Source organism: Halococcus dombrowskii (assembly GCF_022870485.1).
GTDB classification, from domain to species: Archaea; Halobacteriota; Halobacteria; order Halobacteriales; family Halococcaceae; genus Halococcus; species Halococcus morrhuae.
On record NZ_CP095006.1, the window covers coordinates 230686 to 406045 of the forward strand.

The 175360-nt window shown below is 55.4% G+C and carries 149 protein-coding genes, 3 tRNA genes and 14 pseudogenes (1 of these 166 cut by a window edge); 90 read left to right on the top strand and 76 right to left on the bottom strand.

Features of this window, described 5'->3' with window-relative positions:
* The 4 genes from MUK72_RS15430 to MUK72_RS15445 all read left to right on the top strand — a co-directional run.
* Nucleotides 1-753, top strand: partial view of a beta clamp domain-containing protein gene (locus MUK72_RS15430; protein ID WP_244705439.1) — the 3' portion only. It extends 111 nt beyond the left edge of the window; the window shows 753 of its 864 coding nt (coding positions 112-864); its start codon lies off the left edge, out of view; the stop codon is at nt 751-753.
* Nucleotides 754-818: 65 nt separating this feature from the next.
* Nucleotides 819-1157: a hypothetical protein gene (locus MUK72_RS15435; protein WP_007736792.1), complete on the top strand. Its 339-nt coding sequence runs from the start codon at nt 819-821 to the stop codon at nt 1155-1157.
* Nucleotides 1157-1549, top strand: coding sequence for a hypothetical protein (locus tag MUK72_RS15440; RefSeq protein WP_244705442.1), 393 nt, complete (start codon nt 1157-1159; stop codon nt 1547-1549). The genes MUK72_RS15435 and MUK72_RS15440 overlap by 1 nt, the downstream gene beginning before the upstream one ends.
* A 185-nt stretch (nt 1550-1734) precedes the next feature.
* Nucleotides 1735-2181 carry a hypothetical protein gene (locus MUK72_RS15445; RefSeq protein WP_244705445.1) on the top strand — a complete coding sequence of 149 codons (447 nt, stop codon included), beginning with the start codon at nt 1735-1737 and terminating at the stop codon, nt 2179-2181.
* A gap of 155 nt (nt 2182-2336) precedes the next feature.
* Here MUK72_RS15445 and MUK72_RS15450 read toward each other — a convergent pair whose 3' ends face one another.
* Nucleotides 2337-3713: an IS4 family transposase gene (locus MUK72_RS15450; protein WP_244705447.1), complete on the bottom strand. Its 1377-nt coding sequence runs from the start codon at nt 3711-3713 to the stop codon at nt 2337-2339.
* A 217-nt stretch (nt 3714-3930) separates the two neighbouring features.
* Between MUK72_RS15450 and MUK72_RS15455 the strand changes: the two genes are divergently transcribed.
* The 33 genes from MUK72_RS15455 to MUK72_RS15610 all read left to right on the top strand — a co-directional run bounded on the left by MUK72_RS15455 (nt 3931) and on the right by MUK72_RS15610 (nt 27488).
* Nucleotides 3931-4575: a hypothetical protein gene (locus MUK72_RS15455; RefSeq protein ID WP_244705449.1), complete on the top strand. Its 645-nt coding sequence runs from the start codon at nt 3931-3933 to the stop codon at nt 4573-4575.
* Nucleotides 4576-4730: 155 nt separating this feature from the next.
* A complete protein-coding gene (locus MUK72_RS15460; protein WP_244705451.1) occupies nt 4731-5093 on the top strand; it encodes a DUF7964 domain-containing protein in 363 nt (120 codons plus the stop codon).
* 64 nt (nt 5094-5157) lie between these two features.
* The gene (locus MUK72_RS15465; RefSeq protein WP_244705453.1) at nt 5158-5628 is read left to right on the top strand and encodes a hypothetical protein; all 471 of its coding nucleotides are present in this window, start codon (nt 5158-5160) and stop codon (nt 5626-5628) included.
* Nucleotides 5625-6014: a hypothetical protein gene (locus MUK72_RS15470; RefSeq protein WP_244705455.1), complete on the top strand. Its 390-nt coding sequence runs from the start codon at nt 5625-5627 to the stop codon at nt 6012-6014. The genes MUK72_RS15465 and MUK72_RS15470 overlap by 4 nt, the downstream gene beginning before the upstream one ends.
* A gap of 5 nt (nt 6015-6019) precedes the next feature.
* Nucleotides 6020-6733: a hypothetical protein gene (locus tag MUK72_RS15475; protein WP_244705457.1), complete on the top strand. Its 714-nt coding sequence runs from the start codon at nt 6020-6022 to the stop codon at nt 6731-6733.
* Between the two features lie 92 nt (nt 6734-6825).
* Nucleotides 6826-7056 (top strand): hypothetical protein, encoded by a 231-nt coding sequence (locus tag MUK72_RS15480; protein ID WP_244705460.1) that lies wholly within the window; start codon nt 6826-6828, stop codon nt 7054-7056.
* A gap of 92 nt (nt 7057-7148) precedes the next feature.
* The gene (locus MUK72_RS15485; RefSeq protein WP_244705463.1) at nt 7149-7574 is read left to right on the top strand and encodes a hypothetical protein; all 426 of its coding nucleotides are present in this window, start codon (nt 7149-7151) and stop codon (nt 7572-7574) included.
* 172 nt (nt 7575-7746) lie between these two features.
* Nucleotides 7747-8397 (top strand): response regulator receiver protein, encoded by a 651-nt coding sequence (locus tag MUK72_RS15490; protein ID WP_244705465.1) that lies wholly within the window; start codon nt 7747-7749, stop codon nt 8395-8397.
* 184 nt (nt 8398-8581) lie between these two features.
* On the top strand, nt 8582-8944 hold the full coding sequence (locus MUK72_RS15495; RefSeq protein WP_244705467.1) for a hypothetical protein: 363 nt from the start codon (nt 8582-8584) through the stop codon (nt 8942-8944).
* A complete protein-coding gene (locus MUK72_RS15500; protein ID WP_244705469.1) occupies nt 8944-9399 on the top strand; it encodes a hypothetical protein in 456 nt (151 codons plus the stop codon). Before MUK72_RS15495 ends, MUK72_RS15500 begins: the two co-directional genes overlap by 1 nt.
* A gap of 393 nt (nt 9400-9792) precedes the next feature.
* Nucleotides 9793-10140, top strand: coding sequence for a DUF6788 family protein (locus MUK72_RS15505; RefSeq protein ID WP_244705471.1), 348 nt, complete (start codon nt 9793-9795; stop codon nt 10138-10140).
* Between the two features lie 372 nt (nt 10141-10512).
* Nucleotides 10513-10965 carry a hypothetical protein gene (locus tag MUK72_RS15510; protein ID WP_244705473.1) on the top strand — a complete coding sequence of 151 codons (453 nt, stop codon included), beginning with the start codon at nt 10513-10515 and terminating at the stop codon, nt 10963-10965.
* Nucleotides 10966-11046: 81 nt separating this feature from the next.
* Nucleotides 11047-11256 (top strand): hypothetical protein, encoded by a 210-nt coding sequence (locus tag MUK72_RS15515; protein ID WP_244705475.1) that lies wholly within the window; start codon nt 11047-11049, stop codon nt 11254-11256.
* A 5-nt stretch (nt 11257-11261) separates the two neighbouring features.
* Entirely contained in the window at nt 11262-11549 is a 288-nt protein-coding gene (locus MUK72_RS15520; RefSeq protein ID WP_244705477.1) for a hypothetical protein, read from the top strand.
* 203 nt (nt 11550-11752) lie between these two features.
* A complete protein-coding gene (locus MUK72_RS15525; protein WP_244705479.1) occupies nt 11753-12157 on the top strand; it encodes a hypothetical protein in 405 nt (134 codons plus the stop codon).
* Entirely contained in the window at nt 12157-12585 is a 429-nt protein-coding gene (locus tag MUK72_RS15530) for a DUF7567 family protein (RefSeq protein ID WP_244705481.1), read from the top strand. The genes MUK72_RS15525 and MUK72_RS15530 overlap by 1 nt, the downstream gene beginning before the upstream one ends.
* Nucleotides 12582-12809, top strand: coding sequence for a hypothetical protein (locus tag MUK72_RS15535; protein WP_244705483.1), 228 nt, complete (start codon nt 12582-12584; stop codon nt 12807-12809). Before MUK72_RS15530 ends, MUK72_RS15535 begins: the two co-directional genes overlap by 4 nt.
* Nucleotides 12810-13146: 337 nt before the next feature.
* Nucleotides 13147-14367 (top strand): IS701 family transposase, encoded by a 1221-nt coding sequence (locus MUK72_RS15540; protein WP_244705485.1) that lies wholly within the window; start codon nt 13147-13149, stop codon nt 14365-14367.
* Nucleotides 14368-14409: 42 nt separating this feature from the next.
* Nucleotides 14410-14613: a hypothetical protein gene (locus MUK72_RS15545; RefSeq protein WP_244705487.1), complete on the top strand. Its 204-nt coding sequence runs from the start codon at nt 14410-14412 to the stop codon at nt 14611-14613.
* Nucleotides 14614-14683: 70 nt separating this feature from the next.
* A complete protein-coding gene (locus tag MUK72_RS15550) occupies nt 14684-15022 on the top strand; it encodes a hypothetical protein (protein ID WP_244705489.1) in 339 nt (112 codons plus the stop codon).
* 46 nt (nt 15023-15068) lie between these two features.
* Nucleotides 15069-15470: a hypothetical protein gene (locus tag MUK72_RS15555; protein WP_342346235.1), complete on the top strand. Its 402-nt coding sequence runs from the start codon at nt 15069-15071 to the stop codon at nt 15468-15470.
* 582 nt (nt 15471-16052) lie between these two features.
* Nucleotides 16053-16547, top strand: coding sequence for a DUF7995 family protein (locus MUK72_RS15560; RefSeq protein ID WP_244705491.1), 495 nt, complete (start codon nt 16053-16055; stop codon nt 16545-16547).
* A gap of 6 nt (nt 16548-16553) precedes the next feature.
* A complete protein-coding gene (locus tag MUK72_RS15565; RefSeq protein ID WP_244705493.1) occupies nt 16554-16847 on the top strand; it encodes a hypothetical protein in 294 nt (97 codons plus the stop codon).
* A 416-nt stretch (nt 16848-17263) separates the two neighbouring features.
* Nucleotides 17264-18091, top strand: coding sequence for a transcriptional regulator TbsP (gene tbsP / locus MUK72_RS15570; protein WP_244705495.1), 828 nt, complete (start codon nt 17264-17266; stop codon nt 18089-18091).
* Nucleotides 18092-18212: 121 nt separating this feature from the next.
* Nucleotides 18213-18896: a hypothetical protein gene (locus MUK72_RS15575; protein ID WP_244705497.1), complete on the top strand. Its 684-nt coding sequence runs from the start codon at nt 18213-18215 to the stop codon at nt 18894-18896.
* Nucleotides 18897-19193: 297 nt separating this feature from the next.
* The gene (locus MUK72_RS15580) at nt 19194-21668 is read left to right on the top strand and encodes a phage NrS-1 polymerase family protein (RefSeq protein ID WP_244705499.1); all 2475 of its coding nucleotides are present in this window, start codon (nt 19194-19196) and stop codon (nt 21666-21668) included.
* A gap of 292 nt (nt 21669-21960) precedes the next feature.
* Complete coding sequence (locus tag MUK72_RS20265; RefSeq protein ID WP_256686301.1) at nt 21961-22089, top strand: hypothetical protein; 129 nt, start codon at nt 21961-21963, stop codon at nt 22087-22089.
* Between the two features lie 3 nt (nt 22090-22092).
* Nucleotides 22093-23319, top strand: coding sequence for an RNA-guided endonuclease InsQ/TnpB family protein (locus MUK72_RS15585; RefSeq protein ID WP_244705501.1), 1227 nt, complete (start codon nt 22093-22095; stop codon nt 23317-23319).
* On the top strand, nt 23220-23570 hold the full coding sequence (locus MUK72_RS20270; protein WP_280518323.1) for an HNH endonuclease: 351 nt from the start codon (nt 23220-23222) through the stop codon (nt 23568-23570). The genes MUK72_RS15585 and MUK72_RS20270 overlap by 100 nt, the downstream gene beginning before the upstream one ends.
* A 33-nt stretch (nt 23571-23603) precedes the next feature.
* The gene (locus tag MUK72_RS15595; RefSeq protein WP_244705505.1) at nt 23604-24818 is read left to right on the top strand and encodes an IS701 family transposase; all 1215 of its coding nucleotides are present in this window, start codon (nt 23604-23606) and stop codon (nt 24816-24818) included.
* A complete protein-coding gene (locus MUK72_RS15600) occupies nt 24815-25186 on the top strand; it encodes a hypothetical protein (RefSeq protein ID WP_244705507.1) in 372 nt (123 codons plus the stop codon). Before MUK72_RS15595 ends, MUK72_RS15600 begins: the two co-directional genes overlap by 4 nt.
* Before the next feature lie 163 nt (nt 25187-25349).
* Nucleotides 25350-26021 carry a DUF3267 domain-containing protein gene (locus MUK72_RS15605; protein WP_244705509.1) on the top strand — a complete coding sequence of 224 codons (672 nt, stop codon included), beginning with the start codon at nt 25350-25352 and terminating at the stop codon, nt 26019-26021.
* Nucleotides 26022-26213: 192 nt separating this feature from the next.
* The gene (locus tag MUK72_RS15610) at nt 26214-27488 is read left to right on the top strand and encodes an RNA-guided endonuclease InsQ/TnpB family protein (protein ID WP_244705511.1); all 1275 of its coding nucleotides are present in this window, start codon (nt 26214-26216) and stop codon (nt 27486-27488) included.
* A gap of 103 nt (nt 27489-27591) precedes the next feature.
* Here MUK72_RS15610 and MUK72_RS15615 read toward each other — a convergent pair whose 3' ends face one another.
* Genes MUK72_RS15615 through MUK72_RS15625 form a run of 3 tightly spaced genes read right to left on the bottom strand, consistent with a single transcriptional unit; the run spans nt 27592 to nt 29994 of the window.
* Complete coding sequence (locus MUK72_RS15615) at nt 27592-28617, bottom strand: hypothetical protein (RefSeq protein ID WP_244705513.1); 1026 nt, start codon at nt 28615-28617, stop codon at nt 27592-27594.
* Nucleotides 28618-28673: 56 nt separating this feature from the next.
* Nucleotides 28674-29795, bottom strand: coding sequence for a hypothetical protein (locus MUK72_RS15620; RefSeq protein ID WP_244705515.1), 1122 nt, complete (start codon nt 29793-29795; stop codon nt 28674-28676).
* Nucleotides 29773-29994 (bottom strand): helix-turn-helix domain-containing protein, encoded by a 222-nt coding sequence (locus tag MUK72_RS15625; RefSeq protein ID WP_244705517.1) that lies wholly within the window; start codon nt 29992-29994, stop codon nt 29773-29775. The genes MUK72_RS15620 and MUK72_RS15625 overlap by 23 nt, the downstream gene beginning before the upstream one ends.
* A 112-nt stretch (nt 29995-30106) precedes the next feature.
* On the opposite strand from MUK72_RS15625, the gene MUK72_RS15630 reads away from it, so the two are divergent.
* From MUK72_RS15630 to MUK72_RS15655, 6 genes and pseudogenes are all read left to right on the top strand, one after another.
* Nucleotides 30107-30331 carry a hypothetical protein gene (locus MUK72_RS15630; RefSeq protein WP_244705519.1) on the top strand — a complete coding sequence of 75 codons (225 nt, stop codon included), beginning with the start codon at nt 30107-30109 and terminating at the stop codon, nt 30329-30331.
* Nucleotides 30328-32769 carry an ATP-dependent DNA helicase gene (locus MUK72_RS15635; protein WP_244705521.1) on the top strand — a complete coding sequence of 814 codons (2442 nt, stop codon included), beginning with the start codon at nt 30328-30330 and terminating at the stop codon, nt 32767-32769. The genes MUK72_RS15630 and MUK72_RS15635 overlap by 4 nt, the downstream gene beginning before the upstream one ends.
* Nucleotides 32770-32808: 39 nt before the next feature.
* Nucleotides 32809-33390 (top strand): RNA polymerase sigma factor, encoded by a 582-nt coding sequence (locus tag MUK72_RS15640; RefSeq protein ID WP_244705523.1) that lies wholly within the window; start codon nt 32809-32811, stop codon nt 33388-33390.
* A 55-nt stretch (nt 33391-33445) separates the two neighbouring features.
* Nucleotides 33446-34192 carry a hypothetical protein gene (locus MUK72_RS15645; protein ID WP_244705525.1) on the top strand — a complete coding sequence of 249 codons (747 nt, stop codon included), beginning with the start codon at nt 33446-33448 and terminating at the stop codon, nt 34190-34192.
* Between the two features lie 13 nt (nt 34193-34205).
* Nucleotides 34206-34745: pseudogene (locus MUK72_RS15650) on the top strand (RNA-guided endonuclease TnpB family protein); the annotation flags it as partial.
* A 51-nt stretch (nt 34746-34796) separates the two neighbouring features.
* Nucleotides 34797-36173, top strand: coding sequence for an IS4 family transposase (locus tag MUK72_RS15655; protein ID WP_004055296.1), 1377 nt, complete (start codon nt 34797-34799; stop codon nt 36171-36173).
* Nucleotides 36174-36470: 297 nt separating this feature from the next.
* Here the strand turns inward: MUK72_RS15655 and MUK72_RS15660 are convergent, their stop codons facing one another.
* The 6 genes from MUK72_RS15660 to MUK72_RS15685 all read right to left on the bottom strand — a co-directional run bounded on the left by MUK72_RS15660 (nt 36471) and on the right by MUK72_RS15685 (nt 40341).
* Nucleotides 36471-36740, bottom strand: coding sequence for a MarR family transcriptional regulator (locus MUK72_RS15660; RefSeq protein WP_244705527.1), 270 nt, complete (start codon nt 36738-36740; stop codon nt 36471-36473).
* 108 nt (nt 36741-36848) lie between these two features.
* The gene (locus MUK72_RS15665; protein WP_244705530.1) at nt 36849-37640 is read right to left on the bottom strand and encodes a DUF7260 family protein; all 792 of its coding nucleotides are present in this window, start codon (nt 37638-37640) and stop codon (nt 36849-36851) included.
* Nucleotides 37641-37755: 115 nt separating this feature from the next.
* Nucleotides 37756-38268 (bottom strand): DUF8154 family protein, encoded by a 513-nt coding sequence (locus MUK72_RS15670; protein ID WP_244705532.1) that lies wholly within the window; start codon nt 38266-38268, stop codon nt 37756-37758.
* Entirely contained in the window at nt 38261-38935 is a 675-nt protein-coding gene (locus tag MUK72_RS15675; protein WP_342346236.1) for a nucleotidyltransferase domain-containing protein, read from the bottom strand. Before MUK72_RS15675 ends, MUK72_RS15670 begins: the two co-directional genes overlap by 8 nt.
* A gap of 63 nt (nt 38936-38998) precedes the next feature.
* Entirely contained in the window at nt 38999-39565 is a 567-nt protein-coding gene (locus tag MUK72_RS15680; RefSeq protein WP_244705536.1) for a DUF7964 domain-containing protein, read from the bottom strand.
* 374 nt (nt 39566-39939) lie between these two features.
* Nucleotides 39940-40341 carry a hypothetical protein gene (locus tag MUK72_RS15685; protein ID WP_244705537.1) on the bottom strand — a complete coding sequence of 134 codons (402 nt, stop codon included), beginning with the start codon at nt 40339-40341 and terminating at the stop codon, nt 39940-39942.
* Between the two features lie 285 nt (nt 40342-40626).
* Between MUK72_RS15685 and MUK72_RS15690 the strand changes: the two genes are divergently transcribed.
* On the top strand, nt 40627-42042 hold the full coding sequence (locus MUK72_RS15690; RefSeq protein ID WP_244705539.1) for a tetratricopeptide repeat protein: 1416 nt from the start codon (nt 40627-40629) through the stop codon (nt 42040-42042).
* A 60-nt stretch (nt 42043-42102) separates the two neighbouring features.
* Here the strand turns inward: MUK72_RS15690 and MUK72_RS15695 are convergent, their stop codons facing one another.
* Nucleotides 42103-42927 (bottom strand): SWIM zinc finger family protein, encoded by an 825-nt coding sequence (locus MUK72_RS15695; RefSeq protein ID WP_244705542.1) that lies wholly within the window; start codon nt 42925-42927, stop codon nt 42103-42105.
* Nucleotides 42924-46109 (bottom strand): DEAD/DEAH box helicase, encoded by a 3186-nt coding sequence (locus MUK72_RS15700; protein ID WP_244705544.1) that lies wholly within the window; start codon nt 46107-46109, stop codon nt 42924-42926. Before MUK72_RS15700 ends, MUK72_RS15695 begins: the two co-directional genes overlap by 4 nt.
* 511 nt (nt 46110-46620) lie before the next feature.
* Between MUK72_RS15700 and MUK72_RS15705 the strand changes: the two genes are divergently transcribed.
* A tRNA-Leu gene (locus MUK72_RS15705) sits at nt 46621-46705 on the top strand.
* A gap of 462 nt (nt 46706-47167) precedes the next feature.
* Here the strand turns inward: MUK72_RS15705 and MUK72_RS15710 are convergent.
* The gene (locus MUK72_RS15710; RefSeq protein WP_244705546.1) at nt 47168-48055 is read right to left on the bottom strand and encodes a DUF8073 domain-containing protein; all 888 of its coding nucleotides are present in this window, start codon (nt 48053-48055) and stop codon (nt 47168-47170) included.
* 165 nt (nt 48056-48220) lie between these two features.
* On the opposite strand from MUK72_RS15710, the gene MUK72_RS15715 reads away from it, so the two are divergent.
* On the top strand, nt 48221-48550 hold the full coding sequence (locus MUK72_RS15715) for a hypothetical protein (RefSeq protein ID WP_244705548.1): 330 nt from the start codon (nt 48221-48223) through the stop codon (nt 48548-48550).
* 440 nt (nt 48551-48990) lie between these two features.
* Here the strand turns inward: MUK72_RS15715 and MUK72_RS15720 are convergent, their stop codons facing one another.
* From MUK72_RS15720 to MUK72_RS15730, 3 genes are all read right to left on the bottom strand, one after another.
* Nucleotides 48991-49296, bottom strand: coding sequence for a hypothetical protein (locus MUK72_RS15720; protein WP_244705550.1), 306 nt, complete (start codon nt 49294-49296; stop codon nt 48991-48993).
* A gap of 767 nt (nt 49297-50063) precedes the next feature.
* On the bottom strand, nt 50064-50609 hold the full coding sequence (locus tag MUK72_RS15725) for a DUF7964 domain-containing protein (protein ID WP_244705552.1): 546 nt from the start codon (nt 50607-50609) through the stop codon (nt 50064-50066).
* A 98-nt stretch (nt 50610-50707) separates the two neighbouring features.
* Nucleotides 50708-50917: a KTSC domain-containing protein gene (locus tag MUK72_RS15730; RefSeq protein WP_244705554.1), complete on the bottom strand. Its 210-nt coding sequence runs from the start codon at nt 50915-50917 to the stop codon at nt 50708-50710.
* A gap of 537 nt (nt 50918-51454) precedes the next feature.
* Here MUK72_RS15730 and MUK72_RS15735 point away from each other — a divergent pair.
* Nucleotides 51455-51898, top strand: coding sequence for a hypothetical protein (locus MUK72_RS15735; protein ID WP_244705557.1), 444 nt, complete (start codon nt 51455-51457; stop codon nt 51896-51898).
* A 317-nt stretch (nt 51899-52215) separates the two neighbouring features.
* Here MUK72_RS15735 and MUK72_RS15740 read toward each other — a convergent pair whose 3' ends face one another.
* From MUK72_RS15740 to MUK72_RS15760, 5 genes are all read right to left on the bottom strand, one after another.
* Nucleotides 52216-52884 carry an IS630 family transposase gene (locus tag MUK72_RS15740; RefSeq protein ID WP_206536680.1) on the bottom strand — a complete coding sequence of 223 codons (669 nt, stop codon included), beginning with the start codon at nt 52882-52884 and terminating at the stop codon, nt 52216-52218.
* Nucleotides 52874-53164 carry a helix-turn-helix domain-containing protein gene (locus tag MUK72_RS20325; RefSeq protein ID WP_342346243.1) on the bottom strand — a complete coding sequence of 97 codons (291 nt, stop codon included), beginning with the start codon at nt 53162-53164 and terminating at the stop codon, nt 52874-52876. Before MUK72_RS20325 ends, MUK72_RS15740 begins: the two co-directional genes overlap by 11 nt.
* 249 nt (nt 53165-53413) lie before the next feature.
* Nucleotides 53414-53644, bottom strand: coding sequence for a helix-turn-helix domain-containing protein (locus MUK72_RS15750; RefSeq protein ID WP_244705559.1), 231 nt, complete (start codon nt 53642-53644; stop codon nt 53414-53416).
* 111 nt (nt 53645-53755) lie between these two features.
* Nucleotides 53756-54121, bottom strand: a complete 366-nt coding sequence (locus MUK72_RS15755) for a hypothetical protein (protein ID WP_244705562.1) — start codon at nt 54119-54121, stop codon at nt 53756-53758.
* Nucleotides 54122-54146: 25 nt separating this feature from the next.
* Nucleotides 54147-55169: an IS630 family transposase gene (locus tag MUK72_RS15760; RefSeq protein ID WP_244705564.1), complete on the bottom strand. Its 1023-nt coding sequence runs from the start codon at nt 55167-55169 to the stop codon at nt 54147-54149.
* Nucleotides 55170-55439: 270 nt separating this feature from the next.
* Between MUK72_RS15760 and rdfA the strand changes: the two genes are divergently transcribed.
* Nucleotides 55440-56084, top strand: a complete 645-nt coding sequence (gene rdfA / locus MUK72_RS15765; protein ID WP_244705566.1) for a rod-determining factor RdfA — start codon at nt 55440-55442, stop codon at nt 56082-56084.
* 134 nt (nt 56085-56218) lie between these two features.
* Nucleotides 56219-58195 (top strand): archaea-specific SMC-related protein, encoded by a 1977-nt coding sequence (locus tag MUK72_RS15770; protein ID WP_244705568.1) that lies wholly within the window; start codon nt 56219-56221, stop codon nt 58193-58195.
* A gap of 398 nt (nt 58196-58593) precedes the next feature.
* Here the strand turns inward: MUK72_RS15770 and MUK72_RS15775 are convergent, their stop codons facing one another.
* The 3 genes from MUK72_RS15775 to dgoD all read right to left on the bottom strand — a co-directional run bounded on the left by MUK72_RS15775 (nt 58594) and on the right by dgoD (nt 61525).
* Nucleotides 58594-59352, bottom strand: a complete 759-nt coding sequence (locus MUK72_RS15775) for an IclR family transcriptional regulator (RefSeq protein ID WP_244705570.1) — start codon at nt 59350-59352, stop codon at nt 58594-58596.
* Between the two features lie 209 nt (nt 59353-59561).
* Nucleotides 59562-60368: an SDR family NAD(P)-dependent oxidoreductase gene (locus MUK72_RS15780; protein WP_244705572.1), complete on the bottom strand. Its 807-nt coding sequence runs from the start codon at nt 60366-60368 to the stop codon at nt 59562-59564.
* A gap of 2 nt (nt 60369-60370) precedes the next feature.
* Nucleotides 60371-61525, bottom strand: coding sequence for a galactonate dehydratase (dgoD, locus tag MUK72_RS15785; RefSeq protein ID WP_244705574.1), 1155 nt, complete (start codon nt 61523-61525; stop codon nt 60371-60373).
* Between the two features lie 551 nt (nt 61526-62076).
* On the opposite strand from dgoD, the gene MUK72_RS15790 reads away from it, so the two are divergent.
* The gene (locus MUK72_RS15790; protein ID WP_425311098.1) at nt 62077-63414 is read left to right on the top strand and encodes an ISH6 family transposase; all 1338 of its coding nucleotides are present in this window, start codon (nt 62077-62079) and stop codon (nt 63412-63414) included.
* 231 nt (nt 63415-63645) lie between these two features.
* On the opposite strand, the gene MUK72_RS15795 is transcribed toward MUK72_RS15790, so the two are convergent.
* The gene (locus MUK72_RS15795; protein WP_244705579.1) at nt 63646-65028 is read right to left on the bottom strand and encodes a sulfatase family protein; all 1383 of its coding nucleotides are present in this window, start codon (nt 65026-65028) and stop codon (nt 63646-63648) included.
* Nucleotides 65029-65277: 249 nt separating this feature from the next.
* Nucleotides 65278-66951, bottom strand: a complete 1674-nt coding sequence (locus tag MUK72_RS15800; protein WP_342346237.1) for a sulfatase family protein — start codon at nt 66949-66951, stop codon at nt 65278-65280.
* 708 nt (nt 66952-67659) lie between these two features.
* Between MUK72_RS15800 and MUK72_RS15810 the strand changes: the two genes are divergently transcribed.
* Complete coding sequence (locus MUK72_RS15810) at nt 67660-68172, top strand: transposase (protein ID WP_244706040.1); 513 nt, start codon at nt 67660-67662, stop codon at nt 68170-68172.
* On the opposite strand, the pseudogene MUK72_RS15815 reads toward MUK72_RS15810, so the two are convergent.
* A pseudogene (locus tag MUK72_RS15815) lies at nt 68173-68340 on the bottom strand (IS630 family transposase); the annotation flags it as partial.
* Between the two features lie 68 nt (nt 68341-68408).
* Here MUK72_RS15815 and MUK72_RS15820 point away from each other — a divergent pair.
* Complete coding sequence (locus tag MUK72_RS15820; protein ID WP_004055296.1) at nt 68409-69785, top strand: IS4 family transposase; 1377 nt, start codon at nt 68409-68411, stop codon at nt 69783-69785.
* A 211-nt stretch (nt 69786-69996) separates the two neighbouring features.
* Here the strand turns inward: MUK72_RS15820 and MUK72_RS15825 are convergent.
* The 3 genes and pseudogenes from MUK72_RS15825 to MUK72_RS15835 all read right to left on the bottom strand — a co-directional run.
* Nucleotides 69997-70587: pseudogene (locus MUK72_RS15825) on the bottom strand (IS630 family transposase); the annotation flags it as partial.
* A 213-nt stretch (nt 70588-70800) separates the two neighbouring features.
* Nucleotides 70801-72006: an IS4 family transposase gene (locus tag MUK72_RS15830; RefSeq protein ID WP_244705583.1), complete on the bottom strand. Its 1206-nt coding sequence runs from the start codon at nt 72004-72006 to the stop codon at nt 70801-70803.
* Between the two features lie 51 nt (nt 72007-72057).
* Nucleotides 72058-72423 (bottom strand): annotated as a pseudogene (locus tag MUK72_RS15835) (helix-turn-helix domain-containing protein); the annotation flags it as partial.
* Between the two features lie 47 nt (nt 72424-72470).
* Between MUK72_RS15835 and MUK72_RS15840 the strand changes: the two are divergent.
* The 6 genes and pseudogenes from MUK72_RS15840 to MUK72_RS15865 all read left to right on the top strand — a co-directional run.
* Nucleotides 72471-73097 (top strand): annotated as a pseudogene (locus MUK72_RS15840) (transposase); the annotation flags it as partial.
* A 284-nt stretch (nt 73098-73381) separates the two neighbouring features.
* Nucleotides 73382-74731 carry an ABC transporter substrate-binding protein gene (locus tag MUK72_RS15845; RefSeq protein WP_244705585.1) on the top strand — a complete coding sequence of 450 codons (1350 nt, stop codon included), beginning with the start codon at nt 73382-73384 and terminating at the stop codon, nt 74729-74731.
* Nucleotides 74732-74771: 40 nt separating this feature from the next.
* On the top strand, nt 74772-75719 hold the full coding sequence (locus MUK72_RS15850) for a carbohydrate ABC transporter permease (RefSeq protein ID WP_425311086.1): 948 nt from the start codon (nt 74772-74774) through the stop codon (nt 75717-75719).
* A complete protein-coding gene (locus MUK72_RS15855; RefSeq protein WP_244705587.1) occupies nt 75716-76648 on the top strand; it encodes a carbohydrate ABC transporter permease in 933 nt (310 codons plus the stop codon). Before MUK72_RS15850 ends, MUK72_RS15855 begins: the two co-directional genes overlap by 4 nt.
* Nucleotides 76649-76681: 33 nt before the next feature.
* Entirely contained in the window at nt 76682-77827 is a 1146-nt protein-coding gene (locus tag MUK72_RS15860) for an ABC transporter ATP-binding protein (RefSeq protein WP_244705589.1), read from the top strand.
* 310 nt (nt 77828-78137) lie between these two features.
* The gene (locus MUK72_RS15865; RefSeq protein ID WP_244705591.1) at nt 78138-79232 is read left to right on the top strand and encodes an IS630 family transposase; all 1095 of its coding nucleotides are present in this window, start codon (nt 78138-78140) and stop codon (nt 79230-79232) included.
* Nucleotides 79233-79564: 332 nt separating this feature from the next.
* Here MUK72_RS15865 and MUK72_RS15870 read toward each other — a convergent pair whose 3' ends face one another.
* The 3 genes and pseudogenes from MUK72_RS15870 to MUK72_RS15875 all read right to left on the bottom strand — a co-directional run bounded on the left by MUK72_RS15870 (nt 79565) and on the right by MUK72_RS15875 (nt 82149).
* The gene (locus tag MUK72_RS15870; protein ID WP_342346238.1) at nt 79565-81223 is read right to left on the bottom strand and encodes an IS1634 family transposase; all 1659 of its coding nucleotides are present in this window, start codon (nt 81221-81223) and stop codon (nt 79565-79567) included.
* Between the two features lie 160 nt (nt 81224-81383).
* Nucleotides 81384-81518: pseudogene (locus MUK72_RS20275) on the bottom strand (hypothetical protein); the annotation flags it as partial.
* A 223-nt stretch (nt 81519-81741) separates the two neighbouring features.
* Nucleotides 81742-82149 (bottom strand): transposase, encoded by a 408-nt coding sequence (locus MUK72_RS15875; protein WP_244705593.1) that lies wholly within the window; start codon nt 82147-82149, stop codon nt 81742-81744.
* 446 nt (nt 82150-82595) lie between these two features.
* On the opposite strand from MUK72_RS15875, the gene MUK72_RS15880 reads away from it, so the two are divergent.
* Nucleotides 82596-83786, top strand: a complete 1191-nt coding sequence (locus MUK72_RS15880; RefSeq protein WP_244705595.1) for an ISH3 family transposase — start codon at nt 82596-82598, stop codon at nt 83784-83786.
* Nucleotides 83787-83994: 208 nt separating this feature from the next.
* Here the strand turns inward: MUK72_RS15880 and MUK72_RS15885 are convergent, their stop codons facing one another.
* On the bottom strand, nt 83995-85185 hold the full coding sequence (locus tag MUK72_RS15885; RefSeq protein WP_244705597.1) for a transposase: 1191 nt from the start codon (nt 85183-85185) through the stop codon (nt 83995-83997).
* A 101-nt stretch (nt 85186-85286) separates the two neighbouring features.
* Nucleotides 85287-86786 (bottom strand): annotated as a pseudogene (locus tag MUK72_RS15890) (transposase); the annotation flags it as partial.
* 78 nt (nt 86787-86864) lie between these two features.
* Between MUK72_RS15890 and MUK72_RS15895 the strand changes: the two are divergent.
* From MUK72_RS15895 to MUK72_RS15915, 5 genes and pseudogenes are all read left to right on the top strand, one after another.
* Nucleotides 86865-87073: pseudogene (locus MUK72_RS15895) on the top strand (ISH6 family transposase); the annotation flags it as partial.
* 115 nt (nt 87074-87188) lie between these two features.
* A complete protein-coding gene (locus tag MUK72_RS15900; protein WP_244705599.1) occupies nt 87189-88526 on the top strand; it encodes an ISH6 family transposase in 1338 nt (445 codons plus the stop codon).
* An 88-nt stretch (nt 88527-88614) separates the two neighbouring features.
* Complete coding sequence (locus tag MUK72_RS15905; RefSeq protein ID WP_244705601.1) at nt 88615-89634, top strand: formylglycine-generating enzyme family protein; 1020 nt, start codon at nt 88615-88617, stop codon at nt 89632-89634.
* Between the two features lie 87 nt (nt 89635-89721).
* Nucleotides 89722-91107, top strand: a complete 1386-nt coding sequence (locus tag MUK72_RS15910) for a GntP family permease (RefSeq protein WP_244705603.1) — start codon at nt 89722-89724, stop codon at nt 91105-91107.
* A gap of 86 nt (nt 91108-91193) precedes the next feature.
* Nucleotides 91194-92657: a sulfatase family protein gene (locus MUK72_RS15915; protein WP_244705605.1), complete on the top strand. Its 1464-nt coding sequence runs from the start codon at nt 91194-91196 to the stop codon at nt 92655-92657.
* A gap of 760 nt (nt 92658-93417) precedes the next feature.
* Here MUK72_RS15915 and MUK72_RS15920 read toward each other — a convergent pair.
* The 7 genes and pseudogenes from MUK72_RS15920 to MUK72_RS15945 all read right to left on the bottom strand — a co-directional run.
* A pseudogene (locus tag MUK72_RS15920) lies at nt 93418-94098 on the bottom strand (IS1634 family transposase); the annotation flags it as partial.
* Nucleotides 94099-94104: 6 nt separating this feature from the next.
* Nucleotides 94105-94698 carry an IS630 family transposase gene (locus MUK72_RS20460; protein ID WP_425311087.1) on the bottom strand — a complete coding sequence of 198 codons (594 nt, stop codon included), beginning with the start codon at nt 94696-94698 and terminating at the stop codon, nt 94105-94107.
* Complete coding sequence (locus MUK72_RS20465) at nt 94604-95164, bottom strand: IS630 family transposase (protein ID WP_425311088.1); 561 nt, start codon at nt 95162-95164, stop codon at nt 94604-94606. Before MUK72_RS20465 ends, MUK72_RS20460 begins: the two co-directional genes overlap by 95 nt.
* Before the next feature lie 25 nt (nt 95165-95189).
* Complete coding sequence (locus tag MUK72_RS15930) at nt 95190-95384, bottom strand: hypothetical protein (RefSeq protein WP_244705607.1); 195 nt, start codon at nt 95382-95384, stop codon at nt 95190-95192.
* Nucleotides 95385-95590: 206 nt separating this feature from the next.
* The gene (locus MUK72_RS15935) at nt 95591-96109 is read right to left on the bottom strand and encodes a PIN domain-containing protein (protein WP_244705609.1); all 519 of its coding nucleotides are present in this window, start codon (nt 96107-96109) and stop codon (nt 95591-95593) included.
* Entirely contained in the window at nt 96106-96693 is a 588-nt protein-coding gene (locus MUK72_RS15940; protein ID WP_244705611.1) for a winged helix-turn-helix domain-containing protein, read from the bottom strand. The genes MUK72_RS15935 and MUK72_RS15940 overlap by 4 nt, the downstream gene beginning before the upstream one ends.
* A gap of 255 nt (nt 96694-96948) precedes the next feature.
* On the bottom strand, nt 96949-98601 hold the full coding sequence (locus MUK72_RS15945) for a transposase (RefSeq protein WP_425311089.1): 1653 nt from the start codon (nt 98599-98601) through the stop codon (nt 96949-96951).
* A gap of 319 nt (nt 98602-98920) precedes the next feature.
* Between MUK72_RS15945 and MUK72_RS15950 the strand changes: the two genes are divergently transcribed.
* The 5 genes from MUK72_RS15950 to MUK72_RS15970 all read left to right on the top strand — a co-directional run bounded on the left by MUK72_RS15950 (nt 98921) and on the right by MUK72_RS15970 (nt 103872).
* Nucleotides 98921-99976: a sulfite exporter TauE/SafE family protein gene (locus MUK72_RS15950; RefSeq protein WP_244705615.1), complete on the top strand. Its 1056-nt coding sequence runs from the start codon at nt 98921-98923 to the stop codon at nt 99974-99976.
* Between the two features lie 60 nt (nt 99977-100036).
* Nucleotides 100037-100486 (top strand): hypothetical protein, encoded by a 450-nt coding sequence (locus MUK72_RS15955; protein ID WP_244705617.1) that lies wholly within the window; start codon nt 100037-100039, stop codon nt 100484-100486.
* A gap of 339 nt (nt 100487-100825) precedes the next feature.
* A complete protein-coding gene (locus tag MUK72_RS15960) occupies nt 100826-101023 on the top strand; it encodes a hypothetical protein (RefSeq protein WP_244705619.1) in 198 nt (65 codons plus the stop codon).
* Between the two features lie 186 nt (nt 101024-101209).
* Nucleotides 101210-102481 (top strand): IS701 family transposase, encoded by a 1272-nt coding sequence (locus MUK72_RS15965; protein WP_244705621.1) that lies wholly within the window; start codon nt 101210-101212, stop codon nt 102479-102481.
* A gap of 212 nt (nt 102482-102693) precedes the next feature.
* Nucleotides 102694-103872: a low temperature requirement protein A gene (locus tag MUK72_RS15970; RefSeq protein WP_244705623.1), complete on the top strand. Its 1179-nt coding sequence runs from the start codon at nt 102694-102696 to the stop codon at nt 103870-103872.
* Nucleotides 103873-104067: 195 nt separating this feature from the next.
* On the opposite strand, the gene MUK72_RS15975 is transcribed toward MUK72_RS15970, so the two are convergent.
* A complete protein-coding gene (locus MUK72_RS15975; RefSeq protein WP_244705624.1) occupies nt 104068-105042 on the bottom strand; it encodes a transposase in 975 nt (324 codons plus the stop codon).
* Between the two features lie 132 nt (nt 105043-105174).
* Nucleotides 105175-105351, bottom strand: a pseudogene (locus MUK72_RS20570) (transposase); the annotation flags it as partial.
* 118 nt (nt 105352-105469) lie between these two features.
* On the opposite strand from MUK72_RS20570, the gene MUK72_RS15985 reads away from it, so the two are divergent.
* Nucleotides 105470-107128: an IS1634 family transposase gene (locus tag MUK72_RS15985; protein ID WP_342346238.1), complete on the top strand. Its 1659-nt coding sequence runs from the start codon at nt 105470-105472 to the stop codon at nt 107126-107128.
* A gap of 430 nt (nt 107129-107558) precedes the next feature.
* On the opposite strand, the gene MUK72_RS15990 is transcribed toward MUK72_RS15985, so the two are convergent.
* Nucleotides 107559-107867 carry a carboxymuconolactone decarboxylase family protein gene (locus tag MUK72_RS15990; protein WP_244705630.1) on the bottom strand — a complete coding sequence of 103 codons (309 nt, stop codon included), beginning with the start codon at nt 107865-107867 and terminating at the stop codon, nt 107559-107561.
* Between the two features lie 78 nt (nt 107868-107945).
* On the opposite strand from MUK72_RS15990, the gene MUK72_RS15995 reads away from it, so the two are divergent.
* Both MUK72_RS15995 and MUK72_RS16000 read left to right on the top strand, forming a co-directional pair.
* Nucleotides 107946-108104 carry an SCP2 sterol-binding domain-containing protein gene (locus MUK72_RS15995; protein ID WP_244705632.1) on the top strand — a complete coding sequence of 53 codons (159 nt, stop codon included), beginning with the start codon at nt 107946-107948 and terminating at the stop codon, nt 108102-108104.
* A 602-nt stretch (nt 108105-108706) separates the two neighbouring features.
* Entirely contained in the window at nt 108707-109855 is a 1149-nt protein-coding gene (locus MUK72_RS16000; RefSeq protein ID WP_244705634.1) for a tyrosine-type recombinase/integrase, read from the top strand.
* A gap of 317 nt (nt 109856-110172) precedes the next feature.
* Here MUK72_RS16000 and MUK72_RS16005 read toward each other — a convergent pair whose 3' ends face one another.
* The 3 genes from MUK72_RS16005 to MUK72_RS16015 all read right to left on the bottom strand — a co-directional run bounded on the left by MUK72_RS16005 (nt 110173) and on the right by MUK72_RS16015 (nt 113045).
* Entirely contained in the window at nt 110173-111411 is a 1239-nt protein-coding gene (locus MUK72_RS16005; protein WP_244705636.1) for a DUF6414 family protein, read from the bottom strand.
* Complete coding sequence (locus MUK72_RS16010; RefSeq protein ID WP_244705638.1) at nt 111408-112625, bottom strand: ATP-binding protein; 1218 nt, start codon at nt 112623-112625, stop codon at nt 111408-111410. Before MUK72_RS16010 ends, MUK72_RS16005 begins: the two co-directional genes overlap by 4 nt.
* Nucleotides 112626-112871: 246 nt before the next feature.
* On the bottom strand, nt 112872-113045 hold the full coding sequence (locus MUK72_RS16015; RefSeq protein WP_244705640.1) for a hypothetical protein: 174 nt from the start codon (nt 113043-113045) through the stop codon (nt 112872-112874).
* A gap of 241 nt (nt 113046-113286) precedes the next feature.
* Between MUK72_RS16015 and MUK72_RS16020 the strand changes: the two genes are divergently transcribed.
* On the top strand, nt 113287-116568 hold the full coding sequence (locus tag MUK72_RS16020) for a KAP family P-loop NTPase fold protein (protein WP_244705642.1): 3282 nt from the start codon (nt 113287-113289) through the stop codon (nt 116566-116568).
* A gap of 167 nt (nt 116569-116735) precedes the next feature.
* Here MUK72_RS16020 and MUK72_RS16025 read toward each other — a convergent pair whose 3' ends face one another.
* The 3 genes from MUK72_RS16025 to MUK72_RS16035 all read right to left on the bottom strand — a co-directional run bounded on the left by MUK72_RS16025 (nt 116736) and on the right by MUK72_RS16035 (nt 121017).
* Entirely contained in the window at nt 116736-119282 is a 2547-nt protein-coding gene (locus MUK72_RS16025; protein WP_244705643.1) for an HNH endonuclease, read from the bottom strand.
* 732 nt (nt 119283-120014) lie between these two features.
* Entirely contained in the window at nt 120015-120575 is a 561-nt protein-coding gene (locus MUK72_RS16030) for a restriction endonuclease (protein ID WP_244705645.1), read from the bottom strand.
* Nucleotides 120576-120943: 368 nt separating this feature from the next.
* A tRNA-Met gene (locus tag MUK72_RS16035) sits at nt 120944-121017 on the bottom strand.
* Between the two features lie 246 nt (nt 121018-121263).
* Between MUK72_RS16035 and MUK72_RS16040 the strand changes: the two genes are divergently transcribed.
* The gene (locus tag MUK72_RS16040) at nt 121264-121614 is read left to right on the top strand and encodes a pyrimidine dimer DNA glycosylase/endonuclease V (RefSeq protein ID WP_244705647.1); all 351 of its coding nucleotides are present in this window, start codon (nt 121264-121266) and stop codon (nt 121612-121614) included.
* A gap of 73 nt (nt 121615-121687) precedes the next feature.
* On the opposite strand, the gene MUK72_RS16045 is transcribed toward MUK72_RS16040, so the two are convergent.
* Entirely contained in the window at nt 121688-122119 is a 432-nt protein-coding gene (locus tag MUK72_RS16045) for an adaptin protein (protein ID WP_244705649.1), read from the bottom strand.
* Nucleotides 122120-122198: 79 nt separating this feature from the next.
* Between MUK72_RS16045 and MUK72_RS16050 the strand changes: the two genes are divergently transcribed.
* Entirely contained in the window at nt 122199-123089 is an 891-nt protein-coding gene (locus MUK72_RS16050; protein ID WP_244705651.1) for an ADP-ribosylglycohydrolase family protein, read from the top strand.
* Between the two features lie 172 nt (nt 123090-123261).
* Here the strand turns inward: MUK72_RS16050 and MUK72_RS16055 are convergent, their stop codons facing one another.
* On the bottom strand, nt 123262-124857 hold the full coding sequence (locus tag MUK72_RS16055) for a transposase (protein ID WP_244705653.1): 1596 nt from the start codon (nt 124855-124857) through the stop codon (nt 123262-123264).
* Between the two features lie 513 nt (nt 124858-125370).
* Here MUK72_RS16055 and MUK72_RS16060 point away from each other — a divergent pair.
* The 4 genes and pseudogenes from MUK72_RS16060 (at nt 125371) to MUK72_RS16075 (ending at nt 128738) form a co-directional block, all read left to right on the top strand.
* Nucleotides 125371-126273, top strand: a complete 903-nt coding sequence (locus MUK72_RS16060; RefSeq protein WP_244705655.1) for a hypothetical protein — start codon at nt 125371-125373, stop codon at nt 126271-126273.
* 361 nt (nt 126274-126634) lie between these two features.
* The gene (locus MUK72_RS16065) at nt 126635-126979 is read left to right on the top strand and encodes a hypothetical protein (protein ID WP_244705657.1); all 345 of its coding nucleotides are present in this window, start codon (nt 126635-126637) and stop codon (nt 126977-126979) included.
* A 112-nt stretch (nt 126980-127091) separates the two neighbouring features.
* Nucleotides 127092-127921, top strand: a pseudogene (locus tag MUK72_RS16070) (IS5 family transposase).
* 235 nt (nt 127922-128156) lie between these two features.
* On the top strand, nt 128157-128738 hold the full coding sequence (locus MUK72_RS16075) for a hypothetical protein (RefSeq protein ID WP_244705659.1): 582 nt from the start codon (nt 128157-128159) through the stop codon (nt 128736-128738).
* A 375-nt stretch (nt 128739-129113) separates the two neighbouring features.
* On the opposite strand, the gene MUK72_RS16080 is transcribed toward MUK72_RS16075, so the two are convergent.
* From MUK72_RS16080 to pglX, 5 genes are all read right to left on the bottom strand, one after another.
* Nucleotides 129114-132017, bottom strand: coding sequence for a UvrD-helicase domain-containing protein (locus MUK72_RS16080; protein WP_244705661.1), 2904 nt, complete (start codon nt 132015-132017; stop codon nt 129114-129116).
* On the bottom strand, nt 132014-134668 hold the full coding sequence (locus tag MUK72_RS16085; RefSeq protein ID WP_244705663.1) for a PD-(D/E)XK nuclease family protein: 2655 nt from the start codon (nt 134666-134668) through the stop codon (nt 132014-132016). Before MUK72_RS16085 ends, MUK72_RS16080 begins: the two co-directional genes overlap by 4 nt.
* A gap of 132 nt (nt 134669-134800) precedes the next feature.
* Nucleotides 134801-137710, bottom strand: coding sequence for a helicase-related protein (locus MUK72_RS16090; protein WP_244705665.1), 2910 nt, complete (start codon nt 137708-137710; stop codon nt 134801-134803).
* A 6-nt stretch (nt 137711-137716) separates the two neighbouring features.
* Nucleotides 137717-139867 (bottom strand): BREX-5 system phosphatase PglZ, encoded by a 2151-nt coding sequence (gene pglZ, locus MUK72_RS16095; RefSeq protein WP_244706049.1) that lies wholly within the window; start codon nt 139865-139867, stop codon nt 137717-137719.
* 4 nt (nt 139868-139871) lie between these two features.
* Nucleotides 139872-144071, bottom strand: a complete 4200-nt coding sequence (gene pglX / locus MUK72_RS16100; RefSeq protein WP_244705667.1) for a BREX-5 system adenine-specific DNA-methyltransferase PglX — start codon at nt 144069-144071, stop codon at nt 139872-139874.
* A 118-nt stretch (nt 144072-144189) separates the two neighbouring features.
* On the opposite strand from pglX, the gene MUK72_RS16105 reads away from it, so the two are divergent.
* Complete coding sequence (locus MUK72_RS16105; RefSeq protein WP_244705669.1) at nt 144190-144735, top strand: TATA-box-binding protein; 546 nt, start codon at nt 144190-144192, stop codon at nt 144733-144735.
* A gap of 76 nt (nt 144736-144811) precedes the next feature.
* Here MUK72_RS16105 and MUK72_RS16110 read toward each other — a convergent pair whose 3' ends face one another.
* The 3 genes from MUK72_RS16110 to MUK72_RS16120 are packed head-to-tail and all read right to left on the bottom strand — an operon-like array spanning nt 144812 to nt 151751.
* Nucleotides 144812-148621: a hypothetical protein gene (locus tag MUK72_RS16110; protein ID WP_244705671.1), complete on the bottom strand. Its 3810-nt coding sequence runs from the start codon at nt 148619-148621 to the stop codon at nt 144812-144814.
* Nucleotides 148618-149208 carry a BREX protein BrxB domain-containing protein gene (locus MUK72_RS16115; protein WP_244705673.1) on the bottom strand — a complete coding sequence of 197 codons (591 nt, stop codon included), beginning with the start codon at nt 149206-149208 and terminating at the stop codon, nt 148618-148620. Before MUK72_RS16115 ends, MUK72_RS16110 begins: the two co-directional genes overlap by 4 nt.
* Entirely contained in the window at nt 149205-151751 is a 2547-nt protein-coding gene (locus MUK72_RS16120; protein WP_244705675.1) for a hypothetical protein, read from the bottom strand. The genes MUK72_RS16115 and MUK72_RS16120 overlap by 4 nt, the downstream gene beginning before the upstream one ends.
* Nucleotides 151752-151877: 126 nt before the next feature.
* Here MUK72_RS16120 and MUK72_RS16125 point away from each other — a divergent pair, with 126 nt between their 5' ends.
* Nucleotides 151878-152081, top strand: a complete 204-nt coding sequence (locus tag MUK72_RS16125) for a hypothetical protein (RefSeq protein WP_244705677.1) — start codon at nt 151878-151880, stop codon at nt 152079-152081.
* Nucleotides 152082-152923: 842 nt separating this feature from the next.
* Here the strand turns inward: MUK72_RS16125 and MUK72_RS16130 are convergent.
* Entirely contained in the window at nt 152924-153685 is a 762-nt protein-coding gene (locus MUK72_RS16130) for a BrxA family protein (protein WP_244705679.1), read from the bottom strand.
* Nucleotides 153686-153970: 285 nt separating this feature from the next.
* Here MUK72_RS16130 and MUK72_RS16135 point away from each other — a divergent pair, with 285 nt between their 5' ends.
* Nucleotides 153971-154972 (top strand): endonuclease/exonuclease/phosphatase family protein, encoded by a 1002-nt coding sequence (locus tag MUK72_RS16135; protein WP_244705681.1) that lies wholly within the window; start codon nt 153971-153973, stop codon nt 154970-154972.
* 52 nt (nt 154973-155024) lie between these two features.
* On the opposite strand, the pseudogene MUK72_RS16140 reads toward MUK72_RS16135, so the two are convergent.
* The 3 genes and pseudogenes from MUK72_RS16140 to MUK72_RS16150 all read right to left on the bottom strand — a co-directional run bounded on the left by MUK72_RS16140 (nt 155025) and on the right by MUK72_RS16150 (nt 158808).
* A pseudogene (locus MUK72_RS16140) lies at nt 155025-156323 on the bottom strand (IS4 family transposase).
* A gap of 266 nt (nt 156324-156589) precedes the next feature.
* Nucleotides 156590-158266, bottom strand: a complete 1677-nt coding sequence (locus MUK72_RS16145) for a phytoene desaturase family protein (protein ID WP_244705684.1) — start codon at nt 158264-158266, stop codon at nt 156590-156592.
* A 44-nt stretch (nt 158267-158310) separates the two neighbouring features.
* Nucleotides 158311-158808 carry a VOC family protein gene (locus tag MUK72_RS16150; RefSeq protein WP_244705686.1) on the bottom strand — a complete coding sequence of 166 codons (498 nt, stop codon included), beginning with the start codon at nt 158806-158808 and terminating at the stop codon, nt 158311-158313.
* A gap of 366 nt (nt 158809-159174) precedes the next feature.
* Between MUK72_RS16150 and MUK72_RS16155 the strand changes: the two genes are divergently transcribed.
* The 4 genes from MUK72_RS16155 to MUK72_RS16170 all read left to right on the top strand — a co-directional run bounded on the left by MUK72_RS16155 (nt 159175) and on the right by MUK72_RS16170 (nt 162935).
* Nucleotides 159175-159450 (top strand): hypothetical protein, encoded by a 276-nt coding sequence (locus tag MUK72_RS16155; RefSeq protein ID WP_244705688.1) that lies wholly within the window; start codon nt 159175-159177, stop codon nt 159448-159450.
* A 510-nt stretch (nt 159451-159960) separates the two neighbouring features.
* Nucleotides 159961-161004 carry a hypothetical protein gene (locus tag MUK72_RS16160; RefSeq protein WP_244705690.1) on the top strand — a complete coding sequence of 348 codons (1044 nt, stop codon included), beginning with the start codon at nt 159961-159963 and terminating at the stop codon, nt 161002-161004.
* 316 nt (nt 161005-161320) lie between these two features.
* Nucleotides 161321-162151 (top strand): type IV toxin-antitoxin system AbiEi family antitoxin domain-containing protein, encoded by an 831-nt coding sequence (locus tag MUK72_RS16165; protein ID WP_244705692.1) that lies wholly within the window; start codon nt 161321-161323, stop codon nt 162149-162151.
* Nucleotides 162144-162935 carry a nucleotidyl transferase AbiEii/AbiGii toxin family protein gene (locus tag MUK72_RS16170; protein WP_244705694.1) on the top strand — a complete coding sequence of 264 codons (792 nt, stop codon included), beginning with the start codon at nt 162144-162146 and terminating at the stop codon, nt 162933-162935. Before MUK72_RS16165 ends, MUK72_RS16170 begins: the two co-directional genes overlap by 8 nt.
* A 127-nt stretch (nt 162936-163062) precedes the next feature.
* Here the strand turns inward: MUK72_RS16170 and MUK72_RS16175 are convergent, their stop codons facing one another.
* A complete protein-coding gene (locus MUK72_RS16175) occupies nt 163063-164400 on the bottom strand; it encodes an ISH6 family transposase (protein WP_425311099.1) in 1338 nt (445 codons plus the stop codon).
* Nucleotides 164401-164685: 285 nt separating this feature from the next.
* Here MUK72_RS16175 and MUK72_RS16180 point away from each other — a divergent pair.
* Nucleotides 164686-165546, top strand: a pseudogene (locus MUK72_RS16180) (IS5 family transposase).
* A gap of 45 nt (nt 165547-165591) precedes the next feature.
* Here the strand turns inward: MUK72_RS16180 and MUK72_RS16185 are convergent.
* The 9 genes and pseudogenes from MUK72_RS16185 to MUK72_RS16225 all read right to left on the bottom strand — a co-directional run bounded on the left by MUK72_RS16185 (nt 165592) and on the right by MUK72_RS16225 (nt 171811).
* Complete coding sequence (locus MUK72_RS16185) at nt 165592-166029, bottom strand: hypothetical protein (RefSeq protein ID WP_244705698.1); 438 nt, start codon at nt 166027-166029, stop codon at nt 165592-165594.
* 80 nt (nt 166030-166109) lie between these two features.
* Complete coding sequence (locus MUK72_RS16190) at nt 166110-167126, bottom strand: DUF7983 family protein (protein ID WP_244705700.1); 1017 nt, start codon at nt 167124-167126, stop codon at nt 166110-166112.
* A 454-nt stretch (nt 167127-167580) separates the two neighbouring features.
* Nucleotides 167581-167811, bottom strand: a complete 231-nt coding sequence (locus tag MUK72_RS16195; RefSeq protein WP_244705702.1) for a hypothetical protein — start codon at nt 167809-167811, stop codon at nt 167581-167583.
* A gap of 48 nt (nt 167812-167859) precedes the next feature.
* A pseudogene (locus MUK72_RS16200) lies at nt 167860-167991 on the bottom strand (non-histone chromosomal MC1 family protein); the annotation flags it as partial.
* A 271-nt stretch (nt 167992-168262) separates the two neighbouring features.
* Complete coding sequence (locus tag MUK72_RS16205; protein WP_244705704.1) at nt 168263-168940, bottom strand: hypothetical protein; 678 nt, start codon at nt 168938-168940, stop codon at nt 168263-168265.
* Nucleotides 168941-168942: 2 nt separating this feature from the next.
* Nucleotides 168943-169941: a DUF8137 family protein gene (locus tag MUK72_RS16210; protein ID WP_244705706.1), complete on the bottom strand. Its 999-nt coding sequence runs from the start codon at nt 169939-169941 to the stop codon at nt 168943-168945.
* A gap of 176 nt (nt 169942-170117) precedes the next feature.
* Nucleotides 170118-170831 (bottom strand): hypothetical protein, encoded by a 714-nt coding sequence (locus MUK72_RS16215; RefSeq protein ID WP_244705708.1) that lies wholly within the window; start codon nt 170829-170831, stop codon nt 170118-170120.
* Between the two features lie 42 nt (nt 170832-170873).
* Nucleotides 170874-171638 carry a SprT-like domain-containing protein gene (locus MUK72_RS16220; RefSeq protein ID WP_280518325.1) on the bottom strand — a complete coding sequence of 255 codons (765 nt, stop codon included), beginning with the start codon at nt 171636-171638 and terminating at the stop codon, nt 170874-170876.
* A complete protein-coding gene (locus MUK72_RS16225; protein WP_244706053.1) occupies nt 171542-171811 on the bottom strand; it encodes a hypothetical protein in 270 nt (89 codons plus the stop codon). Before MUK72_RS16225 ends, MUK72_RS16220 begins: the two co-directional genes overlap by 97 nt.
* Before the next feature lie 181 nt (nt 171812-171992).
* On the opposite strand from MUK72_RS16225, the gene MUK72_RS16230 reads away from it, so the two are divergent.
* The gene (locus MUK72_RS16230; protein WP_244705710.1) at nt 171993-173105 is read left to right on the top strand and encodes a carbon-nitrogen hydrolase family protein; all 1113 of its coding nucleotides are present in this window, start codon (nt 171993-171995) and stop codon (nt 173103-173105) included.
* Between the two features lie 31 nt (nt 173106-173136).
* On the opposite strand, the gene solA is transcribed toward MUK72_RS16230, so the two are convergent.
* On the bottom strand, nt 173137-174282 hold the full coding sequence (gene solA, locus MUK72_RS16235) for an N-methyl-L-tryptophan oxidase (RefSeq protein ID WP_244705712.1): 1146 nt from the start codon (nt 174280-174282) through the stop codon (nt 173137-173139).
* 143 nt (nt 174283-174425) lie between these two features.
* Here solA and MUK72_RS16240 point away from each other — a divergent pair, with 143 nt between their 5' ends.
* On the top strand, nt 174426-174839 hold the full coding sequence (locus MUK72_RS16240) for a hypothetical protein (RefSeq protein WP_244705714.1): 414 nt from the start codon (nt 174426-174428) through the stop codon (nt 174837-174839).
* Between the two features lie 158 nt (nt 174840-174997).
* Nucleotides 174998-175072: transfer RNA gene (locus MUK72_RS16245), tRNA-Thr, on the top strand.
* The last annotated feature ends 288 nt before the right edge of the window (nt 175073-175360 follow it).

The window sequence follows — 175360 nt, forward strand, 5'->3', positions numbered from 1 at the left end:
GTTTCAGTTGGGCGCGTGCAGCGATTCCTCGATGCGATTCGGACGGTCAACGACGAGTTCCAGCTCGAAGTCACGCCAGACGGACTGACCGGGAACGTCGTCAACGACAGTCGAACGACGATGGGGAGCGTGCGTCTCGACGCGAGTGCGTGCGAGAGCTACCAAGCGACGGCCGGCAAGATCACTATCCAAACGAGTCGCCTGCGAGAGGTGACGCGCATGACCTCGAACCGCGACGTGATGCGCCTCACGCTCGATGGGGACAGCCAGACGCTCAACGTCGAAGCGGACGGGGTGGAGTGTTCGCTTCAGATGAACGAAAGTACCCAGATGTCCGCGGTCTCCGAACTCGATGAAGCAGACCATCCATCGGTCTGTGTGCTCGAAGGCGGCGAGCTGAAGCGGGTCATGAAGGCCGCCGGCCATGTCGCCACAGAAGTCGATTTCCGGATCGAACACACTCGCGAACGCTTCGTCGCGGAAGCCAACGGCGATAGCGATCGACTCGTTGCACCCCGCGAGGCAGCCGATATCGAAGAGTTGCTCGTCGGTGCTGTGCCAGTCGCGTCAACGTTCAATCTCGGCTACCTGCGCCAGATCAGACGGCCGATCCACAAGCGAACCGAAGTCACGCTCGCGCTCGGGACGGACAGTCCCCTTCTGGTCGCGTTCGACATTGCCGATGGCGCAGGCCACGTCGAGTACAGTATCGCGCCCGTCGTCACCACTGATGACGACGAGGGCGACGAGTAGCCCAGTCGAGAGAAAGGGAGAATTCCGCCTGTTCACTGTCAGACCACCTGCTACCAGATTCAACCATGACCATTGACCAGAAACGCGAGACGGTCGTCTCTCTGCTGCGAAAGACCGACCGCGATCACCACCACAAGGGCAGCTCGACAGCATCGCTCAGGGCCCTCACGTACACCGCGAAATCGACCCGGTTGGGACGATGTAGTGTCGAGCGTGCTTACTCGTTGCTCACGAGCTACCAGACAGGCACGTGGGGAGTGACAGCCGACCAGCTTCGGGACCGGCTCCGTATCGACGCGCTCGGTGTCGCCGAGTACGACGACCCGTTCGACGGCCAGCCGTTTCGGAGCGCGGAGCTCGACCGGCTTATCGAACAACTCCATCGATACCGAGAGGTGAATTGATGGGTCGAATCACAGAACGGACGCAGGTTATCGATGCCATGGAGGCCGCCGCCGATGGTCACGACAGTTCCGAACTGCTCGGGGACTGTCCATACAACGCACGCAGGCTGTACGACGAACTCCGAGAGCGTGATATTACCGCCTACATCGTTCGTGGCGGACTCGACCATCCGGATGAAGACAGTCAGCCATCGTCGATGGATGAGGCAATGGAGCTGGGGGTTGTCCACTGGTGGGTCGAAGCACTCGCCGCCGACGACTGGCTCACAATCGATCTTGCTGCCGAAGATCCCAACCGCTACGGAGACCAGCTGCTGACCCCGCGACGCCCGGCAACGTACATCCCCTTCGAGATCGACCCGCGGGACAGCGAGATGTTCGCAACGCGCTGAGCAGGAACAGCAGGCTCGGCCACACCATTGTTTTTCATCTCCATGAGGAGCGAGAGGTCTGAAACCATGTCAAACGAAGCGAATCAACTCCGCTGCCGGAGCTGCGGAGCCCAGACGAGCGAAGCAGATGGTGCAAAGATCGTGCGCGGCGAGCGTATCCTCGGCGTCCGGGCGTACTGCCCACAATGCCAATGAACGAGCACACCGACAGCAGTAGTGACCGCGAACTGACTACCGAAATGACGCCACGCCTGTCCGAAACCGACTACGAGGTCAAGGTCAAGGTGCTCGCAGAACGGATGCTGCGAGAGCTTGCCAATGACACAGGGGTGCTCACGCCGTTCGATACTACTGACGTTCGGACGCTCTTGAGCGAGACGGTAACGATTTACGAGAATTTCCCGTTCAGTATCCTCGAACATGGCCAGCACAAGCCGAGAGCGGATGTGTGGCCATGGATCGACGACGCTGTGCCGAAAGAGAGTCTGCGACGGCAGGCACTCGGTATCCTCGCCGGAGACGTCTTCAAGCGCCTCAACCAGTTTGCCCAATCCAAGAAATACACCTACCGGCAAGCACTGGTTATCGCTTTAGGTCAGAATGAGCGTTCTGTGCGGAATCTGGCCTGCTGATCGCTGTGGAATTTCTCAACGATGAAGAATGAGGAGACGAGTCGAGATCGATATTGCTGGCGTCAACTGATCTCAAGTCGATCTCCATTCAGAAACGCGCCGAATCGGGAGCGTTCCCACTCAACGCGAAGCTTTCCAGGCTCGGCTGACGACAGTCAGCCGGGCCGGATCGTCGCCAGTTCGCCCGCATTTCTCACGCTCGGATCGACGCTCCCGTGAGCCACTCGCTCCGTGAGCGCGTGGCGATCTACGTTCGGGTCGATCGCTCCTTCGATGATCACGACCCCGACGCCGTCCCATCCATACCCGAGCTGTTCAGCCAATATCCGCAGCAAATCGCCGCTGAACAGCTGGATTCGCTTCGAAAACCGCATCGGCTCGATTCGGTCTTCTTCCTCTACTGATCGCTGCGAGGCGGGTCCGAGCCGTGCTCGAACCCGCCGCAGCAAGTACCGACTCACCAGTACCATCAGCAACGCTGCCAGCATGAAACACTCCACCGCTGTCTTCCGCCGCACCGATATCTCGTCTAACTCGAACACTGATTTCAGCTCGTCGATGACTGTTTCGACGCTCCATCGACCGCTGTATAGCGCCGCGAGTTCTCGCGGCGCAAACGCCTCTGCCGGGAGATTCGTCGCGTAAAGATGATAGTCGTGATCGGCTTCGACTTCCTCCGTTCGGTGATCGTCCTCGTCGTCCTCATGGCGGACGCCGACGATTCGGACATCGTAGGGAAGGTGCGGATCGTCCTGATCCGCACCGATCGTCCCCGTTGCATCGATGATCTGCCGATAGAGATCGGGCAGCACCTCCTGGAGGTGCGTGCCCTCCAGGTCGATCGTATCACCACACCACGTCCGGAGCTCGTCGATGATCTCAGGGTTTGCGTCGACGTTAAGTCGGCTCACGAACCAGCCGCCAGTGCGGTCGATCCGTGCTAACCTCGCGTAGTCGAGGTAGCCGAGATCGAACAGGACCAGGGAATCTTCGACCCAGTCACCGATCCGGAGCTGCGTAGTTTCTTGGGTACGAGCGTCGGTGATCGATGAGTAGATCGGAGCCCGCGAAGCAAGTGATTCGATCACGTGGAGCTTCGCTCCAGCGTGATCGTTGCTCAATCCGGGGAACTCATCGAAGGATTCCGCTGAGAGCGTACAGATGGTCCCATCCGAGACGAAGACATCTCGGAAGCGCTCGAAGCGGCCTTCGAGCGCTGATTCTGTCCGTCCAAGCTCAACGCTGATGTAGCCGCAGATGTCGGTAAGTAGTTCGGTGAGATCAGGTGTGACCCACTGTTGGACGGATGAATACGCAACGGAATCGCTGGTGAACGCCTTGTAGAGGTCTTGAGCAGCAGCAAGAGACCCGTTGGATTGGGTAGTGCCAATAGTGAACGACCAGAAGAACGCGAACGCATCGATGTGTCGGTTGCGTTCAACGAGGTCGGTAGCGCGAGCGTGCTCGCGCACCGACCGTGGCGGGAGCAGATATCGGAGCTCTTGACCGAGAATATTGAGCCATCGATCCATGAGTCCCGACTGACGCGGGAGACAATAGCGCCTGCTGATTCAGACGAATCCTAAAGCGATAACGAGTGACCGGCAAGACGGAGCGACCTACGTTCGCAAGACAGTTAATCAAACGGAGGCAGGAAACACCGCTCAAGAGGCCGATACCAGCAACAACAGCACCGCTAGCAGACGAGACGGATATCGGAGTACAGATTCACCGAACGAGAACCCAGCAGTGGACGAACGCGCCCCCGGATGGGAGCTCCCGACGGATGGTGAAGGAGAGCCGGACTACGAGGCTACCATCGAGCAGATTGGCCTTGAGTACGACCAGCTCTTCAACATCGACACCGACTACTACCGCTATCGCGGGCGTCGTGGTGACGACATCATGGTGGCACCCCAGTCGGAGTATGCTGACCTCGCAGACGATGCGTTCGCGATTCCATTCGTCTGGGCGGCCTACTGTGAGGGGCGCATTGGCCACGGAGCGCCGGTCACGGGTCCCGGAATGGTCCGTGGCATCTCCAACGCATCCGGAGACTCTTTCGTCAAACTGCAGCCATCAGACCGGAACTCGGCTGATTCGTTCACGCGAATCGGTCTCAACGGTGTCCCCGAGCGCGGTGCGTTCTTCGTCGACTACAGCTACGGCGAGGATCTGCCGGCACTCACGCTCTACGACGCCACCGACCGCGAGCAGCCCGCCTACCAGTTCCTCCTGCCGACTCGTGAGCATCCAACGGTACAGATGGTCCGCGATTCCACGAGCCACCTGCTGGCAAAGCTTCCCACAGAACTCCGTGAGCGCATCGAGAGTGAACACGGTCATGAACACGAACATGGAAGTAAAGACGAGGACAAGAAGCCAGACCAATGACGCCATCGAGCAGACCAACAGGCCGCATCAGCCTCGTTGTGCGGCGCTCAAAGAGAGGATCGTGAAACATGGGACACCACTGCGACACATGCGGGCAGGAGTTCACCACTCTCACGAGAAAACGACTCCACAACTGTGCAGGAAGCCCTGCAGAGATGCGTGATCTCCCCGACGGTCTCGCAGACGGGTTGCCGGATCGGTTTCTCACGATGGACGAAGCCGCTGCGCTGGACGAGAGCGGGGTACAGCGATTCTTCCCGCTTCTCAGTCTCGGCGGCTTCAACGCCTCTGGGAAGGTGATCGCCGGCTACGCCAAAACCACGGACGGACATCTCCTGCTTGCGTTCAACGGCGAGGACGACACCTGGTACGTAGTGGAGGAAAACAGCGATGCTGCCTCCTTTGAACGCGATGAAGACGATCTGCTGTGGTACGTATGCAAACGGAGCGAAGCCGACGTAGGGGACGTATACGGCTACGATTCGAGCGATCCTGATTATCCGCAGCTCGGCACGTGACTCTCGTTTTTCTTCCCCGAGAGCGGTGAGGGACAGCAACACCAGTTCTGTTCCCGTGAACACCATGGCAACACTGCAAGCTACCACCAGTTCGACCTGGAGCAGGGTCGATCCGAACGCGACAGACGAACTCGAAGCGATCATCACCGAATATGATTTCTGGGGCGCTCACACCGAACTCAACATCGACGTAAAGGAGAACTCCGATGGAGACACCATCATCAGTATCCATGGCTACGCATCGTTCGATCCGTCGAAACCCATTCACGATGAAGACGGGTCGGTCGTCGATCGCGAATACGGCCACGCCGAGGAGTTCCTCAAACGAATCGCACCCCACCTCGAAGAGCGATTCGTAATCGAGACGATCGGCCACGAGAAAGCTCGCTACCCACTGCTCGCCGGCCAATGGAGTGTCTGGCCCGATGGCACTGTTCAGTACGATTCATTCGATCACAGCCCGAAAAAGCCCGGCTCCAGTGAGCAGGACGATCGGTCAGACAGCGTCGGCGAGTCGGAAGGAGTCGCACAATGAGCGACTCAGCAGAGTCCCAGCGCCAGCTTTCGGCCGGTGCTGACGAGACTATCGCGCCGACCGTGATGGCCAATCGTGAAGCAGCGGATCTCGATTTCCAGAGTGCGCTCAATGCACTCCGTGAGGGCATCGATGGATACGGCGACCGTATCCACGCGAGTGCTGCCGTCCTCCGGGCCACCGATGACCTCGATATCGAAACGGACCTGCTGACACATCCACGTGTCGAGCAGGCAGTGTGGCGATACGAACACGATCCCGACAGAGTTCGCCAGCAGATCGACCTTACTATCGAGCGCGAAGATGCAGCGACTACCGTCGACGAGGTCGTTGCGGCGTTCCGCATAGCCACTGTCCGGCTCGACACGCCTCTCGAAACCGATTGAGCGGTATGGTCAACAAACCACCACTCCCCGAGGGATTCGACCTTCCCGAAGAGGTGAATGGGTGGATCCACACACCGAAATCGAACAAGAACGGCCATATCTGGATCGGCGAGTCAGCACAGCGATCGGTCGGTGTCTTTTCCGGCATCACCGATCGTGTCCGTGTCGCCGTTTTCGACGATCGTGTAGACGGCTTCTGCAGCAAGATCCAGCCCGTGGAACGCTCGTTCGAAGATGGCGAGACACAGGCTGAGGCGACAGCATGGGGTGTCAAGCGTGCGGTCGCGTGGATGGAACACCACGCACCGGATCGCTGGGACCACCCACACGTCGAAGAGGCAGTGTTCGACCCGCCAGTCGGCTTCGTTCTCGATCGGTACTACCTCGAAGAGCGCAAACAGATCGTCTGCTACCGACAAAAGGACAGCGAGAAGGCCGTCAGCATGGCGGGCGGACGGCCTCCGGAGACAGAGCCAAGCCTGGAGACGCGGGCGTATCTGCTCGTCGAAGCGTGGCGGGGAAGCGGGAACGCGACGATCTCACTCGCGCCGTGGCTGCGAGCGCACGACGGTGAGAAACACGAAATCGTGGACCCGCCAGAAGAATGCGGGCTCGCTGTCGCTCTGAAACTGGCACGCGAGTGGGTCCAGGAGGAGGCCGGCCAGACGCGAGACAGCCCCGCGATTGGACAGAGCGACCTCGGAGCGTGGTCAGGATGATCCGAGTCGGCGTGCACAGGTTCAGTTCCTCCTGTTGAGACCCGACAATATATCTGCGAGTTGTTCCAACAAGCGCACAATAGAAGAAGCCTATGCCACAAAATCCCCGCACGCCGCTGTCGGCCACAGCGAAAGAAGCTCTTGAATACCTCACAGATGCAATCCCCGACCGCGAGGAACAGGGCTGTCCACGGGACGAAGCACACCAATTCTTAGTCGATGATGAAGCGTTCTCTCACAAGCAGGCAGAGCGGGCAATCCACCAACTGCTCATGCGGGGCTACCTCTACGAGGTCGAAGGACAGCTGTTCGTCACCCCCTGAACAGCCTCAAACGACACTTTTCTGCGAACAGCAAAGGCGACTATGATGCTTTCAGCGGTTTGTCCTCTCCAGAGGGGTAGAGGATACTGATGATGGGAGACAGCACAGACAGCGACAGCACCGAGACGACAACCGAAGAACGAGTCACGATCACGCTCACGGACTACCCAGTTCCGGTCGCCGAAGACGACCGCGAAACCGGACTGGAAGCACTCGAAGACGCCATCAGCCAGCTCCTTGACGTCAACATCGCACCAGCCGACATCACGGCGAGAGTCGGCCATCACTATGTCCAGATCGGCGACGACTGTCCGCGTTGTGGTGGCACGCTCGAACTCCGCGAGTACACCTACTGTGACAATGGGGCCGTCGCAGAGGCCAACTGCGCTCACGCTCCCGACTGTGAGTGGCGAGGCCGCGCCATCTATCGGATGATCGACCTTGAAAGCGGCCCCGTCACGGATGTCGAGAGTACCGTCGCCAACGGCGACATGACACCCTCGTACTATTCGTACTGACATGGATCGGTGAGAGATGGAGTTTATCGCATTGCCTGAGGCCATGCGTTTGAAGTACGCTATCGGCTGATAACAACGGAAATGTGGTGTGTCCAGCCTGCTTCTGGATCGGAAACACTGCGCTCCACCAACTGGAACAAACATTCAAGTAGTAGAGTGAACAACTACGCAGTTGAAGACGAGACGATTCATGGACGGGACGAACACTGACAGCGAGAAAGTCGAACAGCTTACAGACATTTTTCACGAGATCACCGGCGAATCTTCCACCACCGAACGCCAACACGAAGATCGCTGGGCATCTGTCTCTGCGGACAACTCAGACGGCAACGACGCGATCCGGAGCATTGTCCGCGAGATGACCGACGAGTACGGGATTCAGACCTCGCTCGACGAGGACGAACTCGTCATGGTCGTCCGGAACTACCACGCTGGAGGGGGAGACAGAGAGATCGCCCGGACACTCGGCACACCGAACCGCGACAAGACCATCGCTCGTGCCCGCATCAGTCTCCACCTCTTTCGAGACACTGATTTCGACGCGCCGTTCGAGCTGTCGCAACTGCGCGAACTCCTCGATCAAGATGCATCGAACGAAGAGATCGCCGACACCCTCTCGGCGAGTAAGAGCACCGTTCGCGCCTACGCCCGCGTACTCACCGCTGAAACCGAAGCCGAACGAGCCAGCCACGAGTATCAATCTCGGTTCGAACAGGCACTCACCGATACTGAGATGGATAGCGACGACACTGACCAGTTCAGCGAAACGGTGTCTCCAACCGCGTATGCAAGCGGTCTCGAAGATGCCGTTGGAAGTAGTTAATTAGCCAATAATTTTATTACGATTGGCTTTCGTTACCGATTCGGGGCGTTTGCCCAGAGTGATGCCAGACAGCGGGCTGTCCCTTCCCTCATTCCCCGCCTTTGCAGGTGACGTGAGAACGGATTAGAGAGATCGTCCACCTCAACCGCGTTTTTCTGCACCCGGAGCGGTGAGGCAGAACTAAATGAGCAAGCATTCAGACTTCGGTATCCAGAGTCGGTGGTTCACTATTGAACTCACCATTTGCCAGTTCCGCGAGAGCTATTGGCCGACAGCGTACAGCGGTTCCAGCAGCGTGGATCTGTTCGTTCCACTTCCCGGAAACCGGACGTTGTGGACCGCGGCGAGTTCACGGTGGCTCGCAGAACAGCTCGGCATCGATCCGCTCGGCTCCGAAGCACTCGCAAGCATCGTGCCCGACCCGCCCCACAAATGCAAAGCGGAGGGGTGTGAGTTCGAAACCGAGGACTACGGTGCTTTCCTCACTCACGACGAACGCGAGCACGCTCCCGGAGCCAACCGTCACGCGGACCAGGAGGGTCACTGATGGGGGTACGTGGACGATCGCTGGACGAGACAACCGAAACCTCATCTCGCATCAGAGAGGCGCTCGCAGACGCTCACGAAGAGTGGGCCGTCGAGGTCGAAGAGGTTTCCGGGCAGATGGTGATCGAAGCCGAACGAGAGCAATTCCACCCCAACGGCAGCAGTGCGGGAGCGCTCGCGCTTGACCATCCGAAGAAGGCCGGTTGGGAAGTTCTCGCACCGGGCAATCAGGATGTCCGATGGACCGCGATGTACGACACCGGCGAGGAAGCAGTCGCCGCGCTCGCCGAGATCACGAACATCTTCGAAGCGCGGCAGTCAATCAACTGCGACCGGCCCTCGGATTGGATCGTCCGGACGTACTTCACTATCGAACCACTTCTGCTGGACGCGCTGAAAGACGATACAGAAGAAAGCCGTCAGTCAGAAGACCGTCGCGAGCATCCTCAAAGGTGAGCAAATGTCTCCCACTTCACCCAGATCAGTCCGTCCGACGAACATGCTCTTGGCGTTGGTCTTTGCGGGATGCTTCCTCACGGGCGTATTCTGTTCGGTGATGTTCTTCGTTACGCTCATCGCGGGTGATGGGCTTCAACTCTGGACGATTCAAGGCGCGTTCGGAGCAGGAGTCCTCGCCTGTATCGGTTGGATCACCCATCAGATCGACACCTACGGATGGGATGGGATGGATGGCAGGACATGGTGCGGCGCGCTCGCAACGAGATCCGTATCCGCATCATGGAGTGGAGGCAGTAGAGATCCGACCGCCGCGCACCTTCACCGTCATTTCGACACCTTATGTAACGAGCAGCATCCTTATGAGAGTTCGCGTGTTACCTAAGGCCGATCATGGCTTCAGAAGAGCCACCGGCTGCTCCGGGTTCACTACCGAAGTATCTCCGCAAGGGGCTCCCGAAACAAGAGCGCGAATCGCTCTTGGAAACCCGCGAGTATATCGACGAACTGCTCGAATGGACTGAGCAGCCGATCGACAACAATGAATTGCCGGACGATGCCGATCCCGTCGACGAGGATGGGAGCAGTCCGAAGGGTGGGACCGTCGTGATGGAGAAGGTCACGTGCGGCGACGAAACCTGCAAGTGCATGAAGAAAGGCGAAAAGCATGGTCCATACAAGTACCTCTACTATCGGAAGGCCGACGGGACGCTCACGTCCGACTATATCGACAACCGGTGATTGCTCAGCGAGCGATCCGCCTCGGTTTCTCTACAAGACTTATGTAACAATACGGCAGGCAGAAAGGCGAACTGTTACATAAGGTAATGAGGCTTCACACCTCTGTTTCCGAAGCAACTCGGGCTATACCCTCGTTTTTCTCACCCGAGAGGGGTAGAGGATTTCCAGCATGGAAAGCTCACCACAACCCCCAGCGAAACAACGCATCGAAAGCACAGACCATCAGCACCATCCAGACACTCGGACGCTAGATCCAAGCGAACTCGCCGGGAAGGTCGGAGCAGTCTCCGAGCCGGAAAACCCCGAAGAAGAATGTGTAGCGGCACACCGATCGGGCGAAATGTTCGAAGGCGGCTACCGAGGTGACGGCCGATGAACGATCTCGCAGGCGGTTGTGTTGCTGGCGTGCGAGACATGACCGACGACGAGATCGCCGCCGAATACTGGCGTCACGACAACTTCCACACGCCCAAACAGATCGTCCTCAGCAACGATATTCGACTGTTCCCTTCGGCAGATCCGGAAGGGAACGACAGCGGGGCGTTCGTTGGTCTCGACAAGGATGGGTTCGTGGGTGCAACGTACATCGGTGGCCGAGAGCTCACAGACGCGGAATTCGAGCAAATGGGATGGGTAAAAACCCACCACGGTGCGCCAACAGTCCTACAGTTCGAGGACAACAACGGCACGAAGTACGCTGTTTTCCCAGCATGCGATCCCGAGCACAACGGCCCCGGTGCAGTATTTGGCCGTGATGGTGACGAAGCATTCCGATTTCAAACTCACAACATCCCGGAATCCGACAACGCTCCGGTTCAGGGTTGATCGCTCACAACAGCTTCAAAAACCACTACAACGAGCCGCAATCCCGTTTTTCTCCCCCGGAGGGGTGGAGGAATTCCAATCATGGGAAGCCTGTCCCGACACCGCGCACAGCAACGTTTCAAAGAGGCTCTCGATCAGCGTCTTCCAGACAACTCCAGTCCGAGCGAGACGCACTCAGTCTACCGTGAGACTATCGATGAACTCCTCGACATCGCCATCGATGAAGAGGAGCTGGATGCCGCCAGTCGTCGTCTCGCATCCAATCCCGACGCCATCGATTTCCCAGACTAATCACCGTGCCCGCAAACGATATCCTCGAACCCGAAACCGAAGCCGAACAGCACGGCCTCTTCGCCCGCCTCACCCGGTGGGAGAACGGCCGCTACGCAGTCGAAACCTCGACGGCGCTCCAGTCTGGTGGCCACAAGGAGCAGTGGTACCCGATCGGTGGGTCGGTTGGGTACGACGCAAGCGTGTTCGACGCTGAGGCAGACGCTCGCGACTACTTCGAGGATCTGACCACCCTCAGCAGCGAGGCGATGTGGGAAAAATACGGTGAGCAGGGGTTGTGGGTGACCCGATAGCAACCTCTTTGCCCCTTATGTAACAAATCATGTCTTATTAACCCCCTCTGTTACATAAGGCCTGAAACACCGCCGAGCGCCACCGCAGCACGGGGTGCATCAGTACGACGACTCGCCGTTTTTCTCCTTCGAGAGGGGTGCAGCGTCGAGACGTACAGTCCGACAACAGACGATCGACTCCCAACAGGACACCATCGACAACCATGAGTACCAAACCGAAAGACGCCGTGTGGATCAGCCGCGACACAGCCGAAACGGCTCTCACCGAACTGACCAATCTCCTCGAATACGCCGGCGGAGAAATGGAAACCGGTGGCGAACGAGCCGCTATCGACGATCTCTGGCACGCGCTGGAAGACGATGAACCCCGAACAAGCGTGACGAGCAGCGGCGAGTTCGACAAGCTTGCCATCGCTGGCGTCTCTGATGAAGCGGTCGTTATCGATCACGGACGGATGCCGCCCCGAGCGATCATCACCATCGATGGCGGCGAGGTCCCGACCGATATCATCGAACTCCCCGCCGACGACGGAAATAGTACGGGTGAGAACGACTCTGAATCCGAGACGGTCGCCGTGGACACTCCGGACAACGGGGGAGAGGACTGATGCCGATCGTCGAAACCGAAGAGCGCTACGAGGGCGCGTTCGATGAAGTTGAGTGTCCAGTCTGTGGCTCGGAGGACTGGACGCACATCGTTTTCCAGGGTGTGTTCTGCGCCGACTGCAACACTCGGTGTCTCCTCCGTGAACCAGCCGGTGATCAGGGCTTTATCGCCGAGTTCGATGGAAAGTACACGTGGCTCACCGACGACGCCGAGATGATCCCCGAAACAGAGGAATACGGTGCAACTGCATCGGGGAAGTGGCTCGGAACTCCCAGCCGCGGGTACGAGCGCTACTGGTTTTCGGCCACAGCAGAACACCTCGACGAGTACATTACCGATTGGAAGCCTGCATGGGAACGAGAAGACGCCGAGAGTGATGAGCCGAACTACCTGATCGATCTGCCCAGCAACGAGGCAGAAGTCCCATGAGCAAACCACACACGGAAGACGCGAATAGTTCCGACAACAGCGAGTACAGCGGCCGGCGTGTCGAACTCTCGCTCGTCCTCGAATTCACTGGCGAGCAGTATCTCGATACGGATGGTGAAGTCAACGAGGACCTCATGCGGCGTGAAGCGCTCGACTACGCAGCTCAAGCTACCCAGAGGGAATTCGACATCGAAATCACACTCATCGACGAGGTCACCAGATGACTGCTTGTTCCCGCCGTGTTCCAGAGCGTGAACATCCCGATGCAACTCCACAGAATATTCCAGATAACGTCCTCAAAGAAGCTATTGCCATCGCTATCGAGTACAGAGAGTGTCTCCATTGTGGCGAGCGGCAGTTCTTCAGTACGATCTCCGGCCGCAATACGACAGCAGGATGTAGGGCCTGCCAACAAGAAATGCGAGTCTGATGATCAGCCGGCATCAAGCAAAAGAACACCACTGGAAGAAAAAGTGAAACACGGGCCAAACGGTGGGTTTTCTTTTTCCACTCAGCTTTGCACGTTAAGTAGCGCCGCGTTGTAGGCGAGGGTAGCGGACGATGCTGCCAATCACAGATCTTCTGTCGTGTACGGAGCCAATCAACGAGTTCGAGTCACTGTCGCCCGAGCAACAGCACCACGCGAAAACCTACACCACAGGTCTTGTTGCCGCCAGCAACAAGACCGTGGCTGGGATCGCACGCGAGGTCATTCCCGCACAGGGCAAACGAGCAGTCAACAAGTTCCTCACCGAGTACGATTGGGACGAGGATCAGGTAAACCACGAACGCCTCGAAGAGTTGCAGAAACACGGTGAAACGCGCTGGTCACAGGATGGCTACATCATCCTCGATGACTCGGTGAACCACAAAACCGGGAAGGAACTTCCCGGTGTCGGCAGATTCTACGATCACGCCGAAGGCGAGACTGTTTGGGGACAGAATCTCGTCTACGCCTTCTACGCTGACGAAAAGACCGCCTACCCGCTCGCTTTCCGGCTCTACGATGATGACGACGACCGCACGAAGTACGATCTTGCCAGAGAGATCATCACGGAACTCGAAGACGAGGTAGGTGTCCCGGCGGACACCTACCTCATGGATTCGTGGTTCACTCACGATTCGAATCTCATCGATCACATCGAATCATACGACAAGGACTGGATCGGCCCGCTTCGCAGCAATCGGCAAGTGACCTACGGTGGCGAGGAGATCCGCGTCGATGCGCTGGCAGAGCGCATCGACACGGTTGAGCGAGAGATCGACGATGAAACCTACAAAATCTGGACTCAGAAGCGGTCTGTCTCGGAATTGGGCGAGGTACGACTCCTCATCGCGGAGAAAGTCACAGAGGAGGAGGACGACGAGAATCCGGTAAGGTATTTCGCCTCGAACAAGATCGGCGCACCGTCTGAGCATTTGATCCGGTCGTACTCATTCAGATGGCCGGTAGAGGTGTTCTTCGAGGATTCGAAGCAGGATCTGGGCTTTGGAGACTGCGAGGTACGGGATGAGGGAGGTGCCAGTCGGCACTGGCACCTCCAGATGCTGGCCTACAGTCTGCTGCGGCTTGGTCCTGAATCGAGCGCCTCGGGAACGCAGTGCTCGAAAGCGTCGTCGATCCAAGTCCAGCTGGAATACGCTCTGAAGGAAGCCGTGTACAACCTGTTTTCGTGGGTGCGAGACCATCCAAAACAGGCTCTTGACGAATTGATGGAAGAGATCGAGCATCTCTTCCTTCACTCGGATGGCTCAGACGGTTCAAAAGGGTGGTATCTCTGAACGTGCAAAGCTGAGTTTCCAGAGACACGAGGCAACCCGACCATGACCGACCCAGAAGAAACGAAGCTCATCGAAGTTCGTACTGACGACGATTCCGAACGAGAGTATCGAACAATCGAATACCAAGAACGCGATGGTGGTTGGTATGTGGACGCTGGTAGCGGGTTCGAACGATTCGCTTCCGTTCAGGCGCGAAACAAGGACGTTCGACAGCTGCTCAGAAAGGAATACGACAGTCGGTACTGATACCAACCAGCTACAAACGCGACAAATCACCCTCGTTTTTCTTCCTCAAGAGGAGTGAGGAGACTCAGCCATGAGCAATCAGCCTACATCCGTCGAACAGTCGGAGGAAACGGCTACTGACAGTATCGCAGCCGACAACCCAGATGGAGAGGATCACGACTGTAAGGATCACCTCGAATACGTCGACTACGAATGGGTAGGTTCCTCTTATGATGATATTCTCGTTTGCGAGATCTGTGACTCGGAATATCGGGTCGTCTTTGCGCGTGCATTCCTGCTTGACGGAGACGATTATTCGCTCGTTGAAGAGTACACCGACAGTATCGAGCAGGATCTCAGACAGCTTCGCGACGATCAGGACGACGGCACAGACGAAGACGAAGAAAACGCTGAATCGGTTGATTCGTAGCTAATCCGCCTTATCGAGTCCACAACCACGATTTTCCAGTCCAATCATGAGCGAAACACAGTCAGCCACGGCACCAGAGGCAGAGGCAGAGACAGAAGACCGAACAGAGCCAGAAGCCGCTGCAGATACGGGGTCGATCCCACGCGAACAGCAGATGGTCTTCGGCGATGACGGCGAGATCGAACCCAACGGCGATGCCGTCGAAACCTCGCTCGAAGCCTTCGGCGCGGAAGTCGATCATAGCGAGGGATCGGGGCGAGTCGTCAAGCCGAGTGCAACCCGATTCGGTATCGATGATCGAGCTCAGACCTCCCAGCGCACGGAGAGCGATCAGCGCTCGCTGTTTGCCGATGTCGAGAGCGGTCAACAGACGCTCGGTGGCGACGACGCCGCCACGCGATGTCTGTTCGGTGACGAAGGCGGCGATAACGGCGGTGAAGAAACGTGACCACGACAAACGACGTGGCCGAAACACTCTGAAGTCTCAACAGCGACGAGAGTGTAACCCTCATTCTGCGCGGTGGTGTCGAACTCGTTGGTACAGTTGAGGACAGCCCTGAATACGTCCCGCCAACGACTGTCACGAAGAAGCAAGCGCAAATTCCCGGTGGTCTTTCGGTACGTATCAACCTCAATTCCGAGAGTTGGTCCGACCTTCCAAGTCGGCATGTGAGCGCGTATGTCGAGGAACGGAGTCCAGGGCAATGGGATGATGCGAAAGCATCGGTGTGGCGTCCGATCTACGCTGACGAGAGCAATTCGGCCATTGTCGACGACGAGTTCGAAAGCATCGGTGAAATCGTCGAAGTGGAGGTGAGTGATTAGTCATGACTGACGACTAAGCCGACTACTGGGCCGGCATCGACCACGAGCCAGACTGTTCATCGGCACCAGTGAGCGACGAGTAACCACCGCTCCGAATCTTCCACTTTCGCACGAAATCCCCCCCCCCTCCAGTTTTTCATGCCGGAGAGTCACGCAGGCGCGAGTGAAATCGAAACACAGCACGTCAAAATCCAAACGCGAAACTATGCACCAGATCATCCACGCGATCGTTGACGCACAGTCCAGAGACGATGCTCTCGGAGTCGCACGCGGATCGGTCTTTGACCGCCTCGTTGGAGCCACAGTCGACAGTTCCGCCACATTCGACTACTACGTGACGTTCAACGAGGAAGGGACTCATATCGCAGGCAAAGGGCGGTGGGGCGAACTCCCCATTGCCGCTCGACTCGATGCTGACGAGGGCTGCGAACTTCTCAAGAGAGGATGGAACTCGACGAAGGTAGAGTTCGAGCGCAATCTCACAGTGGTGCGCGACGCACTTGCCTCTCTCAGCGATGAAGAGATCATGAACGACAACGATTTCATTCGCCATCGCTGCAGGCGTCTTGGTGCCCATGCCGGTCCGTCGGTTTACCTCTACGACAGCTCCGGTCACGGGATACGGACCTTCGAAGATTTCGTCTGGGCCTACAAGGATCTCAACGAACCGTGGATCGTCCCCGCCGATGTCCATTACTGACCAATCATGCCAGACAACACCCGCCACTCCGAAGCTTCGCTGCCGCTGAGAATCGAAGACGCAGATGAAGCGATCGTGACGTTCCACCCGCAGATCTGGCACGACAACCGTGCTCTCACCAGCGACGATACCGAGACGTACACCGTTCCCATCGAAGCGGTACTGGACGATAACGGAGAATTGCTCGAAGATGATACCGGTGGGTCGGACAAGCTCGCTGACCACGAAAACGCGCCGAAGAGAGCGCAGAATTGGTCCGAGAACGATCCATACTACGTGACCATCGACGGGTTGCGATGACGGCTAGCTGCAACAACTGCGGGCAAGAGTGGGAGCGCGATCCAGCACTTGAAGTCGCGTGTCCAACCTGCGAAGCCGGGGTTGGGGAGTCATGTCGGCGGCCATCAGATCACCGGTGTCGGATCCACGCAGAACGCGACCGGCGCGCGATCGAAGAGGTCTGTGACTACTCGATCTGTCCAGCTGCCGACGCTCCTGGTCGTCCTGTCTGGAGTGCGAGCAACGACGGAACACATGACGAAGAAACCCACCAAGCGACGCTCTCCTCGTGACTCGGCAGTTACAGGAAAAACGGCATTTATTTGCAGCCTCCGTTATCAACCATATAATAGAAATCAAATATACAACACTGAAGCAGTCGTTCTCACAGGGCAATACACCAGAAAGTAAATATGCGACCAATCGCTACCCTCAGTATGTCGCTCGAAGCCTCCCAAATCACTGCCAGTGAGTCCGAACTCTTTCAGGCGATCCTCTCGGACACAGCTGACGAAGTGGTAGCAGTCAACCTCGATGGCGAACAGCTCACAGTGCTTGTCGAGACGATCGGTGGCCTTTCGGAACCACCCGCGGTTCGCAGCCTCGTCAAGGACTCGGTTGCGAGGTGGCTTCAGGACGACTTCCTGGTGGCAAGTGCCGTCGCCGATGAAATGGCTGCTGGAAACCTTTCGCTCCGAACAGCCGAGGTACGCTTCGAAAACACGCTGTTGGTGACCGGGGAAACCGTCGTATCCGTTGTCCCAGCCGGTGATCGTGTCGCTGGTCTCGCTACTGACGACGAAGATTTCGTTGCTACTACTCGCGAGAAGTGGAACAGCGAGTGGAACGATGCCACAGAGGTGTCCTTCCGGACGCCACCGCGGTCGGAAATTCACGAATCGCTCGCCAACGAGATCGGTGAAGAGGTCGATGCAGATTTCAGAGCCATGCTCAATTCAGTCGAAACCACCCGTGACAAGGGAGCTCTCAACGAAGTAGGGATGAGTCTGCTCGCTGCTGCCAACAACGAAATCCAGCTTTTCGAGATCAGCAAATGGGGCGAGGACACGGGACTGGCAAGCAGAGCGACGTACTCGCGAACGAAAACCCAGCTTGAAGACAGCGGCCTGCTCGCCACCGAGAAGGTCCCCATGGATGTGGGCCGCCCCCGCCTCCGTCTGCTGCTGGGTGAGGAACTCCGTGGCGTCGATGTCGACGACCTTGTGGAGCAGGCCCAGAAAATGATGGTCGCTGCGCCTGCCTGATCTGTTTCCTCCACCAGCAGAAAATCCCACAACGGACGCATCCTTGTTCGCAGTCCATACTCAGGTGGAAGATATAGCCGGTGCGCCTCGGTTTATTCCTGCACCGAGGCACGAGGCAGTCATGAGTACAGACGCATCTCAGCCCACTCCCGACTCGTATCAATCACTGACCGCACGCACCCGGCGTGCAATCAACGGATCCATGACCATCACTGCTTGCAGCCCGGGAGCGTATCTCGTTGAATCTGCATCCGGGGCAACGTATGCCGTCGATCTCGCGCCGCATCCCGACACGAACAAGGCCCAGACAACGCACTGTACGTGCCCCGACTACACCGATCGTGAGCCTGCTGGCGGCTGTAAACACCTCCGGCGCGTGAAACTCGATGTCGCGTTTGGCGAACTTCGCCATCCGAACGACTGGCCCACTGACGACGATCTCGCTGAGCGTGAGCCTTCCCACCCCGACGACCAGCAAGAGACAGCTCCTGTCCCACTCGCTGCCGATGGCGGACAGGTGGAAACGCACTCCGGGAGCGATGATACCAGCAGTGCAGCCAGTACCGACCGCCACAGCAATCCAGACCACGCGCTCAGTACGCCCACAGTTACCGACGAAGCACCACTCGACACCGATCTCGATACATCTCGCGACATCTGCTACCGCATCTCCGAACGAATCCAGGGACTCAACCACGAAATCGATTGTCGGCGGGCCGAACTCCGTGACCTCAAGACCGCCCTCTCCATTTTCGAAGAACTGACTGAAACATCGGAACCACCGATAGATCACCTCGAACAGTGAAACAAGCTGTCAGTTGTCATAAGAAATCCCTTTGTCAGCGTTGCACAATTAATAGAGTAAGCACGTGAGGGCTGATGGATATGCACACACCTGCGCCCCGAGACCGACCCGGAGAAAAGACTGGTCTCCTGAATCCAGCGGCGGCGTGTGGCGGTGATCGTGCCCAGCGCCGGCACCAACACCGACACCGACACGGACGCCCTCTGCACCCACTCGCTCGTTTGTTTTCAGCCCAAAGAGACAGAGCTACCCATGTCCTCTCCGATCTCAGTACGGTCCAAGGAGGTGTCTGAATCGATGGGCTCCTCAGATATCTCCGTGCGTGAGCACCATGACCGGGTGAAAGACGCAGTGTCCCCGCTCTGCTCGCTTGATGACAATCCGACGCTACTGGTCAACGATAAGAAAGGCTGGTACGTCACTCGAGACAATCAAGATAGGGACGAAGAACACGACGGCGAGGAGTTTCCGAAAGAGCGGCGAGCACGGAACTTCTGCGAGGACTACAACAGGGTGGCCGCTACCCGACTCGAACGGACGCTCTACGCGCTCACGTCGTACAAATTCCCCGAGACGTTCGACCGCTGGAAACGCGCCCGATTCGATCCAGAGAGAGGCGACAACGGCGAATACGTCTACGCAGACCGCAAACCAGTGCCCCGCTCCGAAGACATCGCCGCAGTCGCTGTCTGGGGTGATATCGATCTCGAAGACGATCTCAAGCTTCAGCGGCCCGACCTCGACGAGGAAACCTACGGCATCGCCGAGGAAGCCTACGAAGCGTACATCCAAGCGTTCGCTGACCTCTACGGTGGCCGCGATGCGGTGTACATGCTCGATAGCGTCGGAGGAGCGTATATCTTCGGCGCACCCGAGGCAACACTACCGGTTGTTCGGTACTACGCGGACGATGACGACGCCCGAGCGCGCGTTCTCTCCGAACTGATCGATCGCTCTAACGACTACCTCGGCGAAGCCCAGCAACGCATCAACGAGCGGATCGATGGCGCTGGCGAAGTGATCGACCCCGACTGGGCAAACAACATCAATCGGCAGTACAAGATGCCGCTCACGCTTCACGGCGACCACGACGCGGTCGTCACTCCTGTCGATGTCGAGGACGTGCGCTACCGCGAACCGGTCGCGGTCGAAGAAGTAGACGACACGCTGCTTGACAGCGTTCACGAGTGGTGTAAGTCGTTCACCGCCGTCGAGTTCGAAGACCGAGTCACGGATCTCGTGGCCGGCCTCTGGCCTGATGAGTACGACGAACACGGGAACTGGGAGGACGCACTCGATGCATGGATCGACGCCGAACGAGAGCGCGAGCAACGCGAAGAACAGCGCCGGCAGGCCGCCGCCGACCGTCGCGAGCAACGCCTCGACGAGCTGGATGAGGGAATCGAAGGCCAACCGATCACGCCGTTCCTCCAGGATGTCTACGACGCACTCGATGGGATCGACACGGCAGAGGTAGTGCGCCACTACGCGAGCGACGAATGGGACTCGGGTGCGGATATGGCCGACAAGACCGAGTTCAACCCCTCGTGGCGGTCGAGCAAGAGCGGCCGATCGTGCTACGTGAATCACGAGACGAACCGTTTCGGCGATCCCGGCGACAGTGGAGGCGGATACGCGGCGAAAGCGATGGCACTCGGGAAGACCATCATCACCGACGCTTCGCAGGATCTGACCGGCGAAGGGTGGGCTGAGGCGGTCGATGCACTCCGTGACGCCGGCTACAAAGTCCCGATCTGGACGCCTGAAAAGGGGTCACACCACCGCGATGGGAGCGAGTACGATGAAATGCCGTTCTGGGCGGTTCGGAAAGCAGCTGTCGCGCTGGGTGTCCTTCCCGAAGACGGGTTTACGACCAAAACCGGCGCGAGAGGGAAGGAATATCTCGGCTTCCCCGGTGCAGAGACGTACAACACGGTCCTCGACGAGATCGAGGCCGTCGGGCTGGATCACAACCGCGACCACGTCGGCACGACCGGGCGAACCGATTCGGTCCCCGATATCGATCTCAGTGCCGATCCCGAAACCAGCGTTGCCATCAGCGATGATGAACTCATCGAGAAGGCACGGAACGCATCCAACGGTGAGAACTTCACTGCACTGTGGGACGGCAGCACTGACGGGCACGAGAGCCGGTCGAAAGCCGCTACAGCACTCTGCTTCCATCTCGCGTTCTGGACCGGTGGCGACGCCGACCGGATGGACCAACTCTTCCGCAACTCGGAGTTGATGTGGTCGGGCTGGGACGAATCGATCGAGCAGAACGGTACTGGTGAATCGTTCGGCGAGACGGCACTCAAACGCGCGCTCGCCGGCACGGACTCCTTCTACGAATCACCACAGTCCGAGACGGACTCCAGGGAGGCAGCAGCCAGTCGAGATCGCGACGAACAGCGGGCACCGACCGAGAGTGCAGATGAGAGCGAGCTACCAACGGAACCGGCAACGACAGCAACCGACGACCGTGCATCTCCCCAAGAGCAGACGAGGAGAGAACAGACGAAGGCAGGACAGGCGGACGCAAAACAGACGGAGACGAAACAGACAGGAGGAGAACACGCACATCTCAAAGAGCAGAACCGCCTGCTCATCGAACGCGTCGAAACCCTTGAGGAGGACATCGAACAGAAAGAAGCCCGTATCGAGAAACTCGAAGCCCAGCTCGCATACTACGAAGAGAAACTCGCCCAGTCCGATGACCACGAACGTGGCTCCAAACCCATCGTTGAGCGGGCTGTGCAGTATTTCCGATAGCGAAGAAGTGATTCCTGTTAAGAGGTTTCTCCCGAAAAGTAATATGCGAGTGTCTCCTATCCATTACTGGAGCAACCATGAGCCAAAGCGTCCCAACAGTCAATCATCGCTGGGACGATCCCTCTTCGCACAAGGGAAAATATCCGCCGGACTGGAGCGCGCGCCGGAAGGCCGTCTACAGGTAGTGCAGCGAGAGTGCCGCGGGGCTTGACCCCGCGGGTGAATCGCGTAAGCTCAACGGATGTCCGACGCATTTATGTGTGCGAAATTGCTAACTGAATCTGTAACGGATATGGAACAGCGACACCTTCGCGTCGACCTCACCGACGAGGACATCGAGCGAGCGACCGAGTACGCCGAGGAACACGGGCTTCGGATGCCGCGTGCCTACGGCGACCTCATCCGCGAAGGCCTGGACTAGTCGATGGATCTCACGCTTCGTTTCCGTGCGTATCCCGACGATCTCACGGCGAGCGAGGCGTGGCGGCACATCGACATCCACCGCCAGATACGGAATCACGCGGTGCGTGACTACTATCACGCCGAGTGGAACGACCGACCGAGTGCCTACGACCAGCACTCGAAACTTACCGTTTGGAAGCGTGAGTGGCCGACCTTCGCGGAAGTTTCGGCGCACGCCGCCCAACAGACCGTCTCGCAGATCCACCGCGACCTGACCGTCCTCAAGGAACATCGGCAGAACGGGCGGAAGGTCGGACGGCTCAAATGGCAGGGCGCGGGTGACTTTCGTTCGGTTGCGTATCAGTCCGAGGGCTACGACGTGGATCACAACACGGGCCGGGACGGATATGCAACCCTTCACCTCTCGAAGATCGGCGATATGCCCATTCGCACCCACCGGAACCTGCCGGAAACGGATGATATCAAACGGGTCGCTCTCAAGAAGGAGACCACCGGCGAGTGGTTCGCCACGTTCGTCATCGAGGCCGACGAACCCGAGAAGCCCGACCCGAAGGAGATCGACCGTAACGACTGCGTGGGCGTGGATCTCGGCATCCTCTCGTACATCCATACGTCCGATGACTGCTCGGTCGAACCGCTGGCCCTCTCCGACGAATACGACCGCTATGCGCGCGAACAGCGGTCGCTCGACCGAAAAGAACACGGGTCGGCCAACTGGGAGAAACAGCGGCGGGCGGTGGCGACAGCGAGACGCCACATCAAACGGAAAGTCCTCGACTTTCAGCACAAGCTGAGCTCGTGGCTCGTGACCGAGTACGAGGTGGTGTGTGTGGAAGACCTCGATGTGAAGCCGATGCTCGAAACTTCACAGTCGGCGAAGAACAAACAGGATGCGGCATGGTCGCAGTTCCTCTCGCTCCTTGAATATAAGGCCGATCTGCACGGAACACACATCATGTCGGTCGATCCTCGGAATACGACGAAGGAGTGCAACCGATGCGGCGTGAAGACCGACAAGCCGCTGTGGGTGCGCGAACACTCGTGTCCGGCCTGCGGCCACGAGGAAGACCGTGATCTGAACGCAGCGAAGAATATTCTCGACAGAGGTCTCGAACAGATAGGGGCGGGATGCTCCGAATCAACGCCCGTGCAGACTGCGCTCCCTGCGTTCACTCGCGTTCGAGTGGATGCAAAGCGCGTCGTCGAAGCGGGAAGCCCCGCGGCTTGACCGCGGGGTCCGTTCACAAGCGTGATAATTGGACCTGCCAATCTTGCGGCCACATGAGCGGCCCGCACGCCGGAGATGAAGGCAGGTCACTCCATTCGCACCATATTATCTCCCTCTCGAAAGGCGGCTCGCACAAGTTCAGCAACCTCGAGACGCTGTGTGGTGTCTGCCACAACAACCAGCACCACCACGATATCTTCGCCAGCGACAGTCGTGGATCGACTCTTAGTCACTCGGCTCTGCACGTTTAAGTAGTAACGCGATGTAGACGGCAGTGACGGCCGATGCTTCCGATTACGGACTTCCTGTCCTGCACCGATCCACTGGACGAGTTCGACTCGCTGTCGTATCACCAGACCCATCACGCCAAAACGTACGTGACAGGTCTTGCTGCGGCCAGCAGCAAGACCGTGACCGGGATCGCACGTGAAATCCTACCAGCTCAAGGCGACCGAGCACTCAACAAGTTCCTCACTGAGTACGACTGGAACGAAGATCAACTCAACCACGAGCGATTAGAGGAGTTGCAAAAACACGGCGAGACGCGCTGGTCACAGGACGGCTACATCGTCATCGACGACTCGGTGTTCCAGCGAACCGGGAAGGAACTTCCCGGTGCTGGAGAGTTCTACGATCACACCGAAGGAGAACCCGTCTGGGGACAGGACCTCGTCTACGCATTCTATACCGACGATAAAACCTCCTATCCACTCGCATTTCGCCAGTATGAGAAAGCTGACGACGAAGACCAGGACAGCGAGGAGACGAAGTACGATCTCTCCCGAGAGATCGTCACAGAACTGGAAGAAGAGGTAGGTGTACCTGCGGACACCTACCTCTTCGACTCGTGGTTCGCCCACGACTCGGACCTGATCAAGCACGTCGAATCCTACGGCAAGGACTGGATCGGACCACTACGGAGCAACCGGCAGGTGACCTTCGATAACGAGGAGATGCGCGTCGATGCGCTGGAAGAGCGCATCGACAAAGTAGAGCGGGAGATCGACGAGGAAACGTACAAGATCTGGACGAAGACGCTACCGATCTCGAAGTTAGGTGAGGTACGACTGGTAATTGCCGAGAAAGTCACTGACGAGGACAAAGACAATCCGGTCAAGTACCTCGCAACGAACAAGATCGACGCTCCCTCTGGCCATCTCATTCGGAGCTATTCGTACAGGTGGCGGATCGAGACGTTCTTCGAGGACTCGAAGCAGGATCTCGGCCTTGGAAGCTGCGAGGTGCGTGATTCTGACGGTGCCAGTGGCGACTGGCACCGTCAGATGCTGACCTACAGCCTCCTTCGCCTTGGTCCCGAATCGAGCGTCTCGGAGCGACTCGTCTCGAAAGCTTCGTCGCTCCGAGCGCAGCTCGAACACGGCCTCAAAGAGACGATCTACAACATGTTTTCGTGGGTGCGCGACCAGCCAGACCACGATCTCGACGGACTGATGGAGGAGATCGACCACCTCTTCCTCCATTCTGAGGGGAGTTTATGAACGTGCAGAGCCGAGTTAGTCAGTTCGTCGACGATATGATGCGTACTCTTGCAGTCGGTGGGCTTCTCCTCCTTGCGATCGCGGCGTACGGTGCGATCACCATCGGAGCAAGTATCTCGATCGTTTCCTCGACTGCTCTCCCAACGGGTATGATCGTATTAGGAGCCATGGCGACACTCATTGGAGTGGGGTTCGCCATCATATGGCCGCGGGTCAGCGGGCCGGGCTTTGCGTTGGGTGGCATCATTTGCACCGGGATGGCTGGCTCCTTCCCTGGTGCTCAAGCCTCCGACCCTGCTGTCGCACTGATACTCGCCATGTTCGGAATCCCAGTTCTGGTTGCTGCGTGGGAACATTTCAAAGGGTGAAATCCTCTTTGGCTTGATATCCTCTCTGTCCTGCTCGCGCCCGTTCGCTGAAGGCTAGGAATTCCAACCGCAGTTGAGATCTCAGGCCTCGCTTCCTGCTTTCTTCAACAAGTAAACCAATCGACCAGAAGTATATAGTCGGTAGAATACTACAATCTGCAAGATGGACTGGGACGATACGCAATCTGATACCGATTGGGCACCAGATCCTCCAGAAGGTTATGATCAGTATGATCCGCTATTTGTTCAGCCGTGGTATGTCACGGTGCTGCTCGGTCTCTGGGCGGTTGGTGCAGTTGTTGGTGTGCCGCTTCTCGTCGTTGTGATAAAGGGTCTCGATACGACACTCACGGTCTACAAGGAAGTGTTACTGCCGACCAGCTTCGTCGGAATCGTCATCTATTTCGGCTGGATAGCCGCGACGCTCATCGCGATGCTTGGTCTTCACGAACTGGTACACGCAGTCACCGCGCGAGCGCTCGGCTACAAGACGGAATTCAGTATCGAGAAATATCTGATTGGAGGGTGGACTCCGCAAGTCATTACGTATGGCCGGTTCGAGTCGCGCTTCGAATCGATCGTCGTGACGCTTGCGCCGCTGCTCGTCATTACACCAGTGAGCGTTGGCACACTGATAGTGGCTGACAGTTCGTGGGCAATTGCGACAGCAGCATATGTCACGCTCGGAAATCTCGCTGGCTCAGTAGCCGATCTCGCCACAGTCTGGCTGGTCACACAGCTGCCATCCGGCGCGTTCCTCTATCACGATCGCGCTGGAAGAAGCCAGTACTATACGCCGATTGAGCAAACAGCGGATACCAACGATGAATCCTGACTGACAGTCTTACCTGAAAATCAGGCGCAATGCCCCACCCTCAAGGAGCGCCGGGCGTCCGATCTCATCGGACGCACAAGCGAGTAGGGTGGGGATACGCGCCGTGAGCTTGGTTCGGCATTCGCCGGACATTGCACGGCCGGATATTCCACAATCGGAATACTTAGGTTTGTTCGGATACATAGGTTACGTATGGCGGATTCGATGGTCACACGCACTTATCGAGCGAGGATTCGGAACCACTCGCAAGTGCGTGCCGATCTCGATTCGCTCGGGTTCGCCGCCGCGAAGCTCTGGAACGTTGGGCGGTGGACCGTCCAACGTGTCTGGGACGCCTGCGGCCAAATTCCCGACGCTAACGCGCTCATGTCCTACCTCAAGGGTCACGAACGCTACGTGGACCTTCATTCTCAGTCCAGTCAGCGAGTTCTCCAAGAACTCGGTGAAGCGTTCACCGGCTGGTACGGCAAGCGCGACAACGGGGACACGAAAGCGAACCCGCCCGGCTACCGCAAACGCGGCGACCAACACCCACGTTCGACGGTCACGTTCAAGACGGCTGGCTTCAAGCACGACGCCGCGAACAACCGTCTCCGACTCTCGAAGGGGTCCAACCTCAAGGACGGATGGTCCGACTTCGTACTCTGTGAGTACGATGTCATCGGTTCGCCCGAAACGAGCGTCAAAAACGTCCAACAGGTGCGCGCAGTCCACGAACACGGCGAATGGCGATTGCATATCGTCTGTCGTGTCGAGGTTGATGTGCCAGAGTCGTCCGGCAACGAAGTTGCCGGAATTGACCTCGGTATATGCAACTTCGCCGCCGTGTCGTTCGGTGGTGAATCCCTGTTGTATCCCGGCGGCGCGCTCAAGGAGGACGAATACTACTTCGCCAAGAAGCGTGCGGAGTGCGATAAGAGTTCGTCGCGCGAAGCGCGGCGACTCGATCACAAGCGCACCGACCGGCGGACGCACTTTCTGCATACGCTCTCAAAAACGATTGTCGCAGAGTGTGCCGAGCGCGACGTTGGGACAATCGTTGTTGGCGACCTCGCGGGAATCCGCGAGGACGACAACGGTGAAACCGCCGACTGGGGCGACCACGGCAACCTCGATTTGCACGGATGGGCGTTCGACCGCTTCACGACAATGCTCGACTACAAGGCTGAAGCCGAAGGTATCAGCGTCGAACCCGTTTCCGAAAGGGATACGTCGAAGTCGTGTTCGGCCTGCGGCCGAACCGACGACAGCCAGCGCGTCGAGCGCGGATTGTACGTCTGCGGCGAATGCGGGCTGGTCGCCAATGCCGACAGTAACGGTGCGGAGAATATCAGACAAAAGGTACTCCCGAATCCTCTACGAGAGGATAGGGATAACGGCTGGTTGGCACAGCCAGCGGTTCGCCTGTTCGACCGTAGCGAGGGCCGGTTCGCCCCGCGAGAACAAGAGCCGAACCGCGAACCTTAATATCCCAACTGCGGTCGGGAATCCCCGCCCTCAGCGAGCGCCCGTATGGGCGCGAGCAGGGCGGGGAGGATGTCAAGATCTGGGCGGAGTCGAGGGGAGGCATTCACTCGCTTCGCCACGTGACGAGTATCGCCAGCCCCAACAGAGCCATCAAAACGATGCCGATCACGACCGAAATCCCCACCAAATCCAATCCGGCGGTGATCCCTGCTGAGTCTCCCGAAGAAGGACTCGCCGTAGTTTGAGAGAGATTGGTGGTCGTGGGTGTTTCAGTTGCTGTCGGCGTCGTTGTGGAGGTTGGTGTGGGAGTTGGTGTTGAGGTTGGAGTCGGTGTAGCTGCCGCCGTCTGTGGGTCGCTCGGGGTCGATATCGGCGCGACCACTGCCACCGTCGCGGACTCGTTCGCTCCACCAAAGCTCACGGTGATGGTTTTTGCGCCAGCACTCTCGAACTGCTGGGTGAACGTCGTTGACTGAGATGTGTTGGGTGCGAGCGAAACCGTCTCTTGATTCACGACCTGCCCGTTGGCTCGTATCACGACTGTCTCATCTCGTTGTTTCGTTGCGTTACTTGCGACGGTCAGGTTGAACTGCGCTGGTTCACCGACCGTCGCTGTCTGAGAAGTGGGGCCGAATTCTGTGATTGAAAGGACCGTCGAACTGGCAGGCGTCACCGTCGGGGTTGCCGTGGCGGTTGCTGTCGCCGTAGCTGTTGGTGTCGCCGTTGCAGTCGGCGTCGGGGTTGGCGTCTCTGTCTGGTCGTCTCCGCTCTCGTCCTCGCCGCCGCTAAAACCGTCCGTAGCATCGAGAACGTTGGTCGAGTCGATCTGCTTGCCGTCAAGCGTGACGACGAGCCCGTCGCTGTTGTTTGTCGTGAACGTCGTTATTTCGCCATCAAATCGGTAGGTGTCCTTGCCATTGAGGCCGACAGTGCCCTGTGCGTGCTGTCCGGAAATACTATCAGTATCTTCAGTGTCGACATTCTCTGTCTTGCGGAGGTCGCCGCCGACGCGGAAATTGTAGCTGATCTTGTCTTCCGGGGTCGTGATCGTCAGCGTGTGAGCTGGCTGGTTGTCGGTGTCTTGTGGCGCAACCGGAATGACCGCAGCACCAGTGACCAGCAGACACATGATACATACCAGTAGTAATCGTCGAGCAACAGACCGACTGAAGAGGCGCTGGAGCACTATAACCGCCTCCTGACAGCGATGACCGCAAGCGAGAGGACGAGCGCTCCAGCAGCAGCGCCAAGACCGAAGCCCGGACCGCTTCCCGAGCTCGCCGCCGTCTCTCCTGCCGTGGTAGCCTCAGCTCCCACCGAAGCGCGCGTGTCTCTCTGTCCAGGCTCCGATGCTGAGTCACTATCCGGTCCGGAATCCTGTGATGATGCTGCGTCTGCTCCTGAAGACTGGGGTTGGGTAGTGGCCGTTGCTGTTGCTACCTCAGTAACCTCGTCCGGTTCAACGCGCTCGTTATCGAGTGTGACCTGCGCATCGCCGACGATATCGAATTGTGTAATCTCGCCCGTGTAGTAGAACGCCGTGATCCCGTCGTACGGGTCAAGTGATCCACGCGCTGTATTGCTGTTGACGATCTGTGTCTGGTTTCCGAGCGCGCTGGGTGCAATCGACCCCGAAACAGTAATTTCGTACTCGACACTCCCGTTTTCCGTTTCTGGTGGGTCTTTGTAGACCGCCAGCCGATGCCCGTTCAACACCTGTTGATCGATTGGGTTGCCGTTGAGCGTCACCTGCACCGAGCCGTTGGAGTCGAACTCCATCAAGCCATAGTCGAAGACGTAGATGTCGCGCTCGGAGCCGTTCACCGTGCCCCTCGCCCGATATTCGCTGACGAGATCTTCTGATCCTGTTTGTGCCCCGCTGAGATTGCCGACAACGCGGAAGTCGTAGCTCCCGGTGCCGCTGATGGTGAGGACGCTTTTGCTGGTGTTTTGCGTCTCAGCCTGTTGACTCGGAGTACCAGCCACGCTTCCTGTGTCGGTTGTTGATGAATTGCCAGTGAACAGTTCCTCGCTTGTCTCAGTGCTGCCCGAAGTCGTCGATGTCGATGGTGTCGATGGTGTCGATGGTTCCGGTGTCGTCTCTTCGGTGCTGTTGTTCTGCTTTGCTGCAGTATCGTTCATCAGCGGTGCCGCAGCGCCTCCAGCCGACACTACGGGTGTGAGCACAATCATCACCGTTGAGAGGACAACGATGATCATCATGACTCGGTATCTCCACGCGCCGTCAGTGTGATGGCGAGAGTCATTCATTTTCATCAGGAATCTACCATACAACGGCGCTGCCACCGACTGTTCGCGAACTCACAAGACCAGCTTCACGCATCCCTTTGAGTCGGTGGGTGACGGCGCGACGATGGATTGGAAGGTTGGCTGCAATATCCGTCGCTGTGAGCACTGGCAAATCGGTGGTTTCGAACACCGCGAGCAGTTCGTCGTCAGCGACGGTTTCGGAAATTTTTCCGTGCTCGTCGCGCTCCATACCCATACTCTCAGCGTTCTTGATGCGTTCACTTAATCGTTACCGGCACCGTCAGAAGCAACCGACAATTTTCGGGGAACCGACTAAGTATCAGGAAAGTCTACAAAACCCAACTCATATGAGCGAACCAACTGACACCAGCGCAGAAAGTATTCCAACAGTCGTTTTCAATGCTGCTGTGGAGAATGCAGCGATTGATGACCGATTCATCATTCTCTGTACCGACGGCGACATCGAATACGCGCAGACGCGTGAGGAAGCCGAACAAGTCGCCCAAGAGATGCGTGCGATGCGGGAGTTTTTCGCTGGCCCGAGTCACGAGACGGAGATCTTCGAACTATGAGCTCACAAGACCAGACGGATCAGGATGGCGACGAAGCAACAATCGTCCACGAGACAATCGACCGGCCAGAGCTATCGCCGGGCAGTCCCGCAACCGACTGGGAAACGTACTTCCCGTTCGACGAACCGTACGACGCCCAGCGCGAAGCAATCGAACAGACACACGAGACGCTCCTTGACGGCGGGTTCGCGGTCGCCGAACTCGCTTGTGGGACTGGGAAGACGCTGTTCTCGCTCATGCGAGGCATCGAACTCGTTCGCGACCCGACGACGCCCTACAAGCGCGTCATGGCGCTGACATCGGTCAAACAGCAGATCAGGGCGTTTGAGGACGATCTGAAGGCGATCAACCGCAATCTCGATGAGGATATTCCACCGGTATCCGCGCTCACAGCCGTCGGGAAAGCAGACCTGTGCAGCTACGTCGATACCGGCCGGATCGACGACAACCGTATCTACTCGCGGTGCGAGGAACTCCGCGAACCGGTTCGAAAGACGCTCGCACAGACTGGCTCCGAAGACGCCCGCACCTTCCTCGATTCGCTGGTAGACAAAAGCGAGGTGGATTCGAAGAGTCGCGAGCAACCCGTTACCACCGAAGACTGGAGCGCCCCCTACGCAGAGGGGATTCCTGAAACCGATGGTGGAGGGAGTGGTGGTGCCGAGTTCTGCCCGTTCTATGCGAAATACCGGCGCGAAACGCTCGATGATCCCGAAGAAGGAGGATACACGCCGCAGGGCGTCATGACGCCGGAAGAGCTGCGAGCGCAAGCTAGCACGGCGGGAATCTGTCCGCACGCGGTCATGGGCGACGCTGTTGCGAACGCCGAAGTCATCATCGCCAACTACTATCATGCGTTCGACCCAGATACAGTCGATACGCTTACCGGCGGGATCATCGACAAGGAAACACTGCTCATCTGCGATGAAGCACACATGCTCGTGCCGCGAGTGCGCGACGTGTTGAGTCAGAGTCTGAGTCGATGGCAGCTCCAGCGAACGATCGATGAAATCGAATCAGAGATCCTTAACCAGTCCCATCGGGGCGTCGACCGCACGATCCGGGAAACGCTCACCGAGCATTTCGTCTCTCTCGACAACCTCAAAAAGTTCGTCGAGCTCCTGCGTGACCTCCAAGACGAACTCGAACGGCGTGCAGCCACAGCGCTCGACGAGAGCGACGACGTCGCCGATTGGCGAGAAAAGAGCCACCCTGACCTGCCCGAGGATATCCAGCAACCGCTACGCGACCCACGGACTCCACAGCCCGACGACCTCTCGGAGTGGGCCGCCGACGAAGGGTATACGGACTTACTCGGCCACGCCAAGCAGCTCTGCGATGGCGTCGTCGCAGCACTCCGGCAGGCAAGCCAGCACCATCAGGGCTACACGCGACTCAACACCTACTCTGAAACCACCGGACAGGTCCTTCAACGCTGGGCGGACTGCGACCACGAACAGTACATTCGGACCATCGAGTTGCACAAACGCCAGCGAGCCGAAGAGCGCGAGTTTGCATGGGCCGGCCACTACTCGGCGCACCTGACGATTGAAAACTGCCTCCCGGCCGAGGAGATCGCCGCTCAGCTCGACCATTTCGGTGGCGGTATCCTGATGAGCGCAACGCTCGCACCACTCGATGTCTATCGGCGAACGGTCGGTCTCGACCGCCTCGAAGAGAACGGTCGGCCCGTCCAAGAGATCGTAGCCGGACTGCCGTTCCCGCCGGAGAACCGTGGGTCGTTTGCCGTCGATCTCGAGAAATTCACCTATGGGAATCGCGGTCCCACGAATCCACGCTGGCGCGACGACGACCAGGACGACGTTCGCGACGACTACGCGAGTGTGATCCGCGATGTGGCACGAACGACTGATGGGAACGTCCTCGTCGCCATGCCGTCATACTCGGAGGGCGAGTGGGCCGCAGAGATGCTTCGAAGCGATCCACAGATCGAAAAGGAAGTTCTCGTTGACCAGAGTTCGAGTAACGAGATAACGGAATCGCTGAAAGACGAGTTCTTCGGCGGTGCTCCAAAAGCCCTCGTGACCTCACTACGCGGAACGCTTACCGAAGGTGTCGATTACGAGGGCGACCGTCTCGATGCCTGTGTGGTCTGTGGCGTGCCGATCACGAATATCGATGGTCCAGTGCCGACCGCGATCAGAACCGCCTACGAGCGTGAGTTCGGCAAGCACAACGGGTTCGATTTCGCATTCACGGTACCAGCTGTGCGGAAGGCACGACAGGCGCTTGGGCGGGTGATCCGGGGTGCCGACGAAACGGGCATTCGAGTTGCCGCTGACCGTCGGTATGCGTCATCGCATAACTGGGATGACGTTCGAGAGTATCTTCCGGAGTATGAACAGAGTGATTACGATCCAACGCGACCGGAGATGGTCACCAACGAGATCAACCGCCTCGTTCAACAGTGGAAATGAACGAAAGATTTATAGGTATTGCTATCTATAAGCAGCAATATGTCGTGTACTTCGACGCCAACCGACGAAACTGAACTCGGTGGTCTTCCGCTCTTGATACCCGATCAAGAAGGTGTCCTCATCGGATGTGTCGAGATCGGTGAACCACGTACGCTCGCCGCTTACTACATCCACTGGCGGGGACACATCATGCTTGGCGTCTACGAAGATGGTGAATTTGCGCCAGCAAGTACGTTCGAACACGAAAGCCAGATCATGGCTAACCAAGTGCAAGCATTGACCACACTCGACGCAGAGGTACAACTCTCGACCATCGGACAAGCACTCCTCAAAGCATGGCACATCGCCGATCTCAGCTCACTTGCGCAGAAAGAAGCCCACGTCTATGCACTCCGAGAACTCGCTGGCTTCAGTCGCCAACTGACTGCCGACATTCTCAATGTCTCGCCGAGTACGGTCGACTCTCATCTTCAGGTGGCGAAGCGAAAACGGAGAGAGGCACAGAATCTTCTGAGCCTCGATCAACAGAAGGCACAAGAGCAGCAGTCGTCAACTCATGACCACGATTCGATTCTTGTTGAGGTTATCAACGAAATTGACGATCCCCAGAGAGCACGGTAGCCCATTGGGTGCATCTTCTATGCTCTATCGATTTCCGAAGACCATTGCGGCCGATATGAATTCACAGGTGGAGACGCTTACTGACGGGTTCGAGCGACTCGGGCCTGACGATACTCCGTTTACGCTCCGCGGAGGTGAGGAGAAGCGCGACCAAGCAGCGACGATCCACCACCAGCGGGATACGAACGAGCGGACGAAAGATGAACAATCAAATGAACCAGTCAGCCGTGGCGTCTCGGAGTGGAAACAGAACCTTCGCACCCTCGATTTCCCGTTCATCGATACGATCTCCTGTGAAACGTACTTGGATCGAGCATGGCAGGCTGCAGCCGCGGTGCAAGAACACGGACTCATCGAGGAGGTACATTGTAATGTCTGCTTTGAGGATCCGAATCTGCATGGGAAGTTCTGGCCGGGTATCGCTGAGATCGAACTTGCTCCGGAACGGGACTATTTTCCCGGATACGCGCCAGGACCAACTCTTGCACACGAGGTGAGCCATAGCGTGTACGCTGCGTGGACACCGGATGCCGGCTTCGAACAGGGCCAGCAGGCGTTTCGAACTCGAAGCCAACAGGAGCAGGCAGAATCCTTGTCACTGCGACTCTATGGGCCGTTCCATGAAGCGACAGGTCCGTTCGTTGACTATCGACTGGGTGACGAGGAACTCTTCGCAGCGGCTTTCACCTCACGAATCATCGAACCAATGGCAGCACGCCGGAACGCGCCACAGGCTGTTAATCGCGTCGAAGAAATCGCTACAATCACTGTTCCAACTCTCTTTGATGGAAATTCGTTCTAATTAATATCAGTTCCAAAAGCGCACCGACCGCCGGACACACTTCCTGCATACTCTCTCGAAAGAAATTGTCGCGGAGTGCGTTGAACGCGGTGTTGGGACGATTGTTGTGGGCGACCTCGGCGGCATCCGCGAAGACGATGAAACCGGAGAAGCTCGAAATTGGGGCGACCACGGCAACCTCGATTTGCACGGGTGGGCGTTCGACCGCTTCACGACGATGCTCACGTACAAAGCCGAGACCGAGGGTATCGAGGTCGTATCTGTCTCCGAACGGGATACGTCGAAGTCGTGTTCGGCCTGCGGCCGAACCGACGACCGCCAGCGCGTCGAGCGCGGGCTGTACGTCTGTGACGACTGTGGGTTGGTTGCGAACGCCGACAGTAACGGAGCCGAGAACATTCGACAAAAGGTACTCCCGAATCCTCGGCGAGAGGATAGGGATAACGGCTGGTTGGCACAGCCAGCGGTTCGCCTGTTCGACCGGAGCGAGGGCGGTTTCGCCCCGCGAGAACAGGTCGCTCAAACGAACCGCGAACCACTCGTTATCGCTTAAGGATTCGTCCGGATCAGCAGGCGCTACTGTCTCCCGCGTCAGCCGGAACTCATGGATCGATGGCTCCATATCCTCGGCCAAGAACTCCGGTATCTGCTTCCGCCACGGTCGGTGCGCGAGCACGCTCGCGCTACCGACCTTGTTGAACGCGACCGATTCATCGACGCTTTTCCGTTCTTCTGGTCGTTCACGTTCGGCACTACCCAATCCAATGGGTCTCTCGCTGCCGTTCAAGACCTTTACAAGGCTTTCACCAACGATTCCGTTGCGTATTCGTCCATTCAGCAGTGGGTTACAGCTGAACTCACCGAGCTACTTGCGGACATCTGTGGCTACATCAGCGTCGAGCTTGGACAAACAGAATCAGCGCTCGAAGGCCGCTTCGAGCGCTTCCGAGATGTCTTCATCTCGGATGGGACCATCTGTACGCTCTCTGCGGAATCCTTCGAGGAGTTCCCCGGATTAGGTGACGATCACGCTGGAGCGAAGCTCCACGTGATCGAGTCGCTCGCCTCGCGAGCTCCGGTCTTTTCGTCGATCACTGACGCTCGCACCCAAGAAACCACGCAGCTCCAGATCGGTGACTGGGTCGAAGATTCTCTGGTCCTGTTCGATCTCGGCTACCTCGACTACGCGAGGTTAGCACGGATCGACCGCAATGGCGGCTGGTTCGTGAGCCGGCTCAACGTCGACGCAAACCCTGAGATCATCGATGAGCTCCGAACCTGGTGTGGTGATACGATTGATCTGGAGGGCAGCCACCTCCAGGAGGTGCTGCCCGACCTCTATCGGCAGATTATCGATTCAACGGGGACGATCGGTGCGGATCGAGACGATCCGCACCTTCCGTACGATGTTCGAGTCGTCGGCGTCCGCCACGAAGACGACGAGGACGATCACCGAACGGAGGAGGTCGAGGCCGATCACGACTATCACCTGTATGCGACGAATCTCCCAGCAGACGCGTTCGCGCCGCGAGAACTCGCGGCGCTGTACAGCAACCGCTGGAGCGTGGAAACGGTCATCGACGAGCTGAAATCAGTGTTCGAGTTGGACGAAATGACGGTGCGACGGGAGGCAGCAGTTGAGTGTTTCATGATGGCGGCGCTGTTGATGGTGCTGGTGAGTCGGTATCTACTGCGGCGGGTACGAGCACGGCTCGGACCCGCCTCACAGCGATCAGTCGAGGAGGAAGATCGGATCGAGCCGGTGAGGTTTTCCAAGCGAATCAACCTGTTTAGCGGTGATTTGCTACGGATATTGGCTGAACAGCTCGGGTATGGGTGGGACGGGGCCGGGTCCGCGATCGTCGAGGGAGCGATCGACCCGAACGTGGATCGCCACGCGCTCACGGAGCGAGTGGCTCACGGAAGCGTCGATCCGAACGTGCGAAACGCGGGTGAACTGGCGACGATCCGGCCCGGCTGACGACCGTCAGCCGAGCCGGGAAAGCTTCGTGTTGAGTGGCAACGCTCTCGGTTAGGCGCGTTTCTGAACGGAAACGAATCTGTGATTGGTCGATTCCAGCAATATCGATCTCTACTCGGCGGTTCGTGCTCTACTTCTGAGAAATCCCACAGCACTCAGCAAACCAGCTTCCGCACTCACCGCTCATTCTGGGCTTAAGCGATAACCAGTGACCGCGAACCCTAATATCCCACCTATGGTCGGGAATCCCCGTCCTCAGCGAGCGCCCGAATGGGCGCGAGCAGGGCGGGAAGGATGTCAACCTCCGGACTCAGCAACAGGGAGAGGTGTATAGAGTTGCGTACGCGGTTGTTGGGGATCGACATGCCCTTCGGCGAGGTCTGCGTCGTCGAGTCTGTTGAGAGCGTCTCGAACCGTTCGCTTGGGGAGCAGTGTTTTCTCGGCGATGTCCTGTGAGGTGAGAGGCTGGTCGTGTTGGAGGACACGAAACACGAGCTTCGCGCTGGGCGGGAGGTTCACCAATCGGTCGAACCGCTGTTGCTCAATTGACGTGGAGACTGCGGTCATTGGCAGTAGGGATACCGCGCTTGCGAGGTAAACTCTTCCATCCTGCAGGCTGTTCTGTCTCTCCTGATGAATGAACTGCCTGTAGTTTGCATCGTTCTCGTCTGTGCGCTATTGGGTGATGAGTGCGCGTTCGAGATGCTGGCGAGCCGTGACAAGGAGCGATCTGAATCCGGCAAGATCAGCCAGGACAGGATAGGTGACTGGCAGCGATTCGTAGAGATACTCGTTGAGGTCTTCGTCGGTGGAGCTTGGTCCAGGGATTCGCTGGCTGCGGAGTTCGGCTTGACGGTTAGCTGCGAGATCGTCACACTGGGCTTCAAAATCAGCCAGTCGCTCGTCGGTAGCTCTGAGTTCAGTGGATGACCATGCTCCGAGAGGCTGCTGGTTCATCTCGGTGAGGGTGGTGTTCAGCTTGTTGAGCGTGTCACGCGCGTGCTGGAGATAGTCGGCTTCGTGGTCGAGGGCACTGAGTAGTGTTGTTCGGCCGTCGGTGGCTTGCTGGCACCCTGTGAGAAGCGTTTCTTGGAGTGGGGGCGTGAGAGTGTCGGCAGTGGCGAGTGCGTTGGCGAGTTCTGGGCTGAATTCTTCGGCAATGTCGTCGGTGAGCGATTGGCCGTAGTCCTCGTCGTAGTGCGGCATGCTCATGACCGTTTCACGGTAGGCGTTCCGTACCTGCTCAATCTTGGCTGTGGAAGTGGTGGCTTCAGAAGCTTCCATGATTGCGCTTTTCACTCTTGTTGTCGCGGTAGGGGTGGGTGCATGTACGTCCATACCGGCAACATGCTTGCGAAACTGGGTAAACGCCGCTTGTTCGTCTTTGAGACACTCGCGTTCGTCATCGAGCACGGCTTCCGCTGCCTCTGTCCGTTGGGTAATTGTATTGTCGGTTATTGCTTCCATACGTGATTGAGCGGAATTTACTGGGCGATGGTTTGAATATGTATGGTAAGCGGTAACACTCGAACGCACATACGAGTTATGGCCATGGCAAACACATGGAGGCAACTACTCCGATCTACCGTTCAGTATCACGATGAGAACAGATACACTCGTGGGAGAGTGTGGCAAACTCGTGAACGTACCGATGAACTGCCTCAGCAAGCGCAAGCATTGCGTCGGCCTGTTCGGCGCTTGCAGCCGTCTCCCGGTAGTAGACGTCGGCCCGGTTTTGCGCCCAGAGTTCGGTTAATCGGTTCGCAAAGTCGTCGCTGAAGAGATTTACCCGCGCGCCCTCAGCGTAGACTTCGGTATGACGATGCCGCAGGTCTTCAGGAGCAACGGCGTTGCGATAGAGGAGATAGAATTGGAGACTCCGCTCGATTGCGACGAAGGACGCTTCAATCACGACCGTGTAGAAACCGTTTCGCTCTCGAAGCGTTCGGGCGGCTTCCAGCAGCCGACATGCCTTCCGGAGTTGGATAAGAGCCGTATCGGCCATGTCAAGCCCAGGTTCGCTCGTCTGTCCGCGGGTGTTCTGAAAGCGCTCTTCTGCGCGGTCGAGGGCGTCCTCGACGTTACTATCATCCATTTGCGAGTACCTCCTGTTTCAATGTCCGCAGTGATTCCGAATCAACGAGCGTGAGGCCGGTCGCAAAGATGTCACGGAGCCGTTCACCGTAATTTTGCGTCGATTCGAGCGATTCGACCAGAACGTGGAATTTGTAGCGGTCGCCGCTGAACCGTTGTTCGCTGAGGTCGCTTGTCAGCTCGTGGGCGTGCTGTTGATTGGTCGCTTGGTGATCAGCGACAAGTACGAAGCAATCAATATCGCTGCGCCGGTCGGCCTCGCCACGCGCGACGCTGCCGAAGAGAACGATCCCTCGTATGTCCTCGAGATTCTCACGCAATCGGTCAAGAAGCGCAGAGACTGGCTCGTGGAACTCGGGCTGAGGAATGCGCAGAATCGGGTCGTCAGGGTTGTCGAGGCGCGCACGATTAATTTGGACGAGTTTTTTCGGCCCCTCATGGCTGGTTTCGACCAAGTCGGCAGCAGCGAGGTCAACGACAGCGTCAGAGATCGTCTTGTGCGTGTAATCAGTTGCTCGAGCGAGGTCACGAACGCCGAAGAGGGCGTAGGGGTTGTCTGCAAGAAGAGCAAGGAGAGCATTTGTGGCACGGTGACTGAACAGCTGCATAGCTGGCACGGGTATCGGAAGCGCGATTGCCGTGCCAGTCTGGATAGATTTTTCATCCATGGTTGGGATTTCTATCCGAAGATATTTATGAGTTCTTCTTGAGAAGGCAAGTTCAAGTTGGAGTCAGGATTTGAGGGCTGCCTCTGGGTCTTCGATTGGGTGGATCTCATCTATCGTGTAATGGTTCCCCACCCACTGTGCGTATGCGGTCTGCAGCTGTTCAAGCGCTTGATCAAAATCTGGATCAGAGCTTTCAACTGAGGCTATCAATTGCCACTCACTGATCGTCGGTTCATATCCGGCAGCGGCGGTGATCCGTTGCTCTCGGAGAAAGTCGTTGTAGAAAAAGATCAAGGCGATAGTCCTATCACCGTCTGCAGTGTTGACTAACGGCATCACTTCGCCCATCATCGGATGCTGTTCGAGTATTACCCTGATCTGAGTGTCTGTCAGTGGTTCATTGGGGAAGCCTTGAACGGTTCCGAGAACAGGATCGCCTGGGTATCCGGCTGGTTCGAGGTCTTGATCGTCGTAGTGCTGCCTCAACTGATCATTAATTTCTTCTTCGGCAACTGAGATTTCGTCTGTAATTGCTTCTGGCCTGTCGGTTTCCATAAGTTGCTCCCACTGCTTGTCTTCGGGATTGAAATAGAAAAAATACGCTCGATTACCTTTTGCCAAAGTAATCACAACGACCGAATCAGGGTCTTCTGCGAGACTATAGACTGGGTAGCAGAATGTGAGATCAGGATGTTGGTTTAACGTTTCGTGATAGATTCAGTTACCGGCTGAGCAGGCAATCCCGAGAATCCCTTAGTCATACGCGATGATACGATTCGGGTCTGTAGTAGCTCTTTCGGCAGTGAGAACCAGTACTCAGCAACTGAGACCATGATTTATCCACTCGGACCTGCTTTGCTCAACACCGCCTGATTTGAGACGATACAAGACCTACTCATCCACCGAATCTCCGATGGCAATGATTGAGGATATCGTGTCTGAGTGGATAGCTCTGTATAACCCGTTACCGGTTTCAACAGTGCTTCAGATGTATCGAACAGCGCTCAATCTCGCGGGATCCAGATTCCATCTGTTAGTTCGAATGCAGGCTCGTAGTTTTCCTCCTCAAACTCCTTGAGTACAGCCGAAAGAACCGGCTCCTCAACCAGATAGCCTTGACGTTCGTACTGCTCGCGTGCGCGAGCCCACTGAACAACGACCGCCTGACGGTCGGACCGAGTTCGGACGCGCCGCGAGAGCCGATGATCACCCGTTGGGACGAAGACAAGATCGTTGAGACCAGCGCAAGACAGACAGTGCGCGCGGTTCTCCCCACTTTGATCACTGACCAAGCGAATCTGCCGTCCCGGTCCCAACTCCTCGCCGCACGCATCACACGAGGAGTCGCGGCTGCGGATCTGGAAGACGATCTCCTCCTCTTCGTCTTCCTCGTGATTGGATACCATACGAGAGGATAGTGAGTAGCGGTGATCAAGGATTTGGTGGGGTGGGATGGGAATGGGTAATTCCTATAGATCAGGGTAACTAAGATACCGATTATGAGCCGTTCATGCGCGGTATGTGAACACCCGAACATTAGTCGATGGGAGATTTGCTCGCGTATTGAGAGAACCCGTGGTCGTGACGGTGGGTTTCCTTCGTTTGTTAGTATCAAACGTGACCTTCAGGATGAGTACGGCGTCAATACCTCTGTTACAGGTCTCAAACAGCATGTAGAGGATCATGTTGAGATGCCTGCGGCCGGCGCGTGTTTGCTACGGGCACAGCTCTACGATGAGAGTTTCGATAGCGTGGTTGAGGAGGTTTCTCAAGATGTATCTCCCATTGAACTTATCGAATTTCTCCCTGATCGACCGCTCACCGAGGCGGAAGTCGGGACGATCGCGTCGCATCCAGAAATTGACGCTATCCATGGAGAGCCTCTCACCACTTGGTATTCAACGATACCTGACGACTTCGAAGATGATATCCATGCGTTCTGGATCGAGACCGGATACGAGATCATCTCGTTTTCATTATATATCGGCGAGTTTAGTCAGTGGGATCAGTATACTGCGTCGATGAATGCCGATCAGGAGATCCGCTGGGAACAGATGGAGATCAGGAAGAAGGAGGATCTCGTTGATCGAGGAATGATGTATCGCAACGATTATCTTCATGTCCCGGAGCAGAAGCCGGAGGAAACCGAGACACCTGCATTCAGTGAAGAGGCAAGAGCTGATACGGAGGATTGGTTTACTGACCGTGCTGTCCAGCCGTCGAGTGCCGTCATGGAGCGTGAGTTTGCTGGTGGTCAACCTCTCTCCATGGACGCTGTAAGAGATCTCTCGACGGAGGAGCTTGTCCAGCAACTGCGTGGTTTCGGGGTTGAGATCAGCAAGGAAACGTTCCAGGAGGAAGTGGAAGGGTTCTACTCGGCGAGCGAACTCGCCGATCATTGGTGGGAGGTGTACTCTGTGACGGCGGTTGGCTATGACGAGGATTTCATCTGGATGGCGGCGGTTGTATTGTGGGAGCGATTGGTACCGGATGCCGTGAGCTCGGAACAGTTAGACAGGATGATGCAGGACGGGTACGATCTTCGGGATGAGGGAAAGACGGTGGAGGCATGCAATCTCTGGTTGGAGGTATGGAAGCATTTGAAGGAACGGTTCACTGAGGAGATGACCTCTATTCGCGATGCTGAACAGGTCTTTTCGGGGCTTCAGTCCCTCTACAACTGGTGTCAGGATGTGGAGATGGAGCTGGGGAATGCGGGGAGGCAGGATGACTCCGCATTTCACGAGAAACGGATCGAGTACTGCCGGGAGTTCTGTGAGCTGTTTCCTGAAACGTACACCTTGATTATTCAGAATATGCGGAGTGCGGTGGCAGTTTCCCTGTTTGATCTTGGGCGGGTTAACGAAGGTGAGGCGGGGTTTGAAGCGTTGGTGAGCGAGTATCCTGATTTCGTCTGGGGCTACACCAAATGGGGAGATAAGTACTGGCAGAATCAGCATCACGATGAGATTCCACTTGACTACGGGAAAGCAGAGGAGATCTATCAGAGAGCACTGTCCAACGATATCGATGAACCTGATGTCGTGAGAAAGCGGCTCAAAAAGCTGGAGACGGAACGAGAGAACCGAGACTCAGAGGAGACATAGCCTTTCCCCTCTCTCTTCGCGTCTTCGAGAATATTGGTGGTTATACTGATATCGACGCGATCAATCGTCCGCCATTTCCGTGTAGTACTCGGTTATTGTTTCGTGAACAGGACCAAGGCCTGTTGGTGGTTGGCCAAGCTGTCGGAGCGTAGCGTCTGCCACGTCGGCCGTCCCCGACCGGATATGAACCTCCTCGATCGATTCTCCGGCTGTCCAGAACCCATCGAAACACTCCCCGATTGGACGGTCGTCGCCTTTCTCAAACGTGACTGTCTCGGGCGCTGATTCGCCGTCGACGCTGCGCAGTTCCTGCAATCTGTCAAGCAATGTGTCGCGCGAGCGGCCACGCCACCTGAAGATGAGAAACGGGTCGTCGTCGAACCGTTCGGCCAGAATGTAGAAGACAGCAGCCAGATGCTTGCATGGGTCTGCGCTGTCCGGACAGCTACAGGTGGTCGCCATATCACTGTACGTCTCCGGGAATAGCGAGACGTCACACGCCTCGAAGACTTCCTCGATATCTGCAGGCATCTCCTCGGTCAACAACTGGGCGGCGAAGACAGCACGGTCTGCCATCACTTGTTCGAGCTCTCGCCACGTCGCCTCCGCAAGTGCATCACCGCGTATCGTAATGTCGTAGGGCGTCGATTGCGAGCCTTGGACCGACGCTGAGACGAGACCGTTCTCGACGGTGAGTTCCACGACCTGGCCTTTGCGTGCGTAGCGCTTGCCGCGCGTGATGCGGGTGCTTTTGCTGTAGGATTCAACCACATCCACGAACCGTCGTGACCACCACTGTTCGCCGATGTCTCCGCGCTTGCTCTGGGCTTCGATGCCGTCCTCGACGTCTTTCGGCGTGCTTTTTTCGTAGTAGCGCCAGCTCATGCCAGTGTCTCCTCCGAGAGTGTCACGAGATCCTGAAGTTCGTCGGTCGACAGTTCCGTGATCCATTCATCGCCTTCGGCAAGCACCTGATCGGCCAGCTCTCGTTTCTGCTCGATAGTCTGGTCGATGGCCTCCTCTACGGTCCCCTCACAAATCAGTTTGTGGACCTGCACGTCGTCGGTCTGGCCGATACGGTAGGTTCGATCGGTTGCCTGGTCCTCGACAGCTGGATTCCACCACCGGTCGTAGTGGATGACGTGCGTGGCAGCAGTGAGTGTCAGTCCAGTCCCACCAGCCCGGAGTGACAACAAAAACAACGGCGGACCATCGGGCGACTGGAACCTCTCAACCATCTCGTCGCGCTTCCCTTTCGGTGTCCCGCCGTGGAGATAGAGGACGCGTCGTCCGAGTTGATCCTGAAGGTACTGGCGTAGCAGTTCAGCCATCGACGTATACTGCGTAAAGATGAGCGCTCGGTCGTCGCTGGCGAGAATTTCGGTCGCGAGATCTTCAAGCCGCGCCAGTTTCCCCGATCGTCTCACGAGCTGACTGCCGTCCTCGTGGTACTGGCGCGGATGATTACAGATCGCCTTGAGCGCGTTGATGAGTTGGAGCACTTTCCCCCGCCGTTCCATGTTACTCGCTTGCTCGACCTGCCCCAGCAGTTCGTCAGTGGCAGCCTTATAGAGGGTTGCCTGTTCCTCTGTGAGATTGCAATACTCTTTGCTCTCGATTTTCGCGGGCAAGTCGTCGATGATTCGCTCGTCGGTCTTGCTACGGCGCAGAATAAACGGCCGGATCAGGCGACGCAACGTGTCGGCTTTGTGCTCGTCGCCGTACCGTTCGATGGGACGAGCGAACGTCTCCCGAAACGCTGTCTCCGAATCCAACAAGCCGGGATTGCAAAACTCCATGATCGACCAGAGTTCGCTGAGTCGATTTTGGACTGGCGTCCCGGTGAGAGCGAACCGATGGCGTGCCGAGAGAGTGCGAATCGCTTGCGTGCGCTTGGCACCGGTGTTTTTGATTTTCTGTGCCTCGTCGAGGATGACGCGGTGGAACTGGGTGTCTTGAAGCTGCTCGATATCGTTTCGCACGACGCCGTACGTGGTCACGATCATATCGTGGTTGGTGAGTGCCTCGTCAAGCGTGTCACCGGATGCCCGCTCGGTCCCGTGGTGGACGTATACGTGGAGCTGTGGTGCGAACTCGGTGGCTTCGTGTTTCCAGTTGCCAACGACCGAGAGCGGACAGACGACCAGTGTCGGTCCCGGCGACCGGCCATCGACTCGCTCCTCGACGAGTCGCGCGAGTATCTGGATGGTCTTGCCGAGTCCCATGTCGTCAGCGAGACAGCCACCGAAGCCGAACTCTTCGAGATAGCTCAGCCAGCCGAGGCCACGTTTCTGATAGGGCCGCAGTTGGCCGTCGAATCCATGAGGGGTCTCGGCGTCGTCGATCCACGCTTCGAGATCGGTGTCGAATAGGTCCGCGAGGGCACCCTCGAACTGGCGGTCAACGACTGGGAGTCCATGGTCGGTGTCAGTCAGTCCGGTATCGGCCTGTAGCGCCTCCGCGACGGTCATCTCACTGTCCTCGGTCTCGTTGTACAGCTCGAGGGCGTTCTCGATGTCTCCTTCCTGCAGTGAGACCCATTGACCGCGCACGCGAACGAGTGGCATTTTGAGTGCAGCCAACTCTTCGAGGTCATCTTTCGACAGCCGTTCGTCACCGAGAACCACATCCCAGCGAAACTCACAGAGTTGTTCGACACCGATGCCCCCGACTGACGATTCGCTGGACGATTCCTCGGATTCAGCGGTGAGCTGTGCGCCAAGCCGGCGTTCGGGTTCGTTCCACCACGCTGGCAGGACGACGCCAAAGCCTGTCTGTTCGAGCACTTCGGCTTTCTCTCGGAGGAATTCGTTCGCCTCGGTGGCAGTAAGTTCGAGCGTCGTCGGCGTGGCTTCGTCGAGTGTCGATTCAAGAGCCGGATAGAGTGAGGCGGCCCGTCCCAGTTCTTCCAGTAATGTCTCCTGTGGTCGGTCGAGATGGCGTTCCAACACCTCTGTCGTGGCTTCGGTCGATTTCCAAACGGTGCTGGCCTCAACCAGAAGGCTCGGATCGTCAGCCGCCTGCAGTAACAGTTCCAGCTCCCAGCCGTCGGGACTGACAGCGGCGACATCGCCGGTATTGACCTGTGTGTCCTCAGCATCGGCGTCGGGGTGGGATTCAGGCTCGGATTCGGGTTCGGGTGCCCAGAGTCGCAGGCAGAGTCGGACACCCTGCTCGCCGGTGGTTTCGAGCGATCGTGTCCACTCGTCGAGTTGCTGGCGCAGCTCTTCGAGAGCGTCCGGATCGGCATCGATCGTTCCATCCGGTCGGGTGAGTGCGGCAAGCCACTGTTCGTGGATATCGTCGGGTTCTCCACCAGTACTGTCCGGCTCAGCCGACGTGAGTCGGTCCCTGACAGCAGCATCCACACAGACGTCGAGCATGCGAACGAGGACATCACGTGCCGACCGGACATCGGCATCGCCCCAGCTATTGGCCTCTTCGGCACGGGTAGCCACGTCGTCGGTGACGAGCGCTCTGGCGAGCGGGGGCACCGACTCACGGAGTGACTGGAGTCGGTTGAAATCCTCCGCTGTCGAGGGGAGCGCCCGCCACACTGCGACGCCGGAGTCCTCGCGCAGTTCGAGGTGAGGCACCACGCGCCCACCACGGACGAGCTCGCCAGCCAGCGACACGACAGTTTGCCAGTATCCCACCGTGTCTCCCGCGACGATGCCAGCATCTTCGTTGCCGAGGGCATCGAGAACATCACCGAGGACGCTGGCATCGAACTTGAGAGCAGGTACCGTCCATGGGGAGACGCGGTCGACGGGTGCGTCCATCTCCTTGTCGCGCACCACCTCCGGTGAGGGTTCTGGCCCGAACCGCCCCGATGGGAGCAGGAGCGTCAGACTGGTGTGCTCAAACGCCTCGGCTGCGACCGGGAGGTTCAGTTCTGTGAACGAACTCTGGAGCGCTTCGATCGACGCTGCGAACGGATGGTCCCGTGGATTTGGGACGTTCGGTGGTCGGCCTGGTTTTGGCGAGTGTTGTGGTGGTAACGTCGAATCTTCGGCCCAGAGGGCGACCCGCCCACGCTTGTCGGATGCGAGATGGCAGACGAGCATACGCTTTCAGGGAGTGCAGCGGGGGATACATGGGTGATCTGTTCTCTTCGGCACGAGCAGTGAGTGAGGTTGGTTGTTCGCGTCCATGTATAGCGCCTGTCACGGTCGGATAAAAATCACTGTGGTCGATATCCCCTGTTATCTACATTCGTTTAGACACTTAGAAAATTGAATTCAATCAAATATCTGAATCAGTGGAAATTGCTAAATATATCCGTTAGATTGGATTCACCTGATCTCACACAGCTCATATCAATGATTAATCTGGTTGGTCAGAGTGGACAACCACCAACTTTGGCCGAGACGATATCGTTCCGAACCGATCCCACAGAATGCTCGTCATGGTGAGTGAATTTGCCGGAAAGCAAACTCGGAACGCCAGCGCACGTCGTGTGGTGACTCCGGTACGGCGGAAAATGAGGTATCGACGTATCCAGATTCGGTAGCGGAGCCATCAGCAAGTCCCGGCCGATCGAAACGACCTTTTGGTTGAGCATCCAGAGGCGAGTAAGCGAGGGTGGCCGAGTCTGGCCAAAGGCGGTGGACTTAAGATCCGCTCCCGTAGGGGTTCGCGGGTTCAAATCCTGCCCCTCGCACTTGCTTTAGGAGGCTGTACCCTGACGAGTTCAGCGCACGTGACTGGCAACCCAACACTGAACCCGAGGATAGACCGCTTCGGATAGCCTTAAATCACAGTCTTCTGGGATGCAAAACTGTAACTGGCGATCGTTGAACCCTCTTCAAGCACGCAGCTTGCTAGGCGAGGGTGCTCAACCCTTGAGGTATCAGGGAGGCAGCTCGCTGTATTGGGGGCGACTCAGCTTTGCATATTGGTTATACAACATTTTCGGGGAGGAATAGATGTCTGAAGCGTTCTATTGACGTCTCAAGCGAGAGCGGCCGTATCACGAGTTGTGTTTGATCGGGAGAGTTTGCTATGGTTCAGCCGAACCGTGGTCGATACGGCGCTGGTGCAATCGTCGAGTTTTGATTCCAATTGGCTGCCGTACGGTGATTCATATCACCTGTAGTACGTGCAAAGCTGAGTTGGGGGCGACTTAATCAGAGCGAGCAGTCGGCTGGCTGTGTTGGCTCACACTCTGGCGAATCCGCTGATCGATCTGTTTGTCCGAGATGGTTCGCTCGGCTTGTTTCGAGAGCCGCCCGTGAACGAGATCGAGTAGATTGAACTCCTTCAGCAGCTGATACGTGACGTCTCGATCACCACCTAACTCGCGCTGGACATCCAAAAACGAGCGTGCTGATTGGACTGACGTTTTCAGCTGATTGAGCGTGATCCCTTCGGGGAGTTCAGCTCCATCGGGAAGCTCCGTTTCATCAGCAACAGCATCAGTACCAGCGTCGCCGTCTGATTCACTCTCTGCTGGGGACGACTCGTCATCATTAGCAGGACGTTCATCCGGCGCGGATGATTGTGATGCGGGTTCGTGGATACCGTGTTTGATCATGTTCGTGCGGACGGTTTCGGCGGTGACATCGACATCGAGTGCGTCGGTCATCTCCGCAAACGTCTCATGGTCATCATACACCTCCCGAAGCCGGTCGGGGTCCTGGTATGGTTTGGCTGCTGTCTGTGGCTGGGTACCGGAGCCGTCCGAGATGATCTCTTTTTCGCTTTCGGGGAGATCGATTTCGGGCTGGGTTTCGGATGGTTGGTCGGCTGATTCGCGATCGAGTGGGACCCGAGCGCTAACGTCGACGGTGAGCGTTCCATCGGTGAGCGCATCCCCGCTTTGTGAGGTGATTTCGATGCCGTTAGTCTCGATTTCATCGAGAAGTGGGACACCAAGCGAGAGGTCGACCGTGACACTGCCTTCCTCAAGGAGGTCGTCCTCGCGTGGGGTGATCGCATTGACTTCGACGCCGGTCGCTTCGATCTCGTCGAGGAGTGTCGCACACTCTTGGAAGGCAGTGCTTGCACGCATGGTATTCCTATGCGTGGGAGCGACTGGCACCCATAAACTTCTTTCGGTGTGTACAACGTTTACAGCTTGTTTTGGCAACTACGTTCACGATCATCGTTGGTGATCAACCGCTCTGGCTACGCTTTACTCGTACCTTGTCGGCCTGAGGCGGGTTTCCCGCTCGGGATGGAGCGCGAGCCACCAGCGCTCGGCACGTTGTTCGCGCCGGAGGTCGTCGTAGATTGCTCGCTCGGTAGCCCACTTGTAGCCGACGCCGGGTACAGGATCGCCAATCCACTCGAGGAACGCGCGAGTCTCGCGTGGCGGGAGACGTACTTGCGTGCCGGTACGCGTCGGCTCGAATTCCGCGCGTTCGACGAGTCCGGCAATGCGAGTGGCACGCTTGTCGTTGAGCGCATTGAATACTGCGGAGGGATGGTCGTCGCCGCTCTGCCAGTGAAGCTCGCCGGAACATGCGTACCAGACACGAGCGCTCCGAGCGGGCGATCGAGATGAAGTGGGACTCGCTTTTCACCCGACGCATCGTACCACTCGCAGTAGGTCGTGAGTTCGGGATGGGTTCTCGTTCGCACGCGATAGCAGTGATTTACCGCGTGTTCTGTTGAGCCATGGTTCGGTGGATCGACGCGGACGAGACTGTCTGCGAGCCAACCCAGTTCTTCGAAGACCCACGTGGCGAACGTTCGGTTGGTGGTAGCGAGTCGGAGGAGCTTGTTTGCGCTGTCGCCACTGATTGTAGCGTTTCCAAGCAGGAGACCGATCACAAAGTCGTGCTGACAGCGTGTAACGTCGGGCCATGAGCACGCTTCTGAAGTCCAGTGGCGAGGGAGCCGCTTATCTGTCCGTCCACAGACCGGACACGTACGGCTTCCGCTGGCGAGCGTGCGGGGACTCATCTGCTCAAGCGAAGCAATAAGAGACAGTACGAGAAGTCGTCAGTGACCTGCCTCAAGCTCCTCGCCGATTTTCATGCCTTCGAGTTTGTCGCTAATGTTCTCGACGTTGTCGTCGAGTTCGGCGACGAATGCGCGTGCTTGGTCGGTTGTGGTCGCACCTTGGCTGGTGGGTTCGATCAGGCTTTCCTCCTCGAGGACGCGCAGCGAGTAGCGAACTTTGTGGTGCGCGTATCCCGTTTCATTCGACATTTTCACGATGCCGATGGGTTCGTTTTCGAGGACCATCCGCAACACGTCGAAATGGCGCAGCAGCATATCGACCTCCTTCTCCAATCGGTCAATCATGGTATTTGCTATCTCGTCTTGATGTGAGTTAACTCTTGTTGCCGTCCGACTGTCCGACTGTGGTTATTCTCGGTGACCGATTCGTATGTATCGCTCCATACTCTGCCAGGCCGACGGAGGTGGCTGCATCCTCTAATTTTGCGATGATAGTCGATAAGTCACCCCGATGCCGGGTGTGCAGTCGAACCGCGCAGTGAGTTTTTGCGTGCTGGTCTCGGCGAGTGGTTATTGTCGATTCGTGATGTCTGTGCTTCCGCACTCAGGACATTGGGTGAGGATGCCGAGCGGTGGTGCTTCGACGGTGTTCCATTGACTGTCGCCGGGTATGGCTTCGAACCCGCAGTTCAGACACAACGACGGCCGCGCGGTCGATTCACTCATTGGCATCGAGTTCCGGGCTTTGGGAGCATCCCAAGTGTCCTGAGTTCCGATTCCGGGTCGTCATCGACATGGTAGCTCTCGTGGGCCATAGTAGCATCCACCAGAGCCGAGACCCCTAACTGTTTCTCTCGGGATGTGATCCGGTCAAGTGCAAGATTCGGCTATCCGATGGCGGAACACTGGGCGTGATTGGAATAAGAGTCTGCACTCGTTGGTTCGGTATGTTCGAGTCGGATATGGCGTTTCATGGGGCGGTAGTCGTTCGGCCCGATTTCGAACACTCGCTCGCAGAACGGGCACTGCTGATACACGGCTCCCATGTGAAAGCATAGTAGTGTGCTCTTGTGTCTCTTTTCCTTGCCACCACAATGCGGTCTGTCCGAGGTTTAGTACACCATCAGCGTTTCTGATTCAGCGTCCGGACAGTTCACGTACAACCGGTCCTCTTCGGGGAACTGGACTTCAGGATCATCGTCCCGGCGACGAACCGTATGGATCTCGCTGCAGACCGGGCATTCGAACGTATCGCCTTTCACGTAGTCAGCGTTATTCTCCATCTTCTTCTGTTCTAATTTTGCTCGATGAACCGCTTCACGGGGTGACAGCGGCGCGGATGCAAACAGCGTCTCTTCACCACGGAATGACTGAATTATCTCGTAGACCTTGGTCAAATCAACGCCGGGGCGTGTTGTACTGTACGCTCGGTACCATGCTTTCTCTGCATCAACGAAAACAGCCGCAACCACGGTTTCAGCCCTGACAATCACACAGCTACTGACAGAGATACTTGACAGCTCTGGGCCGAGAGAGTCTTCAGCAGTTATGTCATCCGCAACGATGCTTTGGATGCTCTCACGGTCTTCAAGTGCATCGATCTCGGTCAGTGAGAGCGGACGAGGCGGAAACGATGCCAGTACAGCCCACTCATCCATACGAGGAACGTTCTCACTCCTCTTGTATTAGCGTTACTCGCTCGCCTCAATATCTATTGATTCACTGCGATTGCTATACGGGGCGATTCTCCGGTCGTCTACTTCACTCGGCTGTAGCTCAGTCCCCGGATGTGTTGGTTGAAATATCGGCCGAGTGAGTCCGCTTCGATCAATCCCTGGTAGGTCTGCTCAGGGACATCAGCATATCGGTATATCTTCCCGTCCTGAAGCTCGACCTCTAAGAGTTGCTGGTCCAAATCGTAGCCGACGCTTCTGAGCAGAGAGGATGAGACTGGTTCACGATCCATGCCAGCAGGATAGTAGCCACAGCTGGAATATCTTTGGTTCACTTCCATCTGATCGGGTTTTTCTATCGATCGACCGCACTGACGAGGAAATAGGTGAACCGCGCCAACCACTGCTTGTGTAGGAATTAGAGACACTAACGACTGAATACTCCGTCGCTGGTTACAGCTCACGGTATGCCAGAACAGAGGATATCGATCACTCCGTTTCGCTCTATCGGCCAGGTTGGCCGTCTGGAAATCAGGATGTGCCGATGGTTTCCCGGCTCAGTTTTGGAGGTATTTGATCGCGACCGACAGTGTGACCATCTGTACGAATGAAATAGCCACTGGCGTCGTCAGGACAGCCTCGATGTTTCGATAAAACCACATCCATTATCAATTCACTATGATATTCCAAAAATCACGAATATTTCTGGCACCACGAGATGACCTTACTCCGGTTGGGATGTCTTATCTTATCAATTTGTATATGACTCAAATCATCCGCTGAACTCAGAAGTAATTAGATTTTTGTTGCTCAGTCCTCTTGTCGCAACCATGGACAAGCTCGCTGAAGTGGAGACAGAAGGCTTGCAAGCCGCTCTTGCCACCGTTTCAATTGCGAAAACGGCGAAACGACTGATGATTGCGCTTGCATGCGCAGATGGTGTCCGCGTTGAGACGCTGAACGAGCGGTACGAGATCCCGCGTGCGACCGTCTACTCGTGCTCGACCGCTTCGATCATCAGTCGATTAGCGACGCAGTCGAAGACGAATCCCGGCCCGGACGCCCATCCGAGCTTACTGCCGCCCAGCGGGAGCGCCTATCCGATGATCTGGCGGAATCACCGGCTGAGCTGGAATACGATGTATCGGTATGGACGCCTGAGCTTGCCCAGTGCCACATTGAACAAGTATACGATGTTACATACTCATTGGGACACGCCTATCGATTACTTCATGAATTCCGATAAAGATAACAATCTATATACTAATTATTAACCAAATAAATGATATATGATCTTAAATTATACTGGCTTCTCTAATTCTATTTCTTTATCTTGGAATCTTCGAAACATTTGTTTATTCACACTCCACCAATTTCTCGGATGTGGGCCACAACGAAAGTACAATTATCTATGTTTGTACCTCCTCAAATTTTCAAATACTAATAGGTGTTTATCCATTTTTAAAAATCTTTGAGGCCTGTCTGATCATCCGCCTCGGCCCTCAAGCGTAACCAATGGAATAATACACATCGTAATATGTCTTTTCGGCTTCACGCTACTATCCTCAGTGTAGCTTCAATCGTACTCTCACTAGTCCACCTCAAGCGGAACGGGATAGAGCTGGCGTAGTTTGATTCGGGCGTCATCAGTGGTGAACTGCCAGTCAATCAGCCCATCAGCAGCGTTACGACGATCTTGCCACGCAGCGACCTCCGACCGGAGGGTCGCTGCGTGATAGATTCGCCGGTCGAGACACTGGCGTTTGAGTGTGCCAATCTCGATCTCGGCCATATTCAGCCAGCTGCCGTGCTTTGGCGTGTAGTGAAACTCGAACCGATCGAGATAGGCGTGTGCTTCATCCGGTGGGAAGAACCGATAGAAAGCTGCAGGATTGTGTGTATTGAGGTTATCGAGCACCACCCGGATGCAGTCCGCATCCGGGTAGTGCTCATCGGCGAGTTCGACCATTCGATCGATCCACTCGCAGGTCCGCCGTTTTTCGGTGATCTCGACGTTGACCCAGCCAGTTAGTGGTTCGGTGGCGAGATGGAGTTTTTTCTTGCCGTTGCGTTTGTAGTGAGTATCGACACGTGCGACCGCTCCCGGTTCTGCCGGGAGCGGGTCGCGTTTGTGGCCGCGAAGCGCCTTGCTGGTTTCGTCAAAGCAGACAACTGGCCGCTTCTCGTCGTATGGCTCATGATAGATATCGAGAACGTCCTCCATGTGGTAAACGAACTGACCGTCGTCTTCAGCGGGAATCGCCCAGTAATCGTAGAGATGTGGTTTGAGGGTGTTTTTTTAGACGCCGTCTCACGGTTTCGTGAGAGATCGACTCGAAGTCGATCTCGTCGAGGGTAACGAGTTCGTCGGCGAGAAGGTGAAGCGTCCAACGAGCGCACCCTTCTGGTGGGTCGCTACAGGCGAGTTTGATGAGGCGTGCTTCAGCATCACCGTCGAGTTTGCGCTCGTATTCGCGGTCGGGCTTGCGGCGATGTAATGGGTGAGAGAAGCTTTGAAAGTAGATTCGTGGAAGAGAAATAACGACCTAAGAGAGCCGTACACCGAGTGCACAGCGATCTAAGCGAGTCTGGTGTTTACTGTAATGTTTACCGTAATCTCGTCCGGTCGAATCAGTAATGGCCGAATTCCCCAGCACACAGCTGAATACGACTGTTTTGACCGATATCATATAAACCCCGGTCCGCCGGTTTCGTGGTTCCTGTGAGCCAGCAGTAACGGCCTTCTAGCCATCTATTTCTGAGCGAACTTTCAGAGCGTGCCTGGATCATTAAATCGCCGCAAGCCCTCGTTCGGAGTAGTTTTTGCGCGCCTTGTACGGAGTCCCGATACTACAGCCGACGTGCTCACAGATCTCCGCATCTGTGAGCCCGTCGTCAGCTTTCAGAAGAATTCGCGCCCGCGTATTGTCCTCTGCCTTGCGTTCACCAGTCGAGATGAACCACTCGAGTGTTCTGCGTTCTTCATCAGAGAGGTCAACGACGTGCTTCTTTCTGCTCATTCCTCTACATACGCGGTCAGAGACGATAAACTAGCGAGTACAAATGTGAAGCTACACTCAGTGGACCATCCAGTAAATCCGTACCCAGTAGCAGGCCCCGTGTGACCACCGCTACCGGAGGTAGACTTGCGCAGCGGTGTCGAAGCAGGCTTCTGGAGATCCACCGAACGAGCCGTCGAGGGAAATCGACGGCTCGTATCGCTCGTCACTGTATTTGTAGAAGGCGAATTCCCATGAGTCAAGATCGCCCATCCACGTTAGACGGCAGAGTTTCGTCGGTGTCTGTTGGATCCGTTCTTGCTCTTCTTCGGATGCATCAGGCTGAATCCATGGATTCCTCTCGAAGGCGTCGATGTAGGCATAGTCGCCGCGGAAGCGAACGTCTACACGCGCGCACCGCTCACCCCACGCGGTGCGCGCGTGGGTCTCAAGGCGATCGGTGAGCGTCCGGCGAACTGGCTCTGGAATCGGGACCATACTACTCAGACGCTTCCAGCGAGCTTTACGCTATTGCTGGCAGCTTCGCAAGCAACCGCTCTAAATCACCTGTTGTGTAGGTCCACTCGAACGGCTCTGGAACCGCGTTCCAGAGCACTTCGAATCCCGCGATCTGGTGCATCAATTCCACGATCGACTCGAAGCTCCCACCAGTCAACGCTTTCCGAGTTAGTACTGAGAAGTAGAGTTCAATCTGATTCAGCCACGAGGCTCCCTTCGGCAGATGCACTCCTTCGACGTTGTCATACTGCTTTTTCAGCCAGCCAGTGAACGTGTTTGGGTGATGCGCAGTCCCGTTGTCGAGGATCCAGAACACCCGATCTGCCGTCGAGCAGATCGGGTGGTTCATCACGTCTTCGACGAGTCGCTCGAAATTTGCTCGGGTGTTCCGTGTCACACACCGTCCATAGACTTCTCCTGTACCGACGATGAGAGCCGCTTGATACGTACAGCCACCGTGGCGATCGTATTCATGCTCGACGTGCAACGGTGTGCCCGGTCCCGGCGGACTGCGGTGCCGGGACCGGGCTTTGATCGCTGTCTTTTCGTCAGCACAGATGACTACGTCTCCGTCAGTTAGATCTTCGCCGTTCCACGTTCCGTTGTACAGATCGAGGACAGGAGCAGCTTTCTGGGCAAACTCCGGATCTCGTGGTGTCTTCCACGAGGTCCACGTCCACGGTTTGATCGCCGCGTGCTTGAGCCAGGCGGCGATCGTTGATGGTGAGGGACAGAGATCGATCTCAGAAACAGCGACCATGTGAATATCGGTGATGCTCAATCGGGAGAGGGGAAGATCGTGTTTGACCGGGAGTTCACACGCGAGAGCGGTGATGTGCGCACGGACGGTATCATCGTAGATGGGTGGTCGGCCGGACCGGGGCGCGTCCGCGAGCCCGGCCCGGCCAGCCTCAGCAAAGCGTCCGCGCCACTTGCGGACGGTTTTCCTCGTGCAGGCGAGTTCCTCCGCGATTTCAGTATTAGTGGCTCCCGCAGCTGCGAGGAGAACAATACGCGCACGGAACACATCCCGTTGTGGGCTGGTTGCTTTGCGTATGACCGCTTCAAGATCGAGACGATCTTGAGCGGTCAGGGTGATTGTGACGGGGTAAGGTATGGGCGACATGATATACATTCTCCACAGAGAACACCCATATAGAGGGGCTGGGAGGAGATAACGTTGCAGTTCTATCTGGGTACGGATTTACTGGATGGTCCACTCAGTATCAGTCCTTGCCGCGTGGCTCTGTAGCCAAGCAAAACACCCAAACAGACGGCTTTCGTAGACGAAAGAGAGATGACTCAATCAAGCGGTGCGTCGCGCGACACCGATCAACCGCCCTCGTGTAAGATCGACCGAACGGCTGCTGCATACGATCTCTCCGACGAAGCCGAACGGCTAGGCGAGTACTGGACGCGCGACGACGAACGGTACAGCCTCAGAGAGCTTGCCATCCATTTCAACCACCTGCTTCTCCGCGCGGCCATGAAACGCGCGGGACTGAACCCGCTCGATGGAGAAGTCGACAACACGTATCGTTTGCTGACTGACGAGGATGTAAGTCAGGGGATGCGCACGCAAGCGCGCAACCGTCTCGAAAAACAGGGTATCGATGTCGACCACCTTCACTCGGATTTCGTCTCGTATGGGACCGTCCGGCGTCATCTCAAGAACTGCCTCGGCATTGAGCGAGAATCTACTGGGACAGACAACAACCCTGCTGAAACCGGTGCACAGCGTATCGCTGCCTTACAGAATCGGACGGTTGCCGTCACCGAAAACACGCTCTCACAGCTTGCTTCTGCTGATGAACTCGCTGCTGGCGATATCGATGTATTCGTCGATATCACCGTCTCCTGTACTCAGTGTGGGATGCACGCTACTATCCAGGAATTCATCGAGAGTGATGGGTGCGATTGTGAAAATCCCATTCCAGAGTAACATTCATAGTGGTGTTACAGACATCTTCGCTTCCCTATAACACATTGTATTGTTACAGAAGCCTGCTGTCATCGTGAAAACGCTCTTTCGACGACAACAACTTAGTAAGACGCGCTATAAGAGATGGCTGGGAAATGAGCCAACCACAGACTTCGGAACGACTTGCCGAGATTCATGCCGAGAACATCGGTGGAATCGACGACACCACCGTTTCGTTCTCACCCGGAGTGACTGCTCTGACTGGCCGCAACGCGACCAATCGCACGTCGCTCCTGCGGGCGCTCATGGGCGCGCTTGGTAGTGACCGCGTTTCGCTGAAAGGTGACGCCGACGAGGGTCGAGTTGAACTCACCCTCGGCGGAGAGGACGACAGTATCTACACGCGCACGCTCGCGCGTGAAGACGGTACGGTCGTGATGGGTGGCGAGCCATATCTGGAGGATTCGGAAGGCGCTGACTTGTTCGCGTTTCTCCTCGAAAACAACGAAGCACGACAGGCCGTCGCCCGTGGCGAGGACCTTCGCGAAGTCATCATGCGCCCCGTCGACACTGATGCAATCCAAGCTGAAATCCGCCAGCTCGAAACCCAAAAGCGCGATCTCGACGACCAACTCGACCGGCTAGAGTCGCTCGACGATCAGCTACCCGATCTTGAACGACAGCGCACACAGCTCGAAGACCAGATCGAGGACAAACGCGCTGAACTCGACGAGAAAGAGGCGGCCATCGAAGACGCAGATAGCACTGTCGACGATACCCGCGAGCAAAAGGCTGAGTTCGAAGACGCCCTCGACGATCTCCAAGAGGCGCGCTCGGATCTCGATGACATCCGCTATCGTCTCGATTCCGAACGAGAGAGCATCCAAGCACTCGAAGACGAACGTGAGGAGATTCGTACAGAACTACAGGAAATATCGGAAGCTCCAGCGGGTGATCTCTCGAATATCGACGTGGAAATTGACCGCCTTCGCGAGCACAAACAATCGCTCGAATCCACCATCAGCCAACTCCAAAGTGTCCTGCAGTTCAACGATGAAATGCTTGAAGGTGACAGTCTCGGGCTCCAGCAGGCGCTGCAGAACACCACCGATAGCGGGAGTACGGACGAGGGAGCACTCACCGACCAACTGCTTGCCGAGGAGGGCGAAACCACGGTCTGTTGGACCTGCGGGAGTGAAGTCGAACGTGAGACGATCGACGAAACCCTCAGGAGTCTGCGCTCGCTTCGAGAGGAAAAATCCCACGAGCGTAACGATCTCCGATCCGAACTTGACGAGCTTACGACCAAACGCAGCGAACTCCAGGCTGACCGCGATCGCCGCGAGCGTCTCGAGCGGAAACTCGACGAGACCGACCGCGAAATCGACGACCGCGAGAGTACCGTCGAGGAGCTGACCGACGCGCGTGAGAAGCTCGAAGACGAAATCAACGATCTCGAAGCCGATGTCGAAGCCTTGGAAGCAGAAGAGCACAGCGAGCTCCTTGACCTGCACAAGGAGGCCAACCAGCTCGAATTCGAGCTTGGCCGCCTCGAAAACGATCTCGAAGACGTCATTGACGAAATCGAGACCGTCGAAACCGATCTCGACGAGCGTGAGGAGCTAAAAGAAGAGCGTACTGAGGTCCAAGAAGAGTTAGCCGATCTACGGACACGCATCGGACAACTCGAAGCACAGGCGGTCGAAGAATTTAACGAGCACATGCAAACCATCCTCAGGATCCTTGACTACGAGAACATCGAGCGGATATGGATCGAGCGTGCCGAGCGCACAGTTCGTGAAGGCCGACGCAAGGTCCAGCAGGGTGTGTTCGATCTTCACGTCATTCGGAGCACGGATGAGGGTGCCACCTATGACGATACCGTCGAACACCTCTCGGAGAGCGAACGTGAGGTTACAGGGCTGGTTTTCGCGCTCGCAGGCTACCTTGTCCATGATCTCTACGAGACGCTCCCGTTCATCGTAGTGGACTCGCTCGAAGCGCTCGATTCTGATCGGATTGCCGCACTGGTCGAGTACTTCGAGGAATACGCCGCGTATCTCGTAGTCGCGCTCCTTCCTGAGGATGCCGCTGCACTCGACGATCAGCACAGTTGCATTACCGAAATCTAAATCACGCACTTGCTCTCTTATCAGCCTGAACCAGGGTATACATGTTGGCCACGGCTTCCGGCCGAGTTGATGTGATACAGTATAGGATTCGTCAGAATGGATCCTATCGTTGTAAATCGATCCTCGGTGGAGAGATTGATTTTCGTACGGACAAACGAGTGTTGGATGCGTCATGAACTCGTATCCATATCCACTGTTCCGATGTCGCATTAGTCTCCAACGGCTGGAGTGCGTCAGTAGCGAGTTGCCAACCTGTTCTCGAAAAGAGAACAATGATGGCAAATCCAAACAGCCTAGTGACATTTATCAGTATGTGTGGATGGGACACTCATGATAATATTCGTTAACTGGGATGCGTCGAATTCTCCACCTATAATATTCTCGGATGGAGAATAGTACTACTCGGAGAGAGTTTCGTTCTCGATCGATTTGGCTGTACTCACCACCAACCCAGTCATATCCTCTTCGAGCCGTTTGCCGGTCATCTCGGCCGTGGATCCTGATACACTGACAGCACCAACCGGTTGGGCGTTCGAACCTATAATCGGTGATCCGACACATTGGTAGCCTTCGGTGAACTCTTCGCGCTCGAAGGCGGTCCGGCGATCGCGGACCGATTGCAGTTCGTCCTCCAGTTCGTCGCGGTCAGTGATCGTTTTCTCGGTGAAGGAGGTGAGTCCATCCGCTATGGCTCGCTCGCGCTCCTCGGCGGGGAGATACGCCAGAATTGCCTTCCCCCCAGCAGTGGCGTGAAGCGGAACGTGAGTGTACTCCGGTATCGGCGGTTCCGCTGCGGTTGGAGCGCGGGCCTGATACGCGTAGATTCCCTGACCATTCTCATAGATCATGAAATTGACGACGTTCCCTGTGGTACCCGCGAGATTGTCGATGGCGGGCTCGGCGATATAGATCGGGTAGCGCTCGCGTGCGCGCGTTCCAAACCCCTGAAAGGTGAGGCTGAGATAGTACGTCGTATCCTCTTTGACGAGGTAGCCCAACCGTGTGAGTGTCATGAGATGCTTGTAGACCGCGCTCTTCGCCAGATCCAACTCACGAGCGAGCTCCGTCACGCCCGCACCGTCGCGGTCACGAACCGCTTCGAGGATCGCAAAGCTGGTCGCGGTGGCTTTCACCCGGGGGCGATCTGGTGTCGTCATCGTTGCTAATACCGTGATTGGTTCCGATGCACTTAGCCCTTGTTCTCTTTTGAGAAAAATATTCGTCGTATGAGGATCGTTCCCGATCTCTGATGGCATCCACATCGGTATTGGGACGGAACCAATACGCTCCGATCGGCGTGCTGTTCCCTTAGTGAGAACAGGAACGGTCGATCGATGGCCGTCGGAACCCGACCGAGTACGGAGGGTCAGCCCTCGAAACGCGACGAATGATCGCGGAAGGGCTGGTCTTCCATCACTGCTGTTCGGCCGCCATCGACGCGCAAGCTTGCGCCGGTGACGAACGCCGCATCGTCGCTGGCGAGGAAGGCGACGACGCCCGCTACGTCTTCTGGCGTTCCGATGCGGCCGAGCGGGTGGATCGACTCGATGCGCTCACGGTCCGTGGCTTCGAGTTCGGCACGCGTCCGTGCGACCTCGACCCAGCCCGGATTGATCGTGTTGGCTCTGATACCAAGCGGCCCCAGTTCGACCGCGAACGCCCGCGTCATGCCATTAATTCCCGCCTTCACCGCGTTGTACGGGAAGGTCCCGGGCATCGTGAGGAACGCGTGGTTCGACGAGACGTTCACGATGCTGCCACCGTCGGGCATATGCTCGATGGCGTGTTTGACCGTGAGCCAGTAGCCACGGAAATCGGTTTCGAGCACGAACGCCCAGTCGTCGAGTGTCGCTTCAGCCGCCGTCGTCTCGGTCTGGACGGCAGCGTTGTTGATGATCGTCGTGATCGTGCCGTACGTCTCGGCGGCCGTCTCGACGAGGCGTTCGATGGCCGCCGGATCGCGCATGTCCGCGCGAACGAAGGTCGCCTCGCCGCCGTTCGTTTGGATATCCTCGGCGGTGGCTTCGCCTTCGGGTACGGTCCGACCCGAAACGACGACGGACGCCCCCTCCGCAGCGAGGCGTTTCGCCACGCTCGCGCCGATCCCTCGGGTCGACCCGGTAACGATCGCCACGTCGCCATCGAGTCGCCCGGGAGGAGAGGAGTCGGTCACGATTACCACTCGGCGACGCTGCCGTCGTCGTGTCGCCAGACCGGGTTGTGCCAGTTGACTGTCCGCTCGGCCTGTTCTTCGACGTATGATTCGTTGATCTCGATGCCCAGCCCGGGCGCACTCGGGACGTCGACGTAGCCGTTGTGGTACTCGAAGACGTCGGTGTCGACGAGATAGTCCAGCACGTCGTTCGTCTGATTGTAGTGGATGTTCAGGCTCTGTTCTTGGATGAATGCGTTCGGTGAGCTGGTGTCGATATGGATGCACGACGCCAGTGCGATGGGCCCGAGCGGACAGTGTGGCGCGAGTGCGACGTCGTACGATTCGGCCATCGCGGCGATCTTGTTCACCTCCGTGATGCCGCCGGCGTGCGAGAGATCCGGCTGGATGACGTCCACCGCTCCCTGCTCGAAGACGTCCTTGAAATCCCATCGGGAGAACATGCGCTCGCCCGTCGCGATGGGGGTCGTCGTGTGTGCGGCGATATCTGGGAGTACGTCATTGTGCTCCGGGAGAACCGGCTCTTCGATGAACATCGGATCGTGGGGTTCGAGCGCTTTCGCCAGCCGCTTGGCCATCGGTTTGGTCACACGACCGTGAAAGTCGACGCCGATGTCGACGTCCGGACCGACGTGTTCCCGAACGCTCCGTAGTCGTTCCTCGGCCTCCTGGATGACTGCTGGCGAATCGATGCGTCGGATCTCGGACGTGGCGTTCATCTTCAGCGCGCTGAACCCCTCGGACACCTTCTCGGCGGCGGCCTCACCGACTTCGGATGGACGATCGCCGCCGATCCACTGATAGACGCGGATCCGGTCGCGGGCCCGTCCGCCGAGGAGTTCGTAGACGGGCGCGTCCAGAAGTTTGCCCTTGATGTCCCAGAGCGCCTGATCGATGCCGGCGATCGCGCTCATTAGGATCGGACCGCCGCGGTAGAACCCGCCGCGATACATTCGCTGCCAGTGGTCCTCGATCCGGTGTGGATCTTTCCCGAGGAGATAGTTGTCCATCAGCTCTTCGACCGCCGCGTTGACGGTCTTCGCACGCCCCTCGACGATGGGTTCACCCCAGCCGACGACGCCATCTCTCGTCTCGATGCGGAGAAAGAGCCACCGTGGCGGCACCTCGTACAGATCGTAGTCGGTGATTTCGGTCATTGACAATCGAACTCCGATTGATGTCTAATATCTATTAGTATGAACGTTTCGTTTCACAGATCTATCATGCATTCTTGCACTGTTGAATCGAATGATTGTGGCGGTATAGACCGTCATATCGGCAAGGATGAAGACGTAATGCTCCAATACATGGTATAGATTTGACTAGAAGTATATGAAATAATTATTCGAGAAAACTAAGCTAGTCGAAATTTTTCGAAAGTTTTAACTCGCTTTAGGATGGGCCATTATAGAGGGTAGAATGATGAAACCCACAACCAGTCTTAGAGATCAAGTCGAATTTCGGGGAGAAATTGGTACAACACGACGGCGATTTTTGCAAGCAATGGGAACAGTACCGTTCTTACCTGGACTTGCCCGTTCACAAAATGGAACCCCGGAGAAATCGAAACAACCGTCTGATATCACACTCTCAAATTATAGGTCGCGTCGGAAAATCGTTCAGAACCGTCTGGGCAATCGCTGAAACGAAGTCGTAGCTGACTCCTCGAAGGAATGGGGACTATTTGATGAACGTGAACGAGTCCCCGATTGAGGTTACGGTCACGATCCACTTCGTTCTGACTATTGACCCAACTGAACAGTACCCACTTGCCGCCTTCGCGGAGTTTCTGACCGAGCAGCGTCTCGAATCGACGCTGCTCGAAGCAATTATCGAGAGCCTCAACGACGTACTCGTTGAGGCGTACTGTGGCGAAAAACACGCACAGGGAAACGGAACCAACCGATTCCAACGCTCGACAACGAAGATTCGCACAGCGGTTACTACCGTCGGCGAGCACGAGTTCTCCCTTGACTACGTCGAAGACACTGCGGCAACTGACGACGAGAACGCTCACTTCCGCCCTATCGAACAATTCGTCGATTTCAACGGAAAGAAGCGATATCAGCAGGATATCGCTGCGCGAACAGTCGATCTTGCGACGGCTCTCTCCTACCGTGACGCAGCCTCACATGCTGAGGACCTCGAAAGGACGCCCTCGAAGGACACCATCCGCGACCGCGTGACCGAGTGCGGCAGGAAACTCACAGAGTTCGTTTCCAGCCGCATTGCCGGGTCTGAAGCTGAAACCGTCATCCCTGACGGAACCAACTGCTACAGTCAGGACGAGGACCGTGAATACCACGACGTACGAGTAACGCTCGCAGAAGACACCGAAACAGCGTCACGATCAGTGCTTGATGTCTCGGTGAACACTCCCTGGAGTGAGATTGCGGATACTCTGGATACTGCTGAGGCGATCACTGACGACGCGAAAGTCGTCAGTGACGCCGAAAAGAGCCTTGTTGGGGCCTTTCAAACAGACACACGCGATCATCAACTCGATTTGTCTCACGTTCCGCGCACACTTGGCTACAAGCTGTGGGACGACGGCGCGCTCTCATTGGAGGACCGTAACGAGATCATTTCGGAGGTCTCTGGAGAGTTGTTCCACCTGAAGAACTCTGTCGAGAAACATCGTCCGCAAGAGGAGTATTCGGCGATCCGCGAGCGGATCGCCCGAACGAAAGAGCGCATAGGAAAGACAGCATGGCAGTTAGAGCAACTCTCTTCGCCGAAAGCAGCATCGTACCTTCGTGGTGGACTGGATTCGATGGTGACGTTTGCTGAGGACGCGATAGACGGGTTCGAGGTGCCGTGGACCTCGAACCCTGTCGAACGAGCAATGGGTGAGGTAGCCAAGCGATGCAAGCGTGACTGGATGCAGTGGAGCGAAGAAGGGTTAGATACGCTGTTGCAGTTGTCTCTCACGAAATACGCCAATCCCGAATACTACCGCGAGTTCTTCGATGAGTTCCTCCAACGGTCAACTCACGAAAAGATACGATGTAGCGTGTCGGTCACAACGAACGGAGGTGAACTCTGAACGGTTTTCCGACGCGACCAATCATTTGTGTCGGGCACCGCGCCAGCGGTGCCCTTGCCCTCTTCGGCTCCACAGCGACAGCTGAGCGCTATCAACAATCTCCTACAGATGAGCGATCGAAGCACTCGAATTGGAGAGTTCAATCTAGCAGTACCACTGAGGTAATATCATAATGTATCCTCTGTTTCAGTGATTTTAACTGAATTCTAATGGAATTATGTTTATACGCAGTCAGACACCCTCGTAATCGCTTTGGAACGCATTGTAGCCAGCGGGTCCTTGGTCTGCGACGACACGAATCGGGTCTTCGTTGTCAGTCCCGTATTCTTCGGCCCAGACCGCCATTCGTTCTTCGAGATTCGTGGCGACGTCAGAAAAGTCCTCAACTACGTTATCTTGCTCTTGTGGGTCCTCGTGCATATCGTAAAGTTGATGCTCTGGAACAGTCGCTGACCACATCCCAGGGTGGTACGTGCGAATGAATTTCCACTGCTCTGTACGAATCGCTCGTTGAGCGGTGTATAGCCCATGATCGACCACGATATGATCCCGCCATTCAGCTTTAGCGTTCTCGATGACCGGGCGGAGCGACTGTCCCTGCCAACGGGTTGGAGTGTTGAACCCAGCATAATCCGCGAGCGTTGGTGGCATATCGACATTCGTAACGAGTTGATCACGTGTCCCGCTTTCAATTGGCTGGTCTGCCGGTGGTTTGATGATGAGCGGCACGCGTTGAGTACCGTCATGTGTACTCCAGTGCTCGCGGTACAGGCCGTGTTCACCGAATTCTTCACCGTGATCCGCAGTGATTGTTACGAACGATTCGTCATACAAGGCCTGATTGTGTAGAAAATCAAGCAACCGCCCGATGTGGCGATCCGCATAATGGATCTCTGCGTCATAGTGAGCGAGCATCTCTGCGAGATCGGTTCGGTCGTCGATGTCCATGTGAGAGGCGGATCGCCACGCATCCCACTGCTGATGTTGATTGATTTGCTCCGCCGTCGGGTACGGTGGAAGCGATTCGCTACGGAAGGCATCCACCTGCTCCTCGGATCGTTTGTAGGGACCGTGTGGGTCCCACAGTTGGACATAAAGGAAGAATTCCTCGTCAGCGTGCTGTTGAATGAAATCTAGTGCGAGATCGATCACGGTTTCGGCTCGTACGGTCTGGAAGGATTCGTTGGGGCCTTCCGGTTCCTGGGGTTGTTGAACTTCATGCCAGGCATGATGGAACCACGGTGCTGGGTGGCGTGGGAACGACGAGACGGCGCATGTGGAGGTGCGTTGTTTGTAGAATAGTTCAGGAAGTGTCCACCACGGGCGCTCGTCAATATGGTCTCCCCATGTGCCCGCCCAGTCGATCTGAGACGCGGGTGAATTGAATGATTGTGAGAGCGGACCGTGTGTCTCGATACCGTTGTGAATTCCGTATCGCCCGGTGATCAGCGCCGCCCGCGAGGGCAGACAGGGTGAGTTAGCTACGTAACTGCGATTGAATCGGACTGCATCCGTAGCGAATTCGTCAATGTTTGGCGTCGTTGGTTGGTTGTATCCGTATGCGCCAACATGGTCAGATCGGAGCGAATCGATATCGATGTAGATTACTGGCATAGGATGATTTCGATTGACTCACTAAAGAGGTTGTCGCCCGCTGAAGATAGGAACCGAACAGCCCCAATCGTCAGCTGTGAATTGATATTTGTCATTTAATTCAATCATGGTGTGTTAAATAATCTCGAGTATCGCCATCGGATGCGATCAAATATCGGGTAGTTTTAGACCTGTATCAAGTAGTGGTGATCTCCGTTCAGCGGCCAATCTGAGACGCTTTTGTGGCGTGTTCGGGAATTTGTGGTTCCGTTACGATCCATCACAAGGAAACCGCGACAGCGTCTCATCGAGTCGATCGGCCTGTCGGTTATCTTCCTCACAGTCGCGATAGAGTGCCAACAGGTCGTTAGGATTGACGTAGAGGTACGGTCCCTCTGCGCACATTCGCGCCAATGGGTCTTGGCCCCGAGTTTCAGCTGGTTGATGGTCGTACCACGAATCGGAGAGCCGTGTGGTCAGCCAGTGATCAAGTGTGGTACGCATCTCGGCGGCCATTTCTGGGTTCTCACCTATCAAATTCTCGGTTTGGTAAGGGTCGGCTTCAAGATCATACAGTAGTTCAAGGCCCTCGTTCGGTAATTCGGGATCGTTGTACTGGCCGGGCAACGAGAATATGCCGGGATGGAGCAGGCGAGTATACATCCATCCATCGCGATAGACCGCCCGACCGAATGTATAGATGCCATGGCCGCAGACAAGAAACTCGCGGCCGGCGAATTCGTCGCGCTCGTCGTCGGTGAGTGCTGACCGGAATGACTCTGCAGCCCAGCCGCCGGGCACCGGTACATCGAACAGTTCACAGAGCGTCGGCATGAGATCGAACTGGTAGACGTAGCCCTCGACGCCCGCTCCCACCGCATCAGCGGCACCGTCATTAGCATCTACCTCTATTCCGTCAGTCAGTCCCGGCCACGAGATTAGTAGCGGGATACGCTGGCAAGCGAGATGCGGGAGAGCATGTTCAGCGTAGATTCCGTGTTCGCCGAGCGCTTCGCCGTGGTCACCTGTCACTACGATAGCAGTCTCTTCGCGGACGCCATGTTCATCGAGTGCATTGAGTAGGATTTCCACCTCGGTATCGACTTTCCGAATTGCCGCGTCGTATCCGTCAACAACGTGTTCAACGTCTGCCCGCGAGTCAAAAGAGTCGGGCATGGGCCACTCATCATACTTCTCGGCGAACCAATTAGCGTCGAGTTCGGCTGGATTGGGCCAGAGTTCGCGTGTTCGGGTACCGGTCATTCCTTCCTGTGCGGCGAGAGCGTCCTCGTCGGGCCACGCGGGCATTGACCCCGACTCTCGGACTGCTTCGACGTGCTCGGTGATGCCTTGATATGGATGGTGGACGTCCCAATAGTTGACATGCAACAGCCAGTTGTTGTTGGTGGCGTGGCCATCGAGCCACGTTAGCGCCGCGTCGGTGACATCGCTTGCGTCTTCAACGGCCAGCAGACCAGTTTCGGCGGTCGGCTGAATTGCATCTTGAAATCCGGCACTGAAGTGGTAGGCCATGTGTCGCTGAGTGAAACTGCTCACGGAGGCTGTGCGTACGCCATGCTGGGCAAGATGTTGAAAACTCAGCGGCCGGTCAGGATCCGGATCGTGGCCGCGTCCGGGGTTATCGTACCATTGGCCCTCGCCGAAATGTGTAACAACACCACTGTCGATACCGTGTCGACAGGTTGCCAGCGCAGTCCGGGATGGCAGACATGGAGAGTCAGAGACGAAACACCGATCGAATCGTACCGCGTTCTCGGCCACGCTGTCGATGACTGGGGATGTGTCACGGTCGTAGCCGTAGCAGCCTAAATGGTCAGGACGTAACGAGTCGATATCAATGACAAGTACGCGCATATTCCTTGGTATGAGAGTCGAAATATAAAAGTGTCGGTAATTCCCGATTCTATTTTCCTGGACTCGCATTCACACCCGGTTTCGATGGTTGATTCGAGAGTGAAAGAAGTTTGATAAGACCGAAGTAGACGCTCACGACTGTGAGCATCGTTTCAGCGGCTGTATTGACTCATTGACCCGAGAGCTGCTGCTCAAAAGGGGCGAGCCCAGCGGCCTGACCGTAGTGACCATTCGTATTCGGTTAAGGACGTGAATCGCAAACCGACGGCTACCTGTGGCGGTAGCGATGAGGAGAGGGTGAAATGGACGATCTCTCCTCAGAAGCGATCCGTTCTCTCCTGACTTCGCTCTTTCCCTCACAGATGGTCTAAGACCTCGCGCGCGAGCGCGAGGTCGTCATCCGTGACCGAAAAATCGACGTCAGGATGCTCGTTTGGACGCTCGTTGTGGGCTTCGCCGTCTAATGGGTGAGAGAAGCTTTGAAAGTAGATTCGCGGAAGAGAAATAACGGCCTAAGAGATCCGTACACCAAGTGTACAGCGATCTAATCGAGTCTGTCGTTTACTGTGATGTTTCCCGTAATCTTGCCCGGGTGAATCAGTAATGGCTGAATTTCCCTAGTACACACCTGAACATGACTGTTTTGATCGGTATCATATAAACCCCGGTTCGCTGGTTTCGTGATCCCTGTGAACCAGCAGAAACAGCCTTCTAACCAAATATTTCTGAGCGAACTTTCAGAGCGTACCTGGATCATTAGGCGGCGAAGCCCGCTCTATCGCTGGCTATCGCCGTGCCTACGAAGCTGCAACCGACCACTCGGTCTATCCCTCCAGTTTCTACGACCGATTCACCGAAGAGCTGGCCACACTCCTCCGCGACCTCCTCAACCACCCCGTCGAGGAGGTCGCTGTCCCTCACACTCTCACTCCCGCGTTCGAGCAGTTCCGCGACGTCGTCGCTGTCGACGCGACAATCGTGCGATTGTGCCGTTTTCTCTCAGAGTTCAAAGCTACTCATGAGAACGAGTCAGGACTGACGCTCTATCTCGTCCACAACGTGACCGAACAGTCGGTGATCTCCGACGAGATCACCGACGAAACCACTCACGAGAGCACGTTGTTTGAGATGGGTTCGTGGCTGTCTGGGCGGCTGTTCTTGCTGGATCGTGGCTTCTTCAAGTTCCGTCGGTTCGCGCTAATCGACGAGAATGATGGCTTCTTCGTGAGCCGTCTCAAGGCGAGTTCGAACCCGGTAGTGACCGAAGAGTTGCAGGAATGGCCCGGATAGTCATTTGGATAACTTCTGAAGATACGGAGCGAGGAATTTCTCGATCCATGAGACGGCGAAACTCAGCCGATCAGTGAGGCGGTCGAACAGATCGGTGACGAGAGCGCGGAATTCCTCCGCGCTCTCGACGATGAGCGGTGAGGCTTCCCAACGGAGACTCTTCCAGACCACTCGTTATCGCTTAAGGATTCGTCCGGATCAGCAGGCGCTACTGTCTCCCGCGTCAGCCGGAACTCATGGATCGATGGCTCCATATCCTCGGCCAAGAACTCCGGTATCTGCTTCCGCCACGGTCGGTGCGCGAGCACGCTCGCGCTACCGACCTTGTTGAACGCGACCGATTCATCGACGCTTTTCCGTTCTTCTGGTCGTTCACGTTCGGCACTACCCAATCCAATGGGTCTCTCGCTGCCGTTCAAGACCTTTACAAGGCTTTCACCAACGATTCCGTTGCGTATTCGTCCATTCAGCAGTGGGTTACAGCTGAACTCACCGAGCTACTTGCGGACATCTGTGGCTACATCAGCGTCGAGCTTGGACAAACAGAATCAGCGCTCGAAGGCCGCTTCGAGCGCTTCCGAGATGTCTTCATCTCGGATGGGACCATCTGTACGCTCTCTGCGGAATCCTTCGAGGAGTTCCCCGGATTAGGTGACGATCACGCTGGAGCGAAGCTCCACGTGATCGAGTCGCTCGCCTCGCGAGCTCCGGTCTTTTCGTCGATCACTGACGCTCGCACCCAAGAAACCACGCAGCTCCAGATCGGTGACTGGGTCGAAGATTCTCTGGTCCTGTTCGATCTCGGCTACCTCGACTACGCGAGGTTAGCACGGATCGACCGCAATGGCGGCTGGTTCGTGAGCCGGCTCAACGTCGACGCAAACCCTGAGATCATCGATGAGCTCCGAACCTGGTGTGGTGATACGATTGATCTGGAGGGCAGCCACCTCCAGGAGGTGCTGCCCGACCTCTATCGGCAGATTATCGATTCAACGGGGACGATCGGTGCGGATCGAGACGATCCGCACCTTCCGTACGATGTTCGAGTCGTCGGCGTCCGCCACGAAGACGACGAGGACGATCACCGAACGGAGGAGGTCGAGGCCGATCACGACTATCACCTGTATGCGACGAATCTCCCAGCAGACGCGTTCGCGCCGCGAGAACTCGCGGCGCTGTACAGCAACCGCTGGAGCGTGGAAACGGTCATCGACGAGCTGAAATCAGTGTTCGAGTTGGACGAAATGACGGTGCGACGGGAGGCAGCAGTTGAGTGTTTCATGATGGCGGCGCTGTTGATGGTGCTGGTGAGTCGGTATCTACTGCGGCGGGTACGAGCACGGCTCGGACCCGCCTCACAGCGATCAGTCGAGGAGGAAGATCGGATCGAGCCGGTGAGGTTTTCCAAGCGAATCAACCTGTTTAGCGGTGATTTGCTACGGATATTGGCTGAACAGCTCGGGTATGGGTGGGACGGGGCCGGGTCCGCGATCGTCGAGGGAGCGATCGACCCGAACGTGGATCGCCACGCGCTCACGGAGCGAGTGGCTCACGGAAGCGTCGATCCGAACGTGCGAAACGCGGGTGAACTGGCGACGATCCGGCCCGGCTGACGACCGTCAGCCGAGCCGGGAAAGCTTCGTGTTGAGTGGCAACGCTCTCGGTTAGGCGCGTTTCTGAACGGAAACGAATCTGTGATTGGTCGATTCCAGCAATATCGATCTCTACTCGGCGGTTCGTGCTCTACTTCTGAGAAATCCCACAGCACTCAGCAAACCAGCTTCCGCACTCACCGCTCATTCTGGGCTTAAGCGATAACCAGTGCTTCCAGACCGGTTCGATCGGATTCAGATCCGGCGAACCAACTGGAAGGAACACCAGATCGATCCCTAGCTGATGCGCGCGCCTGCGCGTGTACGGGCAGATGTGCGAGGAGAAATTATCCAAGACGAGCAGAATCCGCTTGCCCGGATTCTGCTCGCGGATCCGTTCGAGGCACCCACAAATCTTCTCTTTCTCCTGATTTTCGGGGAAGCTCACCACGCTCTCGCCGTTGAGCGCGTAGAAGCCGACCGTTGGTTCGTCGTGACGAACCAGCGGTCGGGTGATGTGGGGATCATCGACGTAGTACATCCGCTGTGAGTTGTCCCACGGCTGTGGATGAGACGTATCGGAAAACCCGAGGACAGTTCCGCCATCGGTGCAAACATCATCGTCAACGATCCAGCCTTCCTCGTCATCACCGTCTTGTTTGTTGTGTGGCTCATCAGCGTCCTCGTCGAACGCGTCTCCGACGCGTTCTTCGAGGATCCCCTCGGCGTTCTCAGGTTGAGAGGGACGCTGTGTTCGTGGAATCGCACGTGAAAGACCGAGCTTTTTGAGGAATCTTCCAAGGTAGGCTGGATGGTACTCAACTGTTGCGTTCTGAGTTGATAAAGCCACGGCGAGCGAGATCTTTGTGAGAGGTACCGGACCGAGGTGTGGGCTGCGCAAGTTCGGCCTGATGCGAGAAAATGGAAGCAGAATCGAGAAATGCGTCGTCTCAGGCCTAATGGGCGAAGAAAACCACGATTTTGGCGACAGCCGTCGCTGCCTGCCGACGGCTGTCGCTGGTGCCGTGTGATGAGATTAGCCGAACGAAGTCAGCGTCTCATTCCAGTGCGTCCGAGCTTTCTGGATTGCACGCGCCACGCCACCCTTGATCGGGTGGCGTTGGCGCAGCCACTCCACAAGCACGTATCCAATCAACGCACAGAACAACTCAAACAACACGCCATTAAGCGATTTCGAGTGGAAATTCTCAACATTCAGATATTGTTTGAATTCACGAAATAGAATCTCGATCATTGTCCGGAGGGTGTAGATACTGATCACGTCAATGGGATCGTACGCTGACGACGCCAGCGTCGTCAGGTACTGAATCTCTTCTCCATCCGGCGTTTCCAAAACGATACGGCGAAACTGTTCACCGGTCTCGGCCAGTTCAATTTGTTCGTCACGAATCTGTCTCGTTCCGTCCTCATTAGTGACCTCGACGTTCTGGAGCGTGTCCAGAACGTCGAGACGGGCGTTTGACTGGAGTAGGGTGACGAAGTCATCATCGCTGTACTTGATCTCACAAAACCGACGATAGCGCGTGTATCCGCGGTCAAAGACCCAAATAACCGAGTCGAGGTCTGCGAAGACCTCGACGTCATCGCTGAGATGGTCGAACTGGGGACTTTCGTGGGTTTCACCCTCTGTCACGGTTGTTCCAAGCGGATGCTTGTGTTCACCGTCTACGCGTGCGGCGCAATGAAGTTCGAGTCCACCGTCATCTGTGTCGATTTCATAGACGTGCTCGTCGTCTCCGACAAATTCGTCGGAGACGACAACTGAGCGGGTGAGTTTGAGATTCGTCGCGTCGACAGCAATTACCCCTCGTGTAAGCCACTCCAGGCGGTTTCGCTGGACAGCACGCTGATGATACAGCTGTGGCGTGTGGAGCAACGCGAACAGCATGCGAACGACCGCGCGGTAGTCGCGGTCGTTCGTGAGCTCGGAGAACCGTGACTCGGGCATTCTGTCAAGAGAGTCATCAACAGCGGTCTTATCGGCGAGTTCGGCGAGCGAACTAGATGGATCAAGTCCTTCACGAATGGCTACTTTGAGGTGGTTGTCGAAGTCGTGTGTCTCGTTGTGGATGCCGATATCGAACTCCTGAGCAATGGACTCGCTGTCGCCTGCGGCGAGCAGCGAGTACAACTCATCGGCGACAGTTTCGGCAGAGTTGATGTTGTTGGCGTCCGTTGCATCCGGTGACGGCCTATCTGCCGACTTAGAGGTCACAGACATCAGGCCGTCACTACCGGCTCACGCCGGTTTTAAATAGTCGAAACGCCACAGGTACTCAACGTCGAACTTCTCGTTGAGAAGATACTGGATTTCTTGTGATTTCCAGGGCTGACCCTCTCGTAAGAGTTCGAGCAATTGTTCCTGCTCGTCGTCGCCGAGCTTCGGGGGCCTGCCGCCCCCGAAGTTCGGCGTGAGGAGACCGAGTCCACCCTCGTTCCATCGTCGTACCCAGCGAGTCGCGGTTGCAGAGGACCTGCCGACATCGTCGGCAGCGTCCTCAAGCGTTGCGCCTTTGTAGAGTCGTTTGACGAACGTCAGTCGCTTGCTGACTTTTTCGTTGTCGGTTTCGGCGAGTAGCCGATTGAGATCGTCTTCACTGAGATGTCGGACGATCTCCTTGCGACGATCTCCGCTCATGAAATCACTGTCTCACGCGATCTTCATAACTTTCGCTAGGGACTATCCGGGCCATTCCACTTGAGGGCGAGCGAATCTACGACGTAGTTGGAGACCTGTACCGGGAGCACATCGATGTTGAAGTCGAAATTTCCTTCCAGCGACGAGTGTACGATGGGGTGAAGTCGTGGGACACCAAGCAGTTGCGAGTCGTTGGCGTCCGCGACGAGGACGCCGACGACGGCTATCGGCTGTACATCACGAATCTCCCGCAGGATGAGTTCAGTCCCGACGAGATCTCCACGCTGTACCGAGCGCGGTGGATGGTAGAGTTGCTGTTCAGGGAGCTGAAGTCGCGGTACTCGTTGGGTGAGTTCGAAACCGAGAAGGCTCACATCGTGAAGATTCAGGTAGTGGCGGCTCTGCTGACATTGGTGGTCAGCAGAGCCATCCTTCGAGAGTTCGTCGAGTACGCCGAGGAGCAAGGCGACGAGTGCGTATTCCCACCAGAACGCTGGGCGGCGACCTTTCGGTCGCTCGCCCAGCTAATCCTTCAGGAAATCGCCGCTGGCTACGGGTATCCTCGACCAAACCTCGGCGAGATTCTGTATCACGAAGCCAAGCAGCCATTGCCATCACGACTCATCCTGCTTGAGGAGGTGAATGCCGAGCTGTGTGGCGATTTCTCATCTTAAGCGAATACGAATGGCTACTAGAGGCAAAATCTAGAGGACTTTGCGACACGGCCAAGAACTTGCGCTAGATCCTATGTGCTCACCCCCGCCAGCTTCTCGTCACGCTTTGTCATACCCGGAGAGAGGCTTTCAGAGACTATCAGTGTTCTGTGGATCACTATAGTTGTCGACCTTACACTCCCTCTCGTGCTTCACGCTCGAGGGACTTGAGCAAGATTCCTATAGAGTCACTGCCATTAACAAGAACACTTATTACTCCCCGAAACACGATATATAGAGACGCTATGACAAGCTCGAACGATTCGATTGACAAAAAAGTATTGCGTCGTGCATATCTTAAGGGGTTTGCTGGAGCAGCTGGGACAGTTGCAGTTGCTGGTTGTCTCGGTGGCGGAAATGGCAGCAGCGGAAATGGCAGCAGCGGAAATGGCAGCAGCGGTAATGGCAATAATGAACAGCTTACGGTATTACATGGTTGGACCGGTGGTGATGGCAAGGATGCTATCACTGCGATGATCAAAAAATTCAAAGAAGAATACCCAGACGCTAATACGAAATTTAATACAGTTGGGGGAACAGGAAATGTCCAACTCAACACTTTAGTCACACAGAAGCTTAACAACAACAATCCGCCAAGTTCATGGGCAGCATGGCCCGGAGAGCATCTGACTCCATTTGTGGAAGGAGATCTTCTTGGTGATATCGGTGAGTCTGTGTGGTCAAAGAACAACATGAAAGAGGCCTATGCGAAGGAAGCCGGACAATTGTCCAAATTCAATGGCAGCTACAAATGTGTTCCGATGGGTTCCCACCGAATGAACAACTTGTTCTATAATAAAAATGTTATAAATAAAGCTGATATAGATCCTAAAAATCTCTCATCACCAGCTGACCTCGTGAATGCATTAGGTCAGATTGAGAAAAAGACGGATGCTGTAGGTATGTCTAAATCTATGGTGAATTCCACTACAATAATGCGGTTGTGGGCAGCAACTTTGCTTGGGAGTGAGGGATACCAAGCTTACATGGACGTGGTCAACGGAAACGGAGACATGAAATCTGTGAAAAATAGTCTGAAGGCCACAAAAAAGCTCACCCAGTACTTCCCAGATGATGCTGCAACACTAGATCCACCTGGTTCTTTCCAAATGATTGCGAACGGTGAAGCAGGGGTTCTCCAGTCGGGGAACTGGGTAGCTGGTTACTTGACTGGCAAGAAGAAGAAGTATAAAGAAGATTGGGATTGGGCAGCGTTCCCTGGCACAAAAGGTATGTATGGTCTTCATTTCGACTCATTTGTATATCCAAAAAATGCTCCAGCACCACAGGCAACAATCAAATGGCTTCGGTACTGTGGGACAAAGGAAGCACAGGTTGCATATAATACTCGTAAGGGGTCGATTCCACCGCGAACTGATGTTTCAACGGACGAATTCGGACCGTACCTCACAGATACGATAAAGGACTTCCAAAACGCGGAACACAAACCGCCCACCATTGCTGATGGACTTGCCGTATCGCCAAGTACGCTTTCCGATCTCGGTACCGTATTCACTGACAACTTCATGGATCCTTATGATGTTAACGCCACGGCTGAAGGGATTCTCAGTGCTATTGGCGAAAACTCATCTTGAATTGTGCATTTGTGATTGAAAATAAAATTGGATTTCGAACATGAGTGAAAAAGATACTATGAAACCAGGTGGAAGAATAGTTTCCGATGACTCCAAATCATGGATTCGCTCACAATTTAATAGTGAATTCGTACGATCAATTCCGTTCTGGCTTCCGACGGTCCTTTTAATAGGGCTGTTTATATATGGCTCGATAGGATGGAATTTCATTGTTTCCTTAACGGATTATAGCGGATTTGGCACTGCAGATTATTCAACACTTGACTTTGAGCAATATATACAAGCGATTAACGATCCAGGGCTTATTGATGCTACGAGAAATACGCTTGTGTTGTTAATTGCCTTTACTATTTTATGTTTAGTGATTGGGCTAGGACTTGCGATTCTTCTAGATCAAGAAATCCGATTCCAAGAATCTTTGAGAATGCTCTATTTATATCCATTTAGTTTGTCATTTATTGTCACAGCACAGGTGTGGCTATGGCTCTATAATTATAGTGATGGGTTGGTGAATCAGGGTATACGAGCCTTCGGGTTGCCTGGGTTGCACTGGATTGGAGATCCACGCATCGTTCTTGCTGCGATTATTATTGCATTAATTTGGCAATTTAGTGGATATGCGATGGTCGTCTATTTAGCTGGCTTGAGATCAATTCCTACCGAACACTTTGAAGCTGCAAAGGTAGATGGTGCAAGTCCAATCCGCATTTATCGAAAAGTCGTTCTTCCACAATTACGCGCCTCAACCGTCAGTGCGGTAGTAGTATTGATGGTTTTCGCCCTCAAAGCATTTGATTTCATTTATGCATTATTTGGAAGTTATCAACCTCAAAAAGGTGCTGATATTTTAGCAACAAAGATGGTACGTGAGGCATTTCGATCCCAGGAATGGGCATATGGTGCGGCAATTGCTATTATTCTCTTCCTATTAGCGATGGCGGTGATTTCACCATACCTATATTCCCAGTTCAGTAGGGGACAACTATGACCAATGATACTACGGCTACGACAATGCGGGCACGGATAACCCAGCGTATTAGAAATATTAGTATACGTCGTCTTATGCTCTATGTGGTTCTTGCTGGCATATCTATCGTCTTTCTATTACCACTTGAAGTGGCTTTTGTTACATCACTCAAATCTGGTGTTGCTGTCGGTCGTACACTACCTTTCCTACCCCCAGGACTAGAGGGTTTGACTTTCCAAAACTGGACTCGCGCGTTCGAATTGTTGAAACAGGGTTTGGTCAACAGTCTTATACTAGTTGTGCCAGTTACAATTATCTCTGCGGGAATGGGAAGCCTAGCAGCATATGGTCTTACACGAACTGATTGGAGGGGGCAGGTCCCTATCTTACTTTTAATTGTTGCCGGTGTATTCCTTCCCACTCAGGCAGCAATTGTGCCTCTGTCCAGATTCTGGTCGATTTACGTTCCACTCGAACAGATACTCGCTCCTGTTTGGCAGCTGCCATTACTGCACGAATACCACAGCGATCTCCTTGCATTGATGATCACAGATATTGCGTTTGGACTTCCGATTTGTACAGTTTTATTTAGATCATATTATAAAGGATTATCTGATGAAATGGTCGAAGCAGCGATGGTGGATGGTGCTAGTTTATTCTCGATTTATCGTCGGATTATATTCCCACTATCAGGTCCGATGTTTGCTGTAACCCTTATATATCAATTTACACAAGTATGGAACAGCTTTCTTTTCCCATTAATCATTATGGTAAGCTCGAATAATCCAGCTGCGCCTGTTACCCTTTCGCTGGCTGGAATTGGTGCAAGTCTTGAGGGAACCAATTACGGGTTGCGAATGGCGGGTGCGCTCCTTACAGCGTTACCGACGCTGATAGTCTTCCTTCTATTTGGTGAACGATTTGCGGAGGGGGTTGTAGGACGAACATAAAAATTATACGTGTGGGAGATGGATGAGTATGTGATGGCATCTCTCACACTGGACCGGGTGACCAAGATTTTCGGAGATGAGGGTAATGATATTATCGCTGTCGATGATTTGTCAATTGATACAGAGAACGGGGAATTCATCGTCCTTGTCGGTCCGAGTGGCTGTGGGAAATCAACCACTCTTCGAATGATCGCTGGGCTAGAATCAATCACAGAGGGGGAGATACGAATTGACGAAACAGTTGTTAACGATCAACAGCCTCAAAACCGAAACATGGCGATGGTATTTCAGTCCTACGCGCTCTATCCCCATATGACTGTGCGAGAGAACATGCGATTTGGGCTGGAGGAGTCTACCGATCTCTCAGATGAAGAAATCAACCAGCAAGTCGAAGAAACGGCGACCATGATGGGGATCGAAGAACTACTTGATCGCAAACCCAGTGAACTCTCCGGCGGTCAGCAACAACGTGTCGCGCTCGGACGAGCTATCGTACGTGATCCACAGATATTTCTTCTTGATGAACCACTCGCAAACTTAGACGCAAAACTTCGAGCACAGATGCGCACGGAGCTCCAGCGTCTTCATGATGAACTTGGTGTCACGACTGTCTATGTCACCCACGACCAAACCGAGGCGATGACTATGAGTGATCGAGTTGCCATTCTCAATGATGGAGCCTTACAGCAGGTTGCAACACCTCTTGAGGCATATCACCGTCCAGCAAACCAATTCGTTGCTGGCTTCATTGGTGAACCGACGATGAATTTCTTCGAAATGGAGGTTCAAGGCAGTCGTTTAACTGGTGATACCTTCACTTATCCTCTGTCAGAAGAAGTGAAAGGCTCAATAGGGGATGTAACCCACGTTATCCTTGGTATTCGTCCAGAAGATATTGATCTCATCTCCGAAGTGGAGGAAGAGCATGATTTCGAAACGACCGTGGATGTAGTGGAACCAAAAGGAAATGAGAACAATGTTTATCTCACGTTTGACGAAAGCGGAGAGGGGGGCAAGACGCTCGTTGCCGTTGTCGACGGGCTGCAAAGTGTCGAGGCCGGCCAGCCTACAGTCGCCCGTATTCCTCAGACAGCCATCCACATCTTCGACGCTAATACAGGTCAAGCGCTGCATAACCGATCGCTTGAAGAAGCTGAGGAGATCGAACCGCGTATATAACATCCCTGTCCGATGTTAGAATGTGAGTTCGCTCCCATGGCATCTGTCTCACCCACCACCACGAGTCACCCGACAAGCGGATGGAAGGGCAGTGTCACCTGTTCGATTACATCCTGTGGTGCGGTGAGTGCTGTGCCATAGGTTTTGTGGGGTAGTACGTGTTTAGCCCCGAGCGATTTTGGTAGTCTCTCCTAGGGCCCGTACGAGTAGTGCAGTAGGTCGATGCAACAGGCGAACGAGTTCATCTTCGAGGGATGGTCTCCGGTAGTGATTCAGAAAAACTATGGAGATTGCATGTGATGATGGTCGCATGGCTGAGGATCGTCGCAAAGAGATCGTCCGTCATCTCAGTGAGGACGATCTCGATCGATTACTCGCCGAAACCGACGACGACAAAATTAGTAAGCGGCTGACATTCGTCAAGCGACTCTACAAAGGCGCAACGCTCGAGGACGCTGCCGACGACGTCGGCAGGTCCTCTGGGACGGCTACTCGCTGGGCACGACGCTGGAACGAAGGCGGCCTCGGGCTCCTCACGCCGAACTTCGGGGGCGGCAGGCCCCCGAAGCTCGACGAGGACGAACAAGACGAACTCATCGAACGGCTTCGTGACGGCCAGCCATGGAAATCACAGGAAGTTCAACACCTTCTTTCCGAGAAATTCGACGCTGAGTACCATCCGCACTATCTCGGCACGTTCCTTCGGGATCTTGGGCTCTCGTATGCGAAACCACGGCCAAAGCGTCCACATCAGCCAGAGAATCCAGACGAGATTCTCGAAGAGCGCGTCGATGACGCGCTTGACGAGGATGACCAGCCACACAACAAACGCGCGGGTGATGACGGAGAAGGATGGGTTGTCGACGAGGATGTCTGTACTGATGGCGGAACCGTGATTGGATTCTTTGATGCTTCACAGCCACAGCCATACGATAATTCGCGACGTGTCTGGTACGTCGACGATCCACACGTCGAACGGCCGTTAGTCAAGACGGAGGATTCTGCAGTTGGATTCTACGCGCCCAACGGCGAGAGTCTCGTGACGTTCACCGAAGACGAGACGAAAGAGCGGATTTGTGAGGTGTTAGAATTGATCCGCGAGCAGAATCCCGGCAAGCGGATTCTGCTCGTCTTGGACAAGCACGGATCGCATATTTACGAGTACACGCGGAAACGTGCGCATCAGCTCGGGATTGACCTGATCTTCTTACCATCAGGATCGCCACATCTCAATCCAATCGAGAAAGTTTGGGACTATCTCAAGTGGACGATGTGTCCAATCATCGTCGAAAATGAGGGCGAATTCAAGATCCTCGTCAAGGATGTTTTCGAGCGAATAACTCGCCGAATCAGCTACGCACAAAGCTGGTGTGAGAAGTTCCTTGATCTTCAGAAATTATCTTAGTGATTAATCAGATGTTCGGAATGTGCATCTGAAATCGTTGAACGTCCGATAACTGCACCGCCCGGAGGTGTGGAAAATTGTCGCGGCTGATCTCGCTCGCCAACCTACCACACTGACTGTTTCTTCCGTCGATATCGTCTCCAACCCACTTTCGACACCCAAATGTGTTCTTGTGAGCAAACCCTATGATCAAGATCGAGTTGATGGTAGATTTTGTCATGTGATATTGGATATCTCTAAATAAATAATACCTTATTGGAATTCCAGTAGTTGAATAGATATTTTTGAGAAATGAATGCGCGAGCCAGAGAGGTCTGCCTCTCTGGCCGCGCTTACTCTTCCGATTCGATGCCATATGCGGTGACATCAAGATCGAGCAGCTCAAGCACTCGCTTCGGCACGTCAACGTTGTCTGGTATCTCCCGTTTCCCGTCGACCCGCGATACGAGCATGTTCTCGAACCGTTCAAGCACTCGCCGGCCGGTGGGCCGAAAGCTCGTCGGCCCACCGGCCAGGTCCATTGGTTCATCCGCACCCTGTAGAGCCACGCGTGCGCGTCGTTCAATGAGAGAATAGACGAGCAACGCCATCAGCATCACGTAGCCGAGTGCTTCGACGCGGTCGGGCCGGTCGAGAAAGACCGGCCCGACGCGTTTGGGGTCTTTGACTACCCGAAACCGGCGTTCGACCGCCTGTTGCTCTTTGTACTCCTGGAGAACGTCCTCACCAGCCCACTCTTCAGAATCTTCCAACGACGTGACGACCACGAAACAACTGGCTCTCTTCTTGCGGTGGGCGATCGCCGCCGCGTCCCGCTGGACGCTGGCGGCGATCTTGTAGACGGTTTCGTAGGGGTCCCAGTCTTTCGGCGGTCGTCCGGGCTTGTCGCGGCTCTTCTTCTGTTCGGTTTCGACGACTTCTGCCTCGAATTCGAAACAGGAATCGTCGTGATCGTCGAGCCACGTCTCCCACGCTTCCTGAGCGTCGGGTTCACAGGCGAATGAGCGGTCGGCCAGCTGGCCGACCGCGTCCTCAAGATCCTCTTCAGTGCTGTCGAGGTCATTGTCAATGCGTCGGTTAGTGCGTCCATCGAGCGTGGATGAATGGACGACGACACACCGCAAATCGTGGTTAGAGATGTGCTTTTGGAAAGTTTGAATCTGGTAGGAGGCAGCGTCTTCGTCATCTTCATCGTTGACAAATTTTCCAAGATCGTTCCACTCGTCGATCTCCCACGCGCGGTCGATGAGTGCATCGACCGCGTTGTAGGTGCGCGGGAGTCGGCTGATAATGTCGATGCCAGCAGCAGAGGCTTCATCCAGCGAATCTTCGCTCATTGCCGCGCTATCGGCGACATAGATAGGAGGCTCGTCAGCGGCGAGCCGCTGACGGAGCTCGCCGATAAGTTCGGTGTTCCAGGTGGTGTCGGAGTCGTTCCCGTCGAGGATATCTCCGATGACGGGAACGCCGTTGCGGTTGACTGCGAGGCCTATTTGGAACTGGTTGAGGTGACGATTGCCATCGCGACTATACCCCTGTGTAATTTCGAGGTCGTACTCGTCGTTTTCGTCCTCGTAGATACCCTGAACGGACTTGGAAGTAGTGTCGGCGTGGACCACATTCGTGGTCACGCCTTCACGCCCGATGGCTTCAGCAAGCACACTCCCGAAGAGTATGCGTGGGTTGGCGTCAGCGATCTTATCGAGGGTCCGTCCGAAAGTGGTGTCGCTGAGATTTTCAGGTGAGATATTTTCGCCGAAGAGGTTGGCTGTGTCGGATTTTTCGAAGAATTCGGACAGCCGATACATCGGCTGTCCTTCAGCAAGGAAGTTCATGACGAGTGCCATAGTTCGATGACCAGGCGAGAGTCGGCACTGTTGGTCATCCCATTCGACCTGTTCGTTGACAGTCTCGATAAGGCCGCATTCCTCACAGATGGCTTTAACCACCGGAAGCGGACCAGGCGAGAAGACTTCCACAGCCGAACTCACAGTATCGTGAGTTCTGCTGTGAGGTCAAAGAAGTTCTCGGTACTTTTCAGCTCAAAAACATTTTGTCAATTCTGTAGGGGGTGTCGAAAGTGGGCTCCAAAAACAGAGCGGCTGGGTTCAGATGTTTCTGACGAGACGGCGTTCCGCCGCCGCGGAACGCCTACGTCACCGGAATGTCCTTGCGGACGATATTCAGGAACGTCCGCGCAGGCACGCGTGGCTTCAGCCGGTGTTCGATATCAAAGTTCACCTGGATCAGCAGGTCAACCAGCAGCCATATGTCGTAGAGAATCATACCCTGTTGCACGTTCAAAATCAAATCACCAGACGGAACGATCGGGCCTGAATCTGGACTCCATCAGTAGAATTGGTGAAACAATGGAATGATTCTTGATAGAAATGGCTAAATCGGCCGATAGATCAGCCTGATTGGTCGAACTCCTTTCAGAAAATACAGCCGCCTGAGAGCGATGCCTCTCAGGCGGCGACACCTGTTTTTTGGACAGGTGGCGCGATCGTCAGATGAGCCGACTCGGTGAGCGTATCAGCCCTGGTTTGTTCTGTCGTTGTGCCGTGAGAGACGCTGCAACCAGCGCTACTGCCGAGAGAACGACGTGAGTCTCAACGTTGTTCTCTTTGCGTGCGCGGACGCGATCAAGCCCGGTAAAGGACTTCAGCCGAGAGAACACCCGCTCGACACCTGCCCGCAGGTGTCGATGCATCCGCTCTTTGATCGCCTGGAAAATGTACGTCTCCTCGACGCTTCCGACGGAAACGCCGTACTCTGAAAGTTGCTCCTGTGGCAGCCGTTCCAAGGCTTCGTAGGGACTGTCGATCTCCTCACCGTGTTCCTTGAACAGTTCCTTGATTTCGTCCTTGATCGTCGCTAACGGCGACGATCGGCGAGGATTGATCGCCGTCAGCAACGGACAATCGCTAGTTGTCCACTCTGGCCCAACAGCTCAGTTGCTGTCATGTAGTGGCCAGAATGATGCGACTGAATCAGTCTAATGAGCCAGGTAAGTTCTGAAGATAGTGGGGCGATTTACCGTAAGTTTTACCGTAAATCATTCACTTGACTGAATATGCCTCCAGATGGATACACGACAGTCACAATCAGCGATAGCGTGGCAACGAAGTTGACGCAGATCATGGCGAGCCATGATCACTCCAGCTACGCTGAGGCGATCGAATACGCTGCTGATACAACCCCCTTCAGGAGAGTGAAATCACCGTACAGGAACTGATTCAGCTACTCGCTAAACGGATCGATGAGATCGACGAAACCAGTTTACCGTAAAAATTACGGTAGAGACTTCATAACTTCTCTCACTCATTAGCCTGATTCAGCCGCTGTCCGGATTTCTGTGTGATGAAGCTCCCAAAGCTCAAGCGCATCCTCACAGATCCGGACGAGTTCATTTCGAACGGTCAGTTGAAGTCTCTTAGCATGGAACTGCTTGAGCTGATACCGTTGGAAGGAATCGAGGGCTCTGGCCTCGATTCCGAGGAAATCATGGAAGTCGTGCTACGGGCTGCTGTTGACACGACATCGGTCAACGGCGTCACGACGAACACCGAGGACACACCAAATCGGGAGACGGTGATGGATTGGCTGCACACGCTGGAGAACGAACCGATGCTCGATGCTGTCAACGATATCCTCGCGTTGGTGGCGATGACGGTTCTCGACCGCGGCGGGTCGAGAACCATCTGCATCGACTTCATGGACAACCCGTTCCATGGTCACCCGGAAGATGAAGACGAGTTCCGCCGGATGCAAGCCCGTGATGGCACCACAAAGTGTCATCGCTACTGCACAGTGTTCGTCCTTGCGCAAGGGAAGCCGCTGACGCTGGCAGTCGAACCAGTTGACGGCGATGATGACAAGGCCGACGCGGTCGAGCGCCTGCTCGCCCGCGTCGAGACATATCCCTTCGAGATTGAGCGGACTCTCATCGACAGAGCAGCCTTTGCTGGCGAGTTGATCGGTATGCTTCGTGAGGCAGCACCGCCGGTCTTTCCGGTGAAGACTGGGAAAGACTCGCTGGAAGAGAAGCTGACGACGGACAAATCGTACATGACCGAAGAGACGATTTGTGAAGGAAAACCGTATGAACAGACGTATCCACTGGCAGTGAACGTCACATACCAAAACGGTGATCGTGGGAAGTCAGGCCTCAAACAGACGGGATACGCGGCGTACGGTCTGGAAGACCGCACGCCGACGCAAGTGGCGCGGATCTATAACAACCGGTCACGGATCGAGAAGAGCCACGAGAAATTCCGGGAAGCGCGGGCACTGACAACGACGCCGTCTACGACAATTCGGCTGTTCTACGTGGGTGTTGGCTTCCTGTTGGAGCAGTTGTGGATCGTGTTGCAGTGGGCGGTGCTCGCCCGACCACGGCGTGGCGGGCGAGCACTCCCGACAGACTTCACGTTCGGTGATGCATTTCTCCATGGGATTGAAGAGGTGTTGGACGATGAACTCGGCTGGAAGACGAAGCATCGGACGAACGGAGAGGGACTGCCAGCAGGACACGAGCACGGACTGGGTTGAGCCGCCTCGCTTCACCCGAAGCGAGGCTGGCGAGGAGCGACAGCTCTGTTCTGGGAGTGATCTCAGTGGCAGCCACGGAAGGGATACGTATGTGATCCGATATTTGCTGGCTCCTCCATAGCGTTCGTAGGATTCTTCGCCTCGTTTTCGACGTCACTCCGGTGTGGAACCGGGCTTTTGCTGCCACCGTTATCGATAGAGTGGACAACTAGCGACAATCGAGCTGATCCTGACAGAAGTCGCGGTTAGCCTGACCGTCAAAGCCGGCATCGGCGAGGGCTGCCTGGAGATCGTCAGTGTCGTACCGCTCGTTGAACTCCTCAACGAGCGGTTCGAACGCCGCACTGTCGTTCCTCTTGCCGGTCTCCATCGTGATGGCGACCGGCAGCTCTGTTGCCGCATCCACCACGAGAAACACCTTGTACCCGTAGAACGATCCTTCGTGTTTCCCCCAGCTCGCACCTTCAACTTCGCCATTTTCGATCTCATCACGCGTATTTGCCCACGCCGCGATGTGCGTTCCATCGATGACGACGAACTCACCGCCATGTTCGTGATCGGCAAGCAACTCGCCACACATCGACTGGAGGCAGTCTCGGAGTTCATCTGGATGGAGTTCGTCGAAGGCCCGCCAGAGCGACGTCCCATCCGGGACGTCCTCTGGCTCGGTGTAGTCGAGAGCCTCTCGAAACGAATGATTGCGCTGAAGACGGCGTTCGAGGGCGTCGAAGGAGTCGCCCTCGAACTGCCGCAGGACGAGTGCAGCAGCTCGTTCGGGAGAGATTGACTGGATCTGTGAGACCGCAACCGAGAGGAAGGTCGCAACGAGTTCGTCACGGTAGAGGTAGCCGTCGTCAGCAGGATCATCGGGAGTGACATCGGCTGGCTGGTCGGTTTCACGCTGAGCCAGCTGGTCGTCCCGAAGGGACGGCCAGCTGTGAGTGTAGATTGTGGTGTCTTGCCACTCCGTGGCGTGTACTTCCTGTTGGTCAGCGAGCTTCTGGAGTGGGCGGTAGGAGCGACGACCGAGAAGGTCGTTTGCTTCGGATGCGGTCAGCTCGGATGGACGGCGGAACACGAGGTGTTTGAGCGTCGGCTTGGCGTCTTCCTTGCGGTGGAAGACGGCGACGCCGTCATCCACCTCGGGTCGCCAGAAGCCGTCGTGAGTAGAACGTTGCCCGATGATGTGCTTGCTGGCGACGTACTCCCTGTTGTGGTTCAACGAGGTGTAGAAAGTGTTGGTGGAGGCGATTTGGTCGATATACCACGCCGGCACGTCGGTGCCGGCGCGGAGGTCAGCTTTGGAAGCGACCTCGTCATGGAATCGGAGGTACTCACGAACGGTGGTCTTATGCGAAGAGACAGTATTACCGTAGGCGTCGGATCGACTGGTCCCCATACCATTGATCCGACTTCTATTCTAGTGAATGTGACTATTTTTGGCGTTAGTGACTGCTCTTCGATATGTTCAAGCTGATTTCGAAACCGTGCAACGGGCTAAATCACAGCAAACCCGAAGTAGAACACGCGGACGGCAGTGTTCCGTGAGGTCATCCACGTGAGGAAATCCTTGATCGACTTGTAGCTGTTCTCTATACCCCATCTTCGGGCGTACCGCCGCATCACGCGGCGCGTACGCCCTCGTGCTTCCTTCGTCGCGTCACTCACCGTCAGATTTGTCACGAACGTTACCGTCGCATCCTCCTTGCGGTCCGAGGGAACCCCGACCAGCGTCGGGGTGACCGTCACCGTCTCTCCTCGGATGGTTTTCTCCATCTCGTGGGTCTGTTTCACGGCAACGTCGTGATTCATGCCATCCACGAAGCGGTCGACTCGGTCGTCCGACGACTTCCGGATGAGGTAGGAGAAACCGGCCTCTTCTACCGCATGCATCACGCCGATGCTGTCGAAGCCAGCATCGGCATACACCGTCCCGATCGAGACGTGTTCGCTCGCTATGTCGAGGAGTTGCTCGACAAGAACCGCCCGAGACATATAGGGGATGCGGCGGAGCAGCGGCCGCATCCCCAACGTGAATTTCACCTCCTCGCCGACGATCGAGATCGTCGCCATCTGGTAGCACCAACTGTAGGATTTGTTGGATGGTGCGCCGGTACTCATCTGGAACTCGTCGCGATCACCGTAGTACGCGATATACGTGATATCGATCGCCACGTCGACGTGGCGATCTATCGAGTAGTACTTCCTACCAACGTCCACCATCTCTGCGATCGCTCCGTTCACCATCGACGCGATTTCCATCGCGTCGAGTCGCTTGATGTAGTGGAGGTGAGTGTCGCTATCTGGACCACCATTCTCACGGGTAGTTTCTTCGTTGAACAGTCGAGTTCCCTGGTTGGCAGCTGTATCCGTCAATCCGAGGTATCTCTGCAGTTCGAGGAATGTGACACCGTCGTACCGCGTTCCTTCGTCCGGTCTATCGAGATCCATCGCCGGAAAGACGTACTCACACAGTGCTTGCGTCACCTTCTTCGCTTTTTCGTCGATGTAACGCTGTTCGGACCGGCTGGAGAGACCGCTCTTGTCCTCAGGTTCGAGAGCGCGCATCCCAAGTGGGTTGCCCACTTTGTGGGCAACGCCGAGGATACGTTCAGCGGACGTCTGGATGAACGTCTTGAGCTGGTCGGAAAAGCGTTCGCGCTACGCATGTCCGAGCGTGGTTCGCCCCGGTGCAGTCTTCCCAGCGGCGAAGTGGCTGGGGTCAAAGCCGAGCGTGCGGGCACGCTCGGCGTGGGAGTGGTAGTTGTGAAGTTCCTCGGTGGTGAAGCCAGCGAGCTCCTTGCAGTAGAACGCCCGAATCATCGGTTCGTAGCCGTAGCGTGCGTTCCAGACGGTCTCGCTGGACTCGTAGATCTCAACTGCGTTGAGGTCAAACTCACGGACCACTGTGAGGAGATTCGTGTCTTCGTGGATCGATTCGGCGGCTTGGCGTTCGAGCCGCTTGATCGCCGGCTCGAACTCGGATGTCTTCTGTGACATCCACTCGTGGTTAGAGGCCCGCCGCGGTTAGCCGCGCGTCTCATGCACACAAACTGTCGTTCTGAACTCCTGATTAGGACCTCAAACCCTGTTGAACGAGCAAAACGATGCAAGCGTGATTGGATGCAATAGAGCGAAGAGGGGTTAGAGGCACTGCTGCAGTTGCGCCTCACAAAATACGCTGACCCCGAACGCTACCGCGAGTTCTTCGATAATCTCCTCCATCGATCAACCCACGGAAGTTACGATGTAGTGTGTCGGTCACGGCGAACGGTGGTGAACTCTGAATGATTTTCCGACGCGACCAAGATTTTGGTCGTGTCGCAAAGCGGTCTAGACTTCGGTAGCAACTGACTCCCCTCAGGAAGGGGTTGTCTCTGGTGACCAAACCGAGACCACCCCATGCACGCTGAAATCAACGTGCGGTTCGAACTCAGTACCGACGACGACAAAACCATACCGCTCGCCGTACTCGCCGAGTTCGTCACCGACCAGAACATCGAATCGGTACTTCTCGAAGAACTGGTCGAGAGCCTCGACGCGGGCCGCGTCGAGGCGCTCTGTGGTGAAAAATACGCCCACGGCAACGGTGATAAGCGGTTCCAGCGCCGCGGCACCGACCCCCGCACAGCCGTTACAACCGCCGGCGAGCACGAGTTCGACCTCCACTACGTCGAAGATACAGCCGCTGACCACGACGAACCGAGCTATCTTCGGCCCGTCGAAGACGTCATCGACTTCGACGGGCAGAATCGCTATCAACAGGATATCGCGGCCAAGAGCGTCGATCTCGCTACCTCTCTCAGCTATCGAGATGCCGCCGATCACGGCGACGGCTTCGTTTCGATGCCGTCGCCAGATACCATCAACCGCCGTGCCAAAGAGTACGGCACCAAGCTCAAGCAATTCCTTCCGGACTGTGTTGGCGGAACGGACGCTGACGCTGTCATCGCCGACGGGACGAAGTGCCACAGTCAGGACAAAGACCGCTCATACCACTCCGTCCAAGCAACGCTTGGCGAGGATACTGCCGAGGACTCACACTCCTTGCTGGATCTGTCGGTCAACGCTAACTGGGACGAGACAGCAGCCGCTCTCGACGATATCAACGCAGTCACTGACGACGCTGCGGTCGTCAGTGACGCAGATACCAGTATCGTCACGGCGTTTACCAACGAAAACCGCGAGCATCAGCTCGACCTCGTCCACGTCGGCCGGACGCTAGGCTACAACCTCTGGGATGACGGCGTGTTTTCCCTGGAGCGACGCACCGAGATCGTCACAGAAGTGATCGACGAGGTGTTTCATCTGAAGAACTCGGTCGCCAAGCACCGCCCCGAGGAAGAGTTCGCCGCGATCCGCGAACGGATCGCGCGAACGACCAAGCGCATTGAGAAGACAGCGTGGCAGCTCTCGCAGTACGGTTCGAGGAAGGCTGCGGGGTATCTTCGGCGGTGGCTGCCGTCGATAGTGACGTTCGCCGAGCAGGCTCTTGAGGGGTTCGAGGTGCCGTGGACCTCGAACCCCGTGGAACGGGCGATGGGAGAAGTCGCCAAGCGCTGCAAGAACCAGTGGATGCGCTGGACAGAGGCCGGATTAGAGGCGTTGCTCCAACTCAGGCTCGTGAAATACGCCAATCCAGACTACTACCGAGCGTTCTTCGACGAACTCCTCACCCGCTCAACCAAAACAACCATGAGCTGTGACCTCACAGTCGAGGCTACCAGAGGCAAAGTCTAGAGGACTTTGCGACGCGACCAAGATTTTGCTGGGATCTCAGTTGGGAACTATCGACAATCCCTTCCTTACTCATTTACGAAGGAGAAGTATGACGAAGAATGATTCTACATGTTGTACACCCCCGTGCAACGAGGAACTTGCTCCCCGAGACCACAACAAGAACCGATCTTCGGACCGAGTTCAAACCCAGCAAACCTCCCCGGTATCAGAGGGAGACGAACGGATCGAGAGAATGGTTCGTCTTGGTGGGGAAACGTTCTCTATGGGAACCGACAGTAATGTCGGATTTTCCGCTGATGGCGAAGGCCCAGCACGCGATGTAGCGATCGACCCATTCTATATCGACCAGTTTGCTGTCACGAATGCAGAATTCCTCCAATTCGTGCGCGATACTGGCTATACTACCGATGCCGAACGCTTTGGCTGGTCGTTCGTATTTGAAGATTTTACCAGTGCTGAAGACGATAACCATGTAATGCAGCATGTCGAGGCCACGCCATGGTGGGTCGCGGTTGAAGGAGCGAACTGGCTTCGACATGAAGGACCCGCTTCAAGTGTGGCTACGACAAAGCTTCTGAAACATCCAGTCACGCATGTCTCGTGGAACGATGCCGCCGCATACGCCGACTGGGCTGGTAAACGGCTTCCAACCGAAGCCGAATGGGAGTATGCTGCCCGAGGCGGGTTGGACGGAAAGCGATATCCGTGGGGCAACGAGTTGACACCAGACGGCGACCATCGCTGCAACATCTGGCAGGGCGATTTTCCCGAGCACAACACCGGCGAGGATGGCTATCTCGGTACTGCCCCCGTTACTGAGTACGAGCCGAACGGATTCGGTCTGTTCAACGTTGCGGGCAACGTCTGGGAGTGGTGTGCCGACTGGTTTAGCTCGGACTACCACACGACCGATGCGTACTCTCAGACGAATCCGACTGGTCCTCCGAGTGGGACCGAACGAGTGATGCGTGGTGGATCATACCTCTGCCATCACTCGTGGTGCAATCGGTACCGCGTCGCTGCACGGTCGAAAAACACGCCCGATAGCTCGTCCGGCAATATCGGCTTTCGATGCGTTGTCGATACTATCTCCAAGCAAGAAAGGTAACCAATTATAATTTTAATGGTCGAGCCATATATGTAAGCCATCGAATGGAATGATTATTATGGGAAGTGCCCCTCGATCGAGACGCGAATGAATTCACTGCTTCAGTTCGGACCTGTCAATCCCGCTGTCGTCGCGTTCATTGCAGGTGTCATCGTCGTAGTCGTGTTATTGGTGCGGCTCAAAGTCCCGCCGTTCATCGGTTTGTTGGTCGCGTCGTTCATCGTCGCGCTCCTCACCCCCCAGATCCAATTGGGAAAAACCGCCTCGATGATCGCGTCGTCGTTCGGAGATACCATGACCGAGATCGGAATACCGATCCTGATGGCAGCGGTGATCGGCAAATCTCTTACGAAGAGCAACTCGGCCAACCGGATTCTCGAAGCATTCACGGGAATCACGGGCAGAAAGCGAATCGAGTGGGCGCTGTTCGCCAGCGGATTCGTGCTCGCGATACCCGTCTTTTTCGACAACGTGTTCTATCTCCTCATTCCATTGGCGTGGGCGGCGAGCACGCGGCTCGACGGTCGTAACTACGCGCTGTTTGTTGTGATGATCGGTGCCGGAGCAGGCGCAGCTAACCGATACGTTCCGCCGACGCCCGCTCCGCTGACGGCCACCAACATTCTCGGTGTCGATGTCGGTACCACGATCCTCGTTGGGTCTGCGATCGCAATCCCGACGGCGATCGTCGTGGGCGCCGGCTACGGTTACTTTATTAACGAGCGCATTGAGATTCCGCTTCGCGACTCTAGTTTCCTAGCCGATCTCGATGCCGACAAGGACACCCGGAACGCCGAGCAGACGCCTGGGCTGTTCGAGGCATTCTTACCTATTATCCTCGCGGTCGTACTGGTAGCTTCCCAGACTGCAAGCTCGACGTTCTTCGGTCAGAATCAGACGTTGACCGCGGTCACTAACTTTATCGGTAACCCCAATTTCTCTCTCACCATCGCAGCCATTGTGGCTTCAATCACCTACTTCAGGATTGCGGATATCGATCTCGAAGAGTGGTCCGACGAACTCACCGACTCGCTGAAGACAGGTGGAAACATTGCGGCGATAACCGCGGCCGGTTCGGCGTTCGGTGCCGTCCTCGCTGCCTCAGGCATCGGTAATGTTATCGCAAGCACACTCTCGGAGCTCGGGCTAGGGCTGTTGGTTACGGCGTGGGTGATTGCGGCCGCGGTGCGGGTGGTTCAGGGATCGGCCACGGTCGCGGTTCTCACCACTGCCCAGATCGTCCAGCCTCTCATGGGCCAACTCACCGTCAATCCCGTCTACCTTACCCTCGTGATTGGGACTGGTGGGGCGATCTTCTCATGGTACAACGACAGCGGATTCTGGATCGTGAGCGAGATCGGTGGATTGACCCAAAAGGAGACTCTCCAGACGTGGACAGTTGTGACGACTCTCTCGTCAATAATCGGCTTGATAGTCATCCTCGTCCTTGCGAACTTGTTCCCGCTCACGTAGACGACCACAACGGTGGGGCGCTTCACTGATCCCGTGCTATCGGAAGGATCAGAATGCTTTTCAGAGCACTTGGTCTTTTGAATAGCATGGCTGCCGCCAGCCCGAATATCGTCTTCATCAATACCGATCAGCAGCGCTTCGACACCATCAACGCCCTCGGAGCGGAGTACATGGAAACACCGAATCTTGACCGCTTAGTTAACGAGGGGGTATCGTTTACCAACAGCCACGTCACAGCGCCTTCGTGTGCCCCCTCGCGCGCTAGCCTGTTCACGGGCTATTATCCCCATACCACGGGTATCTACCGGAATGGGGATCGGTGGACCCATTCGTGGGTCGAGGATCTGGCTGACCACGGCTACTATACCCTAAACGTTGGAAAGATGCACACCGCACCATACGACGCGAAAATGGGATACGACGAACGCTATGTGGTTGAGAACAAGGATCGGTATCTCGCGCCGCTCCCGGCGGACGAGCCACGATTGCCTGGCGAGAAATTCTATCTCGATGAATGGGATCGCGCTCTGTTGGCGCGGGGGTTGCTTAAACAACAACGCGAATTCTATCGCCAGTGGGATGACTACGATGAACGGCTTGGGGCGTTCGAGTGGGAACTTCCGAAGGATGCCCACCCTGACGTGTTCGTTGGAGAGTTTGTGACCGACTGGCTCGACCGCCAGCCGAAGCTTGACCGGCCTCTGTTCGTCGAGGTCGGCTTCCCTGGTCCGCATCCGCCCTACGACCCGCTGATGGAATATGCCGAACCGTATCTCGAACGCGAACTTCCGCTACCGGAAGTATCGCATGAGGATCTTGACGGACAGCCGGCACCGTTGAAGGCCCTCCGTGAACACAATACAGAGGTCGATCATGACTCGGTAGTCCACGAAATCGATGCAGATGAGGAACAACGTCACCGACAGCGGGCGTACTACTACGCTAATATCACGATGATCGACGAACAGATTGGGAATATCCTTGGCGCGCTCGAATCCAACGGCTACGACGACACCATCGTGGTCTTCGCCTCCGACCATGGAGAAGCCCTCGGCAACCATGGTCACATCCAGAAATGGACGATGTATGACGAGGTTGTACGGGTGCCGACCGTAGTGTGGTCGCCCGATCGCTTCGAGTCGAATCAAGTCGATGAACTTATCTCGCTATTTGACCTCGGTCCTACAATTCTTGATCTCGCCGGGGCCCCGATCGACGACACGATGGAAGCCGAATCTCTCCTACCGGCGCTTGAGGGCGACGAATCGTGGTCCGGCCGCGATCGTATCTTCGCCGAACACGCCCGTGATGGAATCCTCCGAGAGACTGCATTGATGACAATGATACGTAATGATGACTGGAAATTCGTTCACTTCGTTGACCATGACGAGGGACAACTGTTCGATCTGAACGAGGACCCTGACGAGCGGATGAATCGATGGAACGACCCCGAAGTCCGAGAGATACGAGATTCCTTCCACGACCAACTTCTCGAATGGCGGCTCAACAGCGGCCTTCGAACGGCGGAGTGGGCTGCGCAGTTCCGGTAATCCAAGCGCGAGCGGGTGCTCCTCGAACCGCGAGCAACAAACATAATTACCCGTCGCCGAAACAGATAATATGCAGACCGCTGGCGTACGCCGGAGTTTCAGCAGTTCGTACATCACCTATGAGTGTCACTGTGGCTGGGTTGGTGACAATAGCGACATCGAAGAATGGGACATCCAACGAGATCGGGACCGCGCTGTCCGGATTTGTCCAGCCTGTGGAACGCCGATGCCGGAATGGGGGACCCATACTCCCATCGAGGGTGTGGCGAAGGTTGCTCGGGGGCCGCTCCACGAAGCATTGGAGAACGTCGAAAGATAACCACCACAGATGTTGGCGGATCTGGTTACCGGTGGCATCCGTTCGGTCGCGTCGCAGAATCCTTTAGAATCGGGACGATACCCGTCGGCAAGAAGCCGTAGCTGATACCTGAAAGGAAGGGGACTACTCTGGTGTTGAGATGAGAGAGTCCCCGATCCAAATCACACTCACTGTCCCGTTTCGACGTGATAAGGCTACCGAGCAAGCAAACCATCGATGACGCCCTCGAAAAGAATTCTGAGCCAGTGACCACCCCACTTTCGACACCCAAATGTGTTCTTGTGAGCAAACCCTATGATCAAGATCGAGTTGATGGTAGATTTTGTCATGTGATATTGGATATCTCTAAATAAATAATACCTTATTGGAATTCCAGTAGTTGAATAGATATTTTTGAGAAATGAATGCGCGAGCCAGAGAGGTCTGCCTCTCTGGCCGCGCTTACTCTTCCGATTCGATGCCATATGCGGTGACATCAAGATCGAGCAGCTCAAGCACTCGCTTCGGCACGTCAACGTTGTCTGGTATCTCCCGTTTCCCGTCGACCCGCGATACGAGCATGTTCTCGAACCGTTCAAGCACTCGCCGGCCGGTGGGCCGAAAGCTCGTCGGCCCACCGGCCAGGTCCATTGGTTCATCCGCACCCTGTAGAGCCACGCGTGCGCGTCGTTCAATGAGAGAATAGACGAGCAACGCCATCAGCATCACGTAGCCGAGTGCTTCGACGCGGTCGGGCCGGTCGAGAAAGACCGGCCCGACGCGTTTGGGGTCTTTGACTACCCGAAACCGGCGTTCGACCGCCTGTTGCTCTTTGTACTCCTGGAGAACGTCCTCACCAGCCCACTCTTCAGAATCTTCCAACGACGTGACGACCACGAAACAACTGGCTCTCTTCTTGCGGTGGGCGATCGCCGCCGCGTCCCGCTGGACGCTGGCGGCGATCTTGTAGACGGTTTCGTAGGGGCCCCAGTCTTTCGGCGGTCGTCCGGGCTTGTCGCGGCTCTTCTGTTCGGTTTCGACGACTTCTGCCTCGAATTCGAAACAGGAATCGTCGTGATTGTCGAGCCACGTCTCCCACGCTTCCTGAGCGTCGGGTTCACAGGCGAATGAGCGGTCGGCCAGGAGTGATCAGCCTAACTTTTGGACATCTGGGAGAAACGTGTCGATCCAGTCAACCGCAAAGCTCAGCCGATGGCTCAAGCGGAGAAATGTCTCGGTGAGGAACTCTCTGAAGTGGTCTTTGTCCTCGTAGATTTCTGGCGAAATCTCTCGTTTGAGACTCTTCCAGAGCGGTTCGATGGCGTTCAACGTTGGCGAATACGGTGGGATGAAGACGAACTCGATGCCGAGTTCGTCGGCCCGTTCCTGCGTGAGCTTCGCGTGATGGGAACCGTAGTTGTCCGCCACGAGCAGAATCCGCCCCACCGGATTCTGCTCGCGGATCGCCTCTAACGCCTCACAAACGGTTTCTTTGTTAATCCGCTCACCAAACGAGAGCGTGCTCTTCCCGGTCAGCGCATAGAAGCCGAACGAGCGCCACGGAGCGGTCACCAGCGGTTTCTCGATCGTTACCGTTTGGTCGTACGACCACATCCGCTGAGAGTTGTCGAACGGTTGTGGCCATGCTTCATCGAAAGAAACCCAGAACGACTGGATCATCCTCCTGTTCATCGATATCCTTCTCGTCGAGCGCCTCGGAGAGGCGCTCGGCGAGTATCTCATCTGCGTCGTCGGGACTGCGCGGATCCATTGGACGTGGTTTGGCGTAGTGCATCCCGCTCGCGCGTAACTTCCGGCTCAAGTGAGCTGGATCGTAGGTGATGCCGTAGCAGTCTTCGATGAGTGCGTGAATCGCTCGTGGCGTCCACGGTTGGCCTTCTCTGAGGATTTCACAAAGTTCGTCGAACTGCTCGTTGGTGAGCTTCGGCGGCCGGCCGCCGCCGAAGCCCGGCCGGAGGCCTTCGACGCCACCCTCGTTCCACGCGCGTGCCCACCGCCGCGTCGTGGATCGTGAGATTCCGACGTGGTCGCCGGCTTCCTCGCGCGTATCGCCGTAGTAGAGGTTCTTCACATAACAGAGTCGCCGGACGAGACGGGTCTCGTCCGATTTTTGAGCGTCTGCAATCGCTTGATCAAGCTCACCTCCCGACAGATGCTTCACCAATAGACCGCGACGATTGTTCTTCATTACCGTAGAGAGGCTCTCTAAGGGGTCAACTCTTTCGCAGACCACTCCGGCCGTCCGCCCGATCGTCGGGATAGAACGGATCGAGTCGGCCCTCGTTGTCGAGATGATTGATGACGTCGGAGACGTAGCGTTCGAGGCTATCCTCTTCGACCCACTCCGCGACGTTCTTCGGCAGGAGGTGTTGCTGATCTTGGTCGTATCGGATGAAGTTGGACGTCACGACTGAATCCTTACGCCATACAGGAGTTTCCGCTAGATAAGGTCTACGTCATGTGAGCTCAGCACCCGCAGAATCCGATTTCCCTGTCAGTGTTTCTTGGACAGGCTCAAGAGCGGTAGTCTTTGACACGCAATACTGACTCGCGATTATGGGTCCTCATCACGACGACACAGGCACTCGGAGGGGTTGGTGATACGACTCGCCGTTTACTCCGTATGGACAAGATCTTCAATGAACCTGAAGCCGTTGACGAATGTTACTGCGTCGTCGTACCCTTCACTCGCAAGCACAGTTTCTGCCCCCTCACCGGCAGCGAGATCGGTCGTGTAGATGTAGGCATGAGCTGCGTTTCCCGAACTGAGTGCTTGTGCGGCAAGTGCTCCAAGAGCGGGATCGGCTCGTTCGACCTCGTCGGCTGGGCGATCGTCAGCGTTCGCGATGTATCGTTGGATACCGTCCATCGTCTTCGAAACGACTGGGTTCGTGTATTCCAATGAATCAGCAACGCGAACCCAGCCGTCGTCGATAGCAGAATCGATCGGAATTGCTTCTACTTCGCTGCTCTCGCTGTCCGTGGCTCCGGTCAACTCTTCGTAGATGCGTTTCGGGACGACGAAGGTGATTTCGTTGCGCTCGGCGAAAGTCCGTACTCGCTGATAGCGCTCGTTCGATGAATCGCCAACTGCAACGAAAAATCCCGTGTCCGCGATGTGGAGCGCGCTCACACGTCGAGATTTTCGGCATCAACGACGTCTGCCAGCGACGCCCCAGAATCATCGAGCGAGAAGTGCCCGTGAACGACCGGCCGAAGCGCCTGAAGGATCAGTTCGGCTTCGAGCTCGGAGATACCGAGATCATCGGCCACAAGATGATGAGTGGTCTCGCCCTGCTCACGAGCGATAGTGTGAGAAAGCGCAGTTGCGAGTCCATGCACGCCGTGCCGATCGATATACGAGTCGATGGTGTCATCGGTTGGCCGACGCGCGACTGCGGCAATCAGGGCGGGCGAGATGGTGTACTCACGATCGTCGTTGGCGGTCAAGGTGAGTTCTATCTCGACGGCTGCGTACCGCTGTGGTTGGCTGTCTGCCGTAGGAGTGAGAACGCCAGCGTCGGCGAGCTGGTTCACGTAGGTGTATGCAGTTCCTTGTGCAAGATCCAGCTCGTCGATGAGTTCGCTGACGGTTGCCTCGCCCTCGCGATAGAGATAGGAGTAGACACGGGCGAGCTGGGGCTGTTCGAGGAGGTCAGCTATCGAGAGGAAATCGCGAACGATTTCTCCTTCCCGTTGTGAAGCTGTCCGTGACATAGTTGAAACACGTGTTTACAGATTATGCATAATCTGGAATAAGCCTGTCCAGAATTTCGGAGGATGACTGATTCTACAAACGAAACCGACGGATGGTGACCGTTCTCATTGACCAGAAACACAGCTAAGCCGAATACGACTCCCTGTCCAATGCACGTCTGGTGCTCAGCCGATGAATGTAGCCGAGAGTGGGGTCAGCAGGCGCGTCCCGCAGCTATCGAGAATCCGCTGAGCGCGAGAACAGCGTGGTCTTCGTCAGTCACCCGGAACGATGCAGAACGCGAGGATCTCGGTGAACTCACCTGCGGGAATCGGCGGGTGCTCTCCCAGATGCACGTCTACAGCGTCACGGAACAGGAGATTCGTCAACCGCCACACATTGTACATGACGACGCCGATCACGAAATACAGGAACCGTACTCGGTAGTCCATTGACCCCACCGTCGGCAGAAAGTGTTCCTTGATCGACTTATACTCGTTTTCGATTCGCCAGCGCTGTGTGTACTGACCGACGAATCCTTTGACCTGTTCCACTGGAACATCGCGGTTGGTCGTGAACACCGCGTAGTCTCCTTCTTCCTCCGTCGATGGCACGTACATGATGCTCCCGGTATGAACCCGGCCGTCATGTCCGTGGGTCAGGTTTCGTACGACGCCCGCGCCGGTAACGGATTCTCGCTCTAACTCCTCGATGTCCTCGATCTCAGCCTCGTACTTGCGTTTCGGGATGAGATAGGTCGTATCGCGCCGGTCGATTGTATCTCTGACGCCGTTCGCGTCGAAGCCACGGTCACAGAATACCTTGTGAATATCGACGTGTTGCTCGGCTTGTTCCAACAACTGTTCGACGATGCGCGCCTGTGAGGTGTCCCCCACATCCTTCGTTTCCCAATCGGATTCCCGGCGCACTGGTTCGACGCCGAGGACGATAGGGGTGTCCTCTCCGATGATGGTGATCGTCGCCATCTCGTATCCACGCTCGTGGCGATCTTTCAGTCCGTGAACCATCTCTGGATACTCTTTGCGCGGGTATCGTTCTTCGCCGTTCACCACCACTGACTCATCGTCCTGCGCCACGTCTTCGTCGTCCTTGTAGGGTGAGGTGAAGACCGGCCACGGCGTGGTATCGATGGCGGCAATGACCGGCTCCCGGATACCGCCGTTCTCCCTGACTTCTTCGAGGATCGTCTCGACACCCCGATGGAATGGGTCGAGTACTTCGTCGCGGATGCGCCCCCAGTCCGTCGGCCGGCAACCGTCCTCGTACTCGTCGAGAGTAGTCTGTTCGGGAGGAGCGGCGGTCTTCTTCATCGTGCGGAGGTGGGTGTCACCGTGGGGTGTCTCCTTGCGGTCGCTAAGCCGCTCGAATCGCTTGCTCGATCCGTTCGAGCACGTTGTCGTGCCTCGATCGGCCATATTCAGGTAGCTCTGCCGCTCGAAAAACACTAAATCGCTGAATGTAGCGTTGCCCGCGCGGTCGCTGTCAAACTCGTCGAGACCCCGATCACGTGCCGCTTCAACAGCGTCCATGATGTGATCGTCGGTGATCGTGGCAGCATCCACCTCGTCGGGATGAAGACGCGGCTCATCGGCGGAGAGAAGACCATGGTCGGCGGCAATTTCCTGTATCACCCGTGCGGTGGCTTTGATCGTACGACGATCCGCGAGCGAGAGTCGATTCCGCCAGATGTAGCTGATAGCCTGCTGTGTGGGCGGGCGGGGGAGATCGAGTCGGAGATAGACGTAAGCAGTGCCTGCCAACCGGCGGTGCAGCTCACTTTGGTCGAACCCGCGAGCGTGCTGATAGAGGAATAGCAGGATGACCGATTCAAACCCGAAATCGGCCCTGCCGGAATCGGGATACCTGTCAGAGAACAACGTTCGCGGAACGTCGAGACCGGTGACCACCCGTGTAATGTGATCATGGAGGTCGCACAACTCTTCGGTCTGTTCGAGAAGGGGTTCTGCGATTGGTGGTGTTGTATCGGTGTCTGACATGGGGAGGGCGGGTGAGAGAAGGGAGCACGTCGCCGAACGTGGGGTGGGCAGGCGTAGATCGCGAACTGCTCGCTCGCTTGTATCCACCCCCGTTTGGCGACCGGCATACCCCTGTTACCGGAACATCTGGCTTATATCTTCTCATAAGTTATAGGGTGGCTATTCAATGGCTAGGAGAAACCACCAAGACTTATTACGGAGGGCTACTCATAGCTGAACGAGTTCACACATGAGTGGATCCGATACACAGTCAGCGCAGGCGGACGGCGGCGTGAGCACCCCGTCTGCATCGACGGGAACGACCTCGTCCGGCCAGTCAGCCGTGACGGGTGCTGCCGCGCGAGCGATAGACGAGTTGCCGCTCGCCGACCGCATGAGCCTCAAGCCGAAGACGCTCAAACGCCTCGGGATATTGGCCGGACTGTACGTCGTGACGATTGGGGCCGTGACGTTGCTCGACCTCCAGACACCCGAGGCAGCGGTGTTCGGGTCGTTCGTCCCGGCCGTGATTCTGCTTGCGTTCGTCTTCGAAACGATGGATTCGGCCGCCGGAATGGGCTTTGGGACGGCGCTCTCGCCGGTGTTGCTCATCGTGCTCGGGTTCGATCCGCTCGCGGTCGTGCCCGCGCTGTTGGTGTCCGAAACCATCACCGGGTTGCTGTCGGGATGGATGCACAACGAGTTCGAGAACGTTCGCGTCTCGCTCTCCCGACCATTCAACGAAGAGACGAAGGCCATCGCACTCATCACGGGCATCAGCGCGATCGGCTCGGTGGTCGCGGTGTTGTTCTCGTTCCTTGCGATCCAGTTCGATAAGTCTGTCATTTCGGTGTACGTGATGGTACTCGTGCTGTTGATGGCAGTTGCCGCGCTGTTCCGCGAGCGTCTCAAGCCCGCTGCTGACGCCGAGTACCGCCCGCGAATGCTCGTCGGTTTCGCGGCGCTTGCAGGGTTCAACAAGGCCATCGGTGGTGGCGGATACGGTCCCGTGACCACGATGGGCCAACTCTACGCTGGCATGTACGAGAAGGCGGCCTCGGCGATTTCGTCCATCTCGGAGGGTCTCGCTTCGTTCGTCGGCGTCATCACGTACTTCGGAATCACAGCAGCGGGCGTCGAACTCAACTTCATGTTGGTACCGTCACTACTCGCGGGATCGTTGCTCGCGGCGGTGTTCGCGCCGTTCAGCGTCCGAGTGATCCCGAACCGCATCTACAAGTACGTAATTCCGGGCTACGCACTCGCCATTGGGGTGATTCTGTTCGTCACGAATTTCCTCGTCTAGTCTGCCCGAATCGCGGCAAAACGTGGCTATCACCACCCATCGAGGCAGGCTCGATTCGTGGTGGCTGAACCAGTGCGTGAACATCAACCAGCAGTCATGAATATCAACCCAAGTCGAGACATCGACGAAACGAAAGCGTTCGTTTTCGACATACTTGTTGGAGTTGGTGGACTCATCAGCGTTGGATATGTCGGGTACGAGATGGGTGCATTTGCCGGGGTGACGGATACCATCCCGTTCATAGCCATCGCCAGCGGAGCGCTACTCGGAGCCTGTAGTGTGGCGATGATGGAAACCGAGCGATTCCACATCCTCTTTGAAAGACCGATTGTCGGGATGGTTGCGGCGACAGCCATGATGTGCGTCGTCGCTGGGGTCGTCTGGGCACTCTCACAGGCCGAGCCGTCACGAGCAATTTACACGGTCCTCGGCGTCATCGCTGCCGCAATCGTCACCCGCATTTGTGTGTTCGCCAGCCGTCGTGCTCGTTCGGAGGGGGCCGCCCAATGATATCTGTGAGATAGAGTCGAAACCACTCACCAACCGACTGATCGCCTTCGAATGTAGGCGGCTCGACGTCGAGGAGAGCGCGATTGCGCTCACCTCGCTTGTAGAAGGAACGGTCTCGGCAGCGGGGGTGGTAACGTTCTTTGTGATTGTTGTGCCCTCGGTCGAGCGGATGGAACACATGATCGACAGTAGGTCAACTATAAATACGCCGGAGTCACAGGGTGTCTGAGCGAGAGAACGGACGGAACTTTCTCCAGAAGACAGATGAGTGCTCGTTCTGCGAACGCCAGCAGAAACGTTAACTGTATGCTTTGCCTATGTTCGCGATAGCATACTGCGATGGCCCGGAAGAAAAAACTCAGCCCGAGTGGGGCGAAAGATGAGGATGGGAACTACCATAACGTTCATCTCAATCTACACGAGGATGAACTTGCAGTCGCCGGGATGGATATCGGTGATGAGGTATTCGTCCGTGTGCGAGAGGATACAATCATTGTCCAGAAGGCTGACCAGGACCATCTCGAACACAACTTCTAACGAAAGGAGAGCGAGCGTTCTACGGATCATCTGACCCACAGCCAAATCACGTCCGGTGTGTTGCCGTTTCATGATTCAGTACTGCCTCGACTTGGCAACTCTTTCCTACGCTCGCTGACGGGTCAGCGAGCAGTAGATAGTCGCATCGAACAATGGTTCTTGATGCGGTTCTGATGTTCTCGCAATATGCTCGGTGTCTCTCGACTCCCTCCGTGGGTTGCACAAGCCTTGGCGTCGTTCGAGTCAGTTTTCTCTGATCGTCGCAACGTTACCTCGTTCGTCGCGTTCGTGAGTGCAGTTATCAAGACCGAATCTCGCCACACCGTGAGTGAACTTGCCCGCGGGATTTCGCGTCCCGATGCGGACGCGAAATCCAGCCGCACCTATCGCTACTTTCTCGGTGACGCTGTGTGGTCAGCCATTGATCTCGCTCAGCACCAAGCTGCGTACATTTTCGACCAACTCGACGTCGGGGCTGGTGACGAGATTCTTCTCCACATCGACGATACCCACGTCTCAAAAACCGGCGACGCCACCGATGGCGTCGCCCGGTTGTACAATCCAGTCAAAGGAGAAACCGAGCTCGGGAACAAATTCGTCACGTCGTGTCTCCAAGTTGGGGAGATATATTTTCCATACCTCGCGCGAATGTACATCAAAGAGGAGCTTGCGCCGGATTTCGACGAGCCGTTCAAGAAGAAAACCGAGATTGCGGTTGAGAAGATCGTGACGCCGCTCCAGATTCCGTCTGGAGCGGCTCTCACTGTCGTGTTCGACTCGGCGTACTACGCTGGCGACAAGGTCAAACAAATCACAAATCAAGGGTATGACGTCGTCTGTCGCTACAAATCAAGCTATCACGTCTCTCCAGTGGGTGTCGTCTGGGACCTCCGCGTCGATGACTTCGCATCGACGCTGGAGTACGAAGACGTCACGATCACTGTGCGGGGGCGCAAGAAAACGTATAGCGTGGCGAGTGAAATCGTGGAAATCGAAGGACTTGGCCGGGTGAAATCGGTAACGAGCGAGACGGACGATGTGACTCGCCACTACATCAGTACGGATCTCGGCCGGCCAGCGGCCGAGATCCTCGAACTCGTCGAGCATCGCTGGAATATCGAAACGGTCCACGAGGAGTCGAATAAGCAATTCGGCTTCAAACAGTACGAGCTATGGGGAAAACAGGGAATCGAACGCTACATCCAGCTCGTGTTTCTCGCATGGACGCTGGTAACGCTCAATGAGCAAGCAGACGTCGGCTTTTGGGAAGATGGAGGCGGACTCAGCGTCCGCCTCAATCACGCACAAGCCGATCTTACTGCAGAGACAGTATTCCAGATCACCGAAGAGATCGACTCGTCGCTCCCGCGAGCGGAGCGACGAGAGGCCGTGCGTGAACGTGTCTATTTTTACTCGTGGTCCTCTATTGCGAATTTCTTTATTACAGATTATAGATAGTATATCCCATTCAATAAACTGTGTGATTTCTATACCAAGATTGTTCAGATGGCGATGTCATAATAAAACGAGTACATAACCTTTCTCAGCTTAGACAGAATTGTCTGAATCAAACGATCTTGCCAAGTCGAGGCCGCCGAGAGACAATGGGAGTACGCCGAGCGTTTTTAGTTGACGCTCTGCATTGTATGTAAGAATTTAACATAATTACCATGAGCACAACTGACTCGACACCGGATGCAAACGAGAACGCGAGCGAGCAGGGACAGGACGTCTCGACGATAGAGTTATTCTTCGATCTGGTGTTCGTCTTCGCGTTCACGCAAGTCACCGGCTTTCTCGCCCATCATCTCACGTGGGCTGGTGTGGCGAAGGGTGCAGCATTGCTCGCGGCGGTCTGGTGGGCGTGGGTCATGTACTCATGGTTGACGGGCGCTGTGTCTCCCCAAGAGAATCTGTTGCAACGAGTGGTAATCTTCGCCGCGATGGCGGCAATGCTCGTCGTTGCGTTGTCGGTCCCCGGTGCGTTCGAGACCACTGCGTTGCTGTTCGCTGTTGCTTACTTCGTGGTCCGGCTGCTACACATTGCTCTCTACACGGCTGCCACGCCGCCCGAAACGCGCGATGCAGTCCTCCGGGCCGCGCCGGGATTTTTGGGTGGCCCGGCACTGCTCGTCCTCGCCAGTTTCTTCGATGGTCCGCTCAAAGCGATACTCTGGGTCGTCGCAATCGCAATCGATTACGGTATTGTGTTCGTTCGCGGTGTTGAGGGCTTTCGCGTCAACGTCGAGCATTTCGTCGAACGCTACCGACTCATCGTCATCATCGCCCTCGGTGAATCGATTGTGGCGATTGGGTCCGGCGTCGGAGCGGGCGGGATCGCTCTCGGGCCGCTGGTGATTCTAGCTACCCTCTTGGCATTCGTCCTCATCGCCGTGCTGTGGTGGCTCTATTTCGATTACGTCGTGTTCGCTGCCGAACAGCGCCTCGCCGAAGAAAGCGGCCACGACCTCACACTGCTTGCACGCGATTCATACAGTGTGCTCCATCTCTCGATAATCGGCGGTATCATCTTCGTTGCCCTCGGTCTGAAACAGACTCTCGCACACGTCGGCGAACCGCTCGGAATTATCGCTGCGGTCGCGCTGTGCGGCGGTAGCGCGCTCTACCTGTTCGGGCATACTGCGTGGCGCTACCACGACCACGGAACCTACAGCACCCCTCGATTGATTGTGGCGGTCATCGCCTGCATATTCATCGGTGTAACGGTGCGGATTCCTGCCGTCGCCGCTCTCGCGGCTCTCGTGGTTTTGTTCGTCGGGCTTGCGACGTACGAGACACTGTACTCTGCGGACAGACGTGAGTTCTACGAGCAACAAACCGCTCAGTGAACAGAAACAATATAATTGTAATCCACTCTATTCAATTGAAATTGGGCAAGTAGCCACCATACACAAATATATTAAAACCACTTCAGAGCCCGTCCAAGAATTCCGCCGCACCAGTTCCCTGACGACAGCTGAAGATACTGCTGTACGATTCGACAGACCGATTCATCCGTCGACAAAAAAGAGAACCAGGCTCAGTTATCCGGCGATCGCGTCCGCCACTTCGTGGCCGTCCGGCCCCTGGCCGGACCGCCACAGTTTCAGCAGGTTGTGCGTCGCTGAGAACAACGACCACTCCGCTTGTGCCCCCGTCTCCCCGCGTAACAGGAATCGGTCGCAGCCGCGGGTGACATGCTGACCGAACACTGCTTCGACGCTCTGGCTGCGCTTGCGGTAGATGCCTCTCCCCCGTTTCGTCCGGAGTTTCCGCTCCATGCGTTCTTTCAGCCCGTACCATTTGGGGATCCGCCCTCGTGGCGGATCCGCCTCCCGAGGTTCTTTCCGTCGCTTCCAGTCTTTGGTCGTAGCGATGAACAGCTCCGTCTGCTCATCCGCTAACTGCGCGTTCGCTTTGCTCCAGTAGCCAGCGTCGGCAAGCGCCATCTCCGGGCGCTTGCCGTTCACCTCCTCGCAGTTCTCCAGCATCGGCTTGAGCTGCTGGACGTCGTTTGCGTCAGTAGTGATGTCCTGCGCGACGATGACCTGTGTGTCGCAGTCCACCATTGCTTGGCCGTTGTAGCCCTGTTTCCAGCCGTTGCTGGTTTTGAGAATTTGACTCGCTGGATCTGTTGTGTTTGCCTTCGTGTCCTCCGGAAGCTCCACCTCCTCCGGAGGTGTGGGCTTCCGGCCACGTTTCTTTCGTCCCATTTCTTCCTCTTCCTGTTCTCGCTGGCGGATCTTCTCGGCTTGTTCGTCTTTGAGTTGCTGTTCCTTGGCGTCGAGTCGGTCTTTGGCTTCCCGCAATCGGTTCAGTCGGTCCTCTTGCTCCCGGAGTTCCTCCGGGAGCTCGTCTCCGCGCTGTTCTGGACCGTATTCGTCATCCTCGGCTTCGTCGATCTCGGCGGCCTCGTCGAGGATGTCGTGGATTTCGTCGGTGATCTGCTCACGAGTTCGATTTTGATCGAGGGCAGCGTCGCCTTGGACGCGCCGGCCGTCCAAGGCGACTTCACCCATCTCAACCATGCCAGCTTCCCGACAGAGGCGAAGAATCTCAACGAAGAGGTGCTCGAACTCCTCGCGGTGGTTCTTGCGGAAGAGACTGATCGTGCGGAAGTCAGGATGTTGATTCGCAGCAAGGTAGCGAAAAGCGACGTCACGTTCGAGGAGACGGTCGAGTTTGCGGGAACTACGGACCCCGATACAGTACCCGAAGACGAGAATCTTGAGCATCATGACGGGATGGAAGGGCGGCCGGCCACGGCCGTCCGCCCGATCTTCTGGATAGAAGGGATCGAGCCGGCCCTCGTTGTCGAGATGATCGATAACGTCGGAAACGTAGCGTTCGAGCCCACTTTCGACACCCCCTACAGAATTGACAAAATGTTTTTGAGCTGAAAAGTACCGAGAACTTCTTTGACCTCACAGCAGAACTCACGATACTGTGAGTTCGGCTGTGGAAGTCTTCTCGCCTGGTCCGCTTCCGGTGGTTAAAGCCATCTGTGAGGAATGCGGCCTTATCGAGACTGTCAACGAACAGGTCGAATGGGATGACCAACAGTGCCGACTCTCGCCTGGTCATCGAACTATGGCACTCGTCATGAACTTCCTTGCTGAAGGACAGCCGATGTATCGGCTGTCCGAATTCTTCGAAAAATCCGACACAGCCAACCTCTTCGGCGAAAATATCTCACCTGAAAATCTCAGCGACACCACTTTCGGACGGACCCTCGATAAGATCGCTGACGCCAACCCACGCATACTCTTCGGGAGTGTGCTTGCTGAAGCCATCGGGCGTGAAGGCGTGACCACGAATGTGGTCCACGCCGACACTACTTCCAAGTCCGTTCAGGGTATCTACGAGGACGAAAACGACGAGTACGACCTCGAAATTACACAGGGGTATAGTCGCGATGGCAATCGTCACCTCAACCAGTTCCAAATAGGCCTCGCAGTCAACCGCAACGGCGTTCCCGTCATCGGAGATATCCTCGACGGGAACGACTCCGACACCACCTGGAACACCGAACTTATCGGCGAGCTCCGTCAGCGGCTCGCCGCTGACGAGCCTCCTATCTATGTCGCCGATAGCGCGGCAATGAGCGAAGATTCGCTGGATGAAGCCTCTGCTGCTGGCATCGACATTATCAGCCGACTCCCGCGCACCTACAACGCGGTCGATGCACTCATCGACCGCGCGTGGGAGATCGACGAGTGGAACGATCTTGGAAAATTTGTCAACGATGAAGATGACGAAGACGCTGCCTCCTACCAGATTCAAACTTTCCAAAAGCACATCTCTAACCACGATTTGCGGTGTGTCGTCGTCCATTCATCCACGCTCGATGGACGCACTAACCGACGCATTGACAATGACCTCGACAGCACTGAAGAGGATCTTGAGGACGCGGTCGGCCAGCTGGCCGACCGCTCATTCGCCTGTGAACCCGACGCTCAGGAAGCGTGGGAGACGTGGCTCGACGATCACGACGATTCCTGTTTCGAATTCGAGGCAGAAGTCGTCGAAACCGAACAGAAGAAGAGCCGCGACAAGCCCGGACGACCGCCGAAAGACTGGGACCCCTACGAAACCGTCTACAAGATCGCCGCCAGCGTCCAGCGGGACGCGGCGGCGATCGCCCACCGCAAGAAGAGAGCCAGTTGTTTCGTGGTCGTCACGTCGTTGGAAGATTCTGAAGAGTGGGCTGGTGAGGACGTTCTCCAGGAGTACAAAGAGCAACAGGCGGTCGAACGCCGGTTTCGGGTAGTCAAAGACCCCAAACGCGTCGGGCCGGTCTTTCTCGACCGGCCCGACCGCGTCGAAGCACTCGGCTACGTGATGCTGATGGCGTTGCTCGTCTATTCTCTCATTGAACGACGCGCACGCGTGGCTCTACAGGGTGCGGATGAACCAATGGACCTGGCCGGTGGGCCGACGAGCTTTCGGCCCACCGGCCGGCGAGTGCTTGAACGGTTCGAGAACATGCTCGTATCGCGGGTCGACGGGAAACGGGAGATACCAGACAACGTTGACGTGCCGAAGCGAGTGCTTGAGCTGCTCGATCTTGATGTCACCGCATATGGCATCGAATCGGAAGAGTAAGCGCGGCCAGAGAGGCAGACCTCTCTGGCTCGCGCATTCATTTCTCAAAAATATCTATTCAACTACTGGAATTCCAATAAGGTATTATTTATTTAGAGATATCCAATATCACATGACAAAATCTACCATCAACTCGATCTTGATCATAGGGTTTGCTCACAAGAACACATTTGGGTGTCGAAAGTGGGTTCGAGGCTATCGTCTTCGACCCACTCCGCGACGTTCTTCGGCAGGAGGTGTTGCTGATCTTGGTCGTATCGGATAAAGTTAGACGTCACGTGTGGATCCTTACGCTATACAGGAGTTTCCGCTAGATAAAATCTACGTCATGTGAACTCAGAATCCGTAGAATCTGATTTCCTTGCCGATGTTTCTTGGACAGGCTCTTCAGAAACCCAAATTACGCAGGGACAGTATATAACAAATCAACCTAGCCGTCTTCAGACAGGGCTGAACTTCCCGTTGCTAGTCCCTGTACACCGCACACCAATCCGGCGACTTCTATTGTTTCCAGTATCTCCTCCTCACTTGCACCAGCATCGCGTGCCTGTTGTGCGACGATCTCAACACCGTCTGACTGTGATCTTCCCGCGTCGAGAGCCATCATTATCAACAGTTTCGTTTTCACCGACAGTGCTCCTTCTGAGAATACCTCCTCGTACACCGTGTCGAATGGTTCTCCAAATGCTGGGTCCAATTCGGCGATTTCATCAATGAACTCGGGTGCCTCTGCTGGCATAATCGCTATTCCTCATTGACGTTATTTAGGTGTTGTCTTTCATTTCACGAATGTCCAAATTCTAATGACATCTACTCATTGACCGGTCCCGCGGACGAGTTGGTTGGCCTTATTACCGGCAGCCTCGATCCCATCCAAGGATTCATGCAGCAGAAATACGAGATGGAGGGAGACATCCAGAAGGGCACGCGACTCGCTTCGACGGTAGGACAACTTACAGACCTGCTTCCCGACTGAGACTGTTGAAATCAGGAAGGTTGGTTTCTCATGCGCGGCGGATGGTGGAAATAATCATGGCAGTTTAAATTTCTCAGAAGTCTATGTATGACAAATTCATCTAGCCGACATCAGGGCCGAGGAGATACCATCACCGGCTGAGTAATCGAGCAAAAAGGAATTTTCGTTGGGAGCGTGCAGTATATCCGCGCTTAGCGGCACGTTCGCGCGAATTAGATAGAGAAATTCGACTGGCGGTCTATTCGCCAGTGTAGCTCTTATGTGGTTTCATAGATAGAACCGTCCACCTGACTTCAGACCTATCAGCAAACAGGTGGTTTGTAGAAATCCAAACGCCGAACCTCTGATCTTCCAACCGCCGCGCAAATATTATAGCAGTATATAGTTTATAGACGGAGATATGCTCCTCTGTAGCCTTGAAGAGGTTGTAATCGGCGGAATTGGCGATTTTGGTGTTTACTCGTGCTTAGTCCAATAAGGACATGTAGATTTATCCACCTCCCCGCCCTCCCCCACAGCGAACACAATGCCACAGCCCAGAACCACGGTTACTCGCCCCGAGAACAGTGCTCGAGCCAGCCAACGCAGTGGAGGTGCGTAGCGTGGTACGGATCGATGCAGTCACCGAGGACTTCCTGACGGACAAGGGCAAAGGCCAGGGTGGCGAGAGCGGTAACTACCGCCAGGACGCGGGCCGAGAGCTCGATCGATTCGTCGGCTTCCTTTCCAGTCACGAGGAGAGTCCGACGACGTTCGACGAGTTGGAATCGGGTCATCTTCGCGAATACGCCCGTCATCTCACTCGTCAGGGCTGGACTGCGGGCACAGTGCGTACCTACTACGCGTATATCTCAGCGTTCTGCGGCTGGGCCGTTCGCGAAGGCCACCTCGCCGAGAACGTTGCTCAGCGCCGTAATGCGACCGAGCCCATCCCAGACGACGGCGGTCACAAGAGCGGCGACCAACAAGCCTGGTCCGCCGAGGATCGCCGGCAACTCACCACCTTCGTCGACGAACAGGCCAGCACTGCGATCGACAATGTTGGTGAGGACCGGGAAGCAGCGATCAAAACCTGTCGCGACCGCGCTCTGGTCTACCTGTTGTCGTACTCCGGCGTACGAGGTGCAGAGATCCTTCGAGACCGGAGCGACAAGCGACGCCAGGGACTTCGGTGGGACGACGTCCACCTCGAAGATCGCTATGCGACGGTCTTCGCGAAAAAGCAGCGCCTCGACGATCGAAGCCTTCCCAACCCAGTGATTCATCCCCTGCAGATGTATCAGAAGGTCCTCGACGCACCGAGCGAGAGCTGGCCGGTGTTTCCCTCGTTTCATCGCCCAACGCTCTCTCAGCAGGTGACAGATGCGCTGGACCATCGTGGATATACCAACACGGAGATCGAGGAGATGCGTACCAACCATTCGTTGATCGAACTCTGCGTCAAGTACGACATCGAACCACCGTCAATAACGACCGATGCCGGTAGGCACGTTCTCAAACGACTCTGCGAGGAGGCGGGTATTGAACTAGATGACGGCGAGGAATATCTAATGCCTCACGGTGCTCGGCGCGGTGCTGGTGAAGTTCTCGTCCGTACATCAGGGCATGCAGCCGCCGCCCGAGCTCTTGACAACTCCGAAGAAGTAGTCCGCGAGCATTACTCACATATCGAAGCTGGTGATCTTGCTGATCAAATGACTGATGCCTTCAAAGAAGCTGATAGCCAACAATCCACTGAGAGCGGTGAATAAGGCGAGCGAGTGGGAATATCCTGTTGTTGAACTCGAGTATTGTTAGATGCCTATACATCGCAGTGTGTTGAGCTTAGATTCTTGCCGTTTGGATTATAGTAGGGCAATTTCCGATGAAATTTATTTCGTGGGGGTTGGATTTCTCATCTTCACGATCGTGACTGAATGCCAGAATCCAAATCCATCGTGAGTTGCTTCTGTTTTCCATCTGTTTATCTGTAACAGCCTTACGGATATTAATTAAACCGACGGCAAAAATCGCTCTCGGTTACACATATCCCAATCAATATCAATAGATAGAACAGTCTGAGCCTGGATTACCAATAAATACCGATTACGTTTGCCTCCAAATGTGCGTCAGAGTTCCCTTCAGACCCCTCGTTTGGACCAGACGCTTCTTCTTTACGGTACTCTGTTCGCAGTGAAAATTCATCTTTTGAGAAGCCATCTTTGGAGACAACTTTGATGAATTGGTTGTATGTTTCTTTCAGTAGAGTATTTTGTTGTTCGAATTTTACTTCACCTTCCGGTGAATAAGCCTCTATCGCCTTTTCCACAATTTCTTCAATTTCCTCTTCACTTACTTTTGAGGATGTTTTGGTGCTTAGAAATTCGGCAAATTCTTTCACCTCTTGTCTATCAACATTCAAGGTCGCATCTGACACATTGATACTCTCTTCAAAGCTAGCCATGGCTGCATCTAGCCGGCTTTCGAGATTTGAATTGAACTCCTTAGCCTTATTTTGAGAAATGCTTTGGAGCACACGGATTAGCTTCATTGGATACCAATCTGGCTCTACCTGCTCGACGCGACAGAATACCCGAAATTGCTTCTCAGATGCCAATGTTTGGATCGGTTCTGTCCAGAGTGCAGGTTTGTCAAGTAATGCCACAACGTTTAGAATCTCACCCTCCGTTCCTTGCAAAACATCCTCGTCTGAAGAAAGAGATAGACCATCAACCTCAATTCTGATAGGTATCTTATCTCCCAAACTCTTTTCAATAATTTGCATCGTATCGTCTCCCGCAATTTCCTCGTCCGATACCGTAGTCTCGGCATACTCAATTACTTGATGCAACCTATAAAGAGAATGCAACTGAACAACTCCTTGAAATTCCAATACATCACCTCGCTCCAAATCTGTGAGTTTGAGAGAATTCTCAAGCTCATAATTTTCATCTGAATCAAGAGATATTTTCTGCGAAACTTCCTCATGTTCGTAGAGACGAGTGAACTTTGATTGGATTAGGTCAAATGAATACGTACTCTCCGTTTCATGACTTTCTTGAGAGGTATTCCGCCCGCCAGCACTAGCACTTGCTGGACCAGCGTTCAGAGTGAGACTTGCGTTCTTTCGACTTTCCGTGATATTACCTTCTCGGTCTCGCTGTTCGGCAGCTACACGTCCAGAATTGGTGGAAGCTAATAGACTTTGAACACTGCGCTGATCAATATAGACGAACTCACGAAGCGGGGGAAAACTTTGACCCTCTTCTGCCGGTCCAGATATATGTCCAAATAACCAGTTGCTCCAAGGATCACCCTGAGAATTCATGATTTTGACTCCATTCGACGGTCCGCAGCAACTTGTAGATGCTCCATCCTAATGTCTGATGTTCCATCTTTTAGGGCGAGATATTTTGCTTGTGAGATTATAGCATCTAAATCAGCACCAGTAAAACCCTCAGTTTGTTCCGCGACAAGCCCAAGGTCTACTTCATCATTGATAGATGTCTCGCCGAGGCTAATCTTCAAAATTGATTCGCGAGCTTCAGGGTCAGGAAGAGTAAATTCGAGTTGCGTATCAAAACGACCAGGCCGCAGGATAGCTTGGTCGATCTCATCCTTGAGATTAGTAGCCCCAATTACGATGATCTCTCCCCGTTCATCAAATCCATCCATCTCTGAGAGCAGTTGAGCAACGATTCGACGCTCTGTTTCATCTGCCTGACCACGAGGGGGAGCCATGCTATCTAATTCATCGAGAAAAATGACGGACGGATTCCCCGTGTTCTCCGCTGCTTGTTCTGCCTCAGAAAATATGTCGCGTATTTGACGCTCGGTTTCCCCGTAGTACTTGCTCACGAGTTCTGGGCCACCGATTATGAAGAGTTCTCCATCGATGTGATTAGAGAGCGCCTTGGCCGTACGAGTTTTTCCAGTTCCAGACTTTCCGTGAAATAGTAATCCGCGTGAGAGAGATATATTGAGCTCGCTGCGTAGATCTTCACTTTCGTCACTAAGTGGAGAGATGATCTCTTCGCGGAGTCTACGCTTTACGCTGGCGAGTCCTCCTATATCTTTCAGCTTAATGTCAATACCCTCTTCATATTTCCAATCATAGGCATTGCCTCCTGAACTCGGACTAATGTCGTCTATATCTACTGCTTTATCATCATATACACCATGGTATGTAAATATAGGTGTGATTTCAATAGTTTGACCAACACTGACATCATCAGGAACACGAGTAACCGTAGACAAAGAGTCGTTAACCCGTACGATAGCTTTTTCATTATTCACATCCTCAACAACACCGACCGTATTACCGGAAGACCACCCACTCTGAGACCATATTTCAATGGCCCTATCATCGCCCCGGGAGCGTTCCTGAATTCTGACTACATCGCCCGGTTTCACCGACTCTGAACCCTGATCGGTAGGAACACCGTTTTTTACAGTTTCCTCATCGCCATTTCTACGCCAAATTAAGAGGTCTGAGTCTGGAAACGTTTCCATAACCAGTCCGGAATGAGTACCTGAATCCATCTTTGTGTTGAATATTAGGGGAGAGATAAAAACCCACGCCTCATATAGTTAACTGAAACAATCGGTAGTCCACCCTCAATGAATTCACCTCGACGATCACAACCGACTCAATCGATAGTGTAGCCGGGGTCATGAAGGGAATCAATGCGTCATCGACCACAGGGAAACGCTGAATCCTGTCCAGTGTTACTCGTACTTAGCTCTCTAACCCCGAGTAGACTTTCCCGAAGGCCCCCTCTTCTACCGTCAAAAATCCGTTATCCGTGTGCTTTCACGCGCCTCAGTAACACCCTTCAGATCAATAACTTCCTTCTCCTGAGTCCGATTCACAAGTACCTCAGTCTCTTCACCAGCACCGGATCGACGTAAATTCACCAATGCCTCAACACCCTCTTTCAATTCATCCAGCCGACCCTCCATTCCCATCGTCGACAGCACCGCCCGATCTAACCCATCACGCTCCGACTCTTTCTGTCACCACTAACGCCTCGGTTGTACCCGACACCGAACTCTCTGAGGCTATCCGGACCCCAAGAGGTGGACCCTGCAGTAGCGGCTGCCAGAGCCGGCCAGTCCCGATGTGATTCTTCCTATATTAGATACAGTTATTAGAGCCGTGGAGACCGGTTATTTATAATTAAGGGACTGCACCTTTCCTACAATGCCTCCAGAGAATGGAGACCTCCTCTTAGCAGATCGGGCTATTACTTCAGAAGACGACGATGAGTTTGGACATAAAGAATATGCAGACAGTTTGGGGCGAATTCTACAAAATGCGAATCCACCGTGGCACATCGGTATTTTCGGGGAGTGGGGTGCCGGTAAAACGTCCATAATCCGGATGCTTTTCAACCGCCTCCGGACCGAACGGAAGTTTGAAGATACGGTATTCGTTGAATTTGATGCTTGGTCCCATGCTGAGGGATCTATCCGAACCGAATTACTGCTTGAACTAGACAAAAAAATTGGTAAAGAAATAAAAGGAGACAGTTCTGACGGTGTTCTCGGGGAGGACGATATTACAGGCCGGCTGTACGATGTGCAGGAAGAAGAGCAGGTTTCAAAGCCAGCTAATCCAAGAGAGATCTTAGTAAATTTCTGGGAAGAAAGCCCGGCACTCGCGATCAGTTTCATCGTTATCGGTGGGGTGGCAGCAGCATTAGAGTATGGGGGTTACTCAGCATTGGCGTCAGTGGCGGTAACGGGGTTACTGCTTCCGATCCTGGGATACATCCTCCAGCAATTGGACACGGTAGCCCGGACAATTCAACGGAAGTTCCTTCATCCGCGAAAGGAATGGTCGGGGTCGTATCAACGCATCTTCGAAGACATAATTGAGGCATCTGATGCAACGACGGTCGTGATCTCGATCGACAACTTGGATAGATGTGAAAGTGCGACGGTCTACGATGTTCTTGTCTCACTCAAGACGTTCCTAGAGAACGACCGTTGTATCTATCTCATCCCTTGTGATGACGAAGCACTGGAAAGCCATATCAAATCGATCGACAAGAGCGACTATTTCGATACCGAGCAAAACGAACGGGAGTTCCTCAGAAAATTCTTCCAAACACACATCCGGATCCCGCCGTTCCTGCCGGAGGACATTGAAAAATACACCAGAAAAGAAAACAAGAAACTTGCGAGCCCGTTCGAGGAAAAAGCCCTTGATGTAATCACTAACGCGTATATCGATAATCCGCGACGGATAAAACATGCACTCAATCGGCTTGCGACGCTTCGAGTATTAGCAGAGGAGATAGAGCAGACTGGAGACTTAACTGATGGCAAAGTCACCGATGATATCCCGTTTCTTGCTAAGGTGTCTATCTTGGAGGAAGAATATCCCGAGTTCTATAAAACGCTGTTAGAAGATCCGCGAATGTTGGGCAATATTAACGACTATTTCCGGGACCAGCTCAGTGATTCAACTGACAGTGATCGGATCGAGACCATGCTGGATCCGACCGATGGGACGGAAAACGATGGAGAACAGGAATCGCGTTTGGAAGCTTTCCTCCGATCCACTCGTCGTATCCATGTTGAAAATCCGAATCCCTTCCTGAACCTGTCTGAGCCATCCTATGCAACGAGTCTCACCGACGTTGATACCTTCTTACAGAACCTCCGGACAGGGCAAGAGGAGGATGTACGGAAGGAACTTGAGCAAGTTAAGGACTATAGTCCATATACAGATGCGATAGCGAGTACCTTTGCAGAGTATACCAAGAAGCGAAGAGAACAGCCCTTGTTCGGGAATATCGATACTACCATTGCGGTCTTCGATGAGTTTGATGAACAGTCCCAGGACCGGTTGATTCAGCTCCTCGGAGACTATCTAACGGTTGATCTTGGCAAAGGATTTTTGACTGATCTCGATCCTAATGCCGTGTTTCCGATTATTGTTCAAATGCAGGATTCCGACTCAAAGGCACTGCTGGAGGAGTATACTCGTCTAGTCGTAGCCGATCATGAACTCCGTGAAAATATTTTGCAGGCTTTTGTAGACAACGCGGAAGCAGTTCCACGCGATATCGCTCGGAGGGTTGGAAACCAGGTCAGGTCACTCGGCGACGATGGACTCAAGACTGCACTCGATGTCATCAACCGGTCACCAGAGGCAAAAGATCGATTGATCCGGTCGGAGGTGTTGAACTCGGTTGTCTCGATGATTGGGATTGATGACAACAAAAACAGATTTACAAACACAGAATATTATACGCGCTTTGAGGACGTAGCGTCCAAGAATGCCCGAGGAGCATACGTCACACACCTTCTGGGCCTGAGACAGGAGTATTCCGGCAACCAAGAACAACAGGTTGACCAGGAACTCTCAGATCTACTGTTAGATCTCAAAAGGGAACTCTTAGAAGAGAGCGGACAGGAGGTCTTCACGGATATTCGAGAGATAGTTGAGAGTCGTGAGAATCAAGAACCAACTAATCTCGTTGAGGTTTGTTTTCACTTCTATAGTTCATTTTCTACTAAAACACGCCAAGAATTCCACAGTTGGATCGCTGAGTTGTTCCGAAACTGGAATGCTGCCAATACAGAGACTCTTTTCAATTTGGGTAAAGAGCACGATGTATCTATCATCGAATCAGAAGACGAGGTTGATGCAATCCTACAGCAGATACCGAATTCACTGAACAACAAGGCACTGGTCACAGATGTAATCGTGCCTACGATCCCGCCCGAATTCGACCAACAACTCTACGAGAAGACCAAGAATCTCATTAGGAACAACAATAACAACCACAATCAACTCGGTAGAGAGATTTTCTCGGAACATCCAGACCGGTTCGAACCGATTTGGGGCGAGATCATTGATCTTTGCGGCGACGTGGCAGATAGACAGAGAAATGCCCGTGAAAAGAGACCGTATCTGGAAGTCGGGGCAGGAATTTTCGCATCACTTGAGGGTCCAGAACAAGAGAATTATATCAGCCAACTCACCAATCTTCTCAGTAGTAATCGGAACGAGTATCAGTTGTATCGGGACCTTTGGAACAAGATCGCTACGGAGGTCGATCCTGATCGGAAGGAAACTGTCGCAGATGATGTCAGTGCCGAACTGGTCCAAGCGTTCAATCGCAACCAAAATTCCGGCCAGCTCGATGCACTGATAGAGGTCTTAAGCTCTATTCCAGGGCATTTGTCCGCTGAAGAGGGACGACGGTTCATGGATCGATTTAGTAAACAGCTCACCGACAACCAGATCAACCAGAATCAGAAAGCACAGGTCTTAGACCAGCTCTCGGAGTTTGACAGGTGGTTCGGGAAAGAAAGCCAGATACTAGACCGCGTAGAGAATCTTGTGCAGCGGTCAAATCACAATAACGTCGTCCAGAACGCCGAGACGCTAATCACAAAAATTGAGAAAATGGGTAAAGCCGACCAAACACGGATAGCCCAGATTCGGGAAGACTACCTTTCCGACTAAGACTAGTTTCACACCCCCATCTTTGAGTTCTGCTGTTGGTGACATCTTCGTGGAGCTGTGGCCCGATACAGATGGCGGATTTCCAGTCACGTTGCACGTACCTTCGGGGCTCCACTAAGGCACCGTCCAGCTCTATGGGACTACTTTCCCACTCGCCCGTCTGCCAGCTACATGGGACCGTTGATGAGATCGTTTCTAGAGCCCTGGATACTCCCTGTAAACATACTCTCGGAACTGTTGGATGGATCAGAAGACGAATCCTGTGACCGGGTCTTTGCCGAGTCTCGTGCCTCCTCAAATTCGTCCTCAGAGACAGACTCCTCTTCTGAGGCAACAGTCAAGCCGTGTTCTTCCCGATGTTGCTCCAGATATTCCTTATGAGGATAGTGGCGCGTCTCTTCTGGTAGTATGAGATCAGTTCCCTCTAAAGATACGAAATCATCATATCCCGCTACCTCCGGTTGATCGGCGACTACAATCGTATACTCATCAGAGACCGCTAACCAGCCAGCGTCAAATGCCCAATGGTGTAGCCGACAGAGGGCAATCCCGTTCTGTACAATATCTGGGCCGCTGTCGCCAACTGCCATGATATGGGCTGCTTCGATCTCATAGCTTCCATCAGAACTGGCCCTACGTGCACCACATATAGCACACCGGTGATCATATACAGAATACACCATGTCCCGGAACTGCGAGTCCCGCTGCTTTCGGGTAACGGTAACTTCGTCTCGTTCAGCAACACTCGGCATTTCAGACGTCTGGGTCGTTTTGGTAGACGGCTGTGCCGGTGATTCTGTGGACGTTTCGGTTTGTGTGGAGGGAGATTGGTCCTTGTCAGCTACCGATCCTGAGGATACAACTGGCCCTGATTCTTCTGAGGAGTCGTCTAAGGACTGATTTGTGATCGATCCTGTGGTAGTCATCGATTCGTGCGATGTCTCTGTCTGTTCAGTGGTTTCATTCGGTTGCTCTACCAGCGACTCCAGCCGCGCGAGTACCATCTCTTTCCGGGTCGATTTTTGTGCCGCATCGAAGTGGTGCATCGCCCGTTCCAACCGCTCACGAGCAGATTCGATGTCGTCATCTTGGATCTTGATTTCCGCAGCAGACTCCTCGAGATTTCCGATGAGATGATGGACAAGGGTCTCCTGAAGTTCCGATGGTAGTCGTTCGATATTACTTATTTCTTCAATCCCGTCTTCGAGAACAGAGACTGCTTCCTCCCAACGCTCATCATCCGCAAGCAATCGTTTGTGTGAAACCACAAAACTCCGGTAAGAACGGCCATAGGGAACAGGAAGCTCGGTTTCCCAGTCTCCATGTTCGTTGGATGCGATATCCCTCGCCTCTGAGAATCGGAGAAGAGCCTCGGTATGATTTTCCTCAATACGTTCAAGATGGCCTTCGACTGCCTTCTGCCGGTAGTTGGATTTTTGGTCCATAACCGGGTCATCGAGCGAGGAAAAGAGCTTCGTGGCTGCGTTGTACACTTCTGGTTTTCCCTGCAAGCCATAGGTGTCTGAGGAGACAGCATCCCAGTAGAGATAGTTCGCCAGCGCGTTAACAAACTCGCTGGTGCCTTGGAACGCTGCCGGCACAACCGCTTGCTCCCAGTGGATACCTCGTTCTGCGATGGTAGCGTTCTCTGTGGCCTCTTTGACGGCTACAAATTCATCGTACGATAGGTCAGGATCAGGTACAGCCGATTTTATATATGCCCGTATGTTCGATATGTTTCCGCCTGCTGCTATGACCAGCCTTGCCAGTTGGGGTGTTGGCATCAAGGTGTTTTGACCGGTAAGAACTATCCCAAAGTCAGCAGGTGATGTTGCTGGATCAGACTCCTCTACGTACTGTTCCAGATAGAGGTTCTCTACGTCGGTTTGGTCAACTGTAGCAAGATGCTCGTGCTGGTTATGAAGATCTAAGCGGTGCTCTAGCTCATCTCTCGATGTGATATAGTAGTATTTTTCATGGAGTAACATATTCTTGAAAAACCGGGGTGCATTAGTAGCAAGTTCACGACGGTAATACTCGTTATAGTCGCACAGACGATTCATCACCGAAAGATACGCAGGGAACTCAAAGACATACCGAGCGTCCCGAAGACATTCGAAAAACGCTCGTTTGGTAGATAGCTGTTTGTGAAATTGTGTGAGTCCGTCAATAAGTGATCGCGTCTCGGTGCCTTCGACCAAGCGATCGAGACAGGTCAGTGAGTAGGCACAAGGGACCTGGGCCGTGGTCAGGATCTCATCCCCGAGTCTGATTGTTAAGGAGCTACGAGAATTATCGATCTGGTGATCAGGTGGTTCGATTTTGAGATCGATTCGTATTCCTGAGAAGGATTCGTCCGATACCGGGTCTGGAGGCGGTGATTCTCCGATCTCGTTGCCGGAAGGATTCGGAGAGACCGCTGGTGACGGATGGATCGGAGTATCTCGTGTTGGTAGTTCCTCGTCAGGAACCGGGTGAATATCGGTGTTGATGATCCCGATGTCCTGGTTGATATCGACAGTAGCGTTTTTCGAGATATGGCTGGCAGATACTGGTGATGACAGGGAAACCGTTAAATGGCCTGTGTACTTCGAAACCGAACTCTCTGATGGATCGTCCGATATAGGCGCGTCCGTAGTCTGAGTGGCTGCAAGTTCAAGACAAGCGGCTGTCAGTTGCTCCGATGTGGGATAGACCCGTCGAAACACTACCATGTCATGATATTGCAAACGGCATGGAATAAACATGTTGTCCTTACTTACTGCTATGTAGGATACTATGGACCGTCACAGGACCGAATGGATCGGTGTTTCCTCTTTGAAAACCTGTTCGACCGTCGCGTTATCCGGGAGGATGGACTTGATCGTAGACACATCAAATCTATCCTACCGCATTCCTTGTGAGGACTTCTGCGCCACCGCCCTTAGTGTAGAAGATGCTGGCTGAGATGTCCCGACCCGGAAAGCACTGTGAGACGATATGATAGTAGACGCTGATCTGCTTACAGTACTAGCGTGTCATAGAATACTTCACGTACCTCACCAAGAACCCAAGAAACGGTATCTGAGAAACAGCCAGTATTGTCGCAATTCAGAGCCGGCGGTAGCGGGCCTCTCGACCGAGATGTGAAAATCATGCCAACCGTTCTATGACACTCTGTACAGTACTCCAGTTTGGCGTGCCGCTCGCGATTAGTCTTGTAGTAGATTAGGATGGTGTAGAACTGTTCTCAAGGCCTGGATCGGCCAATCGCAGTTTGCACGATCAGTGTAAAGAACGCAGATTTTCGGGATCATTGCTGCCCGTTTTTGGGGGTGAAATTACGTCACACGGAAACCAAACCCGGAAGTTCGCGGTGTATGATGACTTCTGCACCACCACCTATCGAACTAGAGGAATAGGAATTGACCCATGATATTTGCAAGCGCTAATAAGTTTTCTATACATCAGTAGATCAGGATGGATACTCGATATACTACATCATTTAAAAAAAAATCAAATATGTCTTGCCAAAAAGTAGAATCAGATTCTTCAATCAACTCAGGATCAGCCTCATCCCATTCAGAGTATGGCCTTCGTTCATGTGTCTCACCGACTCCACATTCTTGATTTCCCCCGTCCAATTTCGAGACTAATTGTGCAATCTGATTCCCATCAATTAACCCAATACCAAGTTTTGATGCCTTCTTTCTTGCCTGAGGTGTGAAATCAGAACTACAGACAATAATAAACATATCGAAGTCATACTCAATCATCACACCTGCATACTGCTGAATGGCAGGTCCTCCAACCTTATTCCCGGACCCATATCGCTTCATCTGCATACCAATCCGCGTAGCACCTTCACATGCTACTGCGTCTACTCCATTGTCGCGACTGGAGTGGGTCACTTCCAGACCATCCCATCCTTGAGACATACAAAGTGCCCTCGCCATTTTCACCTCAAATTCATCAGGATCCATTTGTTGGAGAAAGTGCTTGTATCTTTCCACAGAATAGGATTCCATACTCAGATACAGCAATCTAATCACGAAACAACTTGTAACCAGGGGTGATAAGAGGGTCGGTCAAATGCTTGCGAATGAAATATATTATCACCCTCATCTATGGAGCACAGAGGACAATGAGCGAATCGAGAGCAATAGGGAATTCAGATACGTGAATACAACGTACGCTCATCTGTAGCACATTGTTGATGGCGTTCCCTCCGGCAATTCTGCTCTTTCAGCAATGAACAGAGAAATGTTCTGGGAACTGTGCTACAGCCTGATTGCTACTCTCGCTTCGATTGGGTACACTTGATCGGTGAAATCCTATTGGTGAGAATAAAAGCATGCCAACCTACTCTCGAAGCTATCTGATGAAAACTGCGAGATAGCGGGAGGTGGATTTGAACCACCGATCTGCGGGATATGAACCCGCCGGAATCTCTGGCTATCCCATCCCGCTATCGCTCCCTCAATCTCGGACGCCAGTAAGAGTAGCGAAACTCCCACAGATTGGTGAACGAGGCATTCCGGATCACCGTGGCGTGGCTACTGACGCTTTAAGTGATTCTGGCGACAAGGTGAAGATACGAGAGAGGCCCGTGAGTTTGCCTTGTCTGCCGCTCTCTACAAGAATTTGGGTGAGTGATATCGCTGTCACTCCGAGAAACCGGTGACACTCTATAAGTGGATCCCATTTAGTTGAGTGATGACACGGATGTGGTGCCTGCCGACGGAGATCCTCTGTGACGATCATCTCCGCGGGGAGCACGCAGAACACCACCAGCTTGTGGGGACTATCCAGAGCCACCCGCATGGCGAGGCGATCGCTGAAGGCCACGCCGAGAAGGGCAACATCGACACGACGCGGCTGGAAGAACGCCACGCCCGGCTCGCCACAGAGATGGAACGACGCGACATGAACCACGACTCACCGCTCGCTTACGACGGCCCCACCTACGGGGCTGGCGCGATCGATCTCGAAATGAACCGGACAGATCTGCCCGATCGATGCGAGGACTGTGCTGCCAGAGCGCGAAAGCATAGTCGATCACAGTAACACACTCATCCGATCGCTTAGAGTGAGCGGGAGACCACAACACAGACGCTCAAAGATCGGATTGCTCCGACGCTCATTCCTCCCGGGATGGTGGATCAATAGGGATGTCACCGCGTTCGACGGCGGGAACGAAGTCCCACGTGTAGTAGTGACTCCAGCCTTCGACGCTGCTCAGGTCGATATCGTCGACGACGATACACTCCGTTGCGTTGGGGAACTCCTCGGCGAGTATTCGAAGACGGTCAGGACGCTCGGGCCAGTATTCGTAGCGGCCGAACTCGTTTTGCTCGCCGAGACGATCGATACCCTTCTCGTAGTATCGCTCCGAGAGCGCTTCGATGCCGGGAATGTCGGCTTCCTCTTTCAGAATCTGGTTCCCGATCGCCCAGACCTCGTGGTCGGTGTCGTGAGCGAGGTGACGCACCCACGCGAGTGGGACCGCCTCGTGCTGGGGATGGGGATTCACATCGACCGTCCAGTCACGGTCGAACGCGAACACCATCATAGGCACTCCACCGCGTTCGGAGCCATTGTACAGGGCACAGTGCCCAGAGATATAATACTCTGCCAACGTTCAACTGATCATGGCCGGACATGATAGAGTTGAGGGCGTCCTGCTGGGATTGGCCTGCGGCGACGCGCTCGGTCGGCCCGTGGAGTTTCGCTCGCCGAGAGCTATCGAGGCCGAGTACGGCACGCTCAGGGAGATGATCGGCAACGGTACTCACGGCAAGCCCGCTGGGACCATCACCGATGACACCGAGCAGGCGCTCTGTATCGCACGGAGTCTCGTCGAGCGTGGCGAGTTCGCCCCGGACGACATCGCCGACCGGTTCGTGACATGGTACAACGGCGGCCCGTTCGATATCGGGATCATGACCGCCGATGCGCTGGGACGCATCGATCAGGGGGCGTCGTGGGACAGCGCGGGGAAGGAGGTCTGGGAGGCAAAGCCCGAAGGTTCCAATGCTGGCAATGGCAGTGTAATGCGGTGCGCGCCGCTTGCACTCGCGTTCGCCGACAATTGGGATACCCTCCAGCGGACGAGCCGTGACTCATCACGGATCACGCACGCCGATCCCCGATGTACACACGGCTGTGCGGCCCTGAATCTCACTATTGCCGCACTACTTGATGGCGACGAGCAACCCCTCGACAGAGCTCTCGATGCGTTGCATCCCGACGCTCCCGGCAGTCTTCTTGATGTTCTCGAACCGCTCCCCGACGGCATCGATTCGAAGGAATTGCAGAATTCCGGATTCGTCCTCCACACGCTGCAGACCGCACTATATCACGCACTGACGGTTGATTCTGCCGAATCGGCCATTGTGAACGCCGTCAACGAGGGCGGCGATACTGACACGATTGGAGCAGTCGCCGGAGCAGTTGCTGGCGCACGCTTCGGTGCGTCGGCGCTGCCCGATACCCTGTTGCACGTTCAAAATCAAATCACCAGACGGAACGACCGGGCCTGAATCTGGACTCCATCAGTAGAGTTGGTGAAACAATGGAACGATTCCTGATAGAAATGGCTGAACCGGCCGATAGATCTGCCTGATTCGTCGAGCTCCTTTCAGAAAATACAGCCGCCTGAGAGCGATGCCTCTCAGGCGGCGACACCTGTTTTTTGGACAGGTGGCGCGATCGTCAGATAAGCCGACTCGGTGACCGTATCAGCCCTGGTTTGTTCTGCCGTTGTGCCGTGAGAGACGCTGCAACCAGCGCTACTGCCGAGAGAACGACGTGAGTCTCGACGTTGTTCTCTTTGCGTGCGCGGACGCGATCAAGCCCGGTAAAGGACTTCAGACGCGAGAACACCCGCTCGACACCTGCCCGCAGGTGTCGATGCATCCGCTCTTTAATCGCCTGGAAAATGTACGTCTCCTCGACGCTTCCGACGGAAACGCCGTACTCTGAAAGTTGCTCCTGTGGCAGCCGTTCCAAGGCATCGTATGGACTGTCGATCTCCTCACTGTGTTCCTTGAACAGTTCCTTGATTTCGTCCTTGATCGTCGCTAACGGCGACGATCGGCGAGGATTGATTGCCGTCAGCAACGGACAATCGAGCTGATCCTGACAGAAGTCGCGGTTATCCTGACTGTCAAAGCCGGCATCGGCGAGGGCTGCCTGGAGATCGTCAGTGTCGTACCGCTCGTTGAACTCCTCAACGAGCGGTTCGAACGCCGCACTGTCGTTCCTCTTGCCGGTCTCCATCGTGATGGCGACCGGCAGCTCCGTTGCCGCATCCACCACAAGAAACACCTTGTACCCGTAGAACGATCCTTCGTGTTTCCCCCAGCTCGCACCTTCAACTTCGCCATTTTCGATCTCATCACGCGTATTCGCCCACGCCGCGATGTGCGTTCCATCGATCACGACGAACTCACCGCCATGTTCGTGATCGGCAAGCAACTCGCCGCACATCGACTGGAGGCAGTCTCGGAGTTCATCGGGATGAAGTTCATCGAAGGCCCGCCAGAGCGACGTCCCATCCGGGACGTCCTCTGGCTCGGTGTAGTCGAGAGCCTCTCGAAATGAGTGATTGCGCTGAAGACGGCGTTCGAGGGCGTCGAAGGAGTCGCCCTCGAACTGCCGCAGGACGAGTGCGGCAGCTCGTTCGGGAGAGATTGACTGAAGTTCCGAGACAGCGACCGAGAGGAAGGTTGCAACGAGTTCGTCACGGTAGAGGTAGCCGTCGTCAGCAGGATCGTCGGGAGTGACATCGGCTGGCTGGTCGGTTTCACGCTGAGCCAGCTGGTCGTCCCTGCGGGACGGCCAGCTGTGGGTGTAGACGGTGGTGTCTAGCCATTCCGTGGCGTGTACTTCCTGTTGGTCAGCGAGCTTCTGGAGTGGGCGGTAGGAGCGACGACCGAGAAGGTCGTTTGCTTCGGATGCGGTCAGCCCGGATGGACGGCGGAACGCGAGGTGTTTGAGCGTCGGCTTGGCGTCTTCCTTGCGGTGGAAGACGGCGACGCCGTCATCCACCTCGGGCCGCCAGAACCCGTCGTGAGTGGATCGGTGGCCGACGATGTGCTTGCTGGCGACGTACTCGTTGTTGTGGTTCAAGGAAGTGTAGAAGGGGGCTTGGGAGGCGATGTTAGTGATGTACCACGCCGGCACGTCGGTGCCGGCGCGGAGATCGTCCTTGGAGGCGACCTCGCCGTGGGTTTGGAGGTATTCACGAACGGTGATCTTATGCGAATAGGCGGTGTTGTCGCAGGCGTCGGAGGTGCTGGTACTCATAGCACTACTCCGACTTCTAGTCTAGTGAAAGTGACTATTCCTGCAATTAGTGACTGCTGTACGATATTTCCGAGCTGATTTCGAAACCATGCAACGGGCTACCCGAGCGTTGGCTCGACGCGCTCACGGCAACTGACGAACTTCGTGACCTCGCCCGAGCGATCACGTCACCCTAAAGAGGTCCTCCACGTCGAAATCGGGGTTGTGATAAGCAGTACTGACGCTCGTCCGCAGAGAGGATACAAATCAGGCCGATCAGAGATAACGGTCCTCACTCACCCAGGTGCGGCACTCGAGGTGGCCATCTCCGCGCGCACGAGAGCAACGAGCTCGTTCTCGGTGAGTGGGTGATTAGAACCCGAGTGCCGTCCTCGGTGTAAAAAATGCTGGCCAAGACGTCTGATTCGGGAAGCACTGGGCGACGACGTGGTAGTAGACGCTGACCTGCTTGCGATACTCCGTATAGTCACCGTCTTCAGTAGCCTTATCAGACTATGAAGCTAAAAGCGAAGTATGTCGTCGTCCGACTATGGAGATCCTGAATATCTCTGCTATGAGATTTTACAGCAGATGGATCAACAGTCGGACAAAGACATCTACGAGACGGAATTTAACAAACTATGCTACATGGCCTATTACACTCTTCGAGACGAAGGAGTTGACACTGAACTGCCAGTGTATTGGTACCAGTGGGGGGGTGTTCCTAGGATCAATGCTAATGAGTACCCGATATTCTATGAATCTTCAGAGGGTTCCACACTCGTATATGTCGAAGAGTTACCTGAATCCGCATTCGACGTTGCGCGTTCCGTTCGCGAAAAGGTGATCCAAGTTGCGAGATCGCTCGCAAACCGATACAAGAACGTATACGGTGTCAAAACTATAGTAGATGACTCGTACGAAGAATTCGCTCCCAACGAATTCATAAAATCGTTTAATTCATTCCGTTCCACGGTTGAAGGGCTTGAGTCGGAACAGTCCACTTTGTCTGACGCATTCAGTTCATCAGAAGGGAAGATGGAAGCGTTGCGCCCGCAAATGAATATGCTTGTCAAGAGCTATCCATCTGACCGATACGAAATGATGGAAACAGAGTTCCGCCAATGGGACAGTATAACCCGACAGCTGGCCAAAAATAACCAGATCGAAGAACTAGAAGAATTCGCACTAAGATTTTGGGAAGCTATCAGCCGAGTTGAACTTCGTCTAACACATAACGACAACATCCCTAGTGAGACAATTACTAGTTGGTTCGCAGGGCGAGAAAGTGAGCATGACGCATTCGCTGCTGAAATACCTGAATACAGGTCTATAGCATTGGAGAGTCGCCAAACAACCTCCAAGCTAGACAATATTGCCGACTCGTACAGCAACACGGTTAGACGGATGGCGCAAGATAGCCACAACGACGAATAAATAGCCAATGTGTGAGGTAAAAGTCTTGGATACGGGGGTAATGCTGGGCGTCGCAATTGAAAAAGACTCTCACCACAAAACTTGTTTCGATTATGTCTCAGATAGAGAACCGTGCTATGTTCCCCCAACGGTGAGGTCAGAATACAAAGATAAGGAGAACGAGATCAGATCTGAATTAAACCAAGAAATTGTTGACCACCGAAACGAATTCACAGAAACCGTAGAGTCAGACCCCGTAACATCCGGTACAATTGACTGGATATGTGCTAACCTTCTCAATCGAGACATGAGATCATTTCGTTGTTTGCACAAATATTATCAAGAAAAACGTGCTGAGAGTCGGACCCGGTCGATACCCCAAATGGAGATCGAGCTGGATTTGGAAGCTATGGAGATGGAAGTTTGGGAGGATGCTGCGAAAGACAGAGGGGGTGCAGAGTCGTTCTTCACTGATTGGGACCGGGGGTTCGCGAGCTATCCGGATGTTGAACGAGACTTACTCATTCACGAAGGTGATGACCCTCAGGTGTGCTTAGAAGCCCATCATATTGCGACCATCTTAGAAGAACCGACCGAGATCGGGACTACGAATCCGAAGCATTTCACTGACGCTCATGAGGGGGAAAGCAGTTCTCGAGAAGATAATATCCTCACAGTGACTGCACTCAGTAGCATCTGTGATCTAGCATGGCATGGCGAACTCTAACTGACTCTGTCCAGAAACTGAATTTGAAGTGTTCAAAAGGGTTCTATTGAATCCACCGACGGCGGCGGGTTGAGTCGTTAGAACGACAGTGTTGAAGCTGAAGAAGCCAGTTGTGCAAAAGATCCTCTTCCGCTTCGTCAAGCAAGCTGTCTCGATCGCACGAAAACTCACCGATGCGGCGCTGATACGGATCAGCGATCCCGCCGGCAACGGAGTTGCCGGCTGGAAGCACGCCGTCCTGCACTTTCTCCGGAAACACATGGAAGCGACGCTCACCGAAGTTCTCGACTGGGCCGAAGAGATGGAGCGAGTGCGAGCCGCGCTCGCACTCCGACGGAGCGAATTCATTGGTCCATCCGCGCTGTGCAAGTCCTTCGACCGCGCACCGATGGCTGTCTGGCGAGAGCTGCTCCAACTCTCGTCGGAGCTGCTCAACCAGTCGGGTCACGCCGCCATCGACGCCACTTACTTCGATCGTCGGGAGGCGTCGAGCCACTACCTCAAGCGGTGTGATCGAGACGTACGAACGGTCCAAGCAACGTTTCTCGTCGATACCGCGCAGGGCGCGGTGATCGACGTTCACTGTAGTGCGAAGTGGCCCAACGGAACGAACATCGGCCCGCAGGTCGCCCTGCGATACGCAGGCGACCTGCTCAGTCTGGCTGCTGACAAGGGCTATGACGACATGAGTTTCCGCAACGCTCTCCGAGCCGAGGGCGTCCGTCCGCTCATCAAGCACCGTGTTTTCACGCCCTACGATCACCGCACAACGCGCGGATCGACGACGAACGCTACCACCAGCGTTCGATCTGTGAGAGCGTGAACTCAGTAATCAAGCGCTCGTACGGCTCCGACGTCCGAGCGCGAGCGTGGTATCGCCAGTTCCGTGAAATCTCGCTCACCGCTGCCGTTTACAACGTCGAACAGGCCGACAAACCGTGAATCCTCTCGCCCTCTGCGTATTCAATAGACCCGTATATTCACAACGGTGCCGACCAACATGGGTTGAAGATTATAAACCGAAGAACCGACCGATCCAACTTGTGTAGTTGACCGTACGATGCAAAGAGATGGAGCTTCTGAGGTGATATACTAAAACCATAATTCGAAAATCACAATGACAAAACAACGATAGCCAAGATTATAACACAGAAGAAACAACCGCAAATATAGAGACATGAACGAACTAATCTTAGATCATACAGAAGACGACGCACGGTTGTTGATTAAAACAGCATTCGAGATGACACCACGTGTTAAGAAATACACTGAACAAGGACAGTCAATCACGGGCGAAACGGGACTCGGATTAATGAGCTACGGTGCAAACATTATTGTTGATATTTCTGAACATCCAAATGACTCAAATAAGACACCTATTAGGGTCCGTGGTGAAAAGAAAATCCCCCTTAATATTACCAACGACCATAATAAGACAAAAGGACAATTCATCGATACATTGAATGATCTTCATGACTACCCCATTGAGGATGTGGTAGACGTAATGTCCAAGAAGATGGGTGTCGAGACAAATACCGATGGTGCTACCATTGATGTGAAAGCAGACGGCAGTGATACAGCTACGACACGCCCTGACAATGGTCCTGAACTGAACAACAGTCACCAAAACTCATCCACAAAGCTCACTATCAGTAGTGACAGAACACGCCGATGGCTCAAAATAGCACTAATGCTATTCGTTGGGTGGATTGCACTAAATATTCTCGCTGCTATCATTGACTTTCTAGTAATAGTATAATGCCACGAGGAACAAGGGCACTTGGTGTCATCCTGCTCATTCTCGGTATACTGCTATTTTTCGGTGGTATCGGAGCAGATGACACTGAGACATCAACGACGTGCTACGAAGGAACGTACAGTAGTGGGTGTGTCGAAACCGAGTATCAAAACCCTGCTTCTGGAATGGGAATGATATTCATCGGTGTTGGATTGTCGTTCGTTGGACTCATTCTTACTGGGAAAGGAGGAAGTTCCACCGCAAGCAATGGAGTGTCAAATGATCTCAAGGAGGAATTAGAGGAACGTCAGCGGAAACGATAAGACTCGAAGTGGTATATGAATCCCACAAACGGGGTACCATCTCTCCCACTGCATCAGGCATTGTAGATTCCACTTATCCAGCCGGTATGGTACTCGAAGTAGCCATCTCTGCTCGTACAAGCGCGACGAGTTCTTCTTTAGTGAGCGGATCTATCGAAACTCGGCTCCCATCCTCAGTGTAGAAGATACTAGCTGAAATCTCCCGATCCGGGAAACATTGAGAGAGAACCAGATAGTAAACGCTGACCTGCTTGCGATACTCGGGTTTAGCGTGCTGACCGCGATCAGTCTTGTAATCGATGATCGCCACATTATCCGGCGTCACGGACAGCAAGTCGATAATTCCCGAGATCGACACCTCTTCGCCATCAACTGTCAGAGGGAGGTAAGCAGGTTCCTCGACACGGAATTCGCCGTCAAGGGAGTCAAGGAATTTTTTGACGTGATACTTATCATCGTAGGCTTCGCTATTCTCCAACTCAACAGTTTCTCCTTCAGCATAGCGTTCGGCGAACTCATGGACCCGGCGGCCGAACTCCGATCCCTTCCCGTCGGAAACGTCCTCGAACACGCTGTCGTCGATCAACGTGTGTGGTGACTGGGCCACCGGTCCTTCTCGATTCGGGATGGATATCTGGAGGTGGCTCTGAACTGTACCGCCACCGTCAGCCGGCTGTACGTCCGGCACGCTCTCCTCGGATTCGAGCGGCAGGTTCTCGAAGAGGGCACTCGGCGAGGATCCCGCAGAGAAGAGCAGGTGATCCTTCGCGCGAGTCATCGCGACGTACATGAGCCGACGCTCCTCGTCGTACTCGCGGGAGAGACACGCTGACCGGATGTCATGTCGCCAGCTGTGATACACATGCGGGAGGTCGTGAACCGTCGAGTAGCGTTTGGTCTGGCGAAGGCCCTCCGTGTCGTCATACCGAATCGCGTCGCCGCCACCACCCGAGGGTGGGAAGTTGTGCTGGTTGACGTTCGCGAGAATTACGATGGGATGTTCGAGTCCTTTCGCCGCGTGGATCGTCTGGACGGTAATGGAATCAGTTCCGGGGGAGTCATCGACCTCGTGAGTGCTACCAGCGTCGAGACTCCGCTCGATGAACTGAATAACCTCGCCGCGATTTATGTGCGTGCTCGAAAACACCCCTTCGAGCGTCGTGACAAGCGTGTCGGCGTAGGCGTCCTCGAACCCATACCGATCAAACACCCGGCGAGCGATCCCGCCGACAGTCTCGACGTCCGCCAGTTCATCACGGAACGCCACCATGTTCGACGGATAGGCCTCCGTATCGAGGATCTGGTCAGCTTCGTCAAGCGTGTAGCCAGCGCGTTCGAGCACAACTGCCCAGCCGCGGTCGGCGTCGTTTTCGAGAATGCGAAGCCACGCCAGCAACAGTAATGCCTGGTCGGTACTGAACAGCTCGACGCCACCCTCGTAGGCCACCGGGAATCCATACTCGTCGGCGCGTTGCTGGAGCTCACGACCGAACTGCCGCGTCCGAGTGAGAATCGCTATGTCCTCGTACGTCGGTGGTCGCAGTCCGTCGTCAGCGTCTGTGTCCGCGACTGCATACTCGGGGTTGTCCACGATCTCCTGAACCCGATCCAAGAGTGTCTCGTACTCGTCGTCACCAGTCGTGGCTTTGATTTGCGAGTGCTCATTGTTCGAATCGGCGTCGAGTGAGACAATCGATTCGCGAACGTCATCGGCGTCGAAATCCTCATTGTTCGTCGCTGGCAGCGTCAAGCTGCACTCCGAGAAGTCGAGGATCTCCTGTGTCGAGCGATAGTTTTGCGTGAGTTCGATCTCGGTTACGTTCTCAACAGGGTAGCCAACGCGCTCGATATCGTTGTTGAGTTCGCCCTTGTAGGTCTGGAGTCGCTCCTCGAAACGACGGATGTTGTCGACCGAAGCGTACTGGAAGGAGTAGATACTCTGCTTCCAGTCGCCGACCACGCAGATGTTGTCGGTCCCAGCGAGCAGGAGAGCGAGCTTGAATTGGATCTCGCTGGTGTCCTGGAACTCGTCGATCATCGTGTACTCGAAGGCCAGTTCCTCACGAAGGGCGTGGTCCTCACAGAGCAGCGCGAACGCGAACAACAGCAGAAAACTGAAGTTGAGGTAATTGCGTCCGAGTGCGAATTCGATGTACTCGAAATACAGATCGTGGATGAACTGCTTCAGCTCCGAACGATCCTCTTCGAAGGCTCGGTTGGCCCACTCAGCGTCGATCTGTTTCGTGCCTCGGCCACCCCGGAGTTCGGTCTTCCCTGGTGCCTCCGGGAGGTAGCATTTGTTCCGGCCGTAGCGGCCGAGGTTGTCACGCAGATCGGACTGTGTCGGCCCGTTTGCGCCCTCATTCGCTGTATTCGCCTCGGTGAAATACACCTTGAACTCCTCAAAATCGCCATCGAGATAGCGCTCGCCGTGGCGGAACCACCCCTCGCGAGTCGGGAAGATACCTTTCGCTGCGAGCTGTTTGATCAGGTTGAGTAGCGACGACTCATCCGAGAGGATTCGGAAGTAGTCCTCATACTCGGGATGGTCGCGCACGAACCGCCCGACAAATTCTCGGAAGCGCTCGTTCTCGATGACCTCGTTTTCGAGTAGCTGCGTCGAGGAGGTGATGCGGTCGTCGATCCCGAGGATCTGTGGCGCTTCGAACCCGTACCGAAGGAGGATGTCGTGAGCGAGACTGTGGAACGTGCTGATCGGAGCGTCGCGCAGCGCTGCCATACTGTAGTCACAGTGGGCAACGATCCGGTCTTTCATCTCCTCGGCAGCGTTGTTCGTGAACGTCAGCAAGAGGAGATCCTCCGGTTCGACATCGTCCTGATCGAGGATGTTCGCGTAGCGTCGAGTAACGGTGAACGTCTTCCCCGTGCCAGCACCCGCGTCGACGAGGTAGGTTCCTTCGGTCGCGTCGATCAGCTCTTGCTGTTGGTCGTTCGGCGTGATCGCTGTGTCCGTCATTGATCGCCCTCCTGTGTGTCGAGACGAGTACGCTGTGAGGCGGTGGTGCTGGGCGACTGAGCCTGCTCGTCAGTCAGCAGGAGATCACGGTGGTCAACGCGATCGAGGTTCGGCTCGCCAGCGAGCTCGGTCGTAATCGGAAAGCGTGACTCTCGCCAGTCGTTCAGTGTGTCGAGGCGCTCGTCAAGGAACTCCTCGGAAGCGTCGACCTCGGGTTCGAAGTAGTTCTGCGTGCGAATCGAGAGGAGCTGACGGAGCGCTTGGTTGCATCCAGTTTCGACGTATTTGTAGTCGCCAACAGCGATTTTCATCTGTTCGGTGAGTGCGTCTGCGAACGCCGAGTCGAGCAGTTCGTCCTTCTCGTAGGTATCCGGGATTTCGTGAGAGTTGAGGAACGACCGATACGTGTCGTACTCGACCTGATCGAACGTCTTCTGGCACTTTTTGGAGCCGTCCACGCGAAGTGCCTCGAACGTAGCCTCTTGCTGGATGTGCTCCTCGAAGGACGTCGGGTAGTAGGTCAGGGTCGTGATTCCTTCATCGAGTGATGGCGGTTCATCAGCAGTGATCGCATCATCGAGCGTCTCGAGGAAGTGGAACAGCCGGAACTCAAGTCGTTCGTCCGGGCGCTCATCGCGATGCTGGGCGAGATAGAGCAGCGCCTGGAAGTTCGGTGTATCGCTAATCTCATCGATCCGGGCGTTCTTCACGACTGTCGAGGCGGAGTTGTGACTCCCGCTCTTGTAGTCGAGAAGCTGGTTCGGTGTGTGAATCAAGTCGATGATACCCCTAGCGCCGAGTGCGCTGTTTTCGAACCACCGTTCGGTGATCGGTGAGTCGATCGTCCGATCGAAGTGCTCGGCGAAGCGATTGCCCCAGTCAGGGTCCGTATAGGCGTCGTACGTCGATTCCTGTGGTGGATGCTCATCGAGGTATCTGGTGATGGCATCGATGCCAACACGGAATTCGCTTTCGAGCGTCGCGAGATCGAGGTCGTCGACGTACGGCTCCATCCCCTCACGCATGATTGCAACGATGGCGTCGGTACCTGCTGTGTCGACCACGTCGGGATGGTTGACGTAGAACTCCGCGAAGTCATGGAAGAGGTTCCCCTTCTGGAGGTAGTCGCGATCCGGGCCCTCGACGAGGTCGTCGAAATAGTAGTCTCGCGGGCAGTTGACGAGCGTACTCAGCGAAGACTGGCTGATCGTTTCGACGGTATCGGACGTTGTGGTGATCGGTTCTTTCTCGAAGCCAGTGGTGGTTTGGCTGGATGAGTGTCGGCTGTAGGATACGTGTGAAAGATCGCTGAAGCGATCGAACTCTTGATCGAGGAGGTCGTGGAAGTAGAGGCAGGGCGTGATCGACTCGCCGGCTTCGGTATCCTTGACGAGGTAGTACTGCTCGACACCGTTCTGGAGGAGGATCTGGAACTGCTGGAGGTACTCACGATCCTTCTGGTCAGGATCGACCCACGGTTTGTCGGGGACCGAGTGGGTCCAGCCGGCGTCCAATCCGAGATAGAAGACCACCGGACGGTCGACGTACGCTGCGGAGGTAGCCGACGCGAGAAGTACTCCCTCCTGTTCTTCGTCAGTGGGGACATCGAACGATTGGAAGTAGTATTCGAGATCGTCGAGGATTGTGTCGGTGACTGGTTGTTCCAAGAGGCCGAGTCGACGGAGTTCGCTCCGTAGGTCGGTGAACGACTCGTCGCACCACGTCTCGTAGGTCGAGAGCGCCTCGTTGAGGGTCTGATCGGCGGTAGTACTGCAGAATGTCTGGAGCGGATCGAGTTCGGGCTGATCGAGGCTTCGAAGCCGCTTCTGGTCGTGTTTGACTGGTGGATCGATGCCGATCGTTGTGAGGATGGGGCGAACGTCACTCAGCTGGAGGCTGTCGCTTGAGAGTGCCCTGCGGAGGAGTCTGAGGAACGTTCGAATGTGGGTGTTGTCCACGAAGCCTGGCCCGCCATAGTAGGGAACGTCGGTGGATTCGAACGCTGATTCGATGAGTGACGGGTACTCGCTCCCGCGATCCATGACTACGGCGACGTCTTCGGCGTTATCTATGGAGGTGGCGTCGGTGACCGTCTCGACGATGGCAGTCGTCGAGTCGAACAGTGAGAACTCCGGGAGATCGAATGGATCTGGCGCGAACGGGCTAATGGAGTCGTAGTCATCCGGGAGAATTGTACAGTCGAGCGTCGTGAACTGTGCTTCGCCGATCACCGCCACGTCGAGATCGTCATCAATGGTGTACTCGGCGAGATCAGCGTGTGAGCTTTCAGCCCGTTGGATGACGTCGATGGCTTCGCGAGTTGAGTGGGTGTCGTAGCGGTCGTAGTCGAGGATAGTACTAATCTCGCCTGTCTCCTCCCAGCTCTGGAGGATGTTCTCGACGAGATACGAGGCGTGCTTCCAGCTTAGCTCGGTTTCGGTGACGAGAGCGAGAAACAGCGAACGCTGGTCCTGTGCAGTGAACTCCCCCGAGGCGAGCATTCGTGGGGTGGCGGCGAAGCGGCCTAATCGCGGTTGGTCGAGGCGTCGGTTCAGGGCGAGACTCAGCGGTCCGTCGGTCGTGAGTACGAGATCATAGTCCTGCGTTTCCGCGTAGAGTTCGTCTACTGAACGGGCACGCTGTAACGTCATTACGAACGATTACTCGGTCTGAATCTAAAGGTGTCGGTGGTACAGGTTTCGTTTCGTTAACGAAACATACATCGGCCATCATTCTCGAACTCGATTCCACAATCAACTCGCAGACAGCTACTCTGCGGGAAATTAGACGGAAAGCACCAAGCAGACGTTTTCGACTTCGGGAGCTACCGATATCACCTGGCTTTTCCGCTGGAGTTCCTGCCGACGTTTTTTGATCCGGTCTTCGAGCTTCGAGAGCCGCTCTCGTTGTCCCCGGATGGCGATGTCCATGTCGGTACCTGCCTCGGCCTTGCGTTCGTAGTCGGCGATAAAAGACTCTATTCGCTCACGCTCGGCCTCTGCGTAGGTTTCGAGATCATCAAGCTCCTGTTGGGTTTCCTTGTGCCGGCGTTCTTGAAGCTCATCTCTACGGGACTCAACACGTCGACTGATGTAGCGATCCGCGGACGACTGCATCTCATCCTGCTGTTCGAGAAGAACCTGAGTACGCTCCCCGTTTGGAGAGCCTTTGACGCTGTCACCCTCGATAACTCGCTGACCGAGACGCTGCTGAGGGTCCTGTTGTTCTACGTCGACGAACACCGGGATGAGCTCCTCACGAATCACTTCGCCAGTTCCGTCTTCGAACTTGACCCGGTAGTTGTACGTAATACCCGGATTGTCGATGAATGGCAGGAGTTTGAGTCCCAGAGTCCCCTGCTCGCCGTCGAGAACGCGCTGCATGAGCTCTTGGACCAGTTCCGCATCAGGAGAAATGTACTCAATACCGTCGTGATCCATCGCAAACTCTCGATTGAACGTGAACGGTCCATACGGTTCGTCATCTGACGATCGCCGAAGCGAATCGGGAAGCTCGGCGCGAAAGAGGTTGTCTCCAGCCTTCTCGACATCTCCACCCAGCACCGAAATCCCGCGCTCGAAGAATTCGCGGAGATCAGCCTCGCTACCGTAGACATCCTCAGACTGGTCCATCACCGTTTGAATCTTCTCGCGGCTCTCGTGGTCGAACGTGCTGGTGTCGATCAGACTCCGTTCGTACCACTCCGCGAGCGTCTGCTGACGCTCGTCGATGAGTTCCTCCAGCTCTTCTTTGGTCGCACTCGCCGGTTCGTCGTTCTGGATCGAGTCCATGATGAGCGAATCGACGTTGATGTCATCGAGCATCCCGAGGACGTCTGCCGTATTCCCAAGCTTCCCCCGGATGTTCTCGACTTTGTCCTGAAGCATCTCGAAGATCTCGCCCTCACGGGTGCCCTCGAACGAGAAGTTCCATACCTTGACCTCTTGATCCTGCCCATAGCGGTGGAGACGTCCGATCCGTTGTTCGAGCCGATTTGGGTTCCACGGCAGCTCGTAGTTGACCATGATGTGGCAACTGTGCTGGAGGTCGATCCCCTCGCTTGCTGCATCCGTCGCGAAGAGCAGACGGGACTGGCCGTGGTTGAACTCGTCTTCGATCCGAGCACGATCTTCCTTATCGACCCCACCGTGGATGACGAGGATTTCGTCGGCCCACGGTTCGTCTTTCACGAGGTCGAGGATGTAATCGAGCGTGTCGCGGTACTCCGTGAACAGCAACACCTTCTCGTTGGGCTGTTCTTCGAGGAGCTGCTGGATGTAGCGACGGACTTTCTGCGCTTTCGAATCGACAGGGATTCCCTCCGCAAGCGAAACGAGGTCACGAAGCCTTTCGATTTCCTCTTCGAGCTGGGCGTCGCTCTCGGTGATGGTAAGTCCGGCCAGTTCCTCTTCAGCCTGCTGTTTGCCGTCCTCATCGAGGTCTTCGCCTTCGAGATAGGCCGAAGTCTCTTCGGACAGGTTCGTGCTTGTAGACTGCTCGTTGACGAGGTTCGCGAGGCGGCGGCTGAGCGTCGCTTTGATCGCGCCGATACTACTAACGAGGCGCTTTTGCATCAGTGCCATTGCGAAGCCGACAGCAGGCTCGTTGAGTTGCTCCGAGCGATTGTAGACGTGTTTGACGTACTCGGTGACCGCTTGGTAGAACTTGTCCTCTGCGGGAGTCATCTCAACGGGGATCGTCCCGACATCGCGGTTCGGGAAGATGCGGTCGCCGTCATCGTCGTAGAGAGTCTGCTTGCCGCGGCGCATCATCACGCGGTCGACCGCTTCTTTCGAGAGGTCCTGATCTTCGGCGACAAGGAATGGGTCGATATACTCGACAAGCGAGCGAAAGGCCTCGCCCTTGCCGTCGTGTGGCGTCGCACTGAGTAGCAGTAACGAGTCAGAGTTGTCGGCCACCCGCTCAAGCATCTTCGAGGTCTTGCTCGGTGACTCGCCACGCTTGGCGGCCTTGTGTGCTTCGTCGACAACCACGACATCCCAAAACGCATCGTCGAGGTCGTCTCGGAACTCCTCTTGGCGGAGGAACGCCATGCTGGTGACCATCTGCTGGTGGTCCTGGTTCCAGATGTTCGTCTCTTCTCCGAGACGACGGCGCTCACCTTCGACCCATTGGCGATCGCCCGGCGTGAGGGAGATATCGAAGAAGCGGTCCATATCGCGAATCCATTTCTTCTGGAGGTGCGCAGGGACGACGAACAATACGCGGTCAGCACGATTGCGTGCCGTAAGCTCCTTGAGAATGAGTCCTGCTTCGATGGTTTTCCCGAGCCCAACGTCGTCGGCGATAAGCGCCCGCTGTCGGAGCTTCTGCATCACCCAGTTGACGCAGGCGAGTTGGTAGGGTTCGAGACGAACAAGTGAATTCGAGATGCTCAGTAGTTGGCCCTGCTCGTGGGCAATCTGGAGCTGTAGTGCCTGCGAACGGAGGTCGAACCAGTCGGCGGATACTGCCTCATGATCGGGATGAAGCTGAGTAGCAGTACCTGATTCGACTGTATCGAGTTGTTCCCGTTTTGGCTTGATATCCACATCGTCGATACAGACAGTCTTGACCCCGTCCCCCTCGACATAAGCTCGAAGGTAGTTGAGGTCGCCAACTGGGTACGTCTTGATGACCTCTGCTGAGGTATCGTTGAGAAGGATCGAGTCTCCAGGGGCGAGGGCGTTCATGGATTGTTACTCCTGCGTGATCGTGACAAAGTTGAGCACGAATTCCTGTGGAAGAGCGCCACCATGATAGAACCGTGCATCGGGGATTCCCTGATTCCGGAATCGTTGGATTGGATCTGTGAGGATGCTAATCTTGGCATCGTCATCGAGATAGCCTAGATGCGCATCCTCATCCAGTAAAACACCCGGAGCATCGCTGTTGAGATCCGTACCAGCAATCCAGCGACGGCTCACTTTTTCTTCGTCACCCGGGGGGCGAATATCGTCTATATCGACGTGACCGGGGAGGGAGACGAAACCATGATCAGAGAGGATGTACGCTCGATCCCATTCTCCTTTCCGGAGTTTCTCACAGATAATGTTAGAGATAGCTTCAATTCGGTCGCTGAACAGTTCCTCGAAGTTCGTCAGTTCGTTCTCGCCAGTCTCGTCGATATCGTTCCAGTAGTATGCTACTTGTTCGCTGCTCCAGCCCACATCGTCGTCCTCGTCCTGCATGATGTAGCTCCAGCCGTCGTTTTCGAGGAGCGTCCGTCGACGATGGTTCGTGATCTTGCGACCATTACGCTCGGGGACCAAATCGCCGTCTTGGAGCTCGATATTGAAGCTAAACTTGCTGCCGGGCGTGAGCGCCGCCTTCCCGAATTCGGTATCCGAGGGAAGCGTTCCGACCCATGTGTTCTCATTGATTTCGAGTTGAGGCAGTTCCTGACGGATAGACTCGGCGAGTTTGTGAGCAAGGTCGAAACGCAGCGCGTCGACAATGAACAGCGCAACGCTCTCCCCGCTCTGAAGATGTTCTTGCTCCTCGGCGAAGAACTGGTGGGCATGACTCTCGCCAGCGAATGGTGACCCAGCGTCGATCTGGTCAACCACGAGGTCTCCAAGGTCGCGGAGATATTCGAGATACTGGCATTCGACCAGATGGGATCGAAGACTACCAAGTGTCGAGGTCGCCGGATGTGCTTGGGGAAGGTCTGCCTCAGGCTCGCCCGAGATGATGAGGTCGAACACGGCGCTATCGATCTGCCAGGTTCCGTTTTCGAAGTCGCCGTAGAGATCGACGACATCGCCGGTGTCACCACTTTCCTCCCACGTTTCGAGTTCATCTGCGAGGGTAGCCACGTCGACCGCCTGCTTCCAGACGCGTGTCCACGGAATCTCACCGTATATGGAGTCGAGGCGCTCGTGCCGCTGTTTTGCTCGTGTGATGCACGTCTCGTACTCCTCCACCTCGAACGATTGCCGCCATTCTTCCCAGAGTCGATGTTCGAGCGAGGCACCAACGGGACAACCTAAGAGTTCCCACGGGTCGTCGTGGCTATCGAGAATTTCCTGCCAAAACTGTTGACCGGGATCAAGATAGACATTCGCCAGTTCTTGTTTTCGTTCGGTCTTGCTCAGTACCGACTGCAATTCGGGTCTAGAGACGCCAATTCCTGCACCGGGTTCAGATTGGTACTCTTCGGGAAAGCGCCCTTTTTCGAGGCCTTCGGCAATAAGCCACTCAGCGACCGCCCAGCGGCGCGTACAGTCAACGATGGTTCGAGCATCAGACTCGCCCTCAACCGCAGCGATACCATCATCAACCAGCAAGTCGCGAATTTTCCGGAGATCGTCGCCGTCTGGCAGCTCTTCGGCATCGTGTTCAAGGACAAACTGCACTGGATCATCATGGCCTTCGAGCACGATCTCCGTCTGGAGTTTCTTGAGTGACGGCAAGCCTCCGTCACCATCGAGCCCCTCATAGAATGTCTGGGCGATTCGCTCACGGTCCTCGGCGTCCTCGTAGGCAGTCCGGATCGTCGCAGCCTGGATGCGGTCGTTCTCGAAACAGCGTGCTGCGAGCTTGCCGATATGCTGTTCGATCACGCTGCCCGTATTCTCGATGTCTTTGAACCAGTCTACTTGTCCATCGTAGACCTGCGGAACGTACCATACGGTTCGGTCTCGGGGCGGATCGGCACGTAGTTCGAGAGGAGTTCGTTCGGCAGCGTGGAACTCATAGCCTAGCGAATAGGCCACGCTCTCGATAACGTCGTGAAGATAGCCGCCATCGTCCCACCAGAGCACGATTGGATCTTCGTCTGCTGCCTCATCCATGGCAGTCTCGAGAGCGTCTGCAGCACTCTGTGGAAGTGTCTTCGTCGCGGGCATTGATTTACAGTACCTTGTCGTCGACAGTCGTCGGAACGATCTCAGCCTCGGCAAGCGGCGTGATGTTGATTTCGACGCCGTGCTTGTGGTTTGGTCGGTAACCTGAGGTCGTAATCTCCGAGAGCGCCCGGTCTTCCCACTCCGCAGAAAGGTTCGAGGAAACGCTCTGGCAGTCCTCAGCAATCGTCTCACCAAGCTCAATATACTCATCCAGATCGCCAGCCAGCTGAGAGATGAGGCGCTGTCGGCAGGAGATACCAGCGTCGTCGAGGCGACCCTGATCGACCTGCTCAAAGTTGTCGAAGTAGTAGGTCATGTAGAGGATGCCGTTGCTCGCGAAGTGGGAGCTACCGAGAAGATCGTCGGCGTAGTAGTCGAACAGGTCGTACAGATGCGCCGGCACCGTCTCGTCGGCATCGGCGGCGTAAGCACGGAACGCGTCTTCGAGGTCGTCGAGAGCGTCGAGCCACTCCTCGCGCTGTTCCTCGACCTTCTCGTAGAAGTTTTCGGTGAACAACGCGGCCATATCCGCGTCGTCGAGGGCGGCGAGTTCGTCGACCGCCGCGAGGCGCTCTTCGGTTCGCTCGCGGAACTCGGCTACCTGCTCGGCGGCCTCGGCGGCGGTTCGCTGGTTCTCTTCAGGCCAGTCGCGTGGCGAGGATTCTGCGAGCTCGCCGAGTCGGTCTTCGAGGACGGTGATCTGCTCCAAGCCGCTCTCACACCGGGCATACTGGTCGGCAGCCGCGGCCTGTTCGCTCGCCGGAAGGGCATCGTCGCCACGCCGGCGGTTCGCCGCACTCCGGCGCTCACGCAGCAGGCTCTTGCGCGGCTCCAGATACCGATTCTGCAGGCGGTCGAACAGCCCCTCGTCGATCCCGTGGTAGTCCACGAGGCAGGCAAAACCCTCTCCCTCGGGATCGGACACCAGCCGTTCAGTCGTGAGCCGCCAGAGGATCGGCGTCCGGTCAAACGTCGAGACGTGGTAGTCGAACAGGTCGTCTTCGAGCCACGTCCGGAGGTTGGGATAGGCTTCCTCGTCGGCACTCTCGCTCCCCAGCACTGCGTCGGCTTCGGCGAGGCGGTCGGTCGCGTGCTCGCCGAACACGCGCTCAAACTCGTCCTCAATACGATCAAGGAGATCTGGTTCAACCTCGACATCCGACAGCGGGACAACACCATCGTCGTCTGCGTGGACGATCCGAAGTGTGAGGTGGAGCAGGAGATCCTTCACCATCTCTGGGAAGTCATCGCCTGGTTCGGTGATGGTCTCCGGGTTGTGCTCCTCATGCTCGCGCGGGTCCTCATTAGTCCGAAGGGCGATCTCTTGGAGAATTTCATGCTGTTGAATTTCATCCACGTTAAAATGATTAAATATGATCTCGTCACATGTATTTGCAACGGATTGTAACTCCCTTCTAAGTTGTGCCTCGAATTGGCTATGGTGGACTGCACGATCACGAAGTGACGTGGCTGAATTGCTGACATTCCCCAGATTAGGCACATCAACTCGGTCAAGCAGTTGTTGGTGTGGATGAGTGTAGAAACAATCTCCAAATCCAGAGTGGGACTGTAGAAGTGCAGGTCCACAATAATAAGGCGAATTAAAATCATGGCTTCTGAGAGCGATCATGATTCCTATCACTCTTTCTGTTAATTCGGACAGATCTTCAATCTGGGTGAGTTCATCATCCCACGGTATTTTTGAAACCATTCCTATTTGCCACATTCTGTCTGGTGTTTGACCGATCATCAAATATTCAAACATTCTACTATTAACATAAGCAAGTACTGTATTGATATTTGAATCGGGAATCAACACAGATCCCTTTGCATCGAAAGACGAACCGGGATTGAGATATCCAAACCGCCGCCCCCCTTCCTTTGCCACAGTAAATGTGAGGGCTTCGTCAAAGAAGTATTCCGTATTTCTGGGGACAGAATTTGCATATCGAGTTATTTCCTTTGATTTCCCCCACATTGACACGAGATTAATCCGAGGAAGTATCCATGCATCTTCTCCTCCTTTAGAAATCGGAGCCCAGTTTTCACTGTCAACTTCCCAAAATTTCTTGATGAATCGGTTGTTGTTCCCAGTAGTGGCCCCATGCTTGACGACTCCTAAACTTTCACGGTCCACATCTGCGTTTTCCGCATCAAACACCGTCTCGGCAGAATACAGCTCGCGAAGATCTTTCGGCATCCAATAAGAGATATGATGACCTGGAATAAGTGTGAACTCAGACAGCATCTTAGTATATCTACGACGGACACCATTCTCTACCGGATCAACGAATGCCGAATGGAGGAAGGATTGTTCTTTACTCCCTTTTGGGACATCATGTAGTCGAAAGAAATCGCCAGTCAATTCTTCTTTGTTATTACCACCAGCTCGAATTACTGTCCCAACCGTTCTGACTGTTGCATAGTCAAGTATTCCTTCCCCGAATTCAGCGAGGAAATCAAAAGCACCTTTCTGTCCGATGAAATCTTTCCGAAAATTCTCAAAGCTCTGATTATACATGAATGATCGTGGAACCAACATCCCAATCCGACCGTCCTCAGACACAAAACGTTCGCAGGCTTCAAAGAAATTGATATAATATTCGGAAAGATATTCATAGTTTTCATCTGTGTAATTTCGGATTTTTACCGGCATTCGACGTTGTGAACCATATGGTGGATTCATCAGCGCCACGTCGTAGTCCTGTGTCAGCACCACCAATAGCCGAATGAAACTTCGAAGGTCCTGAGCAACGAATGAGTCCGCCGTTCGGTTTTCAACCAATTCCCGAAGCTCTACGAAGAAGGAATTTAGCGTATGCGGCCCGTTGAACGAATCGAAGAGTCTTGTCTGCTCACGCAGGAAATCCTCGGAAATCGTTCCCTCTACGTCGAGCAAGCTCCCGAGCGACTCGATGTTCTGGAACTGCTCCATGACCTTGGCGAGCGATTCGCGAATCTCAGGGCGGTTGGCGGCAATCTCATCGAACACCTCAACGGCTGATTCGACCTCGGCTGCGCGGGCGTCCGCACAAACAATACCGACGTTCGGCATGGTGAAATCTTCGTTCGCTTCCTCTTCGGCACGGGTTCTGGCTTTCAGGTAGAGATTAAATGCTGCAAGTTGACATGAGCGGAGATCAATATCAACGCCGTAGAGGTTATGTTCTAGGATGTGAGCAGGAATTTCGCTACGGTCGAGATCTGGGCGTTCGGCCCACCAGATGCGTTCAAGGATGTCGAAAGCATAGAGCAGAAAGTGCCCGCTTCCACAAGCCGGGTCAATAACACGAATTTCGGATGGATCCTCGAATGAGGGAGCCTCCTGATTATCCTCTTCAGGGTAGAGGTAGGTACAGAGACTCGCCACATCAGGGGCATCCTCCGGCGTAACGGAACGTTCTTTCCGAGCCTCAATAGAAATGTCAGATAGCGTTGATTGTTGACCCGTGGCTTCGAGATAGAGTTTTCCCAAGCTGTTGTCTGTGATCATCCGCACAACCCAATGTGGCGTGTAGAACTGATTTGCGGCAGCAACATCATTAGCGCCGATTCCTTCGTTTCTCGCCCGCTTTCGTATTTCGCCCAGCTCGGGTCGATTATAGTATTCGTAGACCCACCCGAGCACGTCGTCCGCTCGCCACACCTCATCGGCAACCTCATCAAGCATTCCACACATCTCCTCAAACGTGTCGTTGTCCGGGTCGATCAGGCTGTACGGTGTCGAACGGTCGAAAAGAACTTCTATCTCCTCGGCGAGGTCGTCACAGGCATTGTGATACGCCTCCAGAATTGCCTCGCCCTCCATAAGGAACTCCTCGTGGACAAGCGTCTCGGCGGCGGGTGTCAGGCCGTTGTCCTTGAAAACAGTAACTTCCTCGGCGATGAAGTCGCGTACCGCCATACAGCGTAGCGCGGCCAGACGGTTGACGATAGTATAGCCGACGCCAGTAACGTACTCTTCGAATGCCTCCTTCCACGTGTGGCCATCGACTGCCTCTAACTCGATCGCCTCGACGAGTTGCTGGGTGTTCTCATCCAATGAGTCAGATGCATCAGGTTTCTCGTCGAGACCTTGTTGGCGAAGCTGGTACTCGACATTATCCTCGACGCGTTCGCGCATCTCGGTGACGATCTCTTCGAGATGTTCGCGGTCAGCTTTGTCAAGTTGAGCCTTCTCTTGAGAGGGAGAATTTCGTTCCATGTGGAAATATCTGTATGATGTATCCCACTGACAGCAGCAACTTCAATGTTGCCGACGCCACTCAATTCTTCACTTCTAACCACCAGAGTAATTGGGGCAGATGTTCTGATTGAGCATAATGGGTGAGTTGACAGTAGAAGTTGTGAATATTGCTGCGGGGGGAAGCCTAGACTTAGAAATAGATATTGAGCAAATTTCTCAGGATTCGGATCTCCCTGTATCGAATTACGATCCAGAATGCAATGCTACCTTCCTCCGATTCGAAGAAGATGGAGAATTGCTGATTCTGTATACCTCAGGGAAATACATCCTTCGTGGTGGAGACGATTTCGATAACATGTACCGGGTGAACGACCAATTCCTGTCCTATCTTACCGAACTTGGCATAGAATTTAATAATTCTACCTTAGAGATCAAAAATGTTGTTGCAGTAGGGGATCTTGAAAGGGAAATCAATCTGGAGGCACTGATGATTGGACTGGGGTTAGAACAGACTGAATACGAACCCGAACAATTCCCTGGGCTCATCTACAGACCTATGGAAAACCATTGTGTATTGCTCATTTTCTCGAGCGGCAAAGTCGTAGTCACAGGTGGGAAGACGAAGGAAGAAGATCAGACTGCGTTCGAAGACCTGAAGCAAGAGGTTGATGAGTTTTTGTGAATTACTTTTAGCAGCCGTCATTTAGCAATCTCCCTTACTATTCAATTCTGCGTTGTGGATGGCGGTTTTGAGACAACTACTCCTCGATCAGCACGATATTTCCGTCGTCTACGCTATCGAGCGCATCATCGATCTTTCGGATTCGGATCAATAGCGTCTCGGCTTCATCCAGAAGGTCCGTTGCCTGGTCGTCAGTTGGGCGATCATCATCGGCAACCGCCTCCGTTACCTCATCAGTAATACCGGCGTTCGGCAGCTCCTGTCGAAGATCCTCGGCGACGCTCAGAAGATCAGACCTCACATCGTCGTCTCCAGGTGGTATTGGGTCGCTTGCCTCATCGATAAGCCGCTGAACGCGCTGAAGAGACGGAGGCTGTGACTTGCCGAGTATTGCCTCAACTGCATCGGTAGTCGGTGACTCTGGATGGTTCGACCGAAGAGAGTCCCCAGCGGATTCCAATTTCGACCACGGGCTCGGATCACCGGCGAGTAGGTCTCTGGCTTTCTCGTAGGTTTTCGCCTGCTGGCGGACAGTAGCAGAGACGAGTTGTTGCTCATTGATCTCCCCATTCCACCACGCATCTTCAAGCATCGATCTGAGGCTGTCGAGCGAAATCTCTTTGAACGTGTCTTCACCATCGCTGAGTAGTGCTTTGAGTGCCGATTCGTTCTCGCAAACCCAGTTTGTGAACTCGGTACGGATTTCATCAGGTGTAGAAGCACTGGTAGCACCGCCAGTAATACGGCGATACTGCGTCGAGAGCACGTCAACACGGTGGTCTACCGCATCAGAAAGCCGTGTCTCTACTGTACTCTTCGTCGGAACGGAGTTATCCCCCGCAGTTGTCTGCAACTGCGACGTGACCCTCGCGGCAGGATAGAGCGACTCCAATAGGTCTAGCGTGGTCGTGAACTGCTCCCAGAGCGTGGATTCTCTATTCTCTACAATGAAAAGTTCGCGCGCATCCGCGAACGTCTCAGCCTCTGATTTGATGTTGTCTTCGGTCAACTCTGATATAGCAATCTCACCATTCCCGTATGCTGGAGAGAACACATCCTCAAGTGCATCCAGTGACACATCGAATTCCCTGGAGACACCCTTGAATGTCCGTTTGACCAGAACGCTGTTTTCCGCTATCCACGTACCGAGTTCAGCAACCCATTCATCAGGGTCGTTGCCGCTGGGATCGTGACCAAGTACCGTCGAAATGATCTCTCTGACTTCTTTTGGATTGACTATCTCAACGCCGAATCGTACCTGTAGCGAGGTAAGCCCACCTTTCGTTCGCACCTGCCGACCGATCGCTGTCGGATCGGTCACGTAGTCCGTATCTTGTTTGAGGGCGATTTTCTCGTTGGACGTGGCAAGCGTGATGAGCAACGCCGCGATCGACTCCTTCGGCGTTCCTCGATAGTCGCCGTTTGCCGTTCTGGTCTGTTGGAGGATGTTCTCAACGTCTACTGCTGATTTTGATTCGTATTCGCTGATGAATTCCCGGCACCATCCAGTGTCTGTTATCGCCGTGGTTGAGCGATCTACACCCAGCATGACGGCATCACTATCTGCAAGTGGCCAGTCACTACTTCCTTGGAAGAACGTTGCCAGTCCCTTCGCATCGTCGACTTCGACGAGAGGCCGCGAGAGAACCTTTCGCGTTGACCCGAAGGTCGATTGCACTTGATCTTCAACGACTTGCTCGAGGACGTTTGGACGATCACCTCGATAGTCGTGGACGGTATGAACGGAGGCGTTCTCAAGAAGATCACTTACCGATGACTCGAGTTGGCGCTGGTCCGTTCGATGTTCCCGTTCGAGTTCCTCGTGGCTCTCGGTTTCTTCGTCCAACACCCGCTCCATTCCGATGACGTTACGAATCCTGTCGAGCGTCGCTTCGGCGACGTCGATTGCGATGAGGATGTGCTCACCGCCCTCACGTCCACCGTTCACCTCCTGCCAGGTCTCTACTTGGTCGGCAACTGTATCGGGTTCGTCGGCCAGCACACGAATCCGGATCGCGTCGTGCTCGGTCGTGGGAGCTCGGTCAACTGGGTCGAGGATGGAATACTCATAGCGGAGTGGAACAAGCCGCTCGTCGCCGACATCAACTTCATAGCGACTTCCATCGCTTCGGAAGAAGCTCTCGTTTTCTCGGAGGCGCGTCTCCAGCCATGCCGATAGTTGATGTGGTGAAATCTGCTCGGCTTTCGTCTGTGCTTGACTCAGTATGTTCTCTTGCTCCTCAGAGACGAGCGTGTACACCTCGTCACCATGATCGTTCGTCTCTGTGAGTACCTTCTGCTTGTCAACAAGCGTATTGAGGGCCGTCTGGGTCTCTTCTACGGCGTCGTGTACCGATGCCTCCACATCGTTGAACATCAGCCGTCCGAGATTCCCTGGGGTTGCCGGGACTGCTGGCGTCTGATTCAACAGGTACAGGGCTTTCGACACGCGCACCTCCCACGCGTCCTCGTTTCCGCCAAACGTTGGAATCAGCGTGTTCTCAAGCATTTCTTGGACCCACAGCGGAACGTAGGTCGTTTCCTCGACAAGTAGATCGAACAGTTCGTCCCAGGTGACAAGCGCACCCTCTTCCGCCGAGGCCCAGCCGAATTTCGTGAACAGCGATCGCACCAGTACGAGAAGGGCCCGTCCCTGGATGTACTCACGTTCAGTCGAGCGTCCCTGGGTGATTAGCTCCTGCATTACCGTCCGCAGTAGCGTCAAGTCGTATTCACGGAACGGATACGATTCGACCGGATCGGGATCGGCACTGTCTACTGATGCATACGTCTCCAGCGAGAGATCCGGCATCGACGAGATGAGCGAGGAGACACGCTCACTACCTGCACTGTCTTTCTGTAGCCACCGCTTTCGGACGATGATCTCTGTATCCGTTCCTTCGAGCTCCACCTCCTGTTGTGTCCAGTGATCCTCGGATGGCTCGCCGATGAGACTCTCCCGGGTAGCTGGAAGCGAATACTGCCCAGTCGTCACGACGACCGGATTCAGTCCGTTCTGGAGGGCTTCCATCGTCTCCTCAAACTCACGATAGCGATGACGGCTGTCACCGACAAAGAGCGCCACTTCGTCAAGGCCGAGAAGTAGCTCGGTATTTGTCCCCTCCTCGTTCAGTGCCTCGGTTGCTTTCTTGACCCGATCAACCAGATCAGACGAGTCAAACGACTCCGAGTTCACTCCTTCTTCTGCTCGTTCGATAGACGCTTTCACCCCCTCTTGACTGTCGAGTTCGGTCCCCGTTGTCTCCGGTATTGCTGGTAGAGCCTCGTAGAGCCATCGACGTAACGAGGCTCGCTCGGCAAGCACATCGTCAAATGTCTGACCGTCGTACTCTGTTGAACAAAGTTCCTCCCAAACGCCATCGTACTCCATGTCGGTCATCCACGCCCACTCAAGCAGCCAGTTGGGATCAGTTGGATATCCGAACCCGCGGCCGATTGCTTCGAAGATGAGGAACGGAAGCGGGGGTTCCTTCGAGGCATCACGATCGAGAAGATTCAGGAATACCGGCTTGAGGCGGTCGACATGTGATTTCTCAATCGAATGTGCGAGGTTGTGGAAGCCGGGCCACTGTTCAGCGAGCTTAGCACCCAAGTGAGCGAATTCCGAGTCACTGTCAGCAACGAGCCCAATAAGCTTCAACAGGTGGGTTTTCCCTGACCCGAAGGTCGCATGCAAGTAGAGAAAGCGTGCTGCCTCTCCCGAGTGCTTCTCGATGGTCTCTCCGAGTTGAGAGAGCACATTCTTCGCACTCTCCGTTTCATGAAACTCCGCGACGTCAGTTGCTGCGCGCTCGCGGGCGTTGACTTTCTGGACTTCTTCGAGTTGTCGGGTCGGATCGCTACGAAATAGCTCTGTCATGCTCATTGTTGGAGATGCACCTCTCGAATCTGGCCGTCTATCTGGTGCGCTGGATAGTAACGCCGTGAGTCACCGCCGAAAAAATTCAGCTTTCCGCCGACGATGTCTCCCGGGAACGGAATACCGATGGTTGATCTGACGTTTCGGCGGGCGATCTCATCGAGGAGCTCAGATGCACGTGTAAACGGATAGAGGCTCCCGAGATGCAACAACAAAACCACGTGCTGTTGCGTTTCCAATCGATCGTCGGCAATCTCGTTCTCAACCATCTCTTGAACGAGTTCCCCAGTGAGTCGATCTTGCATCGTTCCCTCGATGACTTCTGGGTTCGTCTCGCTGCCCAGAGCAACCGAGAGGTCATACACCTTTGTCTTAGGGAGCAGTTCGTCAAGCCAAACCGGCTGGATTGTCACATCGTCATCAATAAGTGGGATTTCATCGGTTCCTGTTGCCCACGTACTGAGGCGCTCTGCAACTCGGTGCTCAACCGGGGGATCGACAGCTGCGATAACGAATGGATTTCGGATGCCAGCCTGCCCGTCAGCGAACGTACAGAGTTTCTCTTTGAACGCTCGATACGGTGAATCAGTCATCGAATGATCACCCCCGAGTCCGTAGTCTCGATGTCCAGCTCACGCTCTTCGATAAGGCGTTCAAGTCGTTGGTCGATATTCTCTCGATCATCCGGAAGCACTCCGATACGATCGACGTCGTTCGGCGAACGATCACCGACAATCATAGTGAGCCGATCAAGTCTGGATTGTAGCTCCTCTACATCGCCGTCGATAGCATTCGTGAATGAATCGACATCAGCGATGCTATCCGTAGCCGAAACAAGGGTTTCTTCGTCATCCGCAGAGAGCGAGGACAGTGCTCCATCGACCGTCTCATACCACTGCTGCAATTCGCGCAGCGGGGTGATGTACTCTCGCTCTAGCGCTACCTGCACACCCGTTGCGAGTTCCGTCGGAGGGATAATCCACGGGTGGTCATCGATTCGCTCAACAAAGGTCAAGAGTGCTTGCCTGTCTATATATTGCTCCCACGAGTTCTGGAGGGCCTCGGTAGCGGTTGTAGTCGCTTCTCCGGCCAACATCTTCCAGCCGTCTGTCGTCCACCACTCTCCCCCGAATGTCGTGAGCGCGTCGCGTTGTTCAGCAACTGTTGACTGTGCCTCCTCGTCGATCCACTCGAATCTGTCGTCACCCATCGTGAGCTGCGCGTCAAACCGCTGGAGGGACACGAGCCGGCGATCCCAGACATCTTGTACTTCCTCGAACCACTCCTGTTCCTGGTTGGTCTGCTCGATCACAGCTCCAAGATCGTCCCCTTGGGACCTGACAATCTCAAGCCGGTCGTCCGTACTGTCGATACGGTCAGCCAGTTCTTCAATTAGTGCTTCGAGCAATTCGGCGACGGAATCCGAGCGCACGTCGGTATCGGCAACTAACTGAACGTCTTCTTGCAGGCCAGTAAGCGACGAACGCAGTTGCTGATTCGCATCCCGGAGATGAATGAGTCCATCAGCGACTGTTTCCGTCGTTTCCTTGAAGCCCCCTTCTTCGAGGAGGGTGCCGATAGATTCTCGCGGTAACAGTTTCAATCTCGTCGTTGCGAGGGTCTCTTGGTCGAGTACAGCGGAGGTTGGTAGCGTATCTCCGTCCTCATCGACGGGGACGAACCGTCCATTCCGACAGAATCCCCAGATGATCGCACGGAGTGCTGGACGGGCCTCATCGTAGAACGGCTTTTCTGATGTGATACCGTCGAGAACTGTATTCATGTTGAGGCCGTCCGCGCGGTCTTTCAACTGTCGACCCGTGAGGGCCATCACGTTGCTTTGGATTGATTTTTGACCTTGATCCGCCGACGGGTTCGTTGACGGCACTTGAATGGTGCGCGCCCATGCTGGAAGCGTATCCTCTGTAGAGAGCGTTGTCAACTCTTGCAGGCGATCCTCACTCACCTGCAACATCATCGGATGGAAATCGTCAGGGTACGTAACGTCGACAGCGGTTCGGACTGCCCTGGAGAGCCCACTGATATCGGTTCGATCCTTTACTGTGTACGAGCCGCTCTGCATCGCGCTGACGAGCTTCCTCCGTACAGCGTCGGCTCGTTGATCAAGCTCATGCTCGACCGCCGGCGGTGTGTTCTGGGTTGAGACCGCGTCGCGGAGTGCCCACCATTGAACGAGATGGTTGCGGAGATCGTCGATACCCTCCGTATCGATCGTCCAGTAGAGCGTTTCTCCGTCACTCTGATTGGTTGTGTGATCTGGACGAACACCTTGAACAGCGACAGAAGTATCCACTCCGCCTTCGGCCTCGATAGTGGTCTCGAAATCGGTACCGTCGAGACTGAACGTGTATGCGACGGGATACTCCTCACCTGATTCGCCGTAGGGAGCTGATTCCGGAAGCGAAAGATCCTCTGTGATCCGCCCCCAGAGATGCTCATCCACCGCTTGGAGAACAGCCTCCCAATCGGGATTGGCTTCGTTCTCCTCCGTATCGTTGTAGATGATCCGCTCTTCTTGGGTGGCAAACCGATAGCGGGCTCCTACCTCATCCTCAGTTGGGCGGATAAACTTCTCAAGGCGGTCAAGCGACTCTTCTACTCGATTCTGAGTACTGATCCATGAGCGACCATTCAGATCGGACATCACCGAAACCGCGATATTCCCTTCGTTGAGCGGGACAATCTCGTGAACGTGCTGTAATAGCAATACAGCTTTCGCGACAGCAAGGTCAAACTCCTCCAGAGTACCGTCCTTGACCTCGTCTTTGATGCCCTGGTTTGTGTCTGAGCCCTCGATGACGCGCATATCTTGCGTGAGTATCTCCTGAAGCTCTGGTTTGATCAGTTCGTAGAAATCCACGAGCGTGATGACTCGGTCGGATTTGCCATCGTCGATCCACTTCTGGAGAAGGTTGTGCATGAGCGCGAGTATCGCTCGAGCAGTCCCCGAGAAAATCGACTTCGCTGGATCGCTCGCCTCCTGCCGGAGATTGAAGAGTATCTCAAGAAACAATGGCGCATGGTAGGGGAGAAACGGGTAGAACTCCACGAGCGTATCGGTGTCGATACTGTCGAGCGGGGGTTTCGTGTTCTGCTTGGTTTCGTTGTAGACCAACGATTCGGACGGCTTTACCGAGGCTTCATCGAGTAGCTCTCGAACAGCGGTCGTTCCAGTCGCGGATTTCTCGAAGAGTCGGCGTTTAGCGATATCACCGACGTGCTTGCTCGGTAGCTGGTAGCGGTGTGGGAAGCGGTCCTTGACGATGCTGAAGTCCGCCCCGTGGGCAGCGAACTGCGGCTGGACATCTTCGATTTTCGCCTGCGCGGTCGCGATCAACTGGACATTTCCGTCGCCGACGTCGTCGACGTTCTCGGCGAGCGTCTGGAGCTCTGTGAGCCGTTCGAAGTCAGTTCCGATAAAGAGGCTCACCTCGTCGAGGAGTAGCACGAGCTTCACTGGCTTTCCCAGTTCGTCCTCGCGTTCGGTTCGAAGTTCCTCAAGTCGACTCACTACCTCTTCTGGGTCGATATCTGATGGTTGGAGATCGTTGTATCCGTCGCGAGTCCCGTTGACCTCCTCGAAAAGCTGAGGAAGGACGACATCCGCTAATGCTCTGTATCGCTGGATGTCCTTCCAGAGACCATTCGATTCCCAGTCGTAGGCGCTGGATGGGGATTTGATAGCTTCTAATGCGGATTCTGCACGCGTCTGCCGCTCGGGCCATGCATCCGTCGTCCGAAACCACTTCTCGAAGTAGGCTACCTTGAGCTGCGGAGACAGTCCGGTAGAAATCTCGTCGTCGATGCCGGTCAGATCCGGGTCTTGGTGAGCGTGTTCGAGAACAATATCACTGAAGCTACGCTGCTGCTGACCCTGATACTTGAGGAGATTGACTGAGATCGGGATGACGTGAAACTCGTCGTGAACTGTCTGCCAGTGATCCTGCAGTTGAGCTAAGTCGTCGTCTTCTACTCCTCCAACGAGATCATCCCAAACAGCGTCATATTGGCCATCAAGCCAGTCGGAATCGAGTAGTCCATCGAGGACGGTCAAAAGGTGGCTCTTTCCGCTTCCGTAGTAGCCGTAGAGCCAGTAGTTCGATCCCGTTCGCATATCGTCCGCTTGCCCAAGCGTTCGATCGACGAAATCGCCGACAAATCGCTGAGAGTCAGCAGTCATGTGATAGGACCTGATTGCGTCCCGGCGGTGGTCCGGCTCGTCCCGGTCGATGCGGACGGACTCTTCGAAGTCATCCGGAAGGTCTTCGAACCAATCTGCGCCGACCATCAGACGGCTCCCTCCGTGCGAATCCACGAATACGGCTCTTCAGAGGGGCGCAAGTCGAGATCGCCATGAAGTTCGAGGTACTCCCACGCATCAGTGCCGGCAGCACGATCGAAGAGTTCCTCCCAGCGGTTCTCCGGCTGGAAGAGATAGAGCAACCCACGTGGAGCGGTGATCCACTCTTCATCAGATTCGTGCGAATAGTCCATCGCAACGAGAAGTGGGATGTCGCCCACTGATGGAGAGCTACCAACGACCGACTGCTGTCCATCGAGCACGCCGATTTCGCGCATCACCGATCTAAATCCTTCACACCACCGTTTGGTCGTCGAATCAGCGTAATCGAAGGAATCTCCGTCAGAGTACGTGAGTTGGGAGAGAATAGCGATGAGCGCCTCGTCGGAGAAATCCAGTGGCTCCTGTTTCCCTTCATCAAGTCGGCTAGCGTACTCGTGGACCACGTACTGAACGAGTGAGTCGTTCGTGACGAGATAGAAATAGAGTACCTGTGCCTTCTCGCGTGTTGTTTTACACTCCTCGAAGACCTCCGGGAGAGCACTCGGGTTCGGGAGGGTTGTCGGAGCGTTTTTGAACCGAGATGTTAGGACGCGATATATTTTCTGCGAACTTCCTCGCGTACTCCGGTTCGATAATCGTTCATCGAACCAGGTGTCCTTGACGTCGGTCCAGTTTCCGCGTTCAGCGTAAAGCTGAGCAAGCTCCTCGGCCCGCTCAAGCAGAAGACCGCACATGGTTAGATCCATATTCACTTCGTCCGATGAGAGCTGTCGAGACAAAGACGGGAGGGAGGAGTGACCACCATCGGATGCGAGCGTCATACGCTGGTAAACTCAGCCGATCCACTTTAGATTTCGTCTCTGTCTGGCAGTATCGCAACATCGGCACGGTCAAAATCGGCTACGGATCAGCGCTTAGAATCAGTGAAAACGTGCCGAACCGAACCCTGCGACCCCAATACATGAAGTGGACCGCTCACGCACTATGTCTGGGCAATGACGAGTGATTCAATCGAGGCCGTGACTTGGAATGTGCAAGGCGAGATCGGCATCTCAGATGATCGAATGCAGGCACAGCTAGATTTCTTACGAGAGCACGCATCTACGACGGATATCATCATGTTCCAGTCAGTGAACTACGAACCACAGAACGATGATGAGTGGGGTGGGCAATTGGGTTCGCTTCTGAACTATTTCGAACGAGACGAGCAGGACTACTACCATGTCCACACTGCAGACTGGGCCCACGAACTCTCTGAATCGGAGGTTCAACCACAGCAAGCTATCAACGCGCCACACAATCGCTGCAACCTCACGGTCAGTCGGTGGCCGATCGAGCGAACGCCGCTTTCACTCCGTAGTGAGGGGAATTGGTACCCTCGAAAACTCACCTACTACACGACTCATTTCCCTGAAAATCTGCTGGTCTCTGAGATCGATCTGAACGATATCGACTCATTCAGTAGCGATTCTCTGGACACATGGAACGTAGGGGTCATCAACGGAGCCAACTGGCACGAAGAGAAGATCAAGATGCTCGAAACGATCTACGGCCGTCTCTACCTCCAGAACAAGCGAACCGACCAGGAAGTGGTACTGGGTGGCGATTTCAATGCTCCCAAACAAGAGGATCGTGATACAGTCACGCCTCATGGGAGCGGGACTCCAGAGTACACTCACTATCCGTTCTATGGTGAACCGTACTATTTCGGCGAGTCAGTAGAAGAGACGGATGAATTCACATTCACGGATCGTTGGCAGAGAGCCGAATCCAACGTGTTCGATCCGAGGATCGGTCAGTGGGACATGCGGGATGCCTACTGGATCGCTGAGGACAGCCAAAAGAAAGCGAGTAGCGAAGATCACACTCACGATATACCAGGCGGGGCACGCAAACGGTTGGACCACATCTTGGTGTCGGACCACTTTGATGTGAATCAGTGTGAGGTCTGGAATGGCCAAGAAACGGCAATCAACGGTTTCGATGTGAGCGACCACGCGCCTGTCGTTGCTGAATTGAACTACACAGAGTGACGATTGGTCATCCGTATCATCACGCTGTGTGTCCAGAAGCATCCGTGTTCGGTTAAGGACTCATCTCCGTGTTGAAGGCGTGAGCCACCCGTTTGTTCAGAGTGAGGCGTGATTTCTCTGGTTGGCGTGCCTCACGACGCACCAATTCAGGAAGATTCGGTGGTGGATGGCCCAGAGCAACGCCGAGATCACCAAGTACTGGCTGGGCGACCGACCGAAAGGTCGTCGCCCAGCGTTCTGCTGGATACTCCACGTCAGGATCAAGCTCCTGAAACACTGCTAGCAAGGCTCTGCTGACCAGTAGTGTCAACAGAGCCGCCACTACAAGCAACTCTGCAATCGCTTTATCGCCCGTCTCGAACTTCTCCAGGCCATACCGCGACTTCAGCTCGCGGAACAGCAACTCAACCTTCCATCGAAAACTGTACAGCGCCGCTACTTGCTCCGGCGTGAACTCATCCGGAAGGTTCGTCACGTAGAGGTGGTAGTCGTCGGTGTCCTCGTTGCGGACACCGACGACGCGGAATTCTCTGGTGGCAGCTGATTGGCTCTCACCGTACTGCCGTCGCTTGAACCCAAATTCGCCAGTCACATCGATATGCTTCCGTGTGAGTTTCGAGAGATGATCTCGAAGATAACTCCCAGTCAAGGAAATGGCGCGGCCGCGCCATTTCCGCCGTTCGCCCACGATCAGCGGATTTGCGTTCTTCTTCAGCCGACTCACAAAGTAGCCGTCGTTCTCGTCGATCAACGCGAAACGGCGGTAGCCGTAGAAGCCGAGATCGAACAAGAACAGCCGTCCACGCAGTCAGTTCCCGGTATGGAACTGGCTGCTTTCGTGGGTTCGTTCGTCGGTGAGTTTGAACTGTGCAAGCGTCTGCTTCGTGACGTTGTAGACGAGGTGCAGCTTGGCACCAGATTGGTCGTCGTGAGTGGCTGGAAACGCAGCAAGGAGCCGATGCAACCTGAACACGGTTGCATCGGCAATCATCGTGTCGCGGAATTGGGTAAGTTGGGGCGCGATAGTGTGAGGAACCACGACCTCCTCGAGCGCGTGCGCGAGGAGGTCGCTCAGGAGATCACCAAGCTCCGGCGTAAATCGGTCGTAGAAGCTGGATCTGACCACGGTCTGGTTGGTGGCAGTCTGATAGGCACGTTGAAACGCGGCGATGGAGCGGGTTTCGCCGTCCACGGCGAAGCCCAAGATGAGCGACCAGACGAGCATCGTAATGTCGATTTTTCGGTGGCGCTGGACGGCATCGCGCTCGCGCGCGATGCCTTCGACGAGCTCGGCGGGAAAGAGCGAAGTCAATCGGCGTCGTATGAGCGTTGGAGAGAGTTCGGGTATCACAACCTCTCTCTACGCGGTTCTTGAAGATAACCCTATCACGACAACGCCGTCTGCGTGTTTTGCCCCTTAACCGAACACAGATGGTCCAGAAGGTACTCCTTCCTGACCCCCAGTCCAAAACCACCTGTACTTATATCCCAACTTAGACCATCAGAAGGTCCTCTGTGATCGCCTATCGACCTCGGTCACCTTTTCCAGCTCTACTGTCTGTCGTGATCGCCGAAATACAACTCCCACGGAGGTACATTCTATGATCTCAACACAGGTTACAGGCGATTAGCCACCCACTGACGCACCGCTCGTGCCTCGTCGCCGAATCGATCCTCGAAACTTTCGCTCGCTCGTGTCAGACGGCTCGGAGAGAGGAGTCGCTGTGCGGCGAGATATCCCGAGGTCGCGTTGTTACCGCCTCCAGGCCACGTGCTCGCACCGACCATATAGAGGTCATCGACCGGCATCGCGTATCGTGAATAGCCGAAGAACGGCCTGAACAAGAAATTCTGCTTGAGATGGTGACTTCCCGTAACGCTGTCGCCGCCCACGAGATTTGGGTTCGCGTCTTCGAGATCTGTCGGCGAGAGCACGGCGCGCTCGCGGATCTTCTCCTCGATCCCTGGCGCATAGCTGTCGAGTTTGTCGATCACGCGATTGGCAACCGGCTCCGCGGCATTCTCCCAGTCGGTCGCATCGATCTCGCCTGCCGCGTCGCCACGGATCTCCGAAGGGAGCGCACGCACCTGGACCCAGAGTATGTGTTCGTCGTTCGGGGTCCGTGAGGGATCGACCGCCGTGGTCTGGCCGACGATCAACAGTGGACTCTCAGGGATGTAGCCGTTGACCGCCTGCGTGTACGTTCGTGAGAGGTCCTCAACATAGGGTGCGACGTGGACGTAGGCAAACTCCTCAATGTCGTCACCGGCCTTCCAGGTAGGCAAGTCGTCGAGCGCGAGATGAACCATCATCGTCGCCGGGCCGTAGCTGTACGAATCGACCTTGCGCTCGACGGACTCGGAGAGCGGATACCCTTCGAGTAAGTCGTCGAACAACACTGTGGGTGCGAGGTTGGCGATGACGGCTTGGCTAGCCCCAATGCGCTCTCCTCCCGCGAGCTCGACGCCGGTCGCACGTCCAAGGTCGGTCGTTACACGTTCGACTTCGGCGTTGGTGCGGATTTCGCCACCGTTATCGCGGAGAATTCCCGCAAGAGCCTCCACGAGGTTCGATGCACCGCCGGTTGTGATCGAGATGCCCTCTTCCATGTCGGTATAAGTTTCGAGGAATGGGAACATCGCGCCGCCGGAAACTTCCGGACCGAAATCGAGGTGGAGACCCCACGTGGCGACGAGCGCCTTCGCTTCCGGTGTTGCGAAGTACTCGTCGCCGAGCTCCCGTGTCGAGTTCAATAAAAGCTGTCCGAGATCGATGACATCGGTGATACCGGTTTCTCGGACGGCAGCGGCGAGTTTTCTGCCCGCCTCGACGGATGGCAACGGCGTGGCGTACAGCGGCAAGAGGGTCCGCTGGAACGTCTCGAAACGGTCGTGGAGGCGCGACCATCCCTCAGCATCGCCAGGGTCGTGTCGGCGCATCTCATCGAGCGTCCGCTCCTCGTCCTCGTAGGCTCGCAAGCACGTACCGTCGGGAAAAACGTTGCAGTACGGCTTCGCGGACTGTGAGAACTCGAGTCCGTGATCGGCGAGGTCCTCTGCGAGGTCTTCGTACACTGGTGAGCCGAGAAAGAGGTTCTGATTGGTCGAGTAGGTGTCGTGGACGAATCCTTCTTCAGTTAGTTCGCTGCTCCGGACTGCGCCGCCGATGCGGTCGTTGCGTTCAAGCACGAGCGGGTTCCAACCGGCCCGCGCGAGATAGACCGCCGCGACGAGTCCGTTGTGTCCGGCTCCGATGACGATGGCGTCGTGGTCGTGGGTGTGTGCCGAATTCATTGTCGTATGATTGTGGTCATGTCGGTCGTTCTGGTCGGGTTGTTCTACGCGTCCTGATTGCTGAATATTCGCTCGGAGGAGTGCGAATAGATCTCGATGACATTGCCGAACGGGTCTTCACAGTAGGCGAGGCGATAGTCCTGATCGGGAAAGAGCCGCCGAACATCCGAACGCCGCTCACCGCCGGCGTCTTCGATCTCATTGGACAGTTTCTCGACTTCCGAGTCGATAACACTGATATGTGAGATACCGGGTGTCGTTGGGTCCGTTATAGTGTTTCCCGTTGTCCCGTCGAACTCGAACAGTTCAATGGTGACCTGATTGGCAGTCGTCAGATGAGCAAGCCGGACCGATTCGAAGTCGGTATCGTGGTACAACTCGGCGGCCACGTCGCCGAGGTGGCCCTCGTTGCGCTCGACGTCAAGCGGCCCAGTGAGCCGGTCGAACCCGAGGACATCTTGGTACCAATCGAGTGCCGCCTCGATGTCGGAAACCGTGATCCCGACGTGTGCAAACCCACGCGTGTGTTCTTGTTTCGCCATTCCACACAGCAGTTCGAGGAGTACTCGGTTGTACCTTTGCCTCGTACAGCTGACAGAAGAAATTCCAGTCATTGAGGTGTTGTTTCGGCAGTTATCTCGCCGGTTTCGAGGTTGGTGTCGTCGGTATAGTTGTTGTCCCGGTTCGAGTCCAACCTACTCAGGCGTTCTCGAAAGAAAATCATAACATGGAGCTCTCACAAACGATGACTAGCACTGCAGACGTCTACCACGTAACGAAGAGCTCGATCCAGAACCCACGGACTGGACATACAAACCAGGGCCATCGAAAATCGTCCACGCAGCTATCCTTTCCCCACGCGTCAGCCGACAGCTGTAATACCGCACCGAAGTCAGTATCGGGGTGTCGTGAACAGCTCATCGCCTGATCGAACTCTCAACGATCTCGCTGATCTCGTTGCCGAGCAGTTCAGCGACTACCGCCACTCCGAGGAATTCAACGAGCTCTCGCTCGTCATCGATAACAGCGACCGCGAACACCCATCGCTCATCGTTCACATTGACGGTCAACAGTCAGCCGACCTCGCCGAACGCGTCGATGCCTTCCTCCGCGATCATGGCGCACGTACTGAACGCGAGCGTCACGACGATACCGATATCCGCATTCTCGCCACCCTCGAATGAGCATCTGACCACTGGTTAGACTGGAGCCGCTGAGAACATCACAAGCGACACCCCCGCACGCGCCGTCGGTGGCCTCGCCTTGGGTGATTTCGTTGGTTCGCCAACGCCGTCGGACAGACGATTCGCATGCGTACTCGCCACTGGTTTCGATTCTCATAGCCGCCGCATTTTGCACATTGGCCCTGTAACGGTGTTCTGCTCGGGTTGCTGACCACCCGTTTTGTCATGCGGCTGGCGTACAAGCGTCTGACTGCTATCGAATCACGCACACGAAATCAGCGGGTGTGGTGCTGTTTTTGCACATCGAAGTCGGTGTATTCGGCTATTTGATGTGCAAAATCAGGATCAGTATGATCTCGACGCGCAACCCCGTGCAGTTGCATGAGAACGGTCCCCGACTGGCTTCCTACTCATGTTTATCCTGCCTGATCTCTGGCGGCGACGAGCGCGGTATTAGTGTCCCGAGTGCGGCCGATGGACCGAAGGCCCGCCGCCGACAGGTGACCGATAATGATTGACCGCGAAACGTTCGATACGCTCGCCGACGAATATCCAACTGCTAGTTGGGCGATCTGGAGCGATGACTTCCCCGACGAGGACTGCATTGAAGAAGACCCCACCAACATACGGGACTTTCTCGCCGAGCAGCGCGAACGAATGGATCCAAACGTGGTGTTCGTCGGGCTGAACCCTGGGGGAGAAATTCTAGCCGAGCTCTCGAATTTCCACGGTATCGGTCAACCAATGTCGGATGGAGGGATATACGGGAAATACGATCAACGGCTAGAATCGTACATTCGATTAGCGGCGCTTACCGGCGGTTATATGACGGATCTGAGTCCGATTGAAGAGCCTGATGCGGGCAATGTGACACTAACGGACAGTGACTATGAGAGTTTCGCCGACCAACTCTGCATACTCGACCAAGCGCACTACACTATCATCTGCTTCGGGAACAAGGTGTTCGACGCACTGGCAGACCAAACCGGCGCAGACGTGACGGACGGCCCGCTTTCGCTCCGGACATTCACCGCAACCATCACTGATCGTTCCGTCCGCGTGTATCGAGTCTGGCATTACTCAAATTGGGGGGCTTATCAGCACAAAATCGACGAACTGCGCACGCAACTCGTGTATATCGCCGCTGAATCAATCCGCGACGCACGCACCATCCTCCAGGACAAAGAGGTACTCGGGGACGTAACGACGGTGGTTGACGAGTTGGCGGACGGTGCCACCCTCGAAGAGGCGTTTACTGGGTGGGAAACCGAGTATGAAGTCATAGTTGGAAAAAATCGTCCACGACTGGATGCCTACAAGGACGGCGTCGGGATCGAACACGAAGCCCGCGAGCAGATGAACATGCGTTCGCATCTTCTGTTCGCCGACGCGATGTTCCAACAAGGCGATATCGAGGTGCTCGTGGCTATCATCCCAACAGGAAACAACGCAAGCAAGCGGCGAACGGCGAACGAACTACGTGATGCCATCTTTACCGAGCACCACCCGCTTGACGTGCCAGTACTCGTTATCGAATACGACCGCGATTGCTAACCGTTGCGTGTTTTCGACGGCGAAAACCAAAAAGGGAGAACGCGCCCAAACCGACATGCAGGCGCTTTCTGTCTTCGAGCATTGTCACCTGCCGCTCAATCGCCCCGTCTCGGAGGCGGTAACGAGATAAGGATCACAAGGAGCGATAAGAGGCACTATACAAGAAGAGGGTGCTTCTGATATCCGACAACCTCTGAGGCTCACCAGCGAGTGGTGTTGTGGACAAAGCCGATCGTAAGGGTATGCGAACAAGCAGAGAGAAGGAACGTTTTTAATCGTTGACCACTGTATACTCTATGTTGGTTTAGTACCGAATATGGGTACGAGCACTGAAATAAGTATTAAACAGGGACTGTCGAAACGGGAAGCACTCGCGCTCACCCGGCTGGCCGGCCAGAACAAGACGGTCGTCACAATCACCGATATCGAGCACAGCGTCAACATCTCATACGATGCGGCGAAGAAGCTGGCCCACAATCTGGTGCAGAAAAAATGGCTTGACAGAGTGAAGAGCGGGACCTATCTGATCGTGCCGCTGGCTGCCGGCGAACGCGGTGAGTACACCGAACACGAGTTCATCATCGCAGCCCACCTTGCCAAGCCGATGTATATCTCCTACGGGAGCGCGCTGAACCATTACAGCCTGACCGAGCAGGTGCCGATGACGGTCGTCGCAGCAACCACCGATCGGGTGCCCGACCGTGAGATCCACAATGTCCAGTACCGGTTCGTCACCCTTACCGACACCAAGTTCTTCGGCTATGAACCAGTCGCGATCGGTTCCCAGCAGGTCAACATCGCCACTGTCGAGAAAGCGTTAGTCGACTGTGCGGACCATCCCGAGCACTGTGGCGGCATCACCGAGCTCTCGAAAGCACTCGTGAACGCCGACAGTGTGGACTACGACACCCTGGTTGGCGACCTGCTCCGCATGGGGAACGGAGCAGCAGTCAAACGGATCGTCTACCTCGCTGATCTCCATGACATCGAGCTGCCGCGCCGTGCAGACCTCGAGGAGGCGTTCACCACCGGCTACTCCAAGCTCGATCCGACCCGCGCTGACAACGGCCGTCACACGAGCGACTACCGGCTGATTTTGAATGTCGCTGAAGACGCGTTGCAGACCGGGAGGAGCATGGATGATTGACGACACACGGCTGCGCACGCTCGCCCGACAGACCGGTGTCACCGCGGGGTTAGCCGAGAAGAACTATGTCAACTCCTGGATCCTCTACGCACTCTATACCAGCCCGTTGGCCGATCACCTCGTGTTCAAGGGTGGGACCGCGCTCAGCAAACTGTACTTTCCTGAAATCTGGCGGTTCTCTGAAGACTTGGATTTCACTGCTACAGAGCCGCTCCCGGATCTAGGCCAGCGGCTCGAAACAGCTGTCACCGGTATCGCAAACCGGTCCGGTATCACGTTCACGGTTACGAACGTCTACGAAGCGGGGGAACCGGTCGAGTACGTCCAGATCGATGTGCAGTACGATGCTATCCTCGGCCAGCGGAACACCACCGACCTAGATATCACATTCAACGAGGCGCTGGCGTTTCCACCAGTGCAGCACCAGCACGCGTTCGAGGACATCCCTGCATTCGACCTGACCGCCTACAGCGTCGAGGAAATCTTCGTGGAGAAGCTACGCAGCCTCTATCAGCGGGCGCGTGCCCGAGACTACTACGACATCTACCGCCTGCTAAACCAGGAATCGTTCGACGATAAAGCGGTAGCAGACGCGCTCCGTACGAAAAGCCGGGCACACAACGTGAGCCTCGATCTCGCGAACGGTATCCCGGCCGACAGTCAAGAAGCGGTCCACCAGTACTGGAAACAGGCGCTTGACCGACTTGTCCAGCAGAAACCGGCGTTTGACGACGTGGCACACCAGATCAACGATTATTTGCTCGATCTTTCAGCGGCCGGGTAGTGGGCTGATCCCCACCGGCGCTACTACCAGCTGTCAGGCGCGGGTGCAGCGCCGGAGTGGAACAGACAGGACTGACGGCTCGATTACGATACAGGACACCAAGATCTTGGTCGCGTCGGAAAACCGTTCAGAGTTCACCTCCGTTCGTTCTGACCGACACGCTACATCGTATCTTTCCGTGAGTTGACCGCTGGAGGAACTCATCGAAGAACTCGCGGTAGTATTCGGGATTGGAGTATTTCGTGAGGGACAACTGCAACAGCGTATCTAACCCTTCTTCGCTCCACTGCATCCAGTCACGCTTGCATCGCTTGGCTACCTCACCCATTGCTCGTTCGACAGGGTTCGAGGTCCACGGCACCTCGAACCCGTCTATCGCGTCCTCAGCAAACGTCACCATCGAATCCAGTCCACTACGAAGGTACGATGCTGCTTTCGGCGAAGAGAGTTGCTCTAACTGCCATGCTGTCTTCTCTATACGCTCTTTCGTTCGGGCGATCCGCGAGCGGATCGCCGAATACTCCTCTTGCGGACGATGTTTCTCGACGGAGTTCTTCAGGTGGAACAACTCTCCAGAGACCTCCGAAATGATCTCGTTACGGTCCTCCAATGAGAGCGCACCGTCGTCCCACAGCTTGTAGCCAAGTGTGCGCGGAACGTGAGACAAATCGAGTTGATGATCGCGTGTGTCTGTTTGAAAGGCCCCAACAAGGCTCTTTTCGGCGTCACTGACGACTTTCGCGTCGTCAGTGATCGCCTCAGCAGTATCCAGAGTATCCGCAATCTCACTCCAGGGAGTGTTCACCGAGACATCAAGCACTGATCGTGACGCTGTTTCGGTGTCTTCTGCGAGCGTTACTCGTACGTCGTGGTACTCACGGTCCTCGTCCTGACTGTAGCAGTTGGTTCCGTCAGGGATGACGGTTTCAGCTTCAGACCCGGCAATGCGGCTGGAAACGAACTCTGTGAGTTTCCTGCCGCACTCGGTCACGCGGTCGCGGATGGTGTCCTTCGAGGGCGTCCTTTCGAGGTCCTCAGCATGTGAGGCTGCGTCACGGTAGGAGAGAGCCGTCGCAAGATCGACTGTTCGCGCAGCGATATCCTGCTGATATCGCTTCTTTCCGTTGAAATCGACGAATTGTTCGATGGGGCGGAAATGAGCGTTCTCGTCGTCAGTTGCCGCAGTGTCTTTGACGTAGCCAAGGGAGAACTCGTGCTCGCCGACGGTAGTAACCGCTGTGCGAATCTTCGTTGTCGAGCGTTGGAATCGGTTGGTTCCGTTTCCCTGTGCGTGTTTTTCGCCACAGTACGCCTCAACGAGTACGTCGTTGAGGCTCTCGATGATTGCTTCGAGCAGCGTCGATTCGAGACGCTGCTCGGTCAGAAACTCCGCGAAGGCGGCAAGTGGGTACTGTTCAGTTGGGTCAATAGTCAGAACGAAGTGGATCGTGACCGTAACCTCAATCGGGGACTCGTTCACGTTCATCAAACAGTCCCCATTCCTTCGAGGAGTCAGCTACGACTTCGTTTCAGCGACTGCCCAGACGGTTCTGAACGATTTTCCGACGCGACCAAGATCTTCCCGTCAGCCGGCACCTACCAACGCGGCTCAGGCTGCGTAATGCCCGCTTCAACAGGATACAGAGCGTTTCCAGCTGGCAACTATCGTTGTGATGGGCCGTGTTTAATCGCTAGACAACGTCGGATCAGGTCGCCAGAGTGACGGAGTTGAAGCGGAAGACGGCGAAGTATGTCAACGCAAATCTTCCGCTTCACCGAACGTGTTGTCTTCGCCGTCAAAAGGGTTGCCGATGATTAGGACGAACCCGCCGCCCCGGAAGGTGGCGGCGGGTTCACCGATGCAGCGATGATATCCATCCACTGTCTCCGGATTTACCTCGATACGACCTACCGGATGACGATCGATGTGTTGACGGAAATGCCACGAATATCGCGGGAGATCGGCCTTGAACCGACCGATCTCCCGCACCCCTCGACGTTATGTCTCACTTTCGATAGAATTGAGATGGCGGTCTGTCGGACACTTCTCCAGCAGTCTGCGCAGCTTCATAACACTGGGCCGATCGGAGCGATCGACGCTACGTTCTTCGAGCGCTCGCCTGCGAGCCGCTCGTACTGCAACAAGACAAAATACGAAGTACAGGACCTCAAAGCCACGAAACTCGTCGATACAGAAACAAACATCATCCTCGATTTGCACTGTACGACCACCAGAGAGGGAAGTGACGCCGACATCTGCAAGCAACTCGCCCGCCGGCAGGCGGACGAGTTGCAGATCCTCACTGCTGACAAAGGCTACGACTGCACGTGGCTGCGTGAGTACCTCCGTGAGGATCTTGACCTCCGACCGTTGATCAAGCACTGCATCAACAAGCCCTACGATCACGCCCACAACGCCCGAATTGACGACGATCTCTACCACCAGCGCTCCATGTCAGAAACCGTCTTCTCCTCGGTCAAGCGCTCGCTGGGCGTCGCCCTGCGAGCGCGGACATGGTATCGAGAATTTCGTGAGATCGCGTTGATGTGTGCGGTGTACAACATTAAGGAGGCCGCAAAACAGGAAATTCCACTTCCGTCATGCGATTAAACACGGCCTTGTGATGGTTTATACCGCTAAGGGCGGATTCTGACGCTACAGGCGGCCGCTGCCGATGTACGCCAGTCCGAGCGCACCGATGATGACTAGAAAGCTGTAGACGGAATCCGGGAGCGGCACGATCGCTCCGTCGAAATTTCCGACCAGAATGACCGCGACTGCAACAAGGGCCAGCAACGGATGGGCGATCAGTTCCTGACCGAAGACCCGGAATGACCAGTAGATCATCTCCGCCGAGGATCGGACACTGTCCCCGAGTGAACGGGTTCCATCCGGATTCTCGGCCGGTTCGAATCTGCCAAAATCATCGCAACTGACCGAGACAATCTTGCCAGTGGTGACCCGCTGACCGTCGCTATCGCCTACTTTGAGGAGTATCACAGCTTCGTCGCCGGTGCCGACCACACGGTACGTACCGGCCGGGTAGTCAGTCTCGGTCGGAGAATAGTGGTCAGAGACGGTCGGTGCAGACATTGTTCCATTGGTATTCCACTCCACCAATATAAGTGCGAAGTCAAGCAGCCCGATGCTGCTATATCAAAAATGGTTCGGCCTCACCCACTTTCTGGCTGCGTTTCGAACGAGCTCGCCGGTGAGAACTCGGTCAGTTCCTCGATCTCCTGCTCCAACCGCTCGACCTCCTGGCGCAGGGCATCTGCTTCGGGATCGTCACTTACCGCCAGCCGATCCTTCAGACCTTGCAAGCGCGTCTCCTTGCGTTCTTCATCCACCTCGGCTTTGCGCACGTACTCGCTCTCGGAAACATCGTAGACGGCCGATTCGGGTACTGAGACCACATCCAGCGCTTCCTCGACCTTGCTCCGGTCGACACCGAGCAGTTGCTCGCGATCGATACCGGTCTCGGCGAACGCTTCGAGCACTTCCTCGTTATCCTTGAGCGAACGATTCCGGCGCGTCGTTCGCTGGATCGAGCCGTACTGGCCGTGGACTGGTCGGTCGTGCCCGACGCGCTCTAAAAGCACATCAGTCACATCCTGTCGCAGGTCGTTGGCGTTGCGCTGGACATCCGACAAGAGCGTATAGAGGTTGACCAGGACGGGCGTCTCAACGCTTTCGAGGGCACTCATGTCCTCGCGTTCGAGAGCGTCGATCAACAGCAGCATATCCGAATACACGTCGATCTCGGGCTCTTCGCGCTCACTATCCTGCTGGTCGTTCGCGCCCGCGCTCATCGACAAGTGCGGCGCATCGTCCAGTACCGCACTCTCGTCGGCCTCATCGAGTTCAGTCAGCGTGTTCTCACGCTCATCGAGGACATAGCGTGGGTGGAGTGCAAGCACCGCCGCGTAGGGCTCGGCCTTCGGCGGCAAGCGTTCGAGCTCGTAGCCCTCGCTTGCTTCACGAGTGTGCTCGGCGAGCGCTGCGAACTGCTCGCGTTGCAACGGTTGTGAGTCACCCGAATCGACGTCCTCGATGATGATCCGCTGGTCCTGAACATCGGTGATGCGAAATCGCTTCGAAGCCAACGGCGTGATCAACGTCGCCTCATCGGGCAGGTCCTCACACCGCTCGATCAGCGTGCCCCACGTCGCGCCGAACGGAATCGCCATAGGCACCACTCAGAACGTCACTGGCTAAAGAACCAGGGACATCACCGGATTTCGAGTGAAAAGCCCGGCTCTCTGGCGCGGTCCGCCCCTCACACCACGTCGCTGTTGGCGGGTACGGGACGGGCGAGACGAAGCAGCTCCACCCAGTTCATGAAGCGATGTCATAGGACGCGATCTCGGTTGATCCGCATCCCGGGCAGGAATCAGCCTCTGGCTCGACGTTCGCACCGCAGTGACGGCACTCAATGATCGGTTCCTCTGTCGTTCGCGAGAGTATCCGTCTGATTGTCCGTATCATAGGAGGGGAGAGCGTGTGAGACACTCGTTGAAGACCGGATCTGCACCAGCCTCGACATCCAGCTATCCGCTGGACGATGATAGAGCCTTTCCAATCGGACTGACAGTGAAATTCCGCCAGAGACAACCTGCTAGCTGTGTCTCGGCGGGTTTCCACTTACTCATCGGTCGGTGTGATTCGGACGGTCTCATCAACATAGTAGATATGGCCACGGCTTTCGAGTTCGGTCAGCGCTGCTTGGGCATCGGCTTCTCCAAAGCGCTCGTCGGCCCGGATCACTTCGAGAGCCTCGTCTTTCGCAAGCTTCTCGCCAGATCCACCGGCAGCTTCGGTCAGCAGCGCGAGCGTGTCTTCGGCGAACGGTGATATCCGTCGCCCTTCATTCATACGCGTTGTTTCAGCCACCTGTATATGAATCTGTATCAGGCCCTCGATCTACAACTCGTCGAGATGCTCGATACCCTCTTTCGAGACGTTCGCTTCGGTGATCGTCTCGGCCATCCAGTCGGGTTTGTCCTCCGGTGCTTGCTCGCGCCACGCCCATCCCTCGTAAATGTGGAGTTTCTTATTCTATTGAAAATGCGGTACGGCGACAGGATTCACTGACTCAAACTGAGACGTCACGCATGTGAGTCGGGAAAATAGTGAGTTTCTCCATCTGATTTGGTAATGATCAACGCGATCAATTCGATCGGGTAAATTCCAGACAACGAAGAGGTGGATTGTGTTAGAGAATAATCTCCTAAACCATCAAATCCCTACGCCATCGTCCATTTTCAATAGAGCATGAATCTGGAAGCCACAGTTATTCGGAAGACGTTCCGGAATGTGGCCGTTCTCAGGGGTCAATCGCAAGTTCGCTACTGATGTACTCCCACTGTTCATCCTCAAGGTGGTCACGAAGGTCAGTGAGGTCAGTGGCTCGGCTGGTAAGGATGAGATTGGTTGCACGAGCCGAGCCGATTTGGTCGATGTCGGTCAACGTCCGCCAAAGCTGTCGCACCTCGTCCTGTATGAAGTGTCGCTCGACATCATCATACGAATCGAACGGGACAGCATCCGTGTTAGCGAATTCCGCGTCGGGATACTCGGCGTATTTCGCGTAGACAGCACTCAGGATGCCATCCCCTCGTGTTGTCGTCAGCCCTCCGCTATCGGTTTCGGTCGTTCGGCGAAGGAGCTGTGCCAGTGTCCGTTCGTACTCCTCAACGACGACGCCTCGCTTAACACCTTCCGTATCGAGGACCTCCCTGTCGGTGAACGCCCCCGAGTCAGCACCATCGAACAGTTCGAGCCGTTCCAACACAACCCGTTGGTTCGTGGCGTCGACAAGAAACTGATACTGCCAGTGTTTGTCCTCATCAATACGGTCCGTGTACGCTGTGTCGATGATGGCAGTCCCTCGAATTCTCCCGAGTGCCAACTGGAGGTCGTTTGTGATGTATGTCGTTTCGAGGGGAACGTCAACGCTCCCCTCAAAGCGAGTTCCGAGGGTGATGTCCGCGGTCGTAATCATAGTCAGAGCATGAGATCGGTGAGTTCCCAGTCCTGTGGGAGATCGTTCTCAAGGCTTTCCTCTCTCACGAGGTTCCGGATGCGCTGTTCTACGTCGTCTTCCAGCTCGAAGTCGACCGCGAGATCGTCATGCCAGTCCCAGTAGCGGGGCATCGTCGGCCAGTAGTGGTCGCTGACGGCTCCAGCAGGGGCATCCAACAGGTAGCGTGCCTCGGTAATCTTCTCACTTGGCCGGCGCGCAATCTCGTGGTGTATCGACTCGTCGTGGATGATCCGTTCGAGGAGATCGACGGCCGTGTGCTGGTCGGCGTAAAACGCGTGTTCGAGCATGGGACTTGTCGAGAAGATGTGGCTCGATGCGTGCTCGTGGATCCGCTCTGCGACATCGAAGTCCGGGTGCCCGATACCCCAACCGTACGGGTGAAGACCTTCGAGAATGTTGTCCTGATACCCGCCGACCTCGGTGCGGATAGTCTCGATGTATTCGACCGTGACAACTGGAATCGCCTCGACACCATCCGCGAGTCGCGTCCGAATAAAATTCCTGCCGGTGACGTTCTGGAGAATCGTGGTCACATGCGGGAAGTCCTCGGCCGTATCCGGGTGATATGCCCGGATGAACTCTTCGAGAACTGGCCATCCTTCCGCTCGTGTCGCCTCGTCGAGCTTGCTGATGAGCTGTCGTCTGTAGGCTCTCCGAATCCCAGAGTATCTGTCGGATGCATCCGATTCGTTGGCAGATTCTAACTCGCTCTCGTAGGTCGCCATCGCCTGAGAGAGGGTATCGAATTCACCGTCCGTAGTGTCAGTGAGTAATTCATCAAGAGCCTCGAGTTCGACAGCCTCGGGTCTCCTATCCGCCCATTCGGACGGCGTCCCGTCTTCGTTTTCCGATGAATCGACGGTATTTCTATCAGAGCTGTCTGCTGTCGAGCAATCGTGGAGGCGGAGGCGTGTGAGCGTGTCGAACTCCTGACCACAGTCATCGCACTCGTGACTCATGGCCAGTTGCTCCGTGCAATCGGCAGAGGAGGGCTTATATTCTGCTGTGAACGGCTCTCATCGTCGTTTGACCGCTCGTTCGGATACCACTGCGGCGCTGCACACATCGTGCTTGTAATTCTTCGCCGCGGCGGGTTGTCTTTCGTCGTCAGTTTTGATTGTGGTTTCGTCACTGGTTACTCCTCTGTCCCGTCCGATGAAATATCCAATCGCGGGCCCGTCTTTGGGTTTCCGACGAAGATGGTACGGCTCACTTCAACCATCTTTTCGGGCGTCTCGCTCATTTGTGTGTTTCGTTGATACAATGATCCAACGTCGTCGTCATAATCGATAAGGTACTCACCACCGCGATTGCCACGAAGGTAGAGATGGTGTGAGTCCGCGCCGATGTACGTGTCGTCGCCTGTCACGGGCAGTGGTCGATCCTCGGGCGGTCGCTCGCCGAGAGGACATGCGTGTACCACTTCGACAGGTGTTCGCCAGCGATAGGTCTTCATATAATCGCCAGCTTGGAACCACATCGGGTCACGATCCCAGCCGTAGACACGCAATCGTCCTTGTCCGCGATCAGGGTCAGCGTAGGGTTCGGTGACGAAATCTTCCTCGTTCAAGCTGTCTTCGAGTATTGATCGGGCATCTGTGATATGCTTGAAATATCGCTCTTTGCTGCCACGGGTCTCTTTGATATCGGCCTCCGCCTTTGTAGAGACCTGGATGGTTGCGTCGGCCGCAGTTTCATGGACAAACAGGGTATCCTGTCGAAACAGTAGGTCAGGATACCAGTTATCTTGTCCGGTCTCCACGATGCGGGTATCCTCAAAGAGTTGGTCGATGACAGAGGTGCTTGCGTCTACCAAGTCGGTGTAGACTGTCTTTTTATCACTGAGCATAGGTCTTCGGCACACTGTGTGTATGTACGTGCATATCTTTTGTCACCGTCGGGTAGACGTAACGATGTCTCCATTCTCATCCCGAGTTTCAATTTCCCACGACCCACAGTCTCGGCACCATGTTTCTCCACGGACTACCCGTCGAACAGTTTTGCACATTTGCCTGCGGCCCCCGATGAGTCCACAGTTAGCGCAATAGAAGCGATAGCGCAGGTCGTCTTCATCGATGGTCGAATCAGTTCGCCACTCGGGCACCTCATCAAGGGGGCCCCGCGGTCCCTCAACACGAAGTTCTCCGTCGCACTCCCCGCAGACCTGTGTACCACGGATAGCGCGGCGGACGGCTACACTCCAGCGATGGCGTCCACCGATGAAGCCACAGCCCTGCGTGCAGTAGAACTGATACTTGTAGTCCTCGGGCTGGGTCTCGTAGTGCGTACTACATCGTCCCGAGAGGGCTAGCGGATCGACCCACTGCTTGAATGATTCACCATGACCTGGATCAACTCCGTCGGTCTGGTGCTGATAGCAGTGAACGAGTTCGTGTCGGATCGTTTGCTGCATCGCCGTAAAGCCCGCTCGGTCGTAGGTCTGTTCGGAGAGTCGAATCGTGCAGTGACCGTCTCCATTGGAGGAGCACACGCCGTGCTGTCGTTTCATACGGGTGCTGGTTTCGAAGGTTACACAATCGAGGTCGACGAGAGAGGACGTCAAAGGCCACTCTTCACCGTCGATGACGGCGTTTGCGTACCGTCGCGCACGCTCTGATAGCTCGTGCGAATCACTGATCTCGCCAGCCACCGCCATACGCCCCCGAAGCGGCCAGGAACCAAAGTAGCCTCGGTCTCTGCGAACAGTTTCATTCTATCACCGATGACGACCAGTTCACAGCGCTCTGCGAGAAATGCGATCTCGACGTTACCAATCTCAACCGCCTCCGCCGGACCCTGACCGAGCAACTCGACGAGCAGGACCTCCACGATGCGGTCTACGATCGCAATCCCTACTAGGATCCGAGTTTATCGAGTCTCGGGGCTGCTGTCTCGGGCTAACCACAAAATTGCGTCGCCAGTTCTGCACCAAATACCCAATCAATCCGGCTCGGACGACCCACATCCGCAGCAGGGAAACAGTTTCCCCGAGCGGGACGTATCGACCGTTATGTACGCGGATACAGAATCGTTCACGCTCGCAGCAGCACAGATCGAGCCTGTCTATCACGACAAGGCGGGGACACTCGATAAAACCTGCCGGTGGATCGAACAGGCCGGCAATAGGGATGCGGATCTCGTCGTCTTCCCTGAGACGTACTTTCCGGGCTATCCCTACTGGCGCGGGAGTGTCTCGATCCCACGCTGGACCGACCTGATGATCGACCTTCAGAAAAACAGTCTCCACGTCGATGATAACGCAATTGATATACTCGGGGATACAATCGCTGACGCGAATCTGCACGTCGTTCTCGGGACGAACGAGGTGAGCGACCGATCGGGAAGTGAGACGCTCTACAACGCACTCTTCTATTTCGACCGATCAGGCAATCTGGTTGGTCGTCATCGAAAGCTCATGCCTACGCACGAGGAACGCGCTATCTGGGGTCGGGGCGAGCCGGGAAGTCTCCAGACCTACGACACCGACATCGGAACGATCGGCGGGCTGATCTGCTACGAAAACCATATGACCCTCTCGAAAGCCGCGCTCACGGCCAAGGGGGAGGAAATCCACGCCGCGGTCTGGCCGGGCTTCTGGGAGCAACATGGTCACCCAGGCGACAAGTCACGGGCCGAGGATGCGGCCGCAATGGACACCTGCGATATCTACCCGGCAGTGCGCGAGTACGCCTTCGAGACGCAGTCATTCGTCGCCTCATGTTCGGCGTACATGAGCGACGACATCCCCGAAGAGTTCGGCGAGGACGAACTGGGATTCAACGTCGCTGCTGGAGGTAGCATGCTCGTCAATCCAGCGGGTGTTGTGAAAGCCGGGCCGGTAGTCGGCGAGGAAACGCTCCTCACGGCCGAGTTCAACCGCGATGAACGTCGGGCGACGAAAGCGTACTTCGATGCGATGGGCCACTATACCCGATGGGACGCCGTGAATCTGGAGGTGAGTGACCACCGGAATGAGCCGATTCATACCCACGACCACGACTCGACAGAGTCAGGACAGACGAACGGAGAGCTATCGGCGGCAGAGGTACAAGCAATCGCTGACGACCAGGACATATCGATTGAGACCGTCGAGACAGTTGCTGACGCCGTTCAAGGACAGTAGCTCTGGTCAGCCCACAGAAATCGATGGCCGATCACGTGTCGAAGAATCGTCCGATCCGATGGAGATCAACAGCATGGTCGGTATCGCCAGCAGTGACGAAATCTGCGAGAATCTTGCCGACGACAGCGGTGAACTTGAACCCGTGACCGGTGAATCCAGCAGCGACATGTATACTGTCGTAGTCGGGATGGCTGCCGAGCAGGAAATGCCCGTCGGATGACTTGGTGATTACGCAGGTCTGCAGCCGTATTGTTGGTCCCGCCCCACTCGGAAAGTACGCGTTGGCGAACTCGCGGTGGCGTTCCTCTTCGATGGTCGTCGGCTCCTGTGGCATCTCGTCAGGATCAACGGCGTTCAGAAGCGACGGCTCGCGGCCGAACTTGAATCCCGGCACATCATGGATCGGGAAACCGTACCCGTTGCCGTGTTCGCCGGCGAGGCTGAACACTGGAAATGTATTTGAGCGAAACTGCTCTGGCTTGTCGGGCTGGAGCCACGTCATGATCCGCCGGCATGGAGTGAGTTCCGCCGCGAGCTCGGGAAAGAAGTCGCCAGCCCACGCGCCGGCAGTCACCACCAGATCGTCGGCTTCGTAGCGACCCTTGTCGGTTTTCACTCGGACGCCGTCGCCGGTTTCGTGCCAGTCGAGGACGCGCTCGCGGGCTTTGACGGTGGCTCCCTCCGCATGGGCTGCTTCGACGTGGGCGATCACGGCCTGTTCGCAGTCGACGAACCCACCGTCGGGCTGGTAGACCGCCCGATGGTCGGTGGGGATGTCGTATCCCAGAAAGCGCTCGTTCACCTCCGCCCCAGTGAGTACCTCGTGGTCAACATCGTGTGCTTCGACCGAACGGCGGGCGTCGGCGAACAGATCCGCGTCAGTGGGGCTGGCATGGATCGAGCCAGTAATAGTGAGGAGGTCACGGCCAGTCTCCGCTTCGAGATCACGCCAGTTGTTGTAGGTGGCTCGTGCGAGCGGCACATAGGAGGGGTCTTCGGGCTGTGTGAGCCGGACGATACGGGTACTCCCATGGCTCGACCCGCGCGCGTGCGGGACATCGAAGCGCTCGATGCCGAGAACATCGAGACCGCGTTCGGCAAGACGATAGACAGCAGCGCTACCCATCCCGCCGACACCGGTGACGATAGCATCGTACTGCTCGCGGGAGACGTTCATACCCAACGCCGGCGGGGCAGAGAGAAATGTGTTGCTGCGACTGTGGTGATCGCTAGCAAAACGATTTACGCTCAGAGTGAATACCGCTGCCCAACCAGTGCAAGACGCCGAGAGTACCCCCGAATCAGAGTGACGTTCAACTCATGCCCACGTTCGACGCCGATACCACGGATATCAACGCGTTCGAGGTCGAAGACGCCGACTTGTACATTTTCAGCCAGTATTTCGACCAGGAAGAGGTCTTTGCCGAGCTGCATGAGTACTATAACAGCGAGCAGTATCGCTTCGAAATCCCCACTGGCGAGATGGACCGGATAGAGTCGTTCTTGGACGAGTATTTCTACGATCTCAACCGCGTGGCACCCGACGCGATCGAGCCGTTCTGCGTGGTCAAAGAGAAATACACCGATCACGCGGATATCCTCCGAAACTCGGCATATCACACGGGCCGAGGGAGCAATACAGTGTTCGTGATGCAGGATCGACTGTCAGCCGAGCAAGCAGTCGAACGGGGCGCGACACCGCTTGCCGACGCGGACACCAGCTTTCGATTGTAACTGGATCAGCGATCTAGATCGGTTCGTCATGCATATCTTCTTGTGATATGCATCCCATCAATTGATTCCAACGTTCACCACATACGAGAAAACCATCTGACCGATTTCAGTTCAGAATGTTTTACTTTGTACGACGCCAAGTCAATCACAGAGAGTGGGCCGAGGTAGCTCAGGCTGGCCAGAGCAGCTCCCTTGTAAGGAGCACGTCGGGGGTTCGAATCCCTCTCTCGGCTTCTCCAGTTATGCAACGAGTAAGAATCACGTCTGAGTTGTGATCGACCTGACCTACTCTGAGGTTTGCGTGAGGCACGGTTGACCTCGAAAACGTGGGCACGAGCGAACGAAGACATGACGACCATTCCGCCCACGTTTGCTGTCTGACTCGAAACACCTACCGCACCCAAATCAACAATTCATGATGGTAAATGACTTGCGATCGGTTAGCATACTCAAAATCAGCCACAACACGCAGAACTCAGAAACGTGGGAAGTTGGGACGACCATGATGCCCACTCCACGCT

Coding starts and splice junctions, on each gene's coding strand:
- MUK72_RS15435 (WP_007736792.1), top strand. CDS start 819: ATGACCATTGACCAGAAACGCGAGACGGTCGTCTCTCTGCTGCGAAAG.
- MUK72_RS15440 (WP_244705442.1), top strand. CDS start 1,157: ATGGGTCGAATCACAGAACGGACGCAGGTTATCGATGCCATGGAGGCC.
- MUK72_RS15445 (WP_244705445.1), top strand. CDS start 1,735: ATGCCAATGAACGAGCACACCGACAGCAGTAGTGACCGCGAACTGACT.
- MUK72_RS15450 (WP_244705447.1), bottom strand. CDS start 3,713: ATGGATCGATGGCTCAATATTCTCGGTCAAGAGCTCCGATATCTGCTC.
- MUK72_RS15460 (WP_244705451.1), top strand. CDS start 4,731: ATGCGTGATCTCCCCGACGGTCTCGCAGACGGGTTGCCGGATCGGTTT.
- MUK72_RS15465 (WP_244705453.1), top strand. CDS start 5,158: ATGGCAACACTGCAAGCTACCACCAGTTCGACCTGGAGCAGGGTCGAT.
- MUK72_RS15470 (WP_244705455.1), top strand. CDS start 5,625: ATGAGCGACTCAGCAGAGTCCCAGCGCCAGCTTTCGGCCGGTGCTGAC.
- MUK72_RS15475 (WP_244705457.1), top strand. CDS start 6,020: ATGGTCAACAAACCACCACTCCCCGAGGGATTCGACCTTCCCGAAGAG.
- MUK72_RS15480 (WP_244705460.1), top strand. CDS start 6,826: ATGCCACAAAATCCCCGCACGCCGCTGTCGGCCACAGCGAAAGAAGCT.
- MUK72_RS15485 (WP_244705463.1), top strand. CDS start 7,149: ATGGGAGACAGCACAGACAGCGACAGCACCGAGACGACAACCGAAGAA.
- MUK72_RS15495 (WP_244705467.1), top strand. CDS start 8,582: ATGAGCAAGCATTCAGACTTCGGTATCCAGAGTCGGTGGTTCACTATT.
- MUK72_RS15500 (WP_244705469.1), top strand. CDS start 8,944: ATGGGGGTACGTGGACGATCGCTGGACGAGACAACCGAAACCTCATCT.
- MUK72_RS15505 (WP_244705471.1), top strand. CDS start 9,793: ATGGCTTCAGAAGAGCCACCGGCTGCTCCGGGTTCACTACCGAAGTAT.
- MUK72_RS15510 (WP_244705473.1), top strand. CDS start 10,513: ATGAACGATCTCGCAGGCGGTTGTGTTGCTGGCGTGCGAGACATGACC.
- MUK72_RS15515 (WP_244705475.1), top strand. CDS start 11,047: ATGGGAAGCCTGTCCCGACACCGCGCACAGCAACGTTTCAAAGAGGCT.
- MUK72_RS15525 (WP_244705479.1), top strand. CDS start 11,753: ATGAGTACCAAACCGAAAGACGCCGTGTGGATCAGCCGCGACACAGCC.
- MUK72_RS15530 (WP_244705481.1), top strand. CDS start 12,157: ATGCCGATCGTCGAAACCGAAGAGCGCTACGAGGGCGCGTTCGATGAA.
- MUK72_RS15535 (WP_244705483.1), top strand. CDS start 12,582: ATGAGCAAACCACACACGGAAGACGCGAATAGTTCCGACAACAGCGAG.
- MUK72_RS15540 (WP_244705485.1), top strand. CDS start 13,147: ATGCTGCCAATCACAGATCTTCTGTCGTGTACGGAGCCAATCAACGAG.
- MUK72_RS15545 (WP_244705487.1), top strand. CDS start 14,410: ATGACCGACCCAGAAGAAACGAAGCTCATCGAAGTTCGTACTGACGAC.
- MUK72_RS15550 (WP_244705489.1), top strand. CDS start 14,684: ATGAGCAATCAGCCTACATCCGTCGAACAGTCGGAGGAAACGGCTACT.
- MUK72_RS15555 (WP_342346235.1), top strand. CDS start 15,069: ATGAGCGAAACACAGTCAGCCACGGCACCAGAGGCAGAGGCAGAGACA.
- MUK72_RS15560 (WP_244705491.1), top strand. CDS start 16,053: ATGCACCAGATCATCCACGCGATCGTTGACGCACAGTCCAGAGACGAT.
- MUK72_RS15565 (WP_244705493.1), top strand. CDS start 16,554: ATGCCAGACAACACCCGCCACTCCGAAGCTTCGCTGCCGCTGAGAATC.
- tbsP (WP_244705495.1), top strand. CDS start 17,264: ATGTCGCTCGAAGCCTCCCAAATCACTGCCAGTGAGTCCGAACTCTTT.
- MUK72_RS15575 (WP_244705497.1), top strand. CDS start 18,213: ATGAGTACAGACGCATCTCAGCCCACTCCCGACTCGTATCAATCACTG.
- MUK72_RS15580 (WP_244705499.1), top strand. CDS start 19,194: ATGGGCTCCTCAGATATCTCCGTGCGTGAGCACCATGACCGGGTGAAA.
- MUK72_RS20265 (WP_256686301.1), top strand. CDS start 21,961: ATGGAACAGCGACACCTTCGCGTCGACCTCACCGACGAGGACATCGAG.
- MUK72_RS15585 (WP_244705501.1), top strand. CDS start 22,093: ATGGATCTCACGCTTCGTTTCCGTGCGTATCCCGACGATCTCACGGCG.
- MUK72_RS20270 (WP_280518323.1), top strand. CDS start 23,220: ATGCTCCGAATCAACGCCCGTGCAGACTGCGCTCCCTGCGTTCACTCG.
- MUK72_RS15595 (WP_244705505.1), top strand. CDS start 23,604: ATGCTTCCGATTACGGACTTCCTGTCCTGCACCGATCCACTGGACGAG.
- MUK72_RS15600 (WP_244705507.1), top strand. CDS start 24,815: ATGAACGTGCAGAGCCGAGTTAGTCAGTTCGTCGACGATATGATGCGT.
- MUK72_RS15605 (WP_244705509.1), top strand. CDS start 25,350: ATGGACTGGGACGATACGCAATCTGATACCGATTGGGCACCAGATCCT.
- MUK72_RS15610 (WP_244705511.1), top strand. CDS start 26,214: ATGGCGGATTCGATGGTCACACGCACTTATCGAGCGAGGATTCGGAAC.
- MUK72_RS15615 (WP_244705513.1), bottom strand. CDS start 28,617: ATGTGTCTGCTGGTCACTGGTGCTGCGGTCATTCCGGTTGCGCCACAA.
- MUK72_RS15625 (WP_244705517.1), bottom strand. CDS start 29,994: ATGGGTATGGAGCGCGACGAGCACGGAAAAATTTCCGAAACCGTCGCT.
- MUK72_RS15630 (WP_244705519.1), top strand. CDS start 30,107: ATGAGCGAACCAACTGACACCAGCGCAGAAAGTATTCCAACAGTCGTT.
- MUK72_RS15635 (WP_244705521.1), top strand. CDS start 30,328: ATGAGCTCACAAGACCAGACGGATCAGGATGGCGACGAAGCAACAATC.
- MUK72_RS15640 (WP_244705523.1), top strand. CDS start 32,809: ATGTCGTGTACTTCGACGCCAACCGACGAAACTGAACTCGGTGGTCTT.
- MUK72_RS15645 (WP_244705525.1), top strand. CDS start 33,446: ATGAATTCACAGGTGGAGACGCTTACTGACGGGTTCGAGCGACTCGGG.
- MUK72_RS15655 (WP_004055296.1), top strand. CDS start 34,797: ATGGATCGATGGCTCCATATCCTCGGCCAAGAACTCCGGTATCTGCTT.
- MUK72_RS15660 (WP_244705527.1), bottom strand. CDS start 36,740: ATGACCGCAGTCTCCACGTCAATTGAGCAACAGCGGTTCGACCGATTG.
- MUK72_RS15665 (WP_244705530.1), bottom strand. CDS start 37,640: ATGGAAGCAATAACCGACAATACAATTACCCAACGGACAGAGGCAGCG.
- MUK72_RS15670 (WP_244705532.1), bottom strand. CDS start 38,268: ATGGATGATAGTAACGTCGAGGACGCCCTCGACCGCGCAGAAGAGCGC.
- MUK72_RS15675 (WP_342346236.1), bottom strand. CDS start 38,935: ATGGATGAAAAATCTATCCAGACTGGCACGGCAATCGCGCTTCCGATA.
- MUK72_RS15685 (WP_244705537.1), bottom strand. CDS start 40,341: ATGGTATCCAATCACGAGGAAGACGAAGAGGAGGAGATCGTCTTCCAG.
- MUK72_RS15690 (WP_244705539.1), top strand. CDS start 40,627: ATGCCTGCGGCCGGCGCGTGTTTGCTACGGGCACAGCTCTACGATGAG.
- MUK72_RS15695 (WP_244705542.1), bottom strand. CDS start 42,927: ATGAGCTGGCGCTACTACGAAAAAAGCACGCCGAAAGACGTCGAGGAC.
- MUK72_RS15700 (WP_244705544.1), bottom strand. CDS start 46,109: ATGCTCGTCTGCCATCTCGCATCCGACAAGCGTGGGCGGGTCGCCCTC.
- MUK72_RS15710 (WP_244705546.1), bottom strand. CDS start 48,055: ATGCGTGCAAGCACTGCCTTCCAAGAGTGTGCGACACTCCTCGACGAG.
- MUK72_RS15715 (WP_244705548.1), top strand. CDS start 48,221: ATGGAGCGCGAGCCACCAGCGCTCGGCACGTTGTTCGCGCCGGAGGTC.
- MUK72_RS15720 (WP_244705550.1), bottom strand. CDS start 49,296: ATGATTGACCGATTGGAGAAGGAGGTCGATATGCTGCTGCGCCATTTC.
- MUK72_RS15725 (WP_244705552.1), bottom strand. CDS start 50,609: ATGGATGAGTGGGCTGTACTGGCATCGTTTCCGCCTCGTCCGCTCTCA.
- MUK72_RS15730 (WP_244705554.1), bottom strand. CDS start 50,917: ATGGATCGTGAACCAGTCTCATCCTCTCTGCTCAGAAGCGTCGGCTAC.
- MUK72_RS15735 (WP_244705557.1), top strand. CDS start 51,455: ATGGACAAGCTCGCTGAAGTGGAGACAGAAGGCTTGCAAGCCGCTCTT.
- MUK72_RS15750 (WP_244705559.1), bottom strand. CDS start 53,644: ATGAGCAGAAAGAAGCACGTCGTTGACCTCTCTGATGAAGAACGCAGA.
- MUK72_RS15755 (WP_244705562.1), bottom strand. CDS start 54,121: ATGGTCCCGATTCCAGAGCCAGTTCGCCGGACGCTCACCGATCGCCTT.
- rdfA (WP_244705566.1), top strand. CDS start 55,440: ATGACTCAATCAAGCGGTGCGTCGCGCGACACCGATCAACCGCCCTCG.
- MUK72_RS15770 (WP_244705568.1), top strand. CDS start 56,219: ATGAGCCAACCACAGACTTCGGAACGACTTGCCGAGATTCATGCCGAG.
- MUK72_RS15775 (WP_244705570.1), bottom strand. CDS start 59,352: ATGACGACACCAGATCGCCCCCGGGTGAAAGCCACCGCGACCAGCTTT.
- dgoD (WP_244705574.1), bottom strand. CDS start 61,525: ATGACCGAAATCACCGACTACGATCTGTACGAGGTGCCGCCACGGTGG.
- MUK72_RS15795 (WP_244705579.1), bottom strand. CDS start 65,028: ATGCCAGTAATCTACATCGATATCGATTCGCTCCGATCTGACCATGTT.
- MUK72_RS15800 (WP_342346237.1), bottom strand. CDS start 66,951: ATGCGAGTCCAGGAAAATAGAATCGGGAATTACCGACACTTTTATATT.
- MUK72_RS15820 (WP_004055296.1), top strand. CDS start 68,409: ATGGATCGATGGCTCCATATCCTCGGCCAAGAACTCCGGTATCTGCTT.
- MUK72_RS15830 (WP_244705583.1), bottom strand. CDS start 72,006: ATGTCTGTGACCTCTAAGTCGGCAGATAGGCCGTCACCGGATGCAACG.
- MUK72_RS15845 (WP_244705585.1), top strand. CDS start 73,382: ATGACAAGCTCGAACGATTCGATTGACAAAAAAGTATTGCGTCGTGCA.
- MUK72_RS15850 (WP_425311086.1), top strand. CDS start 74,772: ATGAGTGAAAAAGATACTATGAAACCAGGTGGAAGAATAGTTTCCGAT.
- MUK72_RS15855 (WP_244705587.1), top strand. CDS start 75,716: ATGACCAATGATACTACGGCTACGACAATGCGGGCACGGATAACCCAG.
- MUK72_RS15860 (WP_244705589.1), top strand. CDS start 76,682: ATGGCATCTCTCACACTGGACCGGGTGACCAAGATTTTCGGAGATGAG.
- MUK72_RS15865 (WP_244705591.1), top strand. CDS start 78,138: ATGGCTGAGGATCGTCGCAAAGAGATCGTCCGTCATCTCAGTGAGGAC.
- MUK72_RS15880 (WP_244705595.1), top strand. CDS start 82,596: ATGAAGCTCCCAAAGCTCAAGCGCATCCTCACAGATCCGGACGAGTTC.
- MUK72_RS15885 (WP_244705597.1), bottom strand. CDS start 85,185: ATGGGGACCAGTCGATCCGACGCCTACGGTAATACTGTCTCTTCGCAT.
- MUK72_RS15900 (WP_244705599.1), top strand. CDS start 87,189: ATGCACGCTGAAATCAACGTGCGGTTCGAACTCAGTACCGACGACGAC.
- MUK72_RS15905 (WP_244705601.1), top strand. CDS start 88,615: ATGACGAAGAATGATTCTACATGTTGTACACCCCCGTGCAACGAGGAA.
- MUK72_RS15910 (WP_244705603.1), top strand. CDS start 89,722: ATGAATTCACTGCTTCAGTTCGGACCTGTCAATCCCGCTGTCGTCGCG.
- MUK72_RS15915 (WP_244705605.1), top strand. CDS start 91,194: ATGGCTGCCGCCAGCCCGAATATCGTCTTCATCAATACCGATCAGCAG.
- MUK72_RS20460 (WP_425311087.1), bottom strand. CDS start 94,698: ATGAGATACTCGCCGAGCGCCTCTCCGAGGCGCTCGACGAGAAGGATA.
- MUK72_RS20465 (WP_425311088.1), bottom strand. CDS start 95,164: ATGAAGAACAATCGTCGCGGTCTATTGGTGAAGCATCTGTCGGGAGGT.
- MUK72_RS15940 (WP_244705611.1), bottom strand. CDS start 96,693: ATGTCACGGACAGCTTCACAACGGGAAGGAGAAATCGTTCGCGATTTC.
- MUK72_RS15950 (WP_244705615.1), top strand. CDS start 98,921: ATGAGTGGATCCGATACACAGTCAGCGCAGGCGGACGGCGGCGTGAGC.
- MUK72_RS15960 (WP_244705619.1), top strand. CDS start 100,826: ATGGCCCGGAAGAAAAAACTCAGCCCGAGTGGGGCGAAAGATGAGGAT.
- MUK72_RS15965 (WP_244705621.1), top strand. CDS start 101,210: ATGCTCGGTGTCTCTCGACTCCCTCCGTGGGTTGCACAAGCCTTGGCG.
- MUK72_RS15970 (WP_244705623.1), top strand. CDS start 102,694: ATGAGCACAACTGACTCGACACCGGATGCAAACGAGAACGCGAGCGAG.
- MUK72_RS15975 (WP_244705624.1), bottom strand. CDS start 105,042: ATGGGTGAAGTCGCCTTGGACGGCCGGCGCGTCCAAGGCGACGCTGCC.
- MUK72_RS15990 (WP_244705630.1), bottom strand. CDS start 107,867: ATGCCAGCAGAGGCACCCGAGTTCATTGATGAAATCGCCGAATTGGAC.
- MUK72_RS16005 (WP_244705636.1), bottom strand. CDS start 111,411: ATGAATTCTCAGGGTGATCCTTGGAGCAACTGGTTATTTGGACATATA.
- MUK72_RS16010 (WP_244705638.1), bottom strand. CDS start 112,625: ATGGATTCAGGTACTCATTCCGGACTGGTTATGGAAACGTTTCCAGAC.
- MUK72_RS16015 (WP_244705640.1), bottom strand. CDS start 113,045: ATGGAGGGTCGGCTGGATGAATTGAAAGAGGGTGTTGAGGCATTGGTG.
- MUK72_RS16020 (WP_244705642.1), top strand. CDS start 113,287: ATGCCTCCAGAGAATGGAGACCTCCTCTTAGCAGATCGGGCTATTACT.
- MUK72_RS16025 (WP_244705643.1), bottom strand. CDS start 119,282: ATGGTAGTGTTTCGACGGGTCTATCCCACATCGGAGCAACTGACAGCC.
- MUK72_RS16030 (WP_244705645.1), bottom strand. CDS start 120,575: ATGGAATCCTATTCTGTGGAAAGATACAAGCACTTTCTCCAACAAATG.
- MUK72_RS16040 (WP_244705647.1), top strand. CDS start 121,264: ATGACACGGATGTGGTGCCTGCCGACGGAGATCCTCTGTGACGATCAT.
- MUK72_RS16045 (WP_244705649.1), bottom strand. CDS start 122,119: ATGATGGTGTTCGCGTTCGACCGTGACTGGACGGTCGATGTGAATCCC.
- MUK72_RS16050 (WP_244705651.1), top strand. CDS start 122,199: ATGGCCGGACATGATAGAGTTGAGGGCGTCCTGCTGGGATTGGCCTGC.
- MUK72_RS16055 (WP_244705653.1), bottom strand. CDS start 124,857: ATGAGTACCAGCACCTCCGACGCCTGCGACAACACCGCCTATTCGCAT.
- MUK72_RS16060 (WP_244705655.1), top strand. CDS start 125,371: ATGTCGTCGTCCGACTATGGAGATCCTGAATATCTCTGCTATGAGATT.
- MUK72_RS16065 (WP_244705657.1), top strand. CDS start 126,635: ATGGAGATCGAGCTGGATTTGGAAGCTATGGAGATGGAAGTTTGGGAG.
- MUK72_RS16075 (WP_244705659.1), top strand. CDS start 128,157: ATGAACGAACTAATCTTAGATCATACAGAAGACGACGCACGGTTGTTG.
- MUK72_RS16080 (WP_244705661.1), bottom strand. CDS start 132,017: ATGACGGACACAGCGATCACGCCGAACGACCAACAGCAAGAGCTGATC.
- MUK72_RS16085 (WP_244705663.1), bottom strand. CDS start 134,668: ATGACGTTACAGCGTGCCCGTTCAGTAGACGAACTCTACGCGGAAACG.
- MUK72_RS16090 (WP_244705665.1), bottom strand. CDS start 137,710: ATGAACGCCCTCGCCCCTGGAGACTCGATCCTTCTCAACGATACCTCA.
- pglZ (WP_244706049.1), bottom strand. CDS start 139,867: ATGCCCGCGACGAAGACACTTCCACAGAGTGCTGCAGACGCTCTCGAG.
- pglX (WP_244705667.1), bottom strand. CDS start 144,071: ATGGAACGAAATTCTCCCTCTCAAGAGAAGGCTCAACTTGACAAAGCT.
- MUK72_RS16105 (WP_244705669.1), top strand. CDS start 144,190: ATGGGTGAGTTGACAGTAGAAGTTGTGAATATTGCTGCGGGGGGAAGC.
- MUK72_RS16110 (WP_244705671.1), bottom strand. CDS start 148,621: ATGAGCATGACAGAGCTATTTCGTAGCGATCCGACCCGACAACTCGAA.
- MUK72_RS16115 (WP_244705673.1), bottom strand. CDS start 149,208: ATGACTGATTCACCGTATCGAGCGTTCAAAGAGAAACTCTGTACGTTC.
- MUK72_RS16130 (WP_244705679.1), bottom strand. CDS start 153,685: ATGGATCTAACCATGTGCGGTCTTCTGCTTGAGCGGGCCGAGGAGCTT.
- MUK72_RS16145 (WP_244705684.1), bottom strand. CDS start 158,266: ATGAATTCGGCACACACCCACGACCACGACGCCATCGTCATCGGAGCC.
- MUK72_RS16150 (WP_244705686.1), bottom strand. CDS start 158,808: ATGGCGAAACAAGAACACACGCGTGGGTTTGCACACGTCGGGATCACG.
- MUK72_RS16160 (WP_244705690.1), top strand. CDS start 159,961: ATGATTGACCGCGAAACGTTCGATACGCTCGCCGACGAATATCCAACT.
- MUK72_RS16165 (WP_244705692.1), top strand. CDS start 161,321: ATGGGTACGAGCACTGAAATAAGTATTAAACAGGGACTGTCGAAACGG.
- MUK72_RS16170 (WP_244705694.1), top strand. CDS start 162,144: ATGATTGACGACACACGGCTGCGCACGCTCGCCCGACAGACCGGTGTC.
- MUK72_RS16185 (WP_244705698.1), bottom strand. CDS start 166,029: ATGTCTGCACCGACCGTCTCTGACCACTATTCTCCGACCGAGACTGAC.
- MUK72_RS16190 (WP_244705700.1), bottom strand. CDS start 167,126: ATGGCGATTCCGTTCGGCGCGACGTGGGGCACGCTGATCGAGCGGTGT.
- MUK72_RS16195 (WP_244705702.1), bottom strand. CDS start 167,811: ATGAATGAAGGGCGACGGATATCACCGTTCGCCGAAGACACGCTCGCG.
- MUK72_RS16205 (WP_244705704.1), bottom strand. CDS start 168,940: ATGATTACGACCGCGGACATCACCCTCGGAACTCGCTTTGAGGGGAGC.
- MUK72_RS16210 (WP_244705706.1), bottom strand. CDS start 169,941: ATGAGTCACGAGTGCGATGACTGTGGTCAGGAGTTCGACACGCTCACA.
- MUK72_RS16215 (WP_244705708.1), bottom strand. CDS start 170,831: ATGCTCAGTGATAAAAAGACAGTCTACACCGACTTGGTAGACGCAAGC.
- MUK72_RS16220 (WP_280518325.1), bottom strand. CDS start 171,638: ATGGCGGTGGCTGGCGAGATCAGTGATTCGCACGAGCTATCAGAGCGT.
- MUK72_RS16230 (WP_244705710.1), top strand. CDS start 171,993: ATGTACGCGGATACAGAATCGTTCACGCTCGCAGCAGCACAGATCGAG.
- solA (WP_244705712.1), bottom strand. CDS start 174,282: ATGAACGTCTCCCGCGAGCAGTACGATGCTATCGTCACCGGTGTCGGC.
- MUK72_RS16240 (WP_244705714.1), top strand. CDS start 174,426: ATGCCCACGTTCGACGCCGATACCACGGATATCAACGCGTTCGAGGTC.